Annotated in this window: 228 protein-coding genes, 5 tRNA genes, 8 pseudogenes and 1 riboswitch (2 of these 242 only partly in view); of the genes and pseudogenes, 157 read left to right on the top strand and 84 right to left on the bottom strand. The window is 70.9% G+C overall.

Annotated features, from left to right (window positions below; genetic code table 11):
* Both GHR20_RS15960 and GHR20_RS15955 read left to right on the top strand, forming a co-directional pair.
* A protein-coding gene (locus tag GHR20_RS15960; RefSeq protein WP_146609839.1) for a hypothetical protein crosses the window boundary here: on the top strand, positions 1–50 show its 3' end. It extends 241 nt beyond the left edge of the window; 50 of the gene's 291 nt are visible here — the last part of the coding sequence; the start codon falls outside the window, past its left edge; it ends in the stop codon at positions 48–50.
* Positions 38–352 carry a hypothetical protein gene (locus GHR20_RS15955; protein WP_111587026.1) on the top strand — a complete coding sequence of 105 codons (315 nt, stop codon included), beginning with the start codon at positions 38–40 and terminating at the stop codon, positions 350–352. Before GHR20_RS15960 ends, GHR20_RS15955 begins: the two co-directional genes overlap by 13 nt.
* Before the next feature lie 10 nt (positions 353–362).
* On the opposite strand, the gene GHR20_RS15950 is transcribed toward GHR20_RS15955, so the two are convergent.
* Genes GHR20_RS15950 through GHR20_RS15940 form a run of 3 tightly spaced genes read right to left on the bottom strand, consistent with a single transcriptional unit; the run spans position 363 to position 1,707 of the window.
* Positions 363–542, bottom strand: coding sequence for a hypothetical protein (locus GHR20_RS15950; RefSeq protein WP_111587025.1), 180 nt, complete (start codon positions 540–542; stop codon positions 363–365).
* Positions 542–1,318 (bottom strand): SDR family NAD(P)-dependent oxidoreductase, encoded by a 777-nt coding sequence (locus GHR20_RS15945; protein ID WP_111587024.1) that lies wholly within the window; start codon positions 1,316–1,318, stop codon positions 542–544. The genes GHR20_RS15950 and GHR20_RS15945 overlap by 1 nt, the downstream gene beginning before the upstream one ends.
* A gap of 50 nt (positions 1,319–1,368) precedes the next feature.
* Positions 1,369–1,707 (bottom strand): YnfA family protein, encoded by a 339-nt coding sequence (locus GHR20_RS15940; protein ID WP_148027485.1) that lies wholly within the window; start codon positions 1,705–1,707, stop codon positions 1,369–1,371.
* Positions 1,708–1,991: 284 nt separating this feature from the next.
* Here GHR20_RS15940 and GHR20_RS15930 point away from each other — a divergent pair, with 284 nt between their 5' ends.
* Both GHR20_RS15930 and GHR20_RS15925 read left to right on the top strand, forming a co-directional pair.
* Complete coding sequence (locus GHR20_RS15930) at positions 1,992–2,708, top strand: response regulator transcription factor (protein ID WP_111587020.1); 717 nt, start codon at positions 1,992–1,994, stop codon at positions 2,706–2,708.
* The gene (locus tag GHR20_RS15925) at positions 2,709–4,121 is read left to right on the top strand and encodes a HAMP domain-containing sensor histidine kinase (protein ID WP_153813544.1); all 1,413 of its coding nucleotides are present in this window, start codon (positions 2,709–2,711) and stop codon (positions 4,119–4,121) included.
* Between the two features lie 57 nt (positions 4,122–4,178).
* Here GHR20_RS15925 and GHR20_RS15920 read toward each other — a convergent pair whose 3' ends face one another.
* The 5 genes from GHR20_RS15920 to GHR20_RS15905 form a co-directional block, all read right to left on the bottom strand.
* Positions 4,179–5,993, bottom strand: a complete 1,815-nt coding sequence (locus GHR20_RS15920) for a phosphatidylglycerol lysyltransferase domain-containing protein (RefSeq protein ID WP_111587018.1) — start codon at positions 5,991–5,993, stop codon at positions 4,179–4,181.
* Positions 5,994–6,135: 142 nt separating this feature from the next.
* Positions 6,136–6,411, bottom strand: a complete 276-nt coding sequence (locus GHR20_RS15915; protein ID WP_111587017.1) for a hypothetical protein — start codon at positions 6,409–6,411, stop codon at positions 6,136–6,138.
* 254 nt (positions 6,412–6,665) lie between these two features.
* Entirely contained in the window at positions 6,666–7,613 is a 948-nt protein-coding gene (locus GHR20_RS15910) for a phosphorothioated DNA-binding restriction endonuclease (RefSeq protein WP_153813543.1), read from the bottom strand.
* Positions 7,614–7,657: 44 nt separating this feature from the next.
* On the bottom strand, positions 7,658–7,789 hold the full coding sequence (locus GHR20_RS38140; RefSeq protein WP_275549672.1) for a hypothetical protein: 132 nt from the start codon (positions 7,787–7,789) through the stop codon (positions 7,658–7,660).
* Between the two features lie 19 nt (positions 7,790–7,808).
* Positions 7,809–8,786: a serine/threonine-protein kinase gene (locus GHR20_RS15905; protein ID WP_343336007.1), complete on the bottom strand. Its 978-nt coding sequence runs from the start codon at positions 8,784–8,786 to the stop codon at positions 7,809–7,811.
* Positions 8,787–9,071: 285 nt separating this feature from the next.
* Between GHR20_RS15905 and GHR20_RS15900 the strand changes: the two genes are divergently transcribed.
* Complete coding sequence (locus tag GHR20_RS15900) at positions 9,072–9,455, top strand: STAS domain-containing protein (RefSeq protein ID WP_243878037.1); 384 nt, start codon at positions 9,072–9,074, stop codon at positions 9,453–9,455.
* 65 nt (positions 9,456–9,520) lie between these two features.
* Entirely contained in the window at positions 9,521–9,976 is a 456-nt protein-coding gene (locus GHR20_RS15895) for an ATP-binding protein (RefSeq protein WP_153813542.1), read from the top strand.
* Between the two features lie 100 nt (positions 9,977–10,076).
* Here GHR20_RS15895 and GHR20_RS15890 read toward each other — a convergent pair whose 3' ends face one another.
* From GHR20_RS15890 to GHR20_RS15870, 5 genes are all read right to left on the bottom strand, one after another.
* A complete protein-coding gene (locus GHR20_RS15890; protein WP_153813541.1) occupies positions 10,077–10,922 on the bottom strand; it encodes an RNA polymerase sigma factor SigF in 846 nt (281 codons plus the stop codon).
* An 84-nt stretch (positions 10,923–11,006) separates the two neighbouring features.
* Complete coding sequence (locus tag GHR20_RS15885; RefSeq protein WP_153813540.1) at positions 11,007–11,372, bottom strand: STAS domain-containing protein; 366 nt, start codon at positions 11,370–11,372, stop codon at positions 11,007–11,009.
* Positions 11,369–12,520 (bottom strand): cobalamin-dependent protein, encoded by a 1,152-nt coding sequence (locus GHR20_RS15880; RefSeq protein WP_153813539.1) that lies wholly within the window; start codon positions 12,518–12,520, stop codon positions 11,369–11,371. Before GHR20_RS15880 ends, GHR20_RS15885 begins: the two co-directional genes overlap by 4 nt.
* Positions 12,517–14,175 (bottom strand): PP2C family protein-serine/threonine phosphatase, encoded by a 1,659-nt coding sequence (locus tag GHR20_RS15875; RefSeq protein WP_243878036.1) that lies wholly within the window; start codon positions 14,173–14,175, stop codon positions 12,517–12,519. Before GHR20_RS15875 ends, GHR20_RS15880 begins: the two co-directional genes overlap by 4 nt.
* A gap of 168 nt (positions 14,176–14,343) precedes the next feature.
* The gene (locus GHR20_RS15870; protein ID WP_111587226.1) at positions 14,344–14,514 is read right to left on the bottom strand and encodes a hydrophobic protein; all 171 of its coding nucleotides are present in this window, start codon (positions 14,512–14,514) and stop codon (positions 14,344–14,346) included.
* 137 nt (positions 14,515–14,651) lie between these two features.
* On the opposite strand from GHR20_RS15870, the gene GHR20_RS15865 reads away from it, so the two are divergent.
* Positions 14,652–14,825, top strand: a complete 174-nt coding sequence (locus GHR20_RS15865) for a CsbD family protein (RefSeq protein ID WP_111587217.1) — start codon at positions 14,652–14,654, stop codon at positions 14,823–14,825.
* 108 nt (positions 14,826–14,933) lie between these two features.
* Here GHR20_RS15865 and GHR20_RS15860 read toward each other — a convergent pair whose 3' ends face one another.
* Both GHR20_RS15860 and GHR20_RS15855 read right to left on the bottom strand, forming a co-directional pair.
* A complete protein-coding gene (locus GHR20_RS15860) occupies positions 14,934–15,611 on the bottom strand; it encodes a GAP family protein (protein ID WP_153813537.1) in 678 nt (225 codons plus the stop codon).
* 118 nt (positions 15,612–15,729) lie between these two features.
* Positions 15,730–16,167, bottom strand: a complete 438-nt coding sequence (locus tag GHR20_RS15855; protein WP_145492763.1) for a hypothetical protein — start codon at positions 16,165–16,167, stop codon at positions 15,730–15,732.
* Between the two features lie 1,098 nt (positions 16,168–17,265).
* Between GHR20_RS15855 and hemL the strand changes: the two genes are divergently transcribed.
* The 8 genes and pseudogenes from hemL (at position 17,266) to GHR20_RS15810 (ending at position 25,432) form a co-directional block, all read left to right on the top strand.
* Positions 17,266–18,582 (top strand): glutamate-1-semialdehyde 2,1-aminomutase, encoded by a 1,317-nt coding sequence (gene hemL, locus GHR20_RS15845; RefSeq protein WP_111587225.1) that lies wholly within the window; start codon positions 17,266–17,268, stop codon positions 18,580–18,582.
* A gap of 53 nt (positions 18,583–18,635) precedes the next feature.
* On the top strand, positions 18,636–19,289 hold the full coding sequence (locus GHR20_RS15840) for a histidine phosphatase family protein (protein WP_111587224.1): 654 nt from the start codon (positions 18,636–18,638) through the stop codon (positions 19,287–19,289).
* A gap of 136 nt (positions 19,290–19,425) precedes the next feature.
* Complete coding sequence (locus tag GHR20_RS15835) at positions 19,426–20,676, top strand: hypothetical protein (protein WP_111587215.1); 1,251 nt, start codon at positions 19,426–19,428, stop codon at positions 20,674–20,676.
* A gap of 118 nt (positions 20,677–20,794) precedes the next feature.
* Positions 20,795–21,384 (top strand): annotated as a pseudogene (locus GHR20_RS15830) (TlpA disulfide reductase family protein).
* 25 nt (positions 21,385–21,409) lie between these two features.
* A complete protein-coding gene (locus GHR20_RS15825; protein WP_111587222.1) occupies positions 21,410–22,156 on the top strand; it encodes a cytochrome c biogenesis protein CcdA in 747 nt (248 codons plus the stop codon).
* Positions 22,157–22,159: 3 nt separating this feature from the next.
* Positions 22,160–23,872 (top strand): cytochrome c biogenesis protein ResB, encoded by a 1,713-nt coding sequence (locus GHR20_RS15820; RefSeq protein ID WP_153813536.1) that lies wholly within the window; start codon positions 22,160–22,162, stop codon positions 23,870–23,872.
* Positions 23,869–24,966 carry a c-type cytochrome biogenesis protein CcsB gene (ccsB, locus tag GHR20_RS15815; protein ID WP_111587213.1) on the top strand — a complete coding sequence of 366 codons (1,098 nt, stop codon included), beginning with the start codon at positions 23,869–23,871 and terminating at the stop codon, positions 24,964–24,966. The genes GHR20_RS15820 and ccsB overlap by 4 nt, the downstream gene beginning before the upstream one ends.
* 25 nt (positions 24,967–24,991) lie before the next feature.
* Positions 24,992–25,432: a hypothetical protein gene (locus tag GHR20_RS15810; RefSeq protein WP_153813535.1), complete on the top strand. Its 441-nt coding sequence runs from the start codon at positions 24,992–24,994 to the stop codon at positions 25,430–25,432.
* Positions 25,433–25,455: 23 nt separating this feature from the next.
* Here the strand turns inward: GHR20_RS15810 and GHR20_RS15805 are convergent, their stop codons facing one another.
* The 5 genes from GHR20_RS15805 to GHR20_RS15785 form a co-directional block, all read right to left on the bottom strand.
* Positions 25,456–27,018 carry an ABC transporter substrate-binding protein gene (locus GHR20_RS15805; protein WP_243878035.1) on the bottom strand — a complete coding sequence of 521 codons (1,563 nt, stop codon included), beginning with the start codon at positions 27,016–27,018 and terminating at the stop codon, positions 25,456–25,458.
* An 11-nt stretch (positions 27,019–27,029) separates the two neighbouring features.
* Positions 27,030–29,123 (bottom strand): hypothetical protein, encoded by a 2,094-nt coding sequence (locus tag GHR20_RS15800; protein ID WP_153813533.1) that lies wholly within the window; start codon positions 29,121–29,123, stop codon positions 27,030–27,032.
* 105 nt (positions 29,124–29,228) lie between these two features.
* On the bottom strand, positions 29,229–30,635 hold the full coding sequence (locus GHR20_RS15795) for a condensation domain-containing protein (protein WP_153813532.1): 1,407 nt from the start codon (positions 30,633–30,635) through the stop codon (positions 29,229–29,231).
* Between the two features lie 221 nt (positions 30,636–30,856).
* The gene (locus GHR20_RS15790) at positions 30,857–31,207 is read right to left on the bottom strand and encodes a hypothetical protein (RefSeq protein ID WP_153813531.1); all 351 of its coding nucleotides are present in this window, start codon (positions 31,205–31,207) and stop codon (positions 30,857–30,859) included.
* Positions 31,204–31,887 (bottom strand): DUF6232 family protein, encoded by a 684-nt coding sequence (locus GHR20_RS15785; protein WP_243878034.1) that lies wholly within the window; start codon positions 31,885–31,887, stop codon positions 31,204–31,206. The genes GHR20_RS15790 and GHR20_RS15785 overlap by 4 nt, the downstream gene beginning before the upstream one ends.
* A gap of 180 nt (positions 31,888–32,067) precedes the next feature.
* Between GHR20_RS15785 and GHR20_RS15780 the strand changes: the two genes are divergently transcribed.
* The 8 genes from GHR20_RS15780 to GHR20_RS15745 all read left to right on the top strand — a co-directional run bounded on the left by GHR20_RS15780 (position 32,068) and on the right by GHR20_RS15745 (position 39,101).
* Positions 32,068–33,519, top strand: coding sequence for a menaquinone biosynthesis decarboxylase (locus GHR20_RS15780; protein ID WP_148026451.1), 1,452 nt, complete (start codon positions 32,068–32,070; stop codon positions 33,517–33,519).
* A 14-nt stretch (positions 33,520–33,533) separates the two neighbouring features.
* Entirely contained in the window at positions 33,534–34,415 is an 882-nt protein-coding gene (mqnP, locus tag GHR20_RS15775) for a menaquinone biosynthesis prenyltransferase MqnP (protein WP_153815993.1), read from the top strand.
* Positions 34,416–34,510: 95 nt separating this feature from the next.
* Entirely contained in the window at positions 34,511–35,158 is a 648-nt protein-coding gene (locus tag GHR20_RS15770) for a UbiX family flavin prenyltransferase (protein ID WP_153813530.1), read from the top strand.
* Positions 35,159–35,235: 77 nt separating this feature from the next.
* Positions 35,236–35,691: an Lrp/AsnC family transcriptional regulator gene (locus tag GHR20_RS15765; protein ID WP_037658649.1), complete on the top strand. Its 456-nt coding sequence runs from the start codon at positions 35,236–35,238 to the stop codon at positions 35,689–35,691.
* A 38-nt stretch (positions 35,692–35,729) separates the two neighbouring features.
* Complete coding sequence (gene mqnE / locus GHR20_RS15760; protein ID WP_153813529.1) at positions 35,730–36,893, top strand: aminofutalosine synthase MqnE; 1,164 nt, start codon at positions 35,730–35,732, stop codon at positions 36,891–36,893.
* A gap of 526 nt (positions 36,894–37,419) precedes the next feature.
* Positions 37,420–37,944 carry a GNAT family N-acetyltransferase gene (locus GHR20_RS15755; protein ID WP_153813528.1) on the top strand — a complete coding sequence of 175 codons (525 nt, stop codon included), beginning with the start codon at positions 37,420–37,422 and terminating at the stop codon, positions 37,942–37,944.
* A gap of 92 nt (positions 37,945–38,036) precedes the next feature.
* Complete coding sequence (locus GHR20_RS15750; protein ID WP_111586945.1) at positions 38,037–38,336, top strand: DUF4229 domain-containing protein; 300 nt, start codon at positions 38,037–38,039, stop codon at positions 38,334–38,336.
* Between the two features lie 96 nt (positions 38,337–38,432).
* Positions 38,433–39,101 carry a TetR/AcrR family transcriptional regulator gene (locus GHR20_RS15745; RefSeq protein WP_153813527.1) on the top strand — a complete coding sequence of 223 codons (669 nt, stop codon included), beginning with the start codon at positions 38,433–38,435 and terminating at the stop codon, positions 39,099–39,101.
* An 11-nt stretch (positions 39,102–39,112) separates the two neighbouring features.
* On the opposite strand, the gene lgt is transcribed toward GHR20_RS15745, so the two are convergent.
* A complete protein-coding gene (gene lgt, locus GHR20_RS15740; protein WP_153813526.1) occupies positions 39,113–39,952 on the bottom strand; it encodes a prolipoprotein diacylglyceryl transferase in 840 nt (279 codons plus the stop codon).
* A gap of 26 nt (positions 39,953–39,978) precedes the next feature.
* On the bottom strand, positions 39,979–40,854 hold the full coding sequence (locus GHR20_RS15735; protein WP_153813525.1) for a MaoC/PaaZ C-terminal domain-containing protein: 876 nt from the start codon (positions 40,852–40,854) through the stop codon (positions 39,979–39,981).
* Between the two features lie 309 nt (positions 40,855–41,163).
* On the opposite strand from GHR20_RS15735, the gene GHR20_RS15730 reads away from it, so the two are divergent.
* Positions 41,164–43,101, top strand: coding sequence for an AMP-dependent synthetase/ligase (locus GHR20_RS15730; protein WP_153815992.1), 1,938 nt, complete (start codon positions 41,164–41,166; stop codon positions 43,099–43,101).
* Between the two features lie 205 nt (positions 43,102–43,306).
* Positions 43,307–44,068 carry a G1 family glutamic endopeptidase gene (locus GHR20_RS15725; RefSeq protein ID WP_153813524.1) on the top strand — a complete coding sequence of 254 codons (762 nt, stop codon included), beginning with the start codon at positions 43,307–43,309 and terminating at the stop codon, positions 44,066–44,068.
* Between the two features lie 517 nt (positions 44,069–44,585).
* Here GHR20_RS15725 and GHR20_RS15720 read toward each other — a convergent pair.
* Positions 44,586–44,942, bottom strand: coding sequence for an NUDIX domain-containing protein (locus GHR20_RS15720; RefSeq protein ID WP_243878033.1), 357 nt, complete (start codon positions 44,940–44,942; stop codon positions 44,586–44,588).
* A 134-nt stretch (positions 44,943–45,076) separates the two neighbouring features.
* On the opposite strand from GHR20_RS15720, the gene GHR20_RS15715 reads away from it, so the two are divergent.
* Together GHR20_RS15715 and GHR20_RS15710 are read left to right on the top strand one after the other, a co-directional pair.
* Positions 45,077–45,526 (top strand): hypothetical protein, encoded by a 450-nt coding sequence (locus GHR20_RS15715; RefSeq protein ID WP_153813522.1) that lies wholly within the window; start codon positions 45,077–45,079, stop codon positions 45,524–45,526.
* Positions 45,519–46,130: a hypothetical protein gene (locus GHR20_RS15710; RefSeq protein ID WP_111586935.1), complete on the top strand. Its 612-nt coding sequence runs from the start codon at positions 45,519–45,521 to the stop codon at positions 46,128–46,130. Before GHR20_RS15715 ends, GHR20_RS15710 begins: the two co-directional genes overlap by 8 nt.
* 116 nt (positions 46,131–46,246) lie before the next feature.
* On the opposite strand, the gene GHR20_RS37530 is transcribed toward GHR20_RS15710, so the two are convergent.
* Together GHR20_RS37530 and GHR20_RS15700 are read right to left on the bottom strand one after the other, a co-directional pair.
* Positions 46,247–46,708: a hypothetical protein gene (locus GHR20_RS37530; RefSeq protein ID WP_237520222.1), complete on the bottom strand. Its 462-nt coding sequence runs from the start codon at positions 46,706–46,708 to the stop codon at positions 46,247–46,249.
* 380 nt (positions 46,709–47,088) lie between these two features.
* A complete protein-coding gene (locus GHR20_RS15700; protein WP_153813521.1) occupies positions 47,089–47,526 on the bottom strand; it encodes an ATP-binding protein in 438 nt (145 codons plus the stop codon).
* Positions 47,527–47,703: 177 nt separating this feature from the next.
* Here GHR20_RS15700 and GHR20_RS15695 point away from each other — a divergent pair, with 177 nt between their 5' ends.
* The 6 genes from GHR20_RS15695 to GHR20_RS15670 all read left to right on the top strand — a co-directional run bounded on the left by GHR20_RS15695 (position 47,704) and on the right by GHR20_RS15670 (position 54,053).
* Positions 47,704–48,498 carry a helix-turn-helix transcriptional regulator gene (locus GHR20_RS15695; RefSeq protein WP_194859122.1) on the top strand — a complete coding sequence of 265 codons (795 nt, stop codon included), beginning with the start codon at positions 47,704–47,706 and terminating at the stop codon, positions 48,496–48,498.
* Positions 48,495–48,746 (top strand): DUF397 domain-containing protein, encoded by a 252-nt coding sequence (locus GHR20_RS15690; protein ID WP_153813519.1) that lies wholly within the window; start codon positions 48,495–48,497, stop codon positions 48,744–48,746. Before GHR20_RS15695 ends, GHR20_RS15690 begins: the two co-directional genes overlap by 4 nt.
* Positions 48,743–48,991 (top strand): DUF397 domain-containing protein, encoded by a 249-nt coding sequence (locus tag GHR20_RS15685; protein WP_153813518.1) that lies wholly within the window; start codon positions 48,743–48,745, stop codon positions 48,989–48,991. The genes GHR20_RS15690 and GHR20_RS15685 overlap by 4 nt, the downstream gene beginning before the upstream one ends.
* Positions 48,992–49,143: 152 nt before the next feature.
* Positions 49,144–49,947 (top strand): hypothetical protein, encoded by an 804-nt coding sequence (locus tag GHR20_RS15680; RefSeq protein ID WP_153813517.1) that lies wholly within the window; start codon positions 49,144–49,146, stop codon positions 49,945–49,947.
* Positions 49,948–50,063: 116 nt separating this feature from the next.
* Positions 50,064–50,858: an AfsR/SARP family transcriptional regulator gene (locus tag GHR20_RS15675; RefSeq protein WP_111586930.1), complete on the top strand. Its 795-nt coding sequence runs from the start codon at positions 50,064–50,066 to the stop codon at positions 50,856–50,858.
* Positions 50,859–51,029: 171 nt separating this feature from the next.
* Entirely contained in the window at positions 51,030–54,053 is a 3,024-nt protein-coding gene (locus GHR20_RS15670) for a BTAD domain-containing putative transcriptional regulator (RefSeq protein WP_243878032.1), read from the top strand.
* Positions 54,054–54,248: 195 nt separating this feature from the next.
* Here GHR20_RS15670 and GHR20_RS15665 read toward each other — a convergent pair whose 3' ends face one another.
* The 3 genes and pseudogenes from GHR20_RS15665 to GHR20_RS15655 all read right to left on the bottom strand — a co-directional run bounded on the left by GHR20_RS15665 (position 54,249) and on the right by GHR20_RS15655 (position 55,381).
* The gene (locus tag GHR20_RS15665) at positions 54,249–54,419 is read right to left on the bottom strand and encodes a hypothetical protein (RefSeq protein WP_153813515.1); all 171 of its coding nucleotides are present in this window, start codon (positions 54,417–54,419) and stop codon (positions 54,249–54,251) included.
* Between the two features lie 239 nt (positions 54,420–54,658).
* Positions 54,659–54,991, bottom strand: a pseudogene (locus tag GHR20_RS15660) (methyltransferase domain-containing protein); the annotation flags it as partial.
* 186 nt (positions 54,992–55,177) lie between these two features.
* On the bottom strand, positions 55,178–55,381 hold the full coding sequence (locus GHR20_RS15655) for a cold-shock protein (RefSeq protein ID WP_004984723.1): 204 nt from the start codon (positions 55,379–55,381) through the stop codon (positions 55,178–55,180).
* Between the two features lie 288 nt (positions 55,382–55,669).
* On the opposite strand from GHR20_RS15655, the gene GHR20_RS15650 reads away from it, so the two are divergent.
* From GHR20_RS15650 to GHR20_RS15620, 7 genes and pseudogenes are all read left to right on the top strand, one after another.
* The gene (locus GHR20_RS15650) at positions 55,670–56,518 is read left to right on the top strand and encodes a menaquinone biosynthesis protein (protein ID WP_111586927.1); all 849 of its coding nucleotides are present in this window, start codon (positions 55,670–55,672) and stop codon (positions 56,516–56,518) included.
* A gap of 42 nt (positions 56,519–56,560) precedes the next feature.
* Positions 56,561–58,409, top strand: a pseudogene (locus GHR20_RS15645) (serine/threonine-protein kinase).
* Between the two features lie 82 nt (positions 58,410–58,491).
* Positions 58,492–59,007: a nuclear transport factor 2 family protein gene (locus tag GHR20_RS15640; protein WP_153813513.1), complete on the top strand. Its 516-nt coding sequence runs from the start codon at positions 58,492–58,494 to the stop codon at positions 59,005–59,007.
* Positions 59,004–59,726: an A24 family peptidase gene (locus GHR20_RS15635; protein WP_153813512.1), complete on the top strand. Its 723-nt coding sequence runs from the start codon at positions 59,004–59,006 to the stop codon at positions 59,724–59,726. Before GHR20_RS15640 ends, GHR20_RS15635 begins: the two co-directional genes overlap by 4 nt.
* A 44-nt stretch (positions 59,727–59,770) precedes the next feature.
* Positions 59,771–60,970, top strand: coding sequence for a cyclic dehypoxanthinyl futalosine synthase (gene mqnC, locus GHR20_RS15630; RefSeq protein ID WP_148026475.1), 1,200 nt, complete (start codon positions 59,771–59,773; stop codon positions 60,968–60,970).
* Between the two features lie 7 nt (positions 60,971–60,977).
* Entirely contained in the window at positions 60,978–61,580 is a 603-nt protein-coding gene (locus GHR20_RS15625; protein WP_111586923.1) for a hypothetical protein, read from the top strand.
* A gap of 78 nt (positions 61,581–61,658) precedes the next feature.
* Positions 61,659–62,351, top strand: coding sequence for a demethylmenaquinone methyltransferase (locus GHR20_RS15620; RefSeq protein WP_153813511.1), 693 nt, complete (start codon positions 61,659–61,661; stop codon positions 62,349–62,351).
* A gap of 23 nt (positions 62,352–62,374) precedes the next feature.
* Here GHR20_RS15620 and GHR20_RS15615 read toward each other — a convergent pair whose 3' ends face one another.
* Together GHR20_RS15615 and GHR20_RS15610 are read right to left on the bottom strand one after the other, a co-directional pair.
* A complete protein-coding gene (locus GHR20_RS15615) occupies positions 62,375–62,683 on the bottom strand; it encodes a PASTA domain-containing protein (protein WP_275549670.1) in 309 nt (102 codons plus the stop codon).
* A gap of 109 nt (positions 62,684–62,792) precedes the next feature.
* Complete coding sequence (locus GHR20_RS15610) at positions 62,793–63,323, bottom strand: GNAT family N-acetyltransferase (protein ID WP_111586920.1); 531 nt, start codon at positions 63,321–63,323, stop codon at positions 62,793–62,795.
* 97 nt (positions 63,324–63,420) lie between these two features.
* Between GHR20_RS15610 and GHR20_RS15605 the strand changes: the two genes are divergently transcribed.
* On the top strand, positions 63,421–64,704 hold the full coding sequence (locus GHR20_RS15605; protein ID WP_153813510.1) for a geranylgeranyl reductase family protein: 1,284 nt from the start codon (positions 63,421–63,423) through the stop codon (positions 64,702–64,704).
* Here GHR20_RS15605 and def read toward each other — a convergent pair.
* Together def and GHR20_RS15595 are read right to left on the bottom strand one after the other, a co-directional pair.
* On the bottom strand, positions 64,670–65,329 hold the full coding sequence (def, locus tag GHR20_RS15600) for a peptide deformylase (protein WP_153813509.1): 660 nt from the start codon (positions 65,327–65,329) through the stop codon (positions 64,670–64,672). The two genes, GHR20_RS15605 and def, sit on opposite strands and share 35 nt — an antisense overlap.
* Before the next feature lie 153 nt (positions 65,330–65,482).
* On the bottom strand, positions 65,483–66,319 hold the full coding sequence (locus GHR20_RS15595) for a C40 family peptidase (protein WP_111586917.1): 837 nt from the start codon (positions 66,317–66,319) through the stop codon (positions 65,483–65,485).
* Between the two features lie 669 nt (positions 66,320–66,988).
* Between GHR20_RS15595 and GHR20_RS15590 the strand changes: the two genes are divergently transcribed.
* The 14 genes and pseudogenes from GHR20_RS15590 to nuoN all read left to right on the top strand — a co-directional run bounded on the left by GHR20_RS15590 (position 66,989) and on the right by nuoN (position 83,013).
* Positions 66,989–67,348 (top strand): NADH-quinone oxidoreductase subunit A, encoded by a 360-nt coding sequence (locus GHR20_RS15590; protein WP_030494815.1) that lies wholly within the window; start codon positions 66,989–66,991, stop codon positions 67,346–67,348.
* 15 nt (positions 67,349–67,363) lie between these two features.
* Positions 67,364–67,918, top strand: a complete 555-nt coding sequence (locus GHR20_RS15585; protein WP_009190037.1) for an NADH-quinone oxidoreductase subunit B — start codon at positions 67,364–67,366, stop codon at positions 67,916–67,918.
* On the top strand, positions 67,915–68,673 hold the full coding sequence (locus GHR20_RS15580) for an NADH-quinone oxidoreductase subunit C (RefSeq protein ID WP_153813508.1): 759 nt from the start codon (positions 67,915–67,917) through the stop codon (positions 68,671–68,673). The genes GHR20_RS15585 and GHR20_RS15580 overlap by 4 nt, the downstream gene beginning before the upstream one ends.
* Entirely contained in the window at positions 68,670–69,992 is a 1,323-nt protein-coding gene (locus GHR20_RS15575; RefSeq protein ID WP_148026485.1) for an NADH-quinone oxidoreductase subunit D, read from the top strand. The genes GHR20_RS15580 and GHR20_RS15575 overlap by 4 nt, the downstream gene beginning before the upstream one ends.
* Positions 69,989–70,855, top strand: coding sequence for an NADH-quinone oxidoreductase subunit NuoE (gene nuoE / locus GHR20_RS15570; protein WP_148026486.1), 867 nt, complete (start codon positions 69,989–69,991; stop codon positions 70,853–70,855). The genes GHR20_RS15575 and nuoE overlap by 4 nt, the downstream gene beginning before the upstream one ends.
* Positions 70,852–72,200: pseudogene (gene nuoF / locus GHR20_RS15565) on the top strand (NADH-quinone oxidoreductase subunit NuoF). The gene nuoE and the pseudogene nuoF overlap by 4 nt, the downstream one beginning before the upstream one ends.
* Complete coding sequence (locus GHR20_RS15560; protein ID WP_153813507.1) at positions 72,197–74,725, top strand: NADH-quinone oxidoreductase subunit G; 2,529 nt, start codon at positions 72,197–72,199, stop codon at positions 74,723–74,725. Before nuoF ends, GHR20_RS15560 begins: the two are co-directional and overlap by 4 nt.
* On the top strand, positions 74,722–76,098 hold the full coding sequence (gene nuoH / locus GHR20_RS15555) for an NADH-quinone oxidoreductase subunit NuoH (RefSeq protein WP_153813506.1): 1,377 nt from the start codon (positions 74,722–74,724) through the stop codon (positions 76,096–76,098). Before GHR20_RS15560 ends, nuoH begins: the two co-directional genes overlap by 4 nt.
* The gene (gene nuoI, locus GHR20_RS15550; RefSeq protein WP_153813505.1) at positions 76,091–76,744 is read left to right on the top strand and encodes an NADH-quinone oxidoreductase subunit NuoI; all 654 of its coding nucleotides are present in this window, start codon (positions 76,091–76,093) and stop codon (positions 76,742–76,744) included. Before nuoH ends, nuoI begins: the two co-directional genes overlap by 8 nt.
* Positions 76,741–77,583 (top strand): NADH-quinone oxidoreductase subunit J, encoded by an 843-nt coding sequence (locus GHR20_RS15545; RefSeq protein WP_148026491.1) that lies wholly within the window; start codon positions 76,741–76,743, stop codon positions 77,581–77,583. The genes nuoI and GHR20_RS15545 overlap by 4 nt, the downstream gene beginning before the upstream one ends.
* The gene (gene nuoK, locus GHR20_RS15540) at positions 77,580–77,879 is read left to right on the top strand and encodes an NADH-quinone oxidoreductase subunit NuoK (RefSeq protein ID WP_046417165.1); all 300 of its coding nucleotides are present in this window, start codon (positions 77,580–77,582) and stop codon (positions 77,877–77,879) included. The genes GHR20_RS15545 and nuoK (GHR20_RS15540) overlap by 4 nt, the downstream gene beginning before the upstream one ends.
* Before the next feature lie 15 nt (positions 77,880–77,894).
* On the top strand, positions 77,895–79,790 hold the full coding sequence (gene nuoL / locus GHR20_RS15535) for an NADH-quinone oxidoreductase subunit L (RefSeq protein ID WP_153813504.1): 1,896 nt from the start codon (positions 77,895–77,897) through the stop codon (positions 79,788–79,790).
* A gap of 5 nt (positions 79,791–79,795) precedes the next feature.
* The gene (locus GHR20_RS15530; RefSeq protein WP_148026493.1) at positions 79,796–81,367 is read left to right on the top strand and encodes an NADH-quinone oxidoreductase subunit M; all 1,572 of its coding nucleotides are present in this window, start codon (positions 79,796–79,798) and stop codon (positions 81,365–81,367) included.
* On the top strand, positions 81,364–83,013 hold the full coding sequence (nuoN, locus tag GHR20_RS15525) for an NADH-quinone oxidoreductase subunit NuoN (RefSeq protein ID WP_153813503.1): 1,650 nt from the start codon (positions 81,364–81,366) through the stop codon (positions 83,011–83,013). The genes GHR20_RS15530 and nuoN overlap by 4 nt, the downstream gene beginning before the upstream one ends.
* 106 nt (positions 83,014–83,119) lie before the next feature.
* Here the strand turns inward: nuoN and GHR20_RS15520 are convergent, their stop codons facing one another.
* Positions 83,120–83,677: a hypothetical protein gene (locus GHR20_RS15520; RefSeq protein WP_153813502.1), complete on the bottom strand. Its 558-nt coding sequence runs from the start codon at positions 83,675–83,677 to the stop codon at positions 83,120–83,122.
* Positions 83,678–83,985: 308 nt separating this feature from the next.
* On the opposite strand from GHR20_RS15520, the gene recQ reads away from it, so the two are divergent.
* Positions 83,986–85,977 (top strand): DNA helicase RecQ, encoded by a 1,992-nt coding sequence (gene recQ / locus GHR20_RS15515; protein ID WP_243878356.1) that lies wholly within the window; start codon positions 83,986–83,988, stop codon positions 85,975–85,977.
* Between the two features lie 53 nt (positions 85,978–86,030).
* Here recQ and GHR20_RS15510 read toward each other — a convergent pair whose 3' ends face one another.
* Positions 86,031–86,969 carry a M56 family metallopeptidase gene (locus tag GHR20_RS15510; RefSeq protein WP_111586904.1) on the bottom strand — a complete coding sequence of 313 codons (939 nt, stop codon included), beginning with the start codon at positions 86,967–86,969 and terminating at the stop codon, positions 86,031–86,033.
* A 202-nt stretch (positions 86,970–87,171) separates the two neighbouring features.
* Positions 87,172–88,392 (bottom strand): fumarylacetoacetase, encoded by a 1,221-nt coding sequence (fahA, locus tag GHR20_RS15505; RefSeq protein ID WP_153813500.1) that lies wholly within the window; start codon positions 88,390–88,392, stop codon positions 87,172–87,174.
* 252 nt (positions 88,393–88,644) lie between these two features.
* On the opposite strand from fahA, the gene GHR20_RS15500 reads away from it, so the two are divergent.
* The 3 genes from GHR20_RS15500 (at position 88,645) to GHR20_RS15490 (ending at position 92,215) form a co-directional block, all read left to right on the top strand.
* The gene (locus GHR20_RS15500; protein WP_153813499.1) at positions 88,645–89,907 is read left to right on the top strand and encodes an ATP-grasp domain-containing protein; all 1,263 of its coding nucleotides are present in this window, start codon (positions 88,645–88,647) and stop codon (positions 89,905–89,907) included.
* Positions 89,908–89,940: 33 nt separating this feature from the next.
* Positions 89,941–91,152: an FAD-dependent oxidoreductase gene (locus tag GHR20_RS15495; RefSeq protein WP_153813498.1), complete on the top strand. Its 1,212-nt coding sequence runs from the start codon at positions 89,941–89,943 to the stop codon at positions 91,150–91,152.
* Between the two features lie 250 nt (positions 91,153–91,402).
* On the top strand, positions 91,403–92,215 hold the full coding sequence (locus tag GHR20_RS15490) for an HAD family hydrolase (protein WP_153813497.1): 813 nt from the start codon (positions 91,403–91,405) through the stop codon (positions 92,213–92,215).
* Between the two features lie 48 nt (positions 92,216–92,263).
* Here GHR20_RS15490 and GHR20_RS15485 read toward each other — a convergent pair whose 3' ends face one another.
* Positions 92,264–92,749 carry a transglycosylase SLT domain-containing protein gene (locus GHR20_RS15485; RefSeq protein ID WP_153813496.1) on the bottom strand — a complete coding sequence of 162 codons (486 nt, stop codon included), beginning with the start codon at positions 92,747–92,749 and terminating at the stop codon, positions 92,264–92,266.
* A gap of 3 nt (positions 92,750–92,752) precedes the next feature.
* Positions 92,753–92,970, bottom strand: a riboswitch (cyclic di-AMP (ydaO/yuaA leader).
* A gap of 534 nt (positions 92,971–93,504) precedes the next feature.
* Here GHR20_RS15485 and GHR20_RS15480 point away from each other — a divergent pair.
* The 4 genes from GHR20_RS15480 (at position 93,505) to GHR20_RS15465 (ending at position 98,014) form a co-directional block, all read left to right on the top strand.
* Entirely contained in the window at positions 93,505–94,515 is a 1,011-nt protein-coding gene (locus GHR20_RS15480; RefSeq protein ID WP_111586898.1) for a polyprenyl synthetase family protein, read from the top strand.
* A 328-nt stretch (positions 94,516–94,843) separates the two neighbouring features.
* Positions 94,844–96,073 (top strand): sigma-E factor regulatory protein RseB domain-containing protein, encoded by a 1,230-nt coding sequence (locus GHR20_RS15475; RefSeq protein ID WP_153813495.1) that lies wholly within the window; start codon positions 94,844–94,846, stop codon positions 96,071–96,073.
* Positions 96,074–96,192: 119 nt separating this feature from the next.
* On the top strand, positions 96,193–97,149 hold the full coding sequence (locus GHR20_RS15470; RefSeq protein WP_153813494.1) for an ABC transporter ATP-binding protein: 957 nt from the start codon (positions 96,193–96,195) through the stop codon (positions 97,147–97,149).
* On the top strand, positions 97,136–98,014 hold the full coding sequence (locus tag GHR20_RS15465; protein WP_153813493.1) for an ABC transporter permease: 879 nt from the start codon (positions 97,136–97,138) through the stop codon (positions 98,012–98,014). The genes GHR20_RS15470 and GHR20_RS15465 overlap by 14 nt, the downstream gene beginning before the upstream one ends.
* Here the strand turns inward: GHR20_RS15465 and GHR20_RS15460 are convergent.
* Positions 98,004–99,125 carry an amidase gene (locus tag GHR20_RS15460; protein WP_153813492.1) on the bottom strand — a complete coding sequence of 374 codons (1,122 nt, stop codon included), beginning with the start codon at positions 99,123–99,125 and terminating at the stop codon, positions 98,004–98,006. The two genes, GHR20_RS15465 and GHR20_RS15460, sit on opposite strands and share 11 nt — an antisense overlap.
* Before the next feature lie 197 nt (positions 99,126–99,322).
* Between GHR20_RS15460 and GHR20_RS15455 the strand changes: the two genes are divergently transcribed.
* From GHR20_RS15455 to GHR20_RS15440, 4 genes are all read left to right on the top strand, one after another.
* Positions 99,323–100,762 carry a tetratricopeptide repeat protein gene (locus tag GHR20_RS15455; RefSeq protein ID WP_153813491.1) on the top strand — a complete coding sequence of 480 codons (1,440 nt, stop codon included), beginning with the start codon at positions 99,323–99,325 and terminating at the stop codon, positions 100,760–100,762.
* Positions 100,763–101,021: 259 nt separating this feature from the next.
* A complete protein-coding gene (locus GHR20_RS15450) occupies positions 101,022–102,176 on the top strand; it encodes a helix-turn-helix transcriptional regulator (RefSeq protein WP_153813490.1) in 1,155 nt (384 codons plus the stop codon).
* Positions 102,177–102,330: 154 nt separating this feature from the next.
* The gene (locus tag GHR20_RS15445; protein WP_153813489.1) at positions 102,331–102,738 is read left to right on the top strand and encodes an ATP-binding protein; all 408 of its coding nucleotides are present in this window, start codon (positions 102,331–102,333) and stop codon (positions 102,736–102,738) included.
* A complete protein-coding gene (locus tag GHR20_RS15440) occupies positions 102,735–102,896 on the top strand; it encodes a hypothetical protein (protein WP_153813488.1) in 162 nt (53 codons plus the stop codon). Before GHR20_RS15445 ends, GHR20_RS15440 begins: the two co-directional genes overlap by 4 nt.
* 183 nt (positions 102,897–103,079) lie before the next feature.
* On the opposite strand, the gene rarD is transcribed toward GHR20_RS15440, so the two are convergent.
* From rarD to GHR20_RS15405, 7 genes are all read right to left on the bottom strand, one after another.
* Positions 103,080–104,066 (bottom strand): EamA family transporter RarD, encoded by a 987-nt coding sequence (gene rarD, locus GHR20_RS15435; RefSeq protein ID WP_153813487.1) that lies wholly within the window; start codon positions 104,064–104,066, stop codon positions 103,080–103,082.
* Between the two features lie 151 nt (positions 104,067–104,217).
* On the bottom strand, positions 104,218–105,072 hold the full coding sequence (locus GHR20_RS15430; protein WP_153813486.1) for an SDR family oxidoreductase: 855 nt from the start codon (positions 105,070–105,072) through the stop codon (positions 104,218–104,220).
* 163 nt (positions 105,073–105,235) lie between these two features.
* Positions 105,236–106,297 (bottom strand): 2-oxoacid:ferredoxin oxidoreductase subunit beta, encoded by a 1,062-nt coding sequence (locus GHR20_RS15425; protein ID WP_153813485.1) that lies wholly within the window; start codon positions 106,295–106,297, stop codon positions 105,236–105,238.
* Positions 106,290–108,218 (bottom strand): 2-oxoacid:acceptor oxidoreductase subunit alpha, encoded by a 1,929-nt coding sequence (locus GHR20_RS15420; protein ID WP_148026506.1) that lies wholly within the window; start codon positions 108,216–108,218, stop codon positions 106,290–106,292. The genes GHR20_RS15425 and GHR20_RS15420 overlap by 8 nt, the downstream gene beginning before the upstream one ends.
* A 276-nt stretch (positions 108,219–108,494) precedes the next feature.
* Entirely contained in the window at positions 108,495–109,154 is a 660-nt protein-coding gene (locus GHR20_RS15415; RefSeq protein WP_343234371.1) for a response regulator transcription factor, read from the bottom strand.
* Positions 109,155–109,397: 243 nt separating this feature from the next.
* Positions 109,398–110,771 (bottom strand): sensor histidine kinase, encoded by a 1,374-nt coding sequence (locus GHR20_RS15410; RefSeq protein WP_153813484.1) that lies wholly within the window; start codon positions 110,769–110,771, stop codon positions 109,398–109,400.
* A 158-nt stretch (positions 110,772–110,929) separates the two neighbouring features.
* Positions 110,930–112,165 (bottom strand): sensor histidine kinase, encoded by a 1,236-nt coding sequence (locus GHR20_RS15405; protein ID WP_153813483.1) that lies wholly within the window; start codon positions 112,163–112,165, stop codon positions 110,930–110,932.
* A 255-nt stretch (positions 112,166–112,420) separates the two neighbouring features.
* On the opposite strand from GHR20_RS15405, the gene GHR20_RS15400 reads away from it, so the two are divergent.
* The 11 genes from GHR20_RS15400 (at position 112,421) to htpX (ending at position 123,974) form a co-directional block, all read left to right on the top strand.
* On the top strand, positions 112,421–112,843 hold the full coding sequence (locus GHR20_RS15400; protein ID WP_111586037.1) for an NADH-quinone oxidoreductase subunit A: 423 nt from the start codon (positions 112,421–112,423) through the stop codon (positions 112,841–112,843).
* On the top strand, positions 112,834–113,436 hold the full coding sequence (locus GHR20_RS15395) for an NADH-quinone oxidoreductase subunit B (protein ID WP_111586038.1): 603 nt from the start codon (positions 112,834–112,836) through the stop codon (positions 113,434–113,436). The genes GHR20_RS15400 and GHR20_RS15395 overlap by 10 nt, the downstream gene beginning before the upstream one ends.
* Positions 113,433–115,067 carry an NADH-quinone oxidoreductase subunit C gene (locus GHR20_RS15390; RefSeq protein ID WP_153813482.1) on the top strand — a complete coding sequence of 545 codons (1,635 nt, stop codon included), beginning with the start codon at positions 113,433–113,435 and terminating at the stop codon, positions 115,065–115,067. Before GHR20_RS15395 ends, GHR20_RS15390 begins: the two co-directional genes overlap by 4 nt.
* Entirely contained in the window at positions 115,064–116,032 is a 969-nt protein-coding gene (locus tag GHR20_RS15385; RefSeq protein WP_111586040.1) for a complex I subunit 1 family protein, read from the top strand. Before GHR20_RS15390 ends, GHR20_RS15385 begins: the two co-directional genes overlap by 4 nt.
* Entirely contained in the window at positions 116,032–116,670 is a 639-nt protein-coding gene (locus tag GHR20_RS15380) for an NADH-quinone oxidoreductase subunit I (RefSeq protein ID WP_153813481.1), read from the top strand. The genes GHR20_RS15385 and GHR20_RS15380 overlap by 1 nt, the downstream gene beginning before the upstream one ends.
* Entirely contained in the window at positions 116,667–117,326 is a 660-nt protein-coding gene (locus GHR20_RS15375) for an NADH-quinone oxidoreductase subunit J (RefSeq protein WP_153813480.1), read from the top strand. Before GHR20_RS15380 ends, GHR20_RS15375 begins: the two co-directional genes overlap by 4 nt.
* Positions 117,326–117,700: an NADH-quinone oxidoreductase subunit NuoK gene (gene nuoK / locus GHR20_RS15370; RefSeq protein ID WP_148026513.1), complete on the top strand. Its 375-nt coding sequence runs from the start codon at positions 117,326–117,328 to the stop codon at positions 117,698–117,700. The genes GHR20_RS15375 and nuoK (GHR20_RS15370) overlap by 1 nt, the downstream gene beginning before the upstream one ends.
* Complete coding sequence (locus GHR20_RS15365; protein WP_148026514.1) at positions 117,697–119,691, top strand: NADH-quinone oxidoreductase subunit L; 1,995 nt, start codon at positions 117,697–117,699, stop codon at positions 119,689–119,691. The genes nuoK (GHR20_RS15370) and GHR20_RS15365 overlap by 4 nt, the downstream gene beginning before the upstream one ends.
* A gap of 6 nt (positions 119,692–119,697) precedes the next feature.
* Complete coding sequence (locus GHR20_RS15360; RefSeq protein ID WP_148026515.1) at positions 119,698–121,272, top strand: NADH-quinone oxidoreductase subunit M; 1,575 nt, start codon at positions 119,698–119,700, stop codon at positions 121,270–121,272.
* A complete protein-coding gene (locus tag GHR20_RS15355) occupies positions 121,269–122,885 on the top strand; it encodes an NADH-quinone oxidoreductase subunit N (protein WP_153813479.1) in 1,617 nt (538 codons plus the stop codon). Before GHR20_RS15360 ends, GHR20_RS15355 begins: the two co-directional genes overlap by 4 nt.
* Positions 122,886–123,110: 225 nt before the next feature.
* Positions 123,111–123,974 carry a zinc metalloprotease HtpX gene (htpX, locus tag GHR20_RS15350; RefSeq protein WP_148026517.1) on the top strand — a complete coding sequence of 288 codons (864 nt, stop codon included), beginning with the start codon at positions 123,111–123,113 and terminating at the stop codon, positions 123,972–123,974.
* A gap of 87 nt (positions 123,975–124,061) precedes the next feature.
* Here the strand turns inward: htpX and GHR20_RS15345 are convergent, their stop codons facing one another.
* Positions 124,062–124,619, bottom strand: a complete 558-nt coding sequence (locus GHR20_RS15345; protein ID WP_153813478.1) for a DoxX family protein — start codon at positions 124,617–124,619, stop codon at positions 124,062–124,064.
* A 121-nt stretch (positions 124,620–124,740) separates the two neighbouring features.
* Positions 124,741–125,142 (bottom strand): YccF domain-containing protein, encoded by a 402-nt coding sequence (locus tag GHR20_RS15340; protein WP_153813477.1) that lies wholly within the window; start codon positions 125,140–125,142, stop codon positions 124,741–124,743.
* A 271-nt stretch (positions 125,143–125,413) separates the two neighbouring features.
* Between GHR20_RS15340 and GHR20_RS15335 the strand changes: the two genes are divergently transcribed.
* The gene (locus tag GHR20_RS15335; protein WP_037663330.1) at positions 125,414–125,683 is read left to right on the top strand and encodes a GlsB/YeaQ/YmgE family stress response membrane protein; all 270 of its coding nucleotides are present in this window, start codon (positions 125,414–125,416) and stop codon (positions 125,681–125,683) included.
* Between the two features lie 73 nt (positions 125,684–125,756).
* On the opposite strand, the gene GHR20_RS15330 is transcribed toward GHR20_RS15335, so the two are convergent.
* The gene (locus GHR20_RS15330; RefSeq protein ID WP_111586049.1) at positions 125,757–126,245 is read right to left on the bottom strand and encodes a YajQ family cyclic di-GMP-binding protein; all 489 of its coding nucleotides are present in this window, start codon (positions 126,243–126,245) and stop codon (positions 125,757–125,759) included.
* Positions 126,246–126,469: 224 nt separating this feature from the next.
* On the opposite strand from GHR20_RS15330, the gene GHR20_RS15325 reads away from it, so the two are divergent.
* Positions 126,470–126,551, top strand: a tRNA-Tyr gene (locus GHR20_RS15325).
* 174 nt (positions 126,552–126,725) lie between these two features.
* On the opposite strand, the gene GHR20_RS15320 is transcribed toward GHR20_RS15325, so the two are convergent.
* From GHR20_RS15320 to GHR20_RS15235, 18 genes and pseudogenes are all read right to left on the bottom strand, one after another.
* A complete protein-coding gene (locus tag GHR20_RS15320; RefSeq protein WP_153813476.1) occupies positions 126,726–128,105 on the bottom strand; it encodes a tyrosine-type recombinase/integrase in 1,380 nt (459 codons plus the stop codon).
* 59 nt (positions 128,106–128,164) lie between these two features.
* Positions 128,165–128,350 carry a helix-turn-helix domain-containing protein gene (locus GHR20_RS15315; RefSeq protein ID WP_153813475.1) on the bottom strand — a complete coding sequence of 62 codons (186 nt, stop codon included), beginning with the start codon at positions 128,348–128,350 and terminating at the stop codon, positions 128,165–128,167.
* A gap of 110 nt (positions 128,351–128,460) precedes the next feature.
* Positions 128,461–129,867: a phage/plasmid primase, P4 family gene (locus tag GHR20_RS15310; protein WP_153813474.1), complete on the bottom strand. Its 1,407-nt coding sequence runs from the start codon at positions 129,865–129,867 to the stop codon at positions 128,461–128,463.
* Positions 129,864–130,295, bottom strand: a complete 432-nt coding sequence (locus GHR20_RS15305; protein ID WP_243878031.1) for a hypothetical protein — start codon at positions 130,293–130,295, stop codon at positions 129,864–129,866. Before GHR20_RS15305 ends, GHR20_RS15310 begins: the two co-directional genes overlap by 4 nt.
* Positions 130,292–131,197 (bottom strand): bifunctional DNA primase/polymerase, encoded by a 906-nt coding sequence (locus GHR20_RS15300; protein ID WP_153813473.1) that lies wholly within the window; start codon positions 131,195–131,197, stop codon positions 130,292–130,294. The genes GHR20_RS15305 and GHR20_RS15300 overlap by 4 nt, the downstream gene beginning before the upstream one ends.
* 85 nt (positions 131,198–131,282) lie before the next feature.
* Positions 131,283–132,557, bottom strand: a complete 1,275-nt coding sequence (locus GHR20_RS15295; protein ID WP_153813472.1) for a DNA cytosine methyltransferase — start codon at positions 132,555–132,557, stop codon at positions 131,283–131,285.
* Between the two features lie 87 nt (positions 132,558–132,644).
* Positions 132,645–132,914 carry a hypothetical protein gene (locus GHR20_RS15290; RefSeq protein ID WP_243878030.1) on the bottom strand — a complete coding sequence of 90 codons (270 nt, stop codon included), beginning with the start codon at positions 132,912–132,914 and terminating at the stop codon, positions 132,645–132,647.
* A 22-nt stretch (positions 132,915–132,936) separates the two neighbouring features.
* Complete coding sequence (locus GHR20_RS15285) at positions 132,937–133,404, bottom strand: hypothetical protein (RefSeq protein ID WP_153813470.1); 468 nt, start codon at positions 133,402–133,404, stop codon at positions 132,937–132,939.
* A 207-nt stretch (positions 133,405–133,611) separates the two neighbouring features.
* A pseudogene (locus GHR20_RS15280) lies at positions 133,612–135,740 on the bottom strand (FtsK/SpoIIIE domain-containing protein).
* A 130-nt stretch (positions 135,741–135,870) separates the two neighbouring features.
* Entirely contained in the window at positions 135,871–136,053 is a 183-nt protein-coding gene (locus tag GHR20_RS15275) for a pRL2-8 (protein WP_243878354.1), read from the bottom strand.
* On the bottom strand, positions 136,047–136,364 hold the full coding sequence (locus tag GHR20_RS15270) for a hypothetical protein (protein WP_153813469.1): 318 nt from the start codon (positions 136,362–136,364) through the stop codon (positions 136,047–136,049). The genes GHR20_RS15275 and GHR20_RS15270 overlap by 7 nt, the downstream gene beginning before the upstream one ends.
* A gap of 1 nt (position 136,365) precedes the next feature.
* Complete coding sequence (locus GHR20_RS15265) at positions 136,366–136,710, bottom strand: RRQRL motif-containing zinc-binding protein (protein WP_153813468.1); 345 nt, start codon at positions 136,708–136,710, stop codon at positions 136,366–136,368.
* Positions 136,710–137,819, bottom strand: a complete 1,110-nt coding sequence (locus GHR20_RS36795; RefSeq protein WP_194858890.1) for a hypothetical protein — start codon at positions 137,817–137,819, stop codon at positions 136,710–136,712. The genes GHR20_RS15265 and GHR20_RS36795 overlap by 1 nt, the downstream gene beginning before the upstream one ends.
* Positions 137,816–138,097, bottom strand: coding sequence for a hypothetical protein (locus GHR20_RS15255; RefSeq protein WP_153813467.1), 282 nt, complete (start codon positions 138,095–138,097; stop codon positions 137,816–137,818). Before GHR20_RS15255 ends, GHR20_RS36795 begins: the two co-directional genes overlap by 4 nt.
* Positions 138,094–138,543, bottom strand: a complete 450-nt coding sequence (locus GHR20_RS15250; RefSeq protein ID WP_194858889.1) for a Pycsar system effector family protein — start codon at positions 138,541–138,543, stop codon at positions 138,094–138,096. Before GHR20_RS15250 ends, GHR20_RS15255 begins: the two co-directional genes overlap by 4 nt.
* Positions 138,540–138,809 carry a DUF6284 family protein gene (locus GHR20_RS15245; protein ID WP_153813466.1) on the bottom strand — a complete coding sequence of 90 codons (270 nt, stop codon included), beginning with the start codon at positions 138,807–138,809 and terminating at the stop codon, positions 138,540–138,542. The genes GHR20_RS15250 and GHR20_RS15245 overlap by 4 nt, the downstream gene beginning before the upstream one ends.
* Positions 138,810–139,017: 208 nt before the next feature.
* Positions 139,018–139,443 (bottom strand): protein kilB, encoded by a 426-nt coding sequence (locus GHR20_RS15240; protein ID WP_153813465.1) that lies wholly within the window; start codon positions 139,441–139,443, stop codon positions 139,018–139,020.
* Between the two features lie 564 nt (positions 139,444–140,007).
* On the bottom strand, positions 140,008–140,724 hold the full coding sequence (locus GHR20_RS15235; protein ID WP_153813464.1) for a GntR family transcriptional regulator: 717 nt from the start codon (positions 140,722–140,724) through the stop codon (positions 140,008–140,010).
* Positions 140,725–140,780: 56 nt separating this feature from the next.
* Between GHR20_RS15235 and GHR20_RS15230 the strand changes: the two genes are divergently transcribed.
* The 4 genes from GHR20_RS15230 to GHR20_RS15215 all read left to right on the top strand — a co-directional run bounded on the left by GHR20_RS15230 (position 140,781) and on the right by GHR20_RS15215 (position 144,009).
* Positions 140,781–141,614, top strand: a complete 834-nt coding sequence (locus GHR20_RS15230; RefSeq protein ID WP_153813463.1) for a class I SAM-dependent methyltransferase — start codon at positions 140,781–140,783, stop codon at positions 141,612–141,614.
* 755 nt (positions 141,615–142,369) lie between these two features.
* Complete coding sequence (locus GHR20_RS15225; protein WP_153813462.1) at positions 142,370–142,894, top strand: DUF2335 domain-containing protein; 525 nt, start codon at positions 142,370–142,372, stop codon at positions 142,892–142,894.
* A gap of 564 nt (positions 142,895–143,458) precedes the next feature.
* Positions 143,459–143,683: a hypothetical protein gene (locus GHR20_RS15220; RefSeq protein WP_153813461.1), complete on the top strand. Its 225-nt coding sequence runs from the start codon at positions 143,459–143,461 to the stop codon at positions 143,681–143,683.
* A 113-nt stretch (positions 143,684–143,796) separates the two neighbouring features.
* Positions 143,797–144,009 (top strand): hypothetical protein, encoded by a 213-nt coding sequence (locus GHR20_RS15215; RefSeq protein ID WP_111586051.1) that lies wholly within the window; start codon positions 143,797–143,799, stop codon positions 144,007–144,009.
* Between the two features lie 28 nt (positions 144,010–144,037).
* Here the strand turns inward: GHR20_RS15215 and GHR20_RS15210 are convergent, their stop codons facing one another.
* Positions 144,038–144,694, bottom strand: coding sequence for an SDR family oxidoreductase (locus GHR20_RS15210; RefSeq protein WP_153813460.1), 657 nt, complete (start codon positions 144,692–144,694; stop codon positions 144,038–144,040).
* A gap of 73 nt (positions 144,695–144,767) precedes the next feature.
* Positions 144,768–146,018 (bottom strand): hydrolase, encoded by a 1,251-nt coding sequence (locus tag GHR20_RS15205; protein ID WP_111586053.1) that lies wholly within the window; start codon positions 146,016–146,018, stop codon positions 144,768–144,770.
* Positions 146,019–146,605: 587 nt separating this feature from the next.
* Between GHR20_RS15205 and GHR20_RS15200 the strand changes: the two genes are divergently transcribed.
* From GHR20_RS15200 to GHR20_RS15165, 8 genes are all read left to right on the top strand, one after another.
* Positions 146,606–146,678, top strand: a tRNA-Thr gene (locus GHR20_RS15200).
* Positions 146,679–146,724: 46 nt separating this feature from the next.
* Positions 146,725–146,797 (top strand) — tRNA-Met (locus tag GHR20_RS15195).
* A 90-nt stretch (positions 146,798–146,887) separates the two neighbouring features.
* Entirely contained in the window at positions 146,888–147,052 is a 165-nt protein-coding gene (gene rpmG / locus GHR20_RS15190; RefSeq protein ID WP_003948671.1) for a 50S ribosomal protein L33, read from the top strand.
* A 132-nt stretch (positions 147,053–147,184) separates the two neighbouring features.
* A complete protein-coding gene (locus GHR20_RS15185) occupies positions 147,185–147,637 on the top strand; it encodes a MaoC family dehydratase N-terminal domain-containing protein (protein WP_153813459.1) in 453 nt (150 codons plus the stop codon).
* 7 nt (positions 147,638–147,644) lie between these two features.
* Positions 147,645–148,073, top strand: a complete 429-nt coding sequence (locus tag GHR20_RS15180; RefSeq protein WP_153813458.1) for a MaoC family dehydratase — start codon at positions 147,645–147,647, stop codon at positions 148,071–148,073.
* A 128-nt stretch (positions 148,074–148,201) separates the two neighbouring features.
* Positions 148,202–148,777: a TetR/AcrR family transcriptional regulator gene (locus tag GHR20_RS15175; protein ID WP_194858888.1), complete on the top strand. Its 576-nt coding sequence runs from the start codon at positions 148,202–148,204 to the stop codon at positions 148,775–148,777.
* Positions 148,778–148,890: 113 nt separating this feature from the next.
* A complete protein-coding gene (locus GHR20_RS15170) occupies positions 148,891–150,354 on the top strand; it encodes an MFS transporter (protein WP_153813457.1) in 1,464 nt (487 codons plus the stop codon).
* Between the two features lie 36 nt (positions 150,355–150,390).
* Positions 150,391–151,476, top strand: coding sequence for a UDP-N-acetylmuramate dehydrogenase (locus GHR20_RS15165; protein ID WP_153813456.1), 1,086 nt, complete (start codon positions 150,391–150,393; stop codon positions 151,474–151,476).
* Positions 151,477–151,489: 13 nt separating this feature from the next.
* On the opposite strand, the gene GHR20_RS15160 is transcribed toward GHR20_RS15165, so the two are convergent.
* Positions 151,490–152,521, bottom strand: coding sequence for an adenosine deaminase (locus tag GHR20_RS15160; RefSeq protein WP_111586058.1), 1,032 nt, complete (start codon positions 152,519–152,521; stop codon positions 151,490–151,492).
* Between the two features lie 152 nt (positions 152,522–152,673).
* Positions 152,674–153,900: a pyridoxal phosphate-dependent aminotransferase gene (locus tag GHR20_RS15155; protein WP_111586150.1), complete on the bottom strand. Its 1,227-nt coding sequence runs from the start codon at positions 153,898–153,900 to the stop codon at positions 152,674–152,676.
* Positions 153,901–154,158: 258 nt separating this feature from the next.
* Here GHR20_RS15155 and GHR20_RS15150 point away from each other — a divergent pair.
* The 10 genes from GHR20_RS15150 (at position 154,159) to GHR20_RS15105 (ending at position 167,537) form a co-directional block, all read left to right on the top strand.
* Positions 154,159–154,231: transfer RNA gene (locus GHR20_RS15150), tRNA-Trp, on the top strand.
* Positions 154,232–154,337: 106 nt separating this feature from the next.
* Positions 154,338–154,622, top strand: a complete 285-nt coding sequence (gene secE, locus GHR20_RS15145) for a preprotein translocase subunit SecE (protein WP_037657517.1) — start codon at positions 154,338–154,340, stop codon at positions 154,620–154,622.
* Positions 154,623–154,702: 80 nt separating this feature from the next.
* Positions 154,703–155,614 (top strand): transcription termination/antitermination protein NusG, encoded by a 912-nt coding sequence (gene nusG, locus GHR20_RS15140; RefSeq protein ID WP_153813455.1) that lies wholly within the window; start codon positions 154,703–154,705, stop codon positions 155,612–155,614.
* A gap of 168 nt (positions 155,615–155,782) precedes the next feature.
* The gene (rplK, locus tag GHR20_RS15135; RefSeq protein WP_046419431.1) at positions 155,783–156,217 is read left to right on the top strand and encodes a 50S ribosomal protein L11; all 435 of its coding nucleotides are present in this window, start codon (positions 155,783–155,785) and stop codon (positions 156,215–156,217) included.
* Between the two features lie 98 nt (positions 156,218–156,315).
* Entirely contained in the window at positions 156,316–157,041 is a 726-nt protein-coding gene (gene rplA / locus GHR20_RS15130; protein WP_111586060.1) for a 50S ribosomal protein L1, read from the top strand.
* A 168-nt stretch (positions 157,042–157,209) separates the two neighbouring features.
* On the top strand, positions 157,210–158,151 hold the full coding sequence (locus GHR20_RS15125; protein WP_153813454.1) for a hypothetical protein: 942 nt from the start codon (positions 157,210–157,212) through the stop codon (positions 158,149–158,151).
* Positions 158,152–158,456: 305 nt separating this feature from the next.
* On the top strand, positions 158,457–158,987 hold the full coding sequence (rplJ, locus tag GHR20_RS15120) for a 50S ribosomal protein L10 (RefSeq protein WP_046419436.1): 531 nt from the start codon (positions 158,457–158,459) through the stop codon (positions 158,985–158,987).
* Between the two features lie 111 nt (positions 158,988–159,098).
* Positions 159,099–159,485, top strand: a complete 387-nt coding sequence (gene rplL / locus GHR20_RS15115) for a 50S ribosomal protein L7/L12 (protein ID WP_153813453.1) — start codon at positions 159,099–159,101, stop codon at positions 159,483–159,485.
* Between the two features lie 569 nt (positions 159,486–160,054).
* A complete protein-coding gene (rpoB, locus tag GHR20_RS15110) occupies positions 160,055–163,540 on the top strand; it encodes a DNA-directed RNA polymerase subunit beta (RefSeq protein WP_111586063.1) in 3,486 nt (1,161 codons plus the stop codon).
* Positions 163,541–163,637: 97 nt separating this feature from the next.
* Positions 163,638–167,537: a DNA-directed RNA polymerase subunit beta' gene (locus tag GHR20_RS15105; protein WP_111586064.1), complete on the top strand. Its 3,900-nt coding sequence runs from the start codon at positions 163,638–163,640 to the stop codon at positions 167,535–167,537.
* Between the two features lie 57 nt (positions 167,538–167,594).
* Here GHR20_RS15105 and GHR20_RS15100 read toward each other — a convergent pair whose 3' ends face one another.
* The 6 genes from GHR20_RS15100 to GHR20_RS15075 all read right to left on the bottom strand — a co-directional run bounded on the left by GHR20_RS15100 (position 167,595) and on the right by GHR20_RS15075 (position 173,943).
* On the bottom strand, positions 167,595–168,602 hold the full coding sequence (locus GHR20_RS15100; protein WP_153813452.1) for a M48 family metalloprotease: 1,008 nt from the start codon (positions 168,600–168,602) through the stop codon (positions 167,595–167,597).
* 37 nt (positions 168,603–168,639) lie between these two features.
* A complete protein-coding gene (locus tag GHR20_RS15095) occupies positions 168,640–169,146 on the bottom strand; it encodes a Pycsar system effector family protein (protein ID WP_111586066.1) in 507 nt (168 codons plus the stop codon).
* Complete coding sequence (locus GHR20_RS15090; protein ID WP_243878029.1) at positions 169,143–170,201, bottom strand: hypothetical protein; 1,059 nt, start codon at positions 170,199–170,201, stop codon at positions 169,143–169,145. The genes GHR20_RS15095 and GHR20_RS15090 overlap by 4 nt, the downstream gene beginning before the upstream one ends.
* A gap of 33 nt (positions 170,202–170,234) precedes the next feature.
* Entirely contained in the window at positions 170,235–172,358 is a 2,124-nt protein-coding gene (locus GHR20_RS15085) for a hypothetical protein (RefSeq protein ID WP_111586067.1), read from the bottom strand.
* The gene (locus tag GHR20_RS15080; protein ID WP_111586068.1) at positions 172,355–173,095 is read right to left on the bottom strand and encodes a hypothetical protein; all 741 of its coding nucleotides are present in this window, start codon (positions 173,093–173,095) and stop codon (positions 172,355–172,357) included. The genes GHR20_RS15085 and GHR20_RS15080 overlap by 4 nt, the downstream gene beginning before the upstream one ends.
* Before the next feature lie 131 nt (positions 173,096–173,226).
* On the bottom strand, positions 173,227–173,943 hold the full coding sequence (locus tag GHR20_RS15075) for a Crp/Fnr family transcriptional regulator (RefSeq protein WP_111586069.1): 717 nt from the start codon (positions 173,941–173,943) through the stop codon (positions 173,227–173,229).
* Between the two features lie 421 nt (positions 173,944–174,364).
* Between GHR20_RS15075 and rpsL the strand changes: the two genes are divergently transcribed.
* The 4 genes from rpsL (at position 174,365) to tuf (ending at position 178,723) form a co-directional block, all read left to right on the top strand.
* Positions 174,365–174,736: a 30S ribosomal protein S12 gene (rpsL, locus tag GHR20_RS15070; protein WP_003948652.1), complete on the top strand. Its 372-nt coding sequence runs from the start codon at positions 174,365–174,367 to the stop codon at positions 174,734–174,736.
* A 2-nt stretch (positions 174,737–174,738) separates the two neighbouring features.
* Positions 174,739–175,209, top strand: a complete 471-nt coding sequence (gene rpsG, locus GHR20_RS15065; RefSeq protein WP_003992340.1) for a 30S ribosomal protein S7 — start codon at positions 174,739–174,741, stop codon at positions 175,207–175,209.
* Positions 175,210–175,248: 39 nt separating this feature from the next.
* Positions 175,249–177,375: an elongation factor G gene (gene fusA, locus GHR20_RS15060; RefSeq protein ID WP_153813451.1), complete on the top strand. Its 2,127-nt coding sequence runs from the start codon at positions 175,249–175,251 to the stop codon at positions 177,373–177,375.
* Positions 177,376–177,529: 154 nt separating this feature from the next.
* A complete protein-coding gene (gene tuf / locus GHR20_RS15055) occupies positions 177,530–178,723 on the top strand; it encodes an elongation factor Tu (protein WP_037657541.1) in 1,194 nt (397 codons plus the stop codon).
* A gap of 96 nt (positions 178,724–178,819) precedes the next feature.
* On the opposite strand, the gene GHR20_RS15050 is transcribed toward tuf, so the two are convergent.
* A complete protein-coding gene (locus GHR20_RS15050; RefSeq protein WP_243878028.1) occupies positions 178,820–179,785 on the bottom strand; it encodes a hypothetical protein in 966 nt (321 codons plus the stop codon).
* Between the two features lie 242 nt (positions 179,786–180,027).
* Here GHR20_RS15050 and GHR20_RS15045 point away from each other — a divergent pair, with 242 nt between their 5' ends.
* Positions 180,028–180,672, top strand: coding sequence for a serine/arginine repetitive matrix protein 2 (locus tag GHR20_RS15045; RefSeq protein ID WP_153813450.1), 645 nt, complete (start codon positions 180,028–180,030; stop codon positions 180,670–180,672).
* A 78-nt stretch (positions 180,673–180,750) separates the two neighbouring features.
* Here the strand turns inward: GHR20_RS15045 and GHR20_RS15040 are convergent, their stop codons facing one another.
* Positions 180,751–181,095, bottom strand: a complete 345-nt coding sequence (locus GHR20_RS15040) for an ATP-binding protein (RefSeq protein WP_243878027.1) — start codon at positions 181,093–181,095, stop codon at positions 180,751–180,753.
* Here GHR20_RS15040 and GHR20_RS15035 point away from each other — a divergent pair.
* From GHR20_RS15035 to truA, 36 genes and pseudogenes are all read left to right on the top strand, one after another.
* Positions 181,048–181,533: pseudogene (locus GHR20_RS15035) on the top strand (DUF5753 domain-containing protein); the annotation flags it as partial. The gene GHR20_RS15040 and the pseudogene GHR20_RS15035 overlap by 48 nt on opposite strands.
* On the top strand, positions 181,530–181,721 hold the full coding sequence (locus GHR20_RS15030; RefSeq protein ID WP_153813447.1) for a DUF397 domain-containing protein: 192 nt from the start codon (positions 181,530–181,532) through the stop codon (positions 181,719–181,721). The pseudogene GHR20_RS15035 and the gene GHR20_RS15030, both read left to right, overlap by 4 nt.
* A gap of 126 nt (positions 181,722–181,847) precedes the next feature.
* Positions 181,848–182,291 carry a hypothetical protein gene (locus GHR20_RS15025; protein ID WP_153813446.1) on the top strand — a complete coding sequence of 148 codons (444 nt, stop codon included), beginning with the start codon at positions 181,848–181,850 and terminating at the stop codon, positions 182,289–182,291.
* Between the two features lie 7 nt (positions 182,292–182,298).
* Positions 182,299–184,131 carry an alpha/beta hydrolase gene (locus GHR20_RS15020; RefSeq protein ID WP_153813445.1) on the top strand — a complete coding sequence of 611 codons (1,833 nt, stop codon included), beginning with the start codon at positions 182,299–182,301 and terminating at the stop codon, positions 184,129–184,131.
* Positions 184,132–184,244: 113 nt separating this feature from the next.
* Positions 184,245–184,853, top strand: a complete 609-nt coding sequence (locus GHR20_RS37520) for a hypothetical protein (RefSeq protein WP_243878026.1) — start codon at positions 184,245–184,247, stop codon at positions 184,851–184,853.
* A 653-nt stretch (positions 184,854–185,506) separates the two neighbouring features.
* Positions 185,507–185,815 (top strand): 30S ribosomal protein S10, encoded by a 309-nt coding sequence (gene rpsJ, locus GHR20_RS15010; protein WP_003948644.1) that lies wholly within the window; start codon positions 185,507–185,509, stop codon positions 185,813–185,815.
* Positions 185,816–185,832: 17 nt separating this feature from the next.
* The gene (gene rplC, locus GHR20_RS15005; RefSeq protein ID WP_005481233.1) at positions 185,833–186,477 is read left to right on the top strand and encodes a 50S ribosomal protein L3; all 645 of its coding nucleotides are present in this window, start codon (positions 185,833–185,835) and stop codon (positions 186,475–186,477) included.
* Positions 186,478–186,485: 8 nt separating this feature from the next.
* Entirely contained in the window at positions 186,486–187,136 is a 651-nt protein-coding gene (rplD, locus tag GHR20_RS15000) for a 50S ribosomal protein L4 (protein WP_111586079.1), read from the top strand.
* Positions 187,136–187,555 (top strand): 50S ribosomal protein L23, encoded by a 420-nt coding sequence (rplW, locus tag GHR20_RS14995; RefSeq protein WP_111586080.1) that lies wholly within the window; start codon positions 187,136–187,138, stop codon positions 187,553–187,555. Before rplD ends, rplW begins: the two co-directional genes overlap by 1 nt.
* A 40-nt stretch (positions 187,556–187,595) precedes the next feature.
* A complete protein-coding gene (gene rplB / locus GHR20_RS14990) occupies positions 187,596–188,432 on the top strand; it encodes a 50S ribosomal protein L2 (RefSeq protein WP_030811669.1) in 837 nt (278 codons plus the stop codon).
* A 12-nt stretch (positions 188,433–188,444) separates the two neighbouring features.
* Entirely contained in the window at positions 188,445–188,726 is a 282-nt protein-coding gene (gene rpsS, locus GHR20_RS14985) for a 30S ribosomal protein S19 (RefSeq protein WP_003974263.1), read from the top strand.
* A 45-nt stretch (positions 188,727–188,771) separates the two neighbouring features.
* A complete protein-coding gene (rplV, locus tag GHR20_RS14980) occupies positions 188,772–189,119 on the top strand; it encodes a 50S ribosomal protein L22 (protein WP_026252021.1) in 348 nt (115 codons plus the stop codon).
* On the top strand, positions 189,119–189,940 hold the full coding sequence (gene rpsC / locus GHR20_RS14975; protein ID WP_014674374.1) for a 30S ribosomal protein S3: 822 nt from the start codon (positions 189,119–189,121) through the stop codon (positions 189,938–189,940). Before rplV ends, rpsC begins: the two co-directional genes overlap by 1 nt.
* 5 nt (positions 189,941–189,945) lie before the next feature.
* On the top strand, positions 189,946–190,365 hold the full coding sequence (rplP, locus tag GHR20_RS14970; protein WP_046418010.1) for a 50S ribosomal protein L16: 420 nt from the start codon (positions 189,946–189,948) through the stop codon (positions 190,363–190,365).
* Positions 190,365–190,589, top strand: coding sequence for a 50S ribosomal protein L29 (gene rpmC, locus GHR20_RS14965; protein WP_007494763.1), 225 nt, complete (start codon positions 190,365–190,367; stop codon positions 190,587–190,589). Before rplP ends, rpmC begins: the two co-directional genes overlap by 1 nt.
* Positions 190,589–190,873: a 30S ribosomal protein S17 gene (gene rpsQ, locus GHR20_RS14960; protein ID WP_018543912.1), complete on the top strand. Its 285-nt coding sequence runs from the start codon at positions 190,589–190,591 to the stop codon at positions 190,871–190,873. The genes rpmC and rpsQ overlap by 1 nt, the downstream gene beginning before the upstream one ends.
* A 130-nt stretch (positions 190,874–191,003) precedes the next feature.
* The gene (gene rplN, locus GHR20_RS14955) at positions 191,004–191,372 is read left to right on the top strand and encodes a 50S ribosomal protein L14 (RefSeq protein ID WP_003998823.1); all 369 of its coding nucleotides are present in this window, start codon (positions 191,004–191,006) and stop codon (positions 191,370–191,372) included.
* A gap of 2 nt (positions 191,373–191,374) precedes the next feature.
* Positions 191,375–191,698 carry a 50S ribosomal protein L24 gene (gene rplX, locus GHR20_RS14950; protein ID WP_037657560.1) on the top strand — a complete coding sequence of 108 codons (324 nt, stop codon included), beginning with the start codon at positions 191,375–191,377 and terminating at the stop codon, positions 191,696–191,698.
* Positions 191,698–192,255, top strand: a complete 558-nt coding sequence (gene rplE / locus GHR20_RS14945) for a 50S ribosomal protein L5 (protein WP_037657562.1) — start codon at positions 191,698–191,700, stop codon at positions 192,253–192,255. The genes rplX and rplE overlap by 1 nt, the downstream gene beginning before the upstream one ends.
* A gap of 5 nt (positions 192,256–192,260) precedes the next feature.
* On the top strand, positions 192,261–192,446 hold the full coding sequence (locus GHR20_RS14940) for a type Z 30S ribosomal protein S14 (protein ID WP_003948630.1): 186 nt from the start codon (positions 192,261–192,263) through the stop codon (positions 192,444–192,446).
* A 210-nt stretch (positions 192,447–192,656) separates the two neighbouring features.
* Positions 192,657–193,055, top strand: a complete 399-nt coding sequence (gene rpsH, locus GHR20_RS14930) for a 30S ribosomal protein S8 (protein ID WP_037657563.1) — start codon at positions 192,657–192,659, stop codon at positions 193,053–193,055.
* A gap of 24 nt (positions 193,056–193,079) precedes the next feature.
* Positions 193,080–193,619 (top strand): 50S ribosomal protein L6, encoded by a 540-nt coding sequence (rplF, locus tag GHR20_RS14925; protein WP_111586081.1) that lies wholly within the window; start codon positions 193,080–193,082, stop codon positions 193,617–193,619.
* 3 nt (positions 193,620–193,622) lie between these two features.
* The gene (rplR, locus tag GHR20_RS14920; protein ID WP_030174556.1) at positions 193,623–194,006 is read left to right on the top strand and encodes a 50S ribosomal protein L18; all 384 of its coding nucleotides are present in this window, start codon (positions 193,623–193,625) and stop codon (positions 194,004–194,006) included.
* A 41-nt stretch (positions 194,007–194,047) separates the two neighbouring features.
* On the top strand, positions 194,048–194,653 hold the full coding sequence (gene rpsE / locus GHR20_RS14915; protein ID WP_007494753.1) for a 30S ribosomal protein S5: 606 nt from the start codon (positions 194,048–194,050) through the stop codon (positions 194,651–194,653).
* The gene (gene rpmD, locus GHR20_RS14910) at positions 194,653–194,835 is read left to right on the top strand and encodes a 50S ribosomal protein L30 (RefSeq protein ID WP_003974250.1); all 183 of its coding nucleotides are present in this window, start codon (positions 194,653–194,655) and stop codon (positions 194,833–194,835) included. Before rpsE ends, rpmD begins: the two co-directional genes overlap by 1 nt.
* Positions 194,836–194,837: 2 nt before the next feature.
* Positions 194,838–195,293: a 50S ribosomal protein L15 gene (gene rplO, locus GHR20_RS14905; RefSeq protein ID WP_037657572.1), complete on the top strand. Its 456-nt coding sequence runs from the start codon at positions 194,838–194,840 to the stop codon at positions 195,291–195,293.
* 189 nt (positions 195,294–195,482) lie between these two features.
* Positions 195,483–196,796, top strand: a complete 1,314-nt coding sequence (gene secY / locus GHR20_RS14900; protein WP_111586082.1) for a preprotein translocase subunit SecY — start codon at positions 195,483–195,485, stop codon at positions 196,794–196,796.
* Positions 196,796–197,460, top strand: a pseudogene (locus GHR20_RS14895) (adenylate kinase). The gene secY and the pseudogene GHR20_RS14895 overlap by 1 nt, the downstream one beginning before the upstream one ends.
* 103 nt (positions 197,461–197,563) lie before the next feature.
* Positions 197,564–198,400, top strand: coding sequence for a type I methionyl aminopeptidase (gene map / locus GHR20_RS14890; protein ID WP_153815987.1), 837 nt, complete (start codon positions 197,564–197,566; stop codon positions 198,398–198,400).
* A 170-nt stretch (positions 198,401–198,570) separates the two neighbouring features.
* Positions 198,571–198,792 (top strand): translation initiation factor IF-1, encoded by a 222-nt coding sequence (infA, locus tag GHR20_RS14885; RefSeq protein WP_004927214.1) that lies wholly within the window; start codon positions 198,571–198,573, stop codon positions 198,790–198,792.
* A 60-nt stretch (positions 198,793–198,852) separates the two neighbouring features.
* Positions 198,853–198,966 (top strand): 50S ribosomal protein L36, encoded by a 114-nt coding sequence (gene rpmJ, locus GHR20_RS14880; protein ID WP_003998809.1) that lies wholly within the window; start codon positions 198,853–198,855, stop codon positions 198,964–198,966.
* A gap of 196 nt (positions 198,967–199,162) precedes the next feature.
* Positions 199,163–199,543 (top strand): 30S ribosomal protein S13, encoded by a 381-nt coding sequence (gene rpsM / locus GHR20_RS14875; RefSeq protein ID WP_111586085.1) that lies wholly within the window; start codon positions 199,163–199,165, stop codon positions 199,541–199,543.
* 66 nt (positions 199,544–199,609) lie between these two features.
* Positions 199,610–200,014 (top strand): 30S ribosomal protein S11, encoded by a 405-nt coding sequence (rpsK, locus tag GHR20_RS14870; RefSeq protein ID WP_003956432.1) that lies wholly within the window; start codon positions 199,610–199,612, stop codon positions 200,012–200,014.
* Positions 200,015–200,144: 130 nt separating this feature from the next.
* On the top strand, positions 200,145–201,167 hold the full coding sequence (locus tag GHR20_RS14865) for a DNA-directed RNA polymerase subunit alpha (protein WP_003966937.1): 1,023 nt from the start codon (positions 200,145–200,147) through the stop codon (positions 201,165–201,167).
* 182 nt (positions 201,168–201,349) lie between these two features.
* On the top strand, positions 201,350–201,823 hold the full coding sequence (gene rplQ, locus GHR20_RS14860; RefSeq protein ID WP_111586086.1) for a 50S ribosomal protein L17: 474 nt from the start codon (positions 201,350–201,352) through the stop codon (positions 201,821–201,823).
* A gap of 141 nt (positions 201,824–201,964) precedes the next feature.
* Positions 201,965–202,819 (top strand): tRNA pseudouridine(38-40) synthase TruA, encoded by an 855-nt coding sequence (gene truA, locus GHR20_RS14855; protein WP_148026539.1) that lies wholly within the window; start codon positions 201,965–201,967, stop codon positions 202,817–202,819.
* 10 nt (positions 202,820–202,829) lie between these two features.
* Here truA and GHR20_RS14850 read toward each other — a convergent pair.
* Positions 202,830–203,711: pseudogene (locus GHR20_RS14850) on the bottom strand (hypothetical protein); the annotation flags it as partial.
* Between the two features lie 290 nt (positions 203,712–204,001).
* On the opposite strand from GHR20_RS14850, the gene rplM reads away from it, so the two are divergent.
* From rplM to glmM, 3 genes are all read left to right on the top strand, one after another.
* The gene (gene rplM / locus GHR20_RS14845) at positions 204,002–204,445 is read left to right on the top strand and encodes a 50S ribosomal protein L13 (RefSeq protein WP_111586089.1); all 444 of its coding nucleotides are present in this window, start codon (positions 204,002–204,004) and stop codon (positions 204,443–204,445) included.
* 41 nt (positions 204,446–204,486) lie between these two features.
* The gene (gene rpsI / locus GHR20_RS14840; RefSeq protein ID WP_010036632.1) at positions 204,487–204,999 is read left to right on the top strand and encodes a 30S ribosomal protein S9; all 513 of its coding nucleotides are present in this window, start codon (positions 204,487–204,489) and stop codon (positions 204,997–204,999) included.
* Positions 205,000–205,193: 194 nt separating this feature from the next.
* On the top strand, positions 205,194–206,552 hold the full coding sequence (glmM, locus tag GHR20_RS14835) for a phosphoglucosamine mutase (protein WP_111586090.1): 1,359 nt from the start codon (positions 205,194–205,196) through the stop codon (positions 206,550–206,552).
* 104 nt (positions 206,553–206,656) lie between these two features.
* Here glmM and GHR20_RS14830 read toward each other — a convergent pair whose 3' ends face one another.
* From GHR20_RS14830 to GHR20_RS14820, 3 genes are all read right to left on the bottom strand, one after another.
* Positions 206,657–207,586, bottom strand: a complete 930-nt coding sequence (locus GHR20_RS14830) for a DUF389 domain-containing protein (protein ID WP_153813444.1) — start codon at positions 207,584–207,586, stop codon at positions 206,657–206,659.
* A gap of 28 nt (positions 207,587–207,614) precedes the next feature.
* Entirely contained in the window at positions 207,615–208,583 is a 969-nt protein-coding gene (coaA, locus tag GHR20_RS14825) for a type I pantothenate kinase (RefSeq protein ID WP_187279309.1), read from the bottom strand.
* Between the two features lie 142 nt (positions 208,584–208,725).
* Positions 208,726–210,315 carry an FG-GAP-like repeat-containing protein gene (locus tag GHR20_RS14820; RefSeq protein ID WP_194858885.1) on the bottom strand — a complete coding sequence of 530 codons (1,590 nt, stop codon included), beginning with the start codon at positions 210,313–210,315 and terminating at the stop codon, positions 208,726–208,728.
* Between the two features lie 175 nt (positions 210,316–210,490).
* Here GHR20_RS14820 and glmS point away from each other — a divergent pair, with 175 nt between their 5' ends.
* Positions 210,491–212,338, top strand: coding sequence for a glutamine--fructose-6-phosphate transaminase (isomerizing) (gene glmS / locus GHR20_RS14815; protein ID WP_153813442.1), 1,848 nt, complete (start codon positions 210,491–210,493; stop codon positions 212,336–212,338).
* 10 nt (positions 212,339–212,348) lie between these two features.
* Here glmS and GHR20_RS14810 read toward each other — a convergent pair whose 3' ends face one another.
* On the bottom strand, positions 212,349–213,140 hold the full coding sequence (locus GHR20_RS14810; protein WP_153813441.1) for an SDR family oxidoreductase: 792 nt from the start codon (positions 213,138–213,140) through the stop codon (positions 212,349–212,351).
* Between the two features lie 52 nt (positions 213,141–213,192).
* Between GHR20_RS14810 and GHR20_RS14805 the strand changes: the two genes are divergently transcribed.
* The 5 genes from GHR20_RS14805 (at position 213,193) to tsaE (ending at position 218,374) form a co-directional block, all read left to right on the top strand.
* On the top strand, positions 213,193–213,564 hold the full coding sequence (locus tag GHR20_RS14805; RefSeq protein WP_111586096.1) for a holo-ACP synthase: 372 nt from the start codon (positions 213,193–213,195) through the stop codon (positions 213,562–213,564).
* Between the two features lie 76 nt (positions 213,565–213,640).
* Positions 213,641–215,071: an NAD(P)H-hydrate dehydratase gene (locus tag GHR20_RS14800; protein ID WP_194858884.1), complete on the top strand. Its 1,431-nt coding sequence runs from the start codon at positions 213,641–213,643 to the stop codon at positions 215,069–215,071.
* A gap of 206 nt (positions 215,072–215,277) precedes the next feature.
* Complete coding sequence (gene alr, locus GHR20_RS14795) at positions 215,278–216,492, top strand: alanine racemase (RefSeq protein WP_153813440.1); 1,215 nt, start codon at positions 215,278–215,280, stop codon at positions 216,490–216,492.
* A 150-nt stretch (positions 216,493–216,642) separates the two neighbouring features.
* On the top strand, positions 216,643–217,881 hold the full coding sequence (locus GHR20_RS14790) for an alpha/beta hydrolase (protein WP_111586099.1): 1,239 nt from the start codon (positions 216,643–216,645) through the stop codon (positions 217,879–217,881).
* Entirely contained in the window at positions 217,844–218,374 is a 531-nt protein-coding gene (tsaE, locus tag GHR20_RS14785) for a tRNA (adenosine(37)-N6)-threonylcarbamoyltransferase complex ATPase subunit type 1 TsaE (protein WP_111586100.1), read from the top strand. Before GHR20_RS14790 ends, tsaE begins: the two co-directional genes overlap by 38 nt.
* A gap of 353 nt (positions 218,375–218,727) precedes the next feature.
* Here the strand turns inward: tsaE and GHR20_RS14780 are convergent, their stop codons facing one another.
* Positions 218,728–219,288, bottom strand: coding sequence for a hypothetical protein (locus GHR20_RS14780; RefSeq protein ID WP_111586101.1), 561 nt, complete (start codon positions 219,286–219,288; stop codon positions 218,728–218,730).
* Positions 219,289–219,408: 120 nt separating this feature from the next.
* Here GHR20_RS14780 and tsaB point away from each other — a divergent pair, with 120 nt between their 5' ends.
* The 5 genes from tsaB (at position 219,409) to GHR20_RS14755 (ending at position 222,070) form a co-directional block, all read left to right on the top strand.
* The gene (gene tsaB / locus GHR20_RS14775) at positions 219,409–220,065 is read left to right on the top strand and encodes a tRNA (adenosine(37)-N6)-threonylcarbamoyltransferase complex dimerization subunit type 1 TsaB (protein ID WP_153813439.1); all 657 of its coding nucleotides are present in this window, start codon (positions 219,409–219,411) and stop codon (positions 220,063–220,065) included.
* A 17-nt stretch (positions 220,066–220,082) separates the two neighbouring features.
* Positions 220,083–220,559, top strand: coding sequence for a ribosomal protein S18-alanine N-acetyltransferase (rimI, locus tag GHR20_RS14770; RefSeq protein ID WP_111586151.1), 477 nt, complete (start codon positions 220,083–220,085; stop codon positions 220,557–220,559).
* A complete protein-coding gene (tsaD, locus tag GHR20_RS14765) occupies positions 220,552–221,640 on the top strand; it encodes a tRNA (adenosine(37)-N6)-threonylcarbamoyltransferase complex transferase subunit TsaD (protein WP_153813438.1) in 1,089 nt (362 codons plus the stop codon). The genes rimI and tsaD overlap by 8 nt, the downstream gene beginning before the upstream one ends.
* Positions 221,637–221,894 (top strand): hypothetical protein, encoded by a 258-nt coding sequence (locus tag GHR20_RS14760; RefSeq protein WP_153813437.1) that lies wholly within the window; start codon positions 221,637–221,639, stop codon positions 221,892–221,894. Before tsaD ends, GHR20_RS14760 begins: the two co-directional genes overlap by 4 nt.
* Positions 221,895–221,997: 103 nt before the next feature.
* A tRNA-Arg gene (locus GHR20_RS14755) sits at positions 221,998–222,070 on the top strand.
* Between the two features lies 1 nt (position 222,071).
* Here the strand turns inward: GHR20_RS14755 and GHR20_RS14750 are convergent.
* Positions 222,072–222,212, bottom strand: the 3' end of a protein-coding gene (locus GHR20_RS14750; protein WP_153813436.1) for a glycoside hydrolase family 3 N-terminal domain-containing protein. Its footprint extends 2,253 nt past the window's final position; only the last 141 of its 2,394 coding nucleotides appear in the window; the start codon falls outside the window, past its right edge; it ends in the stop codon at positions 222,072–222,074.

The following is a 222,212-nucleotide window of genomic DNA, read 5'->3' as shown; positions in this document are numbered from 1 at the left end:
GCGCGCCGTCGAACGTGCAGATCGTGGAGGACAAGGCATGCGCCGGCTGAGCGCGCCGCTCGCCGTCGCGGGGGTCTGCGCGGCGCTGCTGCTCAGCGGCTGCTCCCGGCAGCACTACGAGGAGCGCGGCAAGGCGGACGCCCCGGTGGCGGGCCGCGCCGGGGAGGACTCGCCCGCCGAGGTCTACAACTTCCCCGACGGGTTCGGGAACCTCGCCACCAAGTGCGTCGGTGCGGGCAAGCGGGCCTACGCCACCACGAAGTCCGTCCGGCAGAAGGACGACGACGATGTGGAGATCCTCCCGGCGCACGCGGTGATCGTGGACGACCCGGCCTGCCGGGCGGCCCGCTGACCCGGTGCGGCTACTGGCCGTGCCGCACGGCGTAGATCATGACGAACGCCACCAGGTGGATGCCGAAGAGGAAGTAGGCGAGGAAGTACCAGACCTTGCGCTCGTCCCGCTTCTCCTGGGCGAGGCGGCGCCTGTCGAACTCCTCGCCGGGGGTGAGCGGGGCGGGCGTCCCGGCGGCGTCCTCGGCCATCACAGCTCCCGGTGGATCTTCGCGTTGGACGCCTGGGCGCGCGGGCGGACGACCAGGAGGTCGATGTTGACGTGGCTGGGCCGGGTCACCGCCCAGGTGATCGTCTCCGCCACGTCGTCCGCGGTCAGCGGCTCGGCCACGCCCGCGTAGACCTTCGCGGCCTTCTCCGCGTCACCGCCGAAGCGGGTCAGCGCGAACTCCTCGGTCCTGACCATGCCGGGCGCGATCTCCACGACGCGCACCGGGCTGCCGACGATCTCCAGGCGCAGGGTCTCGGCGAGCACATGGGCGCCGTGCTTGGCGGCGACGTAGCCCGCGCCGCCCTCGTACGTGGCGTGTGCGGCGGTGGAGGAGACGACGACCACGACGCCGTCGCCGCTCGCCTCCAGCTTGGGCAGCAGGGCCTGGGTGAGGTTCAGGGTGCCGATGACGTTCGTCTCGTACATCGTGCGCCAGTCGGCCGGGTCGCCGGTGGCCACCGGGTCGGCGCCGAGCGCGCCGCCCGCGTTGTTCACCAGGACGCCGATGGTCTGGAAGGCCGTCGCGAACTCGTCCACGGCGGCGCGGTCCGTCACGTCCAGCGGGTACGCCGTCGCCGCGTGACCGGCCGCGTTGATCTCCTCGGCCAGGGCCTCGATACGGTCCTTGCGGCGGGCGGTGAGCACCACGCGGTAGCCGGCGGCGGCGAGCTGCCGGGCCGTCGAGGCGCCGATGCCGCTGCTCGCACCGGTGACGACGGCGATGCGGGAGGCGGCGGACGGGGCGGACGTGGCCATGGACTGCTCCTCGGGTGTGTCGGACGGCTCCGTCCCAATGTAGGCGAGGCTCAGCCGCCGTTCCTCGGGGCCCACATGATCAGCGCCATGCCGCCGAGGCAGACGAGCGCCCCGGCGATGTCCCAGCGGTCCGGCCGGTAACCGTCCGCGACCACGCCCCACAGGATCGACCCGGCCACGAAGATCCCGCCGTACGCCGCGAGGATGCGCCCGAAGTGCGCGTCCGGCTGGAAGGTCGCGACGAACCCGTACGCCCCGAGCGCGATCACCCCGCCGGCCGCCCACAGCCACCCCCGGTGCTCCCGCACCCCCTGCCAGACCAGCCAGGCCCCGCCGATCTCGAAGAGCGCGGCGACGACGAAGAGGGCGGCGGAACGGAGGATCGTCATGGCCGCAGCTTGGCATGCCGGGGCCCCGGCATATCCCGGCCCGGGAACCGGCCGCGCTGCTGCCGAGGACGGAGCGGCGGGAGGAGGCGGGTGTCGTCCCCTTCGCCGACCGACTGGCGGCGCTGGGCCGACCGGACCCCCACCCCGTTCGGTGAGAAGACGGTAGGCGACCGGCGCCGGTTGCCCGTGTGACGGTGAGAGCGCGGTAAAAAGGGTGATCGTAGCCCCGGCCTCCCCCGCCGAACCCCCGGCGGCCTTGGCAGACTGGTTCCGTGCCCCAGACTGTGCTGCTCGCCGAAGACGACCGTGCCATCCGCCACGCCCTCGAACGTGCCCTGACCCTGGAGGGGTATGAGGTGACGGCGGTGGCCGACGGCGTCGAGGCGCTCGCACAGGCCCACAAGACGCCGCCGGACGTCCTGCTGCTCGACGTGATGATGCCGGGCATCGACGGCCTCCAGGTCTGCCGCGTGCTGCGCGCCGAGGGCGACCGCACCCCGATCCTCATGCTCACCGCCCTCGTGGAGACCGCCGACCGGATCGCGGGCCTGGACGCCGGCGCCGACGACTACGTGGTCAAGCCCTTCGACGTCGAGGAGGTCTTCGCCCGGCTGCGCGCCCTGCTGCGCCGCACCAGCCCGGTCCCCGCGGGCCCGGCCGGCGGCGACGGCGGCGGCCGGGGCGAGCCCCAGCTCTCCGACCGGCAGGTCGAGGCCGCCGGCATCCGCATGGACCTCCAGGCCCGCCGGGCCTGGCGCGGCAAGCGGGAGCTGGAGCTGACCCGCACCGAGTTCGAGCTGCTCGAACTGCTGGTGCGCAACGCCGGGATCGTCCTCGACCACTCCACGATCTACGACCGCATCTGGGGCTACGACTTCGGCCCCGGCTCCAAGAACCTCGCCGTCTACGTCGGCTACCTGCGCCGCAAGCTGGACGAGCCCGGCTCCCCGCAGCTGATCCACACGGTGCGGGGCGTGGGTTACGTGCTGCGGGAGGACTGAGTGGGCCGCCTGCGCCGGATGCTCGCTCGGCGCCGGCCCAAGCTGGTCTCGCTGCGCACCACCTTCGCCATCTCCTTCGCCGCCGTCACCGCGGCCGTGGCGATCCTCGTCGGCATCGTGTCGTACGGCTCCGCGGCCCGGCTGGTCCGCGTCGACCAGCAGTCGGTGTTCAGCCAGGTCGTGCAGGACGTACGGGACGAGGTGCGGCAGCACCGGATGGGGCCGGAGGACTTCTCCTCCTCCCGGCCCGGACACGATCTGGTGCGGCCCGCCCGTACCGATGTGCAGGTGCTCGGCGCGCAGGGCCAGATCGTCGACCACGGCGACCCGTCGCTGCCCGTCACCTCCCACGACAGGTCGATGGCGCTCGCGCGCACGGCCGGGAAGGCGGTCGAGCACAAGGACGTCCAGGTCGGCGACGACCTCTACCGCATCGCCACCGTCTCGCTCGGCGACGGGCGGGGCGCGGTGCAGGTGGCGCAGGAGTTCAGCGACACCGAGGACCTGCTGCGCACGCTCCAGCAGCGGACGCTGATCCTGATGGCGGCCGTGGTGGTCGCGGCCGGGCTGTTCGGCTGGTGGCTGGCCCGCCGGATCACCCGGCGCCTGGTGGTGCTCACCAACGCCGCCGAGGACGTCGCCCGCACCCGGCGCCTCGGCATCGAGGTCCCGGTGGCCGGGCTCGACGAGGTGGGGCGGCTCGGGCGGGCCTTCGACCGGATGCTCGGGCGGCTCGCGCAGTCGGAGGAGGACCAGCGGCGGCTGGTCCAGGACGCGGGCCATGAGCTGCGGACGCCGCTCACCTCGCTGCGCACCAACATCTCCCTGCTGCGCCGCATCGACGAGCTGCCCCCGGCCACCCGGGACGACCTGGTCGCCGACCTCACCCAGGAGGCGCGCGAACTCACCGACCTGGTGAACGAGTTGGTCGACCTCGCCGCCGGCCAGTCCGACACCGAGCCGCCGCAGCGGGTGGATCTCGCCGACATCGCGGAGGACGTGGTGGGGCTGGCGTCGCGGCGTACCGGACGGCAGATCGTGCTGCGCGTGAGCGGCGACACGACGACCGACGGGCGGCCGGGGATGCTCCAGCGGGCCATGTCCAACCTGGTCGAGAACGCGGCCAAGTTCGACCGCGCGGGCCGGGCGCCGATCGAGGTCCACGTCATGGGCCCGGCCCGGCCGGGAACCGTGCGCGTCGAGGTCCTGGACCGGGGGCCCGGGATCGCGGAGGGCGACCTGATCCGCATCTTCGACCGCTTCTACCGGGCCGCCGACGCGCGGTCCCTGCCGGGGTCGGGGCTCGGCCTGTCCATCGTCCGGGAGGTGGCGATGGCGCACGGGGGCGCGCCGTTCGCGTACCGCCGGGAGGGCGGGGGCGCGGTGATCGGGTTCACGGTGGGCGGGGGCTAGAACCGGGTCGGGGCCGGTCGGGGCCGTCGGGCCCCGGCCGGCCGCCGTGCCTCGGTGCTACGACCGCTCCCCGATCACCGGCAGGGTGAGGAACCCCTCCGCCCGCGCGCTCGCCAGGCCGATCCGCGGGATGTCGCTGGACTTGGCGAAGAGCAGGAAGCGGGGCTCCCACACCGGGCGGTACTTGGCGTTCGCGCGGTACAGGGACTCGATCTGCCACCAGCGGGAGAAGAAGGTGAGGACCGAGCGCCACAGCCGCAGCACCGGGCCCGCGCCGAGCCGGGCACCGCGCTCGAAGACCGAGCGGAACATGGCGAAGTTCAGCGAGACCCGCTGGACGCCCAGGTCGCCCGCGCGCAGCAGGAGTTCGACGACCATGTACTCCATCAGGCCGTTCTCGCAGTCGCGGTCGCGGCGCATCAGGTCCAGGGAGAGGCCGTGCTCGCCCCAGGGCACGAAGCTGAGCAGGGCGCGCGGCTGGTCGTCGCCGTCGCGGCACTCCAGCATCACGCAGCGGCCGTCCCCCGGGTCGCCGAGGCGGCCCAGGGCCATGGAGAAGCCGCGCTCGGTGGCGCCGTCGCGCCAGTGGTCGGCGCGGTCGATGAGGTGGGTCATCTCCTCGGCCGGGATGTCCTCGTGGCGCCGGATGCGCACGGTGTAACCGGCCCGCTTGACCCGGTTGTGGGCCTGGCGGACCACCCGCATCGGGCGTCCTTCGAGGGTGAAGTCGGCGATGTCCACGATCGCCTCGTCACCGAGTTCGAGGGCGTCCAGGCCGTGCCGCGCGTAGACGGTGCCGGCCTCCTCGCTCGCGCCCATGACCGCGGGGACCCAGGCGTGCCGGCGGGCCTCGGCGAGCCAGGCGTCGATGGCGCCGGGCCATGCCTCGGGGTCGCCGATCGGGTCGCCGGAGGCGAGGGAGACGGCGCCGACCACGCGATAGGTGATCGCGGCCTTGCCGCTGGGGGAGAACACGGCGGCCTTGTCGCGGCGCAGCGCGAAGTAGCCGAGGGAGTCGCGGGCGCCGTGCTTGTCGAGCAGGGCGCGCAGCCGCTCCTCGTCGGCGGCGGTGAGCAGCTGCTTGCCGCGCGGGGAGCGGAAGCAGGCGTACAGGACGAGGCAGAAGGCCGCCGCGAGCAGGACGTTGACCGTGATGTCGGTCCAACGGGGCGCGTGCACGTGGTCGATGCGGTCGGCGAACATGCCGACGCTGATGCCGCGCAGGTACGTGTAGACGATCTCGTCGGTGAGACCGGCGCCGGGCAGCTTGTTGGTGGCGTGCACCAGCAGGGTGCCGAGGCCGCCGGTGGCCAGCAGTCCGCCCGCGCCGACGGCCAGCGCCAGCTTCGGGTTGGAGGGGTCGCCGACCGCGTTGAACTCGCGCCTGCCGATCAGCAGGGCGGCCACGAACAGGCCGGTCAGACCGGCGGAGACCCAGTTGAAGACGTGGTCGGCGTACCGGTCCTGGGTGATGAGCCCGACGACGTACACCGCGAACAGCGGCCCGGCGAGCGCGATGTTGGTCAGCCAGGCGGCGCGCTTGCGGCGCCGCATCACCAGCATCAGGAAGATCGCGAGGGCGGCCGAGACCAGGCCGCCGGTGGCCAGGTACGGCGTGAAGAACGCGCCGACGTGATGCGGGTGCTCATGGTTGAAGAGCTTGCTGGTGTTGTGCTCGTGGACCTCCTGCCGGAACGGCAGGGAGAGGACCGCGAGGACGTTGAGCACGGCGATCAGCCGCAGGTACCACACCGTGGCGGAGGCGGCGGCGGCGCGCAGCCGGGGGCCGGGCGTGAGCGGCGGGAACTCGCGGCGCGGGGCACGCTCGGCGGGGGCGTGCGCGGAGGGGACGGTCGACTGCGGAGCGGGCATGGTGACTGGTCACCTTGAGGAAGGGGGACGGGGACGGACGGGGCGAGCCGGGGACAGACGGGGCTCACGCATGCGACCCTACAGCTTGTAGGGGAAAGGTGCCGGTCTGTCCATCGGGACAGGAGCGTACCGGGACCGCCTCTTACCCGGTCCTTTCCGAGCCACGCCGGGCGGAGGCCAGCAGCCAGGCCAGATTGCCCACCGCGGCCCCGGCCGCCACCGCCGCGACGATCACCCCGCCGGTGGCGAGGCCGTCGCTGAACAGATGCGGGCGCCGGTCGAGGCTGTGCAGCCCGAAGCCGCACAGCTCGTACACGCCGACGGCGGCGACGAAGAGGCTGACGACGAGTACGGCGAGGGTCGGTGCGAGGCTGCGCGCGCAGACCTCACCGCTGGGCGCCGTCTCCGTGTCCTGCATGAATCCCCCGTTGACGTGGTGGAACAGGTGTATGAACGGCCGTGTGGCCCGGGCCGATGGGGAACCTACAATACGTAGGGTCCACCCGGGCCGACGCCATACGTGGGTACGTGAGTGCGGACCGGGGGCGTCGCGGGCCGGGACCGCGGGCGGGGCCGCTCCATGATGACGGAGGACGCGGACGCGGCGGGGCACGGCACGCGGGCGGCCGGTGTCCGGCGGGGGAGTACGACGCGGTGATCCGGGCCGGGCCCTCAGCTCACCCTCGTACCGTTGTCCGCCGTACCGCTGTCCGCCGTACCGTTGTCCGTCCGCTGTCCGGGCAGGCGTGGTTCGCCGCGGAAGACCTGGCGGGTGTGCCAGTCGCGGTGGACGTCCGCGACGGGGCGTCCGCCGGGCCGGGGGCCGAGGAGGCGGCGGCCCGCGAGCGCGGTGACCTGGTCGCGGGCGGCGGGGCTGTGGCCGGCGAACCGCTGCGAGACCAGGACGCGCCGGCCGTCCCCGATGCCGAGGACGCCCCGGTCGAACAGCTTGTGGTGCAGCGAGCACAGGCACAGCCCGTTCTCGATCACATCGGGCCCGCCGAACGCCCACCAGCGCACATGGGCCGCCTCCAGCCCGACCGGCACCGCCCCGAGCCGGCCGTCGTAACCGCAGAACGCGCACCGGTACTCGTAGGCGGTCAGCACCAGTTCCCGCATCCGGGGGTCGCGCCGCCCGCGCGCCGCCGAGAACCCCTCGGACCGGGCCCACTCCAGCTCCAGGCCCGCCGCCTCGCACAACTCGCCGTGCAGGGAGGGCGGGAAGTGCAGGTCGAGCAGCAAGCGCACGATTCTGACCAGGAGTTGTGGATCGCGCCGTAGCGCCGCGCGCAGGTCCGGCGCGAGCCGTCCGGTGGCGCCGGACTCCCGCAGGTCACGCACCCCGGTGCCCGGGCTGCCGGTTCCCCGGTCGGTGCGCACCTCCCACACACCGTCGGTGGCCAGGTGGTGGAAGGGGTACGCGGGCGTCGTCCGGTTCGGCGGGCCGTACTCGGTCAGCAGCCGCTGGAGGTCGCCCTCCACCGCCGTGTACCGCAGCCCGCCCTCGGCGTCCTGCTGGAACCGGCCGAGCGCGTACAGCAGCAACAGCGGCTTGTGCGGCGCCCGCACCCCGCCCCTGGCCCACTGCCTGAGCCCGCCGATGTGCGCCAACCAGTCCATGCGGCCCGATCGTAGACGGCCCGCGCCGGGCCCCGCCCGGCGGCTCAGCTGGGCGCGAACCAGGCCATGCCCGCCAGCAGCGCCAGCACGAACAGGCCGGTGCCGCCCAGGACGGCCAGCACGCGGGAGCGGCGCAGCAGCGGCAGGCGCGGCCGGCGGTTCGCGGACCGGTGCACGCTGGTCTGCCACTCGGTGTCACCCGCCGGCGCGTGGCCGCCGTCGGAGCGGGCGGGGGAGCGGGGGTGTGGCGGGCGGGGAGAGCGGGGGCGCGGCGGGCGGGGGCGTGCCGGGCGGAGGACCGCGTGGCGGGGGCCTGGGGGCGGGGGATCTCAGGGCGGGGGATCTCGTGGCGGGGGCGAGCGACTGCTTCGAGCGGCCGTGGCCCTGGTGCGCGACCGGCAGCGGCTCCGGCGCGCCGCGCCAGGAGCCGCGCCCGAACCAGTCCGCCACCTCCTCGGCCGTGGGCCGGCTCTCGGCCTCCTTGGCCAGCAGGCCGAGCAGATAGCTCTCGAAGGCGGGCGACAGGTCGGTGCGCAGCTGCCGGGGCGGGACCGGGGCGGCGTCGAGGTGCTGATGCAGCACCGCGAGCGGGCTGTCCGCCTGGAACGGCGGCCGGCCGGTGAGGAGTTGGTAGAGCACACAGCCCAGCGAGTACACGTCGGACGCCGGGGCCGCGGTGCGGCCGAGGGCCCGCTCGGGCGCGAGGTAGAGGCTGGTGCCGACGATCTGCCCGGTCGCGGTGAGCGCGGAGTTGGGGTCGTCGAAGAAGCGGGCGATGCCGAAGTCGCCTATTTTCAGGGTGTCGTCGGCGGTCAGCAGCAGATTGGCCGGTTTGATGTCCCGGTGCACGATGCCCTGCCGGTGCGCGAGGGCCAGTCCGACGGCGGCCTGCGCGGCGATCCGGGCCACCCGCTCGGCGGACAGCGGCCCGGAGGCGCTGAGCACATCGTCGAGGCTGCCGCCGTCGACCAGTTCCATCACCAGGAACAGCCGGCCCTCGAACTCGCCGAAGTCCAGGACCCCGACGACGTTCGGATGGCTGAGGCGCCCCGCGGTCTGCGCCTCCAGCCGGAACCGCGAGGACGCGGTGGGGTCGGAGTCGTGGGGGAGCAGCAGTTTCACGGCGACCGGTCTGCCGAGCGTCTCGTCGAAGGCCCGCCAGACCTCCCCCATCGCGCCCCGCCCGATGGTGTCCCGCAGCCTGTATCGGCCCGCTATAAGCACTTGTTCTTCATCCTCATGCCTAAGACGTCTGGATCGCCGCAGGCCGTGACTCACCGCGGGAGCGGATCAGTTGGGAGGGTGCCGCAGCGGCCCAAGCGTATCGGGCCCCGGGGACGTCCGGATGCGCTCGGGCGATCGCCGTACGGGAGGGGGCCCGGGCGGCCGGCCCGCTCGGCCGGGTGTCCGGCGGCGGGCGACTGGCCTGACGGAGGCCGGTGGTGTGAGGATGACGCAATGCATCCGCGTTCGGAGATGAAGGTGCACGCCACCCGTCACGAAGAGACCTTCGTGATCACCCTGCGCGGCGAGGTGGACTGGGACGACGCCGAGGACTTCGAGGCCGCCCGGGAGACGGCCGACCGCGCCGCGCTGCCCGTCACGGCGATCGACCTGTCCCGGGTCACTTTCGCCGACAGCATGCTCCTCAACGCCCTGCTGGCGCTGCGGCGCCGGCACACGTCCGACGGGCGCGACCTCGTCCTGCTCGGCCCGCTGCACCCCGCGGTGCGGCGGCTGCTGGTCGTCAGCGGGGTCCTCGACCACTTCACGATCTCGGACACCGGCGCCACTCTCGGGACCGATCGGACGGAGCCCCATGAAGACGAGGACAGCGGGTAGCCGAGAGGCGTACACGAGAAGTATTTGTGATCAAAAGGAACTTACGCCCTATCGGAGACACTTCCATGGTCATCCCGCTCGGAATCCAGGCGATGGATGAACCCCGCTCGGCGCCCTCGCGCTACAGCGCCGCCTGGGGCGCGGCGGGGATTCCCCTCGCCGACGCCCGCGGTGCCGTACGCATGCTGCTGGCGCGCGCGGGCCACCACCCCGACCAGCGGCCGAGCCAGGACGCCCAGCTCGTCGTGAGCGAGCTGGTCACCAACGCGCTGAGACATGCCCCCGGCCCCGGCGCGCTGCTGCTGGAGCTCTCCGCCGACGCAGCCTGTCTGACCATCGCCGTCCACGACAGCTCCTGCGCGGAGCCTCTGCCGCGGGAACCCGATCCGCGCCGCGCCGGCGGCCACGGGCTGCGTCTCGTCACCCAGCTGTGCGAGCAGGTGCGGACCGTTCCGTCGGAACAGGGCAAGCGGATCGTGGCCCGGCTGCTCCTGGACGGCGTGGCAGAACCGGGGAGCTGAGGGCTCGGGCCCCGCTCCCCGGTCCGGCGCTGTTCTTCCCGCTCTCCGGTCGGCGCTCTCCGGTCTCCGGTCCGCGCTCTTCGGTCGGCGCGCGCCGTTCTCAGCCGATGGTGAGCATGCCCTCGCGCAGGCGGCCCAGGCAGCGGGAGAGCAGCCGGGAGACGTGCATCTGGGAGACGCCGAGGCGCTCGCCGATCTCCGCCTGGGTCAGCTCCTCGACGAACCGCATGTGGATGATCCGGCGGTCCCGGTCCTCCAGCCCGGCGATCAGCGGCGCCAGCGCGTGGAAGTCCTCGACCAGCTCCAGCGCGGTGTCCTCCGCGCCGATGAAGTCCCGCAGGACGGCCTCGCCGTCCTCGCTGCCGTTGAGGGTGGCGTCCAGCGAGGAGGAGTTGTAGCCGTTCGAGGCGAGGCGGGCCTCGCGCACCTCGTCCTCGGGCAGGCTCATCAGCTCCGACAGCTCCTTGACCGTCGGCTCGCGGTCCAGACGGCCGCGCAGCTCCTCCGTCGCCCGCGCCAGCTGCACCCGGGCCTCCTGGAGCCGCCGGGGCACGTGCACGGCCCAGGTGGTGTCCCGGAAGAACCGCTTGATCTCGCCGACGATGTAGGGGATCGCGAAGGAGGTGAACTCCGCCTCACGGGACAGCTCGAACCGGTCGATCGCCTTGATCAGACCGATCATGCCGACCTGGACGATGTCCTCCATCTCCTCCGGGCCCCGGCTGCGGAACCGGCCGGCCGCGTAGCGGACCAGCGACATGTTCATCTCGATCAGCGTGTTGCGGGCGTAGCTGTGCTCGGGCGTGCCCTCCTCCAGCGTGGCCAGCTGCGCGAAGAAGAGCCGCGACAGGTCACGGGCGTCCTTGGGCGCGACCTTGGAGGGGTCGACGACATCGGGCAGGCCGGAAGCCCGCGTGCCGGTTGCCGTCGTGGTCATGACTGCCATGGTGTTCCCTCCCGAGACCGAAATCCGTGACCGCTCTTCGGGGGCGGGTCACGACGTTGGCGCGTCTACCCCGTCGTACGACGTCTACACCAGGTCCGTCAGGTCCGTGCCGGCGGCCGGCGCGGTGAGGTGGTCCAGGACGTTGGTGACGTGCAGCAGCCGTTCGAGGATCTCCGGCCGGTCGTCCAGGTGCAGGGTGGCGCCGAGGGCGCTGGTACGGCGGTGGATCATCAGCAGCGCGGACAGCCCGGAGGAGTCGATCCAGGTCAGCGCGCCGAAGTCCAGGCGGACCGCCGCGGGCGGGGTCCGGGCGGCCGTCAGATGCCGGACCACCTCGTCCACGAACTCCTCGCTGGTGTCGTAGTCGAGCTCTCCGCCCACCCGCACCACGAGCGTGGCCTGTTCGCGCCGGGCGGCGACGGTGAACTCGGTCGGTGGGGTCGTGGTCATGAGGGGGCGCCGGGCACGGGGACGGGAGCGGAGCCGGCCTCGGGTGCGGACTCGGGGCCGGTGGCGGACTCGGAGGCGGGGCCGAGTACGGAAGCGGCGGGCCGCGCGCCGAGGGCCGAGGCGCCGAGCCGGGTCAGGCGCCGGGCGCGCGGAAAGTCGTGGAGCTCGTCGGCCAGGATGTCCAGCGCGGCGACCAGGGAGTGCGCGGGGACGTGCCGGGCCTGAAGGATGTCGGCGGTCCAGACGAGGAACGTGGTGAACAGGTCGGCGTCGTCGACGTAGAGGGCGGTGGCCAGGAAGCCGACGATGTGGGCGAGGTCCTCCGCGGTGCGCTCGCGCTGCTCGTCACCGTAGCCCCGCAGGGCGGGGAAACGGTCCTCCAGCTCGGTCAGGGTGTGCTTCACGAGCCGGGGACGGGACTGGAGGACCAGCGTGTACTCCTGGTCGGCCAGGTGCGGCAGGTCGTCCACCGCCTGCCGGCCCGTCGCCGGGACGGGCCGCGGCACGCCCGCGTCCAGCACGGCCGCCGCGCCGCGCGCGTCGGCCGCCCAGCGGTCGGCGCCCAGCCTGCGGGCCCAGCGGCCGCCGGGGCCGAAGGCTCGGCCACCGACGAGGACGGGGACCCCTATGGCCCGGCAGGCGGTGATGGCGGCGTGGGCGGCGGGCAGATGGGTGGGGATCGACCCCGACAGGAGGACGGCGTCGGGGTTGGTGAGGTGCAGATGGGCGACCATGTGCGGGGTCGGGGTCTGGGCGCCGAGATAGTCCACCCGCCAGCCGCGCAGGGACAGCACCTCCGCGAGGAGCCGGGCGGGGAAGGCGTGCCAGTCGCCGTCCACGCAGGAGACCGTGACCCGGCCGCGGTGCGTGGGGCGGGGGCCGCCGCCCTGCCGGTGGGCGAGGGAGGCGACGATCCGCTCGTTGACGGCGGTGGCGGCGTGCTCCTGGGCCACGCTGATGCGGTCGGCGGCCCATTCGACGCCGACCATCTCCTGCACCGGCGCGATCACCTCGAGCAGCAGCGTCTCCTCGTCCACTCCCTCGGCCAGCGCCGTGTGCACGATTCCGGCGGCCGTGTACTCGTCCGCGTCGATCGCCGCCCGCCACAGCCGCCGCACCAGAGCGGCCGGCTCGGTGGAGTGCTTCACTGCTCGTCCCTCTCGCTGTCCCCGTGCCCGGTCGCGACCGCGGGCGGGCCGCCCCGGCGGGCGCTGAAGGCCACCAGGGCCATGTCGTCGTGCCGTCCGGCGCCGATCCACTGGGCGGCCAGCATCTGCACCCGTTCCACCACCGCTTCGGCCGGCATGCCCACGCATTCGGCCAGGGCCCGCCGCAGGCGCCGTTCGCCGAAGAGCTCGTCGCCCAGCGGGCCGCCGCGGGCCTCGGTGATGCCGTCGGTGTAGAGCAGGCAGGTCTCTCCCGGCGCGAGCACCGTGCGCACCGTGCGCGCCGTGACCTCCGGCAGCGCACCGACCAGTGTGCCCTGGGTGGCGGCCTCCTCGACCGTGCCGTCCGCGCGGACGATCAGCGGCGGCAGGTGCCCGGCGCTGGTCAGACGCAGCCCCACCCCGTCGTCCAGGCGGCGTACGGACGCGAGCACCAGGGTGGCGAAGCGGGTGTGGTGGGAGCTGAGCAGCGCCCCGTTGAGCAGTTCGAGGACGCGCTCATGGTCCTCGGCGAGCGGCAGCAGGGCGTGCAGGGTGTTGCGGATCTTGCCGGTCAGGACGGCCGCGTCGAGTCCCTTGCCCGCGACGTCGCCCAGCACCACCAGGGTCTCCTCGGCGGGGCCGGTGCCCGGGTGGACGTCGTAGAAGTCGCCGCCGACCCGCTCGTGGTCCCGCGACGCCCGGTAGCCGCCGGCGTACTCGACGCCGTGCACGCTGCGCAGCGTCGGCGGCAGCAGTTCGTGCATCAGCGTCGCCGTGATCGCCGCCTGTTCGGTGTACAGGCGGGCCGCGGACAGGGCGGCACCGGCGCGGGCGGCGAACAGGCGGGCGAAGACCTCCTCGCCCTCGGTGAACGCCTGCTCGGTGCTGGACCGCAGCAGGATGAGGGCTCCGGCGGGCACTCCGTGGCCGGGCAGCGGGGTGACGATCACGGAGCCCACGGGTCCGGCGAAGTCCTCCGGTACCACCCAGCCGGGAATGTCCGCGGGGTTGATCCAGCGGGCCGGCACGGGCGGGAAGCCCTGCAACGCCTCGCCGAGTCCGGGGACTTCGGCGACGTTCACCTTCTGTGTGGTCTGGGTGACGGGGCCGCCCTTGCGCGCGGAGGTCACGGGATAGCGCTTCCCCTGGGCGGGAGCGACGAGTACGGCGGCCTCCGCGAGGTGTTCCGCGGCCATGGCCGCCGCCATCTCCATGCAGCGCGGCACGTTCAGCGTGGACAGCAGTGCGCTGGACGCCTCCGAGAGGACCTCCGAACGGGTCCGGGCGTCGCTCAGCGCCATCTCGGCCAGGCGGCGGTCGGTGTCGTCGACCAGCCACCACACGATGTCGCCCGCGCCGGCGGGCGTCGGATGGGCCTCGAAGAAACGGTCGTTGATACGGCCCGTCGTCGTCCCGGCCGGGGCGCCGGGCGCCTCGTCGCCGATGCGCCGGTGGGCCTGGGCGAGCCAGGACGGCACGCGCTCGTGCAGCTGGTCGCCCGCCGCGGCGCCGGGCAGGAGCAGTCTGGCCGCCTCGTTCACGCGGACCAGGCCGCCGTGCCGGTCGACGACCAGTACGGGATAGGGGGCCTCAGGCCACGCCGTACCGGCCTGGTCGTCGAAGGGGCGGGCGGGAGAGCCGCGGGAAAGAGACACGAGTGAGGGCACGCACCGTGCGCACCTCACCACCTTCCTGTCCTCGGTTGCAGTACGGCAACAGTCCCCCATCGACTCCGCCGTTGCAACCCACCCCGGTGATCCTGCTTTCCGGGGCGGGGGCGAAACGGAGCCGAGGGGGGACTGCTCACCGGCCGAGGGGCCGGATCACCATCGGTACCAGCGGCCGCGGCCGCCGCCCGCCGAGGTGGAACGCATGACGAAGCCCAGAAGCCACACCACCAGGACGACGACGGCGACCCACCAGAGGATCTGTACGGCGAAACCCGCACCGAAGAGAATCAGGGCGAGAAGAAGAACGAGCAGCAAGGGAACCATAGTCACTACCTCCTGCACCTCCGTTTGCCCCCCGCCGGTTTCCGCATTCCTCGATGACGCCTTGTTTGTGAGGAGAATGCGGGGGAACCGGGGTTTTGCCGCGACAGTGGCCGACCGAACTACGAGGAGGCGCGTCCATGAGTGCTGGCGAGAAGGCCAAGGCGAAGACCGAGCAGGCCCAGGGCAAGGCCAAGGAGGCTCTGGGGCGGGTCACCGGCAACGACCGGATGGCCGCCGAGGGCAAGGCGGACCAGGTGACCGGCGATGCCCGTGAGGCCAAGGAGAAGACCAAGGACGCGTTCAAGCACTGAGGGGACGCACCTCGGCGGTGGAAGAGGGAGGCACTTTCCCGGGCTCGACCCGGGAATGGCCTCCCTCTTTCGTGTGATGCCTTTGCAGTATCTTTTCCCCGGCCGCCGTCAGGAGACGAGAATGGAGATACCGTCTCCGAACAGTTTCAGCCCGAGGACGAAGAACAGGACGGCCATCACCGCGACGTTGTGCTGAGCCGCCCACTCCTTCCAGTCGCCGAGTGTCGCCTTGGCCCGCTCTCCGCCGAGGAGGAAGACCGCCAGCGGTGCCAGCAGGCCGCAGGTGGCGATCACCACGAAGACCGCCAGCGACGCGATCTCCTGCCCGACCGGCAGTCCGGCCGAGCCGATGGTGGCGCCCGCGGCGATGGTCAGCGGGGCGTTCTTGGCGTTGAGCGCGGCCAGGGCCAGCCCGAGCGCGAAGACCTTGACCGGGGTGAGGCGGTCGATCGCGCCCATCCATTTCGGCAGCCGGGCCTGCGAGGGGTCCTTCGGCCGCCGGTGCCATCGCCGGGCGCCGAAGAGCAGGAGGAACAGGCCCAGAGCGAGCTTGAGGGCTCCTGCCCAGGCAGCCGGGTGACCGTGCGAGGAGGCACCCGCGGGCGAGGCGATCACCAGCATCACCGCGCCCAGCGCCGAGAGCCCCAGGATCCAGCCGAAAGTGAAGAGGACCCCGTTCAGGCGGCCACGGGGCGTGGCGAGGATGAGGATGACCGCGATGATCGGAAGCGGGCTGACGGCCACGGCGGCCGCGACACCCAGCACATCACCGAGAACGTGGCCCATGGCTGCCTCCGAGCGGCGATCCGGGTACCCCCATTTTCCCGCGCCTGGCCGGATCTGTCCCCCGGACATGACGAGGGCGGGACCCGAAAGCCCCGCCCGAATCCGCCGAAACCCCGGTTCAGGGCCACACCAGGCAGTACGCCTGATGCCCCGCCTCATGCAGCCGGTGGGAGAAGTCCTGCCATTCGTGCAGCAGTTGGTACACGTTGAACGCGTCCCGCGGGCCGCCCCGGTCCGGCACCGTCGACCAGATGAAGGCCGCGGCGCCGACGGCTTCCTCGCCGATGCCGCGCAGGGGGTCGACCACGGTCATCGGGAGCCTGACGACCGCGTAGTCGGGGTGCAGGACGACCAGTTCGAGGGGCGGGACCTTGTGCAGGGGGATGCCCTCGATGCCGGTCAGCACCATCGCGGCCATCGTCTCCGGCTTGATCTTGGTGAACATGCCGTTCATGCCCAGCTCGTCGCCGCCGAGTTCCTCGGGGCGCATCGAGATGGGGACGCGGGCCGCGGTCGCGCCGTCCGGTGCGCCGAAGTACTTGTAGGTCACCCCCACCCGGCCACCACCCCCGCCGCTCGTCCCGAGGGAACCGACCCGGTCGGCCCGGGGGGTACGCCGACGACCGCCCGCGCGGCCGGTCCGCCGCTCCGGCGAAGGGGCCGACGCGTCCGATGAGCCCGGGGAGGCCGAGGAGCCCGGGGAGGCCGAGGGGAGATCGCGGGGGAAGTCCGACGGGACGCCGCCCGCACCCGGGCCCGCTCCCGCACCCCCACCCGTGTTCCGGGGAAGGTCCCGGGAGGCGTCGCGAGGGACGTCACGCGGAAGATCCCGGGAAGCGTCCCGGCGGAGATCACGCGGAAGATTCCGGGGAGTGTCCCGGGGAAGGTCGCGCGGAACGTCACGGGGGAAGTCCGACGACGGGTCCGCATTCCGGGCGGGATCCGCCGGCCGGTCCCCGCGGAGATTTCCCCGGAGATCCCTCGGGGGCTCACGCGGGAAGTCCGCCGGGCGCTCGCCCCGGAGATCTCCCCGGGTGTCCTTCGGGAAATCCATGGGCCGCTCGCCCCGGAGGTCCCGCGGGAAATCCATCGGCCGGTCCATCGGCCGCTCGCCCCGGAGATCTCTCGGAGCCTCGCGCGGGAAGTCCTTCGCCCTGTCGGCGGTCCGCTCCGCCTGCTGGTCGTGCAGGCGTTCGCTTTGCCGGTCGTACCGTTCGGGCTCACCCGGTGCACCCTGTGTTCTACGTGCTTCGGTCGTTTCCTCCGCTTCGCGCCGGTGCCTTCCCCGCCGGGCACGTCGAGGACCGACGTCATCGGTCCCCTCGCCCAGTCCGCCACCGCGATGCATATCTCCACCCGACTGCTTTTCTAGGACGCGTGGCCCCCGCCGCGCAACCCGATCATCGTGTCAGTGACCTCCCCCACGGCCGCCCGCCGAAACGTGCGGTGGAACAACAGTCCACGGGGATCCGCCCGGTCCCTGATCCTTCCGTGCCCAGGAGCTGTGTGTCAGGTCTCAGTCTCGCAGATGGCGGACCGCGGCGGCGCGGAACCGCGGGCGGCCCGTCATCGCACCGGGCGGGCGGCCTACCCTGAGGAGGTCACCTTGCAACCGGAGTCCGAGAGGCCGGAGAAGCCGCACGTCATGAGTGCCCTGAGCGAAACGCCCTATCCCTACGAAGCGCCCGCCTCCCAGGCGCTCTTCGACCGCGCCTCCGTCGTCACGCCCGGGGGTGTGAACTCCCCGGTGCGCGCCTTCCGCGCCGTCGGCGGCACGCCCCGCTTCATGGTGTCCGGCCGCGGTCCCTACCTCACCGACGCCGACGGCCGGGAGTACGTCGACCTCGTCTGCTCCTGGGGTCCGATGATCCTCGGGCACGCGCACCCCGAGGTCGTCGCCGCCGTCCAGGACGCCGTGGCCCGCGGTACGAGCTTCGGCACGCCCGGCGAGGGCGAGGTCGCGCTCGCCGAGGAGATCGTCGCCCGGATCGAGCCCGTCGAGCAGGTCCGGCTGGTCAGCAGCGGTACCGAGGCGACGATGAGCGCCATCCGGCTCGCCCGCGGCTTCACCGGCCGCTCCAAGGTCATCAAGTTCGCCGGCTGTTACCACGGCCATGTGGACGCCCTGCTCGCCGCGGCGGGCTCCGGTGTCGCCACGTTCGCGCTGCCGGACACGCCCGGTGTCACCGGCGCCCAGGCGAGCGACACGATCGTGCTGCCGTACAACGACCTGGAGGCCGTGCAGGAGGCGTTCCACCGCCACCCCGGCGAGATCGCCTGTGTGATCACCGAGGCGTCGCCCGGCAACATGGGCGTCGTGCCGCCGGCCCCCGGCTTCAACCAGGGCCTGCGGGACGCCTGTCACAAGAACGGCGCCCTGTACATCTCCGACGAGGTCATGACCGGCTTCCGCACCAGCCGCGCCGGCTGGTACGGCGTCGACGGGGTCAAGCCCGACCTGATGACCTTCGGCAAGGTGATGGGCGGCGGCTTCCCCGCCGCCGCGTTCGGCGGCCGGGCCGACGTCATGGCGTACCTCGCGCCCGCCGGGCCCGTCTACCAGGCCGGCACCCTCTCCGGCAATCCCGTCGCCACCGCCGCCGGCATCGCCCAGCTGCGGCTGCTCGACGAGGCGGCGTACGACACGGTGGACGCCGTCTCCGCGCAGATCCAGTCGCTGGTCACCGAGGCGCTGAGCAAGGAGGGCGTGGCGCACCGGGTGCAGAACGCGTCCAACATGTTCTCGGTGTTCTTCACCGACCGGCAGGTGCGCACCTACGAGGACGCCAAGCGGCAGGAGTCGTACCGCTTCACCGCGTTCTTCCACTCGCTGCTGTCGAACGGCGTGTACCTGCCGCCGTCGTCCTTCGAGTCCTGGTTCGTGTCCACGGCCCACGACGAGCGGGCCGTGCAGAAGATCGCCGACGCCCTTCCGGCGGCGGCCCGTGCGGCTGCGGAGGCCACCGCGTGACCATCGGAAACAGTGTGAGCGGCAGCGACAAGGACGTCACGGTCGTCCATCTCATGCGGCACGGGGAGGTGGAGAACCCGGAGGGCGTGCTCTACGGCCGGCTGCCCGGCTACCACCTGTCCGAGCTGGGCCGGAAGATGGCCGACCGGGTCGCGGAGCACCTCGCCCCGCGCGACATCACCTATGTCTGCGCCTCCCCGCTGGAGCGGGCGCAGGAGACCGCCACCCCGATCGCCAAGGCGCAGGGCCTCGACCTGGACACCGACGCGCGGCTGATCGAGGCCGAGAACGTCTTCCAGGGCAAGACCTTCGGCGTCGGCGACGGCGCGCTGCAACGGCCGGGGAACTGGAAGCACCTGGTCAACCCGTTCCGCCCGTCCTGGGGCGAGCCGTACGTGGACCAGGTCGTGCGGATGATGGGCGCGCTGAACGCGGCCAAGGACCAGGCGCGCGGCCACGAGGCGGTGCTGGTCAGCCATCAGCTGCCGGTGTGGATCGTCCGGTCGTACGTGGAGCGGCGGCGGCTGTGGCACGACCCGCGCAAGCGGCAGTGCACCCTCGCGTCGCTGACGTCCTTCACCTACCTCGGCGACAAGATCGTGTCGGTCGGCTACAGCGAGCCCGCCATCGATCTCGTCCCCGCGCATCTGCGGGCCGGTGCCCAGCCGCAGAAGGGCGGCGGCCAGGGGAAGGCGTTCGGCGCCTGACGGTCCGTTAAGAGACGCTTGGACTCTTTTGCCTGGACTATTACTAAAAACATATTAATTGAAGGAACCTCCCCGTTCGTCGTGCCCTCTCTCTGGGTGACCACCATCACCACGCGCGACGAATCGGGGATCCTTCATGCGCACCGTCTCCCGGAACCTCTCCCGCAGGGGAATGCTCGGCCTCGGCGCGGGCGCGGCGGCCGCCGCCGGCCTGTCCGGCTGCGGCGCCCTCAAGTCCTCGGACGGCGACGGCCACCCGGGCGGTTCCCGCCAGGTGCAGGGCGGCAAGGACCGGCCGGCCAAGCTGATCGGCGACGGCTCCACCTCCTTCACCGGCAAGCAGCCCGGCCACGCGAAGAAGCCGGAGCCGCTGGAGCCGGGCCAGACCCCGCCGCAGTTCGTCATCTTCTCCTGGGACGGCGCCGGCGAGGTCGGCAACGGCCTCTTCCCGCGCTTCCTGGACCTCGCCAAGCAGCACGAGGCCCACATGACCTTCTTCCTCTCGGGCCTCTACCTGCTGCCCGAGTCGAAGAAGCGGATGTACGAGCCCCCGAACAACCCGCGCGGCGCCTCCGCCATCGGCTACCTCACCGACGAGCACATCAAGGCCACCCTCACCAACGTCAACCGGGCGTGGCTGGAGGGCCATGAGATAGGCACCCACTTCAACGGGCACTTCTGCGGTGAGACGCACGGCTCGGTGAAGTGGTGGACGCCACAGCAGTGGAAGAGCGAGATCGACCAGGCGAAGTCCTTCGTCAAGGAGTGGAAGACCAACACCGGCTGGCACGACCTGCCCGCGCTCCCCTTCGACTACGACAAGGAGCTGGCCGGCGGCCGCACCCCCTGCCTGCTGGGCCAGGACAACCTGCTGCCCACCGCCCGCGAGCTGGGCTGGCGCTACGACGCCTCGTCCCCGGGCGGCCGCCAGGTGTGGCCGGTCAAGCGCCAGGGGATCTGGGACTACCCGCTCCAGGCCGTGCCGTTCCCCGGGCACAGCTTCGAGGTGCTGTCCATGGACTACAACATGCTGGCCAACCAGTCCCAGAACTCCACCAAGGCGCCCGCCTACAACTACCCGGGCTGGCGCAAGCAGTCCGCGGCCGCGTACATCGCCGGCTTCCAGCGGGCGTACGAGACGAACCGCGCGCCGTTCTTCATCGGCAACCACTTCGAGCAGTGGAACGGCGGGATCTACATGGACTCCGTCGAGGAGGCGTTCAAGCACGTCGCGGCCCAGCGGGACAAGGGCGCCGATGTCCGGATGGTCTCCTTCAAGGAGTTCACGGACTGGATCGACGTGCAGAAGCCCGAGATCCTCGCCAAGCTGCGCACGCTGGACGTCGGCCACCAGCCCACGGGTGGCTGGAAGACGTTCCTCGCCTGAGCCGACCCCGGCCGGGCCGCCGCCCGGAATGTCCCGTGTAAATACGCCCTGAAATGCGGTTTTCCGCCCCGCAGGGGGGTGCGCGAGAACCCCGGGACCGACATGCGAAACTTTTCACATGAGTACCCGTAGCCGCGCCGTCCTGCTCGGCGCCGTGGCCGTCACCGCGGCCCTGTCCCTGTCCGCGTGCGGCAAGGGCGGCACCTCGGGCGGCGGCGGCAACACCAACTTCGTCACCGGCAACAACGGCATCGACACCGTGCCGGTGAGCGAGCGCACCGCGGCCCCGGACCTGTCCGGAAAGACGATCGACGGCAAGTCGGTGGACGTGGCCGACTACAAGGGCCAGGTCGTCGTCATCAACGTCTGGGGCTCGTGGTGCAGCCCGTGCCGCGAGGAGGCCCAGTACTTCGCGAAGGTGTCGAAGGCGTACGAGGGCAAGGGCGTGCGGTTCGTCGGGATCAACACCCGCGACACCAGCACCACCCCGCGGTCGAGTTCGAGAAGGCGCACGGGATCACCTACCCGAGCCTGTACGACCCCACGGGCAAGCTCATGCTGCGCTTCAAGAAGGGCACCCTGAACCCCCAGCTGATCCCCTCCACGCTCGTCATCGACCGGCACGGGAAGGTCGCGGCGCGGGCCCTGGAGGCGCTGGACGACACCACGCTGCTGAAGATGCTCAAGCCGGTCGTCGCGGAGAAGTGACGTGAGCGCGACGCTGACCCTGGCCATGGTGGGCCAGAACCAGACGGTGATGCACGGCGCCCTGCTGATCGCGCTGCCCGTCGCCCTGTTCGGCGGACTCATCTCGTTCTTCTCGCCGTGCGTGCTCCCGCTGGTCCCGGGCTACCTCTCCTACGTCACCGGCGTGGCGGGCACCGACCTCGCGGAGGCCAAGCGCGGCCGGATGGTCGCCGGCGCCTCGCTGTTCGTGCTCGGCTTCAGCGCGGTGTTCGTCTCCGGCGGCGCGCTCTTCGGCTTCTTCGGCTCGACCCTCCAGGACTACAAGGGCCCGCTGTCCAAGGTGCTCGGCGTGCTCATGATCCTGCTGGGCGTCTTCTTCATGGGCCTGATGCCCTGGTTCACCCAGCGCGAGTTCCGCTTCCACCGGCGCCCGACCACCGGACTGGTGAGCGCGCCGGTCATAGGTGCCCTCTTCGGCATCGGCTGGACTCCCTGCCTCGGGCCCACGCTCTCCTCGGTGAGCTTCCTGTCCGTGCACGAGTCGAGCGCCGGGCGCGGCGCGCTGCTGATGGTCGTCTACTGCCTGGGCCTCGGCATCCCCTTCGTGCTCACCGCGCTGGCCTTCCGCAAGGCCCTCGGCGCCTTCGGCTGGGTCAAGCGCCACTATGTGTGGGTGATGCGCATCGGCGGCACGATGATGATCGCGACCGGTGTGCTGCTGCTGACCGGCGCCTGGGACAGCCTGGTGCAGCAGATGCAGACCTGGTCCAACGGCTTCACTGTGGGGATCTGATCGATGAGCAACACCGAAACCGACAAGGGCCAGGACCAGGAGGAACTCGGCGCCGCCGGGTCCCAGCTGTCCACCGCTCCGCGCGAGGAGCCGCTCACCGGCGTGCCCGCCCTCGGGGTGATCGGCTGGATCCGCTGGTTCTGGCGGCAGCTGACCTCCATGCGGGTCGCGCTGCTGCTGCTCCTGATGCTGTCGCTGGCCGCGATCCCCGGTTCGCTGATCCCGCAGTCCGGCGCGGACATCAACAAGGTCGCCGACTTCCAGCAGGCGCACAAGACGCTCGCGCCCGTCTACGACAAGCTCGGCCTCTTCCACGTCTACAGCTCGGTGTGGTTCTCCGCGATCTACATCCTGCTGTTCATCTCCCTCATCGGCTGCATCGTGCCGCGCGCCTGGCAGTTCATCGGGCAGCTGCGCGGCCGGCCCCCGGGCGCGCCCAAGCGGCTGACCCGGCTGCCCGCGTACACGACCTGGCGGACGACGGCGGAGCCCGAGGAGGTCCGCGCGGCCGCGCTCAGGCTGCTCAAGCGGCGCCGCTTCCGCGCCCACGCCGAGGGTGACGCGGTCGCCGCCGAGAAGGGCTATCTGCGTGAACTGGGCAACCTGGTCTTCCACATCGCCCTGATCGTGCTCCTGGTCTCCTTCGCCTGGGGCCAGATGTACAAGTCGGACGGCACCAAGCTGATGGTGGAGGGCGACGGCTTCTCCAACGCGCTGCCGATGTACGACGACATGAAGTCCGGCAGCATGTTCCGCAGCGACGACCTGGTGCCGTTCAGCTTCGACCTGAAGAAGTTCACCGGCACCTACGAGTCCAGCGGCCCCAACCGCGGCACGCCGCGCACCTTCCAGGCGACGATCGACTACAGCGTCGGCGCCTACGGCAAGCGCAAGAAGACCACGATCAAGGTCAACGAGCCGCTGCACATCGGCGACTCCAAGGTCTACCTGGTCAGCCACGGCTACGCTCCGGTGGTCACCGTCCGCGACGGCAAGGGCAACGTCGTCTACCAGGACGCCGTGCCGCTGCTGCCGCTCGACGGCAACGTCACCTCCAACGGTGTCGTCAAAGTGATGGACGGCTACAAGGACCCGCGGGGCAAGAGCGAGCAGCTCGGCTTCCAGGCGTTCTTCGTGCCGACCTTCGACCCGAAGTCCGGCACGATGATGTCGCAGTTCCCGGCGCTGCTGAACCCGCTGCTCGCGGTCAACGCCTACCACGGCGACCTGGGCGTGGACGCGGGCATCCCGCAGAGCGTCTACCAGCTCGACACGAGCCACATGAAGGCGTTCAAGGACGGCAAGGGCCAGCTGCTGAAGAAGCTGCTCAAGCCCGGCGACACCATGAAGCTGCCGAACGGCGCCGGTTCCATCACGTTCGAGAAGGACGTGAAGCAGTGGGCCGGCTTCGAGATCGTCCAGGAGCCGGGCAGCGTCTGGGCCCTGACCGGCGCCCTCGCCGCGATCTTCGGTCTGGCCGCGTCCCTGTTCATCCAGCGCCGCCGCGTGTGGGTGCGGGCGGTGCGCGGTGCCGACGGTGTGACCGTCGTCGAGATGGCCGGGCTCGGCCGCAGCGAGTCCGCCAAGCTGCCGGAGGAGCTGGGCGATCTCGCCGGGATCCTCTACGACCAGGCGCCGGGGGCACCCGACCCCGACGACGCCCCCGCAACCTCCCCCGACCCTCACGTCGTACCTGCCGAAGGGGCTGAGAAGTGACTCTCGCCGCCGCAACAGAGCTGGCCACAGCGACCAACGAGCATCTCGCGAGCATGAGCAACACGCTCATCTACTCCGCGATGACCGTGTACACGCTGGCCTTCCTCGCCTATATCGCCGAGTGGATCTTCGGCAGCCGCAGCAAGGTGGCCCGCACGGCCAACGCGCTCACCGCCGAGGACAAGCGGCAGGCGGGCCCCGCCGTCACCGTGCAGAAGGCCGGCGGCACCGCCGTACTGGAGCGTCCGAAGGTCGTCGTGCGCGCGGCGGCCGGCGCCCGGGACGTGCCGGACGGGCCCGGCGCGCACGGCGGCGACGTCCAGGGCGACATGTACGGCCGGATCGCGGTCTCGCTGACCGTGCTCGCCTTCGTGGTGCAGCTCGCCGGTGTGGTCGCCCGCGCGGCCTCGGTGCGGCGGGCGCCCTGGGGCAACATGTACGAGTTCAGCATCACCTTCACCACGGTGGCCGTCGGCCTGTACCTGGTGCTGCTGGCGCTGAAGAAGAACGTGCGCTGGCTCGGCCTGTTCCTGACCACCACGGTGCTGCTGCTGCTCGGCCTCGCCGTGACCGTGCTCTACACGGCCAGCGACCAGCTGGTCCCGGCCCTGCACTCGTACTGGCTGTACATCCACGTCTCCACCGCGATCTTCTGCGGCGCGGTGTTCTACGTCGGCGCGGTCGCCACCATCCTGTACCTGTTCAAGGACTCCTACGAGAACAAGCTGGAGGCCGGGATCAAGCCGGGCTCCTTCGCCACCTCGGTGCTGGAGCGGCTGCCCGCCTCGGCCTCCCTGGACAAGTTCGCCTACCGGGTCAACGCGGCCGTCTTCCCGCTGTGGACGTTCACGATCATCGCGGGCGCGATCTGGGCGGGCGACGCCTGGGGCCGCTACTGGAACTGGGACCCGAAGGAGACCTGGTCCTTCATCACCTGGGTCGCCTACGCCTGCTACCTGCACGCCCGCGCCACGGCCGGCTGGAAGGGCCGCAAGGCCGCCTACCTGGCGATGATCGCGTTCGCCTGCTGGCTGTTCAACTTCTACGGCGTGAACATCTTCGTCACCGGCAAGCACTCCTACGCGGGCGTGTGAGCGAAGGCTCGCCCACACTGGAGTCATGAGCGGTTCCATCGCACAGGGCACCAGTCAGACCCACGGGAACACGCACATACTCCATTTCCTGGTGCGGCTCCCGAGGCCCATGGAAGACGTCTGGACGGCGGTGGCCACCCCCGAGGGGATCGGGGCGTGGTGCACCGCCGTCGGCGTTCTCGAACCCCGGCTCGACGGCGCGGTCGCCCTGCGCGGGCTCGGCGCGGGGCGGGTCACCGCCTGGGACGTGGACCGGGTCGCCGAGTACACCCTCGACGAGGGCGGCGGCGGGCGGCTGCGGTTCCATCTGGAGCGGGACGGGGCGGCGGAGTGCGTGCTGCGCTTCACCCACGAGTTCCAGGGCGAGGGGCCCTCGGACACGGACTGGCGCCATCGATTCGAACAACTGATCGCCATGCTGGGCCCGGTGTCCCGGACCTGGCCCGGTCGGCCGTCCCGGACCTAGCTCCGTCGGCCGGAGCCCGGCCCTCACGCGGGCGGCAGGCAGTCCTTCCCCGGCGGCTTCCCCTCCGGCCAGGCCAGCTGCACGAACTGCGAGTCCCCCTCCGGGGTCAGGCGCACGATCGGTACGGCCTTGTCGTACGGGTTGCCGTGCTCGTCCAGGCAGATCCAGCCGCTCGCCCCGGCCACCTTCAGCGAGCCCTTGACCTGCGGCCACTGGAGGCCGACGTCCCCGAGGGTGGGGATGCTCCGGCCCTCCGGCACGGCCTCGCGGATGCCGTGCACCGCGAGCTGGAGCGCGTCGTAGCCGATGATCAGCTGGCCGTCGTCCAGGGCGACCGGCCCGATCGGACCGGCCGGCTGGTGCGCGGCGGTCTTCAGCAGCCGCTGGAGGGTCTCGTAGTCCGCCGTGGAGCCGCCGGTCCTCGGGGGGTTCTTCAGCCAGGCGTCCGGATGGGCGAGCGAGGTGAAGAGCACGGTGAGGTTCTGCCGCAGCGCGTCGCGGTTCAGCTCCTTCTCGTAGGTGAGGTAGGACGCCTCGTCGCCGGTGAGGACCTGGAAGGAGCGGTCCATGCAGCCGCGGTCGCCCAGCGCGTTGACGAACTGCCGCAGCTGGGTGTGCCGCCCCGCGAACAGGATCGTGTGCGTGTCCCGGGGGGTGTCGCACACGATGTTGGTGATCTGCCGGAAGGTGTTCGCGGTGGTGCCCTCCTGGCTGCGGTCGGCGGGCGGGGTGAAGGGCTGCTCCAGGACCGGCTGGTACGGCGAGCCGTTCATCAGCGTGGCGAACGACTGCTTCAGCGAGTTCGTGTACGGGTCGCCCGGCTTGTCGTAGACCAGCATGGCCTTGTTCTCGTTGGCCCGGTCCGCCTTGGCCTTGGTGTACGAGGCGAGCGCGCGGGCCTCGTCGGTGTTGGTCGGCGCCACCCGCGCGAGCCCCGGGTAGGGGTCCGCCTTCTTGCCGCGCTGCCCGTTGGCCAGCTCGTCGGCGGTGATGGAGGAGCCGATCACCGGGATGCCGAGCTTGGTCAGCGCCGCCACGGCCGCCTGGTTGGGGTCGGTGCTCTGCCCTATGCCGGCCACCGCCCGCAGCCGGTCCGCGCTGTGGGTCATCCGCTCCAGCTGGTCCACCGTGGGCCGCCAGCTGTCCTCGCCGGTGCCGGAGTTGGCGAGCACCAGGCGGATCTGCGGGGACTGCCCGTTGGCGTCGTGGTTGGCCGCGTACTGGGCGAGATAGGCGCCTTGGAGCTGATGCTCTATGTCGTTCAGATTGGTCGGCGAGGTGGAGGTGAACGGCAGCATCAGCGCCACGGTGACGTAACCGCCGCTCCGCAGGCCCTTGTTCTCCCGGCCGATCGCCTCCACCACCTGGTGGAAGCGGGGCTGCCCGAAGTCGTACACGCCGCTCGCCACGCCCACGCACTCGTCGCTGCCCGCGGGCCGGGACACCCCCGGCGCGCACCGCCGGTCGTCGTGCGTCAGGGCGCGCACCCCGAAGACCCCGCCCGCCACCAGGACCGCCGCCAGCAGCAGGGACAGATACCGGCGCAGCGGGATCTCCCACACATGCTCGCGTACCCAGGTCCCCATGCCCCCCGCCATCATGCCTCCCCGCGAGCGTCGTCCTCAGAGTCCTCAGAGTCCTCCGGGCCCTCGATCGGGCGCCCGGCCAGCGCGGCCGCCGGCCAGTCCCGGGAGGCCCGCCACAGCAGCGCGCCCGCAGCGGGGCGCAGATTGGACAGCTGCTCCAGCTCGAAGCGGAGCCGGTCGCACACCTTGGGGTCCGGCAGCACCAGCGGATCGGTCAGCTCCCACAGCGCGTGCAGCAACCGCCGCACCCGCAGGTGCAGTACGGCGTCCACACCCTCCGGCACCGGATGGCCGGCGTCCGTCGCACCGAGCGCGACCGCGGCCCGCCGGTCTCCGCGCCCGCCGGAGTCGCGGCCCGCGGCGTCGTGCGCGTGGAAGTAGGGCGCGGACGCGATGAAGCGCAGGGTGCGCAGCCACACCCGGGTGTCGGCCCCGGCGAAGTCGTCCCGCAGCCGGGCGACCGCCGACTCGGCGTCCCCGAGCGCGAGTTCGTGGTAGAGCCGGTACGGCGCCTGCTCCGGCTCCGCGTAGTGCTCGATCAGCGTCTCGTGCGCCCGCCGCCACGACGCGTGGTCCGCGTCGCGCAGATGCAGCCGCAGCAGCAGCAGCGTCCGCACGAACGGGTCACCGACGAACTGGCCCGGGGCGACGGGCAGTCCCTCCTCGGCGAGCAGCGTCTGAAGGGCCCGTACGTCGGCGGGCCCGAACGTGTCCGGCAGCAGTGCCGAGGCCAGGGCGCACGCCGAGCCGTGGTCGTGGGCCGCGGCCAGCACGGTCAGCTCCTCCATGTATGCGGCCGGCACCAGCCGGTCCAGCAGCGCCTGGTGGACCGGCGAGCCCGGCAGGTTCTCGGCCGGGCGGAACTCCGCGGCCAGCAGCTCGCCCAGCGAGGTCACCTCGGGCAGATGCTGGGCGGCCGACTCGGCGAGCAGCACCACGCCCAGCGGGTTGCCGCCGGTCAACCGGTGGGCGGCGGCCGGGAGATGGGAGGGCACGGCGGTGTCCGCGCACAGCGCGCCCACGATGTGCAGGGTGTCGTCCGCGCTCAGCGGCGGCAGCGCGACCAGCAGCGCCCGTGAGGAGGGGGCCGCGTCCGGTGTCCAGCCGGTGCGCCGGGCGACCTCCGCCAGCTGCCTGCGCACGGCGCCCGGTAACGCGGCGCGGCCCTCGCCGCGCCGGGCGGCCACGAACACCACCCGGTCGCCGGTGCCCTCGGCGCGGTCGCGCAGCACGGCCGCGGTCAGCTCCGGACCCGGGGTCGTCTGCGCGTTGTCGAGCAGCACCAGGGGCCGGCCCAGGCGCTGCATCTTCGCCATGAAGCCGCCGTACGCCTCGCCGAGGTCGGCCAGCAGCGCCCGCACCAGGTACCGCTCGGCGTGCTCGCGCGAGCCGCCGCCGTCCCGGAAGTGCTGGGACAGCAGGATCAGCCCGCGCTCGGCGTTGCCGCCCGCGTTCGGGTACGACCGGTACCACTCCGACGCCTTCTGGTGCTTGTGGCCGGTGAACCCCTCGGCGACGGACTCCAGGGTGGCCTCGATGGCGCCCGAGACCAGCGGGCCCGCGCCGGTGGCGGCCGCGACCACCTTCGCCGCGACCTTGCCCGCCCATCTGCCCGCGAACGCGCCGAACCGCGCGCCCCGCTCGTTCAGCAGCAGGATGCGCTCGACCTCCCGGCGGATCCGTTCCGAGTCGGCGTCGTCCCAGCCGCCCGCGGCCACCGCGACCAGGCCCGACATCAGGCGCGGGAAGGTGATCCGCCCGGCGCCGGTCACCGGCTCCGCCAGCTGCTCGGCGATCACCAGCAGCGCCTGCGCCGACGGCGACCAGGAGTCGGCCGGCCGGCCCGCGGGCGGTCCGGCGAACTGCGTGGCCGAGCAGTCGATCGAGGCGACCGGGGTGTGCCCCCGGTAGGCGTCCTGGAGCGCGTCGAGCACCGCGCTCTTGCCCAGCCCCCGGGCGCCGGTGAGCACCACGAAGGGCGGCTCGTCCGGGTGCTCCAGCGGATGGGCGCGATGGCGTCCGGGGACCAGGCCCACCAGGCGCGGCGCGAGTCCGGCCGGATCGGCGTCGAAGAGCGCCCCCCGCCCGTGCAACCGTGTGCGCACAGCATCGCCCCCCTCAACCACAGTGTAGAAAGGGGTAGTTGCTCCGTGCCAGGGCCAGTGGTGCCCGTTTGGATAACGATGTGTGCGCACGGCGGTGCGGTGCGCTCACGAGACCGCGGACAGGCTGCCGTGGCCCGCCGAGGCGATGTGGTCCCGCAGCCGCTCCACGTACAGCCGCATGTTCTTCGCGGCGACGTCGGTGTCCGGGTAGCGGCTGGCCAGCCACAGCCCCTCGTGCTGCCGGTTCACCCAGACGCACACCTGGTCGCCGTACGACACCCGCAGCAGCGCGTGCGCCCGCATGTCCGTCCACCGGTCGGCGCCGGGCACCGCCCGGGTGTCGACGTACGACACGATCGAGTACAGGTCCGGCGAGGTGGGCCGGAAGTCCGCGCCGAGCAGCGCGAGCACCCGGGCCAGCGGCATCCGGGCCAGCTTGCGGGCGGCGCCCAGCTCCGTCCGCACCGCGCGCAGGACGTCCGGGAAGCCGCGGGTGCCGGTCAGCGGCACCTCGATGGGGGCGCCGCCCACGTACCAGCCCACCGAGTCGGTCCAGCGCGAGCGGACCCGGGTGTGGAAGGGCACGACCGTCCGGTACACCGACTGCCCGCCCAGTTCCCGCACGGCGAGCGCGGTGGCCGCCAGCACGCCGACCAGGCTCCCGCCGTAGGGCCGGCAGTACGCCTCGAACGCGGCCGCCGCCTCCGCGTCCGCGAGCGGTTCGCACAGCATCGCCTGCGGGGGCAGCGGCTCGCCGGGGGTGAGGCCGAGGTCGACCGGGAAGGCCGGCAGGGTGCCGCCGCCGCGCCGGATGAACTCCCGCCAGCGGGCCACGATGTCGTGGTCGCCGTCCAGCCGGTCCGCGTCGGCCCGCTCGATCTCGCAGAAGTCGACGTAACTGGCCGCGGGGGCGGGGCGGTCGGCGGCGCGCCCCTCGGTGAGCGCGTCGTACAGCTCGTGCACCTCGGCGGCGATCCGGGTCAGCGAGTAGGCGTCCACATTGCTGTGGTCGAAGGCCATGTAGACGCTGGTGGAGTCGGGGCGTACGACGGCGGTGTAGATGAGGTTCGGCCAGCGCAGGGCGTCGGCGACGGTGTCGAACCGGTCCTGGAGGTGCGCGGTGAGCCGGTCGGCGTCCTCGAACTCCCCGGCGTCCTCGCGGTGCAGGGAGACATCGGCGGGATCGAGGGTGAACCGGCGCAGCTCCTCGCCCGCCCAGCGGAAGCCGCTGCGCAGCGTCTCGTGCCGCAAGGTCCAGGCGCGCAGCGCCTCCTGGAGCACGTCGAGGTCGACCCGGCCCGGCAGATCGAAGGCGGTGCCGAGCCAGGTCGGCACGAACAGCCCTTCCTCCCGTACGCACTTGGCGGTCCGGATGTGCGACTCCTGGATGTAGGCCGGCGGCCGGGAGTCCTCCGGCAACCGTGTCGCCGCCGCCACGGTGGCCGGGCTCAGCGTCCACTCGACGAGCCGTCCCGGCCGTACCCCGCAGCGCTGGATGTCAGTGATTCGCACGCGTCTCCCATCGAAGAAGGGGCCCTGCTGAATAGGGCCCCCCTCCAAGGCAATGCCGTGGGAGGCGGCGGAGACATGCCTGTCGCCGCCATTTCAACGGAACGGGTGGCAGGCCGAACGGGGGACTGATTAACCGACAGTGACCATGCCGGGGGCCGGCCGGGGGTCGACCCGGGGGCCGGCCGGGGCCGAGCGGGGATCGACCGGAGGTCGGCCGGAGGTCAGCCGTTGATCATCCCGATGACCGCCCGCACCGCCTCCGCCACCGGCTGCCCCACCGCGCCGACCGTCGACGCGATCCCGGCGACGGCCATCAGCGCCCGGTGCCGCTCCCGCGCGGGTACGGCGGCATCGGCGGTCGCGACCGGCGCCGACTCGTCCAGGAGCGCGGCGCTGGACTCCGGCACCCGGGCGCGCAAGTCGGCCACGAGGCCCCGCAGTTCGGTGAGGGCCGCGGTCAGCGCCGGGTCCGGTGCCACAGGCCCGCCGCCCTGGTTCTTGACGATGCCGGTGTTGCCCGTGCCGCCGTGCATGGTCACGTGGTCGCCGTAGAAGTAGCTGTCACCGCTCATGAGCTGATCCCCGTGTTCCCGCTGCCGCCGTACATGTTGACGTTGTCCCCGAAGTAGTAGTTCTTCGGCGAGACCGTGAGGCTCTGCACCGTCACCCGGAACTCGGTCTCCGGATGCTCGATGGCGTACGAGAGCTGCTCCACCAGCTGGTCCAGCCGGCGCGGGTCCGGGCTGGTGACCAGCGCGGTGGACGCGCCCGAGGTCTCCACCGCGAGGACGTGCTGCGGCTGGGCGGTCAGCACGCCGAGCATGTCGACCAGGAAGAAGATCTCGGCACCGATGGCGAGGAGCCACACGAAGACGACGTAACCGGCCGCGCCCGACTGCCCGTCCGACCCGCCCAGCGCCAGCGCGGGCAGGCTGGGCAGCATCACCAGCATCGCGACGACGAGGGTCCCGGCGCTGTACCGCAGGAACCGCAGCACCGCCTCCTTGCGCCGCGGGCGCAGCATGACGGAATACACGCGGGCGATGTTGGCCAGCGGGTACACGGCCCGGCCGATCCACAGGATCCGCTTGCTGACCCGCAGGTCGAGCAGCCTCGGCACCGCGTGCGGCGAGGGCGCGGGCACGTCCGGCATGGGCGGCGCGGCAGCCGGGGCGGGCGGGGCGGCCGGTGGCGCGGGTGGTGCGGGTGGCAGGTCCTGGGCGGGGCGCTCCGGCCCCGTGCCGTACTGCATCTGTCGTCCCCCAGAGGTCGGGCAGGAACTGACTGCTCGGTGACGACCATTAACCCGAGCCGCACGCGGCACTGGCAAGTGGTTAAGCACACCGCGAACGGCACCGGGCACGACGCCCGGTCCGCCCGTCACCGGGCCCGGTGACGGGGGCCGGGAGACCCGTGGCGGATACTGGGACGCATGGCTTACGACGATCTTCGCTCCCTGCTCCGGGCCCTGGAGCGCGAGGGAGACCTCAAGCGCATCAAGGCCGAGGTGGACCCCTACCTGGAAATCGGGGAGATCGTCGACCGGGTGCAGAAGTCCGGCGGCCCCGCCCTGCTCTTCGAGAACGTCAAGGGCTCGGCGATGCCGCTGGCCATGAACGTCTTCGGCACCGACCGCCGCCTGCTGAAGGCGCTCGGCCTGAAGTCGTACGGCGACATCTCCGACAAGATCGGCGGGCTGCTGCGGCCCGAGCTGCCGCACGGCTTCGTCGGGGTGCGCGAGGCGTTCGGCAAGCTGGGCGCGATGGCGCACGTCCCGCCGAGGAAGATCAAGGAGGCGCCGGTCCAGGAGGTCGTCCTGCACGGCGACGACGTCGACCTCGACCAGCTCCCCGCGCTCTTCACCTGGCCCGAGGACGGCGGCTCCTTCTTCAACCTGGGCCTGACCCACACCAAGGACCCCGAGAGCGGCGTCCGCAACCTCGGCCTGTACCGCCTCCAGCGCCACGACAAGCGCACCATCGGCATGCACTGGCAGATCCACAAGGACAGCCGCAACCACTACCAGGTGGCCGCGCGCCGGGGCGAGCGGCTGCCGGTCGCCATCGCCTTCGGCTGCCCCCCGGCCGTCACCTACGCCTCCACCGCGCCGCTGCCCGGCGACATCGACGAGTACCTGTTCGCCGGGTTCCTCGCGGGCAAGCGGATCGAGATGGTCGACTGCAAGACCGTGCCGCTCCAGGTCCCGGCCAACGCCGAGGTCGTCCTGGAGGGCTGGCTGGAGCCGGGCGAGATGCTGCCCGAGGGCCCCTTCGGCGACCACACCGGCTTCTACACGCCGCAGGAGCCGTTCCCCGCGCTGACGATCGACTGCGTGACGATGCGCAAGCGGCCGCTGCTCCAGTCCATCGTGGTCGGCCGCCCGCCGACCGAGGACGGCCCGCTCGGCCGCGCCACGGAACGCTTCTTCCTGCCGCTGCTGAAGATCATCGTCCCGGACATCGTGGACTACCACCTGCCCGAGGCCGGCGGCTTCCACAACTGCGCGATCGTCTCGATCGACAAGAAGTACCCGAAGCACGCGCAGAAGGTCATGCACGCCGTGTGGGGGGCGCACATGATGTCCCTCACCAAGCTGATCGTGGTCGTGGACGCCGACTGCGACGTCCACGATCTGCACGAGGTCGCCTGGCGCGCCCTCGGCAACACCGACTACGCCCGTGACCTCACGGTCGTGGAAGGCCCCGTCGACCATCTCGACCACGCCTCCTACCAGCAGTTCTGGGGCGGCAAGGCCGGGATCGACGCCACCCGGAAATGGCCGGAGGAGGGCTACACGCGCGACGGCGGGTGGCCGGAGATGGTCCTGTCGGACCCGGAGACGGCGGCCCTGGTCGACCGCCGCTGGAAGGAGTACGGCCTGTGAGCACGGCCGCCGCGATGCCGCAGCCGGGACGCACCAAGGCGTTCTTGCGCCTGGTGATGATCGAGCACTCGGTCTTCGCGCTCCCCTTCGCCTACATCGCCTCCCTGACGGCGATGTACACGCTGGACAAGAACATCCACTGGGCCCGGCTGCTGCTGGTCACCGTCTGCATGGTGGGCCTGCGCACCTTCGCGATGGCCGTGAACCGGATCATCGACCGGGAGATCGACGCCCGCAATCCGCGCACCGCGCACCGTGAGCTGGTGACCGGCGCGATGTCGGTACGGCACGCCTGGACCGGCGCGCTCGTCGCCCTCGTGGTCTTCCTGGGCGCCGCCGCGCTCCTGAACCCGCTGTGCCTGGCCCTCGCGCCCATCGCGGTGATCCCGATGGTGGTCTACCCCTACGGGAAGCGGTTCACGAACTTCCCGCAGGCCATCCTGGGTATCGCCCAGGCCATGGGCCCCATCGGCGGCTGGCTCGCGATCTCCGGCAGCTGGTCCTGGGACGCGGTGATCCTCGGCCTCGCCGTCGGCGTCTGGATCGGCGGCTTCGACCTGATCTACGCCTGCCAGGACGTGGAGACCGACCGCGCCATCGGCGTGAAGTCGGTCCCGGCCCGCTTCGGCATCCCGGCCGCGATCCGGGGCGCCCGCGCCTGCCATACGATCACCACCGCGCTGTTCGTCTGGTACGCGCTCGCCACCCACGCCGGCGCCTTCTTCTGGCTCGGCCTGGTCATCGTGGCCGGCGCGTTCGTCTACGAGCACCGGATCGTGCGCCCGCACGACCTGACCCGGCTCAACCGGGCGTTCTTCAGCGTCAACGGTTTCATCGGGATCGCCCTTTTCGTGTGCGCTCTGCTGGACCTCCTGGTCCGGGGCCTGACCGTCTGAAGCGGTGCGCGGGCCCGTCTGTTGCCCCCACCCGTCCTGAGCCCGGGTGGGCACGCCGGTACGCTCAAGGTGTGAACGCAGGAGAAACGCGGCGCGTGCCTTGGATCGTGGGGGTGTCCGGTGCTTCCGGGACGCCGTATGCGGCTGCCGTGCTGCGGGCGTTGCTGGCGGCGGGGGAGGCCGTCGACCTGGTGGTCAGCAGGGCCTCCCGGCTGACGCTGCTGGACGAGACGGGGATCTCGTTCCGGGACGCCCACTGGCAGGACGACCTGCGGGAATGGCTGGCTCGCGGGGCCGACGGCAAGCCCGGGACCTTCGCGGTGGACCTCGACGGGCTGCGGTACTGGAACGCGGGCGATCTCGCGGCGGGCCCGTCCTCGGGGTCGTACCCGGCCAAGGGCATGCTCATCGTGCCGGCCTCCACGGCCTGTGTGGCGGGGGTCGCGCTGGGCCTGTCCAAGGACCTGCTCCAGCGCACGGCGAGCGTCACCCTGAAGGAACGCCGCACCCTCGTCGTCGCCGTACGGGAGACCCCGCTGAACGGCCAGACCCTGCGGCATCTCGTCGCCCTGGACGACGCGGGCGCCTCGGTCGTCCCCGCCTCGCCCGCCTTCTACGCGGGCGCCACGCACATCCAGGACCTGGTGGACTTCGTCGCCGGACGGGTGCTGGACGCGGCGGGCGTCGAGCACGGGCTGTACCGGCGCTGGCGGGGCGAACTGGGCGGCGGCGCGGCCCAGTAGCGACCGGGTCGGCCGTGGCCGGGCAGGTGCTTTACCTTTCATCACTCCGGAACTCTTCAGCGGAAGGCTTCGATCGCATGGACGCGGTGGACAGGCAGCTCATCCAGGCCCTGAGAGAGAACGGCCGGGCCTCCTACGCGGAGCTGGGGCGCCTCGTCGGACTGTCGGGGCCCAGCGTCACCGACCGCATCAACCGGCTGGAGGCGGCCGGTGTCATCACCGGTTACCGCGCGACGGTCGACTCCGCCTCCCTCGGTCTCGGTGTCACCGCCCTGATCGGCATCTCGCTCTCCGACGCGGCCGACCACGAGGACGTGGCGCAGCGGCTGCGGGACCTCAAGGAGATCGAGGACTGCTGGTTCATCGCCGGCGACGACTCCTTCATGCTCAAGGCGCGCGCGGCCGACGTGGACGGCCTGGAGCGGATCATCCGCCGGCTCAGCGGGACCAAGGGCGTCTCGCGGACCCGTACCACCATCGTGCTGTCCACGAAGTGGGAGAACCGGGTCGGGGAGCTGCCCGAAGAGGTCTAGGGATACCGTAGGCCGAGCTGTCGTAGAAAGGTGTTGGCATGGACGTCGGGCTCAAGCGCGCGCTGGAGGAGAAGGTCCGCTCCGGTGAGCGGCTGACCCGTGAGGACGGCATCGCGCTGTACGAGTCGGACGACCTGGCCTGGCTCGGTGGTCTGGCGCACGAGGTGCGGACGCGCAAGAACGGCGACGTCGTGCACTTCAACGTCAACCGGCACCTGAACATGACGAACGTGTGCACGGCCTCCTGCGCGTACTGCTCCTTCCAGCGCAAGCCGGGGGAGAAGGACGCGTACACGATGCGCATCGAGGAGGCCGTCAAGCTCGCGAAGGCGATGGAGACGGAGAACCTCACCGAGCTGCACATCGTCAACGGGCTGCACCCGAACCTGCCGTGGCGCTACTACCCGCGGTCCCTGCGCGAGCTGAAGGCGGCGCTGCCGAACGTCTCCCTCAAGGCGTTCACGGCGACGGAGATCCACCACTTCGAGACGATCTCCGGTCTCACGGCGTCCGAGATCCTGGACGAGCTGATCGAGGCGGGCCTGGAGTCTTTGACCGGTGGCGGCGCGGAGATCTTCGACTGGGAGGTCCGCCGGCACATCGTGGACCACCGCACGCACTGGGAGGACTGGTCCCGGATCCACCGCCTGGCGCACGAGAAGGGTCTGAAGACCCCGGCCACGATGCTGTACGGCCACATCGAGGAGCCGCGCCACCGGGTCGACCACGTGCTGCGGCTGCGCGAACTCCAGGACGAGACCGGCGGCTTCCAGGTCTTCATCCCGCTGCGCTACCAGCACGACTTCGTGGACATGCAGGACGGCAAGGTCCGCAACAAGCTCCAGGCGCGGACCACGATGGCGACCGGCGCGGAGGCCCTGAAGACCTTCGCGGTCTCCCGGCTGCTGTTCGACAACGTCCCGCATGTGAAGGTCTTCTGGGTCATGCACGGCGTCCAGACGGCGCAGCTGGCCCTTCAGCACGGCGCGGACGACATGGACGGCTCGGTCGTCGAGTACAAGATCACGCACGACGCGGACAACTACGGTACGCCGAACAAGCTGACCCGCGAGGACCTGCTGGACCTCATCCGCGACGCCGGCTTCCGCCCCGTGGAGCGCAACACGCGCTACGAGATCATCCGCGAGTACGACCCCGCGGACCCGTCCCGCCGCGACTCCCCCCAGCCGATGCGCCTCTGACAACCCGCCCCACCGACCGGCCCCGCCCGGCCCCACCCCCAGGGACGCGACCTGGCCGCGCGCCCGGCGGTCGGTCGACTCTTGGGCCGAGGCCGCGTGGTCCTACCCAGGGGCGCGGGGAACTGCGCGATCAGCCAGGGGCGGGCGTTACTTGGCCGATCACCTGTCGTCCGGTCCGCGTGCCGGCCGTCGGCGACTCTTCGGCCAGGGCCGCGTGGTCCTGCCTGGGGGCGCGGGGAACTGCGCGATCAGCCGGGGACGGCCGGTACTTGGCGGACCGCCTGTCGTCCGGTCCGCGTGCCGGGCTGTCGGCGTCTCTTGGGCCAGGGCCGCGTGGTCCTACCCAGGGGCGCGGGGAACTGCGCGATCAACCAGGGGCGGGCGGCACTCGGCCGATCCACCTGTCGGCGCGTTCGCGCGGACCGAGCCCCGTAGTCGCAGGACCGCGCGGCTGCTCCCCACCAGGGCTATCTCGCCGATCCGGCCATCGCCGCCCAGCTTCTCGGGTAATGGATACGATGCGCCGGTGGCCCTTACTTTCACGCTGGAACCCCCCATCACCCCCGCCCTGCGCGACGACCTCCTCGGCCTCTGGGCGGACGTGTCGAACGCGGGCGGTGCCGTCGGCTTCGTCCCGCCGGTCCGCCGCGAGGAGATACGGCCCGAGCTGGTGCGCCACTTCGTGCACATGGCGGAGGGCCGTACCCGCCTCCTCGTCGGCCGGGACGAGCGCGGCACGACCGCCGCCGCCGCGTTCCTCACCGGGAACCCGCGGCATCTGAACGCCCACTGGCTGTCGCTGTACTCCGTGATGGTCCACCCCCGCCACCAGGGCAAGGGCTACGGCCGCGACCTGCTCGCCGCCGCCGAGGACGCGGCCCGCGCGACGGCCGGCATCGAGGCGATCCGCCTGTCCTGCCGGGGCGGCCACGGCCTGGAGCGCTTCTACGGCTCCTGCGGCTACAAGGAGGTCGGCCGCGTCCCCGGCGCCATCCGCGTCGCCCCCGGCGACGACCGCGACGAGATCTTCATGCTGCTGCCCCTCGGCTGACCGGCCCGCCCCGGCGACCCCGCCGCATGATCGCCCGCCAGACATGCTTCACTGGACGTTGACCCCTTTTGGAATCGGACGAGTGGATTGAGATGCTCCGCTACACGCTGATGCGCCTCGGTATCTTCGTGGGCTGCCTCTTGGTCGTCTGGGGAGCCGTCTACTCCGGCATCTTCCCGCGCGGCTTCGGCAGCTCCAACGGCCTGTGGATCGCCCTGCTCGCCCTGGTCATCTCGGCGCCGATCAGCTGGGTGGCGCTGCGCAAGGAGCGGGACCGGGCCTCGATGCACGTCGTCGGCCGGGTCGACCGGATGAAGGCGAACCTGGAGGCGAACCGCAGCCAGGAGGACATCGCCGACGACAGCGCGCGGGCCCACAGCCAGCCGTCGTAGGCGACCCCCGTCACCCGCCGCCGGTCACCTGCCACCGGGGTGTCAAGATCGTGAAAGGTCGGATACCGGCCCCGGCATCCCTCTAGTCTTGCCCCCATGGGTGGCGGCAGGACCAGGCGGATGCCGAGGGCGGAGCGCGAGCGGCAGATGCTCGACGCCGCCGTGGAGATCATCGCCCGGCACGGGTACACGGCCGCGTCGATGGACGAGATAGCCGAACTGGCGGGCGTCTCCAAGCCGTTGGTCTATCTCTACCTCAACTCCAAGGACGACCTCTTCACCGCGTGCATCCGCCGTGAGGCCGCCGCGCTGACCGAGGCCGTGCGCGCGGCGGTCCGGCCCGCGCTCCCCGCCGACCGCCAGCTCTGGGACGGCGTGCGGGCGTTCTTCACGTACACCGCAGGGCATCCCGACGGCTGGACCGTCCTCCACCTCCAGGCCCGCACCCACGGCCCCCGGTTCGCCGCCGAGGCCGACGCCGTGCGCGCGGAGATGACCGCCTTCGTCACCCGCCTGATCGCGACCGCCGCCCGGGAGTCCCGGGACTCCCGCGACCTTTCCGCCCAGGAGATCGAGGGCCTGGCCGTCGCCCTGGTCGGCGCCGCCGAATCCCTGGCCGACCGGGCCAACGCCACCCCCGGCGTCACCGCCGCCCAGTCCTCCGCCACCCTGATGAACTTCGCCTGGTCCGGCCTGGGCAACCTGATGTCCGGCAATCACTGGGCCCCGCCGGGGGTGGCGTCGCCGGCTGCCGTCCGTCGGTGACGAGCCTCCCGTCAGCGGGCCCCGTCCGCCGATTCGACGGCCGGGGCGGGAGCGGGGGCGGCCTTCGGGGGCCGGCGTTGCAGCAGGACGAACCACGTCACACCCGCCAGGGCCACCGCCGCCGCGATGTAGAAGTTGAGGCGCAGGCCCAGGAAGTACTGGGAGTAGTCGACGCGGAGGGACTCCTCGAAGATCCGGAAGGCGGAGTAGCCGGCGACGTAGAGGGGGAACAGGCTGCCCGGGCGGAGCCGGCCGGTGCGGCCGAGGCGGATCAGGAGGGCGGCCAGCAGGAGGTCCCAGATCAGTTCGTAGAGGAAGGTGGGGTGGAAGGCCGGGGACTGGAGGTAGCCGTCGGGGCGGTGGGCCGGGTCGATCTCCAGGCCCCAGGGCAGGCTCGTCGGACCGCCGAACAGCTCCTGGTTGAAGTAGTTGCCGACACGGCCGATCGCCTGCGCGATCAGCAGGCAGGGAGCCAGCGCGTCCATCATCCCGGCGACCGAGGCGCCCGCCCGGCGCAGCCGCCACACGCAGACCACCGTGGCCAGCGCGACGCCGCCCCAGATGCCCAGACCGCCGTCCCACACCGCCAGCGGCCCCCACCAGTGCGGCGGGATCTCCTTCGGCGTGGTCAGGTCGAAGTAGATCCGGCCGCCCAGGATGCCGAACGGCACACCCCACATCGCGACCTCGTCCACCAGCTCCGGGTCCCCGCCCGCGGCCTGCCAGCGGCGCCGGCCCACATAGACGGCGAGGCCGATGCCCACGACGTACATCAAGCCGTAGAAGTGGATGTACAGCGGCCCCAGGTGGAAACCGTTCACCGAGGGGGAGGGGATGGCGGCTAGCAGCATGGGGACGAGGGTACGTGGGCCGCCTCTTACCGAGCCGAGCCTCCGGGCGTCCCCCGCCCCGGGCCCGCCGGCCCGGCCCACCCCGACACATGCACCCGGTCCTCCCCGCCCCGCAGCTCGAACCGGCCGCCCTCCGGCGCCGCGCCGTACCGCACCGTCCCCGGCAGCAGCACCGGCGCCCGGAACTCCACCCGTGCCGCGTCGGCGTCCCCGAACTCCGCCAGGCAGCGCGCCGCCGTCCACATGCCGTGGGCGATCGCGCGGGGGAAGCCGAAGGGGCGGGCGGTGAGGCGGGTGAGGTGGATGGGGTTGCGGTCGCCCGAGACGGCGGCGTAGGCGCGGCCCAGACCGCCGGGCAGCGACCACCGCACGCGGAACGGGAGGGGGGCCGTCGGCTCCGGGGGAGGAGCCGCGGCGGCGCCGTCCGTCGTGCGGTGCCGGGACAGGTACGTGCTGCGGGACTCCCACACCGGCTCCCCGCCCAGCCGCGCCTGCGTCACCACCGTCGCCTCCGTACCGCGCCGGTGCGGGGCCAGCCCCGAGACGTACACCGTGAACTCGTACGGCTCCGGCACGGGCAGCGGAGCGTGCCGGACGAGCTCGATCGAGGTATGCACCAGCCCCGGCAGCGGGAGCGGGAAGCCCCGGGCGCCGAGCAGCCGCAGCGTCAGCGGGAACGCGAGGACATGGAGGTAGGGGAGGGGCAACTCCCGCGCCGTGGACGGGAAACCGCACACGCGCGCGTACCGCGCCAGCCGGTCCGGGTCCGCCCGCACCCCCCGCAGCACCAGCCGCGTGCCCGGGTACGAGGCCCCCGCCGATGGGCGCCTGCGCAGCGAGCGCACCGCGCCGGCCGCCAACTCCCGCATCAGCCCAGGCGACTTGTCGAGGACGGTCGACATCAAACCCTCCGAAGACGGGAACACATGCGTTACCGAGCGGTAAAGTTACCGCAGGTAAGCCCAGGTCGGCCAGTGGCAGTGGGCGCGACCGGCCCGCACAGCCCCGTCCCCGGACCACCCCCGGACCGTCCCCGGAACCGCACGAAGCCCCCACAACGGGCCCGTACGATCACTCGCCTGACCGGCGGTAACACCTCTCCCCAGCTCGTTCGCCGCGCGCCCGGCCGCCGGTGAACGCCTCGCCGCACGCCCGAGGAGCCGCTCGTGTCCCCCCTGCGCCCCCATGACCCCCCGCATCCCCATGACCCCCTGCGTCCCCACGACCCCCCGCACCCCGCCGACGCCCCGGTCCCCGCCGTCGACTACGACGGCCGGCCCCTCCTCGTCGCGCCCCACACCCGGCGCCTCGACGGAGCCGTACGGGAAGCGGTCGTACCGCCCCTCGCGGCGCCGGTGACCCACGGGTCCCTGGCCGACCTGCCGTTCGACAACGCGGCCGCGGACCCGGACGCCGTGGTGCTCAGCCGCAAGCTCAGAGACGGCCGCTGGAAGGACATCACCGCGGCGCGGTTCGCCGAGGAGGTGCTCGCGGTGGCGAAGGGGCTGATCGCGGAGGGGCTGGCGCCCGGGGACCGGATCGCGATCATGGCGCGCACGACGTACGAGTGGACGCTGCTCGACTTCGCCGCGTGGGCCGCCGGGCTCGTGACCGTCCCCGTCTACCCCACCTCCTCCCTCTTCCAGACCCGCTGGATACTGCACGACTCGGGTGCGGTCGCCCTCGTGACCGAGACCGGCGCCCAGGCCGCCGCGCTCGGGCCCGAGCTGCAACACCTGCCGGAACTTCGGCACTTGTGGGTCATGGAGAAGGGGCATGTGGAGCGGCTCGTCGACGCGGGGGCGCCGGTGCCGGAGGGCGAGGTCGGGGTGCGGCGCGGCATGCTCGGGCCCGCCACCCTCGCCACCCTCGTCTACACCTCCGGCACCACCGGGCGCCCCAAGGGCTGCGCCCTCTCGCACGGCAACTTCTTCGCCGAGGTGGACAACGCGATCGAACTGCTCCACCCCGTCTTCAGGCAGCACGACAGCGACCCGTCCGTCCTCCTCTTCCTGCCCCTCTCCCATGTGTTCGGGCGCATGGTCGCCATCGCCTGCGTCCGCGCCCGCGTCCGCCTCGGGCACGCGCCCAGCCTCAAGGCCGAGGAGCTGCTGCCGGACCTCGCCGCCTTCCAGCCCACCGCCCTGCTGACCATCCCCTACATGCTGGAGAAGATCTTCAACTCGGCCCGCGCGCAGGCGGAGTCGGGCGGCCGGGGCGCCGTCTTCGACCGTGCCGCCGCCGTCGCCCGGCGCTTCGGCGAGGCGCTCCGGGCGAGCCAGTCCGGCACCGGCGACGGACCCGGCCGCGTCCTGCGCACCCAGCGCGGCTTCTACGACCCCCTCGTCTACCGCCGTATCCGCACGGCGATGGGCGGCCGGGTGCGGCACGTCATCTGCGGCGGGTCCCCGCTCGGACGCCGCCTCGCCGCGTTCTACGCCGGCGCGGGCATCGAGATCTACGAGGGGTACGGCCTCACGGAGACCACCGGCGCCAGCACCGTCACGCCACCGCTCCGGCCCCGCCTCGGCACCGTGGGCTGGCCGCTGCCCGGCACCCGGGTGCGGATCGCCGCGGACGGGGAGATCCTGGTCTGCGGCGACCATGTGCTGCGCGGCTACTGGGACCCGGGGGCCGGCGGTGTCGTCCCGGTCACCCGCGAAGGCTGGCTGCACACCGGTGACTTGGGCGAACTGGACGATGACGGCTACCTCACCATCACGGGCCGCAAGAAGGAACTCCTCATCACCTCCGGCGGCAAGTCCGTCGCCCCCGCCCCGCTGGAGAACTGGCTGCGCCAGCACCCCCTGATCTCCCAGGTGATCCTGGTCGGCGACGGCCGTCCGTACGTCGCGGCCCTGCTCACCCTCGACGCCGAGGGCGTCACGCACTGGCGGCAGATGAACGGGAAGCACCCCGTGCCGCCCGAACTCGTCGCCGACGACGCCGAGTTGCGGGCCATCCTCCAGCGTGCCGTGGACGACGCCAACCGTCTCGTCTCCCGGCCCGAGTCCATCCGCCGCTTCACCGTCCTGCCGTACGACTTCACGGAGGGGGCCGGGCACCTCACGCCGTCCATGAAGCTGCGGCGCGCGCGGATTCTCGCGGACTTCGCCCAAGAGGTGGAGGGGCTGTACGACGGGGTGTGAGCGGCCGGGTCCCTGGAGAGCGGGCGGTTTCTCCTTCAACACTCCTTTTGTAGAAGGTACTTGGCAGGACCTTTGCTGTGAAAACCCGGATGCCGGGTGACAACGGGACGCGTGTTGACTGCACACTGACAACCACGGGGGCACGTTCCCCCCACTGGTGGCCGCCAGTCACGTCTGCACCGCGAGACCCGCGATAAGGAGCAGCATGTCTGCCACGATCCGCCTCACCGCAGCCACAGCCGTCGCCGCCGCCGTCCTGTCGGCCCTGGCGACCTCCCCCGCGGCCGCCGCCGCCGCGCCGGCGCTGCGCATGACCCCGGTCAGCGGTCACATCAGCAGTCACCACCTGGTCGGTGGCATCAGGAACAGCACCAGCTCCAACTGGGCCGGCTACGCCGCGACCGGTACGACGTTCACCAGCGTCTCGGCGAGCTGGGTGCAGCCGGCGGTCAGCTGCTCCAGCTCGACCACGTACTCGTCGTTCTGGATCGGCATCGACGGCGACGGCAGCAACTCCGTGGAGCAGACGGGCACCGAGGCGGACTGCTCCAGCGGCCGGGCGGTGTACTCGTCCTGGTACGAGATGTACCCGGCGTACCCGGTGAACTACAGCAACGCGGTGAGCGCGGGTGACCACTTCACCTCGACGATCAGCCGCAGCGGCACCTCGTACACGCTCACCCTCACGGACACCACCAAGGGCTGGACGAAGACCACCAAGAAGACGCAGAGCGGTCTGTCCAACGCGTCCGCCGAGGTCATAGCCGAGGCGCCGTCCAGCTCCTCCGGCGTGCTGCCGCTGTCGAACTTCGGCACCGCGAACTTCACCAACGCCACCGCCAACGGCCAGGCCATCGGCAACTACTCGCCCGACAAGATCAACATGGCCTCGGGCAGCACCACCAAGGCGACGACGTCCTCGCTCAGCGGCGGCGAGAACTTCTCGGTCGCCTTCAACCACAGCTGATCCCCGGCTCCTACTCCGACGAACCGGCCCCGGACACGCCACGGCGTCCCGGGGCCGGCCCGTGGCTGTTCGTTCAGCTCGCCCTGAGCCGCGCCAGGAACTCCGAAACCCCGTCGACCCGGCGGTACGGCTCGAAGGCGGGTGCGAGTTCACGCACCAGGGTGATGCAGCGGGGAGCGCCGATACGAGTGGCCAGGTCGAGCGATTCCCCGGTGACGGCGAGGGCCTGCTCGATGTCGTTTGCCTCCAGACATCCCCTGGCCTGGTAGGTCAGGAAGATTCCGCGGGTCTTGTCGCGGGCGCGGGGCAGCAGGGCGATGCCCTCGGCGATCCGTGCCGGCAGCCCTGGTCCGGGTGGTGGAACCGCCGAAGGCGCCGGGGCGTGAGGATTCGGAGCCGATCAGTACTCGTTCGGGGGCGGGGTGCTTTGCCATGAGCGGTGTCGCGTCGGAGCGTATGGCCGCCAGTGCCGCCATGGCCTTCGCGCCGTTGACGGACTCGTTCGGCGCGAGTTCCGTCAGGTCGGTGCGCCGTCCGTCTTGATCAGCTGGACGTGAGACTCCTGCATCCCCTCCGGGAGTGCGTCCGGGTCGAACCATTTCGCCTCCAGGATCTCGAAGCCGTCGAGCTTGAGAGTTCCGCCCACGTGAAGCGCCTCGTACGCGATTTCCGCGCGGAGCCTGTAACCGCTGGTCACCTGGACCAGGCGCCCGGGAACGACTTCGAGACCGGTTTCCTCCCGGACCTCCCGGACAACGGTCATCGGGAATTCCTCGCTCTTGACCGCGTAACCGGTCGGCAGCCCCCAGGGCCGGTCGGCGGGCCACATGCGGTGTTTCAGCAACAGGACTTGACATCGCTCGTTCCGCACCACGCGGACCTGGGCCGCTTCATCAGCGTCGACCCCGTCTTCGAGGCCGGAAAACGCAGGAGCTCGGTGGTTACACATACGCGGGCAGTAATCCCATCACGAACAGCGACCCCAGCGGCCTTTTCCTGCCGGGAGATGTGCTCGGGGGTGTTCCCGCACAAGACAACCAAGAAGATACGGCGGGGGGAGGCGGCGGGAAGCGTATTAACCCCTCCGTAACTGGTGGATCGAACTACGATCCCGACGAGGTTTACCCGGGCATCGACGTACCGATGCAATGGAAAGGTCGAGCGAAGTTCGTCCGTATCTTCGAAAGATACCTGGACGTGTCCCGTAATACCGACGGAACGCTGCCGGCATATTTCTACGACGGCTCGAATCCGCAGGCACTTTCCGGGCAGCTCGGATGGTATGCGCAGAGCACCTGCTATGAGATGAGGACATGCTCAAACGCCCTCATGGCGAAGTTTGCAAGCATGTCCATGGGTTATGGGGAATATATTCAGGCTATCGGGGCTGGTGGGCCCGATGGTCAGGGTGCCCAACGGGTCCCGCAGATGGACGAAGTGGTGATGTTGGATGGCTAAGCCGCTGACCGCGCCGGCCGTGTTGCGCGCGGCCATGGACCTCGGCGCTGTCCCTTCCCAGGCTGAAGTGTCACGAAGGGGTGAGGTGCGCTGGGAGTCTCAAAGGCTGGCGTACCTCGGGTGGGTCTCCAAAGACGCTGCGGGCATGCTGGCCTGGCACATGAACGTGGGCGACGCGAAGTTCGGCATGGCTCTGGAGAAGTATGGGCGCATGTCCATCCCGATTCGCAGTTCAAGTAACGAGATGCCCTGGCCGCAGGCTATGGACAGCTCGCTGGAGGAGTTTCTTCGGGAGGGGCTGGGTCGAGCGGCTCGGTTCGTAGACGATCGCACCGATCTTTGCGAGTTGCTTTCGTCGCCCGAAGACGTACAGCGAGGCGACCTTTATGTCTGGCTTCCCGTAGCCAACTATCCAGCTCGCCTTGTGCAGGCTCTGGTGCTGGCACGTGATATCGGTGACACTGGCTTGGAGTCGCGAATCCGGGGGCAGCTGGAACAAGGACCGATTCGCTTGTCGAACGGAAAGTCTATGGACGTTCTGGCATCGGCCAAGGGGTGGGCGAGTCGATATGCAAGTGCGCTGGGATTTACCATCCCAATCTAATCAACCATAAAGAGATACAACCTCATTGCGTTGTGTCTCGCAGGAAATGGGAGTCCCGCCGAAGAGATCCTTCGGCGGGACTTCTGAGGTGTTTGACGGCAACGCTGACGGAAACGTCAGCGGACGACGGCCGTGGCGGGTGGTTCTTCGGGTTCGTCGTCGGTCCGGCCGAGGGAGTTCCTTGATGACGGCGGGATCGAAGCCTTGCCCCAGGAGCACGATCGCGGTCGAGTGTCGGAGATCGTGGAAACGGATCGTCCGGAGTCCCCCGCCGCGGAGGAGGTGCCGAAAGGGGCGAGGCCGTTGTCCGTCCAACTCGTTGCGGGCGCCGGAGTCGGGACCTGGGCGGGGGCTTTCACCGGGTCGGAGGAGGCCAGGTAGCAGATGAGCTTGTTGATCAGCGACGTCTTGCTGAAGCCGGGCAGGCGCTCCCACTCGAACCAGACGTGTTTCCCGTGCCGGATGTTCGCCCGGGTCTGACGATCGATCCGCAGGTAGTGGACGATGCTCACCACGGCCTGCGGAGTCGCCAGGGCGAGGATCGCCCCGAGCAGGACCCGGGGGGCGATCTCGTTCACGGCCTTCGCTTCACGCCTTTCCCGTCGTAGATGAACCCGAGGAGCGTCGTCTGCTGGTCGGAGCAGTCTGCTCGGCCGAGCGCCGGACACACCCCAGAGCCACCACGACGGTGGCGAGCCCTTGGGCCAAGGCGGGGGAGAACCGATGCCCACCGAGGGCTGACAGTTGAAGATCCGAGCCCAGGGGGTCTCCGGTCTGCGGTTCCTTGATCTTCGGGGCTACGTCGGTGCCCGACATGCAGGCAGCAGATGTCGTCGGCCACCATCCGCGGAGCCGGTCGGAAGTGCCCAGCGGGCCACATGAGGTGTTTCGGCAACAGGACTCGTCCTTCTTCGTTCACCACGGCCACGTGGACCGGGTCACGCGCCGGCCGGGACGGCTACGCGTCGGGCGGACCGGTCAGCGGGAGCTCGGCCCACACCGTCTTGCCGACGATGCGTTCGCGCACGCCCCAGGTCCGGGACAGCGCGTCCACGACGACCAGACCCCGGCCGTGCTCGTCCCCGAAGGCGGCGCGCAGGACCTGCGGCCGGCGTTCGCCCCGGGTGTCGCTCACCTCGATGAGCAGGGTGTCCTCCGTGGGCAGCAGCGTCAGCCGCAGCTCGAAGTCCCGGCCCGGTACGCGACCGTGGGTGACGGCGTTGGCCGCCAGTTCCGAGACGAGGAGCTGAGCGGTGTTGTTCAGCGGCCCGTCATAGGGGTAACCCCAGTTGTCGAGCGCGGTTCCGGTGAGGCGTCGGGCCAGTCGGGCGCCGCGGGGAGTGGCGGACAGCCGCTGGATCAACTCTTTCAGGGGGGTGGAGATTTCCAGATTCACAACACCGAGCGTGGCCGGTTCTCCCTACGCTGACCAGGAGAAACCCGGCGACTCAGCGTAGTCGTACGGGTACGCGTCGGTGCGTGTACGGAGAGAGCGGAGGACGGAGTGGTAGACGAACAAGAGCGGCGGCCGGACACTCCTGGGCAGGAGAACGGGGCGGCGGGTGTCTTCGCCATGGTGGGCAGGCAGTTGAAGCTCCTGCGGGAGCGGGCGGGGCTCAGTCAGCCGGAGTTCGGGGCGCTGGTCGGGTACGGCCCCGACCAGATCTCGGCCATGGAGCGGGGCGTGCGGACCCCTAGGCCGGACTTCCTGGTCAAGGCGGACCCCATCCTCAACGCCAACGGGCTGCTGATCGCGGTCATTCCCGAGGTGGAGGACGCGATGCGGCGGGCTCGGACCCGGCACCCCGACTGGTACCGGGGCCAGGCTGAGATGGAGAAGGAGGCGGTGGAGCTGCACTTCTACGCCAACATCGCGGTGCCTGGCCTCTTGCAGACCGAGGCTCACGCGCGGGTCGTGTTCGCCAGGGGGCGGCCGTTCCTCAGCGAGGAGACCATCGAGAAGCGGCTGGCCGACCGACTCTCACGTCAGCAGGTCTTTGAGCGTTGGCCCGCGCCCATCGTCAGCTACGTCCTCGAAGAGGCGGTACTCGACCGGCCGATCGGCGGCTCGCGGGTCCACGCTGATCAGCTGCGCCGCCTGCTGACCATCGGGGACAGGCAGAACGTCGAGATCCAGGTGATGCCGACCGAAATGGAGGAACACCCCAGCCTGGACAGCGCGTTCAACCTTCTAGTTCCGAAGGGACACGAGCAGGTTGCGTACCTGGAAGCACAGGGTCACCCCCAGCTGATCATCAACCGCGAAGACGTCCGGAAGATCGCCGACCGCTATGGGATCATGCGCGCGATGGCACTGACTCCCAAGGGGTCCCGCGCTCTGATCGCGGAGAAACTGGAGAAGCTATGAACACCGAGAGCCGGGCCTGGTTCAAGTCCAGCTACAGCAGCCATGAGGGCGGCGAGTGCGTCGAACTCTCCTTCACCTGGCGCAAGTCGAGCTACAGCGGCGGCGCGGGTGGCGAGTGCGTCGAGGTCGCCGAGCACCCCGCCGCCATCCACATCCGCGACTCCAAGCGTCCCACCGCCCCCCACCTCACCATCCGCCCCACCGCATGGGTCGCCTTCCTCGACGCGGAGAAGACGGAGACGACATGAGCGCTGAGAGCCCGGTGTGGTTCAAGTCCAGCTACAGCAGCAATGATGGCGGCGAGTGCGTCGAACTCTCCTACGCCTGGCGCAAATCCAGCTATAGCAGCGGAGAAGGCGGCCAGTGCGTCGAGGTCGCCGAACACCCCACGGCCATCCACATCCGCGACTCGAAACTTCCCCTTACTCACCTCACTGTTCACCCCTCCACCTGGGCATCCTTCCTCACAGTTGCCCACGTACAGGCGAGGTGAGCGATTGACGGGTCGGCGAGGGGAGAGGACCGGTAGCGTACGGGGCGTTCTGTCCGCAACCAAATGCCGGGGAACCGTCCGGGACCGGATCGGTAACGCCCGCTCGTAGCCTGCCTTTCCACCCTCGCCGACTTCGTCATCCGAGCAGAGGTATGAAAGAAGACAACGACGTCAGCCGGATCTTCCTGCTGAACCCCGACCCGCGCCTCCTCGGAGAGGCACAGCGGGCCGGTGTTCAAGTGCGGGCGGCCTGGGCCGACACGCACGACGAGTCCGCGCTGCGGCCCCTCCTGAAGGAGGCCGCGGCGGCCGGGCTGTTCGTCAACCCCGCACGCGCGCTGCGGCTGCTCGCGGACCCGGACGCCGTACAGCGGCTCGTCCGGGACAACCGGCTGTCGCCGGACGCCGGGGCGGTCTCCGGCGCGCCCCGGCTGACCGTGGAGACGCTGAGCGTGCACGGCATGCACCAGACCGTGGGGATCACGGCCCGGATGCCGTACGGCCTGCTCTCCCCGGCCCCGCTGACGGAGGACACCGCGGCGGAGGTACGGGCCGTGGTGACCGCGCTCCTGGACCTGACCGGGTACCAGTACGGGCCCGCGCACACCGGGGTCACCCTGACCCGGCAGGGCCCGGTGATCACCTGCTGCCGGGCGGGGCTCGGGGACGATCCGATCCCCGAACTCCTCAGCGTGGCCGGGGGCTTCGACCTGGCCGCCGGGGCCGTACGGGTACTGGCCGGAAAGCTCGTCGAGGTCGCGCGGCCGGAACGATTCGCCGCCGCGGCCGAATCGAGCCGCTCACCGGGCCCCGAGCACCGGCTTCCCGGTGTCCGGTTCGTGCCGGCGCGGGGCAGCTGCCCGCCGGGTCACTTCGTGGTGCACGCCGACTCACCGGCCGGCGCCGCCCAGCGGGTGACCTCGCTGGGTGAGCTGGTCGCGGGCCAGGCGAGCTGATCCGGACCCCACCGGGACCGGATCGGTAACGAAACGGGAGGACCTCCCTTCACTGTTGATACGTCGCCGGAAGAAGGACGACGACGCCAGCGACGTCAACAGGAGGCGGAGCCAGGATGCTGAAGTTCTCGATCCTCGGGGCACTACAGGTCCGTACCGTGTCCGGCCCCGCGGAGATCTGTGGCGACCTCCAGCGCACCCTCGTACAGACGCTGCTCGTCAGCGAGGGGCAGCCGGTGTCCGGGGAGAGCCTGGTCGAGGAGATGTGGGGCGAGACCGTACCCGACAACCAGTCCAATGCCCTCCAGGCGCATGTGAGCAGGCTTCGGCGGAAGCTGAAGGTCCTGGAACCGGGGCGTCCGGTATCCCGGGTGACGATGCATCCCTCGGGTTACCGGCTGACCGTGGACGAGGGCGAGATGGACGCCGCCGAGTTCGTACGGACCGTACGGAAGGCGGAATCCGCGTCTTCGTACGACGCGGAGGGCACCGCCCGGATGCTCGGGCAGGCGCTCGCGCTGTGGCGGGGTCCGGTGTTCGGCGGGTTCCCCGGCGGGACCCTGTGCCAGCTCGCCGGAGCCCGGTACGAGGAGTACCGGATGCGGGCCATGGAGCTGCGGTTCGACGCGGAACTGCGGCTCGGACAGCATGCGGCGGTGCTCGCGGAGCTGGCCGAGGCGCACAGCCACTACCCCCTGCGCGAACGGTTCTGCGAGCAGCTGATGATCGCCCTCTACTGCTCGGGCCGGCAGGCGGACGCGCTCGAGGTGTTCCGCCGGATGCGCCGGCAGCTCGACGAGGAACTCGGCATCCAGCCCTCGCCCGCGCTACGCCGGGTTGAGAGCGCTATCCTTCGGCATGATCCCGCTCTCGTCAGGGATGCGCGTTCGACCCTCCTCCAGATCGCCTGAGGTGGTTAGCCTGTTCGCCAGGACCGAGGAAGACCCCAGGTAGCCGGAATCACCTCCTCCGTGTTGCTCGTTCGGGTACAACCTAGGATGGTCCCGAACATCTCGGGCCGGGCGGCGCGGCGGGGCGGAGGGGACGGGTTCGTGGAATCGGCGGCATCCGGTCGTCCTGTCGTGCGCTTCAACATCCTCGGCTCGCTCGAAGGCTGGTGCGGGGAGCGCCGGTTGAGGCTGGGCAGTCCGACCCAGGAACGGGTGCTGGTCACCCTGCTGCTCGAACCCGGCCGTATGGTGCCGATGTCCCGGCTGATCGCGGCGGCCTGGGACGACGAGCCGCCGCAGACCGCGAGCCACCAGGTCCGCAAGTGCGTCGCGGCCCTGCGCACCCATATCCCGGACGGCGCGGCCCTGATCGTCACCGACGGCGCCGGGTACCGCGCCGTGCTCGGTGAACACCAGCTGGATCTTCACGAGTTCACCGAGCGTTCCAGACAGGCCCGGCAGGCGGTGGCGGCCGGACGGCCCGAGGAGGCCGTCGGACACCTGCGCTCCTGCCTGGAGCTGTGGCGGGGCCCGGTGATGGCGGGCGCGGGCGGCGACGTGATCAGCGGGGCGTCCGCGGCACTCGAAGAGCGCCACATGGCGGTGGCCGAGCAGTATTTCGAACTCCAGCTGGAACTGGGCCAGTCCGCCGAGCTGATCGGGCCGCTGCGCGAGCTGGTCACCGCGCACCCGCTGCGGGAGACCCTGCGCGGCCGGCTGATGCTGGCGCTGTACCGGGCCGGACGGCAGGCCGAGGCGCTGGAGGAGTTCGGGCGGGTACGCGATCTGCTGGTGGAGGAGCTGGGCATCGACCCCGGCGCCGAACTCACCCGGCTCTACGAGGCGATCCTGCGCGACAGCCCCGAAGTCGCCGCCCGCGTACCGCAGTCGGTGGCCGACCGCGCCGCCCTGCTGGTCCCCGCGCCCTACACCACCCAGCACTCGGGCACCGAGCCCGCGCCCTGCACCCTGCCCTACGACCTGCCGGACTTCACCGGCCGGGACGAGGAACTGGCCCGGCTGGTCACCGTGGGCTGCGCCCCGGCCACCGGCGGCACCCGGATCGTCGGCGTGGACGGCATGGGCGGCAGCGGCAAGACCGCGCTCGCGGTGCACGCCGCCCATCTGCTGGCCCCCGAGTATCCCGACGGGCAGCTCTTCGTGGACCTGCGCGGCTTCAGCCCTGGCGAGAAGGCCCAGGAACCCGGCGCCGTACTGCACTCCTTACTGCACAATCTGGGCATACCGGACGATCGAATACCGGATGACCTGGAGCGCCGTACCACCTTCTGGCGAACCGTTTCCGCCCAGCGGAAGTTGCTGCTCCTGCTGGACAACGCCGCCGACGCCGCCCAGGTGCGGCCGCTGCTGCCCGCCTCCGAGGACTGCCTCGCCATCGTCACCAGCCGGGTCCGGATGCTCGACCTGGACGGCTCGGAGTGGCTGTCGCTGGGGCTGCTGTCGGCCGGCGACAGCGCCACCCTGCTCACCCGGATGCTGGGCGTCGAGCGCACGGCCGCCGAACCACGGGCCGTGGACCGGCTGGCCCGGCTGTGCGGGGGGCTGCCGCTCGCCCTGCGCATCACCACCGCGCGGCTGCGCAACCGGCCCCGCTGGACCGTGCAGTACCTGGTGGACCGGCTCGCCGACGAGACCCGGCGGCTGCGCGAACTGAGCGCCGGGGAACGCAGCGTGGAGGCCACGCTCCGGCTGTCGTACCAGGCCATGGACGAGGACCAGCGGGCCGCCTTCCGGCTGCTCGGGCTGCACCCGGGCAGCGCCATCGACGTGCCCTCCGCCGCCGCCCTGCTCGGCACCGACGGGCATGACGCGGAGGACCTCTTGGAGTGCCTCCTGGACGCCCATCTGCTGGAGCAGCACGAGGCGGGCCTGTACGGCTTCCACGACCTGGTGCGCACCTACGCGCTCAGCGTGCGCGAGGTGGAGGACGACGAGGAATCGGCCGTCGAGCGCCTGGTGGCGTACTACATCCGGAGCACCGACCGGGCCTGCGAGACCCTCTTCCCCGGCCGCAGCCGCTACGGCGAGATCCCGGCCACGAGCGACACCGCCGCGCTGCCCCGGCTGGACGACGGCGAGCAGGCGCTGCGCTGGTTCGACCGGGAGTACGAGGCGCTGCTCGCGGTGGTCGCCCAGGCCGGCACCCAGGGGCTGCACCGCCCGGCCGCCCTGCTCGCCCGCAATCTGCTCTTCTACCTCGATCTGCGCGGCCGTTACGAGGAGTTCCGGGTCGTCGGCCGGATCGGGGTGGCCGCCTGCCGCCAGCTGGACGACTCCGGGCTGCTCGGCATCAGCCTGTGCAACCTGGCCGTCGCGCACTGGTGGCTCGGCGACTTCCAGGACGGCATCACCACCGCCCAGGAGGGCCTGGAGCTGTCCCGGGGCAGCGCCCCCCGCTCCGAGGCGATGTGCCTGGACGTACTCGGGCTGCTGCACGGCTCCCTCGGCAACTTCGAGGAGGCCCGCACCTATCTGGACCAGGGCATCGGGCTGCACCGGCAGCTGGGCGTGGCCCGGATGGAGGCGGAGGCGCTGGTCAACCTCGCCACCGTGCAGATCTGGACCGGGCACTACGAGGAGGCCGCCCGCAACGCGGCCCGCGCCACCGAGCTGAACCGGCGCCTGGGCGAGCGCAACAACGAGATCCACTCGCTGACCTTCCTTGCCCTCGCCCACCTCGGCACCGGCGAGGACGAACGGGCACGCGCCTGCCTCGCCCAGGCCCTGGAGCTGTGCGACGAGTCCCGCAAGCCGGCCAACGTCGCGGTCGTCCTCGCCCACTGGGCCCGCGTCTGCCAGCGGCTCGGCGATGTGCGCTCGGCCGCGGAGCACGCCGAGCGGGCCCTCGACCTGGTCTCCGCGGAGGGCACGGCGCTGCGGCAGGCCGCGGTGTCCAACGTGGTCGGCCTGGTCCATCTGCGCAGCGGGGCACCCGAGCGCGCCATGGAACTGCACGGCCAGGCCCACGAACTGGCGTCCCGGCACGGCTTCCGGATCGAGATCGCGCACGCCCTGCACGGGATGGCGGAGGCCGCGCGGGCGCTGGACGACGGCAGGACGGCCGAACGGCACCACGCCGAGGCGCGGGCGCTGTACGACGCGATGGGGGTCACGGAGGCGGGACGGCGGCTGTAGGCCCCGGCCGGCCGCGATTCCCAACTCGTGTGCGCGTACCCGGTTTACGGTTCCCCGGAGCGGATACACGAACGGCACCGGTGGGTGTGGGACCCGGCCGGTGCCGTTGCGGCGCTCGTGTGGGGGGAGCGGGCTGTTCGGGAAAGGTGGGGGTATGGCACGCTGCTGCGGCCGTGCGCTGTACCGCGGAGGTGGTCAGGCGTGGACGACGCCCGGGCCGCGACCCTCGTCGGCGCGGACGGAGTGGCTGCTACTGGTGCTGTGCAGCCCGGTGGCGGGCAGCGCGGCGGCCGCACCCAGGGCGAGGACGCCCACGCCCGCCAGAGCCGCCAGAACCGTCTTCGTACGCAGTGCGATGGAACGCATGTGCAACCCCTTGTGAGAGACGGACCGGGTTCCGGTCGCCGGGTTCTCCCCGGCGCCACGACCGATATTTGGGGAATGCGGTCCCTATGCCGTCCCCACTGGTTACCGGGGTCGGGGAGGCCGTCGGGACCCCTGATCGGCTGCGCAGGTCAGAACGGGTGTCGGGGCGGGTGTCAGGGCGCTCTGACGACCCCGAGAAACGCCTGCGCGACCCGCGCGACACCCTCGCCGAGCGTGTCGTCGGGCAACGGGAGGTCCAGCATGGAGCCCTGTTCGAAGCGCAGTCCGGGGTGGTCGCGGCGGGCCACGGCGAGCATCGCGGCGGAGAGGTCGAGACCGAAGGCGTCCAGGCCGAGGGCGGCGAGATGCCCGGTGACCGCGCCGGGACCGCAGCCGAGGTCGGCGACGGCGGCTCCGGGGCCCACCTGCTCCGCGAAGGCGGCGAGCAGGGCGCGTTCCAGCGGCTTGTCGGCGAGGGGATTCGCGAAGTGCTCCGCGTAGTCCTCGGCGACGGTGTCGTAGAACTCGCGAGTGGTGCTCAGGAAGTCCGGGGAGTCCTGGTTTCTGGTCATGCCCCGGAACGTAGTAGTTCATGAACGGATCGCGAACCGCGGAGGAATTAGTTCCGTATGAAGGCTGGGCATGAAGACGGCGGCAGGAGCGGCATGAAGGGCGCGGCCGAAAAGGCAGGAGCCCCGTTGCCTGGACGGCGCGGGGCTCCTTGGGTACTGCTCTCAGGTTCTGCGATCAGGCAGTGATCAGACGGGGGTGACGTTCTCCGCCTGCGGACCCTTCGGGCCCTGCGTCACATCGAAGGACACCTGCTGGTTCTCCTCGAGGGAGCGGAAGCCGGTGGCGTTGATCGCGGAGTAGTGAACGAAGACGTCGGGGCCGCCGCCCTCCTGGGCGATGAAGCCAAAGCCCTTTTCGGCGTTGAACCACTTAACGGTTCCGGTAGCCATAAGCCCTCCTTGGGCTCAAAAGGGTTTGCCCTGCTCCAGAACCTGCAAGTGCGAAAACGTGCTGCACCACTGCATACGTCTGAAAACGACGAGAGCCCGCGGTCACATGCTCCGCAGGCTCTGTACTGCAAGGGAAACCAAACTGCAACTTGCGGCGAGCCTAGCATGCAGGCAGCCGAAAGCAATAGAGGGAAAGATCACTTCACTCAGATGTTTGAAAGCCGGTAACCCGTATGACGGTGGGGCCGGTCCGAGCACCGTACCAGCCGAGGGCTAGAGTCCCGCGATGTGGACATTTCTCGCACCCGGCCGCGCGTCGGCCACATCCAGTTCCTGAACTGCCTGCCCCTGTACTGGGGGCTCGCGAGAACCGGCACGCTCCTCGACTTCCAGCTGACCAAGGACACGCCGGAGAAGCTCAGCGAGCGGTTGATCCAGGGGGAGCTCGACGTCGCCCCGGTCACCCTGGTCGAGTACCTGAAGAACTCGGACGACCTGGTCGCCTTCCCGGACATCGCCGTGGGCTGCGACGGCCCCGTGATGTCCTGCGTGATCGTCTCCCAGGTCCCGCTGGAGGAGCTGGACGGCGCGAAGGTCGCCCTCGGCTCCACCTCCCGCACCTCCGTGCGCCTCGCGCAGCTCCTGCTCGGCGAGCGGTACGGGGTCCGGCCCGAGTACTACACCTGCCCGCCCGACCTCGGCCTGATGATGCGGGAGGCCGACGCCGCCGTACTGATCGGCGACGCCGCCCTGCGCGCCAACCTGCACGACGGCCCGCGCTACGGCCTCGACGTGCACGACCTGGGCACGCTGTGGAAGGAGTGGACGGGACTGCCGTTCGTCTTCGCGGTGTGGGCGGCCCGGCGGGACTACCTGGAGCGCGAGCCGCTCATCACCCACCAGGTGCACCAGGCGTTCCTGGAGTCCAAGAAGATCTCCCTGGAGGAGGTCGACAAGGTCGCCGAACAGGCCGCCCACTGGGAGGCGTTCGACGCGCGGACCCTCGCCAGGTACTTCACCACCCTGGACTTCAGCTTCGGTGACGCCCAGCTGGCCGCGGTCGCCGAGTTCGCCCGCCGCGTCGGCCCCACGACCGGCTTCCCGGCCGACGTGAAGGTGGAACTGCTCCGGCCGTAATCACTAGGCCGCGGTCCGGTCCACGGGGGAGAGGTGGAGGCCGTGCGGCCGCTCGCTGGGGACGAACCGGCGGCCATCGGGCCGTACCGGCTGCTGGGACGGCTCGGGGCCGGCGGATGGGACGGGTCCACCTCGGACGCAGCGCCGGGGGCCGCACCGCCGCCGTCAAGATCGTGCACCCGCACTTCGCCCTGGACGAGGAGTTCCGCGCCCTCCCCCACGCTCGGACCGAGCTCGCGCGGGGGGGACCCCCATCGCCGCGAGGTGGAGGCCGCGCGCCGGGTCGGCGGCGCCCGGACCGCGCCGGTGCTGGACGCGGACCCGGACGCGCCGGTGCCCTGGGTCGCCACCGGCTACGCGGCCGGCCCCTCGCTCGCCGCGGCCGTCACCGACGGGGGCCCGCTGCCCGGGCACACGGTACGAGCCCTCGCCGCGGGCCTCGCGGAGGCGCCGGCCGCGGTCCACGCCCGGGGCCTGGTGCACCGGGACGTGAAGCCGTCCCATGTGCTGCTCACCCTGGACGGCCCCCTGCTGATCGACTTCGGCATCGCCCGGGCCACGGACGGCACGGCGTCCCTCACCGCGACCGGCGCCTCGGTCGGATCGCCCGGCTACATGGCCCCGGAACAGATCCTCGGCGCCGGTGTCCTGGGAGCGGCGGACGTCTTCTCGCTGGGCGCGGTGCTGACGTACGCGGCCACCGGACAGGCGCCGGTCCCGGGCGACTCCTCGGCGGCGCTGCTGTACAAGGTGGTGCACGAGGAGCCCGAACCGGGCGCGCTGAGCGGCGCGTTGCGGGCGGTCGCCCAGGAGTGCCTCGCGAAGGACCCGGCGGCCCGGCCCGCCCCGGCCGAGGTGAGCCGCCGCCTGGCCCCCGAGGGCGCGGCCCGCCTGACGGCCGGGGGCTGGCTGCCGGGACCGCCGGTGGAGCGGGTCAGCAGGAGCGCGGTCCAGCTGCTCAATCTGGACACGGGGGAGCCGGTCCGGTCGGGGCCGGTGGCCTTCGAGGGGCTGTCGGAGGGCGGGACGGGGGTGGGGACCGGGACGGGAACGGCTGCGGGAGCCGGTGAGTTCGGGCCGGCACCGGTGATGGGTGGGCCGGCGCCGGGGATGGGTCCGGTGACTCCCGTGCCGCCCGTGACCGGCTTCCCGGCGCCACCGGCCTACGCGCCCGCGACCCCCGGCACGCCACGTCCCGGCACTCCGTCCCCCCGGCTCCCCAACTTCCGGCGCCCCGAGCGCCGTTCCCGGGCTCCGGGACGGGACGCGGCCCGGGAGGGTGTCGGTGAGCGTGGTGGTCGGCTCCGCCCCGGAGGGGCCCCGGGGCCGGCGGGTCAGCCGCACGGTGGCGCTCGCGGTCGCCGGGGCGCTCGCCCTCGGGACCGTCGGGGCCGGCGCGCTGCTGCGTCCGTGGTCCGGCGGCGGGCACGCGAGCGAGGCGGGCAGCGCCCCCCATCCCTCGGCCGGCTCCCCGACGACGGGCGCGCCCGCCCCCGGCGGCGGTGACCCCGCGCCCACCGGGAGCCCCACCGGCGGCGGCGCGATCCCGGCCCGCTACCCCGGCACCTGGGAGGGTCCGGCCACCGGCCTCGGCGGCACCCTGCCCATGGGCACCTTCCGGGTCACCGTCCACCAGGCCCGCGTGGGCGAGTCCCTGGGGCGGCTGCGCCAGACCGACCGGATCGGCGCCGTCTGCACCGGTCTGCTCACCCTGAAGAAGGTCACCGGGACGCGGCTCCTCGCGACCTCGGTGGGCGCGCAGGACAACCACCCCGGCTGCGACCCCGCCCCGCACCAGATCGAACTGACCCCGTTCGGCGACGACTTGAGGTACACCTCGGACAGTGAGTCGAAGGGCCACCCGGTGGCCGAGCTGACGAAGACCGGCTGACAGAGCCCGGTCCGGCCGGCAGACCTCGGACCGGCCCAAGAGACCTTGACCTCAAGCATGGTTGAGGGAGGAGCCTTCCGTCATGGACACCGAGACCGACACCGGAGAGACGCGGCGCCGGCTACGCGCCCTGACCGACCGCGCCGAGATCACCGACCTGATGGACCGCTATCTGCGCTCCCTGGACGACGGGGAATTCGACGAGGAGTGGGCCCGCGCCTTCCACACCGAGGACGTCACCGCGGAGATGCCCATCGGCACCGTCCACGGCCGCGCCGCCCTGCTGGCCCATGTCCGCCGGGGAATGGCCCTGTTCGACCGGACCGTGCACCTGGGCACCGACACCGTCGTCGAGATCGACGGCGACCGGGCCACCGCCCGCGGCGCCCAGCTGAACACCCACGTCCTCGCGGACGGCTCGGGCGGCGTCTTCGTCTCCGCGGGCCATGCCGACACCGCACTGGTCAGGACGGCCGACGGCTGGCGGATCTCCGCCTCGGCGCTGCGGGTGGTGTGGACCCAGGGCCCGCCGCCACGGCTGCCGGACGACTTCACCCCCGCCGCCCCGGCCGGGCACCGGGCAGGGCGGCCCGGATGAGCGATGCGCCGGTGTGGGCCGCCGCCGCGCTCTGGGGGGCGGCGGCGGGGGCCGTCCTGCCCAGGGCCGCCTTCCGGTTCGCCGTACCGGACGACGAACCCTGGCGCGCGCGGTGCCCGGACGGGCACGCGGTCCGCGGGTGGCTGGGGCGTACGGCGTGCCCCGGCTGCCCGGCCCCCGCCCGACTCCTCCTGCCCGTCCTCACCGCCCTGGTCTGCGCGGCCCTCGCCGCCGCGACCGGCCCCCGGCCCGAACTGGTGGTCTGGCTGCTGCTCGCGCCGGTCGGGGTGCTGCTGTGCGCGGTCGACGTCCGGGTGCGGCGGCTGCCCGATGTGCTGACCCTGCCGTCCGCCGCCCTCGCCCTCGCGCTGCTGGGGCTCGCCGCGCTGCTGCCCGGGCACGCCGGGCACTGGCCCACCGCGCTGTACGGGGCCCTCGCGCTCGGGGCGTCGTACACCGTGCTGCACCTGGTGAACCCGGCCGGAATGGGCTTCGGGGACGCCAAGCTGGCCCTCGGGACGGGGGCCGCGCTCGGCTGGTACGGCTGGCCCACGGTGCTGCTCGGCACGTTCGCCGCGGTCCTGGCCGGCGCGCTGTACGGCGGCGCGCTCGTCGCCGTACGGCGGGCCTCGCGCACGACGGGCGTCGCGTTCGGGCCGTTCCTGCTGGGCGGAACCCTTGTCGGGGTGCTGATCGGCGCGTATAGGGCGCTGTCGTAGGCTGGTCCGGTCCGTCCATAACCCTTGACGAAAGGGACGCCCCGGTGACCGAGAAGGCCGACCTCCAGTCCGTCCTCGACCGTGCCGCCGCCGGCGGGCGGATCACCCCGGAAGAGGCCCTCGCCCTCTACCGCGACGCCCCGCTACACGCGCTGGGCACGGCCGCCGACGCGGTGCGCCGCCGCCAGTACGCCGGTATCGAGCACATCGCGACGTACATCATCGAGCGCAACATCAACTACACGAACGTGTGTGTCACGGCGTGCAGGTTCTGCGCCTTCTACGCGGCCCCCAAGGACACCGCCAAGGGCTGGACCCGCGACCTCGACGACATCCTGCGCCGCTGCGCGGAGACCGTCGAGCTGGGCGGCACCCAGATCATGTTCCAGGGCGGCCACCACCCGGACTACGGCGTCGAGTACTACGAGAAGCACTTCAAGGCCATCAAGGACGCCTTCCCCCAGCTGGTGATCCACTCGCTGGGCGCGTCCGAGGTCGAGCACATGGCCCGGATCAGCAAGGTGTCGGTCGAGGAGGCCATCACCCGGATCCACGAGGCCGGTCTCGACTCGTTCGCCGGTGCCGGCGCCGAGCTGCTGCCGGAGCGGCCGCGCAAGGCCATCGCCCCGCTCAAGGAGAGCGGCGAGCGCTGGCTGGAGATCATGGAGACCGCGCACAACCTGGGTGTGGAGTCCACCTCCACCATGCTGATGGGCACCGGCGAGACCAACGCCGAGCGCATCGAGCACCTGCGGATGATCCGCGACGTACAGGACCGCACGGGCGGCTTCCGCGCGTTCATCCCGTACACGTACCAGCCCGAGAACAACCACCTCAAGGGCCGTACGCAGGCGACGCTCTTCGAGTACCTGCGGATGATCGCCATCGCCCGGCTGTTCCTCGACAACGTCCGGCACATCCAGGGCTCCTGGCTCACCACGGGCAAGGAGGTCGGCCAGCTGTCCCTGCACTACGGCGCGGACGACCTCGGCTCGATCATGCTGGAGGAGAACGTGGTCTCCTCGGCCGGCGCCAAGCACCGCTCCAACCGGCTGGAGATCATCGACCTCATCCGCAAGGCGGGCCGGGTGCCGGCGCAGCGCGCGACGACGTACGAGCACCTGGTCGTGCACGAGGACCCGGCGAACGACCCGGTCGACGACCGCGTGGCCTCGCACATCTCCTCCACGGCGATCGCGGGCGGCACCGCGCATCCCGAGCTGAAGCTGCTCGACGCCAACTGAGCGCGCCGTGCTGACGATTCACGCCGACGCCACGGGGCTCGCGCTCGCCGTCGAGGGCGAGCGGATCGCGGCCACGGGGGAGCTCGGGGAGCTGGCCGACGGGTATCCGCGGGCGCGGGTGCGGCGCTGGCCGGGCATCCTCACGCCCGGGTTCGTCAGCCTCCACGGCCCGGAGCTGCTGGAGGAGGCGTACCACCCGGACCCCCGGGAGGCCGATGAGCTGGGCACCGAGCCGCTGTACGGCGACGCGCTCGCCCGGCTCGCCCTGGACGACGTCCGGTGGGGCGGGAGCGCGCGGCGGGGGGTGCAGCGGATGCTGGCGCACGGGACGGTGGCGGTGGCGGGCCCGCTCCGCCGGCCGGCGGCGCTGGACGCGGTCCGGCGCACCGGGCTCGGCCTGCTGCCCCGTACGGGGCCACCCGGCGGGGTGCCGTCCCTGGACCCCCTCGCGAGCGGGCTCCCGCCGGAGGTGCCGGAGCCCCGGAAACGGGGTTCCGTGGCGTCCTTCGCCGTGTTCGACGTGGCGGACGAGGAGGAGCTCTCCGAGCGGGGGGCCTCGACGTGCGTGGCGACGGTCGTCCGGGGCCGGCTGCTGTACCGGCGGCGGTGAGGCACACCGCCCCGCTCACGGCGCGCTCCACGACCCACCCGGAGCCGTCCGCCGGGACCTTGCTGCGACAATGGCCGGGTGACCCGCGCATCCCTGGACAAGCAGCCGCACGAAGTCGCCTCGATGTTCGACAACGTGGCGGAACGGTACGACCTGACCAACGACGTGCTGTCCCTGGGGCAGGACCGCCGCTGGCGCAAGGAGGTCGCGCAGGCCGTCGACGCCCGCCCCGCGCAGAAGATCCTGGACCTCGCCGCCGGCACCGCCACCTCCTCCCTGCCCTTCGCCCGCAGCGGCGCCTACGTCGTGCCCTGCGACTTCTCGCTCGGCATGCTCCAGGTCGGCAAGAAGCGCCACACCTGGCTGCCGTTCACCGCGGGCGACGCGACCAGGCTGCCGTTCAAGGACGACACCTTCGACGCCGTCACCATCTCCTTCGGCCTGCGCAACGTGCAGGACTTCGACACCGCGCTGCGCGAGATGTACCGCGTCACCAAGCCCGGCGGACGCGTCGTGATCTGCGAGTTCTCGCACCCGACCTGGACGCCCTTCCGGACCGTCTACACCGAGTACCTGATGCGCGCGCTGCCCCCGGTCGCCCGCGCCGTGTCCTCGAACCCGGACGCCTACGTCTACCTCGCCGAGTCCATCCGCGCCTGGCCGAACCAGCCCGGGCTCGCCGGACGGCTCCGCGAGGCCGGCTGGTCCAGGGTCGCCTGGCGCAACCTCACCGGTGGCGTCGTCGCCCTGCACCGCGGCTTCAAGGACTGAGCCGGCAGCGGGCTCTCACACCCTCACCGGCCGGTCATCTCGAACGCGTCCCCCGCCTCCCCCCGCTCCCGCTGGAGTCCGCCCGTCGGCGGCCGGGGGACGCGTGGTTCGCGCACCCCTCCGCCGCCCTCGCCGTCCGCGAAGTCGAACCACACGTACACCACCGACTCGGCCGGCACCTCCGCCCCGGGCGGCGGGTACTGGCGTACCACGTAGTCCACGACCGCCCGGTGGAACTCCGGGCGGTCCGGCGCGGTCAGGAGCAGCCCCCGGACCCGTGCGCTCTCCCGCGCGTCCACGGCCATCAGACCGACCAGCCGTGGCACACGCACATCGGGTGTCTTGGGTGTTATGTGCACAGATGTCACCCCCAGCGGTACTGGAAGGGTAACTCCGGTGCCGTGCGGCCGGAAGAAGTCGCTGCCTTACTGTGACAGACGGCTACCCTGCGTCACCGACAGGGGAGTCGAGGTCGAGGCGGAAGCAGAGCGCGCCGCCCTCCAGGACCGGATGCGGGTACGTCTCCGCGGCCCGCATGCCCAGGCGCCGGGTCACCGCGATGGACCGCTCGTTGCCCGGCCGCACCATCGCCACCACGTCCGGTACGCCCGCCTCCCGCACCCGGCGCAGGGTCTCGCGCGCGGCGGCGGTGACGTACCCCTTGCCCCAGTGCGCCCGCCCGAGCCGCCAGCCGATCTCCGTCGAGCCCACCGGGCCCCACTGCGGCAGCCAGGGCTGGGCGCCGGTGAAGCCGAGGACCTCGCCGGACTCGTCCAGGATCGTCCAGAGGCAGAAGCCCCGTTCCGCGTCGTGCCGCCGCTGGCGCGCGGTGAGTTCCTCGTAGACGGAGAGCGCGGCGGGCTTGCCGCCGTAGAACTCCATCACCTCGGGATCGGCGAACAGCCGGTGCCAGGCCAGGGCGTCCTCATGGGTCGGAACGCGCAGCCGCGGTGCGGGGAGAGGTCGGTTCACAGGGCAGCCCTTCAGCCGGGTGATCTATTCCGCTGAATAGACTGCCCATGTCCAGTGCCGGTCGGCACGCAGATTTCGAACTTGGGGAGATCCCGCCGTGACCGAGCCCCTCTCCGACCACTCCGCCGATGTGATCGTCGTGGGCGCGGGCCCAGCCGGCTCCGCGACCGCGTACCACCTGGCCAAGGCCGGTCTCGACGTACTGCTCCTGGAGAAGACCGAGTTCCCGCGCGAGAAGGTGTGCGGCGACGGCCTCACGCCGCGCGCGGTCAAGCAGCTCGTCGCCATGGGCATCGACATCTCCGAGGAGGCCGGCTGGCTGCGCAACAAGGGCCTGCGCATCATCGGCGGCGGCTCCCGCCTCCAGCTGGACTGGCCGGATCTCGCGGCCTTCCCGAACTACGGACTCGTGCGCAAGCGCGACGACTTCGACGAGACCCTGGCCCGGAACGCGCAGAAGGCGGGCGCGCGGCTGTACGAGCGCTGCAATGTCTCCGGGCCGATCGTGGACGAGCGCACCGGCCGCATCACCGGGGTGACGGCCAGGGTCGGCGAGGAGAAGCGCGAGGTCGGCTATCACGCGCCGCTCGTCGTCGCGGCCGACGGCAACTCCACCCGGCTGTCCCTCGCGATGGGCCTGCACCGCCGCGAGGACCGTCCGATGGGCGTCGCGGTGCGCACGTACTTCACCTCGCCCCGCCATGACGACGACTACCTGGAGTCCTGGCTGGAGCTGTGGGACCGGCGCGGTGCGCAGGAGCGGCTGCTGCCCGGCTACGGCTGGATCTTCGGCATGGGCGACGGCACCTCCAACGTCGGCCTCGGCGTCCTCAACACCTCCGCCGCCTTCAAGGAGCTGGACTGGCGCGAGATCCTCAAGGCATGGTGCGCGTCCATGCCCGAGGACTGGGGCTACACCCCCGAGAACATGACCGGCCCGATCCGCGGCGCCGCGCTGCCGATGGCCTTCAACCGGCAGCCGCACTACACCAAGGGCCTGCTGCTGGTCGGCGACGCCGGCGGCCTGGTGAACCCCTTCAACGGCGAAGGCATCGCCTACGCCATGGAGTCCGGCCAGATCGCCGCCGACGTCATCGTCCAGGCACACGCGCGGGCGACGCCGGCCCAGCGGGAGATCGCCCTCCAGCGCTACCCGCGCGTCCTCAAGGACACCTACGGCGGCTATTACAACCTCGGCCGCGCCTTCGTGAAGCTCATCGGCAACCCCAAGGTCATGCAGATCGCCGCCCAGCGCGGCCTGACCCACCCCGTTCTGATGAAGTTCACCCTGAAACTCCTGGCCAACCTGACCGACCCGACGGGCGGCGACGCGATGGACCGGATCATCAACGGGTTGACGAAGGTGACCCCGAAGGCGTGATCAGGCGCTGAGCGACGCCCTCCTTGGCGGACCGGCGGGCGTAGACCTCCTCCCGCCGGTCCCCCATCTGCCGCAGCGCGTCCTTTTTCTCCCGCTTGGTCAACCGATCGAGGTAGATGTACCCGTTGGTGTGATCCGTCTCGTGCGCGAGGCACCGGGCGAAGTAGCCCGTCCCCTCGACCTCCAGCGCGTTGCCGTCCCGGTCCCGGCCGCGCACGAGCGCCCGGTCGGGCCGCGGCACCGCCATCACCGCGCCCGGCACCGACAGACACCCCTCGCCCTCGTCCAGCAGCCGTCGCCCGTCGAGGGGTGATTCCAGCACGGGGTTGACGATGTGTCCGACATGCCGGTTTCCGCCGTCGTCGGGGCAGTCGTACACGAACAGGCGCAGATCGACCCCGACCTGATTCGCGGCGAGCCCGGCGCCCTCGGCGACGTACATCGTGCGGAACATGTCGTCGATGAGCGCCGCGAGGTCGGGCCCGAACTCCGTGACGTCGCGGCAGGGCTTGTGCAGCACCGCCTCGCCGACCTCGGTGATCCGGCGCACCGCGCCCCGGGCGGCCTCGGGGGCGTACCGGGGGAACTCGGCGGCGGGGGCGCCCTGTACGAACACGCGTGGCATCGCGTCTTCTCCTTCACTCGTGGACGAAACCGCCGTACGGCGGTCCGGCCCGAGCATGCCAGGGAACGCCGCAGGGCCGCTGCCCCCGAGCGGCTGCGGCCCTGCGTGAGGCGCGTAGACGCACCTCAAGTGTGTGAAACGGTACGGGATACCTCAGAGTACGCGCACGGCGCCCGTCGGCTGGTCGTACGACAGCGGGTGCTCCGAGACGCCGGAGGACGGGTTCTGCGCGCCGACGAACATGCCGTCGCCCACGTACACCGCGACGTGGTACGCGCTGCCCGCGCTGCCCCAGTACAGGATGTCGCCGGGCTGGAGGTCGCTCAGCGAGACCTGGGTGCCGGCGGTCGACTGGTCCTGCGAGACCCGCGGCAGGCTCACGCCGACCTGCTTGAAGGCGGTCTGCACCAGGCCCGAGCAGTCGTACGCGGAGGGGCCGGTGGCGCCGGAGACGTACGCCTTGCCCAGCTGCGACTTGACGAAGCTGATGACGGCGGCGGCGGAACCGGTGGCCGTGGAGGAGCCGGTGCTGCTGCCCGTGCCGGTGCTGGTGCCGGTGGAGCCGGAGGTGTCGTCGGCCGTGAGGGCGATCCGGGTCGTGCCGCGCGTGGCGCGCTCGGCGGCGGCCTTGCGGGCGGCCTCCTCGGCCTTCTTCTTGGCGTCGGCGGCCTTCTGCTTGGCGTCGGCGAGGTCCGACTTGGCCTGCTTCGCGGCCTTCGCGGCGGCCGCGTCGCGCTCGGCCTGGAGCTGGTAGTTCGCCGCGGCCTGCTGGGTGGCGTCCGCGGACTGGGCGGCCTGCGTGGCCAGGTCGGCCGTGAGGGTGGGCAGTTCGAGGGTCTGCGTCACCGGCTCGGCCGCGTTGGCCGGACCGGCGGCCCCGGCGACTGCCAGGGTGCTGAGGACGCCACCGGCAACTCCGGCCCGCATCGCGAGGGACGACGCGCTGCGGCGGGGCTTCCGGTGGCTGCGTATGTGAGCGGTGTGGGACATGGGAACAACCGGTATCAGCAGCTCCTCCACATCTTCAAGAAACGTGTGCTGCGCCACAGTTGCAGGATCGAGACCTCAAACCCCGGGCGTGTCGCCCTTTATTGACGCCGTAACGGACATTGCGGGCGCCCGTGATCAAGCCCTTGATCACGGTCTTTGATCATTACGTCCGAATTGCCCCGCGCTTACCACCGGTTGATGTGGTTGGCCAACCCCGGTTCCTGGGAGGCGGCTGTGTCTGTGACTGAGGTCACGGAACGCCCGCCGCGGGGCCGGCGTCCCGCGCGTGGGGGGAGTTCGTGAACACATGCACACGCCGACGTGTGTGCGAGATCCCCTATCAAGATCGGTTGCCCAGCGCCAATTTGCATGCAGGCGAACTCTCTTGATATTGAGACGACCTCTTTGGCCTGCGATGACAGGCGAAATTGTCACTTCTAGTGATCAACTGAACGCTTCGTGTATGAAGATCAGCCATCATCCGACTTCATGATCCTTCGTCAGGTGGTGGAGATCACAAAGCTTGTGGAATACCCCGTGTCGCAGATCACAGATCGGCGGGCATAGGATGCGGAGCAGTTGGGCTTGTGACCTGCTTCACATGTTCTCGATCTTCATCGGCCCAGCGAACCGCCAGCAGTCAGTGCCGACTGAGAGGAGCGAGGAGCGGTGAACGCCTATGCGCCCATCCTCGTACTGGGAGCCCTCGGGGCAGGCTTTGCGATCTTCTCCGTGGTCATGGCCACGCTGATCGGTCCGAAGCGGTACAACCGCGCCAAGCTCGAAGCCTACGAGTGCGGCATCGAGCCGACCCCCACGCCGGCCGGCGGCGGGCGCTTCCCCATCAAGTACTACCTGACGGCGATGCTCTTCATCGTCTTCGACATCGAGATCGTCTTCCTCTACCCCTGGGCCGTCACCTTCGACGCCCTGGGGCTTTTCGGGCTCGTGGAGATGCTGCTCTTCGTGCTCACCGTCTTCGTCGCGTACGCGTACGTATGGCGGCGCGGCGGCCTGGAATGGGACTGAGGGGCCATATAAGACATGGGACTCGAAGAAAAGCTGCCGAGCGGCTTCCTGCTGACCACCGTGGAACAGGCCGCGGGCTGGGTGCGCAAGGCATCCGTCTTCCCGGCCACCTTCGGCCTGGCCTGCTGTGCCATCGAGATGATGACCACCGGCGCCGGCCGCTACGACCTCGCGCGCTTCGGCATGGAGGTCTTCCGCGGTTCACCGCGCCAGGCGGACCTGATGATCGTGGCCGGCCGGGTCAGCCAGAAGATGGCGCCGGTCCTGCGGCAGGTCTACGACCAGATGCCCAACCCCAAGTGGGTGATCTCCATGGGCGTCTGCGCCTCCTCGGGCGGCATGTTCAACAACTACGCGATCGTCCAGGGCGTCGACCACATCGTCCCGGTCGACATCTATCTGCCCGGCTGCCCGCCCCGGCCCGAGATGCTGATGGACGCGATCCTCAAGCTCCACCAGAAGATCCAGTCCACCAAGCTCGGGGTGAACGCCGAGGAAGCGGCCCGCGAGGCGGAGGAGGCGGCGCTCAAGGCACTGCCCACCATCGAGATGAAGGGGCTGCTGCGGTGAGCGACGCGAACGGCACCCACGGCGACGGGGCGAACGGGGTGAACCCCGAGAAGGATCTCTCCGCCTCCAACCTCCCCGGCCAGCGCGGCCAGGGCGGCGAGGAGATCCGCGTCCAGCGCGGCATGTTCGGCGCGAACAACGGCGGCGACACCTCCGGCTACGGGGGCCTGGTCCGCTCGGTCCGGCTGCCCGGTCCGGCGAGCCGGCCCTACGGCGGCTGGTTCGACGAGGTCGCCGACGAGCTGGAGGGAGCCCTGGAGGAACAGGGCCTGCTGCCGGCCAACGCCATCGAGAAGACGGTCGTCGACCGCGGCGAACTCACCTTCCACGTCGAGCGCGAGCACCTGCTCCGGGTCGCCCGCACCCTGCGCGACGACCCCGCCCTGCGCTTCGAACTGTGCACCGGCGTCAGCGGCGTGCACTACCCGGGCGACAAGGGCCGCGAGCTGCACGCCGTCTACCACCTGCGCTCGATCACCCACAACCGGCTGATCCGCCTGGAGGTCGGCGCCCCGGACACCGACCCGCGCATCCCGTCCCTGGTCCCCGTGTATCCCACCAACGACTGGCACGAACGCGAGACGTACGACTTCTTCGGGATCGTCTTCGACGGCCACCCGGCCCTGACGCGGATCATGATGCCGGACGACTGGCAGGGCCACCCGCAGCGCAAGGACTACCCGCTCGGCGGCATCCCCGTCGAGTACAAGGGCGCCCAGATCCCGGCTCCGGACCAGCGGAGGTCGTACTCGTGAGCACTCAGTCCGCATCGGCACGCGAAACCACCGAGGGCACCGTCTACACGGTCACCGGTGGCGACTGGGACGAGGTCGTCCAGTCGGCGGCCCGCTCCGACGACGAGCGCATCGTCGTCAACATGGGTCCCCAGCACCCCTCCACCCACGGGGTGCTCCGGCTGATCCTGGAGATCGACGGCGAGACGGTCACCGAGGCCCGCTGCGGCATCGGCTACCTGCACACCGGCATCGAGAAGAACCTCGAATTCCGCACGTGGACGCAGGGCACCACCTTCGTCACGCGCATGGACTACCTGACGTCCTTCTTCAACGAGACCGGCTACTGCCTCGCCGTGGAGAAGCTCCTCGGCATCGAGGACGACATCACCGACCGCGCCAAGATCATCCGGGTGCTCCTGATGGAGCTGAACCGGATGTCCTCCCACCTGGTGTGCATCGCCACCGGCGGCATGGAGCTGGGCGCGACCACGATCATGATCTACGGCTTCCGTGATCGTGAAATGATTCTCGACCTCTATGAGCTGATCACCGGCCTGCGGATGAACCACGCGTACATCCGCCCCGGCGGACTCGCCCAGGACCTGCCGCCCGGCGCGGTCGACCAGATCCGCGAGTTCGTCAAGAAGATGCGCCGAAACCTCCCGGAGTACGACAAGCTCGCCACCGGGAACCCCATCTTCAAGGCCCGCATGGGCGACATCGGCTATCTCGACCTGGCCGGCTGCATGGCCCTCGGCGCGACCGGCCCGATCCTGCGCGCCACCGGCCTGCCGCACGACCTGCGCAAGAGCCGGCCGTACTGCGACTACGAGACGTACGACTTCGAGGTCCCCACCGCCGACAGCTGCGACGCCTACGGCCGCTTCCTGATCCGCCTCGAGGAGATGCGCCAGTCGCTCGGGATCATCGAGCAGTGCCTGGACCGGCTGGCGCCCGGCCCGGTCATGGTCGCCGACAAGAAGATCGCCTGGCCCGCCCAGCTGGCCCTCGGCCCGGACGGACTCGGCAACTCCCTCGACCACATCAAGAAGATCATGGGCACCTCCATGGAGGCCCTGATCCACCACTTCAAGCTGGTCACCGAGGGCTTCCGGGTCCCGCCGGGCCAGGCGTACGCGGCCGTCGAGTCCCCCAAGGGCGAGCTCGGCGTGCACGCGGTCTCCGACGGCGGCACCCGCCCCTACCGGGTCCACTTCCGCGACCCGTCGTTCACCAATCTTCAGGCCATGGCGGCGATGTGCGAGGGCGGCCAGGTCGCCGACGTGATCGTCGCCGTCGCGTCCATCGACCCCGTGATGGGAGGCGTCGACCGGTGACCACCTCTTCTTCGGAGCGGGGCGTCAGCCTGGGCATGCCCGAACCGCCCGCGCCCGCCTACCCGGACGACGTACGGGAGCGGCTGGCGGCGGACGCGCGCGAGATCGTGGCGCGCTACCCGGACTCCCGCTCCGCCCTGCTGCCGCTGCTCCACCTCGTGCAGTCCGAGGAGGGCCATGTCACGCGCACCGGAATGCGGTTCTGCGCCCAGACGCTCGGCCTGACCACCGCCGAGGTCACCGCGGTGGCCACCTTCTACACCATGTACCGGCGCCGGCCCTCCGGCGACTACCAGGTGGGGGTGTGCACCAACACCCTGTGCGCGGTGATGGGCGGCGACGCGATCTTCGAGTCCCTCCAGGAACACCTGGGCGTGGGCAACGGGGAGACCACCGAGGACGGCAAGGTCACCCTGGAGCACATCGAGTGCAACGCGGCCTGCGACTTCGCGCCGGTCGTGATGGTCAACTGGGAGTTCTTCGACAACCAGACGCCCGCGAGCGCCCGGGACCTGGTCGACGACCTGCGCGCCGGCCGGGACGTACAGCCCACCCGGGGCGCGCGCGTGTGCACCTTCAAGGAGACCGCCCGCATCCTGGCCGGCTTCCCGGACGAGCGGCCCGGGGCCGTCGAGGAGGGCGGCAGCGCCGGACCCGCCTCGCTGGTCGGCCTGCGCCTGGCCAAGGGCGAGTCCGCGCCCGCGCGCGTGGTCCATCCGCGCGGCGGCCCGCAGGACCCGCCGCGGGAGCCGGTGCCCGAGCCGTCCCCGGCCGAGCACCCCAGCTCCCATGACGCGCCGCAGGAGACCTCGGCCTCCGATCCCGCGCACCCGGCAGGGCCTGCCGCCGAGGAGGGGGAGTGATGACCGTGGCACCCGAACTGAAGGACTCCAGTCCCGAGAAGCTGCTCGCACCCGTGCTGTCGGCCTTCTGGGACGAGGACCGCTCCTGGTCCCTGGACGTCTACCGGCGGCACGAAGGGTACGAGGGGCTGCGCGCGGCGCTCGCCATGCCGCCCGACGACCTGATCGCCTACGTCAAGGACTCCGGGCTGCGCGGTCGCGGCGGCGCGGGCTTCCCGACCGGCATGAAGTGGCAGTTCATCCCGCAGGGCGACGGCAAGCCGCACTATCTCGTGGTCAACGCCGACGAGTCGGAGCCGGGCACCTGCAAGGACATCCCGCTCCTGTACGCGAACCCGCACAGCCTCATCGAGGGCATCGTGATCGCGTGCTACGCCATCCGGTCGTCGCATGCCTTCATCTACCTCCGGGGTGAGGTGGTCCCGGTCCTGCGGCGGCTGCACGAGGCCGTGCGCGAGGCGTACGCGGCCGGCTACCTCGGCGAGAACATCCTCGGCAGCGGCCTGAACCTCGAACTCACCGTGCACGCCGGCGCCGGGGCGTACATCTGCGGCGAGGAGACCGCGCTGCTGGACTCGCTCGAAGGCCGCCGCGGTCAGCCCCGGCTGCGTCCCCCTTCCCTGCCGTCGAGGGGCTCTACGCCTGCCCCACCGTGGTGAACAACGTCGAGTCCATCGCCTCGGTTCCCGCGATCCTGAAGAACGGGAAAGAGTGGTTCAGGGCGATGGGCAGCGAGAAGTCGCCGGGCTTCACGCTCTACTCGCTCAGCGGCCATGTCGCGAGCCCCGGCCAGTACGAGGCCCCGCTCGGCATCACCCTGCGCCAGCTCCTGGAGATGAGCGGCGGGATGCGCGCGGGCCACCGGCTGAAGTTCTGGACGCCGGGCGGCTCCTCCACGCCGATGTTCACCGCCGAACACCTCGACGTGCCGCTCGACTACGAGGGCGTCGGCGCCGCCGGCTCCATGCTCGGCACCAAGGCCCTCCAGTGCTTCGACGAGACCACCTGCGTGGTCCGCGCGGTCACCCGCTGGACCGAGTTCTACGCCCATGAGTCCTGCGGCAAGTGCACCCCCTGCCGCGAAGGGACGTACTGGCTGGTGCAGTTGCTGCGGGACATCGAGGCGGGCAAGGGCGCCAGGGGCGACCTGGACAAGCTCGCGGACATCGCCGACAACATCAACGGCAAGTCCTTCTGCGCCCTCGGCGACGGCGCGGCCTCCCCGATCTTCTCCTCGCTGAAGTACTTCCGCGAGGAGTACGAGCAGCACATCACGGGCCGGGGCTGCCCCTTCGACCCGGCCAAGTCGACGGCCTGGGCGGACCGCCCGGAGGTGAACGCATGACCGTGACCACCAGCGCCCCCGCGGGCGGCGGAGAGGCGGCCCGCCCGCCGGCGGACCTCGTCACGCTGACGATCGACGGCATCGAGATCAGCGTGCCCAAGGGCACCCTGGTCATCCGGGCCGCCGAACAGCTCGGCATCGAGATCCCCCGCTTCTGCGACCACCCCCTGCTCGACCCGGCGGGCGCCTGCCGGCAGTGCATCGTGGAGGTGGAGGGCCAGCGCAAGCCGATGGCCTCCTGCACCATCACCTGCACCGACGGCATGGTGGTGCGCACCCAGCTGACCTCCCCGGTCGCCGAGAAGGCCCAGCACGGTGTGATGGAGCTGCTGCTCATCAACCACCCGCTGGACTGCCCGGTCTGCGACAAGGGCGGCGAGTGCCCGCTGCAGAACCAGGCCATGTCGCACGGCAACGCCGAGTCCCGCTTCGAGGGCCGCAAGCGCACCTACGAGAAGCCGGTCCCGATCTCCACCCAGGTGCTGCTGGACCGCGAGCGCTGCGTGCTGTGCGCGCGCTGCACCCGCTTCTCCAACCAGATCGCGGGCGACCCGATGATCGAGCTGATCGAGCGGGGCGCGCTCCAGCAGGTCGGCACCGGCGAGGGCGACCCCTTCGAGTCGTACTTCTCCGGGAACACCATCCAGATCTGCCCCGTGGGAGCGCTCACCTCGGCGGCCTACCGCTTCCGCTCCCGCCCCTTCGACCTGGTCTCCTCGCCCTCGGTGTGCGAGCACTGCGCGGGCGGCTGCGCCACCCGCACCGACCACCGGCGGGGCAAGGTCATGCGGCGGCTCGCGGCCGACGACCCCGAGGTCAACGAGGAGTGGATCTGCGACAAGGGGCGCTTCGGCTTCCGCTACGCCCAGCTCAAGGACCGCCTCGACACGCCGCTGGTGCGGAGCGCCGACGGCGCCCTGGTGCCCGCGTCCTGGCCGGAGGCGCTGGAGGCGGCGGCGCGCGGTCTGACCGCGGCCCGCTCCCGGGCGGCCGTCCTGACCGGCGGCCGGCTGACCGTCGAGGACGCCTACGCGTACAGCAAGTTCGCGCGGGTCGCCCTGGCCACCAACGACATCGATTTCCGCGCCCGGGCGCACAGCGTCGAGGAAGCCGGCTTCCTCGCCGCCCGGGTGGCGGGCCGCGGCCGTGACCTCTGGGCCCCCGGGACGGAGTCCGGGGGAGGTACGGGGGTCACGTACTCCTCGCTGGAGAAGGCGCCCGCCGTGCTGCTCGTCGGCCTGGAGGCGGAGGAGGAGGCCCCCGGCGTCTTCCTGCGGCTGCGCAAGGCGTGGCGTCAGCACAAGCAGCTGGTGTTCTCGCTGGCCACGCACGCCACCCGGGGCCTTCAGAAGGCGGGCGGCACCCTGCTGCCGGCCGCGCCCGGCACCGAGACCGAGTGGCTGGACGCGCTCGCGAGCGGCGTCGGCCTGGAGGCCCCCGGCACCCGGGCCGCCGAGGCGCTGCGCGGCGAGGGCGCCGTCATCGTCGTGGGGGAGCGGCTGGCCTCGGTCGCCGGCGGGTTCACCGCCGCCGTACGGGCCGCGACCGCGACCGGCGCCCGGCTGGTGTGGATTCCGCGCCGGGCCGGGGAGCGCGGCGCCCTGGAGGCCGGCGCGCTGCCCGAGCTGCTGCCGGGCGGCCGCCCCGCGACCGACCCGCGCGCCCGCGACGAGGTGGCCGACGTCTGGGGCCTGTCCGAACTGCCGCCGGGCTACGGCCGCGACACCGAGCGGATCGTCGAGGCCGCGGCGGACGGCGCGCTCGCGGCCCTGGTGGTCGCGGGCGTCGAGGTCGCCGATCTGCCCGACCCGGCCCGTGCCCGCGAGGCACTGGACCAGGTGGGCTTCCTGGTCTCGCTGGAGCTGCGGCCCAGCGAGGTCACCGAACGCGCCGATGTCGTCCTGCCGGTGGCCGCGGTCGCCGAGAAGGCCGGCACCTTCCTCGACTGGGAGGGCAGGGTGCGCTTCTTCGAGGCCGCGCTCAAGCCGGACCAGATGACCCGCCGCCCGGCCCCGGCCGACGCCCGGGTGCTGCACATGCTGGCCGACGCCATGGACGTCCACCTCGGGCTGCCGGACCTGCGCACCATCCGCGCGGAGATCGACCGGCTCGGCTCCTGGGACGGCCCGTACGCCCCCGACCCCCGGGAGCCCGCGGGCGCCGTACCCCGCCCGGCCGCCGGGGAGGCCGTGCTCGCGGGCCACCGGCTGCTGCTCGACCAGGGCCTCCTCCAGGAGGGTGACGAGGCGCTGGCCGGCACCCGGCACGCCGCCCGCGCCCGGCTGTCGGCGGCCACGGCCGCCGAGGCGGGGGTCGCGGACGGCGAGCTGCTCGCCGTCACCGGCCCCGCCGGCACCCTCGAACTCCCGCTCCAGATCGGCGAGCTGCCCGACCGGGTGGTCTGGCTCCCGCTGAACTCCGTCGGCGGCGGTGTCGCCTCCGACACCGGGGCACAGCCCGGCGACCTCGTCCGCATCGGCCCGGCGGCCCCCGCCGGGGCGGCTCCCAAGGAGGTGGAGGCATGAGCTTGTACCTCGCCGCTGAAGACCTCTCGATGTTCGGCCGCGACCCCTGGTGGCTGGTCGTCGTCAAGGCGGTCTTCTGCTTCGCCTTCCTGATGGTGACCGTGCTGTTCTCCATCGTCTGGGAGCGCAAGGTCGTCGCCTGGATGCAGCTGCGCATCGGGCCCAACCGGCACGGCCCCTGGGGCATGCTCCAGTCGCTCGCCGACGGCGTGAAACTGATGCTCAAGGAGGACCTGATCGTCCGCCGCGCGGACAAGGTGGTCTACGTCCTCGCGCCGATCGTGGCGGCCATCCCGGCCTTCATGGCGATCGCGGTGATCCCGTTCGGCCCCGCCGACCACGAGATCTCCATCTTCGGCACCCGTACGACGATGCAGCTCACCGATCTGCCGATCGCGATGCTCTACATCCTCGCGGTCGCCTCGGTCGGCATCTACGGCATCGTCCTCGCGGGCTGGAGCTCCGGCTCCACCTACCCGCTGCTGGGCGGTCTGCGCTCCTGCGCGCAGATGATCTCCTACGAGATCGCCATGGGCGCGGCGTTCGCCTCGGTGTTCCTCTACTCGGGCTCCATGTCGACGTCGACCATCGTGGCCCAGCAGCACGACCGCTGGTACATCCTGCTGCTGCCGGTCTCCTTCCTCCTCTACATCGTCACCATGGTCGGCGAGACCAACCGCGCCCCCTTCGACATGCCGGAGTCCGAGGGCGACCTGGTGGGCGGCTTCAACACCGAGTACTCGTCCATCAAGTTCGCGATGTTCATGCTCGCCGAGTACGTGAACATGGTGACGGTCTCCGCCGTCTCCACCACCCTCTTCCTCGGCGGCTGGCGGGCCCCCTGGCCGATCAGCACCTTCTGGGCGGGCGCCAACCACGGCTGGTGGCCGATGCTCTGGTTCGTCGTCAAGGTGCAGCTGCTGCTGTTCTTCTTCATCTGGCTGCGCGGCACCCTGCCCCGCGTCCGGTACGACCAGCTGATGAAGCTCGGCTGGAAGGTCCTGATCCCGGTCTCGGTGACCTGGCTGATGCTCGTCGCGTCCGTCCGGGCGCTGCGCAACGAGCACTACGGCTTCGCCGACATCGCCCTCTACGTGGGCGGCGGGGTGCTCGCCCTGCTGCTGATCTCCTTCGTGGTCGACATCTTCCGCGAGAAGGCGCAGACGGCCGAGCGGTCCACCGCGGAGCAGGCCGGGTTCGACCCGATGGCCGGCGGATTCCCGGTGCCGCCGCTGCCCGGACAGGAGCTGCCGACGGTGCCCAGGCGGCGCCCGCGGCGCGAGCGGGAGCTGATTGTCAGTGGTGGGCCCGACACTGTGAGTGACGGTCCGTCAGAGGGATCTTCGGATGGAAAGGAGGCGTCCGATGGCTGAGGAACCCAAGGAGATCAAGCCCGGTTTCCAGAACCCCGTGGCCGGCTTCGGCGTGACCTTCAAGGCCATGTTCAAGAAGCGGCTCACCGAGCAGTACCCGGAGCAGAAGAAGACCACCGCTCCCCGCTTCCACGGACGGCACCAGCTCAACCGCCATCCGGACGGCCTGGAGAAGTGCGTCGGCTGCGAGCTGTGCGCCTGGGCCTGCCCCGCCGACGCCATCTACGTGGAGGGGGCCGACAACACCGACGAGGAGCGCTACTCGCCGGGCGAGCGCTACGGCCGCGTCTACCAGATCAACTACGCCCGCTGCATCCTGTGCGGGCTGTGCATCGAGGCGTGCCCCACCCGCGCGCTGACGATGACCAACGAGTTCGAACTGGCCGACTCCAGCCGCGCGAACCTCATCTACACCAAGGAGCAGCTGCTGGCCGGCCTCGACGAGGGCATGGTCGAGGCGCCGCACTCCATCTTCCCGGGCACCACCGAGGAGGACTACTACCGGGGCCTGGTCACCCAGGCCGCGCCCGGCACGGTCCGCCAGACCGCCGCCGCCACGGGCGAGAACGCCCAGGACGCCGAGGACGCCGAGGACGCCCAGGTCTCGGGCGCCCGGAAGGCGGCGGACCGGGAGGTGGACGCATGAGCGCGCAGCTCGCCGCCTATACGACCTCCACCGGTGAGGCGTTCCAGTTCTGGGTCCTCGGCACCGTCGCGGTGATCGGCGCCCTGTGCACCGTCTTCATGCGGAAGGCCGTGCACAGCGCGCTCAGCCTCGCCGGGACCATGATCGTCCTGGCGGTGTTCTACCTCGCCAACGGCGCCTACTTCCTGGGCGTCGTACAGATCGTCGTCTACACCGGCGCGATCATGATGCTGTTCCTGTTCGTGGTGATGCTCGTCGGCGTCACGGCCGCGGACTCGCTGAAGGAGACCATCAAGGGCCAGCGCTGGCTGGCCCTGCTGTGCGGGGCCGGCTTCGGCGTACTGCTGCTCGCCGGGATCGCCAACGCCTCCCTGAAGGACTTCGCGGGCACCGGCCAGGCGAACGCCAACGGCAATGTGGAGGGCCTCGCCGCCCTCATCTTCACCAAGTACGTCTTCGCCTTCGAGATCACCGGCGCCCTGCTGATCACGGCCGCCGTCGGCGCCATGGTGCTCACCCACCGCGAGCGCACCGAGCGCGCCAAGACCCAGCGCGAGCTGGCCGAACAGCGCGTCCGCGAGGGCAAGCACCTGCCGCCGCTGCCCGCCCCGGGTGTCTACGCCCGGCACAACGCGGTGGACATCGCCGGCCTGCTCCCCGACGGCACCCCCTCCGAGCTGACCGTCAGCAAGACGCTGCGCGAACGCGGCCAGATCCGGGACGTGTCCACGGAGGCCATCAACGATCTGCGGGCGCTGGAACAGCGTTCGAAGGACCGCCTGGAGCGGACGCCGATCGAACCGGAGACGTTCAAGCGGCCCGAGGAGGCGTCGAAGTGAACCCGGTCAACTATCTCTATCTCGCGGCCCTGTTGTTCACGATCGGCGCCACCGGCGTACTGATCCGGCGCAACGCCATCGTGGTCTTCATGTGCGTCGAGCTGATGCTGAACGCCTGCAATCTCGCGTTCGTCACCTTCTCCCGGCTGCACGGCAATCTGGACGGCCAGGTCATCGCGTTCTTCACGATGGTCGTCGCCGCCGCGGAGGTCGTGGTGGGCCTCGCGATCATCGTGTCGCTGTTCCGTACCCGCCACTCGGCCTCGGTCGACGACGCCAGCCTGATGAAGCTGTAAGGGGTCGGGAGAATCGTGGAGAAACTGATCGCGCTGCTCATCGCGGCGCCCCTGCTCGGAGCGGCCGTCCTCCTGGTCGGCGGCCGGCGCCTGGACCGCGTCGGCCACTGGCTCGGCACCCTGCTGTCGACCACGTCCTTCGTCATCGGCCTGCTCCTCTTCGCCGACCTGCTCGGCAAGAACGCCGCACACCGCACGCTGATCCAGCACCTGTGGACCTGGATCCCGGTCGAGGGCTTCCAGGCGGACGTCACCTTCCGCCTCGACCAGCTGTCGATGACCTTCGTCCTGCTGATCACCGGCGTCGGCTCGCTGATCCATCTGTACTCGGTCGGGTACATGGCGCACGACGAGCGCCGCCGCCGCTTCTTCGGCTATCTGAACCTGTTCCTCGCGGCGATGCTGCTGCTCGTCCTCGCCGACAACTACCTGCTGCTGTACGTCGGCTGGGAGGGCGTCGGCCTCGCCTCGTACCTGCTGATCGGCTTCTGGCAGCACAAGCCCAGCGCCGCGACGGCCGCCAAGAAGGCGTTCCTGGTCAACCGCGTCGGCGACATGGGCCTGTCGATCGCGATCATGCTGATGTTCACCACCTTCGGCACCTTCGCCTTCGGACCGGTCTTCGGCCATGTCGACGGCGCCTCCCAGGGCAAGCTCACCGCGATCGGCCTGATGCTGCTGTTGGCCGCCTGCGGCAAGTCCGCCCAGGTGCCGCTCCAGTCCTGGCTCGGTGACGCGATGGAGGGCCCGACCCCGGTCTCGGCCCTGATCCACGCGGCGACCATGGTGACCGCGGGCGTCTATCTGATCGTCCGCTCGGCGGCCGTCTTCAACGCGGCGCCGGACGCCCAGCTCGTCGTCACCGTGGTCGGCACGGTCACGCTGCTCTTCGGTGCGATCGTCGGTTGCGCCAAGGACGACATCAAGAAGGCGCTGGCCGGCTCGACCATGTCGCAGATCGGCTACATGGTGCTCGCCGCGGGCCTCGGCCCCATCGGCTACGTCTTCGCGATCATGCACCTGGTGACCCACGGCTTCTTCAAGGCCGGGCTCTTCCTCGGCGCGGGCTCCGTGATGCACGGCATGAACGACGAGGTCGACATGCGCAAGTTCGGCGGCCTGCGGAAGTACATGCCGATCACCTTCATCACCTTCGGCCTCGGCTACCTCGCCATCATCGGCTTCCCGGGCCTGTCGGGCTTCTTCTCCAAGGACAAGATCATCGAGGCGGCCTTCGCCAAGGGCGGCACCGAGGGCTGGATCCTCGGCGGCGCGGCCCTGGTGGGCGCGGCCATCACCGCGTTCTACATGACGCGCGTGATGCTGATGACGTTCTTCGGCGAGAAGCGCTGGCAGCCCGACGCCGAGGGCCACGAGCCGCATCCGCACGAGTCCCCGGCCGTCATGACGATCCCGATGATCGTGCTGGCCGTCGGCTCGGTGCTCGGCGGTGCCTTCTTCAGCATCGGCGACCGCTTCCTCAAGTGGCTGGAGCCGGTCACCGGGCACAGCGAGGGCCACTCCCCGGTCAGCGCCGGGGAGGTCACGATCGCCACGATGGTGTGCCTGGTCATCGGCGTGGGCATCGCCTGGGCGCAGTACGGCCGAAGGCCCGTCCCCGCCCTTGCCCCGCGCGGCTCGCTGCTCACCCGGGCGGCCCGCCGCGACCTCCTCCAGGACGACTTCAACCATGTGGTCCTGGTGCGCGGCGGCGAACACCTCACGCGCTCCCTGGTCTACCTCGACCACAGCGTGGTCGACGGGGTCGTCAACGGCACGGCGGCCGGCTTCGGCGGCCTGTCCGGGCGGCTGCGCCGGCTCCAGAACGGCTTCGCCCGCTCCTACGCGGTCTCGATGTTCGGCGGCGCGGCACTCCTGGTCGCCGCGACCCTGCTGATGAGGGCGGTCTGATACCGATGTCCTTTCCCCTGCTGACAGCGACGGCGGCGCTCCCCGCCCTGGGAGCCGTCGCCACGGCCGCCGTACCGGCCGCGCGGCGCACCGCCGCCAAGTGGCTGGCCCTGCTCGTCTCGCTCGGCACGCTCGCGCTGGCGATCACCGTCCTGGTCCGCTTCGACCCGGGCGGCGCCCGCTACCAGTTCACCGAATCCCACTCCTGGATCCGCGACTTCGGGGTGCGCTACGAGCTGGGCGTGGACGGCATCGGGGTGGCGCTGATCGCGCTGACCGCCGTACTGATCCCGTTCATCGTCCTGGCGGGCTGGCACGACGCCGACCCGCTGGAGACCGGCAGCCGCCGCTGGCGCCCCACCCAGGGCTTCTTCGCGCTGATCCTGGCGGTCGAGGCGATGGTCCTCATCTCCTTCGAGGCCACCGACGTCTTCCTGTTCTACATCTTCTTCGAAGCCATGCTGATCCCGATGTACTTCCTCATCGGCGGCTTCGGGGACCGCGCCCACGCCCAGGGCGAGGAGGCGGCCGCCACCCAGCGCTCGTACGCGGCGGTGAAGTTCCTCCTCTACAACCTGGTCGGCGGTCTGATCATGCTGGCCGCGGTGATCGGCCTCTACGTGGTCGCCGGGAACTTCTCCCTCCAGCAGATCGCCGAGGCGCGGGCCGGCGGCTCGCTGCACATGGCGACGAGCACCGAGCGCTGGCTGTTCCTCGGTTTCTTCTTCGCCTTCGCGGTGAAGGCACCGCTGTGGCCGCTGCACACCTGGCTGCCCAACGCCATGCAGGAGTCCACCGCCCCGGTCGCCGTCCTCATCACGGCGGTGGTCGACAAGGTGGGCACCTTCGCGATGCTCCGCTTCTGCCTCGGGCTGTTCCCGGAGGCCAGCAGGTGGGCGACGCCGGTGATCCTGGTCCTGGCGCTGATCAGCATCGTCTACGGCGCGCTGCTCGCGGTCGGCCAGCGGGACATCAAGCGCCTGGTGGCGTACGCGTCGATCTCCCACTTCGGCTTCATCATCCTGGGCATCTTCGCGATGACCAGCCAGGGTCAGTCCGGCGCCACCCTCTACATGGTCAACCACGGTATTTCCACCGCCGCGTTGATGCTGGTCGCCGGGTTCCTGATCTCCCGGCGCGGCTCGCGGCTCATCGCCGACTACGGCGGGGTGCAGAAGGTCGCCCCGGTGCTCGCCGGCACCTTCCTGATCGGCGGCCTGGCCACCCTGTCGCTGCCCGGCCTCGCGCCGTTCGTGAGCGAATTCCTCGTCCTGGTCGGCACGTTCACGCGCTACCCGGTGATCGGGATCATCGCCACCTTCGGCATCGTGCTCGCCGCGCTCTACACCCTGGTGCTCTACCAGCGCACCATGACGGGCCCGGTGAAGCCGGAGGTCTCCACGATGCCCGACCTGCGGGTGCGTGAGGTCCTGGTCGTCGCCCCGCTGATCGTGCTGCTGATCTTCCTGGGCGTCTATCCGAAGCCCGTGACGAACATCGTCAACCCGGCGGTCAAGCACACCATGTCCGACGTCCAGAAGAAGGACCCCAAGCCCGAGGTGGAGGCGGCCAAGTGAGCACCCCAGCCGTCCACAGCCTGTGGACAACCGCGGCCGACCGCATCCCCCAGATCGGCGCGCCGAAGATCGAATACGGGCAATTGTCGCCCACGCTGATCATCCTCGGCGCCGCGCTGGTCGGGGTGCTGGTCGAGGCGTTCGTGCCGCGCAGGTCCCGTTACTACGCGCAGGTGTTCGTGTCGGTCGTCGCCCTGTGCGCCGCGTTCGCCGCGGTGATCGGGCTCGCCGCCGACGGGTACGGCACCACGAAGGCGCACATCGCCGCCATGGGCGCCATCGCGGTCGACGGCCCCTCGCTGTTCCTCCAGGGCACCATCGTGCTGGCCGGTCTGGTGGGCCTGTTCACCTTCGCCGAACGCCGGCTCGACCCGGAGGCGCACGGCAACCGGGTGGACTCCTTCGCCGCGCAGGCCGCCGCCGTGCCGGGCAGCGACACCGAGAAGGCCGCGCTCAAGGCCGGGTTCACCACCACCGAGGTCTTCCCGCTGCTGCTCTTCGCGGTCTCCGGCATGCTGGTCTTCACCTCGGCGAACGACCTGCTGACGCTCTTCGTCGCGCTGGAGGTCTTCTCCCTGCCGCTGTACCTGCTGTGCGCGCTGGCCCGCCGCAAGCGGCTGATGTCGCAGGAGGCCGCGGTCAAGTACTTCCTGCTGGGCGCGTTCGCCTCCGCGTTCACCCTGTTCGGCATCGCGCTGCTGTACGGCTACGCGGGCTCGGTGTCGTACGCCCGTATCGCCCAGGTCGTGGACGGCTCGGTCACCGATGTGAACCCGGCGCTCGCCGACACCATGGGCAATGACGCGCTGCTGCTCATCGGCGCGGCCCTGCTGGTGATGGGCCTGCTGTTCAAGGTCGGCGCGGTGCCGTTCCACATGTGGACGCCCGACGTCTACCAGGGCGCGCCCACCCCGGTGACCGGCTTCATGGCGGCGGCGACCAAGGTGGCCGCGTTCGGCGCGCTGCTGCGGCTGCTGTACGTCGTGCTGCCGGGGATGCGCTGGGACTGGCGCCCGGTGATGTGGGCCGTGGCGATCGTCACCATGCTGGGCGGCGCGATCGTGGCGATCACCCAGACCGACATCAAACGGCTGCTGGCGTACTCGTCCATCGCGCACGCCGGGTTCATCCTCGCGGGTGTCATCGCGACCTCGAAGAACGGCGTGTCGTCGGTCCTGTTCTACCTGGCCGCCTACTCGTTCGTGACGATCGGCGCCTTCGCGGTGGTCACGCTGGTGCGGGACGCGGGCGGCGAGGCGACCCATCTGTCCAAGTGGGCCGGGCTCGGGCGGCGTTCCCCGCTGGTGGCGGCGGTCTTCGCGGTGTTCCTGCTGGCCTTCGCCGGTATCCCGCTGACCTCCGGCTTCGCGGGGAAGTTCGCCGTGTTCAAGGCGGCGGCGGCCGGGGGCGCGGTCCCGCTGGTCGTCATCGGTGTGCTCTCCTCGGCGATCGCGGCGTTCTTCTACATCCGCGTGATCGTGCTGATGTTCTTCAGCGAGCCGAAGCCGGAGGGGCCGACGGTGGCCGTGCCGTCCCCGCTGACGACGCTGGCGATCGGGCTCGGCGTGGCGGTCACGGTGGTGCTGGGCGTGGCGCCGCAGTACTTCCTGAACCTGGCGAACCAGGCGAGCGTGTTCGTGCGCTGAGGGCGCTTGGCCCCGGCTGGGCGCGCCCGGTCCCATGCGAAGGCCCCGGTTCCGTCCGCGGAACCGGGGCCTTCGGCGTTCCCGTCGCATGCGGCGCCGCCGCGGCTCAGCCCGGGGCGCCCGGGTACGGGCACTTCACGTCGGGGTTCCACTCGTAGAACAGGCCGCTGGGGTTGTTCTTGTAGAGCCAGGCGTGCAGCGAGTAGTGGGTCGGGATGGTCGAGTTGTGGTGCGCGGTGACCGGGCCCTCGAACTTCCGGCCGAACATCGTGGGCCGCGCGGTGTTCTTGCCGGCCTTCACGATCCACTCCACCCCGGTGAGCCTGCGCCCGCCCTTGCCGTCGTCCTCGTAGAGCAGGGCGGCGGGCCTGGCCGGGTCGAGCGAGCCGTAGTACTTGGGGTTGATGTAGTGGTAGCCCATGGCGCCCATGCTGTCGTTCATGTCCATGGTGCAGGGGTTGGGCCGGTATCCGGCGGCCACGGCGAGCGGCACGGACCGGTACTTCGCGGTGGCCGACACCGTCGTCGTGAGCTGTTTCCAGACGGAGGGGTCGACGGGCCCCCGGTCGGCCCGGGCGGGGGAGGCCGCGAGGCCGAGGCCGACGGTGGCGGCGACGAGGGCGAGGGCGGGTCTGGTCAGGCGAGCGGGCAGATGAGCGGGCATGGTGCGGGGCTCCTTGCTCCTGGGGGAGGAGACGGGGTCGCACCGAGAAGGATGGTCCGCGGCGGGGGTGGCGGGCCATCGGGAGCGGCCATTCGGGTGACAGTGGTGTGACGTAGAGTGATGGCCGGGCGCCTTGGGAGAGGTCCGGGGCCTGTCTTGCTCGCACATCCGTTCGCAGCCTGTGGATAACTCCGGGGCTGTCGGTGCGGACCCCTATCGTTGAGGCAGTGGTGGGCAGACGGCGCACGACGGCACACGGGGGACCGACGGGGGACAGGACGATGGAAGCGACGGGCGGGATCAGCGAGATGCCAGTGGTGACCGAGGGACCCGGCGCGGACGCGAGCGAGGCGCTGACCACGCTGCACCGGGTCTTCGGGTACAGCGCCTTCCGGGGCGAGCAGGAAGCGATCATCGAGCATGTGGTGGCGGGCGGCGACGCCCTGGTGCTCATGCCCACCGGCGGCGGCAAGTCGCTGTGCTACCAGATCCCGGCCCTGGTCAGACCGGGCACCGGCGTGGTGGTCTCACCGCTGATCGCGCTCATGCAGGACCAGGTGGACGCGCTGCGCGCCCTCGGCGTGCGGGCCGGGTTCGTCAACTCCACCCAGGACTTCGACGAGCGGCGCACCGTCGAGGCCGAGTTCCTGGCCGGCGAGCTGGACCTGCTCTATCTGGCGCCGGAGCGGCTGCGCCTGGACAGCACCCTGGAGCTGCTCTCCCGCGGCAAGATCTCCGTCTTCGCGATCGACGAGGCGCACTGCGTCTCCCAGTGGGGCCACGACTTCCGCCCCGACTACCTCTCGCTGAGCCTGCTCGGCGAGCGCTGGCCGGACGTGCCCCGGATCGCCCTGACGGCCACCGCGACCCGGGCCACCCATGAGGAGATCACCCAGCGGCTGAACCTGCCGGCGGCCCGCCACTTCGTCGCCAGCTTCGACCGGCCCAACATCCAGTACCGGATCGTGCCCAAGACCGACCCGCGCAAGCAGCTACTCGCCTTCCTGCGGGAGGAGCACCCGGGCGACGCGGGCATCGTGTACTGCCTCTCGCGCAACTCGGTGGAGCGGACCGCGGAGTTCCTGAGCGCCAACGGCGTCGAGGCGGTGCCGTACCACGCGGGCCTGGACGCGGGCACCCGCGCCGCGCACCAGTCCCGGTTCCTGCGCGAGGACGGCCTGGTCGTGGTGGCGACCATCGCGTTCGGCATGGGCATCGACAAGCCCGATGTGCGCTTCGTGGCCCACCTGGACCTGCCCAAGTCCATCGAGGGCTACTACCAGGAGACCGGCCGCGCGGGCCGTGACGGACTGCCGTCCACCGCCTGGATGGCGTACGGACTCAATGACGTGGTGCAGCAGCGCAAGCTGATCCAGTCCGGCGAGGGCGACGAGGCGTTCCGCCGCCGGGCCGCCTCCCACCTGGACGCGATGCTCGCGCTGTGCGAGACCGCCGGGTGCCGGCGCGGTCAGCTGCTCGCCTACTTCGGCCAGGAGCCCGGCGCGGCCGCCTGCGGCAACTGCGACACCTGCCTGACCCCGCCGGAGACCTGGGACGGCACGGTCGCCGCGCAGAAGGTGCTGTCCACGGTGGTGCGGTTGCAGCGCGAACGCGGACAGAAGTTCGGCGCTCTGCAGATCGTGGACATCCTGCTCGGCAAGCGCACCGCCAAGGTGATCCAGTTCGACCACGACCAGCTGTCCGTCTTCGGCATCGGCCAGGACCTCGCCGAGGGCGAGTGGCGCGGCGCCGTCCGCCAACTGCTGGCCCAGGGGCTGCTCGCGGTCGAGGGGGAGTACGGCACGCTGGTGCTCACCGAGGAGAGCGGCACGGTGCTGCGCGGCGAGCGGGAGGTGCCGCTGCGCAAGGAGCCGAAGAAGCCGGCCGTCTCCCGGTCGGCCTCGGGCTCCGGTTCCGGCCGGGGCGGCGGCAAGGCCAAGGCCGCCGTGGCCGAGCTGCCCGAGGAGCTCCAGCCCGCCTTCGAGGCGCTGCGGGTGTGGCGCACCGGGCAGGCCAAGGAACAGGGCGTGCCGCCGTACATCATCTTCAACGACGCCACCCTGCGCGCGATCGTCTCCCGCATGCCGGGCTCCCTGCGGGATCTGGCCGGCATCAGCGGGGTCGGCGAGAAGAAGCTGGCGACGTACGGCGAGGAGGTGCTCGCCGTGCTGGCCTCCCTGGACGGAGCCGCCCCGGCCGCCACCGCCCGGGCCGCCACCGAGCCGCCCGCGCCGGGCGAGGCCCCGGAGGACGACTGGCCGGGCCCGGAGGACGAGCCGGAGCCGGACGACTGGATATAGCCGGGCCCGGGGCCGGCGGCTCGCACGGCGCCGCCGGTTCCGGAACCGGTGCCTCAGGACAGTGCCTTGAGCCCCGGGGCGAAGGTGATCAGCAGCGGGAGGAGCGGGACCAGCGCGGCGACCGTCGTGGTCAGGGCGCGCTGGCGGCGCAGCAGCCGCGGGGGCGGTTCCAGCAGGCGGTCCACCCGCTCGCCCAGCAGCCGGCGGCTGGAGGCGCAGGACAGCACGCCCCGGTGCTGGTTCAGCTCGATCAGCGCCAGCGCGGTGGTCAGATGGCCGCAGCGCCGGGAGGCTGCGTCGTCCGCGGCCAGCTCCACCAGGCGGTGCGTCTGGTCCCGGAAGTGGGCGAAGAGCGGCACCCGGGGAAAGCCCGCGGCGAGCGCGGTGGACAGGTGCAGCAGCCAGTCGTGGTGGGCGCGCGCGTGGCCGCGCTCATGGGTGAGGACGGCGTCCAGCTGGTGGCCGGTCAGCCGGTGCAGCGCGCCGGTGGTGACCACCAGCTGCGGGGGATGCCCCGGCATCCACCAGGCGTCCGGGTACTCGTCCTCCAGCACCAGCATCGGGCCCCGCGCCATCGGCAGTCCGGCGGGCAGATCGGGGGCGCGTTCGCGCAGCTGGGCGCGGGCCTGGCCGCGGCTGCGGCGGGCCTCGACCAGTTCCCGGCCGAGCATCGCCGTGGTCCAGGCGGCGCCGCCGGCCAGCAGGACGGTGAGGACACCGGCCCACACCGGCGCGGCGGAGAGGTCGTAGGCGGCGGTGACGGCGGGCGGGGCGGGGGCGAACACATGCTCGCGCACGGTGTGGAAGACCGCCGCGGTGCCCAGCGTCAGCGCGGCCAGGCAGCACAGCAGCACGGTGGCGACCAGGCACTGCCACACCCACAGCGCGACCACGGGTTCCCGTTCGGGCCAGTCGGCCCGGGTCAGCGCGCGCGGGGCCGGCCCGGCCGCCGTCAGGGCGACGACGGTGAGCAGGAGCAGGCAGACGGTCATGCCGGGGCTCCGGTTCCTGGTCGGAGAGGGGTTCGCGGACGGGTGGCGCGAAGGGGGCGGCGCACGGGCGGCCGCCGTAGGTGGTGCGTGCTGTCGCCAGTATGACGAAGAGGGGCGCCGCGAGTCAGGTACCGGGAGCGAACCGTCCGCCCCCGGCCCGCCCCGCGGCGCCCAAAGGATCAGGCCGAGGGCACGATCCGGATCAGGCGGAGGGCACGATCCGGCCGGTCACCTCGCCGAGGCCCACCCGGGTCCCGTCCGGGCCCGGCGCCCAGGCCGTCAGGGTCACCACGTCGCCGTCCTCCAGGAAGGCGCGCTTGCCGTAGGGCAGTTCGAGGGGGTTGCGGCCGTTCCAGGTCAGCTCCAGCAGCGAGCCGCGCTCGCGCTGCTCGGGTCCGCTCACGGTGCCGGAGCCGTACAGGTCGCCGGTGCGCAGGGAGGCGCCGTTGACCGTCATCTGGGCGAGCTGCTGGGCGGCCGTCCAGTACATGGCGGAGAAGGGCGGCTCGGAGATCACCTCGCCGTTCAGGGCCACGGAGATCCGCAGGTCGTAGCCGCCGGGCTCGATGCCGGGCGCCGCGTCGTCCAGGTAGGGCAGCAGCGGGTGGGTGCGCTCGGGCGGCGCCACCCGGGCGTGCTCCAGGGCGTCCAGCGGGGTGATCCAGGCCGACACCGAGGTCGAGAAGGACTTGCCGAGGAACGGGCCGAGGGGGACGTACTCCCATGCCTGGATGTCGCGCGCGGACCAGTCGTTGAGCAGGAACAGCCCGAAGACGTGCTCGCGGAAGTCTCCGAGCGCGACCGGGGTCCCCAGCTCGCTCGGCACGCCCACGACGAAGCCGACCTCGGCCTCGATGTCCAGCCGGATCGAGGGGCCGAACACCGGCGCCGGGTCGGCGGGACCCTTGCGCTGACCGGAGGGGCGTACGACATCCGTGCCCGAGACCACGACGGTGCCGGAGCGGCCGTGGTAACCGATCGGCAGGTGCTTCCAGTTGGGGGTGAGGGAGTCTGCGGCGTCCGGGCGGAAGACCTTGCCGACGTTACGGGCGTGGTGCTCCGAGGCGTAGAAGTCGACGTAGTCCGCGACCTCGAAGGGCAGGTGCAGGCTCACCTCGGACAGCGGGTGGAACAGGGGCGCGAGGGTCTCGCGGTGTGCGGGATCGGTGACCCAGGAGGTGACCGCGGAGCGCACCTCGGTCCAGGTGGCGCGCCCGGCCGCCAGCAGCGGGTTGAGACTGGGCCGGGCGAGGAGTGCTTGGTGCGGCGAGCCGAGGGCCGCGGCCGCGGCGCCCGCGTCGAGGACCTGGTCCCCGAGCCGGACGCCCACCCTGCGCTCCGGGCTGCCGGAGGGCGAGAACACGCCATAGGGAAGGTTGTGCGGGCCGAAGGGGTCGCCCTCGGGGACGTCGAAGGGGGGCATCGGGGTACTGCCTCGCTCTCATCCAGGCCATGCGTGGCGATGCGTTGCACGTGATCGAGCCACACGTTACGGCCGGGACACCGGTCTTGGGCAGTGGCTGGGGGGTTGCCCCCGTAGTGCCTCAAGAGTTCGCAATGTCCGAAAGACCCTTGTCGGAGGCGGTAGTTCCGGCTTAGCGTCCTTCAGGGGAGACGGACGGGGTGGATCGGACGGGGTGGATCCGTTCCCCCGGGGGGACACGTGGGGGGACCCGTGGCCGAAGACACCGTCGGTGCGCCCGTGGAGGTGGACCGTGAGGTGCCGGGACTGATCGTCAAGTTCGGCGCCTACCCGCTGCACCACGGCGGGGTGGGCGCGATCCGCAGCCTGGGCCGGCTCGGCGTGCCCATGTACGCGATCACCGAGGACCCCTACACCCCGGCGGCCGCCTCGCGCTATCTGCGCCGGGCGTTCGTCTGGCCGACGACCGGCGCGGAGGACCCCGGGCACCTGGTCGAGGGGCTGCTGCGGATCGGCCGCCGGATCGGCCGCCCGGCCGTGCTGATCCCGACGGACGAGGAGGCGGCCGTCCTGATCGCCGAGCAGCGCGCCGCGCTGGCCGGACCCTTCCTCTGCCCGCGGGTGGACCCCGCGCTGCCGCGCCGGGTGGCCAGCAAGCAGGGGCTGCACGAACTGTGCGAGGCGCACGGGCACGGGCTCGCCAGCCCGGCGGCGGCCTTCCCGCGGTCGTACGAGGAGGTCGTGGCCTTCGCCGACACCGCGAGCTTCCCGGTGGTGGCCAAGAACCGGGAGGCGTTCCTGCGCCGCAGCCGGCCCGCCGTGGGCGGCACCACGCGGATCGCCTCCCGCGCGGCCCTGCTCGCCCTGGCCCGCGAGTGGGGGCCGGACCCCGGGGTGATCCTCCAGGAGTACCTGCCGCGCGAGCAGGCCGAGGACTGGATCGTGCACGCCTGCTTCGACCGGGACGCGGACCCGCTCGCGCTGTTCACCGGGGTGAAGGTCCGCTCCTGGCCGCCGCACGCGGGCATGACCGCGCACGCGTACGTCGTCGACAATCCGGAACTCGCGGGCCTGGCGGCGCGGTTCGTGAAGCGGATCGGGTTCAGCGGCGTCGTCGACCTGGACCTGCGCTTCGACCGGCGCGACGGGCGGTACAAGCTGCTGGACTTCAATCCGCGGATGGGCGCGCAGTTCCGGCTGTTCGAGAGCGCGGCGGGCGTGGACGTCGTCCGCGCGCTGCACCTCGATCTCACCGGGCGGCCCGTGCCCGAGGGGGAGCAGCGGGCCGGGCGGCGCTACGTCGTGGAGAACATCGACCTGCCGGCCCTGCTCGCCTACCGACGCGGCGGCTATACGACCCCGCACGCGCCGGCGCGGGCGAGCGGGACGGAGCTGGCCTGGTTCGCGGGGGACGATCCGCTGCCGTTCCTCACCATGCTCGCCCGCTTCGCGCGGCCGGGCGCGCGGCATCTGCGCCAGCTGTGGCGGGCCCACCGCCGCGGCACCACCCACTAGGCCACGAGGAAACGCGTCCTGGGGAGGGACTTCGTGATCCGACCGGTTGCAGTCATCGGGGCGGGGCCGTTCGGCCTGTCCACCGCCGCCCATCTGCGGGCGCGCGGCCTGCCCGTACGGGTCTTCGGCGACCCCATGGTCAGCTGGCGCGCCCATATGCCCGAGGGCATGCTGCTGAAATCGACCCCCGCCGCCTCCAGCCTCGACTGCCCGCAGCCCGGCCACACCCTCGCCGACTACTGCGACGCGGTGGGCATCCGCCGGCCGGCCGGCGACGCGGACGTGATCCCGGTGGAGACGTTCACCGGGTACGGCGAGTGGTTCCAGCGGCGGCTCGTGCCGGAGCTGGAACGGGTGCGGGTGGTCTGCGTCGAGCCGGCCGGGCGGGACGCGGGCCGGGGCTTCGCCCTCACGCTGGACTCGGGGGAGTCGTTCACCGCGCGGGCGGTCGTGGTGGCCACCGGGCTGTCCGGTCTGGCGCATCTGCCGGCCGGGCTGCGGCAGGCGGCCGGGGCCGGGCCCGCGCCCGACGGGCCCGTCTCGCACAGCTCCCAGCACCACGACCTCACGCGTTTCGCCGGCAAGGAGCTGATCGTGGTCGGCGCCGGGCAGTCCGCGCTGGAGACGGCCGCGCTCGCGGCGGAGGCCGGGGCCCGGGTGCGGGTGGTGGCGCGGGGGCGCGGCCGGGTCGCGTTCGGGGCGCCGCCCTGGGAGCAGCCGAGGCTGCGGCCCGAGTCGCCGTTCGGGCGGGCCTGGTCGCTGTGGGCGTTCAGCTACTGCCCGCACCCCTACCGCTTCCTGCCCGAGCCCACCCGGCACTTCCTGGTGCGCCGGGTGCTCGGCCCGCTCGGCGCCTGGTGGCTGCGGGAGCGGTTCGAGGGCGCCGTACAGGTGACGGAGGTCGAGCGGGTGCTGGGCGCGGCGGCGCGGGACGGCGGCCCGGTGCTGACCGTGCGCACCCACGGCGGCCGCACGGAGGCCCTCACCGCCGACCATGTGATCGCCGCGACCGGGTACCGCGTGGACATCGCCGCGATGGACTTCCTCGGCCCCAGCCTGCGCACCCACCTCGCCACCAGCCGCGGCGCCCCGCGCCTCGGCGCCGGCTACGTCTCCTCGGTCCCCGGCCTCTACTTCACGGGCCTGCCGGCCGCCTCCTCCTACGGCCCGGTGATGCGCTTCGTGTGCGGCACGGAATTCGCCTCGCCGCGGCTGGCGGGGCATCTGGCGGGGGCGCACGGGTGAGCGCGGGGGCCGGGGGGCGCGGGGGCGCGGGGGCCGGGGGCGGGGGCGCCGGACCGAGGGTGCGCGGGTGAGCGCCGGGCAGGGAGCCGCCGTACCCCCTCTGCCACCCTTCCTCCCCGTCGTCCCCCGCCCCATCAGGACGCCGCCCAAGCCCACTTGAAGCCGGCCCCCGCGCAAGTCCGGGCGATGACACGGGAGTCGGGGGAGGACGCGAGGGGCTGCGGAGGGGGCGGGTCCGTATTCTCGGATCATGGTTGCCTCCCCCGCGTACGCACTGATCGCCACCGACCTGGACGGGACGCTGCTGCGCGGCGACGACACCGTCTCCGAGCGTTCGCTGGCCGCGCTCGCGCGGGCGGAGCGGGCCGGGGCCCGGCATCTGGTGGTCACCGGCCGCCCGGCCCCCAGAGTCCGCCCCCTCCTGACCGCCCTCGGCAGTACCGGGCTCGCGGTGTGCGGGCAGGGCGCACAGGTCTACGACGCCGGGTCCGGCCGCATGCTGTGGTCGGTCCGGCTGGACCGGGAGCTCGCCGAGACCGCGCTCGGCAAGATCGAGGCCGAGGTGGGCCCGGTGTTCGCGGCCGTCGACCAGGACGGCACGGACGGGCTCACCCTGACCGAACCCGGATACCGGATGCCCCACCCGACCCTGCCCGCGGTCGGCGTGGCCCGGCGCGACGACCTGTGGCGGGCACCGATCAGCAAGGTGCTGCTGCGCCACGCCACCCTGTCCGACGACGAGTTGGCGGCGGTCGCCCGCTCGGTGGTGGACTCGCTGGCCACGGTCACCATGTCGGGACCCGGCACCGTGGAGCTCCAGCCCTGCGGGGTGACCAAGGCGACCGGGCTCGCGCTGGCCGCCGAGCGGCTCGGGGTCCCGGCGGAACGCGCCCTCGCCTTCGGTGACATGCCCAACGACATCCCGATGTTCCGCTGGGCGGCGCACGGCGTCGCGATGGCGAACGCCCACCCCGAGCTGAAGGCGGTCGCCGACGAGGTCACGACCGCGAACGAGGACGACGGCATCGCCGTCGTCCTCGAACGGCTGTTCCCGGCCGGATGACCGGGAACAGCGGTGGTGCCACGGGCCGCCGCGACGGCCCGGCGCCGGTCAGTAGGCGCCGTTGACGTTGTCGATCGAGCCGTACCGCGCGGCCGCGTAGTTGCAGGCGGCGGTGATGTTCGCGACCGGGTCGTAGATGTTGAACGACGTTCCGGCCACGTGGTACGCGTTGAAGGTCGGGTCGATCACCTGGAGCAGACCCTTGGACGGTATGCCCTTGGCCGCGTTGGAGTCCCACAGGTTGATGGCGTTCGGGTTGCCCGAGGACTCACGGATGATGTTGCGGTGGATGCCGTTGTAGGTGCCCGGGATGTGCTTCTCGGCCATGATCGCGAGGGACTCGCGGATCCAGCCGTCGAGGTTGTTCGGGTACCCGGCGGGCGTGGTGGCGGCCGAGGTCGTGCCGGTGGTGGCGGACGCGGTCGCCGCGCCCACGAGCGGCATGGCGAGCACGGCCGCGCCGGTGCCGGCGACGGCGATCAGGCGGACGAGACGGTTGGCGCGGGTGCGGCGCGGCTGAACGGCAGCAGACATGGGGACGTTCCTCTCCTACGCCTGCGAGGTGAGCTGTCGGGTTCGGGCGGGGAGGTGCCCGGTCGCGCCCCGTGAGAGGCGCGGCTTTACCCCAAGCCGTTCCGTGCGAACACGCGGTGCGGCGCGCTGTGTCACGCGCCGCACCCCGTGAGTCGTCCGGTCCGGCGACTTACCTGGGTCCCCCGCTCCTGCCGTACGAATGAGTTCGTCGATGGGTGTACGGGCGGCGGCAGGATGAGGCGTCCGCCCGATGGGTCGGGAACGTATGCGAGAGCACATGCCGGGAACAAGCTCTGAATTGTTATATCGCGGCATTTGGCCTTGATCATCAGCCTATGGGGTACTTGATCCTTTGCGAATGCCAATACTCAACTCGCTTACGCCGCACGGCGGGAAGGGGTGTCGAAGGGTTACCGGCGGGAAGGCGGTCAGGTGACCCACTTCACGAAATGGCAAACTGTGGAAAATCGGGCATGGGGGATTCGTCCCCCCGGCGGAGTCGGGTCGGTACTCCTTTCATCTCCGGGATCGTGATGAAGTTCCCGATTACCTGTTAAGTCGATAAATGTCCGTTGTCATCATCCGAGCGGGGGTATGCCGGTCATGACCCGATACCGCCCGGGCTGGACGGGTGGGCGCAGGGTGGGCGCTATCGGTGATCGAAACCGGACCGGATACGCTGACTTGAGTGATGGCAGCGACCTATCGACAAACCGCGTAATCGCCAGCAGACACCAGCAGACAGGAGACCCCTCGTGACCGTCGTCGGGCCGTTCGGGCTGAGCGTGCGGGACCAGGCTCTCGAAGCCGATGTCCAGGCCGGATTGGCGGCTGTCGAGGAGGGCCTGCTAGAGGCCACCAAGAGCGAGGTCCCGTTCATCACGGGGGCCGCCCAGCACCTCGTACGGGCCGGCGGGAAGCGCTTCCGGCCGCTGCTCGTGATGCTCGCGGCGCAGTTCGGCGACCCCTACGCGCCCGGTGTGGTGCCCTCGGCCGTGGTCGTGGAGCTGACCCATCTGGCCACGCTCTACCACGACGACGTCATGGACGAGGCCGCCGTACGCCGGGGCGTGGACAGCGCCAACACCCGCTGGGGCAACTCCGTCGCGGTCCTCACCGGCGACTTCCTCTTCGCCCGCGCCTCCCAGATCCTCGCCGACCTCGGCCCCGAGGCGGTCCGGGTCCAGGCCCTCGCGTTCGAACGCCTGGTCACCGGCCAGATCCTGGAGACCGCCGGACCGACCGACGGCCGCGACCCGGTCGAGCACTACCTGGACGTCCTCGGCGGCAAGACCGGCTCGCTGGTCGCGGTGTCCTGCCGGTTCGGCGCGATGATGTCCGGCGCCGACGAGACGGTCGTGGACGTGCTCACCCAGTACGGCGAGCGGCTCGGCGTGGCCTTCCAGCTCGCCGACGACTACCTGGACATCGCCTCCGACTCCCAGGAGTCCGGCAAGACCCCCGGCACCGATCTGCGCGAGGGCATCCCGACGCTGCCCGTGCTGCGGCTGCGCGAGCGGGCCGCCCGGCTCGGCCTGCCCGAGGACCTCGCCCTGTGCGAGCTGCTGGACTCCGACCTCAGCGACGACGCCCGGCACGCCGAGGCGCTGGCCGCGCTGCGCGCCCACCCGGCCCTGGAGCAGGCCCGCCGGGACACCGTGCGGTACGCGGAGGAGGCGCGCGCCGCGCTCGCCCCGCTGCGGGAGTGCGACGCCAAGGTGGCGCTGACGGAGCTGTGCGACGCGGTGGTGCACCGGGCCGGATGACCGGCCCGTCCCGGCCTGGGACGACCACCCGTTCGGCGTCCACCAGGTGGCCGTACCCCGGGTTCCGGCCGCATGCTGCCCTGGGGACGAGTTCGAGCCCCAGGACGAGTTCGAGCCCAGGGACGAGTTCGAGCCCCCTAGGGGTGCCCCCTACGTGTCATACCGCAGTCGTACGCCGAGTTGGCTCCGAGGGCTGACGCTTCCGCACCGCGGATTTGGTCGTATGGACACCACGGACATCACCACTCCTCACCGATTCGGGTGAGAATGGCGGCTCGGGTGGACCAGCGTGAGGGCAGCCGCCGCCGACGACGGAGGTAAGGCACACATGGCACCGTACGAATCCGACGACGCAGTGCGCGCCGAGCGGGACGAGGAGACGCGCTCGGGCCGCCGCAAGGCCGCGCGGTACGCCGTCCCGGTCGCGGTGGTCGGGGTGGCCGCGGCCACCATCGGGCTGGTCCCGGCGCTCGCCGACTCCGGCGACCCGGACCTGCCCAAGGTCACCGCGCAGCAGCTCATCAACAAGATCGCCCAGTCGGACGTGCAGCAGCTGTCCGGCACCGTGAAGATCAGCACCGACCTGGGGCTGCCGGACCTCGGCGGCCTGGAGAACAGCCTCGCCTCCGGCATGGGCCAGGGCTCCGGCGCGGGTTCCGGCTCCGCCGCCGACCCGAGCTCCCGGCTGACCGAACTGGCCTCCGGCACCCACACCCTGCGGGTCGCGGCCGACGGCCCGGACCGGCAGAAGCTCTCGCTCCTGGAGCAGGGCGCCGAGTACAGCGTCATCCACAACGGCAAGGACGTCTGGGGCTACGACAGCAAGAGCGACCAGGTCTCCCACGGCACCGCGTCCGCCGCCGGCAAGGACCGGGCCGAGCCCCCGGCCACGCCCAAGGACTTCGCCCAGCAGGCGCTGAAAGCGGTGGACGACACCACCTCGGTGACCGTCGACGGCACCGCCCAGGTCGCCGGGCGCGACGCCTACAAGCTGCTGATCAAGCCCCGCCAGTCCGGCACCACGGTCGGCGCGATCAGCATCGCCGTGGACGCGAAGACCGGCATGCCGCTGAAGTTCACCCTGACCCCGAGGAGCGGCGGCGCCGCCGTGCTCGACGCGGGCTTCACCCAGGTCTCCTTCGCCCGGCCGGCCGCCGCCACGTTCGCCTTCACCCCGCCGAAGGGCGCGAAGGTCACCGAGCGGCAGGACGGCGCGGGCACGGAGGCCGGCAGGCCCGGCCTCGGCAAGGGCCTGGAGGGCACGGACGGCGCCAAGGGCCTCGAAGGCGCCAAGGGCGCCCCCAAGGTGATCGGCAAGGGCTGGACCTCCATCGCCACCGTCGACACCGGCGCCAAGGGCGGCCTGCCCACCGGTGCCAAGGGCGGCGACCTCGGCGGCTTCCTCGGCTCGCTGGGCGACAAGGTCTCCGGGAAATTCGGCAAGGGCACGGTCTTCACCACCCGCCTGGTCAACGTCCTGATGACGGACGACGGCAAGGTCTACGCGGGCGCGGTCACCAAGGACGCGCTGGTGAAGGCGGCCGACGCGGGCAAGTAGGCCGCACCGCGCCGAGGGAGCCGACGGCCGCGGAGACCCGACGGCCGAGGGGCGTCGACGGGGGAGCGGCGTCGACGGGGGAGCGGGCGGGAGCCGACGGAAGTCGAGGGGGGAAGCCGATGGACCCGGTACGGCCCGGGGCGGCGGACGGCGTGATCGCCACCCGCGGCCTCACCAAGCGCTACCGGGGCGGCCAACTCGCCGTGGACGGTCTCGACCTGACCGTCCCGGCGGGCAGCGTCTTCGGCTTCCTCGGCCCGAACGGCTCCGGCAAGACCACCACCATCCGCATGCTGATGGGCCTGATCGAGCCGACCTCCGGCACGGCCCGCGTCCTGGGCCTGCCCATGCCGCGGGCCGCCCGGACGGTCCTGCCGCAGGTCGGCGCGCTCATCGAGGGCCCCGCCCTGTACGGCCATCTCTCCGGCCGGGACAACCTGCTGCGCCTCGACGCCGCCGACCCGACCGCCGACCCGCGCACCCGGGGCGCCCGGACCGCCGCCGCCCTGGAACGGGTGGGCCTCGCGGCGGCCGCGGGCAAGCGGGCGAAGGCGTACTCGCTCGGCATGAAGCAGCGCCTGGGCCTGGCCGCCGCGCTGCTGCGGCCGCGCCGGCTGCTGGTCCTGGACGAGCCGACCAACGGCCTGGACCCGCAGGGCATGCGCGAGATCCGCGCCCTGGTCAGGGAACTCGCCGCCGACGGCACCACCGTCTTCCTCTCCTCCCACCTCCTCGACGAGATCGAGCAGGTGTGCACCCATGTGGCCGTGATGGCCCGCGGCCAACTCCTCGCCCAGGGCGCCACGGCCGACCTCGCGGCGGGGGCGCGGGACCGTCTCGTGGTGACCACCCCGGACCCCGTGGACGCGGCCCGGGTGCTGAAGGAACAGGGCGCCGCCGAGGTCACCGCCGACGGCGAGCAGGTCACCGGCGAGCCGCCCGACCGCGACCTCGCCGAGGTGAACGCGGCCCTGGTCGCGGCGGGCGTGCGGGTCCGGGGGTTCACCCTCCGCCGGGCCTCCCTGGAGGACTCTTTCGTGGCGCTGACGGGGGAGGGTTTCGATGTCGCGCGCTGACACGGCGTCCACAGGGGGTGGGGCCGCCGCCCGGCCCCACCCCCTGTGGACGCTGGGCCTGCTGCGCAGCGAACTGCGCACCACGCTCCGCCGCTGGCGGGCGCTGGTGCTGCTCGGGGTGCTGGCGGCGGTGCCGGTGCTGATCGGGGTCGTGGTGAAGGTCCGGGCGGGCGGCGGTCCCTCCGGCGCGGCCGGGCCCGCCTTCCTCGGCCAGGTCACCGGCAACGGTCTCTTCCTGGTGTGCACGGCGCTGGCCGCGACCCTCCCGTTCTTCCTGCCGATGGCGGTCGGGGTCGTCGCGGGCGACGCGATCGCGGGCGAGGCCGACGCGGGCACCCTGCGCTACCTCCTGGTGGCCCCGGCCGGCCGCACCCGCCTGCTGCTCGTCAAGTACGCGACGGTCGTGGCGTTCTGCCTGCTGGCCACGCTGGTGGTCGCCGCCTCCGCGCTGCTGACCGGCGTACTGCTCTTCCCGGTCGGCGACCTGATGACCATCTCCGGTACGACCATCAGCTTCACCGACGGCCTGGGGCGGGCCCTGCTGATCGCGCTGGTGGTGGCCGCCTCCCTGGTCGGGGTCGCCTCCCTCGGCCTCTTCGTCTCCACCCTGACCGACAGCGGCATCGCGGCGATGGCGGCCACCGTCGGCCTCGTCGTCACCGCCCAGATCCTCGACCAGTTCCCCCAGTTGCACGCCGTACGGCCGTATCTCTTCTCCCATTACTGGCTGTCCTTCGCGGACCTGATGCGCGACCCCGTCTACTGGCCCGACCTCGTGCGCGGCCTCGGCCTCCAGGCCCTGTACGCGGCGGTGTTCGGCTCGGCGGCCTGGGCGCGGTTCACCACCAAGGACATCAGCACGTAGCCGAACCGGCCACCGCCGGCAGCAGGTCCTCCCGCCCCGGCGCCGCCACGAGTTGCAGCCCCACCGGGCAGCCGTCGCGGCCGAGCCCCGCGGGCAGGCTCAGCGCCGGATGCCCGCTGAGGTTGAACGCCCAGGTGAGGGCCGTGGAATAGCGGTCGCCCGGCCCGTCGTGGCCATGGGCGGCGCAGGGGGTGGTGGGGGTCAGCAGGAGGTCGGCGTCGCGGAAGAGGGCGGCGAGCCGGCGGTCGTTGGCGGCGCGGACGCGGGTCGCGGTGCGGAGGTCGCCGCCGCGCAGGGCGAGCCACGCGGGGGCCGGGTCCTCGAGGACGGGGGAGGGGCCGGGCAGGAGGTGTACGGCCTTCGCGTCCGCGAGCCGGCGGGCGGCGGCGTGGGCGAGCGCGACGGGCTCGGGGTCGGGGCCGGCGAAGCCGAGGTCCGGCGACCAGAGGGCGGTGGGCGTACGGCGCTCACGGCCACCGGGAGTTCCGGCTGTTTCGGCCGCGCCGCTCATCACCCGCCAGTACGCCTCCGCGTCCGCGGCGCACCGGGTCAGCACCCCGGGCACCGAAAGCCCCGTGCGGTCGGCGGAGGGCAGCCGCCCGTTGGTCGCCTTCAGCCCGACCACCCCGCACCACGCGGCCGGGATGCGCACCGACCCCGCTCCGTCGCTGCCGGTGGCCAGCGGCACCAGCCCGGCGGCCACGGCGGCGGCGGAACCCGCCGAGGAACCGCCGGGCGTACGGTCGTACCGCCAGGGGTTGACCGTACGGCCGTACCGCCCAAGTCCCCAGGTCTGCCAGGGGGTTCCCGGCCCCGGCACGGCGGTGGGCCCCACCGGCACGCACCCGGCGGCGATCAGCGGCCCCGCCGCGCGCAGCCCGTGCCGTCCCTTCACCCCGATCGGCACCCCGGCCAGCGGCGGCCGTTCCCCCGCCGCGATCCGCGCGTCCACCGCCCGCGCGCCCCGCAGCGCAGCCGCCTCCCACACCTCGGCGAAGGCGCACAGCACCGGGTCGACGCGCTCGATCCGCGCCAGCGCGGCGGTGACCGCCTCGACGGCCGTCGAGCGGCCCGCGCGCACGGCCGCGGCGATCTCCAGAGCGCTGGTCATGGTGCCGTCTCCCTCCCCCGGGTGGCGTCGTTGAACAGCACATCCGCGACCCCCGTCGCGGTTCCCGGCCGGACCCGGCGGGCCGTTGGGACGATGCTGTGACGTCGGCGTGACGCGGAGGCGGGCATGGAACGGACACACTGGTTCGCAGGACGCGTGCGGCCGGTGCGCGGCGCGGGGGAGTGAGGGAAGGACCGATGGCTCGACTGAGCTTCGAGAAGAAGCGGGTGCCGGGACCCGTGGCGCACCCGGCGGCGGTGCCCGTCCGGGTGTACGGCGCGGGCGGCGCGTCCGTCGGCGGAGCGGCGGTCGTGGCGGCACCGGGCGAGGACATCCAGCAGGCCGTCCTGAACCACCTCCAGCGCCTCGCCATCAGCCTCGGCACCCCCATCCGGGCCACCGTCCAGGACGACCGCGCCGGCTGCGTCGTCCCGCTGGAGGTGTCGGCGGACGGCTCCAGCCGGGCCACCGGCAAGGCGGTCCGGGTCGCCCAGCCGGAGGCACCGGAGTTCCTCCGGACCCCGAGGGGCGAGTTCGGCCCGGCACCGGTCATGGAGGCGGCGACGCCGGGTGCGCCGTCGCCGGACGAGGCCGGCTCCGGCCGGGCCACGGGCGCGCTCGTCATGGGCGGGGCCGCGTGCGAGACCGGGGCCGGGGCTGGGTCCGCTTCGGGGTCGGGGGCTGTGTACGGGTCGGTTTCCGGGTGCGCGTCGGGGTCCGGTGGGGTCGGGTCCGGGTCGGTCGCGGGTGTCCCGGAGACCGGTGGGGCCGGGGCCGGGCTCATGGCCGGGGCGGCGGTCGCGCCCGTGCCGGGCCTGCCCGGTTCCGCTGCGCCGGTTGCCGATGGCCCCGCGCCTGCCGCGGTCACCCCCGCTCCCTTCGCGGTCACCCCCGCTCCCGCCGTGGCCGCTCCCGCTCCCGCCGTGGCCGCTCCCGCTCCCGCCGTGGCCGCTCCCGCTCCCGCCGTGGACGTCCCCCGGCCGCTCGGCGCCGCGCCCGTGCCTGCTTCCGCGCCCGCGCCGAGGGTGCCCGAGGCCACCGGCTGGCCCACCGAGTCCGTCCCCGCGACCACCGCCACCCCCACCCCGCCGCGCGGCTTCGACGCCGTGGCCGAAGAGGTGCTCGGGGACGGTCCGGTGACCGAGACCGCGGAGGGGGCCGAACTGCTCACCGAGCCGATGACGCGGATCAACGAGGCCGTGCGCGCGGGCCGGATCGAGGACGCCGCGGAACTCGTCGAGCGCACGGTCGAGGAGGCGGCCGCCGTCCTCGGCGCCGGCCACGCCGAGGTGCTGCACCTGCGCGAACTGGCCGCCTACATCGCCTACCTGGCGGGCGAACCGGTCCGCGCCTGCCGGCTCTCCCTGGACCTCGCCCGGCTGCGCCGCACCGCGCGGGACACGGAGGCGGCCTACGGCAATGTGCAGAGCGCCGCGACCGCCTGGCGTGCCGTACGGGACCCGCAGGAGGGACTGCGCCTGGGCCGCGACCTGATAGACCTCTGGGCCGACCTCGCCGCCGAACCGGGCCCCGCCGCCGACGACCCCCGCCCCCTGGAATCCGCCCGCGCCCGCATGCTCCGCCTCACCGACCGGGCCTCCCGGGCCGAGCGGTCGGCCGAGCACGGAGCGGCGTAACCGCTCGGCGCACGAGGCGAAACGATTAGTCCCCTACGACCCCTCAGGCGCCGGAGTCACGAGACGCCGGGGTCACGCGTCCACCGGCGCCCCACCCTCGGTCTCCGTCCGGGGCGCGTCGAGCCTGGTCTCCTCAAGCACTCGGCTCAGGACAGCGGCAGGTCCACGAGCATCACGGCGTAGACCGGAGAGTCCGGGAACGGCTGGTCCTCCCCGACCTTCCGGGTACTGTCGGAAGTAAGCCATCGAAGGAGAGTCCATGTCCGACGAACACGGCATCGGGGACCGGCTACGCGAGATTCGCAAACGGCGGGGCCTCTCACAGCGCGAACTGGCGCAAGCTTCGAAGGTCAGCCACTCGTTGATCAGCAAGCTTGAACAGGGCGTCGTCACTGACACGCGCATGGAGACTGCCCGAAAACTGGCCAACGCCCTGCGGGTGCCCACTACTGCGCTCGTGACGCGAACGGCTGCCGAGCCTCACCTCGCGCCCGAGCCCTGGCAAGCTCTCCAACGCGCCGTGGAGCGTCCCGCCGAACAGCCCCACGAAGAGCCGACGACCAGAGGAGTTCTGGGCGGCCTGGAGGGCGTCAGAGCGGCCCACTTCGGCAAGCGGATGCGTGAAGCTGTGGACCTGCTGGTGCCGCTGCTGAGGGACGCTGAAGCCCTCGGAGACGCCCCAGCAGTGCGGGCCGCCCGTGCTCAGCTTCTCCAGATCGCCGGATCGACCTTGACGAGCGCCCGCCAGTTCGCTGCTGCTGAAACCGCGTTGCGTCGGGCCCTTGACGAAGCTCCGGATCGCCTCCGGGCCGCAAGCGTCATCACCACCTGGACATGGCTGCTCGTGCGGCAAGGACGATTCGATGCTGCCCGTGAGATGGCGGTGAAGTGGGCGGACGACACAGAGCCTCGGATTTCCCGGGCGACTGCCGAGGAGATCGCGGCTTGGGGATGGCTGCTTATCCAGGGGCATGCGGCGGCGCTCCGGGACAATCGGGGAGGGGAGGCCGCTGACATGCTGCGCCTCGCCCGGTCGGCGGCGGTCGCTACCGGCCCGCTGGACCACGGTGACGTACGGATCGCCACTTGGGGGCCCGCCACGGTCGCTTACAAGGCCGCCGAACAAGGCGTCGTGACGGAGCGGCCGGAGGAGGTCCTGGAGATCGCTTCCCGGCTGAAGGGCGGCAAGGGTTCCGAGTATCACCGGCACCGGCTCGATGTGGCGAAGGCGTACACGATGACGCACCAGCACGGCCACGCACTGGAAGTACTGGGGGAAGTGGCGGCCGAGGCACCGGAGTGGATTGCCGAGCAGCCCTACGCCCGTGACACGCTGGCTGACACGATCGCCCGCCGACGCACCCTCACGGATGAGACCCGTCAACTTGCTGACTTGGTGGGTCTCCCGATCTGAACTCCGCTTTTGATACTTCGACCTGACGGCCCGCCAGACTGTCATTGAGTCGCCGACGCAGCGTCGTCACGGTTGAGAGCATGAGTCCTCTTCCATGCTCCGTTGCCTGCGTGTGCCGGCCCCGGAAAGTCCCAGACGGGGGTGTCCGGTGACCATGACCACCAAGTCCCGTCCGACCGGACACCCCGGCTACAGCGAGACCTTGCCCAGACAGCCCGAGAGCGCCGTCACCGCCCGGCGCCTGGTGCGCACGGCGTGCACCGCGTGGGGACTGCCCGGGACGGCTGAGGACGGCGCTCTAATCGTCTCCGAGTTAGTAGCCAACGCCGTGCGGCACGCCCGGCGGGAATCCATCCGCGTCATGGTGGAGCGCATCGCGCCGGACACGGTCCGCGTGGCCGTGGCGGACTTCTCCCATGCGCTGCCCGAACTGTGCACGCCGAAGGACGACGATGAGGGCGGCCGTGGCCTGGCCCTCGTGGCGGAGCTGGCGGCTGACTGGGGCACGCACGAGCGGCGCTGGGGCAAGGTCGTGTGGGCGGAGCTGGAGGGGCGCGGATGAGCGACGACGAGACCTCCGGCCGCAGCCTGGCCCGGGCCCACCTGTCGCAGTTGATCGAGTTGTTCGGCACGGACGGGTGCCTGCGCATCAGCACCGGCTCCTCTGCGCCCGACCCGGCCGCCGTCACGGCAGAGCCGGAGGGCGACGAGCGGACGTGACCGCCCCGGCGCGCGGTGAAGGCCCGGCGGTGAACTCCGCCGAACCGGGCCCCGCCGCCGACGCCTCCCCCCTGGAATCCGCCCGCGCCCGCATGCTCCGCCTCACCGACCGGGCCTCCCGGGGCCGGCCGACCGGCCGAGCACGGAGCGGCGTAACCGCCCCGCGTACGGCTGCGGAAACGATCAGACGTCGACCGGGGACCCGCCCGGAGCCTCGGTACGGGGTGCGCCGGGCCGGGCCTGTGAGACCTTCGACTCCAAGGCGGCCAGGGCCTTCCTCGACCGGCGTGCCGAGTGCAGGGCGCTGCCCGTGAGCAGCAGCAGGGCCACCCACACCAGAGTGAAACCGACCCAGCGCTCCGGCGGCATCGCCTCGTGGAAGTAGAGGATGCCCAGCAGGAACTGGAAGACCGGGGCCAGATACTGGAGCAGGCCCAGGGTGGACAGCGGCACGCGGATCGCCGCCGCGCCGAAGCAGACCAGCGGCAGCGCGGTGACGACACCGGTGGAGGCGAGCAGCGCCCCGTGCCCCGCGCCCTCGGTCGTGAAGGTGGAGTGCCCCCGCGCGCCGAGCCAGAGCAGATAGCCGAGCGCGGGCAGGAACTGGATCGCGGTCTCGGCGGCCAGCGACTCGACACCGCCGAGTCCCACCTTCTTCTTCACCAGCCCATAGGTCGCGAAGCTGAACGCGAGGCAGAGCGAGATCCACGGCGGGCGGCCGTAGCCGACGGTCAGCACGACGACCGCGGCGAAACCCGTCGCCACCGCCACCCACTGCGCCGGCCGCAGCCGCTCCTTCAGCAGCAGCACCCCCATGGCGATGGTGACCAGCGGGTTGATGAAGTACCCGAGGGACGCCTCCACTACATGGCCGGCGTTCACGGCCCAGATGTACACGCCCCAGTTGACGGTGATCACCGCGGCGGCCACGACCACCAGGGCCAGCCGGCGCGGCTGGCGCAGGAGTTCTCCGGCCCAGGCCCAGCGCCGTACGAACAGCAGCGCCGCGGCGACGAAGACCAGCGACCACACCATCCGGTGGGCGAGGATCTCCATCGCCCCGGCGGGCTTCATCAGCGGCCAGAACAGGGGGACCAGGCCCCACATGCCGTAGGCGGCGAAACCGTTCAGCAGACCTGTGCGGTGCTCACCCTTGGACGTCCCGGGCACGGGCCCTCCCTCCGCTCCTCATGCGCCGACGTGCGCGCGGGCACGAAGGTAACGCCGCGCGCCCCCGGCTGTCATGCCCGTATCGCCATACGGTCATGACAGCCGGGGGCGCGGAGGGGACGGCCCCGGCCGGGTGCCGGCCAGGTGCCGGTCAGTCCTTGAACGCGGCCTCGACGGCCTGCGCCAGCGGGGTCGTCGGGCGGCCGGTCAGCCGGGAGAGGTCACCGGAGTCGACCACCAGCTCACCGCGCGAGATCGAGGTGTCCACCCCGGCGAAGACGGCGGCCAGCGGCTCGGGCAGCCCGGCGCCGGTGAGGATGCCGAGCATCACCTCTTCGGTGACCGCGTTGTACGCGATCTCCCGGCCGGCCGCGCGGCTCAGCTCGGCCGCGTACTCGGCGAAGCTCCACGCCACGTCGCCGCCCAGCTCGTACGTCCGGTTCTCGTGGCCCTCGCCGGTCAGCACCGCGACCGCGGCGGCCGCGTAGTCGGCGCGGGCGGCCGAGGAGACCCGGCCCTCGCCGGCCGCGGCCACGACCGCGCCGTGCTCCAGCACCGGGGCGAGCCGCTCGGTGTAGTTCTCGTGGTACCAGCCGTTGCGCAGCAGCGTGTAGGGCAGACCGGAGGCGAGCAGCACCTCCTCGGTGGCCCGGTGGTCGTCCGCCAGCGTGGCCTTCAGGCTGCCCGGGGCGCTGGTGTACGCGAGCAGCGCCACGCCCGCCGCCTTCGCCGCCTCGATCACCACGGTGTGCTGCCGCACCCGGTCGTTGTCGAACTCGTTGCCCGAGATCAGCAGGACCTTGTCGCCCGCGGCGAACAGGGTGTCGAAGGTCTCGGGGGCGTTGTAGTCGGCGACGGCCAGCTTGACGCCGCGGGCCGCGAGGTCCGCGGCCTTCTTCTCGTCGCGTACGACGGCGGTGATCCGCTCCGCCGGGACCTTCTCCAGCAGCTGCTCCACGACGTGGCGGCCGAGGTGTCCGGTGGCTCCGGTGACGACGATGCTCATGGTCTCTGACACTCCTTGCGAGGGGGTTAGAGCACTAACCATACGGCTAGCGCTAACTAAAAGAAAGTGCACCCTCGTCCGGACATCCCCCGGGCACGCGAAGAGGCCCGGGAACGGTCGTCCCGGGCCTCGTGGAGCGCTGTACGCGGAGCGGCGGGCGGTGTCAGCCGACGACCGTCCAGGTGTCGCCGCCCGCGAGCAGCGCGCCCAGGTCGCCCTTGCCCTTCTGCTCGACCGCGGTGTCGAGCTGCTCGGTCATCTGCTCGTCGTAGACGGGCCGTTCGACCGAGCGGAAGACGCCGATCGGGGTGTGGTGCAGGGTGTCCGGGTCGGCCAGGCGGGAGAGGGCGAAGGCGGTGGTCGGGGACGCGGCGTGGGCGTCGTGGACCAGCAGCTCCGCTTCGTTCTCCGGGGTGACGGTGACCACGTCCAGGTCACCGGTGAGCCGGTTGCGTACGACGCCGCGCGCCCCGTCGGCCCCGAACCGGATCGGCTGCCCGTGCTCCAGCCGGATCAGCGCCTCCTCGGCCTGCTGCCGGTCCTTGAGGGCGTCGAACGCGCCGTCGTTGAAGATGTTGCAGTTCTGGTAGATCTCGACCAGCGCGGTGCCCGGGTGCTCGGCGGCCGCGCGCAGCACCTCGGTGAGGTGCTTGCGGTCGGAGTCGATGGTCCGGGCCACGAAGGACGCCTCCGCGCCGATCGCCAGGGACACCGGGTTGAACGGGGCGTCCAGCGAGCCCATCGGCGTCGACTTGGTGATCTTGCCGACCTCGGACGTGGGCGAGTACTGGCCCTTGGTCAGGCCGTAGATCCGGTTGTTGAACAGCAGGATCTTCAGGTTCACATTGCGCCGCAGCGCGTGGATCAGGTGGTTGCCGCCGATGGAGAGCGCGTCCCCGTCACCGGTGACCACCCATACGCTCAGATCCCGCCTGCTGGTGGCGAGACCGGTGGCGATGGCCGGGGCGCGGCCGTGGATGGAGTGCATCCCGTAGGTGTTCATGTAGTACGGGAAGCGGGAGGAGCAGCCGATGCCGGAGACGAAGACGATGTTCTCCCGGGCCAGCCCCAGCTCCGGCATGAAGCCCTGGACGGCGGCGAGGATCGCGTAGTCGCCGCAGCCGGGGCACCAGCGCACTTCCTGGTCCGACTTGAAGTCCTTCATCGACTGCTTGGCCTCGGCCTTGGGCACCAGCTGGAGCAGTCCGTTGGCGATGTCAGTCATCGATGGCCTCCTTCAGCGCCGTGGCGAGCTGCTCCGCCTTGAACGGCATGCCGTTGACCTGGTTGTACGAGTGGGCGTCGACCAGGTACTTCGCCCGGATCAGGGTGGCCAGCTGCCCCAGGTTCATCTCCGGGACCACCACCTTGTCGTACCGCGCGAGCACCGCGCCGAGATTGCGCGGGAAGGGGTTGAGATGGCGCAGATGCGCCTGTGCGATCGAGTCGCCGGCCGCGCGCAGCCGCCGTACCGCCGCCGTGATCGGGCCGTACGTCGAACCCCAGCCGAGGACCAGGGTCCGCGCGCCGTGCGGGTCGTCCACCTCCAGGTCCGGGACCTCGATGCCGTCGATCTTGGCCTGGCGGGTGCGGACCATGAAGTCGTGGTTGGCCGGGTCGTACGAGATGTTGCCCGTGCCGTCCTGCTTCTCGATGCCGCCGATGCGGTGCTCCAGGCCAGGGGTGCCCGGCAGCGCCCAGGGGCGGGCGAGGGTCTCCGGGTCACGCTTGTACGGCCAGAAGACCTCGGTGCCGTCCTCCAGGGTGTGGTTCGGACCGAACGCGAACCGGACCCGCAGATCCGGCAGTTCCTCCAGGTCCGGGATGCGCCAGGGCTCGGAGCCGTTGGCCAGGTAGCCGTCCGACAGCAGCATCACCGGGGTGCGGTAGGTCAGCGCGATCCGCGCCGCCTCCAGGGCCGCGTCGAAACAGTCCGCCGGGGTCTTCGGCGCGACGATCGGCACCGGCGCCTCGCCGTTGCGCCCGTACATCGCCTGGAGCAGGTCCGCCTGCTCGGTCTTGGTCGGCAGGCCGGTGGACGGCCCGCCCCGCTGGATGTCCACCACCAGCAGCGGCAGCTCCAGGGAGACCGCGAGTCCGACGGTCTCGCTCTTGAGGGCGACACCCGGACCGGACGTGGTCGTCACCGCGAGCGAACCGCCGAACGCCGCGCCCAGCGCCGCGCCGATGCCCGCGATCTCGTCCTCCGCCTGGAAGGTCCGCACCCCGAAGTTCTTGTGCCGGCTCAGCTCGTGCAGGATGTCCGAGGCCGGGGTGATCGGGTACGAGCCCAGGAACAGCGGCAGGTCCGACTGCCGGGAAGCGCAGACCAGCCCGTAGGCCAGGGCGAGGTTGCCGGAGATGTTGCGGTAGGTGCCCACCGGGAAGGCGGTGGCGGCCGGGGCGACCTCGTAGGAGACCGCGAAGTCCTCCGTGGTCTCGCCGAAGTTCCAGCCCGCGCGGAACGCGGCGATGTTCGCCGCCATGATCTCCGGCTTCTTCGCGAACTTCGACGTCAGGAACTTCTCCGTGCCCTCGGTGGGCCGGTGGTACATCCAGCTCAGCAGCCCGAGGGCGAACATGTTCTTGCTGCGCTCGGCCTCCTTGCGGGAGAGGTCGAACTCCTTGAGTGCCTCCACCGTCAGAGTGGTCAGCGGCACCGGGTGCACGCCGTAGGCGTCGAGCGAGCCGTCGTCCAGCGGCGAGGCGTCGTAGCCCACCTTCAGCAGGGCACGCTTGGTGAACTCGTCCGTGTTCACGATGATCTCGGCGCCGCGCGGCAGATCGCCGATGTTGGCCTTCAGCGCCGCCGGGTTCATCGCGACGAGGACGTTCGGCGCGTCGCCCGGGGTGAGGATGTCGTGGTCGGCGAAGTGGAGCTGGAACGAGGAGACACCGGGCAGGGTGCCGGCGGGTGCGCGGATCTCGGCGGGGAAGTTCGGCAGGGTGGAGAGGTCGTTGCCGAAGGAAGCGGTCTCCGAGGTGAATCGGTCTCCGGTGAGCTGCATGCCGTCACCCGAGTCCCCCGCGAACCGGATGATCACCCGGTCCAGGCGGCGCACGTCCTTCGCCCCGCCCGGTGTGCGCTGCTCCCCGACGACTGATCCGTCGGCCTGCTCCGTTGGGCTGCTGACCTGGCTGGTCACTGAACTGGACCTCCTTCGAGGCGGCTGTCCGGGGCGCGTGGTCGTCCCACGGACCAATCCCAGGATCAACCCTACGTCGGTTAGGGTCGCCTTCCCGAGGTCATCCGGAGATTCGGATGGCGTTTCGAGTCGGCGTGTAGCGCTGACATGTCAGGGCTTCCTTCCCCGGTTCCCCCCTCGACTCTCCTGCCGGGCACCCCTCATTCCCACGGAAGCCGGAGCCTCTGACACGACCCTGACGCCGGGGCCCGCCCACCGCCTCCCGAGGGCCTCCGGTCAGGAGTTCAGATAGGTGAGCACGGCGAGCACCCGCCGGTGGTCCCCGTCGCTCGGCGACAGCCCGAGCTTGAGGAAGATGTTGCTGACGTGCTTCTCCACCGCGCCGTCGCTGATGACCAGTTGCCGGGCGATCGCCGAGTTCGTACGCCCCTCCGCCATCAGCGCCAGGACCTCGCGCTCGCGCGGGGTGAGCCGGGCCAGCACGTCCTGCTTGCGGCTGCGGCCCAGCAGCTGCGTGACCACCTCCGGGTCCAGCGCCGTACCGCCCTCGGCGACCCGCACCACCGCGTCCACGAACTCCCGGATGTCCGCCACCCGGTCCTTGAGTAGATAGCCCACGCCCCGGGTGGAACCGGCCAGCAGCTCGGTGGCGTACCGCTCCTCCACGTACTGCGACAGGACCAGCACCCCGAGCCCGGGATGCGCCTTGCGCAGCGACACGGCCGCCCGCACCCCCTCGTCGGTGTGCGTCGGCGGCATCCGCACATCCGCCACCACCACATCGGGCAGCGCGTCCTCGCCGGCCAGATCGGCGATGGTCTTCACCAGCGCCTCCGCGTCACCGACCCCGGCCACCACCTCGTGCCCCCGGTCGGTCAGCAGCCGGGTCAGACCCTCCCGGAGCAGCACCGAATCCTCGGCGATGACCACCCGCACCCTGTCCTCCACGATCCTTCGCCCCCGTCATGCGCGGTCCGAGGCGACGCCCGTCGGGGACGCGCCTTCCTACGAGGACCAAGCATTCCAGGAATCGGCACACAGCGTGCCAGGCCCTGTGGACAACTGCGTCGAGCGCCGGTATATCCGCTGATCAGAGGCTAGTTGGCCGCTGCTCGGCCCTTGATTCGATCGCTGTTCGGCCGTTGCGTGAGCGCCGGTCGGCCACCGGCCGGACACCGCTCAGCCGCGCCAGGGAAGTTCCGCTATCACCCGGGTGGGACCGCCCGCCGGGGAGTCCACCAGCAGGATGCCGTCCACCGCGTCCAGCCGGCCCCGCAGACCCGCGAGGCCCGAACCGGCGGAGGCGTCCGCGCCGCCCACCCCGTCGTCGGTCACCTGGAGCATCAGCCGGTCCTCCGAGCGCCACACATCGACCGAGGCGGAGCGCGCCCGGCTGTGCTTGGCGACGTTCTGGAGCAGCTCGCAGACCGTGAAGTAGGCGATGCCCTCGATGGCCGGCGCCGGACGGGACGGCAGGTCGACCTCCACCCGGACCGGCACCGTGCAGCGGGCCGCGACCGAGGACAGGGCGGCGTCCAGGCCGCGGTCGGTGAGGACGGCCGGGTGGATGCCCCGGGCCAGATCGCGCAGCTCCTGGAGCGCCGTCTTCACCTCGCCGTGCGCGTCCGCCACCATGCGCGCCGCCGCCTGCGGGTCCTCCCGCATCTTCTCCTTCGCCAGCCCCAGGTCCATCGCCAGACCGACCAGCCGGGCCTGCGCCCCGTCGTGCAGATCGCGCTCGATGCGGCGCAGGTCGGCGGCGGCCGTGTCCACCACGACGCCCCGGTCCGACTCCAGCTCCTCCACCCGCTCCGACAGCAGGGAGGGGCCGAGCAGCCCGCGCACCAGCAGCCCGTCCACCGTCGTCAGGGCGCGCACCAGCCAGGGCGTGGCCAGCGTGAACAGCAGCCCGACCAGCGCGGTCACGGTGATCTCGAACGGGTTGTCCAGATAGATGCGGTGGTGCTCGTCGCCGTACTGCTGGAGGCCGCCCACGCCCGCGTGCGCCGGGAAGACCCAGAACCACAGGGGGTAGGTCAGCAGGGTCAGGCTCAGCGTCCACAGGGTCACCGAGACCACGAAGGAGAAGACCGCCCAGGGGAACTGGACCAGGCAGTACAGGAGGCTCCGCCAGGAGGCGCCGTTCTTGAGGACCGCGCCCATCCAGGCCAGCGCGCCCGGCTTGCGCACCCGCAGCGGCTCCGGGCCGGGCACCTCCACGCCCAGCAGCGCCCGCGCCCGCACCCGCTCCAGTGCGCCGAAGCCCCGGGAGCCGGCCAGCGCCGCGGCGAGGACGGGCACGCCGAGGAAGGTCACCAGCAGGCCCGCGCCCAGCGACACCATCGTCACGGTCCAGGTGAACAGCACGATCGAGACCGGCAGGCCCAGCAGGACATAGCCCAGCTCCCGCCAGGTGCGGCCCTCGAACGGCGCCCGCAGCGCGGCGGGGAGCCGCGGGCGGCGGCCGGGGTGCGGGCCGTATCCGTACCGCCCCTCGTCGTCACCGGTGTCGTAGCCCTGGCCGTACCCGCCGTGTCCGTACTGAGTGGCCATCGATCTCGTCCCGTTCTCCTCGTCCAGTCGGCGGTTCAGCCGTATCTCAAGAGTCGTGGGCCGCAGGCTTCGGGACCATGGAGTCCGTCGGCGTCCTGAACCGGGGGTTTTCCCCACCCCCGTTCGGCCCTGCGGGCGTCGCCGGCCCTCCCGCGCGGCTACTTCTCCCGGTCCCGCCACGGCAGCTCGGCCGTGACCTCCGTCGGGCCGCCGGCCGGGGAGTCGACCACGAACAGGCCGTCCACCGCGCCGAGCCGGTCCGCCAGCCCGCGCATTCCGGTGCCGCCGTCCAGCCCGGCGCCGCCCCGGCCGTCGTCCTGGACCTGGATCAGCAGCCGGTCCCCGCTCCGCCACACGTCCACCGACGCGGAGCGGGCCGCGCTGTGCTTGCTGACGTTCTGGAGCAGCTCGGAGACGGTGAAGTAGGCGATGCCCTCGATGGCCGCGGCGGGGCGGTCCGCGAGGTCCACGGTCACCTTGACCGGCACCGTGCAGCGGGCCGCGACCGAGGACAGGGCGGCGTCCAGACCGCGGTCGGTGAGGACGGCCGGGTGGATGCCCCGGGCCAGATCGCGCAGCTCCTGGAGGGCCAGCTTCACCTCGCCGTGCGCCTCCGCCACCATCTCCGCCGCGGTGTCCGGGTCCTCCAGCAGCTTCTCCTTGGCCAGGCCGAGCCCCATGGCCAGATTGACCAGCCGGGCCTGCGCGCCGTCGTGCAGATCGCGCTCGATGCGGCGCAGGTCGGCGGCGGCCGTGTCCACCACGACACCGCGGTCCGACTCCAGCTCCGCTATGCGGCGCTCCAGTTCGTCGGAGGGGGAGAGCAGGCCGCGCACCATCGCCCGGTCCACGTTCGCCAGTCCGCGGGCGAGGTAGGGAAGCAGGGGCCACAGCACGAACAGCGAGACCAGCACCGTGCAGAAGGTGAGGATGCCCCAGGGCAGCCGGATCGCGTCGTACAGCAGAGTGCGCCAGCCCACCGGGTCCTTCAGGGCCGTCCACGCCCGCTGGAGCATGCCCCCGCCGCGGGCGAGCGGCAGCGGGGACGGCTCCTCGACCCGGACCCCGAGCAGCGCCCTGGCCCGCGCCCGCTCCAGCTTCCCCAGCCGCCGGGCGCCCAGCAGGGACAGCGCCAGCAGGGGCAGGCCGACCACGGTGACGCTGAGGCCACCGCCGACGGACAGCACGGTGATCGCGTAGACGAAGCCGAACACCGCCGTCGGCAGGTTCAGCAGGAGGTGCGCGATCTCCTTCCAGGTGTGGACGTCGTAGGCCGGCCTCGGGGGCGGGAAGCGGTCGGTGCCGCCGGACCCACCGGATATGCCGTGCCGGTCGGGGCCGTCGTGCGGATCAGGGCCTTCGTGCCGGCCGGCGGCGGAGCTGGGAGCGGTCATACCGGACAGCCTGCCGAATGCGGCACCTTCCGCGCCATGCGGTACGCCGCCCTCCGCCCACGGGGGAAAACCCCACCCCCGCCCTACCTCCGGCCTCACCCTCGCCCCACCCCCGGCCCCACCCGGCCCCGCCCTCGACCTCCGCCTCCGGCCTCCCGGGACGTCTCGGGGCGTGACTGCCTGCTTACCGCTTCTTTATCAGGGCCTAGACTCCCGTGCGTACAGGTCACGAGGTCAGGGAGCGAGGGACGGACGGTGCGGGAGACCCTGGGGGACTCGACCAACGCCGCGACACACGTCATCACCGCGGCCGGATATTTCCGGTCCTACTCGGCCGTGGGGCTGCTCGCCGTCGTCGGCGTGCTGTTCGTCGCGGTCGCGTTCGGCGCCGGACGGCTGCTGCGCCCCGTGGTGCCCACCCCGGAAAAACTCCTGACCTACGAGTGCGGCGTCGACCCCGTCGGCGAGGGCTGGGCCCACACCCAGGTCCGCTACTACGTCTACGCCTTCCTGTACGTGATCTTCGCCGTCGACTCCGTCTTCCTGTTCCCCTGGGCGACGGTCTTCGCCGCCCCCGGCTACGGCGCGACGACCCTCGTGGAGATGTTCCTCTTCCTCGGCTTCCTCGCCGTCGGCCTGCTGTACGCATACAAGAAGGGCGTCCTGGCATGGACGTGACCCCGGACCCCGTACCCCTCCCCGAGCCCAAGCGGCTGGGCGCGCTGGCCAGACTGGCGCCCGAGCCCATGAAGGTGGTCCTCAACTGGGGCCGCCGCTACTCGCTCTGGGTCTTCAACTTCGGCCTCGCCTGCTGCGCGATCGAGTTCATCGCCGCGTCGATGGCCCGGCACGACTTCATCCGGCTCGGCGTCATCCCCTTCGCGCCGGGGCCCCGCCAGGCCGACCTGATGGTCGTCTCGGGCACGGTCACGGACAAGATGGCCCCCGCCGTCAAGCGCCTGTACGAACAGATGCCCGAACCGAAGTACGTCATCTCCTTCGGCGCCTGCTCCAACTGCGGCGGCCCCTACTGGGACTCGTACTCCGTCACCAAGGGCGTCGACCAGATCATCCCCGTGGACGTCTACGTGCCCGGCTGCCCGCCGCGCCCCGAGGCGCTGCTCCAGGGCATCCTCAAGCTCCAGGAGAAGATCGCCGCCGAGTCGCTGGGGGAGCGGTACGGCCACGGCGGCCCCCGGCCCTCCGCGGCCGCGCTCCAGAGCGGTCTGGTGCGGCCGCCCGCCCCGTCCGGCGAGGAGGGCGCGCGATGAGCACGGCCGGCTGGCTGCCCGCCCCCGTCGAGGAACTGTTCGGCGCGGAGGCGGTGGCCGAGGAGTCGTACGAGGTCCTGACGGTGGACGTCCCGCCGTCCGCCTGGCTCACCGCGCTTGAGACCGCCCGTACGACGCTGACCTGCACCTATTTCGACTGGCTCAGCGCGGTCGACGAACCGGGCGCCGGCTTCCGGGTGTCCGCCCACGTCGTGGCCCTGAACCCGGTCCGCCGCCTGCTCGTCCGTACGACGGTGCCGCACGCGGCGCCGGTGCTGCCGACCGCCGTCGGGGTGTACGCCGGTGCGGCCTGGCACGAGCGCGAGACGTACGAAATGTTCGGAGTCACCTTCGAGGGCCACCCGGGGCTCGAACACCTGCTCCTGCCCGAGACCTTCGAGGGCCACCCGCTGCGCAAGGACTTCGTCCTCGCCGCCCGCGTCGCCAAGGCGTGGCCCGGCGCGAAGGAGCCCGGCGAGTCCGAGCACGGCGGTCCCAAGCGCCGCCAGATGCTCCCGCCCGGCGTCCCCGACCCGAACGAGTGGGGCCCTCTCAAGGGCCGGCTCCCCGCCGCCCCGGCCCGCCCGGCCCGTGCCGCGGGAGACCGTCCGGTACGACGCGCCCGCACCGCGGCCGAGGGCTCGACCGGTCAGCAGGGCCCGACGGAGGCGGCTGCCCCGGCCCGTCCCCGGCGGACGCGCAGCGCGAGCGAGGGCTCCGCGAGCCAGGCGGTGGGGGAGCCGGAGGAGTCGAAGGAGCCGGTGGCGGAGGGCGGCGCGGCGGGTGCCGGGCCGGGTCCCGTCGCCGGTGCCCCGGCCCGTCCCCGGCGGACGCGCAGCGCGAGCGAGGGCTCCGCGAGCCAGGCGGTGGGGGAGCCGGAGGAGTCGAAGGAGCCGGCGGCGGAGGACGGCGCGGCGGGTGCCGGGCCGGGCCCCGTCGCCGGTGCTCCGGCCCGTCCCCGGCGGACGCGAAGTGCGAGCGAGGGTTCGGCGAGCCAGGTGGCGGGGGAGCCGGGGGACTCGGCGGCCGAGGGAGATGCCGCGCAGACCGCGGCGGAGGGTCCGGCGGCGGCCGGGCCCACTCCGGCACCGGGCCGTCCCCGTCGTGCCCGCAGCGCGTCGGGGGGCTCCGCGTCCCAGCGTGCCCCGGAGCCCTCGCCTTCGGCGACCGAGCCGACGGCGGAGCCCGCGAGTTCCGGCGACGCCGACCGGTCCGCCGGCCGCGCGGCCCCGCGCGGCTCGGATGCCCCGTGGCACCACGCCCGCCCGGCGTTCGACAAGCCCGGACGGCCTGCCGAGCCGGAGCCCCGAGAGCCGGAGCCCCGCGAGGGGGCCGAGCGAGGTGCCGTAGAGCCGCACGAGGCGGCCGAGCCGCGGCCCGCCGAACCCGTCGAGCCGCAGCCCGCGTCTGAGCCGTCCCGCCCCGCCGAGCCTCCGGAGCCGAGCGCGCCCGCGAGGCCGACCGAGCTCTCGGAGCAGGCCGAGCCTTCAGAGGCCGCTGAGCCCTCAAACCCGACCGAGCCTTCAGCACCGGCCGATCCCCCGGAGTCGGCCGATTCGCCACCCGCGCCCGGTCAACCCTCCCCCGACCCCGACTCTCCCCCGACCGACCCCCCAGGAGGCCCGCAGTGAACGGCGCACTCGACGTCGCCCTGCGGCTCGTGGCCGTGTTCGTCGTCTTCCTCGTCCTCCCGCTGGTCGTGGGACAGACCGAGCACAAGGTGATGGCCCATATGCAGGGGCGGCTCGGGCCGATGTACGCGGGCGGGTTCCACGGGTGGGCCCAGCTGGTCGCCGACGGCGTGAAGTTCGCGCAGAAGGAGGACGTGGTGCCGGCGCAGGCCGACCGCCGGGTCTTCCAGCTCGCGCCGGCCGTCGCCCTGCTGCCGTACCTGCTCGTCCTGCTCGTCATCCCCATCGGACCGAGCGAGGGCGCCGTCGGCCAGGCCCTGGACGCGGGCGTGTTCTTCGCGCTCGCGGTGATGGGCGTCGGCGTGCTCGGCTCGCTCATGGCGGGCTGGGCGAGCGCCAACAAGTTCTCCCTGCTCGGCGGCCTGCGCACCGCCGCCCAGCTACTGGCCTACGAACTGCCGATGCTGCTCGCCGCGGCCTCCGTCGCCATGGCGGCCGGCACCGTCTCCCTGCCGGGCATCCTGCACGCCTTCCACTGGTGGTGGCTGCCCTGGCAGCTGATCGGCGCGGTCGTCTTCTTCGTCGCGGGGCTCGCCGAGCTGCAACGCCCGCCGTTCGACATGCCGGTGGCCGACTCGGAGATCATCTTCGGCGCGTACACCGAGTACACCGGTCTGCGTTTCGCCCTGTTCCTGCTCGCCGAGTACGCCGGCATCGTCGTGCTGTGCGGCCTGACCACCGTGCTCTTCCTGGGCGGCTGGCACGGCCCCTGGGGCGCCGACGGGCTCGGCTGGGTCTGGACGCTGCTGAAGGCCGCGATCCTCGCCTTCGTCGTCATCTGGCTCCGCGTCACCTACCCGCGGCTGCGCGAGGACCAGCTCCAGAAACTCTCCTGGACCCTCCTCGTCCCCCTGTCTCTCGCCCAGATCGCCCTCACCGGCATCGTCAAGGTGGTGATCTCCTGATGGCCTCGTCGTCCCCCTCCCACCGGTCCCGCATCCCCGGCTCCGGCCTCGCCAAGGGCCTCGCCGTCACCCTGCGCACGATGACGCGCAAGCACGGCACCGAGCAGTACCCGGACACGCTGCCCGAACTGCCGCCCCGCACCCGGGGCGTGATCGGCCTGTTCGAGGAGAACTGCACGGTCTGCATGCTGTGCGCCCGCGAGTGCCCCGACTGGTGCATCTACATCGACTCCCACAAGGAGACGGTCCCGCCCGCCGCCCCCGGCGGCCGCGAGCGCAGCCGCAACGTCCTCGACCGGTTCGCCATCGACTTCTCCCTGTGCATGTACTGCGGTATCTGCATCGAGGTCTGCCCCTTCGACGCGCTGTTCTGGTCCCCGGAGTTCGAGTACGCGGAGACCGACATCCACGAACTCACCCACGAGCGCGACAAGCTCCGCGAGTGGATGTGGACCGTGCCGGCCCCACCCGCGCTCGACCCGGGCGCGGAGGAGCCGAAGGAGATCGCCGCCGCCCGCAAGAGCGCCGAGAAGCAGGCCGCCGCCGCGGAGGCCGAAGCCGCCGAGGCCGCCGCCGCACAGGCCGAAGCCGCGCAGGCCGACACCGCGCGCACCGACCCCGAGGAGGGCGACGCATGAGCCCCGCCCCCGCCCTGAGCCTCGCCGCCGCCCCGCACGGGTCTCTCGCCGCCGCCCCGCACGGCTTCCTCTCCCCGACCGGCGTCGAGATCGCCTTCCTCCTCGTCGGCCTGGTCACCTTCGGCGCCGCGCTGGTCACCGTCACCACCCGCCAACTGGTGCACGCCGCCCTGTGGCTGGTGGTCGCGCTCGGCGGCCTCGCCGTGGAGTACCTGCTGCTCACGGCCGAGTTCATCGCCTGGGTGCAGGTCCTGATCTACGTCGGCTCCGTCGTCGTACTCCTGCTGTTCGGGCTGATGCTCACCAGGGCCCCCATCGGGCGCTCCCCGGACGCCGATTCCGGCAACCGCTGGGCCGCCCTCGCCGTCGCGGTCGCCGCCGCCGTCGCCCTGGTGTGGGTGGTCACCGACGCCTTCCGTACGACATGGATCGACCTGACCGGACCGGCCGCGGGAACGACCCATGTCACCGGCGCGACCCTGTTCCGGTACTGGGTGCTGCCCTTCGAGGCCCTGTCCGTGCTGCTCCTCGCGGCCCTGGTCGGCGCGATCGTCCTGTCCCGCAAAGCCAAGGCCGAAGCCGGGACCGACGCCGGTGACGAGGCGGAAGCCCGTACGCCGGCTCCCGTCCCCGGCCAGAAGGACGGCGCCCGCTGATGCACCTCGTCTACCCCGCCGTACTCTCCGCCCTCCTCTTCTGCACCGGCCTGTACGGCGTCCTCGCCCGCCGCAACGCGATCCTGGTCCTCATGTCGGTCGAGCTGATGCTCAACGCCGTCAATCTGAACCTGGTCGCCTTCGACGTCTGGCTCAGCCGTGCCGCCCGCGACACCCTGCACTCCGGCCAGGCGCTGACCCTGTTCACCATCGCCGTCGCCGCCGCCGAGATCGGCATCGGACTGGCGATCGTGCTCGCCGTGTACCGCAACCGCGGCACCTCCGACATCGACAAGCTCCGCGACACCGCCGAAGGCCGGGGCGACGCGGAACCGGGTGCCGTCGCGGCACAGAAGACCGAGGCCACCGCGTGACCACGACCACCCTCGCCGTACTCGTCCCCCTGCTGCCGTTCCTCGGCGCCGCGGCCGGGCTGCTGCTCGGCCGCACCGCCCCCGGGTTCGTGCGCCCGCTCGCCGTACTGCCGCCGCTGGCCGCCCTGGTGCTGGCCGCGCTGGTCGCCGTCCGCCAGGGCGGCGGACCGGCCCTGGACGCGCACACGGAGCTGACCCCCACCGGCTCGGTGCCCGTCGAACTGGCCCTGCACGTCGACGGCTTCGCCGCGCTCGTCGCGATCCTGGTCGCCTTCGTCGCGGCCTGCGTGCAGATCTACTCCACCGGCTATCTGCGCGACGACCCGCGCTACCCCTCGTACGCCGCTCTCGTCTCCCTGTTCACCTCCGCGATGCTGCTCGTCGTCTACTCCGGCGACCTGATCGTGCTGCTGGTCGGCTGGGAGGTCATGGGCATCTGCTCCTACTTCCTGGTCGGCCACTACTGGGAGACCCCCGAGGCCCGCGCCGCCTCCCTCAAGGCGTTCCTGGTCACCAAGCTCGGCGATGTGCCGTTCCTGATCGGCCTGTTCGCGCTCGCCACCGACGCCGGCTCCTTCCGCATCACCCGCGTCCTCGGGGCGGTCGCGAGCGGCGGCCTGCACCATCCGACCCTCGTCGCCCTGCTGCTGCTCGCGGGCGTGGCCGGCAAGTCGGCGCAGTTCCCGCTGCACACCTGGCTCCCGGACGCCATGGCCGGCCCGACGCCGGTCTCGGCGCTGATCCACGCCGCCACGATGGTCGCCGCCGGTGTCTACTTCGTCGCCCGTCTCCTCCCGGTGTTCGAGGCGTCCGGTGCCGCGATGCTGGTGCTGGCCGTGATGGCCGCCGTCACCATGGCCGGCTCCGGCCTCGCCGCGCTCGCCCAGGACGACATCAAACGCGTCCTCGCCTACTCGACCATCGGCCAGCTCGGCTACATGACCGGCGCCCTCGCCGTCGGCGACCGCGGTGCCGCCGTCTTCCACCTCCTGTCCCACGGCGCCTTCAAGGCGCTGCTGTTCCTCGCCGCCGGTGTGGTCATCCACGCCACCGGCACCAACTCGCTGGCCGCCATGTCCCGCATGCGCGGCCTGCGCGACCGGGTCCCGGACGCCTACTGGACGATGACCGTGGCCCTGCTCGCGCTCGCCGCGATCCCGCCGTTCAGCGGCTTCTTCTCCAAGGAGTCCGTCCTCGGCGCCGCCGAACACGCGGCCCACGGGGACACCGCGCACGTGCCCGGCGCGGCCGGCTGGCTCGTCCTCGTCGCCGGTCTGCTGACCGCCCTCCTGACCGCCGCCTACGCCACCCGGCTGTGGCTGCTGGCCTTCCACGGCCGGGGCGCCGAGGCCCCCGACCACGGCCGCCAGCCGCTGACCATGACCGTGGTCCTCTGGGTCCTCGCGGTGCCCTCCCTGGCCTTCGGCGGGCTCGCCTACCGGGCGCTGCCCGGCTGGTTCGACGGCATCTCCCTCACCCCGACCCCGCTCACCTCCATCCTCGGCACGGGACTCGCCGTGGTCGGCGGCCTCCTCACCTACGGCGTCTGGCAGCGCACCACCCGGGGCCTCGTCAGCCCCCCGCTCGGCGCGGTCGCCGCCCACCCCGAGGGCGACGCGGGACGGGTCGAGGCCGAGGCCATCGCCAGCCACACCCCGGCCTACGGCGACATCGCCTACGCCCCCGACCCCGCGGACCCCGGCCGGGCGCTGCTCGGCCCGCTGCACCGGCCCGCGGCCGCCGGCTTCCACCTCGACGCCGTCTACGCCGCGCTGTTCGTCCGCCCGGTGCTGGCCGCGGCGAGCCTCGTCCGCTTCCTCGACCGCGAGGTCGTGGACACCTACGTCGGCGCCGCCGGCGCGCTGCCCCGGTTGCTCGGGGCCGCCGTACGCCGCGCCCAGACCGGCAATGTGCAGACCTATGTGAGCGCGCTGCTCGCCGGCACCGTCGTCCTGGCGGTCGCCGTCGTCCTCGTCGCCACGGGAGCGTGAGCAGGCGTGATCGATATCAACGAGTCCGTGATGCGGGTCCTTCTCGCATTGATCGTCGTCGGCCCGCTCATCGGTGCCGTCGCCGCCCTCCTGCCGGCACCGCCCGGACTGAAGGGGAAGTCGCCCGAGCGGTCCGTGCTGCGCCACGGCGTCACCGTGACCGGGGTGATCCTCGCCGCCGCGATCCTGCTCGCGCTCGGCTTCGACCACCACCATCCGTCGAGGATGCAGGCCACGACCGACATCAGCTGGATTCCCGCGCTCGACGTGCGGATCCACCTCGGCGTCGACGGCATCTCGCTCCCCCTCCTCGTACTGACCGCGCTGCTGACCTTCCTGTGCGCGCTCTACTCCTACTTCAAGCCGCCCGCGGGCCCGTCCCCGAAGGCGTTCGTCGCCCTGCTGCTCCTGCTGGAGACCGGCACGCTCGCGACCTTCGCCGTGCTCGATCTGCTGCTGTTCTTCCTCGCGTTCGAGACCGTGCTGATCCCGATGTACTTCCTCATCGCCCGCTGGGGCGGTGCGGGGCGGACCCGGGCCGCGTGGAAGTTCATCCTGTTCACGCTGCTCGGCTCCGTCGTGATGCTGCTCGGCCTGCTCCTGATCGGAATCAAGGCGGGCACGTTCGACATGGTGGCACTCGCCACTGACAACGGCCGGTCCCTGACCACGTCCGTGCAGGTCATCGCCGTTCTGGCGATCGGTCTCGGGCTCGCGGTCAAGACCCCGATGTGGCCGCTGCACAGCTGGCTGCCCGACGCCCACACCTCCGCGCCGACCGTCGGCTCGGTGCTGCTGGCCGGTGTCCTGCTGAAGATGGGCACGTACGGGTTGGTACGGATCCTGCTGCCGGTCGCGCCGCACGGCTTCCACACCTTCGCGCCGTACCTCGCCGCCTTCGCCGTGGTCGGGATCATCTACGGGTCTCTGGCCTGTCTGGCGCTGGCCAGGCGGGGCGCGAAGGGCGACCTCAAGCGGCTGATCGCCTACTCCTCCGTCGGCCACATGGGCTTCGTCCTCCTCGGCATCGCCACCATGACCCCGACCGGTGTGAACGGCGCCCTGTTCGCCAACATCGCCCACGGCCTCATCACCGGCCTGCTGTTCTTCCTGGTCGGCGCCCTCAAGGAGCGCACCGGCAGCACCGACCTCGACACCCTGGCGGAGGAGACCGGCCTCGCCCTGTACGGCAAGGCGCCCCGCCTCGGCGGCCTGCTCGCCTTCGGTGCCGTGGCCTCCCTCGGGCTGCCCGGACTCGCCGGGTTCTGGGGCGAGATGCTCTCCCTGTTCGGCGCGTTCCAGCCCGCGGCGGGCCTCAGCCGCCCCGCCTTCCTCACCTTCATGGCGATCGGCGCGTTCGGCACCCTGCTGACGGCCGCGTACATGCTGATCGTGGTCCGCCGGGTCTGCATGGGCGGCGCCGAACGCGAGGTCCCGAAGCTCGCCGACGTCCAGGCTTACGAGTTCGCGGCCTGGACCCCGCTCGTCGCCCTGACCGTCGTCGCCGGACTGTGGCCGCGGGCGCTGCTCGGACTGACCGACCCGGCCGTGCACCAGCTGCTCGCAGGAGGCACCCGATGAGCGCCCAGCCCTTCGCCCAGCCGCTCGCCGAGGCCGCCGGGTCCGCCGCGCCGTTGGCCCACTCCCTCGCCCAGCCCTTCGCCCAGCCCCTCGCCGCGTCCGCCGCCTCACTGGTCCAGTCCGTCGACTGGCTCGCCGTCGCCCCGCCCCTGATCGCCGCCGTCGTGGCGCTCGGCGTGCTCGTCGCCGATCTCTTCCTGCCGGAGGACCGCAAGAACCTCCTCGGCTGGATCTCGGTCGCCTCACTCGCCGCCGCCGCGCTGATGCTGCTGCCTCTCCTGGACGGCGACCGCGCCACCTTCTGCCTGACCGGGACCGGCACCGGCGCCGCGCGCGCGTGCAGTTACACCGCCGACCACTTCACCCTCGTCATCCAGCTCCTGGTCCTCGGCGGCGCCCTGCTCGCGGCCCTGCTGTCGATCACCACCCTGGACGACGACCGGCGACGCGTCCCGCCCGGCGAGTTCTGGTTCCTGCTGCTGTCCGCCACGGCCGGCGCCGCCCTGCTGCCCGCCGCCCGCGACCTGGCCACCCTGATCGTGGCCCTGGAGGTCGCCTCCCTGCCCGCCTTCGCGCTCGTCGGCATCCGGCACGGCGACGGGCGGTCCGCCGAGGCCGCCCTGAAGTTCTTCCTGTCCTCGGTCACCGCCACCGCGGTCAGCCTGATGGGCGTCAGCTTCGTCTACGCCTCCACCGGAACCCTCTACCTCACCCAGGTGGCGCAGCGACTTCCGGACACCCCCGGCCAACTGCACACCCTGGCCCAGACCGGCGTCGTCCTCACCCTGATCGGCTTCGCCTTCAAGACGGCCGCCGTGCCCTTCCACTTCTGGGTGCCCGACACCTACGTGGGCGCGCCGCTGCCCGTCGCCGCCTACCTGTCCGTCGTCGGCAAGGCGGTCGGTTTCTCCGGCCTGATCCTCGTCACCGTGGTGGCGTTCCCGTCGTACGCCGACGTCTGGGGGCCCGCGCTCGCCGTCCTGGCCGCGCTCACCATGACCGTCGGCAACGTCGGCGCGCTGCGCCAGCAGGCCACGCGCGCCCGCAGTGCCGTACGACTGCTCGCCTGGTCCTCCGTCGGCCAGGCCGGCTATCTCCTCGTACCGATCGCGGCGGCCGGGTACGCCAAGGACCCGCAGAAGGCCATCGGTTCCACCGTCGCGTACGCCCTCATGTACGCCGCCGTGAACCTCGGCGCGTTCGCGGTGGCCGCCGTGGTGGGCCGCAGTCGCGCCGGGAACCGGATCTCCGACTACCGGGGCCTGTACGCCACCCATCCGGTGACGGCCCTCCTGATGGCCTTCTTCCTGCTCTGCCTGGCGGGCCTGCCGCCCGGGATCATCGGCCTGTTCGCCAAGGTCACCGTGTTCTCGGCGGCCGTCGACGCGGGCCTCGGCTGGCTCGCGGTCGTCATGGCCGTCAACGTGGTGATCGCCCTCTTCTACTACCTCCAGTGGACGGCCCTGCTGTTCCGCGCCCCCGAGGGCGAGGCCGTCCGGCGCCGGATCCCGGCCCCGCTCACGGCCGCGATCACCCTCGCCGGGGTGGCGGGCATCGCCCTGTCCGGGGCGCCCCAGCTGGTCCTGCGGTTCGCGGCCACCGGGCTCTTCTGAGCAGAGCTTCGGGGGACGCCGGCGGGCTCCTCCGAGGCGGTCCGCCGCCCTCTCCGGCAACGGCCCACCGGGGCCCCGCGAGCACGCGCGGGGCTCCCTTCACCCGTACGGCCGCCGTGTCCGCCCCCGCCCACCTGGGAACTCGTGACCGCCGCCTGGCGTTGACCAGTGCGGGAGGGTCCACTGGACCGAAGGGTCCCTGCTGTACCACTTGGAGGGCGTACCGTGCACCGCCGGCACAACGGGCTCAGGACCGCAGTACTCCTCGGGGGACTGTCGGCGCTCATCATCGTCATCGGCAGCTTCTTCGGCCGCACCGGGCTGATCGTGGCGGTCCTGATCGCCCTCGGCACGAACGCGTACGCGTACTGGAACAGCGACAAGCTGGCCCTGCGCGCGATGCGGGCCCGCCCGGTGAGCGAGTTCGAGGCCCCGGCGCTCTACCGGATGGTCCGGGAGCTGTCCACACAGGCCCGCCAGCCCATGCCCCGGCTCTACATCTCCCCGACGGAGGCCCCGAACGCCTTCGCCACGGGCCGCAACCCGCGCAATGCCGCGGTGTGCTGCACCGAGGGCATCATGCGCCTGCTGGACGAGCGCGAGCTGCGCGGCGTCATCGGGCACGAACTGAGCCATGTCTACAACCGGGACATCCTCATCTCCTCGGTGGCCGGCGCGCTCGCCTCGGTGATCATGTTCCTGGTGAACTTCGCCTGGCTGATCCCGATCGGCCGCTCGGACGACGACGAGGGCCCCGGCCTGCTCGGCATGCTCCTGATCATGATCCTGGGCCCGCTCGCCGCCACGCTGATCCAGCTGGCCATCAGCCGCTCCCGGGAGTACGAGGCGGACGCCTCGGGCGCCCAGCTCACCGGCGACCCGCTGGCCCTCGCGAGCGCCCTGCGCAAGCTGGAGACGGGCACCCAGCAGCTGCCGCTGCCCCCCGAGCCGCGGATCGAGACCGCGAGCCACATGATGATCGCGAACCCGTTCCGGCCGGGGCAGGGCCTGTCGAAGATGTTCTCCACGCACCCGCCGATGGCGGAGCGGATCCAGCGCCTGGAGGGCATGGCCGGCCGCGGTCTGTGAGGCCGGTACGACCTTCACCGGGGGCCGTACCGATCACCCCGGTACGGCCCCCACCAGGCCCGGCCCCGGTCCCGGGCACCGCCGGCCTCACAGGGCCAGCGCGAGCGCCGCCCCCAAGCCGCCGAGCACCAGGGCGAAGGCGGCCTGCGGCCAGCCGCCGTTCCCCCAGCGGAAGAAGCGGTCCAGGGCGAGCCGGCCGGGCCCGATGGCCGCGACCGCGAGGGCGACGACGGCGATGCAGATGTTGTACTCCACCCCGCCCTTGTCCACCCACACCCCGTGGGCGGCGCTCACGGTGACCATGGCGTTGATCATCACGCCCACGATCGCGGCGGCCACGAGCGGTACGAACAGCCCGGCGGCGAGGCCGAGGCCGCCGAGGAACTCGGAGAGGCCGCCGATCGCGGCGAAGAGCTTGCCGGGGCGGTAGCCGAGCGACTCGAACCCCTTGCCGGTGGCCGTCAGCCCCGGACCGCCGAACAGTCCGAAGAGCTTCTGGGCCCCGTGCCCCGCGAGAAACAGCCCGAAGGTCAGCCGGAGCAGCAGCAGCCCGCAGTCCGCCGCGCTCACCCCCGTACGGCCGGCCCCCTGCCGGGTGGCCGACGGTGAGGTGGCGGTCGTCGGGCCGATGTGATTCCTGGGCATCTGAGAACTCCGTACGGATGCCGGGATGTGCGCTTCCCCCAAGCCTGGACAGGCGTCCGTGCCCCCGTCGTCACCGCCCCCGTAGCGATGATTCCGGAGGTACGGCGCCCCCGCACATCGATCAGCGGCCGCCGAACCCCTGGTCCGAGCGGACGACCTCGCGGCCCAGCGGCATCAGCGAGATCGGGATGAGCTTCAGGTTGGCCCAGCCGAAGGGGATGCCGATGATCGACAGGAAGAGCGGGATGCTGGTGATCAGGTGCCCCAGGGCGAGCCACCAGCCCGCGAAGATCACCCAGATGACGTTGCCGACGACCGATCCGGCGCCGGCGCCCGGTCGTTCCACGGTGGTCCGCCCGAACGGCCAGAGCACGAACCCGGCGATACGCAGGGAGGCGACGCCGAACGGGATCGTGAGGATTAGGACGAAGCAGATCAGCGCGGCGATCAGATAGCCGATCGACAGCCAGATGCCGCAGAAGAGCAGCCACAGAATGTTGAGCAGCAGGTTGAACACCTTCATGATCGGCACCTCTCAGGTCACTGCGCCGGGTTTCCCTGCTGGCACAAGTATCAGCTGATCACACCCTACGAGCAGTACCGAAGAGCCTCTGTGGCGAGATCGGGAACGATCCGGGACGAACACCCGACCGACGGCCGGCAACCAGGCAGAGGTTTGCCGGCGTCCTGTTCACCGAGACGGCACGGACGCGCGCACGGCGGACTGCTGATCCTCACCAAGAACTCACGGACGAGGCTGTGCGCACTGGGCGCGAAAGGGCAGGGTTGGCGCTATGGGCATCATCGCTTGGATCATTCTGGGGCTGCTGGCCGGAGCCATAGCCAAGTTCCTGCTGCCGGGGCGCGACCCCGGCGGTCTCCTGGGCACGACCGTCATCGGCATCCTGGGCGCGTTCGTCGGTGGCTGGATCTCGTCCCGCTGGCTCGACCACCCGGTCAGCAAGCACTTCTTCGACGGCGCCACGTGGGTGGCGGCCATCGGCGGTTCGCTGGTGCTCCTGATCGCCTACCGGCTGGTCTTCGGCAACTCCCGCCGCAGCTGAGCACTGCCCCCGCAGCACGGAAGGGTGGGCGCCCGCAGGGGCCCCACCCTTCTCTCCGTTCGCCTCCCGGTTCCTACCGGTAGTTCACGAACTGGAGCGCGAAGTCGAAGTCCTTGCCCTTCAGGAGGGCGATCACGACCTGGAGGTCGTCGCGGCTCTTGGAGCTGACGCGCAGTTCGTCGCCCTGGACCTGGGCCTTGATGCCCTTGGGACCCTCGTCGCGGATGATCTTCGCCACCTTCTTGGCGTTCTCCTGGGAGATGCCCTCCTCGATGGAGGCGAAGATCTTGTACTCCTTGCCGGACAGCTGGGGCTCGCCCGCGTCCAGCGCCTTCAGCGAGATGCCCCGCTTGATCAGCTTGGACTGGAAGACGTCGAGGACGGCCTTGACCCGCTCCTCGGAGTTCGCCTCCATGAGGATCTTCTCCCCGGACCACGCGATCGAGGCGCCGACGCCCTTGAAGTCGTAGCGCTGGGAGATCTCCTTGGCGGCCTGGTTGAGGGCGTTGTCGACCTCCTGCCGCTCGACCTTCGAGACGATGTCGAAACTGGAGTCGGCCATGTCCTGTGGCTCCTTGTATCGGGGTGCGTGTCGGTGCGTACCGGCGTGCGCTGCGGCGGCCGCCGGGCCCGGCATCCTGCCGGGCCGCATCCGCCCCAGCCTAGTCACCCCGGGCCCCGAGGGCTGGAGATCAACCGGGTGGCGAAGCACCCCTGCGGATCGGGTATTGTTTACGTCGTTGCCAGGGAACACCGCCGAAAGCGGGTTCGATTGGCGGCAAACTTGGCGGTGTGCCCGAGCGGCCAAAGGGAGCAGACTGTAAATCTGCCGGCTCAGCCTTCCCAGGTTCGAATCCTGGCGCCGCCACAGTGAGGGAAACCCCCTCCTACCAGCCGATACGGCAGGTAGGAGGGGGTTTCTCATTGTCGGCACCCGTTCGATTCGGTGTGGACGAAGCCCGGTCGTGTCTCACCTCGTACCGCCCGTTTCCCGACGTCAGTCAGTGCGTGTCCCCCAGGTGTCCCCCGGGGGAGAGGATGATCACTCCGGCTCGTTCCACTCCCGGAGGGCCGCGTCGATCCGGCTGTTCGCCCGCTCCCGGGTCTGGTCCAGCACCTTGGCGTACACCTTGTGCAGCACCGCGATGCTGTGCCCGGCGCGACGGGCGCACTCCATCGCGTCCACCCCGGAACTGAGCCAGAACGACACCCCGGCGTGCCGAAGGTCGTAGGGGCGGCGGGCCAGCAGGGAGGCTGTCTCCGCCTCGCTCAGCACGTCCTGGCGCGCCTTCGCCCATACCTCCCCATATCCGGTCTCTTGCAGCAGGCCATTGCGGTTGGTCCGGAAGAGCCGGCCGTCAGGCGCGGTGCCCTGCGTGGCGATGTGCTCGCGCAGCATGCGAACGAAGTGCGGCGGGATGGGCACCGGCCGGGAGTCCTTCTTGGCCCTCGCCTTCAGGTGGCGGGTCTCATGCGCTGACCCGTCGTCCGTCCAACTCCGTCCGGCCCGGACAACGCCCTGTCGCAGGGTGAGCGTTCCCCACCCCGTCTCCGGAAGGTGACACTGAGCCGCACGAAGTGCGGTTGCCTCAGCAGGGCGCATGGCCGCGTAGTACAGGCACCCGAAGAAGGCTTCCAGATGCCGCCCGCGGAGCCCCTGTTCGCGAACCCCGGCCAAGAGGGCGCGCACCTGGCGGGGGTTCGCAACGCTTTCGGGGTCCACTTCCTCCACGGACTTCGGGGCGGTCCATTTCACGGTCGTCAGCGGGTTGACCGGTAGGGAGAAGTACTGCTGTTCCACTGCCAGCCCGAGGACATCGCTCAAGCATGCCCGTTTGCGCTTGGCCGTGCGCGGTGCCGCCGACTTCCCGTCCAGACGCAGAGCCAGGGCATCAAGGGCGAGGCGCACGGTCGCGGGGTCTTCCAGAGCGGACACCGACAGCGAATGCTTGGCGACCCACGCGAGGGCGCGGGCGACGTCGTCCGGCGGGGTCTCGCTCCACCGCTTCCGGTTGAACGCCCACCCGTAGAGGGCGCGTCGCATGAGGGCGGCATCGGGCATGCCCGTCTTCGTCTTCACGAGCGCCGGCGTGATGGTCGCCAGCGCGTCCGCGTAGTTCTTCCGCGACTTCGCCGGGGCCAGCGCCCATTTGCGGTCAACATAGGTGCGGCAGTGCTCGTACCAGGTGACGGAACCCTGCTTCGCCCGCAGTTCGGAGACGGGCAGCCCCGTCTCTTCATCGAACTGGTCGCCGCGTCGAATGGCGGACATCAGTTCCGAACGGCGCCCGTCCGCCTGAACTTTGAGGGTGTAGCTCTTGGAGTGCTTGTTCGCCCCGACCAGCCACCGGACGCGGTATGGCTTCGGGCGGTCCTTGCGGATCTCGATGGAGTAGAGGCGAACGTCATAGGTCAGCGACATGCAAACTCCAGAGGGGCCCGCTCGACGCGGGCCCCTCATGTCTCGTGTGCGAAGGATGGTCAGGCTGCGGTCTCGTGCTCCGCCCACCAGGCGTCCAGGTCGCTGCGGCGGCAACGGATCTGTCCGTTGGGCAGCTTGATGAGCTTGGGGGCCTGGCCGCGGGCGCGCATGCGGTAGAAGGCGGCGCGGCTCATCTTGATCTCGGTCAGCACTTCGGTGAGCTTCAGCTTCTCGGGGCGGGCCATGACGCTCCTCGGGGAGGTTGGGTGGACCGGAACGAGTTGGAGAGACATTGCTTTGAGTCGTGACTCATCGCGACTCAGAGCGGGTTGGCGGGGGCTTGAGTCGCGATGAGTCACGACTCAGGAAGATGTGGTTCGGACTGCTTGAGGGTGATGCCGGTGTAGGTGGCGACCTGTTGGCCGTAGGCGTCCCGGGGCCGTGTGCGGCTGAGCTGGGGGACCACGGAGAGGAGGTTGCGGCCGAAGACCTGTTTGGTGCCGGGCTTGACGCCGTTGTCCTCGGCCCAGTCCCGCCAGACCGACCACAGGGCGTCCACGGGCACGCTGCACGTGACCCCGGTGGTGCAGCGTTCGCGGACGAACGCGCTGGTGGGCGAGGCGGTGTCGCGCATGGTGGTGACCGCTTCGCGGCTGGAGGCGGGTTCCGTGATCCGGCGGGTGCGCTGGAGACGGACGAGTCCTTCCAGAGCCCAGTTGAGGATGCCGGGCATTTCGGCGATCAGCCGGTCGGTGAGGGTGGGGTCTTCCTTGCCCAGCCACGACAAGCGGGTGTTGAGCAGGACGAACCGGTTCGCGATGACGCCGGAGGAGTCGCCGAACTGGGGCAGTTCGTTGGACAGGATCACCAGCCGGGAGGGCAGCTTGCCGGTCCACGGCTCGCGGTACTTGCGGTCGATGTCGATGGTGTCCTCGCCCGAGATGGTCAGCAGCCGCTCCACCACCTGGGTGTTGTCGTTGCCGGACAGCCGGGCGTCGGAGATGACCGCCAGTGACTTCCCGATGAGCGTGGACAGGCCGAAGTTCGAGCCGAGACCGGCGAGGGTCGGCCCGGCCAGGTTCTCCTTGCCGACCAGCGCTTTCAGCACCCGGGCGATCGTGCCCTTCCCGGAGCGGGACGGCCCGACCATGAGCAGGATCTTCTGTAGGTCGGTGCGACCTGACAGGACGTAGCCGAACCACTCCTGAAGCGCGGTGATGGAGTCGGGGTCGTCGGGCCAGACGTCGGACAGGAAGCGCTCCCAGCCCGGGGCCGTGGCGTCGGGATCGTAGTCGAAGGGAACGGACACGATGTTGAAGAACCCGGCGGTGTGCGGCAGCAGGGCGCGGTCGCGGATACGGAGAAGGCCGTTCCCGCACGCGACGATCGGCCCGTCCAGCGGGGTACTCGCGCCGGCGCGGTCGACCCATGACGGGGTGTCGGTGTCGGTCGGCAGCAGGGTGATGGACCCGAGGGCATCGAGCAGGTTGCTGATCTTCTGCTTGGTGGGCGCCCAGTCGCGTTCCTCGGTCTCACCGTCCTTCGTCGGGGCTAGGTAGACGGCGTACTCCAGCCGCTCGTACATGGCCTTGCGGACCTGGGCTTCATCGATCTCACGCCAGCACGTGCCCTGCCACCGCATCCAGGACGCCCGCCAGCGCCGGTGGGTGAGCTGTCCGTCCTCGGTCTGCCAGTCGGGCAGGAGACGCCGGGCCACGGCGAGCGGGTTGGAGGGCGCGGGCAGTTCCTCGGTGTCGCTCATGCGGCGGCCCTCCCTTCCGCGTCCGGCGCGGGTGTGCCGGTGCAGAAGTGCTTGTGGGCGGCGTACTCGGTGACCAGGGCGGCTACGGCGTCCTGCCCTTGGGCGGTGCGGATCTCGCCGCAGGGGCAGGCGTAGGCGGCGGTCGGGGTGGCGGCGTAGCGCTTGGACCAGCGAGCGCCGTCGTAGGGGTGGCGGTAGACCGGCGGGGCGGAGATCCGGATACCGGGCCGCTCCGGCGTCGGGTCCCCGGTGTCGTGGCCGGCGTGGCCGGTCGGGTGCGGGTCAGGGAGAAGAGCAGTTCGGACGCCCTGACGGGCGGCGCCTTTCGGCTCGCCCACGGCCGTACGGGGCGCGGGCTGCTCGGCGGCGCGGGGCTGGTCGGGGGTGGGGGTGATGCTCTTCAGCGGGGGGCGGGAGGGGGCGTTCATGCCGCCCGCCCGCGGGTCTGGTTGTGGCGGATGGACCAGTTCAGAGCGCTGCGGAGGGTCGAGCGGCACTCGGCCGTCGGCAGTCCGGCCGCCTCCCCCGCCTCCTGAAGAGCGTCCTCGACCACATGCCGGGGGATGTCGCCCCACGCGACGAGGCGGCCCAGGGCGCGCGCGGCTCGGAGCAGGACCGCGTTCCGGGCCCCGGACGGGGCCGAAGCCACGTTCCGCGCCTCGTTAGTGAGTGCTACGTCCGCGTATCGGCGGGATTGCCCCGTAGCGGCCACGGAGGGCCCCTGAGGCGCTTTGGGGGCCGGGCGGAGGATGCTCAGCAGCCATCCGGGCACGGCGGCCGTCTCAGGCCCGCACAGCGCCTCGTACGGTCCCGCCGGGGTGGTGCTGCCCGCGGCGACGACGTAGCCGCCCCACGCCCGGGTGTCCACCAACTCACCAACAGTTCCTGCCGTGTTGGTCAGCCTCGCCCCGGCGGGGGCGGTGAAGTACAGGTGCGTTCCGCCGCTCGCGGTCCGGGTGCGGTAGGTGGCGGGGACGGCGTGGCCGGCGCGCTCGCAGAGCGCCAGGAAGGTCTCCGCGCCGCCAGGCGCGTCCGAACTGCTCTTGTCCTTGGGCACGTCCAGGTCGACCACGACCAGCCCGGAGGGGCCGGTGGCGATGCCGACGTTGAACGGCGCCCGGGACCAGGCGGCGCGGATGCGGTCGGGGTTGCTGGTGGCGCGCTGCTCCCACTTCAGGTGGCCGTTCGCGCACGGGCCGGTGCCGGGGCAGGACGCCTCCCCGTGCAGTGCGGGCCGCTTGGTGCCGGGGCGCAGGGGGAAAACGTGCCAGCCGCGTGCGGCGGCGTCCAGCGCGGCGTTCAGCAGCGCGGGACGGGCGTCATGGGTCATGCTGGTGACCTCCACTGTTCAGTTGGACGGGTGGAACGAGGGCGGCCCCGGACTTTGGCGAGAACGGGGGCCGCCCTTGGCGTGGTCAGGCGATGTCGAGGGCGAGCTGTGCCGGGGTGGGGTCGGCGGCTTCGGGCGCGAGGGTGGCGAGCAGCGCGCGGTAGGCGTGGATGGCCTGGTGGATGACGACGCCGTTGCCGAGGATCTTGAGCTGGTCGGAGCGGGACAGACCCAGCCCCGGATCGGTGACCCAGCCGGGATCGGCGCCCATCATCCATTCCACGAAGGCCGGGGACAGCCGGCGGTTGCCCTTGGTGCCCGGTTCGGTCGGCTCCGGTGCGGGGCGGCCGAGGACGGTTTCCCAGCGGTGGATGGCGGGCCCGTAGTCGGTGCCGTTGGTGGCCACCCACCGGCCGTCCAGGCGGACGGCCTGGCCGGGCAGGTAGTAGTTCCCGGCCCGGTCTCGCTGGTTCGGCCCGCCGTGCGGCCCGTCCGGCGCCTTCGGGGTGGGCAGCAGATTGACGACCACCTCGTTCAGCGGACGCGAGTTGGTCCCCAGCAGGTTGGAGGCGCCGGACTTCCAGTCCCGTGCCGCCGGGGTGGGCAGCAGGGTCACGGCCGTGCGCAGGTTCATCCCGCCCCGCCGTTTCGGGGAGATCCCCGGGCCGCCGGTTCCGTCGGCTGCGGCCGGGGTGGGCAGCAGCGTCAGCCGTCCGTCGGGGGCAGCAAGAAGACCACTTCGTCCTCCAGCGTGGGCCCGTGCCCGCCCGCCCGCCGTTTGTCCGGGTGCTGCGGCCCGCCGTTCCGGCCGAGCTGTGAGGTGGGGGTCTTCAGCAGCGGGATACGCGACGGCGAACCAGCGGTCCCGGCGGTGGCAGGCTCCGACCTCGGGATCTCCAGCTCGTAGGCACATCCACCGCGCGTCATACCCGATCGCGGCCAGGTCGGCCGCGACGACGTCGAGTCCCCGGCTTCGGATGGCGGCGACGTTCTCCAGGAACACGAGGCGGGGTCGAAGGTGGCGAATGGCGTGGGCGACGGTTTTCCACAGTCCCGATCGGTCACCGGCGATCCCTCCCCGAGGTCCGGCGTTGGAGATGTCCTGGCAGGGGAATCCGGCGGTCAGCGACGCCGGGCGCGGCAGCGTGGCGGCCAGCGCCGGCCAGTCGACCGACGTGATGTCACCGACGTTGCGGGCGTGCGGCAGCCGTGCGGCCAGCAGGTTCGAGGCGGCCGGGTCCTTCTCGGCGACCACGACCGTGGGCAGTCCGGTGACGGCTTCCACGGCCTGGTCCAGCGCGGCCGATCCGGTGCACAGGCTGACATTGCCGTCTTCCGGCACGGCGCGGTGATGGGTCATGCTGGGTGACCTCCACTGTTCAGTTGGATGGGTGGAACGAGGGCGGCCCCGGACTTTGGCGAGACATGGGGGCCGCCCTTGGTGCATCTAGAAGGGGGGTTCGGTGTTCCACGGGTCGCGGTAGGCGGCGCGGCGGCGCAGCAGACGGGGCATGCGCGGGAGCGGGAGCAGGACCACGCACCACGGGGTGGAGCAGTCGCAGCGGTACCAGTGGGTGCCGGCGTACTCGCCGGTGTCGTCCCCGTAGTCGAGGGCGATGCCGCCCTCGCCGTGGCAGTCGGGACAGTTGGGCCGGGCGGCGTCGAGCAGGGCCAACGCCCGGCGGGGACAGCCGATGACCCGCAAGCGGAGTCGCATCACAGCGGTCGGTCTCCTTCGCTCAGCCGTGGAAGTGGTTGCGCTTGATGACCGCGCGGCGGATGTTCACCGTGGTCCCCGCCTTGTGGTGGCCCTTGGCGGTGAGCGCCTGGACGGCGACGTATCCGCCGAGGAGGACGGCGGCGAGGGTGATGAGCTGGGTGATGAGCGCGGTCAGGGCGGTGATGAAGGTGGTGAGCATCAGCAGTCCGCCGCAGACGGCGAGGAACCCGACGCCGCCGACGGCGACGTTGACCGCCGCGCGGCAGACGGCCGGTTTGACGGCGATGGGTTCGGGTTGGGTGTGGGGGGCGGTGTAGCCGGTGACGATCCGGCCGTCCGGCAGGAGGATGCTCGCCGTGGCCGGGACGATGTCCGGCTGGAGCGGTACGAGCGGGGCCGGGACCACCACGGCCGGGGCGATGGGGGCGGGCTCACGGACCTCGACGGCCCTCACGACGGGCGCGGTGTGGTCGTTGTGCGAGTGCATACGGAATTCCTTCCGGGCATGGCTCAGGGAGGCGGAGGCACCCCCTGCCGGGGGCGTCCTGGAGGGGGTTTCGGGGGTGCTGACCTGCGGGCCTCCCTGCCTCCCTGAACGATCATTCGTGCAGGTCAGGGCCAGGGAGGCGAGTCAGGGAGGGGTTCAGGGAGTTCTCCCTGCCTCCCTGACCCGGCACGGTCCGGGTCCCTGCTGTCAGGCGGCAGAAGCGGAACCGGTGTCGCCGCAGTCGGCGAGGGCGCGGGCGAGGCGGTCGCGGCTGATGACCATCACGCCGTCGGACTTGTAGGGCTCGGCGCCGGTGCCGTCGAGAACGCGCTTGAGGTCGATGAACGACCAGCCGCCGTAAGCTTGCGGGTTGAGTCCGGCGAGCCGGGTGATGACCTCCTGCGTCCGTACCCGGGCGTCGGTCCCGACGGCGGCCGCGATGTCGGCAAGCGGGTCGCGTTCCTCCCCGCGGTCGATGCCGTGCAGGGTGGTGACCCCGTCGCGCAGGGCCTTGGCCCGGTCGGTGATGGCCTTGGCGTCCGTGTCGTTGATGAAGTGGGTGCGCACGGTGATGGAGGTCTGGCCCTTGGGGATCTCGATGCCGTCGGAGGCGACGACGAGGGTGCCCTTGTCGAGTCCCTGGCGCAGAAGGTGCGGGGCGGCGCCGCCGTTGACGGCCTTCTCCCCGAGTGCCATGACGGCCTGCGATTCGGTGCCCAGGGCGAGGGAGGCGCGGGTGTGGGCGCCCTCGCGGACCAGCTTGGGCAGGTTCTGGTCGGTGGGGTCCTGGGTGCCCTCCCACATCAGCACGTCGACCACGCGGCCCTGGTTGTGGACCTTGCGCACGGCCATGAAGTAGCGGGAGGTGGCCTTGGAGCCGCCGTAGGGGCGCTTGTCGTCGTCCACGGCCGGGCACATGAACGCCACCTGCGCTTCGTCCACCAGCCCGATGAGCGGGGTGAACACCGCGTCGGGATTGGCGCGGCGGGTCTCGATGCGGCGGTTCATCTCCTCGACCAGGCCCTCGACCATCTCGGTGGCCTCGATGACCTGCTCGTCGGCCGGGCCCTGGATGAGCACGGTGGCGATCCCGTCGAACATGGCCCAGTCGCCGGCGCCCTTGAGGTCCGCGATCCGGAACTCCACCGTGCGGTCCAGCGCCGCCCATAGGGCGAGGGCGCGCAGGGCGGCGGTCTTGCCCTGATTGGACAGGCCGGTGACGAGGAGGTGGCGCTGGTACAGGCTCAGGGCGGCGGCGTCGCCGCGCAGGTCCTGACCCCACGGAGCCTTGCCGGTCTTGTAGTTGGCGGTCAGGGTGTCGTCGGTCGTGAGCGGGGACGGGCCGATCGGCTCGTCCAGGGCCCCGGAGTCCGCGATCCACAGCCGGACCGTCCGCGCGGCCTGGGGGATGGTGACGAACACCTCGTGCTCGTGCCGGGACAGGTTCTCGGCGAGCTTGCGGCGCCTGCCCTGCACCTCGTTCGTGGACACCCCGGACGGCAGGGTCACGTCGACCTCGACGCCGCACCCGGCGATCGTGATCGGGGACAGCATGGAGGCGCCGGCGTCGCCCATCTCCGTGATGGCCTTACGCAGCGCGGGCACGCCGAGGTCGCGCAGGGCCTTGACCACGATCGACGGTGTGATCGGTTCGCCCTCACCGGAGCGGGCGTTGGGCGGCAGGGCCCACTGGGGGCGGCGTGCTGGTGGGCGCCGACGGACCAGAGGGCGAGCAGGGCGAGGAACGGTCCGATGGTGATCGCGGGACCCCACACCACCCGCACGATGGTGACCATGAGGTCGATGAACCTGACGACCGCCATCAGCGGGGTGACCACCTCGCCGGGGTCCTTGGTGGCAATGGCCATGGCGACGCCGAGCAGGACCAGGCCGCCGACGCCCATACCGGCGCTGATCCCGACGCCCTTGGCCGCGTCGAGGGGGGAGTGGAGCAGGTCCATGCGGCGGCGGTGGCGGGCTTCGCGGTAGCGCTGGCCGCGCTCTTCCCACTCGGCGGCGGCCTCGTGGTTGCCCGCGGCTTCCGCCGCGCGGAGCATGCGTTCGTAGCGGGCGGCCGTGCGGCCGTCCCAAGTGCGGCGAGCCACGATCCGCGCCCCGCCGGCCAGGTAGAGGGAGTGGCGGGCCATGGCGCGGGCGGCCGTGCGCGTGTTCTCGTGCGTGACGGCCGCCCGGACGGTGCGACCGGAGCGCACCCACAGCGGCACCGGGGGCGCGGCGGGCGGGTCGGGGACCACGGTCAGCTCGGTCACCGGACCGGCCTCGGGCTCAGGGTCGGGGGTGGGTTCCTTGTGCAGGGGTACGACGGTGCCGCTCATGACGGCAGACTCCTGACTGCCCCAAAAGGGGGGGCGGGAAGTTGAGGGGGGTGCCGGGGTGGCCGGGTCCGTGGCAGGGGCGGCCACCCCGGGGCGGTGGTGTGGGCGGGTCACGCGCCGGGGCGGGCGGCTACCACCACCGGGACTGCTTCTTGGGCACGATGTAGGGGCAGCCGTTGACCATGTGGTCCACGCACTCCGGGCAGTCCTCACGCGGGCCCAGGTGGCGGTGGGCGTTGCGGGAGTCGTAGGCGTGCCGCCAGCACTGCGGGCACTCGCCGGGAGGCGTGTCGTTGGGGTCCACGCTCACCACCACCCGGAGGACTTCTTCGCCGCGCGGTCGGCGGCGGCCTCGTTCACGACGCGCTGACGCTCGACCTGAAGCGCGGTGATCTCGGCGACGAGGCGGGTCTCGGCGCTCTGCCACGTGCTGTCCAAGGTCCGGTCGGCGCGGGCGGTGCCGTTGCCACGGTGCAGGCTGTAGGCGCCGGAAGCGACCGCGCCGAGCACAGCGCGCCGCTCGCGCCCGTCCAGCGGCCACACCTCCCGGTTACGGACCGCCTCAAGCTTGCGCTCCGCCTCGCGGATCGCCTTGTCCAGACGGCGGGTATCGGGCTTGCCCATGTCAGGCACTCCTCAGAGCTTGGGGGTCGGGGAAGGCACAGGGCACGCACGCGCCGAGCGAGGCGGGGATGACGTAGCCGGCGTCACGGCCGCAGGCCGGGCACATGCGGCGGGCGCGGTTGGCCTTGGCCAGGGCCGCCCACCGGGCCTCGGTCATGGGCCGCACGGGCTGGGCGAGGTCGACGCGGTAGAGGTAGGCGACCAGCGGCCCGCGCCGACGGCGCGGGCGCTCCAACTGGGCGGCCACCGACTGGCCACCGGGCCGCAGCCCGCGGGCGCGGAGCTGTCGGCGGGTGGCGTAGCCGTCCGGGGCGAGCCGCCACCGGAACACCGGAAGCGCGGCCATCACGCGGCCCGCTCGGCGAGCAGCGCGTCACGCAGCATCCGCGCGTTCGCCGGTGACGTGCGCAGCGCACGGCGCAGGCCCTCGGCCGTGATCTGCGCGTCCTCCCAACCCGTGGTCGCCTTCCGGGCCTGGGTCATCAACTGCTCCGGGGTACGGCGAGTGCGTGGCGTCTTCGCCACTTCCGGGACCCGGCCGGTCACCCGGCGGGATCGGGTCGACTCGGCCGCCGACGACCGGGCGGGAGCCGCCTCGATCGGCACCGGCCGCACGACCGGAGACGGCGGCGCGATCGGCTTGAGCAGGGTGGTCTGCTTGCCCAGATCGAACGGCACGGGATCGGGCACGACCAGCCGGGAAACGGTGACCGTGGCCGGGGTCGATTCCCGCAGGTCAGCCATAGACCGTTCTCGACCGTTCTCGGTCGATTCCTCCGCATCCGTCCCGGTGCTCTCGATCGAGGCGGGCGGGGTGGACCAGGCGGGCAGGGCCCATCCGTGGGCGGTGTCGGTCAGCGCGCGGGCGGTGTCCTTGCCCTGGTGGGCGCCTTCCAGTTCCGACCATGCCTTGGACAGCTTCTTCGCGGTCACAGCACGCACCCGGGCGACACGGGCGCCGGCCACGGTGACCGCGGTGAGCCGGGTCTGTTCGGTCCCGGCTTCGGCCCGCAGACGGGCACGCTTCAGCGCGGCCTCGTCCCGGGCCCGCTGCTGGATACCGCGGATCGATTCGAGTGCGGCCGGGGTGAGGGCGGTGCGCTCCCACAGGCCGTGGACCAGCCACAGGCCCTTGGCGGCGACCGGGAACCAGGACACGGCCAGCCACGCACCAGAGTGTGTGTCGGCGGTGAGCGCGTGGACGACGAGGACGCCGGAGGCGACCGCGCCGAAGCCCCATCCGACGGCGGTCACCGGGGTGCTGTGGTCGCCCTGCGCGGCGAGGCGGCGCTCGTAGGCGAGGGTGGCCAGCCAGCCCCCGTCGATCCCGAGACCGACGACCAGCGCGACCGGCCACGGCACCGCCGCGCCCAGCCACAGCATGACCACGGCCAGGGTGAGGACCATGGACACCGCCGTCATCGCGACGGCGGGCAGTGCGGTCTTGGCCTTCACACCGCACCCCCGCGATCGATCCAGGGGGTGTAGGTGACCGGCGCACCGGCCGTCCACTCGCGCAGCATGGCGTCAGCGGGACCCAGGTCGTGGCGGTCGGCCAGGACGCCGGCCAGGACGATCCGTGCGCGGCTCGCCCTGTCGTGCATGAGCACGTGGTAGGCGCGTTCGTCGGCGTCGGTCAGTCCCGGCAGGGGCAGGTCCAGCGCATCGTGCACCGCCCGCAGCAGGGACACGACCGGCTCCGGCAGGGAGTCGATCCGTACCGGCTCGCTCATGCCGCACCCCCGATTGTGAGCAGGGCGGCGAGGACGAGGAGGGCGCCGCCGGTGAGGGTGAGATCGACCGCGCGGCGCAGGCTGGTGAACTTGGCGACCGCGAGCCGGGACAGCCCCGCGACGTCGGCCGCGAGGTTCTGGGCGAGGGTGTCGGTGATCTGCTCGGGGGTGAGGGTGGCCCACAGCGGGAAGCCGTGGCGGCCGCTCAGGTGGGGGCGGACCGACCACAGCAGCAGTCCGGCCGCCACGAGCAGCAGGCCCATACCGGCGCCGCCGGCGACGCGGGCGGGCACGGTGAGGTGGAGGCCGTGGCCGACGCTCCACGCGCCGGCCAGGATCGCGCCGACGAAGGCCAGCAGGAGACTGGTCTTGCCGTCGGTCCGCGAGATCTCCGACTTCACCTCGGCGTGCGCGGCCACCAGGCTCTGTCCGGTCGTGGCGCTCATGCGGCACCCCCGGGCAGGCTCGCCGCGGCGGCGGTGCGGGTCGCCAGCGCCGCCCGCTCCGCCAGCACTCGGCGACGGGCCCGGCGGATACGGCGGGCGTCCAGCTCGCTCGGAGTGCGGTCGAGGGTGATGATCTGCGCGTCGAGCAGGTCGACGTCCGCCAGGATCAGCGGGATCTCCTGCTCGATCGCGTCCAGCTCCGCGCTGGTCGGTTCCATGAAGTCGGCGAACGCGGTCACCGCGTCCCGAACAGTAATCTGGTCCATTGGGTCGTGGTCTCCCTTGCAGGTGGAACGGCCCGAACAGCACCCCTCGGATTGCCCTCCGGGGGGTGCGCGCCGTTGATGGGGGAAGAGGCCGCACGGTGTGGTGCGGCGGGCCGCAGGGAGGCGGCCGGTGCCCCGGGCCGGATTCGATCCGGCGTCATCGCGACCCCGCCGAAGAGCGGGGCCGGGGCAGGTGGTGCGGGGCGGGTCAGAAGAGCTTGGAGGCTTCGCGGGTCAGCCGCTCGCACGCGGCGATGGCCGCCTCCCGGGCCCCGTTCAGAGCCTCAGGAGACTCGGCGCCGCGCAGACCGTAGGTGGCTGTCGCCGCGTCCTCCGCGACCCGGGCGAGCCCCGGAAGGAGGATGGACAGGGTGGTCAGAGGGGCGGTGATCGCGCTCCGTGTCGCGTGGCTCTCCGCCCGCGCCGCCTCGTAGCCGGCGTTCGCACCCATGAGGCGCAGGTCCTCACGGACCCACATCGCGCGGCGATGGTCGGCCAGCGCCACCGTCAACGCGGTCACGGCCGCCAGGCGGTCACGCCGCAGCGCCGACCGGTCCGTCCCCCGCTGCTGAAGCATGTACATGGTCACGGACCCGAGCAGCGTCCCCGCCACCGCGATCAGGCTCTCCCACATGAGCAACCCCCTTCGGAATGGAGCACCGGAATTTCCGACTCCCCGCACTCCCTCCCGTACGACCTGCGGCACGTCGGCCTGATCGGACGGGAGGGAGAGGCAGCCGGCCGCAGCGCCAGACGCCGCGAAGCCAGGAAGCGGACCAGAGCAGGAAGGGCGCCGCCGACTGGTCCGCGTGCCGGGGCGCCTTGGTATGTCGTCGGTCCATGACCGACCTCCCTCAAAACGCAGGGATCAGGGAGCGCGGCCCTATGCCGCGCAGTCCGTCTTTTCCACTCGGGGAGACGGGGCCCACCTATGCAGTTCTCAAGCAACGACCAACTCAGGGCCTGCGGCGCGCGCGGCCTGAGCCGCGCCTTCCGAACGGGCAATCCCGAATCAGAACCGCTCCGCCCTCAGGCGGTGCGGCGTTGCATCTACAGACTGGACCGGTGGACCGGTCCAGTCAAGTAGTGAGTTTGGGATTGATGGGGCCCTGTAGGCCGATTGTGCAGCTCAGCGCGCTCAGCAGGGCATCAAAAAAGCTGGACCGGCGGACCGGTCCAGCCTTGTTTGGCCCCTCGTCTACATCGCATACGTGTCCACCTGCTCGAAGAGTGAGGCAGGTGTGACTCCCTCCTCGCAGACCAGCGGGCGCCCTTCCTGGTCATGTGCCGTGTGAAGGAGGACCGCTACTGCGCTCCCCTCGGCGACCCGCAATCGCTCGGCCTCCACGTCGGTGGCCAGGCGTACGGTAGTGACATCCACCCCTTCCACCGGGAACCGTCCGGTCTGGCGGCGGACGTAGCGTGTCGTGCCCTCGGCGATCGGGGCGGTGTCGGACAGGCGGGGGGCCGCCTCTGTGATCTCGGGCGGGAACCAGGCTTCCACGCAGCTGTTCGGGCTTCCGTCCGGAAGTTGGAGGATGCGGACACGGCGGAGCGCCGGGGTCCCCGGGGCTAGCCCGAGGGCGTTGGCGACACGCACGGGAGGTTCGGCCCAGTCGGGCGTGCCGACCCGCAAGAACGGCATCCCACCCAAGATGCGGGCCGATCCGGCTCGACGGGCGCCGGCAGGGCGTGCCACGGGGGTCTCCGTGACAACGAAGCCGGTCCCCTGTTTGGCCACGACTACGCCGTCGTTGCGGAGAACGTCGACGGCTTTGATGGCGGTGGCCCGTGACACATCCCACTGTTCGGCCAAGTCTCGGCCGGACGGGATGGTCTCGCCAGGGGCGAATTCACCTGCGGCGATGCGAGTCCGAAGCGACTCAGCGATCTCCTCGTATTTCAGAACAGCCATGGCTTCTCCCACTTCGCGCGCTGGACTGGTCCACCGGTACACACGATACTGCGGGCATGTCGAATCTCGAATTGGCTCCCTCCGTGATGCGGTTCTATGGCGAGACAGCGAACGAGGACAGTCGCCTGCGCACCTCGGCAGACGGGCGGATGGAGCTGGTCAGGACTCAAGAGCTCCTACGACGGTTTCTGCCCCCTGCGCCAGCTCGTGTGCTCGATGTGGGTGGAGGGACCGGGATTCACGCCGAATGGTTGGTGGAGGACGGCTATGACGTGACACTGGTAGACCCGGTTCCCCGGCATGTCGAGCACGCGTCAGCCGTGTGTTCAGCGATCGTGGGAGACGCCCGCGATCTGAACGAGCCGGACGGCAGTTTTGACGTCGTGCAGCTTTTTGGGCCGCTGTATCACCTGCCCGACCGCGAGGACCGGCGTACCGCGCTGGCGGAAGCGCATCGCGTGGTCAAGCCGGGTGGGCTGGTCGCAGCGGCGGCCATCAACCGTTACGCCTCGCTCTTTGAGCATGTGACGTACGCCCAGCTCCACAAGGAGCGAATCCGTGACTCCGTCTCCAGGATTCTTGAGACGGCTGTCTATGACGGTGTGCGTGGGTTCACCCTGTCTTACTTCCACAAGGCGGAGGAACTGGTCTCGGAGCTGGTGGAGTCCGGGCTGACTGATGTGCAGGTCTTTGGGATCGAGGGCCCGGCGTGGTCACTCGTGAAGGCAGCCGAGCAGCAGCCGGGTGAGGGGCCCACGGATGAACTGATCGCATCGGCTATGGAGGCAGCCCGTATGGCCGAGCCATACCCGGAGTTGCTCGCCGCCAGTTCGCATCTGCTAGCCGTGGGACGGGCACCCGCCGTTTCAGCGGGGGCAAGCGCTGACTGACGGCAGTGGCCACCCCCTGCGGCCAACCTCCGGCCAAGATGAAGCAAGCGGGGCGTTGGGCAGAGACGTAAGGGCAGGTCAGGAGTGGTCGCACCCAGCGAAGCGGGATGGTCTTGAAAACCGTTGTGGTGCTCCCATCGCAGTGGACAACATCTACTGGTACTGCGCGACTGAGCCCCGCGGGCCTTTGCTCCTGCCTCGAACCGGTGCCGGATTCACAGAGATCAGCCACATGCCGTTCGAGAGGGGCATGTCGCGGCGGGGGCGGTCGGGCCTGCGGCTTTGCGTAGCCACTTTGGTGCGAGCCTCGAAGATCACGCCCCAGTCTCATGGTGCACCGGGTAGGTGTGCAGACTGCCTGTCATGCTCGCTGACGGAAGGGCTTCATCCCGAAGACGCGCAACCGATACCGCAGTCACGCATGGCTGACCTGGACAAACGTCCCTCTCTAACTGTGTCCGCAAGCCCACTAGCCAAGGCGCTGGACGTCAGTAACCTCAATGTAGATACTCAGTGCATCCGAGGTGGGAGATCAGCATGGCTAAGCGAAGCCGACGGTTGACGTCCGCCCTTGTTGGCGCTGGCTCCGTTCTGGACCTGAGGGGGGCAGGGACGTACCACGCCCTGCGGAAGCTGGGGCGCAAGGCCGGACAGGGGACAGAGTGGACCAAAGTGGGGAGCGACCTGAGGCGAGCGATGGAGACAGCTCGCGCTCAGTAGGCAGTCACCTAGAGCGTGCCCCCGACTCTTCGGACGTGGCAGAGGTCCAGCAGATTGCAGACCCCCGCGTTGTGGAGCCATTGGCTGACATCCAGCGGTCTATGCGTGTGGTGCGTCGTGAACTCACGCTTCGAGGGCCTCTGCCACCGCCTGAGATGTTGGCCGGCTATGAGGAGGCTCTGCCAGGTCTCGCTGACCGGATAGTCAGTATGGCTGAGAATGAGCAAAGGCACCGCCATGAGGTGGAGCGCACCGACTTGCGTCAAGCGTACCGAGTGGCGCGCGCGGGGCAGGTTTTCGGCCTGGTCGCCTTGGCGATCATGACGGCGTTGGCGGCGTATCTCGCCTACTTGGGGCATGCCGGATGGGCTGTCGCCGCAGCCGGCATTGACGTGGCCGCAGTCGTTGGTGTCTTCGTCACCGGGCAGTTCGGCTCTGGGGGCAGCCCTGACGAGAACGATGGTGGCAAGGATGCCGAACCGTCTAATGACGCAGACCTTGTCGGGGATGGCCAGAGCCGAAAGCCAATAGACGCGGGCCGCGAGTCCGACGCCGAGTGAGGCGGCGGCGAAGGCTAAAGCGCAGAGGCACTCTCCCTGCCGGTGCCCGCCTATCGGACACCGGCCGGGAGGGCGGCGGCCGACGAAGAACCCGAAACACCCAGCCCTATTCCCCCATACGTCCCCCAGCCACGGCAGGCGAGGGAAGAGGCGCAGGCCACGCATGGTGGACGGAGCCCGCTGTAAATCTGCCGGCTCAGCCTTCCCAGGTTCGAATCCTGGCGCCGCCACAGTAAAAGAAACCCCCTCTGATCGAGTTGATTACTTGATCAGAGGGGGTTTCTCGTTGTCGGGTCCCGTTTGGTCAGCGCCAGTCGATGTCGTGGCCGAGTCTGCGGTGGTGGTTGTCGTACTGGTCGACGGCGGAACACGCACGGCAGGTCGCCCGCCCGCGGCATCACTTCGCGGCACGGCCCGGGATCTACCACTAGAATCGAACGGGTGAGCGAATATCGATCGGCGGAACCAGAGCCAGAACCGGCACCAGGAGCGCAATCGGGACCGGAACCGGGGCCCGAGCCCGGTGCGGGTGCGGCGGATCCCGGGCCGGACGATGCTGGAGCCATGGCCGGGAAACGACCCATCGTCGTCCAGCTGCCCTCACCCAGCGGTGGGCGGCGGGTCCGGGTGGACGGGGAGATCCTGGGGCTGGCGCACAACGTGCGGGACCTGGTGGAGTTCCTGCGGCGGGCCGGCCTGGAGATCGAGCCGGAGCAGGTCGCGGACTCGCCGCTGATCGACTGGCGCGGGATCGGCCCCGAGTGCTGGGAGACACGGTCGCGCACCTGAAGCGGGCGCGACCGCCGACACACCCGACCGCCGCGCACCGGCACACCCGACCACCAGCCCCGACCACCAGCACTCCCGACCACCGGCACACCCGGAGCGGGCACACTGTCGGTATGTCCTCCCGCCGCAGAACCTGCCCCGTATGCCACCGCGAGATCGCCGTCGTGGCGGGCCGCTTCGCGCGGCACGATCCGCCCGCGGCCCGGGAGGGCGCGCGACTCGTCTCCTGCGAGGGGTCCCGGCGGCAGGCGCAACTCGGCGCGGCGCAGCCGACGTTGGACGGATACGTCGTCCCCGACTTTCCCGGTCAGCTGCCGCTGTTCTGAGGCGCGCTCAACTCCCGCCGCCCAGAGGTCAGTTCCCCGCCACCGACTTCACCGCGACCGACACCGGCGTCGAACCGCCCGTCAGTTCCAGCGTCAGACCGGCCGTCGCCGAGGTGTCCACCAGCTCCGCGAGTACGGCGGCCACATCGTCCCGCGGGATCATGCCGCGCCCGGTGTGCGCCTCCAGGCGGACCAGGCCGGTGCCGGCGTCATTGGTCAGCGATCCGGGCCGCAGGATCGTCCAGTCCAGGTCCTTCTGACGGGTGACGTACGCGTCGGCCTCGCCCTTTGCGCGCAGATAGGCGTCAAACACCTCGTCCCCCTGGTGCGCGGGGTTCGCGCCCATCGAGGACACCACCACGAACCGGCGTACGCCCGCGCGCACGGCCGCGTCCGCGAACAGCACGGCCGCGCCCCTGTCCACCGTCTCCTTGCGGTCCGTACCGCTGCCCGGACCCGCGCCCGCCGCGAACACCGCCGCGTCCGCGCCCCGCAGCAGCTCCGTGACGTCCTCCACCGAGGCGGACTCCAGATCCAGCACCACCGGCTCGGCCCCGGCCGACCGCAGATCGTCGCTCTGTTCCGGCCTGCGGATGATCCCCGCGACCTCGTACCCACGCGCGGCGAGCAGCCGTTCCAGCCGCAGCGCGATCTGACCGTGACCACCAGCGATGACAATGCGCATGCTTTAGACCGTACGCCCGGACATCCCCGTCTGCCGCACGGGTTGACCCCGGGCACCCGAACCGCGGGCGGCGCTACGGCACCTCGCCCCGCCCCTGCCGCGGCAGTCCCGGCTCCGCGGCCGCCGCCGAGTTGCAGTACTCCCGCACCGCGCTCGTCCGGGCCACCACCCGGGCGCGGTGGATCACGATCCGGCTGTACGCCAGGGAGAGCGCGCCCGGCAGATGGTCGCCGCGCACGGCCAGGAGCTCGGCCGGGAACCCCGCCTCCACCCGGACCCGGGGGAGGCCCAGCGCGGCGCGTGCCGTCGCGCTCACGGCGTCGTACGCGTCCTCGGAGCCCAGACCGTGGGCGGAGGCCAGCAGGTAGGCGGCCTCCAGGGGGTCGCCGCGGCCCACGGGGTTCGACACGTCCCGCAGCGCGCCGCTGCCGGCCGCCGTCCGCACCCCGGCCGCGCGCAGCAGCCGTACCGGGGCCGTGCCCCGCCGGTCGGTGCCGCCGCAGCCGCCCTGGGGCAGGCAGACGACCGTCACCCCGGCCGCCGCGAGCTGGTCGGCGGCGCGGGAGGCCGCGTCGGCGGGCAGGCGCGCGAGACCGGCACACGGGCCGATCGTCACGCCGGGGCGCAGACCACCCGCCATCGCCGCGAGCCGGGACAGCCGGGCCGGGTCGGCGGCGTCCGTGTGCAGGTCCACCGGCAGGCCGTGCTCCGCGGCCACCTCCAGGACCGCCTCCACGTACCCCGTGGGATCCGGGTCCAGGTCCGGGCAGCCGCCCACCGCCGCGGCGCCCATCTTCGCCGCGTCCCGCAGCATCGCGAGCCCGTCCGCCCCGGCCATCCCGGTCAGCAGCCGGGGCATCGCCACCGCGGTCAGCTCCGCGAGCCCCCGCAGCGCCCGCCGGGCCTGGAGCACGGCGTTCAGCGCGCCGAGGCCCTGTACATCGCCCACGCGGACGTGCGCCCGTACGGCGGTCGCCCCGTGCCCCAGCTGGAGCAGCGTCGCCTCCGTGGCCCGGCGCCGGACGTCCTCGGGGGCACAGGAGGCCGGGCCCGGCCCCTCGGCGGACAGGGCGGTGTCGCCGTGCGCGTGCGGCTCCGCCGGGGCGGGCAGCAGCAGATAGCCGGTGAGGTCCACCCGCTGGGCGCCCGCGCGGGCCGGCCCCTGCGCCAGGCTGCCCGCGGTGCCCACGGCCTCGATCCGGCCGCCGCCCAGCCGTACGTCCACGGTCCGGCCGTCGGTCAGCCGCGCTCCGCACAGCAGCAGACCGGCCGACGGATTCGGCGAGTTCGACGGCAGGTGCGGCTGCGGCTGGCTGTCGGGCATCGCGCTCCAAGGTCGGGGGAGGGCATGGGGCCTGTGACGCGGTGTGACCGGCGACCGGGGGCTCGGGGCGCCCCAAGATCACACAGGGCGTGTCGAGCCTAGGGTGACGAACGGCACAGGTCGCGGAGGAGCGGAATAGTCGTACCGGCGTGGTTCACGGGGGGTGCGCAGGCGTCGACGCTCCCTGTGGCCCCGGGGGCGCGCGGGTCCCGCCCGCGTTCAGAGTCGGCCGCGGTCCCCGCGACGGCAACTCTCCGTGACGAACCCTCGGGCCCGATCCACCTGATCCACCGCCTCCCCGACCCGCCGCCTCGTTCCGCTTCGCCGCACCACCGTCGCCGCGCCACCGCGCGCACCCGCCCCAACGCCCCGCCCCCGCGCCACCGCGCGCACCCGCCCCAACGCCCCGCCCCCGCGCACCCTTCCGCGGCCCCGCCCGCCCGTTCACGACCCCCGCCCGAGCGCCTCACAGCCGCCCCGCGCGGCCCCCGGAGTCCCGCCCGTCAGGCCCGTCGACAGGCGTCCCGGCCCTGCGTGGATATGGATTTGGGTGAACGGCGGCGGACCGTGTAATGTCTTCATCGCTCGCCCCAATAGCTCAGTCGGCAGAGCGTCTCCATGGTAAGGAGAAGGTCAACGGTTCGATTCCGTTTTGGGGCTCTGGTGTGAGAGGTTCCCGTCGCGAGACGGGATCCGATCTCATCAAAGCGGTGTAGCTCAGTCGGTAGAGCAAGCGGCTCATAATCGCTGTGTCACCGGTTCAAGTCCGGTCACCGCTACTGACAGTAGCCGATTGTGGGGTCGGTCCTTCAATCGGCTACTCTTTCTTGCGTTGAATAAGCCCATCCGTTCGTCTTAGGAGCACTCACGTGGCTGCCACCGACGTCCGCCCGAAGATCACGCTGGCCTGCGTGGAGTGCAAGGAGCGGAACTACATCACCAAGAAGAACCGGCGTAACAACCCGGATCGACTGGAGATGAAGAAGCACTGCCCGCGTTGCAATGCGCACACCGCGCATCGCGAAACGCGATAAATAGGCTCGTCCGCGAGGCCGTCCCCTTTCGAGGGGGCGGCCTCGCGGCGTTTTCACGGTCGGGCCTCCGGCCGGCTCCGGGCCCCGGCTAGTTTGGGACCCTCACATCCAGACATCAGGAGGTGCCGGGCCATGGCGCTCGACCAGTCCTTCGTGGGACGGACCTACCCGCCCACCGCGCCCTACGAGGTGGGCCGGGAGAAGATCCGCGAGTTCGCCGAGGCCGTGGGGGAGACCAACCCGGCGTTCACGGACCCCGAGGCCGCCAAGGCGCTCGGGCACCCCGATGTGATCGCCCCCCCGACCTTCGTGTTCTCGATCACGTTCCGCGCCGCAGGCCAGGTGATCGAGGACCCGCAGCTCGGCCTGGACTACGACCGGGTCGTGCACGGCGACCAGAAGTTCGCCTACCGCCGCCCGGTCCGCGCCGGCGACCGGCTCACGGTCACCTCCACCATCGAGGCGATCAAGTCCCTCGCGGGCAACGACATCGTGGACATCCGCGGTGAGGTGCACGACGAGGCGGGCGAGCACGTCGTGACCGCCTGGACCAAGCTCGTGGCCCGCGCGGCCGAGGAGGTTTGAGCAGCTGATGACGGCGAAGATCGGCTACGACGATGTCGAGGTCGGCACCGAACTCCCGGCGCAGACCTTCCCCGTGACGCGCGCCACGCTCGTGCGCTACGCGGGTGCCTCCGGTGACTTCAACCCCATCCACTGGAACGAGAAGTTCGCCAAGGAGGTGGGGCTGCCGGACGTCATCGCGCACGGCATGTTCACCATGGCCGAGGCGATCCGCGTGGTCACCGACTGGCTCGGCGACCCGGCCGCGGTCGTGGAGTACGGCGTCCGCTTCACCAGGCCGGTCGTCGTGCCCAACGACGACCAGGGCGCCCTGATCGAGGTCAGTGCCAAGGTCGCGGCCAAGCTGGACGACAACACGGTCCGGGTGGACCTCACCGCGACCAGCGCCGGCCAGAAGGTGCTGGGGATGTCGCGGGCGGTCGTACGGCTCGCCTGACGGTATGTAAGGGGCGTCCTCCCACAGGGGAGGCGCCCCTTGCGCGTACCCAGGGCTTCTCGTGCCCAGGGCTTCTCGCACCTGGGGCCGCTTGCGTCCGTTAGTAATTGAGTACTAACTTACCGCCCATGGCCAGGATGAGTGCAGAAGAGCGGCGCGAGAGCGTCGTCCGCGCGGCGATGGAGGAGTTCGGCAGGGGTGGCTACTACGGCACCTCCACCGAGGCCATCGCCAAGCGGGTCGGCGTGTCGCAGCCGTACCTCTTCCGGCTCTTCCCGGGCAAGCGGGCGATCTTCCTCGCGGCGGCCGAACGCTGCGTGGAGGACACCATCCGCATGTTCCGCGAGGCGACCGAGGGCCTGGAGGGGGAAGAGGCCCTGCACGCCATGGCGGGGGCCTACACCACGGCGATCGCCGAGCAGCCCGCGCTGCTGATGATGCAGATGCAGATGTACCTGGCCGTCGCCGCCGCCGAGCAAGAGGGCGACCGGGAGTTCGGCGAGGCCGTACGGGCCGGCTGGATGCGGCTGTGGGACGCGGTCGATCTGCCGCTCGGCACGTGTGTGAAGGACACGACCGAGTTCATGGCCTACGGAATGCTCATCAACTGCCTGGTGGCCATGGGCTTCCCGCGCGAGCACCGCGTGTGGGACAACCTGGACACGATCCCGTTCGAACGAGGGACGGGCGGGTCGGACGCGTAGCCCCGGCCCGCGGGAGGGGCACGGTGCGCCCAGGGGCGCACGCGTGTGCGTAAAAGTTAGTCATCGATTACTAACCAAACTCGAAACTGGGAACTCATTTCCCCGGGGGAGCGATGTCACAGCAGACCGATCAGGCCCACGAGGCCCGGCAGACCCGTCGGAGCGCCGTCTGGGCCCTCCTCGTCACCAGCGTCGCCGGTTTCATGGCGGCCCTGGACAACCTCGTCGTCACCACCGCCCTGCCCGCCATCCGCAAGGACCTCGGCGGGGCGCTGGACGACCTGGAGTGGACGGTGAGCGCCTACACGCTCACCTTCGCCTGCCTGCTGATGTTCGGCGCCGCGCTCGGCGACCGGTTCGGGCGCAGGCGGCTGTTCATCGCCGGGCTCACGGTCTTCACCGGCGCCTCCGCCGCCGCGGCGATGGCCCCCGGCATCGACTCCCTGATCGCCGCCCGCGCGGTGCAGGGCGTGGGCGCGGCCGTGATGATGCCGCTGACGCTGACCCTGCTGACGGCGGCCGTGCCCGCCGCCAAGCGCGGGACCATGTACGGCATCTGGGGCGCCGTCAACGGCCTCGCCGTCGCCTCCGGCCCGCTCATCGGCGGCAGCCTCACCGAACACGTGTCCTGGCACTGGATCTTCTGGCTGAACGTTCCGCTCGGCCTGATCGCACTGCCCTTCGCCCGCTTCCGCCTCGCCGAGTCCTACGGCGCCGGCGCCCGCCTGGACGTCCCCGGCACCCTGCTCGCCAGCGGCGGCCTCTTCGGGATCGTCTACGGCCTGGTCCGCGGCCCCTCCGACGGCTGGACGGACCCGGTGGTCCTGACCGCCCTGTCGGCCGGCGGCGCACTCCTGCTCGCCTTCGTGGTCTACGGCTCCCGCGCGGCCAACCCCATGCTGCCGATGCGCCTGTTCCGCTCCCGCGCCTTCTCCGGGATCAACGCGGCGAGCATGCTGATGTTCGTCGGCATGTTCGGCTCGATCTTCCTGCTCAGCCAGTACATGCAGGGCGTCCTCGGCTACTCGCCCACCGAGGCGGGGCTGCGGATGCTGCCCTGGACCGGTATGCCGATGATCGTCGCGCCCATAGCGGGATTCCTCTCCGACCGCGTGGGCGGGCGCCCGGTCGTCGCCGCGGGCCTCCTCCTCCAGGCCGCCGGCCTCGGGTACATGGCCTGCGTCGTCACCGCCCACGCCTCCTACGGGGTCCAGCTGCCCGCCCTGATCCTCAGCGGCATCGGCATGGCCCTCTACTTCGCCCCGGCCGCCAACCTCGTGATGTCCAGCGTCCGCCCGCACGAGCAGGGCATCGCCTCCGGCGCGAACAACGCCCTGCGCGAGGTCGGCGGCGCGCTCGGCATCGCCGTCATGTCCTCGATCTTCTCCGCGTACGGCGGCTACACCTCCGCCCAGTCCTTCGTGGACGGCCTGCGCCCCGCCCTGGTCACCGGCGCCGCCGTGGTCGCCGTCGCGGCCCTGGCGAGCCTCGCCATCCCGGGCCGGGCCCGCACCACCGGCCCGAAGCCCCTGCCCGAGACCTCCTCCGCACCGGCCCTGGAACCCACCTCCGGCTGACCTCCCGTACGACGACGGCTCCGACGGCGGGCAGCGCTGTCGGAGCCGTCTCGTAGTCTTGCCCCCGTGCACGTACTCCACGACGCCCCCCTTGCCCCGCTGACCACGTTCCGCCTGGGCGGTCCCGCGCTGCGCCTGGTGACCGCCGAGACGGACGCCGAGGTGATCGACGCCGTCCGGGAGGCGGACGACGACGGGACCCCGCTGCTGATCGTCGGCGGCGGGTCGAACCTCGTCATCGGGGACAAGGGATTCGAGGGGACCGCCCTGCGCATCGCCACCCGGGGCGTCGAGCTGCGGGGGACCACCCTGGAGCTGGCGGCCGGGGAAGTATGGACCGACGCCGTCGCGCGCAGCGTCGAGGCCGGGCTCTGCGGCATCGAGTGCCTGGCCGGCATCCCCGGATCCGCGGGCGCCACGCCGATCCAGAACGTGGGGGCGTACGGCCAGGAGGTCTCCGCGACCATCTCCGAGGTGATCGCCTACGACCGGCGCGCCGGTGAGACGGTCGCGCTGACCAACGAGGAGTGCGACTTCTCGTACCGCCACAGCCGCTTCAAGGCCGACCCCGAGCGCTATGTCGTGCTGCGCGTGCGGTTCGAGCTGGAGGACGCGGGCGGGATGTCCGCGCCGGTCAAGTACGCCGAGACGGCCCGGGTACTCGGGGTCGAGCCGGGGGACCGGGTGCCGCTGGCCAGGGCCCGCGAGACCGTGCTGACGCTGCGGGCCGGCAAGGGCATGGTGCTCGACGCCGCCGACCACGACACCTGGTCGGCCGGCTCCTTCTTCACCAACCCGATCCTCACCGAGGAGCAGTTCGCCGCGTTCCGGGAGCGGGTGCGCGAGCGGCTGGGCGACGGCGTCGAGCCGCCCGCGTACCCGGCCGGCGAGGGCCGCAGGAAGACGTCCGCGGCCTGGCTGATCGACAAGGCCGGCTACACCAAGGGCTACGGCACCGGCCCCGCCCGCATCTCCACCAAGCACACCCTCGCCCTCACCAACCGCGGCGAGGCCACCACCGAGGACCTCCTCACCCTGGCCCGCGAGGTCGTCGCCGGGGTGCGCGCGGCCTTCGGGGTCACCCTGGTCAACGAGCCGGTCATGGTGGGCGTCGGTCTCTGAGCCCCGACAGGCCCTAGTTCGTCAGCCAGGCGTCCACGCCCGCCAGCAGCCGGGCCTTGGCGTCCTCCGGGGCGGCCGAGCCGCGGATGGACTGGCGGGCCAGTTCGGCGAGTTCGGGGTCGGTGAAGCCATGGACATGGCGGGCGATCTCGTACTGGGCGGCGAGCCGGGAGCCGAACAGCAGCGGGTCGTCGGCGCCCAGGGCCATCGGGACGCCCGCGTCGAAGAAGGTGCGCAGCGGCACGTCCTCGGGCTTCTCGTAGACACCGAGGGCCACATTGGACGCCGGGCACACCTCGCAGGTCACCTGGCGGTCGGCCAGCCGCTTCAGCAGCCGGGGGTCCTCCGCCGCGCGCACCCCGTGCCCGATCCGGCCCGCGTTCAGATCGTCCAGGCAGTCGCGCACCGAGGCCGGACCGGTCAGCTCGCCGCCGTGCGGGGCGGACAGCAGGCCGCCCTCGCGCGCGATGTGGAAGGCCCGGTCGAAGTCCCGCGCCATGCCTCGGCGCTCGTCGTTCGACAGACCGAAGCCCACCACGCCCCGGTCCGCGTAGCGCACCGCGAGCCGGGCCAGCGTACGGGCGTCCAGCGGGTGCTTCATGCGGTTGGCAGCGACCAGGACCCGGATGCCGAGCCCGGTCTCCCGGGAGGTGCTGTCCACCGCGTCCAGGATGATCTCCAGCGTCGGGATCAGACCGCCGAGCCGGGGCGCGTACGACGTCGGGTCCACCTGGATCTCCAGCCAGCCCGAGCCGTCCCGCAGATCCTCCAGCGCGGCCTCCCGCACCAGCCGCCGGATGTCGTCCGGCTCGCGCACGCAGGAGCGCGCCGCGTCGTACAACCGCTGGAAGCGGAACCAGCCCCGCTCGTCGGTCGCCTTGAGTTTCGGCGGCTCGCCGCTGGTAAGGGCCTCTGTCAGCATCTCCGGCAGGTGCACGCCGTACTTGTCGGCCAGCTCCAGGACGGTGCCCGGCCGCATCGAACCGGTGAAGTGCAGGTGCAGATGGGCTTTCGGCAGCTCAGAGAGATCACGTACACGCTCCATTCCCAGATCCTGCCGCACACCTGCGGTTTCCCGGTAGCCGTTTCCCTATTCGTGGTCTTGTCCGAACATGCGAACGGCGCCTCAAGCGACTCACGTGAGCCGCTTGAGGCGCCGTGACGCAGGCGAACGACGTTTCAGCCGCGCGCCTCGTCTCAGTCGCGCGCCTCGGCCAGGAGCTTCTGGATCCGGCTGACGCCCTCCACCAGGTCCTCGTCACCCAGCGCATACGACAGCCGCAGGTACCCGGGCGTGCCGAACGCCTCACCGGGGACGACCGCGACCTCGGCCTCCTCCAGGATCAGCGCGGCCAGCTCGACCGAGTCCTGCGGGCGCTTGCCGCGGATCTCCTTGCCGAGCAGCGCCTTGACCGAGGGGTAGGCGTAGAACGCGCCCTCCGGCTCCGGGCAGAGCACGCCGTCGATCTCGTTCAGCATCCGCACGATCGTCTTGCGGCGGCGGTCGAACGCCTCGCGCATCTTCGCCACGGCCGTCAGGTCACCGGAGACGGCGGCCAGCGCGGCGGCCTGCGCCACGTTGGAGACGTTCGAGGTGGCGTGCGACTGGAGGTTGGTCGCGGCCTTGACGACGTCCTTGGGGCCGATGATCCAGCCCACCCGCCAGCCGGTCATGGCGTACGTCTTCGCCACGCCGTTGACCACGATGCACTTGTCGCGCAGCTCGGGCAGCAGGGCGGGCAGCGAGACGGAGACCGCGTCGCCGTAGACCAGGTGCTCGTAGATCTCGTCCGTGAGCACCCACAGGCCGTGCTCCAGGGCCCAGCGGCCGATCGCCTCGGTCTCGGCCTCGGAGTACACCGCGCCGGTCGGGTTGGACGGCGAGACGAAGAGCACGACCTTCGTCTTCTTGGTGCGCGCCGCCTCCAGCTGCTCGACGGAGACCCGGTAGCCGGTGGTCTCGTCGGCCACGACCTCCACCGGCACACCGCCCGCGAGGCGGATCGACTCCGGGTAGGTGGTCCAGTACGGCGCCGGGACGATGACCTCGTCGCCCGGGTCGAGGATCGCGGCGAACGCCTCGTAGATGGCCTGCTTGCCGCCGTTGGTGACCAGGACCTGGGAGACGTCGGGCTCCCAGCCGGAGTCGCGCAGCGTCTTCGCGGCGATCGCGGCCTTCAGCTCGGGCAGTCCGCCGGCCGGCGTGTAGCGGTGGAACTTCGGGTTCTTGCAGGCCGCGATCGCGGCCTCGACGATGTAGTCCGGGGTGGGGAAGTCGGGCTCACCGGCGCCGAAGCCGATCACCGGTCGCCCGGCGGCCTTCAGGGCCTTGGCCTTGGCGTCCACGGCGAGGGTGGCGGACTCGGAGATCGCGCCGACTCGGGCGGAGACCCGGCGCTCGGTGGGAGGGGTTGCAGCGCTCATGGAGCCCATGCTTCCAGACCGGAAATGTCCCGGGCACACGGGTTTCACAGTCTGAACGGCATCGGGTCGAGTCCTGAACACCTATCCGAATACCCGCCCCGGCCTGGACGATCTTCGCTCAGGGGAGCTCGGGCCGACACTTTCTGTTCGACGCCGGGCCCGGGACCACGTACACTCTCACCTCGTTGGCCTCCAGCGGCCCGTCACGATCGGTGCCACCGAGCACTCGGTCGGATGCGGTACGTTGGGGACACACAAAGGGTCGTAGCTCAATTGGTAGAGCACCGGTCTCCAAAACCGGCGGTTGGGGGTTCAAGTCCCTCCGGCCCTGCTACACACACCGCCAGGATGTGTGCGCTTGTACGTACAGCAATGCACCGCCGTGCGGCTCAGTAACCGGGCGCGGCACGGCCACGACCCGGGATCAGGTGAGGATTATGACGGACGCCGTGGGCTCCATCGATACGCCTGATGCCCAGGACGAAGTGCCTGAGGCCAAGAAGGCCCGCAAGGGCGGCAAGCGCGCCAAGAAGGGTCCGCTGAAGCGTCTGGCGACCTTCTACCGCCAGATCATCGCGGAACTCCGCAAGGTCGTCTGGCCCTCGCGCAACCAGCTGACGTCGTACACCACTGTGGTGATCTTCTTCGTCGCCATCATGATCGCGCTGGTGACCGTGATTGACTATGGGCTCAACCACGCGGCCAAGTACGTCTTCGGCTGAGCCAAGAGCGAAGGGCGCCGTGGCACCGGCGCCCGTTTTCGCATGTTCCACCCCTATGTAACCAGGAAGAAGCAGCCATCGTGTCTGACCCGAACCTGAACGACGACGCCACCGAGCCTCGCGGGAACGCTGCCGAGATGGTGGACGACGAGCTCGACATCGTCGAGGGCGCGGACGAGCAGGACGAGTTCGAGGCTGCCGAGGCCGAGGCGGGCGAGCCGGCCGAGGAGGCCGCGCTGCACACCGAGGACGCGGACGACGCGGACGAGCAGGAGGCCCCCGAGGCCCCCGCCGCCGACGCCGAGGACGAGGACGCCGAGGAGGGCGACGAGGACGCCGCCGCCGAGGCCGTCGAGGAGGAGCCGGCCGCGCCGGTCGACCCCGTCCAGGCCCTGCGCGACGAACTGCGCACCCTGCCCGGCGAGTGGTACGTCATCCACACGTACGCCGGCTACGAGAACCGCGTGAAGACCAACCTGGAGCAGCGCGCCGTCTCGCTGAACGTCGAGGACTACATCTTCCAGGCCGAGGTGCCGCAGGAAGAGGTCGTCCAGATCAAGAACGGCGACCGCAAGACGATCAAGCAGAACAAGCTGCCGGGTTACGTCCTGGTCCGCATGGACCTGACCAACGAGTCCTGGGGCGTCGTCCGCAACACCCCGGGCGTCACCGGCTTCGTGGGCAACGCGTACGACCCGTACCCGCTGACCCTGGACGAGATCGTCAAGATGCTCGCCCCGGAGGCCGAGGAGAAGGCCGCCCGCGAGGCCGCCGAGGCCGAGGGCAAGCCCGCGCCGCAGCGCAAGGTCGAGGTCCAGGTGCTGGACTTCGAGGTCGGCGACTCGGTCACCGTCACCGACGGCCCCTTCGCCACCCTCCAGGCGACGATCAACGAGATCAACGCCGACTCCAAGAAGGTCAAGGGCCTGGTGGAGATCTTCGGCCGCGAGACGCCGGTCGAGCTCTCCTTCGACCAGATCCAGAAGAACTAGTCCCTTCTGGACCACCGCTTCCGAACAGGTCGGACGGGCTGATCGCAGCCCGTCTGACCTGCTCGGTTTTTGGCCGCGCATCTATACCCGTTATCGTTGTGCGGTATGCCTGCGTCCGGGTTGTCCCCGGAAGCGGGCAGGACCCGAATCGAAAGGACCCGGAGAGCTATGCCTCCCAAGAAGAAGAAGGTCACGGGGCTCATCAAGCTCCAGATCCAGGCCGGTGCCGCCAACCCGGCTCCGCCGGTCGGCCCGGCGCTGGGTCAGCACGGCGTCAACATCATGGAGTTCTGCAAGGCCTACAACGCCGCGACCGAGTCGCAGCGTGGCTGGGTCATCCCGGTGGAGATCACGGTCTACGAGGACCGCTCCTTCACCTTCGTCACCAAGACGCCGCCGGCCGCCAAGATGATCCTCAAGGCCGCGGGTGTGGAGAAGGGCTCCGGCGAGCCGCACAAGACCAAGGTCGCCAAGATCACCGAGGCGCAGGTCCGCGAGATCGCCACGACCAAGATGCCCGACCTGAACGCGAACGACCTGGACGCCGCGGCGAAGATCATCGCCGGTACCGCGCGCTCCATGGGCGTCACGGTCGAGGGCTGACCACCACCAGCAGGTAATGCGGCCGTAGCCGGTCGCACGTGGCAGGGCCTGCTCGGCCCGGAGACCACGACTCCTTTCAGAACACACAGGAGCAAGTTGTGAGCAAGCGCAGCAAGGCTCTCCGCGCTGCGGACGCCAAGATCGACCGGGAGAAGCTGTACGCCCCGCTCGAGGCCGTCCGTCTCGCCAAGGAGACCTCCACGACCAAGTTCGACGGCACCGTCGAGGTCGCCTTCCGTCTGGGTGTCGACCCGCGCAAGGCCGACCAGATGGTCCGTGGCACCGTGAACCTTCCGCACGGCACCGGTAAGACCGCCCGGGTCCTGGTCTTCGCGACCGGTGACCGTGCCGAGGCCGCGCGTGCCGCGGGCGCCGACATCGTCGGCGCCGACGAGCTGATCGACGAGGTCTCGAAGGGCCGCCTGGACTTCGACGCCGTCGTCGCCACCCCGGACCTCATGGGCAAGGTCGGCCGCCTCGGCCGCGTCCTCGGCCCCCGTGGTCTGATGCCGAACCCGAAGACCGGCACCGTCACCCCCGACGTGACCAAGGCCGTCACGGACATCAAGGGCGGCAAGATCGAGTTCCGCGTCGACAAGCACTCGAACCTGCACTTCATCATCGGCAAGGTGTCCTTCGACGACGCCAAGCTGGTGGAGAACTACGGCGCCGCGCTGGAGGAGATCCTCCGTCTGAAGCCGTCCGCCGCGAAGGGCCGCTACATCAAGAAGGCCGCCCTCACCACCACGATGGGTCCCGGCATCCAGCTCGACCCGAACCGTACCCGCAACCTCCTCGTCGAGGAGGACCCGGCCGCCGTCTGAGCCCCGCGCTCACCCCGGTAGCCGCGTCCGGTACGCGTGACTGAAGGGCGGGCCCCGCAACCGTTGAGGTGCGGGGCCCGTCCTTTCTGTGTACGACCTGTTCGTCGTACGACTGTCGGTGGCCGGCACTAGGCTGCGCGCAGACGATTCGCAGGGGGTAGGACAAGAATGAAGAGCACGACGACCGTTCGCCGGGTGACCCTTTCCGTGGCCGTGGTGGCGGCACTGACCGGACTGGCCGCCTGCGGCTCCTCGGACTCCGGGAAGGGCGACAGCAAGGCGTCGGGTGCCGGCAAGGTCCACCTGAGCCCTGTCGCGGCCGTACTGCGCGATGTCGAGCAGTCCACGGACAAGGCCGAGTCGGCCAAGGTGCGCTCCACCACGTCCATGGGCGACATCATGGCGATGAACGCCGACGGCACGCTCGCGTGGGGCGACGGCCTCAAGGGCAACATGACCGTCACGTACACCGGCGGCAAGATGGCCGACGCGATGCGCAAGGCCGGCACCGCGCGCATGGAGGCCCGCTATCTGCCGGACGCCTTCTACGCGAAGATGAGCGACGCGTTCGCCCAGCAAGCCGGCGGCAAGCACTGGGTCAAGTACGACTACGACTACCTGGCCAAGGCCGGCGGCGCCTCCGGCGCGTACATGAAGGACCAGCTCCAGACCGCGACGCCGAACCAGTCGGTGAAGATGCTGCTGGCCTCCGGGGACGTCAAGAAGGTCGGCACGGAGACCGTCGACGGGCAGCACACCACGCACTACGCGGGCACCATGGACGTCGCCGCTCTCGCGGGCAAGGGCGGCAACCTCAGCGCCGGCCAGCTCACCGCCCTCAAGCAGCAGCTGAAGCAGTCCGGTGTCACGACGGACGCCATCGACATCTGGGTCAACGACCAGAACCTGCTGGTCAAGAAGACCGAGAAGGCGGCCACCGCCAACGGCACGCTGAACAGCACCGCCCACTACAGCGACTACGGCGTGGCGGTCTCCGCCGAGGCGCCGCCGGCCGCCGACACGATGGACATCGCGGACATGATGAAGTCCGGCGGCGCCAACAGCCCCTCGGGCGGCACCACGGCCGGCGGCACCGGCCTCACCTCCTGATCTCACCGGGACCGGGGCGTCGCGGGCTCGATTTGCCCCGCGGCGCCCCGGTCCCGTACTGTCATCCCCGAAGCCAAAGACCGCTGGTCGTTGCCGCGCGCTCGTAGAGGGCGCGGTGGCCGAAGGATCCACTGAAAAGTGGACGACCCGCGCAGGTGTCAGTGGAAGAACTCCCGGAGTGCGCGCGCCGAGCGCGTGTGCGGCCGGTCGAGTCCGCCCCGAGCGCCTGCGCCGGGGCGTTTGTTTTACCCAGTCCTCCTTCGGGTCCGCGCGGTCCGAATCACCCGGAAGGAGGCCGAGGCTCTATGGCGAGGCCCGACAAGGCTGCCGCGGTTGCGGAGCTGACGGACAAGTTCCGCAGCTCCAACGCCGCCGTGCTGACCGAGTACCGCGGTCTCACCGTGGCGCAGCTCAAGACGCTGCGCCGGTCGCTCGGTGAGAACGCCCAGTACGCCGTGGTGAAGAACACGCTGACCAAGATTGCGGCCAACGAGGCCGGGATCGCGCTGGACGACCAGCTCTTCGCTGGTCCGACGGCCGTCGCCTTCGTCACCGGTGACCCGGTGGAGTCGGCGAAGGGTCTCCGTGACTTCGCCAAGGACAACCCGAATCTCGTCATCAAGGGCGGCGTCCTTGACGGCAAGGCGATGTCTGCCGACGAGATCAAGAAGCTTGCGGACCTCGAGTCCCGCGAGGTTCTGCTCAGCAAGCTGGCCGGTGCCTTCAAGGGGAAGCAGTCCCAGGCTGCCTCCCTCTTCCAGGCGCTGCCGTCGAAGCTCGTCCGCACCGTGGACGCGCTGCGCGCCAAGCAGGCCGAGCAGGGCGGTGCCGAGTAATTCGGCTCGCTTTCTGACCCGCACCAACCGGCGCGGGTCGCAGCGGGCCGACGTACGCCCGCCTTACCCAGTACATCCGGCACCTGCCGATTGAGTGGAAGGACCGCCATCATGGCGAAGCTCACCCAGGACGAGCTGCTTGCCCAGTTCGAGGAGATGACCCTCATCGAGCTCTCCGAGTTCGTGAAGGCCTTCGAGGAGAAGTTCGACGTCACCGCCGCCGCTGCCGCGCCGGTCGTCGTCGCCGGTGGTGCCGCTGGCGGCGCCGCTGAGGCCGTCGAGGAGCAGGACGAGTTCGACGTCATCCTCACCGGTGCCGGCGAGAAGAAGATCCAGGTCATCAAGGTCGTGCGCGAGCTCACCTCCCTCGGCCTCAAGGAGGCCAAGGACCTGGTGGACGGCACCCCGAAGCCCGTCCTCGAGAAGGTCAACAAGGAGGCCGCGGAGAAGGCCGCCGAGTCCCTCAAGGGCGCCGGCGCCTCCGTCGAGGTCAAGTAACACCTCACGGGTCCGCAGGACTCGAACGCGCGCTGAATTCGGCCCTGTAGGGCTGTAACGCGAACGCACCGAAGAGCGATCATCCATCCGGGTGGTCGCTCTTCGGCGTATGCGGAGGGTGACCGCGGTTGCCTTGCGCTCGCGGTCGCGGGAGGTATGGTGATCTTCGTCGTGTCTCCCGGACGGCCCGGTTCCGGTGGGGAGCTCTTGACGAACCGCACGCAGCGCGCAATTCTCAGGACGCGTCGTCACAACGATCCGAATCCGAGGCATGGATCGACGGCGAAGAGGGCAGTATCAACGTGCGTTGAAGGGCAGCATGCCGAGGGCGTTGACAAGAGCGGTGAGCACAGCGAGGGTCTCGACAAACCCGCACTGGACATCAGTGTGCCAAGTGGCTACACTGACCCTTTGCGCTGCCTGTTAGCTGTCCCCTGCCCGTCACCAGGGGTCTGCCCTCACTCGAGCATCGATGACCGAAGCCCCCCTGACCTGGGGTTTCCGCCTCCGTGTTTGAGGGAGGGGCCGGTACGCGCGTAGTGAGTCCGAGCCCTCGGAAGGACCCCCTCTTGGCCGCCTCGCGCAACGCCTCGACCGCGAATACGAACAACGGCGCAAGCACCGCCCCGCTGCGCATTTCCTTTGCAAAGATCAAGGAGCCTCTCGAGGTTCCGAACCTGCTCGCGCTGCAGACCGAGAGCTTTGACTGGCTGCTCGGCAACACCGCTTGGCAGAGTCGGGTCGAGGAGGCTCTGGAGAACGGTCAGGACGTCCCCACCAAGTCCGGTCTGGAGGAGATCTTCGAGGAGATCTCCCCGATCGAGGACTTCTCCGGGTCGATGTCCCTGACGTTCCGGGACCACCGCTTCGAGCCGCCGAAGAACTCCATCGACGAGTGCAAGGACCGCGACTTCACGTACGCCGCTCCGCTCTTCGTCACCGCCGAGTTCACCAACAACGAGACCGGTGAGATCAAGTCCCAGACGGTCTTCATGGGCGACTTCCCGCTCATGACGAACAAGGGCACCTTCGTCATCAACGGCACCGAGCGTGTCGTGGTGTCTCAGCTGGTCCGTTCCCCCGGTGTCTACTTCGACTCCTCCATCGACAAGACGTCCGACAAGGACATCTTCTCCGCCAAGATCATCCCGTCCCGGGGTGCCTGGCTGGAGATGGAGATCGACAAGCGCGACATGGTCGGTGTGCGCATCGACCGCAAGCGCAAGCAGTCGGTCACCGTCCTTCTGAAGGCGCTCGGCTGGACCACCGAGCAGATCCTCGAAGAGTTCGGCGACTACGAGTCGATGCGCGCCACCCTGGAGAAGGACCACACCCAGGGCCAGGACGACGCGCTGCTCGACATCTACCGCAAGCTGCGTCCGGGCGAGCCCCCCACGCGTGAGGCCGCGCAGACGCTGCTCGAGAACCTCTACTTCAACCCGAAGCGCTACGACCTCGCCAAGGTCGGCCGCTACAAGGTCAACAAGAAGCTGGGCGCCGACGCCCCGCTGGACGCGGGCATCCTGACCGTCGAGGACATCATCTCGACGATCAAGTACCTGGTGCAGCTGCACGCCGGCGAGACCGAGACCACGGGCGACAGCGGCGACACGATCGTCGTCGAGACCGACGACATCGACCACTTCGGCAACCGTCGTCTGCGCAGCGTCGGCGAGCTCATCCAGAACCAGGTCCGCACGGGTCTGGCTCGTATGGAGCGCGTCGTGCGCGAGCGCATGACCACCCAGGACGTCGAGGCGATCACGCCGCAGACCCTGATCAACATCCGGCCGGTCGTCGCCTCCATCAAGGAGTTCTTCGGCACCAGCCAGCTGTCGCAGTTCATGGACCAGAACAACCCGCTGTCGGGTCTCACCCACAAGCGCCGTCTGTCGGCTCTTGGCCCGGGTGGTCTCTCCCGTGAGCGGGCCGGCTTCGAGGTCCGTGACGTGCACCCCTCGCACTACGGCCGCATGTGCCCGATCGAGACGCCCGAAGGCCCGAACATCGGTCTGATCGGCTCGCTCGCCTCCTACGGCCGGGTCAACGCGTTCGGTTTCGTCGAGACCCCGTACCGCAAGGTCATCGACGGCCAGGTCACCGACGAGGTCGACTACCTGACCGCCGACGAGGAGGACCGCTTCGTCATCGCGCAGGCCAACGCCCCGCTGACGGACGAGCTGCGCTTCGCCGAGGCCCGCGTGCTGGTCCGCCGCCGCGGCGGCGAGGTCGACTACGTCGGCGGCGCCGACGTGGACTACATGGACGTCTCGCCGCGCCAGATGGTGTCGGTCGCGACGGCCATGATCCCCTTCCTCGAGCACGACGACGCCAACCGTGCCCTCATGGGCGCGAACATGATGCGTCAGGCCGTTCCGCTGATTAAGTCGGAGGCCCCGCTCGTCGGTACCGGCATGGAGTACCGCTCCGCCGTCGACGCCGGCGACGTGGTCAAGGCCGAGAAGGCGGGTGTGGTCCAGGAGGTCTCCGCGGACTACATCACCACGGCGAACGACGACGGCACGTACATCACGTACCGCCTGCACAAGTTCTCCCGCTCCAACCAGGGCACCTCGGTCAACCAGAAGGTCATCGTCAACGAGGGCGACCGGATCATCGAGGGCCAGGTCCTCGCCGACGGTCCGGCCACCGAGAACGGTGAGATGGCCCTGGGCAAGAACCTGCTCGTGGCGTTCATGCCGTGGGAGGGTCACAACTACGAGGACGCGATCATCCTGTCGCAGCGCCTCGTGCAGGACGACGTCCTCTCCTCGATCCACATCGAGGAGCACGAGGTCGACGCCCGTGACACCAAGCTCGGCCCCGAGGAGATCACCCGGGACATCCCGAACGTCTCCGAGGAGGTCCTCGCCGACCTCGACGAGCGCGGCATCATCCGCATCGGCGCCGAGGTCATCGCCGGCGACATCCTCGTCGGCAAGGTCACGCCCAAGGGTGAGACCGAGCTGACCCCGGAGGAGCGCCTGCTGCGCGCCATCTTCGGTGAGAAGGCCCGTGAGGTCCGCGACACCTCGCTGAAGGTGCCGCACGGCGAGACCGGCAAGGTCATCGGCGTGCGCGTCTTCGACCGCGAGGAGGGCGACGAGCTGCCGCCGGGCGTGAACCAGCTGGTCCGCGTCTACGTCGCGCAGAAGCGCAAGATCACCGACGGTGACAAGCTCGCCGGCCGTCACGGCAACAAGGGTGTCATCTCCAAGATCCTGCCGATCGAGGACATGCCGTTCCTGGAGGACGGCACCCCGGTCGACATCATCCTGAACCCGCTGGGTGTGCCGTCCCGAATGAACCCGGGACAGGTCCTGGAGATCCACCTCGGCTGGCTCGCCAGCCGCGGCTGGGACGTCTCCGGTCTCGCCGACGAGTGGGCCCAGCGCCTGCAGGCCATCGGCGCCGACCAGGTCGCCCCGCGCACCAACGTCGCCACCCCGGTGTTCGACGGTGCCCGCGAGGACGAGCTGGCGGGTCTGCTCCAGCACACCATCCCGAACCGCGACGGCGAGCGCATGGTGCTCCCGTCCGGCAAGGCGCGGCTGTTCGACGGCCGTAGCGGTGAGCCGTTCCCGGACCCGATCTCGGTCGGCTACATGTACATCCTGAAGCTGCACCACCTGGTCGACGACAAGCTGCACGCGCGTTCGACCGGCCCGTACTCGATGATCACCCAGCAGCCGCTGGGTGGTAAGGCGCAGTTCGGTGGCCAGCGCTTCGGCGAGATGGAGGTGTGGGCCCTTGAGGCATACGGCGCCGCGTACGCCCTCCAGGAACTGCTGACCATCAAGTCCGACGACGTCACCGGCCGCGTGAAGGTCTACGAGGCCATCGTCAAGGGCGAGAACATTCCCGAGCCCGGCATCCCCGAGTCCTTCAAGGTGCTCATCAAGGAGATGCAGTCGCTCTGCCTGAACGTGGAGGTGCTGTCCAGCGACGGCATGTCCATCGAGATGCGTGACACCGACGAGGATGTCTTCCGCGCTGCGGAGGAGCTCGGCATCGACCTGTCCCGGCGCGAGCCGAGCAGCGTCGAAGAGGTCTGACGGGAGTCCGGCGGGGCCCTCACCCACAGGGCCCCGCCGACCCCCAGGCCCCCGTTTCAGACCACAGACTTACGACCCTGAGAGGGATTGACGCATAGTGCTCGACGTCAACTTCTTCGACGAGCTCCGGATCGGCCTGGCCACCGCTGACGACATCCGTCAGTGGAGCCACGGTGAGGTCAAGAAGCCCGAGACGATCAACTACCGCACCCTGAAGCCGGAAAAGGACGGGCTCTTCTGCGAGAAGATCTTCGGTCCCACCCGGGACTGGGAGTGCTACTGCGGCAAGTACAAGCGTGTCCGCTTCAAGGGCATCATCTGCGAGCGCTGTGGCGTCGAGGTCACGCGCGCCAAGGTGCGCCGTGAGCGGATGGGCCACATCGAGCTCGCCGCCCCCGTCACCCACATCTGGTACTTCAAGGGCGTCCCGTCCCGGCTGGGCTACCTGCTGGACCTCGCCCCGAAGGACCTGGAGAAGGTCATCTACTTCGCGGCGTACATGATCACGTACGTCGACGAGGAGCGCCGTACCCGCGACCTGCCCTCCCTGGAGGCGCATGTCTCGGTCGAGCGCCAGCACATCGAGAACCGCCGTGACTCCGACCTGGAGGCCCGCGCCAAGAAGCTCGAGACCGACCTGGCCGAGCTGGAGGCCGAGGGCGCCAAGGCGGACGTGCGCCGCAAGGTGCGCGAGGGTGCCGAGCGTGAGATGAAGCAGCTGCGCGACCGCGCGCAGCGCGAGATCGACCGCCTCGACGAGGTGTGGAACCGGTTCAAGAACCTCAAGGTCCAGGACCTCGAGGGCGACGAGCTGCTCTACCGCGAGCTGCGCGACCGCTTCGGCACGTACTTCGACGGCTCGATGGGCGCCGCGGCGCTCCAGAAGCGCCTGGAGTCCTTCGACCTCGACGAAGAGGCCGAGAAGCTCCGCGAGATCATCCGCACCGGCAAGGGCCAGAAGAAGACCCGTGCCCTCAAGCGGCTGAAGGTCGTCTCCGCGTTCCTGCAGACCTCCAACAGCCCCAAGGGCATGGTCCTGGACTGCGTCCCGGTCATCCCGCCGGACCTGCGTCCGATGGTGCAGCTGGACGGTGGCCGCTTCGCGACCTCCGACCTGAACGACCTGTACCGCCGTGTCATCAACCGCAACAACCGCCTGAAGCGGCTTCTCGACCTCGGCGCGCCCGAGATCATCGTGAACAACGAGAAGCGCATGCTCCAGGAGGCGGTCGACGCCCTCTTCGACAACGGCCGTCGCGGCCGCCCGGTGACGGGCCCCGGCAACCGTCCGCTGAAGTCCCTCAGCGACATGCTGAAGGGTAAGCAGGGTCGATTCCGTCAGAACCTGCTCGGCAAGCGTGTCGACTACTCGGCGCGTTCCGTCATCGTCGTCGGCCCGCAGCTCAAGCTGCACCAGTGCGGTCTGCCCAAGGCGATGGCCCTGGAGCTGTTCAAGCCGTTCGTGATGAAGCGCCTGGTCGACCTGAACCACGCGCAGAACATCAAGTCGGCCAAGCGCATGGTCGAGCGCGGCCGCACCGTGGTGTACGACGTCCTCGAAGAGGTCATCGCCGAGCACCCGGTGCTGCTGAACCGTGCGCCCACCCTGCACCGCCTCGGCATCCAGGCGTTCGAGCCGCAGCTGGTCGAGGGCAAGGCCATCCAGATCCACCCGCTCGTCTGCACCGCGTTCAACGCGGACTTCGACGGTGACCAGATGGCCGTGCACCTGCCGCTGTCCGCGGAGGCGCAGGCCGAGGCCCGCATCCTGATGCTGTCCTCGAACAACATCCTCAAGCCGGCCGACGGCCGCCCGGTGACGATGCCGACCCAGGACATGGTCCTCGGTCTGTTCTTCCTCACCACCGACGGCGAGCTGCGGGACGTCAAGGGCGAGGGCCGCGCGTTCGGCTCCACGGCCGAGGCGACCATGGCGTTCGACGCGGGCGAGCTGTCGCTGCAGTCCGCGGTCGACATCCGCTTCCCGGTGGGCACCATCCCGCCGCGCGGCTGGACCCCGCCGGCCCGCGAGGAGGGCGAGCCCGAGTGGCAGCAGGGGGACTCGTTCCGTCTGCGCACCACCCTGGGCCGCGCGCTCTTCAACGAGCTGCTGCCCGAGGACTACCCGTTCGTCGACTACTCGGTGGGCAAGAAGCAGCTCGGCGAGATCGTCAACGATCTGGCGGAGCGCTACCCCAAGGTGATCGTGGCGGCGACGCTCGACAACCTGAAGGCGGCCGGCTTCTACTGGGGTACCCGCTCGGGTGTCACCGTGGCCATCTCCGACGTCGTCGTGCCCGAGGCCAAGAAGGCCATCGTCGCGGGCTACGAGGCCCAGGACGAGAAGGTCCAGAAGCAGTACGAGCGCGGTCTGATCACCAAGGAAGAGCGCACTCAGGAGCTCATCGCGATCTGGACCAAGGCGACCAACGAGGTCGCCGAGGCGATGAACGAGAACTTCCCCAAGACCAACCCCATCTTCATGATGGTTGACTCGGGTGCCCGAGGAAACATGATGCAGATGCGGCAGATCGCCGGTATGCGTGGTCTGGTGTCGAACGCGAAGAACGAGACCATCCCGCGTCCGATCAAGGCCTCGTTCCGTGAGGGCCTGTCCGTGCTGGAGTACTTCATCTCCACCCACGGTGCCCGTAAGGGTCTGGCGGACACCGCTCTGCGTACCGCCGACTCGGGTTACCTCACCCGTCGTCTGGTCGACGTCTCCCAGGACGTCATCATCCGCGAGGAGGACTGCGGCACCGAGCGCGGCCTCAAGCTGGCGATCGCCGAGCGTGGCGAGGACGGTGTCCTGCGCAAGACGGGCAACGTCGAGACGTCGGTGTACGCGCGCTGCCTCGCCGAGGACATCGTGGTCGACGGCAAGGTGCTGGCCCCGGCCGGTACCGACCTCGGCGACGTGCTCATCGACGAGCTGGTCAAGCACGGTGTGGAGACGGTCAAGACCCGCTCGGTCCTGACCTGTGAGTCCGCCGTCGGCACCTGCGCGATGTGCTACGGCCGTTCGCTGGCCACCGGCAAGCTGGTCGACATCGGTGAGGCGGTCGGCATTATCGCCGCCCAGTCCATCGGTGAGCCCGGTACCCAGCTGACGATGCGTACCTTCCACACCGGTGGTGTGGCCGGTGACGACATCACCCAGGGTCTGCCGCGTGTCGTCGAGCTCTTCGAGGCCCGTACCCCGAAGGGTGTCGCCCCGATCTCCGAGGCTTCCGGCCGCGTGCGGATCGAGGAGACCGAGAAGACGAAGAAGCTCGTCGTCACCCCGGACGACGGCAGCGACGAGACGCCGTTCCCGATCTCGAAGCGCGCCAAGGTCCTGGTCCGCGAGGGCGAGCACGTCGAGGTGGGCCAGCAGCTCACCGTGGGTGCCACCAACCCGCACGACGTGCTGCGCATCCTGGGTCAGCGTGCCGTCCAGGTCCACCTGGTCGGCGAGGTCCAGAAGGTCTACAACTCGCAGGGTGTGTCGATCCACGACAAGCACATCGAGATCATCATCCGGCAGATGCTGCGCCGGGTGACGATCATCGAGTCGGGCGACGCGGAGCTGCTGCCCGGCGAGCTGGTCGAGCGTTCGAAGTTCGAGACCGAGAACCGTCGTGTGGTCCAGGAGGGCGGTCACCCCGCCTCCGGCCGTCCGCAGCTGATGGGTATCACCAAGGCGTCGCTGGCGACGGAGTCCTGGCTGTCGGCCGCCTCCTTCCAGGAGACGACCCGAGTCCTGACGGATGCGGCGATCAACGCCAAGTCCGACAGCCTCATCGGCCTCAAGGAGAACGTCATCATCGGTAAGCTCATCCCGGCCGGTACGGGTCTGTCCCGCTACCGCAACATCCGGGTGGAGCCGACCGAGGAGGCCAAGGCCGCGATGTACTCGGCCGTCGGCTACGACGACATCGACTACTCGCCGTTCGGCACGGGCTCCGGCCAGGCCGTTCCGCTGGAGGACTACGACTACGGTCCGTACAACCAGTAAGCGGGCAGTCTGAAGGGCGGCCACTCCCCATCGGGGGGGTGGCCGCCCTTCGGCGTGTCAGCGCCGGCGTTCCAGCCGCGCCTGCAGGTGATGCAGGCGGGTGTGGATGTCCGGATGGGAATCCAGCAACCGGGTGAGCACCGGCTCGTCCGCGCTGCCGAGGCTCCGGCGCTCGGGCCGTTGTACGGGCTCCCGTTCGCTCTCGTCGCCGAGCACCGCCATGAGCTCGGCGGCGAAACCGAGATCCGCCGCGTGATCGTCCGCCCGCAATTCCGAGCGCCGGGAGACCGCCGCCGCCAGGTACGGCGTGATCAGGGGAAACAGGATCAGTCCGTACGTCGCGGTGACCAGGGCGATCACGACTGCCCCGATGACAATCGCCGTGATCAGCGTTGCCCCGGCGGACATCCGGTCCGTCCGTTTCGCCAGCCGCCACAGGAGTCGCGCGGCGAGCCGGCCGGGTAGCGCGTACCAGAGGACCAGCAGGGTCGCCCACGCGTGCCCCCGGACTTGGTGGCCCAGCTCGTGGGCGAGCACACCGGCGAGCTGGGGCGGCGGGAGTGAACTCAGGGAGTGGCTGGTCACACCGACGATATGACCGGCCGTCGCCATGGCGTTCAGTTCCGGGCTTTCCTCGACCCACAGTTGGTAGGCGGCGCCATCCACTCCGGCCCGGGCGGTGACCTCGCGCCAGACGGCCCGCAGCGTGGGGGCCTCTTTCGGCGTGGGGTAGCGCAGTCCGAACAGCCGACGCGCGATGACCCGTTCGCAGGGCCGGTGGAAGAGGAGGAGACCACTGAGCGCCCAGCCCGCGAAGCCGAGCCACCAGGGTGGCCCTCCCAGCGCCTCCACGGTGCACGCGGTCGCGAGGACCACGGCCGCGCTGAGGAGCACCTGGGGCAGGTGCAGGGCCAGCCGGACGAGCGCGGTGATGTCGGCGCCCCGCTGTCGGGCGGAGATATGAATCCGGCCGGTCCGGAGCAACGGCGTGGCGGGCGCAGAGGCGGGGCTGGCCCCGTCGGCCGGAGTGGGTGCGGACTTCGCTGTCTCGCCGGGAGTGGGCATGGCGCTTCCCTTCGAAAGCTGACGGACACGGGACGGTTCAGCCGATGAGCAGCGAGCAGGGCAGAAGCACCACCGCGCAGGCGAAAGCGATCAGACCTGTACGGATCCATGCGTGTTTACGTGTCGTGATGCGGCTGGCCTCGGTGAGCGCGAGCAGCAGTGCGCCGAACGGATCGCGTCCGGTGTCCGTAAGAGCTTCGGGCAACTCGCCCGTGCGTGCGGCCCGGTGCACGTCTCCGAAGTAGGTGAGCGGCCGGCCGGGTTCCCAGCGGTCGGTGCCGTAGCGGGGGACCACCGCGAGGAGCAGCGCGAAGAGGGAGACGGCCAGGCAGCCGGCCCCGGCCCACCACAGCGGTGCGGCGGCCGCCGTCGGAGCCCGGTGGCCCCGGCCGGTCGGCACCATGGCGAGGATTCCGCTCGTCAGCCCGAGCACACCGACGAGCACGGCGGCCTTGGTGTCCGCGCGGCTGATCTCGGCCCGCACGTCGGCCAGTAGCCGGAGGCCCGCCTGCATCCGCGGGCTGTCCCAGGACCCGGTGGTCATGTGCCCTCCTGCGTGATGCCCTCGGCACGTGCGGGTTTCGTCAGTTCCACCGGTGTCCCGGCGGCCCGCTCGAACGGGTCCGTGGCCTTGAGCAGGGCCGCCATCCGCTCGGCGGCCAGGCCGCGGGTCGTCTCCAGCTGGTAGTCCTCCAGACGGCGGCTGTCGAGAACCTGCTTGATCAGCTCCAGTTGGTGATCCACCAGCTTCGTCTGTTCGCCGCTGAGGTGACCTAGGACGAGCGAGGTGTCCTCGGGATGGACGGCCAGGTGCAGGGCCAGCGCCCCGACACCGCCCTTGGCCAGCTGGCGCTCGTAGAAGCCGATTCGCTCGGCCCGGCGCTCGGCTTCGGACCGTTCGCGCAGCAGGGCCGCCTTGTGCTCCGGCTCGACGGCCGCTGCCGCGTGCCGCGCGTCGCGCAGCCGGGCCTGGTGGGACCGCTCGGCCGCGTCTCGGCGCAGCCGCAGGGTGCAGCGCACCCGTAGTCCCTCGGCCAGGCCGATCGACGGGCAGTGCTCCGCCGCCTGCCGCTGTACGTTCTGCTCGGCCTCGGCGCTGTCCTCGATGCGGTGGGCACGGGACGCGGTCCGCAGTCCCGGCAGCAGCTCCCGCGTGACGAGGGCGGGTACGTCTCGCTCCTGGCTCCTCACGAAGGCCTCCGGGTTCATGACGCGCCAGGTGACATCGGCGGTGGCCTCGAACTCGAAGCTGTCGACGAGGCTGGGCAGCGGCACCTGGAGCCGGAAGCCGTGCGGGTCGGTGTCCACCTCGTACAGGGCGGTGTAGCGCCGTACAGAGGTGGGCCGGTCGGGCGGGAGGTAGGTGTCGTACCGGCCGGCGCGGGTGACGCAGACCAGCGCGTGGTCGATGCGTCCTGTGAAGCGCCGTGTGACGAGCCGGAACCGGGGCAGTTGCCGGACCGTGCGGACCGGGTCGGGGTCCCGGGGGCCGGAGTCGGCGTTCTGGGGTGACTGGCGGAACCAGTCGAGCGGTTCGGCGGAGGGCCGCGCCGGCTCCGCCGAGCTGGTGGACGTCGGTTCGGGGAGTGTCTCTTCCATGATCGGTCTCCTGTGCTCGGGTCGCCGCCGCGCTCACGAGGAGCGGGGCAGGAGGTCCAGCAGCCGGGCGGCGGACGGCGAGGGGGAGGGCGGGGAATCGCGCAGGCTGCGTAGCCGGTGGCCGACCCGGCGGTCGTTGGGCGGCTCGGCGGTGACGGCCGGAAGGAGCGCGGCCAGGGCCGATTCGGTCTCCGGTTCGCCGTCCGCCCGGCGGACCCAGCCGGAGAGGACGTCCAAGGCGCCGTCATTGGTCGTACGGTCGGCCAGCAGCGCCTGCCAGAAGAGGGTGAGGTGGCGTTCGGTGTCCGGCTCGGCTCCCGCGCGGGCCTGTGCGTACCACTGGAGGACCAGCGGGCGGTCGTCGGGTTCCCCCGTCTGCCTGCAGGCCTTGAGGAAGGCGAGCAGAGCGTGCTCGCGTACCGTGCGTTCGCGGCCGAGGCATTCGGCGAGCTTGCCCAGTACGGGTTCGCGCACCGCGAGCAGCAGCAGTTCCAGGGCGTCGGCGAACTGGTGGGCGCTCTCCGGGATTTCCTCGTCCTCGTCGATGGGCTCGGGCTGTGGCTGCTGCCGGATGCTGTCCAGCAGGACGTCCAGGGTCTCCTCGGGCGCCGTGGGCCCGAGCAGGCTGTAGGCACGGATGGCGGTCCACCGACGGCTCTCGACGTCTCCGGTGCACCAGCCCCGCAGCAGCGGGCGGATGGTTCCGACCCCCAGCAGATCGGCCAGGGTGAGGGTGTTGGCGGCCATCAGCCAGGAGTCGGGGTCCTGGTCGTCCGCCCACGGCTCGATGAGGTGGGCCAGCGCGGAGGAGAAGTCGGCGGTGGCGAGGAGCGCGGTCGCCGAGGCGGCCCGGGTGCGTACCAGAGGGCGGCGGTCCTCCGCGAGCCGGCGGATCCACTCGACCAGCGCGGGCCGGGCGGAGGGATGCAGGTTCCACACCGTCTCCAGCAGTGTCCTGGCGGTGCGCTCCTCCTGGAACTCGGCGATGTACTGGCCGATGACGCCCCATTCGGTCACCTCGGCGTCGAGGTAGCCGCGGGCGTGTGCGGACCGGAGCCGGTCCTCCCGGGAGACGCCGAAGACCGGGATCACGGGCCGTTCGACGGGGTCGGCCGTGTGCTGGAGGCGGGCGTAGAGGACATCACCGAGTTCGGCGGCGACCGCGTAGGGCGCCTTGTCGAACACGGCGAGCGAGATCAGGAACGCCTTCTCCAGGAGCTCGTGCTGCCCGTCGGTGAGCCATCGGGTCACCTGTGCCCCGATGGCGCGTTCACTGTATTCGGCGAGCGCTTGTGCATCGGCCTCCCCGCGGTGTACGGCGACGAGCCGCTGGGCGAACTCCTCCAGCATGGCCGGCTGATGCTGCCCGGCGAGAAACTCCTTCACCTGCCGCAGGGCGCACAGTTCCTGCCAGCCCTCCTCGCCGATCTGGAGCGTGACGTGCGCGTGCAGCATCTCTTCGGGCGGAGGCGGCTCCCACCGTACGAACGGGACGTCGTCCAGGGCCGTCGACGGTTCGACCGTGATGACGAGATGGCCGCCGGAATGCTCCAGCTGCTCCCGCAGGCCCAGCAGTTGTGGCTCGCGCACGGGGTTGCTGCGGTCGGCGGTGAAGTCCTTCAGGAAGTAGCCCTCCGCGCGGTCCAGTCGGTCCGGCAGCGCGGACAGTGAGCGGGGCCGCTCCAGACTGCGCACCGGGCCGCCCTCCGTCGCACGGTGCAACAGCATCAGCGCGGCCGAGTAGCGGCCTGTGTCCCGTCCGCCGGAGAGGATCACGATCCGGTCGGTGCGGAGCCGGGCGAGAGCCTTCTCGAAGCTCGCACAGCCGCGGAAGACCTCGGCCAGCTTCGTGATCTCCTCCGGGCGGACCACTCCGGAGAGATGCTCGGAGCGCGCAGGGGCGCCGCCGAAGTAGTTGTGCACACTGCCGTGGATCGTGCCGCCGCTGACCCCGAACTGGTCGTGGCCGACCTGCGTGGCGGAGGCGGTCCGGTCCAGGGACATGACGAATGAGGGGCCGTGCTGGATCAGCGCCCTGCGGGCGGCCCAGGCCTCCTGGCGCTTGCGTTCTGGCGCCTCCGCCTGCTCCTCCTGTTCGGCGTCCTGCGCGGCCTGATCCGCGGCGGGCGCGGCGGCGGCCGCCGGCTCCTGGCTCATCGGCGGCCGTCCCGGCCCGGGAGACCGAAGTGGAGATCGCCGTGCACGGTGCCGCCGCTGACGCCGTACTGGTCGCCCGCGACACCGGTGTGATTGACCTGGGCGGTGGCCGTTCCGGCCGTGGGGGAGCTCGTGGCAGCAGCCTCGGCGGTCCGGGCCCCTGCCGGGACCTGTGCGCCGTGCAGCCACGCCACCGTGGGCCCCTCCTTGGTTTCCGCGGTCACCCGGTAAAAGTCCTCGGGGCGGACACCCAGCGGGCCGTGCCGGACCACGCCGTTGTAGACACCGTCCGATACACACAGCACGCTGTCGCCGTCCCGCTGCTTGAGCGCGTCCCGCAGCGGGTCCGCGTTCAGCAGCCGTACCGCGTGATTGAGGTCCGAGCCGACCCAGCCGTCCAGTTCGTCCACGGCGACGTAGCCGGCGGAGAGCACCATGCGCAGGCGCATCCGCGCGCTGTCGGCGAGCAGGCGGTTCTTGCTGTGCAACAGGGACGGCGTCTCGGTCAGCAGCGTCTTCACCAGGGCAGACACAGAGACCTGGGTGTCGATGAGGGCCATGACGGAGTCACCGCGGTCCGCGCGCAGCGCGGCCGCCTCGTCCACGCCGGCGTCGACGAGGGTGGCGTCGACGACGTCGTAGAGGATCCGGCGCAGGTAGGCCTGTTCCACATCGTCACGGGAGCCGAACTGCTCGATGTCGAAGAGCAGGATGGTGCGGTACACGGGATCGGACATGGCTGCCTCTCGCGTTCATCGGGTGTACCGGCACGTTGGCAGCACGAGGCCCTGCGGCGGCGGGACGGATGACGCGGAAGAAGTGTGACCGTGTACACAGACGAACTCCGGGCAGGTGTGCCCCGTATCCGTCAGGCCGTGCCCTCGCCGACGATGCGGCGCAACACGTCGGGCCGGAGCACCACGACGTGGCGGCGCCGGGTGGCGACGACCTCCCGGGTCCGCAGCTCCGCCAGGAACCGGGCGACCGCCTCCCGTGAGGAGCCGACCGAGCCCGCGAATTCGTGCTGGCTCAGCCCGATGGTGAGTTCGATGCCTTCATCGGTGCGGTGGCCGTGCGTGCGCACCAGTTCGAGAAGAAGGACGGCGATCCGTTCGCGCACGCTGAGCGCGGCCCACTGCAGGCGCCGGTGGTCGGTGGTGCGCTGCCGGTCGGTGGACAGGCTCAGCAGTTGCAGCGCCACCCGGGCGTTCTCGGCGAGGAAGGCGGTGAACCGGCTCTGGTCGATCACGACCGCCTGGACCGGCTCCAGCGCGGTCACAGTCGCCGAGCGATGACGGCCGCTCAGCGCCGCGCCCTCCCCGAGGATGTCACCGGGACCTCGCAGGGCGAGCAGCGCCTCGTAGCCGTTGGCCGCTGCCGCTGTGACCTTCGTCCAGCCGTGCAGCACAAGCAGCACATGGGCGGAGGGCTCGGCCTGGTGCATGAGGACGGCACGCGCCTGGTAGCGCAGCGGCCGGCCGAGGGCGAGCAGCGCGAGCCGGTCCTCTTTCTCCAGCCGGGCCAGGAAGGGCACCGCGTCGTCGAACCCGTCGTCGTCCCACGCGCGCGTACGTCCTGCGGCCATTCCGCCCCCTGGTGCCACTGAACCGCTTGCTCGAAGCAACGTGTCAACGTACTGGATGCGTCTGCCGGGTGGATGGGCGACAATCGGCCGGGGCGGCTCGAACGCTTCCGTGCCGGCCCGGATCGTCATTCGAAGATCGCGAAGTGTACGGCGGCTTGGCATCACTTGCCACCTGGGGCGGCCGGGTTCCATTTGTTTTGACCACAGCGAATGAGCTAGGTACCCTCAGACCTTGTGCCTGGGGTGTGCCCTGGCTGCTGTGCGTGCCTTGAAACCGTACGGCGAGCCACAACCGGCCACCGTGATTCGCGCCCTTCTCGCCTTGCGGCGGAAGCCTGGCGGATTCGACACACCCGACCGCGTGGGTCGGAGGCGTTCCAGGTTAGCTTTACCTATTCGGCACACAGAAACCGGAGAAGTAGTGCCTACGATCCAGCAGCTGGTCCGTAAGGGCCGGCAGGACAAGGTCGAGAAGAACAAGACGCCCGCACTCGAGGGTTCGCCCCAGCGTCGTGGCGTCTGCACGCGTGTGTTCACGACCACCCCGAAGAAGCCGAACTCGGCCCTGCGTAAGGTCGCACGTGTGCGTCTGACCAGTGGTATCGAGGTCACCGCTTACATTCCGGGTGAGGGACACAACCTGCAGGAGCACTCCATCGTGCTCGTGCGCGGCGGCCGTGTGAAGGACCTGCCGGGTGTTCGCTACAAGATCATCCGCGGCTCCCTCGACACCCAGGGTGTCAAGAACCGCAAGCAGGCCCGCAGCCGCTACGGCGCCAAGAAGGAGAAGTAAGAATGCCTCGTAAGGGCCCCGCCCCGAAGCGCCCGGTCATCATCGACCCGGTGTACGGCTCTCCTCTGGTGACCTCCCTCATCAACAAGGTGCTGCTGAACGGCAAGCGCTCCACCGCCGAGCGCATCGTCTACGGCGCCATGGAGGGTCTGCGTGAGAAGACGGGCAACGACCCGATCATCACGCTGAAGCGCGCGCTTGAGAACATCAAGCCCACCCTTGAGGTCAAGTCCCGCCGTGTCGGTGGTGCGACGTACCAGGTTCCGATCGAGGTCAAGCCCGGTCGTGCCAACACGCTCGCGCTGCGCTGGCTCGTCGGCTACTCCCGCGCCCGTCGCGAGAAGACCATGACCGAGCGCCTGCTCAACGAGCTTCTCGACGCGTCCAACGGCCTCGGCGCCGCTGTGAAGAAGCGCGAGGACACCCACAAGATGGCCGAGTCCAACAAGGCCTTCGCGCACTACCGCTGGTAGTCGCTACCCACATCGAGACCGAGAGAAGACTGAAGCCTTATGGCTACCACTTCACTTGACCTGGCCAAGGTCCGCAACATCGGGATCATGGCCCACATCGACGCGGGCAAGACGACCACCACCGAGCGGATCCTGTTCTACACCGGTGTGTCCTACAAGATCGGTGAGGTCCACGACGGCGCTGCCACCATGGACTGGATGGAGCAGGAGCAGGAGCGTGGCATCACGATCACCTCTGCTGCCACCACCTGTCACTGGCCGCTGGAAGACGTCGACCACACCATCAACATCATCGACACCCCGGGGCACGTCGACTTCACCGTCGAGGTGGAGCGCTCCCTGCGTGTGCTCGACGGTGCCGTGACGGTGTTCGACGGCGTCGCCGGCGTTGAGCCGCAGTCCGAGACGGTGTGGCGTCAGGCGGACCGCTACGGCGTTCCGCGTATCTGCTTCGTCAACAAGCTCGACCGCACCGGTGCCGAGTTCCACCGCTGTGTCGACATGATCGTCGACCGTCTGGGCGCTCAGCCGCTGGTCATGCAGCTGCCGATCGGTGCCGAGGCGGACTTCAAGGGCGTCGTCGACCTGGTGACGATGAAGGCGTTCGTCTGGTCCGCCGAGGCCACCAAGGGCGAGATGTACGACGTCGTCGACATCCCGGACACGCACACCGAGGCTGCCGAGGAGTACCGCGGCAAGCTGCTCGAGGCCGTGGCCGAGAACGACGAAGAGATCATGGAGCTGTACCTGGAGGGCGAGGAGCCTTCCGTGGAGCAGCTGTACGCCGCGATCCGTCGTATCACCATCGCGTCCGGCAAGAGCGAGGGCACCACGGTCACCCCGGTGTTCTGTGGCACCGCGTTCAAGAACAAGGGCGTCCAGCCCCTGCTCGACGCGGTCGTGCGCTACCTGCCCTCGCCGGTCGACATCGAGGCCATCGAGGGCCACGACGTCAAGGACCCCGAGGTCGTCGTCAAGCGCAGGCCGTCCGACGACGAGCCGCTGTCCGCGCTGGCGTTCAAGATCATGAGCGACCCGCACCTCGGCAAGCTCACCTTCGTCCGGGTTTACTCGGGCCGCCTGGAGTCCGGCTCTTCGGTGCTGAACTCCGTCAAGGGCAAGAAGGAGCGCATCGGCAAGATCTACCGCATGCACGCCAACAAGCGTGAGGAGATCGAGTCGGTGGGCGCCGGTGACATCGTCGCCGTCATGGGCCTGAAGCAGACCACCACCGGTGAGACGCTGTCCGACGACAAGAACCCGGTCATCCTGGAGTCCATGGACTTCCCGGCCCCGGTCATCCAGGTCGCCATCGAGCCCAAGTCGAAGGGCGACCAGGAGAAGCTCGGCGTCGCGATCCAGCGTCTGGCCGAGGAGGACCCGTCCTTCCAGGTCCACTCGGACGAGGAGACCGGCCAGACCATCATCGGTGGTATGGGCGAGCTGCACCTCGAGGTGCTGGTCGACCGTATGCGCCGTGAGTTCAGGGTCGAGGCCAACGTCGGCAAGCCGCAGGTGGCGTACCGCGAGACGATCCGCAAGGCCGTCGAGCGCGTCGACTACACCCACAAGAAGCAGACCGGTGGTACCGGTCAGTTCGCGAAGGTGCAGATCGGCATCGAGCCGCTCGAGGGTGGCGACACCTCGTACGAGTTCGTGAACAAGGTCACCGGTGGCCGCATCCCGAAGGAGTACATCCCTTCGGTGGACGCCGGTGCGCAGGAGGCCATGCAGTTCGGCATCCTGGCCGGCTACGAGATGACCGGTGTCCGTGTCATCCTGCACGACGGTGCCTACCACGAGGTCGACTCCTCCGAGCTCGCCTTCAAGATCGCCGGCTCGCAGGCTTTCAAGGAAGCCGCGCGCAAGGCTTCGCCCGTGCTCCTGGAGCCGATGATGGCCGTCGAGGTCACCACGCCCGAGGACTACATGGGTGAGGTCATCGGCGACATCAACTCCCGCCGTGGCCAGATCCAGGCCATGGAGGAGCGGGCTGGTGCCCGCGTCGTGAAGGGCCTCGTGCCCCTGTCGGAGATGTTCGGCTACGTCGGCGACCTCCGTAGCAAGACGTCGGGTCGCGCAAGCTACTCGATGCAGTTCGACTCCTACGCCGAGGTTCCGCGGAACGTCGCCGAGGAGATCATCGCGAAGGCCAAGGGCGAGTAACGCACCGCGTTCGCACGCTTTAGGCTTGACTCCGGAGCCTCAAGGGGCATTCAGCCGAAACCAGGATGAATGCCCCGGGTTCCGGGCTATCCAGCAAAGATCACCTGGCGCCGATGAAGTAAGGCGTACAGAACCACTCCACAGGAGGACCCCAGTGGCGAAGGCGAAGTTCGAGCGGACTAAGCCGCACGTCAACATCGGCACCATCGGTCACATCGACCACGGTAAGACGACCCTCACGGCCGCCATTACCAAGGTGCTGCACGACGCGTACCCGGAGCTGAACGAGGCCACCCCGTTCGACAACATCGACAAGGCGCCCGAGGAGCGCCAGCGCGGTATCACCATCTCCATCGCGCACGTCGAGTACCAGACCGAGGCGCGTCACTACGCCCACGTCGACTGCCCGGGTCACGCGGACTACATCAAGAACATGATCACCGGTGCCGCGCAGATGGACGGCGCGATCCTGGTGGTCGCCGCCACCGACGGCCCGATGCCGCAGACCAAGGAGCACGTGCTCCTGGCCCGCCAGGTCGGCGTTCCGTACATCGTCGTCGCCCTGAACAAGGCCGACATGGTGGACGACGAGGAGATCATGGAGCTCGTCGAGCTCGAGGTCCGTGAGCTTCTCTCGGAGTACGAGTTCCCGGGCGACGACCTGCCGGTCGTCCGTGTCTCCGCGCTGAAGGCCCTCGAGGGCGACGCGCAGTGGACCCAGTCCGTCCTGGACCTCATGAACGCCGTCGACACCGCGATTCCGGAGCCGGAGCGCGACGTCGACAAGCCGTTCCTGATGCCGATCGAGGACGTCTTCACGATCACCGGTCGCGGTACGGTCGTCACCGGCCGTATCGAGCGTGGTGTCCTGAAGGTCAACGAGACCGTCGACATCATCGGCATCAAGACCGAGAAGACCACCACCACGGTCACCGGTATCGAGATGTTCCGCAAGCTGCTCGACGAGGGCCAGGCCGGTGAGAACGTCGGTCTGCTGCTCCGCGGCATCAAGCGCGAGGACGTCGAGCGCGGCCAGGTCATCATCAAGCCGGGTTCGGTCACCCCGCACACCGAGTTCGAGGCGCAGGCGTACATCCTGTCCAAGGACGAGGGCGGCCGCCACACGCCGTTCTTCAACAACTACCGTCCGCAGTTCTACTTCCGTACGACGGACGTGACGGGCGTTGTGACCCTCCCCGAGGGCACCGAGATGGTCATGCCGGGCGACAACACCGAGATGACTGTCTCGCTGATCCAGCCCGTCGCCATGGAGGAGGGCCTGAAGTTCGCCATCCGTGAGGGTGGTCGCACCGTGGGCGCCGGCCAGGTCACCAAGATCGTCAAGTAAGTTCCGCTTGCTTGAAGGTCGCTGATCGACCTTTGGAGAGGCCCGTACGACTTCGGTCGTACGGGCCTCTTCGTCATGCTCGGCTCACCGCTCCGCTCAGCTCACCGTCCTGCTCTTGGCCAGGGTCACCACGGCGGTCCGGGTCGCCGTCACGGTCTCGCCGTAGTTCGGGTCGGTGGCCGTGGCCTGCGCGTCGACCTTCACCTGGCCCTTCTGGAACGGGGTCGTGCCCGTGGGGTCGGCCGCGGCCGTCCAGGCGGCCGGGGCACCCGGCACGCAGTCGACCGCCGTGGCGTACGAGCCCTTGATCAGGACCTTCTTGGCGACCTGGGTCACATTGCCGGAGACGTCCACCTTCACCGGCGCGTTGCAGCTGACGGTGCCGCCGATGGTGGCCTTGCCGTCCAGGGTGCCGGCCTTGCCCTTGACCGCCACGGAGACGCCGAGGTCCAGCTCGGTCGGCGGCGCCGGGTTGTCGATGTGCACCTCACCGCGGAGCGCGGCGCTGCCGCCCTCGCAGTGCTGCTCGTAGCCGGCGTCCAGCTTCCGCACGTACCCGTGCGGCCCGAAGGCCACGTCGGTGACGTGGAACGAGCCGGTCAGGGTGTTGCAGCCGCGGCCGTTGCCGTCCACGGAGAGGCCGGGCTCGGCCGCGGAGTTGAACGGGTAGCGGGTGGCGCCGGTGTAGTCGCCGGACGCGAGCGCCCGGCCGCCCGGGGCCGCCAGGTCCAGGTACCACCAGTCGCCGTTCGCCCCGCTGACATTGACGGATATGTGGCTGTGGTCGTCGGACGCGAAGACGTTCAGACCGTCCCCGGACGCGGGGGAGTAGGCGTACGACTGGCCCTGGCTGATGTAGTCGCCCTGGTCGCCGCTGAAGGCGAGCGAGCCGGCGGAGACGGTCTGCGCCTGCGCCGCGGGGGCGTTCAGCAGACCGGTGGTGGCGCCGGCGCAGGCCAGCGTCAGGGCGAGGACGGTGGTGATCCGGGCGCGGCCGGACCCCCGGGACCGGGACCGGCACCGGGACCCGGACCGGGACTCGGACGGGGACTGAATGACCATGGAACGTGACATGTGGTACCCCCCAGGTACACGTGTGCACAGGCGTGGCCGGCGTGGACAGGCGGAAGCGTGTCGCCTCCGTCGCTGGCTGTGATCGCTGTGGATCCTGTCACAGCCCACTGACAGCGCCCACCGGATTACCACCGGCGACGGGGCTGCCGGGGCCCCGCCCGGCCCCCTCCGCTCGGCTCCCCCCGGAACTCCCCGGACGTCCCGTGATCGTTCCTCTACGATGCGGCGTCATGTCCATACCCAATACCTGGGGCACCCCGTACGGCGGCCACGGTGCCCCGCCGCCCCCCGCGAAGGATCTACGGCCCCGGCGCGTCTGGTACGTCGTGGCGGCACTGCTCGGCGTCGTCCTGGTCGGCGCCGGCATCGCGTTCGGCGTGCTGGCGGTCAAGGACACGGTCCACCTGGTCGACACGGCACACACGTTCACCGGCGGCGAGCAGCGCACCTTCGGCTTCACGCGGGGCAGGACCCGGACGATCTACGTCTCCCAGTCCGCGCCGGGCCACGTCGACTGCCGCGTCCCCCGGGCCCTCGCCGACCCGCTGACCCGGCCGACCGGCACCTTCCGCATCACCCTCGGCGCCCGCTCCTGGGAACGCGTACTCGAACTCACCCCGAAGACCACCGGCGACTACCCCGTCGTCTGCACCTCGGACGCCCCGGCCGCCGAGTTCGCCCTCGGCGACAAGCCCCGGGTGCGGGGCATGGCCGTCGGCATGCTCGCGACCGTCGGCTGCCTCCTCACGGCGGCACTGGCGGTCCCGGCCATCTGCGTCGTGACCGCGGTCCGCCGCGGCCGGCATCGCCGCCGCCTCATGGCTCCGCCGGCACCGCCGATGTGGGGGCCGCCGCCGATGGGCCCGCGGGCGTGAGGGCGCGCGGGGACGCGACGACCCCGCCTGTCGGCAGGTCACGCTCTCGTGCCGGCTCACGGGGGTTCCGGGCACCGGTCAGTCACCCACCGGGACGGTGAGCTCGGCCCACACGGTCTTGCGCGGTACGGCGTCCGACGACACGCCCCAGCGGTCGGCAAGCGCCGCCACGATGAGCAGTCCGCGCCCCGACTCCTCCTCCGCGCCGGGATGTTGCGCCTTGGGCAGGCGTTCACGGCGGGTGTCGGTCACCTCGACGCGGAGCGTGTCGCCGACGACGTTCAGCGTGAGCTGGAAGTTCCTGCCGGGCACCCGGCCATGGGTCGCGGCGTTCGCCGCCAGCTCGGCGATCACATGCGTGGCCGCGTCCGAGATGGGCTCTTGCAGACGGAGGAGTACGCGCGGGCGATGTTCGGTGTGCATCGGCCCGCACATTCGCCGGACGTGCTGGAGGCAGGGGTGGCAGCGAGGACGGCTCGTCAGTCCATCTTCGAGCGAACTCCCATGCCGGAACTGAGCTTTGTCCAAAAGCAGGTGACACTCGAACGCCCCGTCGGAGGGGCAGTGGTGCTGCGTAGACAGCTTGAGCACCTCTTGGAAGTGGCTGAGCGGCCCAACGTGGAGTTCCAGGTGATGCCGACCGGACGATGGGATCACCCTGGACTGAACGGGCCTATCGAGTTGCTGAGATTCGCGGACGGCACCGCAATCGGGCGCTCCGACGGGGCGTACAACGGTCGCCCGATCCAGGACCCGAGGCAACTCCGGGTCCTCGAACTGCGGTATGGCATCATCCGGGCTCAGGCGCTCCCGCCAGAGGAGTCTCTGGCCTTCATCGAGCAAGAGCTGGGAGAACTATGAGCACCCCGGAACTCCACTGGTTCAAGAGCGGCTACAGCAGCGGCCCTGATGTGAACGACTGCGTCGAGTTCGCCCCCACCCCCACCACCATCCACATCCGCGACTCCAAGAACACCGAGGGCCCCTGCCTCACCGTCGCCCCCGGCACCTGGACCGCGTTCGTCAGCTACTCGGCCCGGACGCAATGAGTACAGGTACTCAACTGCTCTAGTCCCGGCGGCGGATGTGACGTCAGTGACGCGTTGTTATCTTGGGAGGCTCATAAGGAGTTCATATCCCACCCACAGGGTGGGGTGCGGGGGAGGACCACGGGCATGCCCTGGGACGAATGGGAGCAGCTGAAGGCGGATGCCGCCACGCGTTCCGGTTCCACTCGGATGCGGCTGAACCACGTGCCGGACGCCGGTGGTGACGGGGACCCGCTGAAGTCGGACCGGAAGATCTGGTCGGCCGCCGGCGGCGACGTCACGGGGCTGCGGACCGATGTGAGCACGGCGCTGGGGAAGCTGGAGCACGGGCAGTCGGGGCTGGGGGACGGCGCCGGGTGCGAGTCGGCCGCGGCGCAGAAGGAGCTCTACGACTCCTGGAAGAAGTACGTCGGCGATGTGAGCGGCCGCTGCGGGAAGCTCGGCGGCCTGCTGGAGCGCGCGGGGCGCGACCTGTCGATGACCGACGGGGATGTCCGCGACGGCTTGCAGAAGATCAAGACGGAGTACCAGGACACCGAGGCCGTCGGTGGCCGGGCGAAGGGCGAGTGAGCGGTTCATGGATCTCGCCGCGTTGAAGGCCCTCAAGCCGTCCGAGTACCAGGATGCCGCCGACGGCTACCGCGCCACGAGCCAGATGGCGGGCAAGGCCGGTGAGGCGCTGGACAGCTGCATTTCGGCGGGAATCCGCAACCAGCTCGGCGGCGAATCCGCGACGGCCGCTCTGCGCGAACTGAAGGAACTGGCCAAGGATTTCCGCTACGTCGAGGCCGAGTGCGCCTTGGCGGGCGCCGCGCTGGACGGCTTCGCCTTCGACATGGCCGCGGCCAAGCGGAAGCTGGAGGCCGCGCTGGAGGATGCCAAGGCGGCGGGCTGCACGGTCGGCGCGGACGGATCGGTGAGCTTCCCGGCCGGGGGCAAGGAGGCCGACGGCAAGGTGCCGGCGGGCGGCACGGTGCAGGTGAGCACCAGCCCGGCGGACCCGACGTCGGCCGCACTGGAGCGCCAGGCCGTCCATATGCATCCGAACCCGAACTTCGGCAAGGCCGTCGGTTTCGCCGACCGCATCGGCGACGCCCTGAAGGAGGCCACGGACGCCGACACCAAGTGGGCCCCGAAGCTGCGCGCCCTGAAGGCCGACGACGACTTGGCGGTCTCCGACAAGGACTGGACCGACGTCACGTCCGACGCGGCCGGGGTGCGCGACGCGGGCAAGAACTACTTCGACTCACTGCCTCGACCGCCCGAGCACGACGACCCCGAGAAGAACGCCGCTTGGTGGCAGAGCCTGACCGACGAGCAGAGATCGGACTACCTGTCGGCGCACCCCGACGCGGTGGGCGCGATGGACGGGCTGCCCGCCACCGCGCGGGACCAGGCCAACCGCACCGTGCTCGATGAGGCGCATGCGAAGGCCCGACTGCATTACGACACCTGGCTGAAGGAGCACCCCGAGCCCGAGCGGTATCAGCCCTATATCGACCCGTACACCGGGTCCATGCCGAAGGGCCTCAGCGTCGAGAGCCAGGAGTGGAAGGACTGGGAGGACGCCCGGAGGAAGGTCTGGGGTCCGGTCGGCGGGATGGAAGCGATCGAGAAGCGCTTCGACTACACCGACGAGAGCAAGCGCCCGTACCTGCTCGGCTTCGACGACAAGAACAACGGTCGCGTCGTCATCTCCATTGGCAACCCCGACACCGCGGACAACGTGGCGACCTATGTGCCCGGTACGGGCACCACACTGAGCGGCATCGACGGCGACATCCACCGCGCGGAGATGCTCCAGGACCGGGCGAGCCTCGTCGACCCGACCCACACGACGGCGTCGATCACCTGGCTCGGGTACGACGCCCCGCAGGGCCTGCTCACCGACGCGACCGACGCCAAGTACGCCGATGCGGCCCGCGAGCCGCTGAGCGACTTCCTCACCGGGATCGACACCGCACACCACGGTTCCGTGAACTCGACGGTCCTGGGGCACAGTTACGGCACCCTCGTGGCCGGTGAAACCTTGCGGGACCACCCCGGTCTGCCGGTGGACCGGGCGATCCTGGTGGGCAGCCCCGGGTCGGGCGTGGACCACGCCAAGGACCTGCACATCGGGGCGGACCATGTCTGGGCCGCGACCGCCAGGAACGACCTGGTGAACCTCGCCCCGCCGCCGGCCGGAACGCTGGCGCCTCTCAACCCCATGGCGTACTGGCGCCTCTTCAACGATCACTCGGTCATGTACGGGAACGATCCGACCTCGGACGAGTTCGGCGGGCAGACGTTCCATGTCGCCCCGGGCAAGCTTCCGGGCTCCGACGGCCTCATGCCCGCACACTCGCAGTACTGGGAGGGCGACTCCTTGAACAACATGGCAGAGATCGTGACTGGAGGAAACCCATGAGGCGGTCCCGGGCGATGGCGGTCGTCGCCTCACTGACCGCGGCCGGCGTGTTGGTGGGGTGCGGGTCGGGGCAGACGGGAAGCGGCACCGAGACAGGATCGAAGCGGGTCACCATGAACGAGCAGCAGGCAACCGAGCGCGCCGAGGACATCGTCCACCAGGCGGTGGACGGCATGTCCCCCAAGCCGACCCTCAAGCGCACCGGGCTGAACCCCGTCGGTGCCTGCCTGGCCGACGATCACAGTGCCGGCGAGCGTCGGCAGGTCACGCTCTCGTACCAGCTCACGGGGGTTCCGGGCACCGAGGCGAAGAAGCTGGTGCGCCAGGCCAGGGACGCCTGGGTGCGGCGCGGCTACACGTTCCAGAGCTCGGACGCCGACTGGTCGGACCCCTTCCCGACGGTGAACATGCGCACGGTCCCCGACGACTTCTGGATGACCGCGCTCACCGGCGTCGTCGACAAGGCCAAGGGCGAGGGGCTCGCCGCCATCACCGTCACGTCCCCGTGCTTCGGCGCGGGCGGCTCCGGCACGGCCGCCCCCTCTTCCTTCCGGCGCACCGCCGGTGACGAGCAGGCCGAACGCGTCGCCCGCGCCCACTCCAGCAGGCTGTACGACGCGCTCCAGGTACGGCACGCGGCCAGGGGGAGGGCGAGGGGCTCGCCACCTATCAGGAGGGCGAGGAGCGGTACGCCCATCACTCCTGGTCGACCGAGCCACTGACCGAGGACGCCATGGCCCGGGTGCTGGCACGGGCGCGAGCGCATTTCCAGGGCCTGGGCTGGACGCTCCCGCGGACACCCGCGGAGGCGGGTCCTCCTGTGCTCCTGGCCGGCAATACCGCGGACGGGAGCGTGGCGCGGCTCGCGCCGACGGCAGACGGGGTGCTCCGTGTGGCGATGACCACACCCGCGGTGCCCGGAGAGACCACCCTGCGCACCACGGGACCGGCATCGGTTTGACCTACGTCACTCCGGGGGTAATCTCTACGGCTCGATTGGCGGAGCCCCCCGCCCGTATGGCAGACTGTCGGAGTTGCTCGGTCGAGTGTTGATGCTGCGCGCCTCCCGCCGGGAGGACCGGAAGCGAGTCCCACAGTACTCGTCGCCCTAACTGCCCTCGGGCAGCACTGGGGCGGACGTACGGGAATCTTCCGGGAAGTGTGAGCGCAACACCGGCCAGGCGCCCGGTGGGCCCGAGGTCCCCGGTCCGCGGTTTCCGGAAGGGCCGTGTGCATTCCCAGGCAGGGATGTTCGAACAAGGGACATTTTTGTCAGCGGGAGCGCGACACGCCCGACCGCGTGGGTCGGAGAGAGCGGGTACCGGAAACCACCGGGTCCCAAGAGCGTTAGAAGAGACAGGACTACTGAGTAGCCATGGCGGGACAGAAGATCCGCATCCGGCTCAAGGCCTACGACCACGAGGTCATCGACTCCTCGGCGAAGAAGATCGTCGAGACGGTGACCCGCACTGGTGCGTCGGTCGCGGGCCCGGTGCCGCTGCCCACTGAGAAGAACGTGTACTGCGTCATCAAGTCGCCGCACAAGTACAAGGACTCGCGCGAGCACTTCGAGATGCGCACGCACAAGCGCCTGATCGACATCCTCGACCCGACTCCCAAGACCGTTGACTCTCTGATGCGACTCGACCTCCCGGCCGGTGTCGACATCGAGATCAAGCTCTGAGGGCTGGTGATCTGAGAATGGCTAAGCAGATCAAGGGCATCCTGGGCGAGAAGCTCGGCATGACGCAGGTGTGGGACGAGAACAACCGTGTTGTTCCGGTCACCGTCGTCAAGGCCGGCCCCAATGTCGTCACCCAGGTCCGCACGAACGACGTCGACGGCTACGAGTCCGTCCAGATCGCGTTCGGCGAGATCGACCCGCGCAAGGTGAACAAGCCCCTCAAGGGCCACTTCGCCAAGGCCGACGTCACCCCCCGCCGCCACCTCGTCGAGATCCGCACCGCGGACGCCTCCGAGTACACGCTGGGCCAGGAGATCTCCGCTGAGGTCTTCGAGGCGGGCGTCAAGGTGGACGTGACCGGCAAGAGCAAGGGCAAGGGCTTCGCCGGTGTCATGAAGCGTCACAACTTCAAGGGCCTCGGCGCCGGACACGGCACCCAGCGCAAGCACCGCTCGCCCGGTTCCATCGGTGGCTGCGCCACCCCGGGCCGCGTGTTCAAGGGCCTCCGCATGGCGGGTCGTATGGGCAACGAGCGGGTCACCACCCAGAACCTGACCGTCCACGCCGTTGACGCGGAGAAGGGTCTGCTGCTCATCAAGGGCGCGGTTCCCGGTCCGAACGGCGGCCTCGTCCTGGTCCGCACCGCGGCCAAGGGGGCCTGAGGTAACCGATGAGCACTGTTGACATCCTGTCGCCGGCAGGCGAGAAGGCCGGTTCCGTCGAGCTCCCCGCGGAGATCTTCGACGCCAAGGTCAGCGTCCCGCTGATCCACCAGGTCGTCGTCGCGCAGCTGGCCGCGGCCCGTCAGGGCACGCACAAGACCAAGACGCGTGGCGAGGTCCGCGGTGGTGGCAAGAAGCCGTACCGCCAGAAGGGCACCGGTCGCGCCCGCCAGGGTTCGACCCGCGCGCCGCAGTTCGCCGGTGGTGGCGTCGTGCACGGTCCCGTGCCGCGTGACTACTCGCAGCGCACCCCGAAGAAGATGAAGGCCGCCGCCCTGCGCGGTGCCCTCACCGACCGGGCGCGTCACAACCGCATCCACGTCGTCGCCGGCGTGGTCGAGGGCCAGGTCTCCACCAAGGCCGCGAAGAGCCTGTTCGGCAAGATCTCGGAGCGCAAGAACCTGCTCCTGGTCGCCGACCGCTCCGACGAGGCCGCGTGGCTGTCCGCCCGCAACCTGCCCCAGGTCCACATCCTGGAGCCGGGCCAGCTGAACACGTACGACGTTCTCGTCTCGGACGACGTGGTCTTCACCCAGGCCGCTTTCGAGTCCTTCGTGTCTGGCCCCAAGGCCGCTGACACCGAAGGGAGCGTGGCCTGATGGCCATCCGTCACCCCGCTATTGCCTCGAAGGCCGCCAAGGCGGCCAAGGCCGCGCGCGTCGCCAAGGCGCGTCGCCACGCCGCCGAAGGCAAGAACACCGTCGAGACGCCGCTGAGCAAGTCGTACACGGACCCCCGTGACGTCCTGCTGAAGCCGGTCGTCTCGGAGAAGAGCTACGCGCTCCTCGACGAGAACAAGTACACGTTTGTCGTCGACCCGAACGCCAACAAGACCCAGATCAAGCAGGCCGTCCAGGCGGTCTTCGACGTCAAGGTCACCGGGGTCAACACGATCAACCGCCAGGGCAAGCGCAAGCGCACGAAGACCGGTTTCGGTCAGCGTGCCGCCACCAAGCGCGCGATCGTGACCCTCGCCGAGGGCGACCGTATCGACATCTTCGGCGGTCCGACCGCCTAAGGGCGGTCCGGATCGTCCGATATCGGACGAGGACTGAGAAATGGGAATCCGCAAGTACAAGCCGACTACGCCGGGCCGTCGTGGCGCCAGCGTCGCCGACTTCGTCGAGGTCACGCGGTCCACGCCGGAGAAGTCGCTGGTCCGTCCCCTGCACAGCAAGGGCGGCCGTAACAACGCCGGTCGTGTGACCGTTCGCCACCAGGGTGGCGGACACAAGCGCGCCTACCGTGTGATCGACTTCCGTCGTCACGACAAGGACGGCGTGCCGGCGAAGGTCGCGCACATCGAGTACGACCCCAACCGCACCGCGCGCATCGCGCTGCTGCACTACGCCGACGGCGAGAAGCGCTACATCCTCGCCCCGCGCAACCTGCAGCAGGGTGACCGCGTCGAGAACGGTCCCGGGGCCGACATCAAGCCGGGCAACAACCTGGCCCTCCGCAACATCCCGGTCGGTACCACGATCCACGCGATCGAGCTCCGTCCCGGTGGCGGTGCCAAGTTCGCCCGTTCCGCCGGTGCCTCCGTGCAGCTGCTCGCGAAGGAGGGCTCCATGGCCCACCTGCGCATGCCGTCCGGCGAGATCCGCCTGGTCGACGTCCGCTGCCGCGCCACCGTCGGTGAGGTCGGCAACGCCGAGCAGAGCAACATCAACTGGGGCAAGGCCGGCCGTAAGCGGTGGCTGGGCGTTCGCCCGACCGTCCGTGGTGTCGTCATGAACCCGGTCGACCACCCGCACGGTGGTGGTGAGGGCCGGACTTCCGGTGGCCGCCACCCCGTGTCCCCGTGGGGCAAGAAGGAAGGCCGTACTCGTTCGCCCAAGAAGGCGTCGAACAAGTACATCGTCCGCCGCCGCAAGACGAACAAGAAGCGCTAAGGACGGGTTGAGATGCCTCGTAGCTTGAAGAAGGGGCCCTTCGTCGACGACCACCTCATCAAGAAGGTGGACACGCAGAACGAAGCCGGCACCAAGAACGTCATCAAGACCTGGTCCCGTCGCTCGATGATCGTCCCGGCCATGCTCGGCCACACGATCGCGGTGCACAACGGCAAGACCCACATCCCGGTGTTCGTCACCGAGTCGATGGTCGGCCACAAGCTCGGCGAGTTCTCGCCGACGCGCACCTTCCGCGGCCACGTCAAGGACGACCGGAAGTCGAAGCGCCGCTAATCGCGGATCGCATTCAGACAAGTAAGTAACTCTGAAGGGACAACCATGGAAGCCAGGGCCCAGGCGCGGTACATCCGCGTCACGCCCATGAAGGCCCGCCGTGTGGTGGACCTCATCCGTGGCATGGACGCCACGGAGGCCCAGGCTGTTCTGCGATTCGCCCCGCAGGCAGCCTCGGTTCCGGTCGGCAAGGTGCTGGACAGCGCCATTGCCAATGCCGCGCACAACTACGACCACACCGATGTCGACAGCCTGGTCATCTCCGAGGCTTACGTCGACGAGGGCCCGACCCTGAAGCGGTTCCGTCCGCGCGCCCAGGGCCGTGCCTACCGGATCCGCAAGCGGACCAGCCACATCACCGTGGTCGTCAGCAGCAAGGAAGGAACCCGGTAATGGGCCAGAAGGTTAACCCGCATGGGTTCCGGCTCGGTGTCACGACCGACTTCAAGTCGCGTTGGTACGCCGACAAGCTGTACAAGGACTACGTCAAGGAAGACGTCGCCATCCGTCGGATGATGACGTCCGGCATGGAGCGCGCCGGCATCTCGAAGGTTGAGATCGAGCGCACCCGTGACCGTGTCCGCGTGGACATCCACACCGCTCGCCCGGGCATCGTCATCGGCCGCCGCGGCGCCGAGGCCGACCGCATCCGCGGTGACCTGGAGAAGCTGACCGGCAAGCAGGTCCAGCTCAACATCCTCGAGGTCAAGAACCCGGAGACGGACGCTCAGCTGGTGGCCCAGGCCGTCGCCGAGCAGCTCTCCTCCCGTGTCTCCTTCCGCCGTGCCATGCGTAAGAGCATGCAGTCGGCGATGAAGGCGGGCGCCAAGGGCATCAAGATCCAGTGCGGTGGCCGCCTCGGCGGCGCCGAGATGTCCCGCTCGGAGTTCTACCGCGAGGGCCGTGTGCCCCTGCACACGCTCCGCGCGAACGTGGACTACGGCTTCTTCGAGGCCAAGACGACCTTCGGCCGCATCGGTGTGAAGGTCTGGATCTACAAGGGCGACGTCAAGAACATCGCCGAGGTCCGCGCCGAGAACGCTGCGGCCCGTGCGGGTAACCGCCCGGCCCGCGGTGGTGCCGACCGCCCGGCCCGTGGTGGCCGCGGTGGCGAGCGGCGCGGTCGCAAGCCGCAGCAGGCTGCCGGCGCCGAGGCCCCCAAGGCCGAGGCTCCCGCCGCCGCTCCGGCTGAGAGCACCGGAACGGAGGCCTGACCGACATGCTGATCCCCCGTAGGGTCAAGCACCGCAAGCAGCACCACCCGAAGCGTGACGGTATGTCCAAGGGTGGCACGCAGGTTGCGTTCGGCGAGTACGGCATCCAGGCGCTGACCCCGGCCTACGTCACGAACCGCCAGATCGAGGCGGCTCGTATCGCGATGACCCGCCACATCAAGCGTGGCGGCAAGGTCTGGATCAACATCTACCCGGACCGTCCGCTCACCAAGAAGCCCGCCGAGACCCGCATGGGTTCCGGTAAGGGTTCTCCTGAGTGGTGGATCGCCAACGTCAAGCCCGGACGCGTCATGTTCGAGCTGTCGTACCCCAACGAGAAGATCGCCCGTGAGGCGCTGACTCGTGCGGCCCACAAGCTGCCGATGAAGTGCCGGATCGTCAAGCGCGAGGCAGGTGAAGCGTGATGTCGGCCGGTACCAAGGCGTCCGAGCTGCGCGAGCTGGGCAACGAGGAGCTTCTGGCGAAGCTCCGCGAGGCCAAGGAAGAGCTGTTCAACCTCCGCTTCCAGGCGGCGACGGGACAGCTCGAGAACCATGGCCGTCTGAAGGCGGTCCGCAAGGACATCGCGCGGATCTACACCCTGATGCGCGAGCGTGAGCTGGGCATCGAAACGGTGGAGAACGCCTGATGAGCGAGAAGAACGTGACTGAGAACGCAGAGGCCCGCGGCTTCCGCAAGACCCGTGAGGGTCTCGTCGTCAGCGACAAGATGGACAAGACCGTCGTCGTCGCCGTCGAGGACCGTGTGAAGCACGCGCTGTACGGCAAGGTCATCCGCCGTACGAACAAGCTCAAGGCGCACGACGAGCAGAACGCCGCGGGTGTCGGCGACCGTGTCCTCCTCATGGAGACCCGGCCGCTGTCCGCGACGAAGCGCTGGCGCGTCGTCGAGATCCTCGAGAAGGCCAAGTAGGCAATTCCCGCAAGGGAATTCCAAAAAGTAGGTTCCTGCGGGGCGCCCCTCGCAGGACAGTTCCGCCAGGCTCCGGGGGCCGTTCAGCTGAGCGGCCCCCGGGGAACCGGCAGACATTCAGGAGATAGACGTGATCCAGCAGGAGTCGCGACTGCGTGTCGCCGACAACACTGGTGCGAAGGAGATCCTTTGCATCCGTGTGCTCGGTGGCTCCGGTCGCCGCTACGCGGGCATCGGTGACGTCATCGTCGCCACCGTCAAGGACGCGATCCCCGGTGGCAACGTGAAGAAGGGTGACGTCGTCAAGGCGGTCATCGTTCGCACCGTCAAGGAGCGCCGCCGTCCGGACGGCTCGTACATCCGCTTCGACGAGAACGCCGCCGTCATTCTGAAGAACGACGGCGACCCTCGCGGCACCCGTATCTTCGGCCCGGTCGGCCGTGAGCTGCGCGAGAAGAAGTTCATGAAGATCATCTCGCTCGCGCCGGAGGTGCTGTAAGCATGAAGATCAAGAAGGGCGACCTGGTCCAGGTCATCACCGGTAAGGACAAGGGCAAGCAGGGCAAGGTCATTGCCGCTTACCCGCGCGACGAGCGTGTCCTGGTCGAGGGTGTCAACCGGGTCAAGAAGCACACGAAGGCCGGTCCGACCGCCAGCGGCTCGCAGGCCGGCGGCATCGTGACCACCGAGGCGCCGATCCACGTCTCCAACGTCCAGCTGGTCGTGGAGAAGGACGGCGAGAAGGTCGTCACTCGTGTCGGCTACCGCTTCGACGAAGAGGGCAACAAGATCCGCGTTGCCAAGCGGACGGGTGAGGACATCTGATGGCTACCACCACCACTCCGCGTCTGAAGCAGAAGTACCGCGACGAGATCGCCGGCAAGCTGCGTGACGAGTTCAAGTACGAGAACGTCATGCAGATCCCCGGCCTCGTCAAGATCGTGGTCAACATGGGTGTGGGCGACGCCGCCCGCGACTCCAAGCTGATCGAGGGTGCCATCCGCGACCTCACCACGATCACCGGTCAGAAGCCGGCCGTCACCAAGGCCCGGAAGTCCATCGCGCAGTTCAAGCTGCGTGAGGGTCAGCCGATCGGTGCCCACGTCACGCTCCGTGGCGACCGCATGTGGGAGTTCCTGGACCGCACCCTGTCGCTGGCGCTCCCGCGCATCCGCGACTTCCGCGGCCTGTCCCCCAAGCAGTTCGACGGCCGTGGCAACTACACCTTCGGTCTCACGGAGCAGGTCATGTTCCACGAGATCGACCAGGACAAGATCGACCGCGTCCGGGGTATGGACATCACCGTGGTCACCACGGCGACCAACGACGCTGAGGGCCGCGCGCTCCTTCGTCACCTCGGCTTCCCGTTCAAGGAGGCGTGAGCGAGATGGCGAAGAAGGCTCTGATCGCTAAGGCTGCTCGCAAGCCCAAGTTCGGTGTGCGTGGCTACACCCGCTGCCAGCGCTGCGGCCGCCCGCACTCCGTGTACCGCAAGTTCGGCCTGTGCCGCGTGTGCCTTCGTGAGATGGCTCACCGTGGCGAGCTGCCGGGCGTGACCAAGAGCTCCTGGTAATCCCCACTTTTAGGGATTCCTGGACCTCTCGGTAAGCAACCGGGACGGCAGGGGCGCCGGCTCTCATGGCTTAGGCTAGGAGGGTTGGGCCTCTGCCGCCCTGACGACTTACTACGCCGTAGGTCCCCGCGCCGCACCCGTCCCGTCCCTGTACGGGGAGAGGGATGGCGCATATAGGAAACCCCGGCGAGAAAGGCCACAGGCCAATTCATGACCATGACTGATCCGATCGCAGACATGCTTACGCGTCTGCGGAACGCGAACTCGGCTTACCACGACTCGGTGTCGATGCCGCACTCCAAGATCAAGTCGCACATCGCGGAGATCCTCCAGCAGGAGGGCTTCATCACGGGCTGGAAGACCGAGGACGCCGAGGTCGGCAAGAACCTCGTCCTCGAGCTGAAGTTCGGCCCGAACCGTGAGCGCTCCATCGCGGGCATCAAGCGGATCTCCAAGCCCGGTCTCCGGGTGTACGCGAAGTCCACCAACCTGCCCAAGGTGCTGGGTGGCCTCGGCGTGGCGATCATCTCCACGTCGCACGGGCTCCTCACCGACAAGCAGGCCGGCAAGAAGGGCGTGGGTGGGGAAGTCCTCGCCTACGTCTGGTAGCAGAAGGGAACGGAGGAAACAGCTATGTCGCGTATCGGCAAGCTCCCCATCGCGGTTCCCGCCGGCGTGGACGTCACCATCGACGGCCGTACGGTCAAGGTCAAGGGCCCCAAGGGCGAGCTGACCCACACCGTCGTGGCACCGATCGACATCGCCAAGGGCGACGACGGCACCCTGCAGGTGACCCGCCCCAACGACGAGCGTCAGAACAAGGCCCTGCACGGCCTGTCCCGCACGCTGGTGGCGAACATGATCACCGGCGTGACCCAGGGTTACGTGAAGAAGCTCGAGATCAGCGGTGTCGGTTACCGAGTGACCGCCAAGGGTTCCAACCTGGAGTTCGCTCTCGGTTACAGCCACCCGATCCTGGTCGAGGCGCCTGAAGGCATCGCCTTCAAGGTGGAGACCCCGACCCGTTTCTCGGTCGAGGGCATCGACAAGCAGAAGGTCGGCGAGGTTGCGGCCAACATCCGCAAGCTGCGCAAGCCTGACCCGTACAAGGCCAAGGGCGTCAAGTACGAGGGCGAAGTCATCCGCCGCAAGGTCGGAAAGGCGGGTAAGTAAGCCATGGCATACGGGCAGAAGATCCTCAAGGGCGACGCTTACAAGCGCGCCGCGATCAAGCGCCGTCACATCCGGATCCGCAAGCGGATCGCCGGTACGGCGGAGCGCCCCCGTCTGGTCGTGACCCGCTCCAACCGCCACATCGTGGCGCAGGTGATCGACGACCTGAAGGGTCACACCCTCGCGTCGGCGTCCACGCTGGACACCTCGATCCGTGGTGGCGAGGGCGACAAGTCCGCGCAGGCCAAGCAGGTCGGGGCCCTGGTCGCCGAGCGCGCCAAGGCCGCCGGTGTCGAGGCCGTCGTGTTCGACCGTGGTGGTAACCAGTACGCCGGCCGCATCGCGGCTCTGGCGGACGCCGCCCGCGAGGCCGGGCTCAAGTTCTGAGCCGGTTCCGTAGCTAGCGGAAACAGAGAGAGGTAATTCCAATGGCTGGACCCCAGCGCCGCGGTGGCGGTGCCGGTGGCGGCGAGCGGCGGGACCGGAAGGGCCGTGACGGCGGCGCTGCTGCCGCCGAGAAGACCGCGTACGTCGAGCGCGTCGTCGCGATCAATCGTGTCGCCAAGGTTGTGAAGGGTGGTCGTCGCTTCAGCTTCACCGCGCTGGTCGTGGTGGGCGATGGTGACGGCACCGTCGGTGTCGGTTACGGCAAGGCCAAGGAGGTGCCGGCCGCCATCGCCAAGGGTGTTGAGGAGGCCAAGAAGCACTTCTTCAAGGTCCCCCGTATCCAGGGCACCATCCCGCACCCCATCCAGGGTGAGAAGGCTGCCGGCGTCGTGCTGCTCAAGCCCGCGTCCCCGGGTACCGGTGTTATCGCCGGTGGTCCGGTGCGCGCCGTGCTCGAGTGCGCCGGTATCCACGACATCCTGTCGAAGTCGCTCGGCTCCGACAACGCGATCAACATCGTGCACGCCACGGTGGCGGCCCTCAAGGGTCTGCAGCGTCCGGAGGAGGTCGCGGCCCGCCGCGGTCTGCCTCTCGAGGACGTCGCTCCCGCTGCCCTGCTGCGTGCGCGTGCCGGGGCGGGTGCGTGATGGCTCAGCTCAAGATCACGCAGGTCAAGTCCTACATCGGCAGCAAGCAGAACCACCGTGACACCCTGCGCTCCCTTGGTCTCAAGGGCATCAACACGCAGGTCGTCAAGGAGGACCGCCCCGAGTTCCGCGGCATGGTGCACACCGTCCGCCACCTCGTGACGGTCGAGGAGGTCGACTGATCATGGCGGAGCAGAACCCGCTCAAGATCCACAACCTCCGTCCCGCCCCGGGCGCCAAGACCGCGAAGACCCGTGTGGGTCGTGGTGAGGCGTCGAAGGGTAAGACGGCCGGTCGTGGTACCAAGGGCACCAAGGCCCGTTACCAGGTTCCGGAGCGCTTCGAGGGTGGCCAGATGCCCCTCCACATGCGTCTCCCGAAGCTCAAGGGCTTCAAGAACCCGTTCAAGACCGAGTACCAGGTCGTGAACCTGGACAAGCTGGCCGCGCTCTACCCGCAGGGTGGAGAGGTCACCGTCCAGGACCTCGTCGACAAGGGTGCCGTTCGCAAGAACAGCCTCGTCAAGGTCCTCGGCCAGGGCGAGATCTCCGTGGCGCTGCAGGTGACGGTCGACGCCGTCTCCGGCTCCGCCAAGGAGAAGATCACCGCTGCCGGCGGTACGGTCACCGAGCTCGTCTGAGTCCTTCGGACGACGCCTCGATGACGTAAACGAACCCGACCGGGGATACCTCACAATGAGGTATCCCCGGTTGGTCGTTCCAAGGGGGGCATGGTCGCCGGTAAGGTGGCCAGCACTGTTCTCATTCGTATTCGTCGAACCTCAGACCGTCACCCTTGACGCAGTTGCGCGGGGGTCGCAGGAGGCACCGTGCTCACCGCGTTCGCCCGGGCGTTCAAGACGCCCGACCTGCGCAAGAAGCTGCTCTTCACGCTGGGCATCATCGTGGCCTACCGCGTCGGTACCCACATTCCGATCCCCGGCGTCAACTACAAGGCCGTCCAGCAGTGCGTGAGCGAGGCCGGGGCCAACCAGGGCCTGTTCGGTCTCGTGAACATGTTCAGCGGCGGTGCGCTGCTGCAGATCACGGTCTTCGCGCTCGGCATCATGCCGTACATCACGGCCAGCATCATTCTCCAGCTGCTGACCGTGGTCATCCCGCGCCTCGAAGCCCTCAAGAAGGAGGGCCAGGCCGGCACCACGAAGATCACGCAGTACACCCGATACCTCACTCTCGCCCTGGCGATCCTCCAGGGCACCGGCCTCGTCGCCACGGCGCGCAGCGGCGCGCTGTTCAACGGCTGCTCGGTGGCCACCAGCATCGTCCCGGACCAGGCGATCTTCACGACCATCACCATGGTCATCTGCATGACCGCCGGCACCACGGTGGTGATGTGGCTCGGCGAGCTGATCACCGACCGCGGCATCGGCAACGGCATGTCGATCCTGATGTTCATCTCGATCGCCGCGACGTTCCCGTCCGCGCTGTGGGCCATCAAGAAGCAGGGCACCCTGGCCGGCGGCTGGATCGAGTTCGGCACCGTGATCCTGGTCGGCCTGGTCATGGTCGCGCTGGTGGTCTTCGTCGAGCAGGCCCAGCGCCGCATCCCGGTCCAGTACGCGAAGCGGATGATCGGCCGCCGGTCCTACGGCGGTACGTCCACCTACATCCCGCTCAAGGTGAACCAGGCGGGTGTGATCCCGGTCATCTTCGCCTCCTCGCTCCTGTACATCCCGGCCCTGGTCGCCCAGTTCGCGGGCGGCAACTCGGGCTGGAAGCAGTGGGTGCAGACGAACCTCACCAAGGGTGATCACCCGATTTACATCACCCTGTACTTCTTGCTCATCGTTTTCTTCGCGTTCTTCTACGTGGCGATCTCCTTCAACCCCGAAGAAGTCGCCGACAACATGAAGAAGTATGGTGGCTTCATCCCGGGCATCCGGGCTGGCCGACCGACCGCTGAGTACCTGTCGTACGTGCTCAACCGGATCACCTGGCCGGGTTCGCTGTATCTGGGTCTGATCGCTCTCGTACCGACAATGGCGTTGGTCGGCTTCGGCGCAAGCCAGAACTTCCCCTTCGGCGGCACCAGCATCCTCATCATCGTGGGTGTCGGTCTCGAGACGGTGAAGCAGATCGAGAGCCAGCTCCAGCAGCGCAATTACGAAGGGTTCCTCCGCTGATGCGTATCGTCCTCGTCGGGCCGCCCGGTGCCGGTAAGGGAACGCAGGCCGTCCGGCTCGCAGAGAAGCTGGCCGTCCCGCACATCTCCACGGGCGACCTGTTCCGGGCCAACATCAGCCGGCAGACCGAGCTGGGCAAGCTCGCGAAGTCCTACATGGACGCCGGCAACCTCGTGCCCGACGAGGTCACCATCGCCATGGCCAAGGACCGCATGGAGCAGCCGGACGCCGAGAACGGCTTCCTGCTCGACGGCTTCCCGCGGAACGTCGCACAGGCCGAGGCGCTGGACGAGCTGCTGCGTACCGAGCGGATGACGCTGGACGCGGTGCTCGACCTGGAGGCCCCGAGGACGAGGTGGTCAAGCGCATCGCCGGCCGCCGGATCTGCCGCAAGGACTCCGCGCACGTCTTCCACGTGGCGTACAACGCCCCGCGGCAGGAAGGCGTCTGCGACGTCTGCGGCGGCGAGCTGTACCAGCGCCCGGACGACTCCGAGGAGACGGTGCGTACCCGCCTGGAGGTCTACCACACGCAGACCGAGCCCATCATCGACTACTACAAGTCGCAGGGCCTGGTCCGCACGATCTCCGCGATGGGCCCGGTGGACGAGGTCACCGAGCGCGCGCTGGAGGCGCTGAAGAGCGAGCAGGCCGAGAACCACTGAGTCCGGCCGCCTTCCGGCCGCGGTGCCCTTCCGGGGGCCCCGCGGCCGTAGTGTTGTACAGGTACACCCAGCCGACGTGAGTGACGGAGAGCGCAGGCCCCCCATGGTGCAGATCAAGACGCCCGAGCAGATCGCCAAGATGCGTGCGGCGGGCCTGGTCGTCGCCGCGATCCACGCGGCCACCCGCGAGGCCGCGGTCCCCGGCGCCTCCACGAAGGACCTGGACGAGGTCGCCCGCAAGGTGCTCGCCGAGCACGGCGCCACGTCGAACTTCCTCGGGTACGGCGGCTTCCCCGCGACCATCTGCACCTCCGTGAACGACGTGGTCGTGCACGGCATCCCCGCCGACGACGTCGTCCTCAAGGACGGCGACATCATCTCCATCGACTGCGGCGCGATCGTGGACGGCTGGCACGGCGACGCGGCGTACACCGCCTTCGTCGGCTCCGGCCACGCCCCCGAGCTGGTCGAGCTGTCCCGGGTGACCGAGGGCTCGATGTGGGCCGGCATCGCCGCGATGAAGCTGGGCAACCGGCTGGTCGACATCTCCCGCGCCATCGAGACGTACATCCGCCGCCAGCCCAAGCCCGGCGGCGGCAAGTACGGGATCATCGAGGACTACGGCGGCCACGGCATCGGCACCGAGATGCACATGGACCCGCACCTGCTGAACTACGTCGAGCGGCGCCGGGGCAAGGGCCCCAAGCTGGTCCCCGGCTTCTGCCTGGCGATCGAGCCGATGGTCTCCCTCGGCACCCCGCGCACCGAGGTCCTCGAGGACGACTGGACGGTCATCACGACCGACGGCACCTGGTCCTCGCACTGGGAGCACTCGGTCGCGCTGACCGAGGAGGGCCCGCTGGTGCTCACCGCGGTCGACGGCGGCAAGGCGAAGCTCGCCGAATTCGGCATCACCGTCGCGCCCGACCCCCTCGGCTAGCCGGACCCGGCTCGCATAGCGATCACGCTTGCGGGGAAGACTGACTCGATTCGCGTTTCGCTGTCCTGCGACGTAGACTGACTCGTCGGCTCTCGTGCACCCGCATGTCCGCATGCACCCGTAAGGGACGCAAGGGAGTCGATCAAGGTAGTCGATTCGAAGGGCGAAGCGTGGCCAAGAAGCAAGGTGCCATCGAGATCGAGGGCACTGTCGTCGAGTCTCTGCCGAACGCCATGTTCAGGGTCGAGCTCCAGAACGGCCACCAGGTCCTGGCACACATCAGCGGCAAGATGCGTATGCACTACATCCGTATCCTCCCTGACGACCGGGTCGTGGTGGAGCTGTCTCCGTACGACCTGACGCGTGGCCGGATCGTCTACCGGTACAAGTAGATCTTGCCCGCGCATCGGGTCCGCCCGGTGCGATGGCACTGACCCGGAGAACCTCACCCCATGAAGGTCAAGCCGAGCGTCAAGAAGATCTGCGACAAGTGCAGGGTGATCCGCCGTCACGGTCGGGTCATGGTCATTTGCGAGAACCCGCGCCACAAGCAGCGCCAGGGCTGACGCACGACCACCCTCTCTGCACCTCTATCGCAGAGTCTTCGCGCGACGCGAGCTGAATTTGTTCATACGCAGATCCCGAGCCCTCTCATGGGCTCGACACCCCCGGCTCGGAGGCCGGGGACCCGGTTCGTACCTCGTACGGCGGCCGGGAGCCGGATCTGCGGAAGACCTCCGAAGATTCACCAGGAGCCATTGAATGGCACGCGTTTCCGGTGTTGACATCCCGCGCGAAAAGCGCGTGGAGGTCGCCCTCACCTACGTGTTCGGCATCGGCCGGACCCTCTCGAAGGAGACGCTGGCTGCGACCGGCGTCGACCCGAACACCCGTGTTCGTGACCTGAGCGAAGAGCAGCTGGTCGCGATCCGCGAGTACGTCGACGGCAACATCAAGACCGAGGGTGACCTCCGTCGCGAGATCCAGGCCGACATCCGCCGCAAGGTCGAGATCGGCTGCTACCAGGGTCTCCGCCACCGTCGCGGTCTGCCCGTCCGCGGTCAGCGCACCAGCACCAACGCCCGCACCCGCAAGGGCCCGCGTCGCGCCATCGCCGGCAAGAAGAAGCCGGGCAAGAAGTAGTCCGCAGCGGACCACATTCCACGGTCTTCGCTGTAGGACCGACCACCTCCCTCTAGGAGTTTGTAGATGCCCCCCAAGGGTCGTCAGGGCGCTGCCAAGAAGGTGCGCCGCAAGGAAAAGAAGAACGTCGCTCACGGCCACGCGCACATCAAGAGCACGTTCAACAACACGATCGTCTCGATCACCGACCCCTCGGGCAACGTGATCTCCTGGGCCTCCGCCGGCCACGTCGGCTTCAAGGGCTCCCGGAAGTCCACGCCGTTCGCCGCGCAGATGGCCGCCGAGTCGGCTGCCCGCCGCGCCCAGGAGCACGGCATGCGCAAGGTCGACGTGTTCGTCAAGGGCCCGGGTTCCGGCCGTGAGACCGCGATCCGCTCCCTGCAGGCCACGGGCCTCGAGGTCGGCTCCATCCAGGACGTCACCCCGACCCCGCACAACGGCTGCCGCCCGCCGAAGCGCCGCCGCGTCTGACGCGCAGCGCTCCGCTGGTTTTTCGCGGTTTCGGGCGGTACGGCCTCTGTGAGGAAGCCGTACCGCCCGTACCCTTGCAGTACTGAGTCGGGCGTCAAATAGCGGGCGCCCCTGACTGAAGGATTCATCCATGCTGATCGCTCAGCGTCCCTCGTTGACCGAAGAGGTCGTCGACGAGTTCCGCTCCCGGTTCGTGATCGAGCCGCTGGAGCCGGGCTTCGGCTACACCCTCGGCAACTCGCTCCGCCGTACCCTCCTGTCCTCGATCCCCGGTGCCGCTGTCACCAGCATCCGGATCGACGGCGTCCTGCACGAGTTCACCACCGTGCCGGGCGTCAAGGAGGACGTCACCGACCTGATCCTCAACATCAAGCAGCTGGTCGTCTCCTCGGAGCACGACGAGCCGGTCGTGATGTACCTGCGCAAGCAGGGCCCGGGTCTGGTCACCGCCGCCGACATCGCGCCCCCGGCCGGTGTCGAGGTACACAACCCCGACCTCGTCCTCGCCACGCTCAACGGCAAGGGCAAGCTGGAGATGGAGCTGACCGTCGAGCGCGGTCGCGGCTACGTCTCCGCCGTGCAGAACAAGCAGGTGGGCCAGGAGATCGGCCGTATCCCGGTCGACTCCATCTACTCGCCGGTTCTCAAGGTCACGTACAAGGTCGAGGCCACGCGTGTCGAGCAGCGCACCGACTTCGACAAGCTGATCGTGGACGTCGAGACCAAGCAGGCGATGCGTCCCCGTGACGCCATGGCCTCCGCCGGTAAGACCCTGGTCGAGCTGTTCGGTCTCGCGCGCGAGCTGAACATCGACGCCGAGGGCATCGACATGGGTCCGTCCCCGACGGACGCCGCGCTCGCCGCGGACCTCGCTCTGCCGATCGAGGAGCTGGAGCTCACGGTCCGCTCCTACAACTGCCTCAAGCGCGAGGGCATCCACTCCGTGGGTGAGCTCGTGGCTCGTTCCGAGGCCGACCTGCTGGACATCCGCAACTTCGGTGCGAAGTCCATCGACGAGGTCAAGGCGAAGCTGGCCGGCATGGGCCTGGCCCTCAAGGACAGCCCGCCCGGATTCGACCCGACCGCCGCCGCGGACGCCTTCGGCGCCGACGACGACGCGGACGCCGGGTTCGTCGAGACCGAGCAGTACTAGGAACTCGGGCCGCACGGTCCGTCTTCCGGGTGCGGGTGCGCTGTGCTCGATCGCGCAGTTCCCCGTGCCCCCTCCGGGAGCGCCCCTTCGGGGTTGCTCCCGGATCTCCGACGAGCAACCGCTCGCTCGGATACTGACTCCGGTACCTGACACGGCCGGGGCAGACACACAGGAGAAGAACTATGCCGAAGCCCACCAAGGGTGCCCGTCTGGGCGGCAGCGCCGCGCACGAGAAGCTGCTCCTCGCGAACCTCGCGAAGGCGCTCTTCGAGCACGGCCGCATCACCACCACCGAGGCGAAGGCCCGCCGCCTGCGCCCGTACGCCGAGCGTCTGGTCACCAAGGCGAAGAAGGGCGACCTTCACAACCGCCGTCAGGTGCTCCAGGTCATCACGGACAAGAGCATCGTGCACACGCTCTTCACCGAGATCGGCCCGCGGTACGAGAACCGTCCCGGTGGCTACACCCGCATCACCAAGATCGGTAACCGCCGTGGCGACAACGCGCCCATGGCTGTCATCGAGCTGGTCGAGGCGCTGACGGTGCAGCAGAAGGCCGTGGGCGAGGCCGAGGCCGCGACCAAGCGCTCCGCCAAGGACGCCGAAGAGGCCCAGGCTCCCGCCGAGGGTGCCGCTGAGGAGTCGAAGGACGCGTAAGCGTTCTGCCGGGGCCTGTGCGTCGGCGGCTGCGGCTGTGCCGTGGCCGGTCGCGCAGTCCCCGCGCCCCTTCAGGGCGTTGCGGGCCCGCCCCCTTCACCGGGGCGGGCCCGCTTTTTTTGTGGCTGAGAGGATCTGTGTGTGAGTGACGAAGCGCTGCCCGGACATGTCCGCATCCGCCTCGACCTCTCCTACGACGGCACCGATTTCCACGGCTGGGCCAAGCAGGCCGGCGGGAAGCGGACCGTGCAGGGGGAGATCGAGGACGCGCTGCGCACGGTGACGCGGTCGAAGGAGACGTACGAGCTGACCGTGGCCGGGCGCACCGACGCCGGGGTGCACGCGCGCGGGCAGGTGGCGCACGTCGACCTGCCGGCCGAGCTGTGGGCGGAACACCGCGAGAAGCTGCTCAAGCGGCTCGCCGGACGGCTCTCGAAGGACGTGCGGATCTGGCGGCTGGCCGAGGCGCCGCAGGGGTTCAACGCCCGGTTCTCGGCGATCTGGCGGCGGTACGCCTACCGGGTCACCGACCACCCCGGCGGGGTGGACCCGCTGCTGCGCGGCCATGTGCTCTGGCACGACTGGCCGCTCGACGTGGACGCCATGAACGAGGCGGCCCGGGCGCTGCTCGGCGAGCACGACTTCGCGGCGTACTGCAAGAAGCGGGAGGGCGCGACCACCATCCGCACGCTCCAGGAGCTGAGCCTGGTGCGGGGCGCGGACGGGGTCGTCACGGCGACGGTCCGGGCGGACGCGTTCTGCCACAACATGGTCCGCTCGCTGATCGGCGCGCTGCTGTTCGTCGGCGACGGGCACCGGGGCCCCCAGTGGCCCGGGGAGGTGCTGGCCGCCGGGGTGCGCGACTCCGCCGTCCATGTCGTACGGCCGCACGGGCTGACCCTCGAAGAGGTCGGCTACCCCGCCGACGAGCTGCTGGCCGCCCGTAACAAGGAGGCCCGCAACAAGCGCTCGCTGCCGTCGGCGGGGTGCTGCTGAGCCGCCCGCTCTACCGGTTCGCCGCCGCCGACGCCTGGGCCTGGCCGCGGCGGTGGATCTGCTGGAAGGTGAACTCCGCCACGTCGTCGCCGGCCTTGAAGACCGCGGTGTCCTTGGTGGTGACGTTCTTGCCGGTGGTGAAGCCGGCGAGGGTGAAGTAGGCGTAGCGGCCGTAGGCGTTGCGGGTCGAGCGGCAGGTCGCGCCGTCGCAGAAGGCGGCGACGCCCTTGCCGGACAGCGCGCGCACGATGCTGTGGTCGTCCGTCTGCCGCCGGGCCTTCGCGGCCTGGGCCTCGGTGTCGAACAGGGCGACGCCGACGGTGACCGCGATGTCGCCGTTCGTGTACGTGGCGCGCAGCACCCGGGTGCAGCCGTCGGCGGTGAGGATCTGGGGCAGCGAGCCGCCGGCCGCCGCCGCGCAGCTGGTGGTGTCGCCGGTGGCGCCCTTCTTGTACACCGTGCTGCCCAGGGTGAGCCGCGTGCCCGGGAAGAGGGTGGCGGGGCTCAGCGGGGCGGTGTCCTTCTTGGCGCTGGATATGAAGACCTTCGGGTCCAGCGGCGGCGGGGCGCTGGTGGGCGCGAAGGACGGCGCGGTGGGGGAGCCGCCGGGCAGCGAGGCGCTGGGCGCGTGGCTGGGGTGTCCGGAGGCGTCGCTGTGCCCGCCGGCGGAGACGACGGCCAGGGCGACCGCGGCGCCGATGGCGACCGTGGCGAGCGCGCCGCCGCCGATGAACAGCAGCCTGCGCCGCTTGCCGCGGGACTCCGAGGCGTCCGCGAGCGCGGCCCAGTCAGGTGTCCCCTCGTCGCCGCCGCCGCTCCAGGGCTGCTGAGGCTGCTGCTGGGGCTGCTGTGATTGCGGTTTCCAGGGATCCCACTGAGACTGGGGTCCCCCTGCCCATTACTCATGGGGCGCATCTTAGACGCGGGGGATCACGGCGCGTACCGAGCGGCGGCCCGCCGGGCGGCCTGCCTCGTTTTGACCCGTCCGGGGGCCGCCAGGTAACCTGCTTCTTCGTTGTGTATTGGCTTGCTCATTCTCACGGGACGGGCCCTTACACCGGTCCACCGGGCCGATGACCAGCGATCAGCACGCGGTTTGCGTCACCGCGGTGCGGTCGAGGCTGTCGTGATCGTTTCGGTGACCTGTTCAGGACCATTCACTCGAAGCGAAGGCTACGAACCGTGCGTACGTACAGCCCCAAGCCCGGCGATGTGACGCGCCAGTGGCACGTTATCGACGCTCAGGACGTCGTCCTGGGTCGTCTCGCCACCACTGCCGCGTCCCTGCTCCGGGGCAAGCACAAGGCGATCTACGCGCCTCACGTCGACACCGGTGACTTCGTCGTCATCATCAACGCCGACAAGGTGCACCTGTCCGGCAACAAGCGGATCCAGAAGATGGCGTACCGCCACTCCGGCTACCCGGGCGGTCTGCGCTCGGTCCGCTACGACGACCTGCTGGCGAACAACCCCGAGAAGGCCGTCGAGAAGGCCGTCAAGGGCATGCTCCCCAAGAACACTCTGGGCCGTCAGATGCTCTCGAAGCTGAAGGTCTACAAGGGTGACCAGCACCCCCACGCTGCCCAGCAGCCGGTGCCGTTCGAGATCACCCAGGTCGCGCAGTAATTCCGGCCACCCCCAAAGCTGAAGAGAATCTGAGGAGAATCGTGGCCGAGACCACTGCCGAGCAGCCGCTCGAAGAGCTTGACATCGACAGCTACACCACCGAGTCCGAGGTCCCCGTCGAGGGTGAGTACACCTCGGAGTCCATGGCCTCCCGCTTCGGCGAGCCCCAGCCGGCCGCCGGCCTGGGCCGTCGCAAGAACGCCATTGCCCGCGTCCGGATCGTCCCGGGCACCGGCAAGTGGAAGATCAACGGCCGCACCCTCGAGGACTACTTCCCGAACAAGGTGCACCAGCAGGAGGTCAACGAGCCCTTCAAGGTGCTCGAGCTCGAGGGCCGTTACGACGTCATCGCCCGCATCGCGGGTGGCGGCGTCTCCGGTCAGGCCGGTGCGCTCCGTCTCGGTGTCGCCCGTGCGCTGAACGAGGCGGACGTCGACAACAACCGTGGTGCCCTGAAGAAGGCCGGCTTCCTGCGCCGCGACGACCGCGCGGTCGAGCGGAAGAAGGCCGGTCTGAAGAAGGCCCGCAAGGCTCCGCAGTACAGCAAGCGCTAAACAGCGGGAGCTGCTGCTCGTACTCCGAACGCCCCGGCGGCACGCCACTCGTGCCGTCGGGGCGTTCGTTTATCCCAGCCAAGGGCGTATAACGACACAAGACGCTCAAAGGCTTGTGTGATCGGATGGCGAGGCGCCTCCCCTCGATGCGGCGCCCGTCCGTTTACGCCATCGACGCTTCCTCAGGAGGACAAGTGGGACGACTCTTCGGCACGGACGGCGTGCGCGGTGTCGCCAACGCGGATCTGACCGCGGAGATGGCCCTCGGCCTCTCCGTGGCCGCGGCGCATGTGCTGGCCGAGGCGGGTACCTTCGCGGGCCACCGGCCGAAGGCCGTGGTCGGTCGGGACCCGCGCGCGTCCGGGGAGTTCCTGGAGGCCGCGGTGGCCGCGGGCCTGGCGAGCGCGGGCGTGGACGTCCTGATGGTCGGCGTGCTGCCGACGCCGGCGGTGGCCCACCTCACCGGCGCGCTCGGCGCCGACCTCGGCGTGATGCTCTCCGCGAGCCACAACGCCATGCCGGACAACGGGATCAAGTTCTTCGCCCGCGGCGGCCACAAGCTCGCCGACGAGCTGGAGGACCGGATCGAGGCGGTCTACGAGTCCCACCGGCACGGTGAGCCCTGGGAGCGGCCGACGGGCGCCGGGGTCGGGCGGCTGCGCCCGTACGACGAGGGTTTCGAGCAGTACGTCGGCCATCTGATGGCGGCGCTGCCCAACCGGCTCGACGGGCTGAAGATCGTCCTGGACGAAGCGCACGGCGCGGCCTCGGGGGTCTCGCCGGAGGTGTTCACCCGGGCCGGCGCGCAGGTCGTCACGATCGGCGCGGAGCCGGACGGCCTCAACATCAACGACGGCTGCGGCTCGACCCATCTCGGTCAGCTGAAGGCGGCCGTGGTCGAGCACGGCGCGGATCTCGGTATCGCGCACGACGGTGACGCCGACCGGTGCCTCGCGGTGGACCACACCGGCGAGGAGGTCGACGGCGACCAGATCCTCGCGGTGCTGGCGCTGGCGATGCGGGAGCGCTCCGCGCTGCGGGCCGACACCGTGGTGGCGACCGTGATGTCCAACCTCGGCTTCAAGCTGGCGATGGAGAAGGCCGGTATCCAGCTGGTGCAGACCGCGGTCGGCGACCGGTACGTGCTGGAGGAGATGAAGCAGCACGGGTACGCGCTCGGCGGCGAGCAGTCCGGGCATGTGATCATCCTCGATCACGCGACGACGGGTGACGGGACGCTGACCGGGCTGCTGCTGGCGGCGCGGGTCGCGCAGAGCGGTCGTAGCCTGCGCGAACTGGCGTCCGTGATGGAGCGGTTGCCGCAGGTGCTGATCAATGTGCCGGACGTGGACAAGTCGCGGGTGCGGACGTCCGCCGACCTGGCCGCGGCGGTCTCCGAGGCCGAGCGTGAACTGGGCTCCACGGGGCGGGTGTTGCTGCGGCCCTCGGGCACGGAGCCGCTGGTGCGGGTCATGGTCGAGGCGGCGGACATCGAGCAGGCGCGGTCGGTCGCGTCGCGTCTGGCCGATGCGGTGAAGTCCGCGCTCGGATAGTCCCGGGTTCGGGGAGGGCGGGACTGCGCGTCGCGGGCCGCGGGATGGTTCGCGGCGGGTCGCGCCCACGCGGCGGAGCCGCATCTCCGCACAGCCCCGCGCCGCTAAGGGCGCTGCTGCCGCCGTTTCCAGAGGAACTGCTGGGCCAGCAGCGTCAGGGTGCCCGCCAGGGTGATGCCCAGCAGGTTCAGCAGCAGTTGCTCGGTCGAGCCCAGGGTCTGGGACATGTCGCCGTAGGCGAGGGCGACGGCCGCGTTGGCGGCGGCCGGGACCGTGGTGACCGAGATGGCCACGCCCACGAGGGCGGCCGACTTGGCGGAGGTCAGCGAGAGGGTGCCGGCCACGCCCGCCAGCAGCGCCACGATGAACGAGAAGGCGTCGGGGGCGTAGACGAACGCGGTGTTGGGGCGCCGGCCCTCCAGGGCGGAGCGGTGGAACAGGCCGACGGCGTCCATGAAGAGGCTGAAGCCGCCCGTCACCGCCATCGCCACCGCGAAGCCCACGAGCAGCGCGGTCCCCGAGCGCAGCGCCAGGCGCGGGTGGCGGCGGACCATGGCCGTGCAGATACCGGCCAGCGGGCCGAACTCCGGTCCCACGGCCATCGCGCCGACGATCAGGACGGCGTTGTCCAGCACCACACCGCAGGCCGCGATCATCGTGGCCAGCGTGATGAAGGCGAGGTAGGTGACCGAGAGGGTCGACTCCTCGTGGGTGGCCTCGGTCAGGCCCTCCCACAGCACCGCGTCCGCGCCCTCGCCCGGGGCGTCCCGCTCCGCCCGGTCGGCGCGCCGGGACAGCGACAGGTCGATGTTCTCCACGGCGATGGAGCCGGTGTCGTCCAGGCCCAGGCGCCGCAGCCCGGCGATGAGCGTGTCGCCCGCCTCCCGCGCGACATCGCACATCACCAGGTCACCGGCCGGATCGCGGGCGGCCCCCGCTATCACCGCGAGGTGTGCGGTGCCGACCGTTCCCTCGATCAGTCGCACCACCTCGTCGGTCCGTCCGGCCGGGCAGATCAGGCGCAGATGCAGCATGGCGCCTTTGTAGCAGGTGCGCCGTGCCCTACAGCTTGCGCAGGCGCAGGCGCTGGACCTTGTGGTCCGGGCCCTTGCGGACGATCAGGGTGGCCCGGCCCCGGGTCGGGGCGATGTTCTCGGTCAGGTTGGGCTTGTTGATCGTGCGCCACAGGGTGCGGGCGTAGTCCAGGGCCTCGTCCTCGGAGACCTGGGTGTACTTGCGGAAGTACGAGTCGGGGTCCTGGAAGGCCGTCTGGCGCAGCTTGCGGAAGCGGTTGAGGTACCAGCGCTCGATGTCCTCGCCGCTCGCGTCGACGTACACGCTGAAGTCGAAGTAGTCGGCGAGACCCACGCGGGTACGGCCGTCCTTGCCGGGCAGGGCGGGCTGGAGGACGTTCAGGCCCTCCACGATCAGGATGTCGGGGCGGCGGACCGTGAGCTTCTGGTCCGGGACGATGTCGTAGATGAGGTGCGAGTAGACGGGGGCCGTCACCTCGCTCTTGCCGGCCTTGATGTCGGCGACGAAGCGGGTCAGCGCGCGGCGGTCGTAGGACTCCGGGAAGCCCTTGCGGGACATCAGGCCGCGGGCCTCCAGCTCCCGGGTCGGCAGCAGGAAGCCGTCGGTGGTGACCAGCTCCACCCGCGGATGCTCGGGCCAGCGGGACAGCAGGGCCTGGAGGAGCCGGGCGACGGTGGACTTGCCGACGGCGACCGAGCCGGCGACGCCTATCACGAACGGCGTGCCGGACTGGGAGCCCTGCTCACCGAGGAAGGTGTTCAGCGCGCCTCGCAGCCCGTCGGTCGCGCCGACGTAGAGGTTCAGCAGGCGCGACAGCGGAAGGTAGATGTCGCGCACCTCGTCCAGGTCGATCACATCGCCCAGACCGCGCAGCTTCTCCACCTCCTCGGCGGTGAGCGGCAGCGGCGTCTTGTCGCGCAGCGCGCTCCACTCGGCGCGCGTGAGGTCGACGTAGGGAGTCGCCTCCGGCCTGTGCCGGTGGGCGCTCCGGGGCATCGAGGGGACCGGTGAGATCACATTCCATTGTTAACGGAGTTCGAACAGGGTGGCGGGGTGGGGTACGTCACGCCGACGGTGGCGTGCGTCACGCGGACGCGCGTCGCGCCCAGGACGCCCCCGCCCCGCACCGGCCGGCTCCTCAGCCGTTGGAGTTGATCAGGGACACCTGGCGGGAGTTCTGGAGAACGGTGCCGAACTGCGGGATGGCGTTGAGGATCTCCATCCCGACCTGCCCCGGCTTGAACAATTGGGCGCCCGCGGTGCCGATCCGCCGCCGACCGTCCGCCGCGATGCCGGAGGGCAGCACGGTGACGGTGCCGTCGCCGTTGTCCGCCCACGGGGTGCCGGCGATCAGGTCGGCGCCGCCGTCGTGGTCGAGGTCGGTGAGCAGCACGGCCGTACCGAAGTTGCCGTTCGGATCGCCGGGGACGTCGTGGTTGCCCGGGTAGAAGTACTGCGGCGCGGCGCTGGTGTCGACGCCCGACGCCGAGCCGTACAGGACGGTGACGGTGCCCAGGTTGTCGTACATGTGCCCCCACAGCCGCATGTTCTCCCGCGGGGCGCCGACGGCCAGGTCGAGCAGGCCGTCGCCGTTGATGTCGCCGAGGGCGACCGACTGGCCGAACTTGTCCCAGTCCTCGGAGTCGCCGGGGACGGTGCCCGACTCCTGGGTGATGGTCTGGACCCGGCTGGAGGGGCCCGAGGCGGCGCCGTAGGTGACGACGACCTTGCCGCCGATGGGGCCGTTCGCGGTGGTGCGGCCCCAGTAGACGCCCGTGACGATGTCGCCGCGGCCGTCGCCGTCGAGGTCGCCGATGGCACCGGCGACACCGCCGGGCATCCTCTGGGCGCCGGTGGCCGAGGGGCCGGTGGCGGTGCCCGGCACGAAGTAGTTGACGTCGTAGTAGGTGCCGTCGGCGCCCTTGGTCGGGTTCAGGCCGTTGACCACCAGGTCCGCGCGGCCGTCGCCGGTGACGTCCCCGGCGGTGAGGTTGATGATCCCGGCCTCCGGCGCGGAGCGCAGCGGCAGGGTACGGGTGGCGAGGGCGCCGGCCCTGCCGCCGCGGGAGATGCCCTTGCGGAAGGTGTAGAGGGCGGACCCGTTGGTGCCGACGGCCAGGTCGGTGCGGCCGTCGCCGTCGAAGTCGCCGGCCGCGAGCGAGGCGCCGAAGCGGTCGTGGGCGGCGGGGGCCGGGTCGGGGATCGTGGTGGCCGAGGCCAGGCCCTTCGCGGAGCCCCACATGATCTGCACCAGGCCGCCGTCGACGTCCGTGCCCACGTCCTCCATCGGGGTGCCGACGGCGAGGTCGGTGTAGCCGTCGTGGTCGAAGTCGCCCGCGGTGGTCGCGGCGCCGAACAGGTCGCCGTTCTCGGCCGCGCCCGGCACCCAGGAGGTGTCCTGGGTGAGGGTGGTGCGCCGGTCGGCCGAGACGCCCCGGGCGGAGCCGTAGAGGACGGCGACCGCGCCCACCCGCCACTTGCCGTTCAGCCGGGCGGCCGGGGCGGTGACGGCGAAGTCGCCGTACCCGTCGCCGTTGAAGTCGGTCGGGGGCCGCTTCCCGGCCGCCGTGCCTGAGCCGGCCGTCACGCCCGAGCCGGCTGCCCCGCCCGAGCCGGCCGTCACGCCCGAGCCGGCCGCGGTGGCGGGGCCGGTCAGCCCGACGGTCAGGCCCCCGGCCAGCGTCGCGGCGACGGCCGTGGCCAGGACGGTGCGATGTCTGCGCTTCACGCGTGTGTCTCCCGGGGTTCGCTTGCGGCGTTCGGCCGGTAGACCTCCGACCCGCTCGCACGGTTGTGCGCAAGGCCCATATGCGCCACGGATGTGCTCTGAACGGGCCCGGGATTTCCGAAATCGGGCACGCGGCGCCACTTTTGACGGCCGATCGGCCCGTAGGCTGCGGCTCATGTGCGGAATCGTGGGATACGTAGGGTCGCAGTCGGCGCTCGATGTCGTGATGGCCGGGCTGAAGCGACTGGAATACCGGGGCTACGACTCGGCGGGCGTCGCCCTGCTGGCGGACGGCGGTCTGGCCGCCGCGAAGAAGGCCGGAAAACTGGTCAACCTGGAGAAGGAACTGGTCGAACGGCCGCTGCCGGCCGGCTCGACGGGCATCGGACACACCCGCTGGGCCACCCATGGCGGCCCCACGGACGACAACGCGCACCCGCACCTGGACAACGCGGGCCGGGTCGCCGTCGTCCACAACGGCATCATCGAGAACTTCGCGCTGCTGCGCGCCGAACTCGCCGAGCGCGGCCACGAGCTGAACTCCGAGACGGACACCGAGGTCGTCGCGCACCTGCTGGCCGAGGAGTACTCGGCGACCGGCGATCTCGCCGAGGCGATGCGGCTGGTGTGCCGGCGTCTGGAGGGCGCGTTCACACTGGTCGCGGTGCACGCGGACGCCCCGGACGTGGTGGTCGGCGCGCGCCGCAACTCCCCGCTGGTGGTCGGCGTCGGCGAGGGCGAGGCGTTTCTCGCCTCCGACGTCGCCGCGTTCATCGCGCACACCCGCTCGGCGATCGAGCTGGGCCAGGACCAGGTGGTGGAGCTGCGCCGCGACGGGGTGACCGTGACCGGCTTCGACGGCCTGCCCGCCGAGGTGCACTCGTACCACGTGGACTGGGACGCCTCGGCCGCCGAGAAGGACGGCTACGCCTCCTTCATGCTCAAGGAGATCGCCGAGCAGCCCAAGGCGGTCGCCGACACCCTGCTCGGCCGGATCGACCCGTCCGGCTCGCTCACCCTGGACGAACTGCGGATCACCCCGGCCGACCTGCGCCAGATCGACAAGGTCGTGATCGTGGCGTGCGGTACGGCCTTCCACGCCGGGCTGATCGCGAAGTACGCCATCGAGCACTGGACGCGCATCCCCTGCGAGGTGGAGCTGGCCAGCGAGTTCCGCTACCGGGACCCGATCCTCGGCGGCCGCTCCCTGGTGATCGCGATCTCCCAGTCGGGCGAGACCATGGACACCCTGATGGCGCTGCGGCACGCCCGCGAGCAGGGCTCCAAGGTGCTCGCCATCTGCAACACCAACGGCTCCACGATCCCGCGCGAGTCGGACGCGGTGCTGTACACGCACGCCGGACCCGAGGTCGCGGTCGCCTCCACCAAGGCGTTCCTGACCCAGCTGGTCGCCTGCTACCTGGTCGCCCTGTACCTGTGCCAGGTGCGCGGCACCAAGTGGGGCGACGAGATCCAGGCGGTGATCAAGGACCTGTCGAAGATCTCGGACGAGGTCGAGCGGGTCCTGGAGACCATGGAGCCGGTACGGGCGCTGGCGCGCACCCTGGCCGGCAAGGACACCGTGCTCTTCCTGGGCCGGCACGTCGGCTACCCGGTCGCCCTCGAAGGCGCGCTCAAGCTCAAGGAACTCGCCTACATGCACGCCGAGGGCTTCGCGGCGGGCGAGCTGAAGCACGGGCCGATCGCGCTGGTCGAGGACGACATGCCGGTGGTGGTCGTCGTGCCGTCGCCGCGCGGCCGCTCCCTGCTGCACGACAAGATCGTCTCCAACATCCAGGAGATCCGGGCGCGCGGGGCGCGCACCATCGTGATCGCGGAGGAGGGCGACGAGGCGGTCGTCCCGTACGCCGACCACCTGATCCGCATCCCGGCCACGCCGACCCTGCTCCAGCCGGTGGTGGCCACGGTGCCGCTCCAGGTCTTCGCCTGCGAACTGGCCGCGGCCCGGGGCAACGAGGTGGACCAGCCGCGGAACCTGGCGAAGTCGGTGACCGTGGAGTGAGCCGCCGTCCCTAGTGGACCGAGAAGCCTCCGTCGACGTGGATCGACTGGCCCGTGACGTAGGCGGAGGCACGGCTCGCGAGGAAGATGGCGGCGCCCGCGAAGTCCTCCGCGAGACCGTTGCGCCCGGTCAGGGTGCGCGCGGCCAGTGCCGCGACCTTCTCGGGGTCGGCGGAGAGCCGCGCGTTGAGCGGGGTCATCACGAAGCCCGGCACCAGGGTGTTGCAGGTGACCCCGTACGGCGACCACGCCTCCGCCTGCGAGCGGGCGAGCGACTCCAGCGCGCCCTTGGAGACGCCGTACGCGCCGCTGCTCACGAAGGCCCGGTGCGCCTGCTGGGAGCTGATGTGGATGATCCGGCCGAAGCCGCGCTCCGCCATGCCGGGCCCGAACCGCTGCCCCAGCAGGAAGGGCGCCTCCAGGTTGACGGCCATGGTGGCGTCCCAGACGTCCTCGGTCAGTTCGCCCATCGGGGGCCGCAGATTGATCCCGGCCGAGTTCACCAGGATGTCCGGCTCCCCGAACACCTCCGCCGCCGCCTCGGCCGCGGCCCGCACGCCCGCCCGGCTGGAGAGGTCCCCGGCGACCCCGGCCGCCCGGCAGCCCTCCGCCGTCAACTCCTCCACGGTGGCCGTCCGTTGCGCCTCGCCCCGGGCCACGACCACCACGCGCGCCCCGGCCCGCGCCAGCGCCCCGGCGACGGCCCGTCCGATGCCGGAACTGCCCCCGGTCACCACGGCGACACGGCCGTCCAGCGAGAACAGGCCGGTGAGATAGCCCTGTTGGGGCGTGGTGCTCGTCATGCCGGAAGCGTAGAGGGGATGCGCGGGACGCCATCGGCCTAGGGTGCTGCCCATGAGCATCATCGGAGTCGGGATCGACGTGGCGGAGATCGACCGCTTCCGGGCGTCCCTGGAGCGGACCCCGCAGCTGGCCGACCGGCTGTTCGTGGCGGAGGAGTTGCTGCTGCCCAGCGGGGAGCGGCGCGGTGTCGCCTCGCTGGCGGCCCGGTTCGCGGCGAAGGAGGCGCTGGCCAAGGCGCTCGGGGCACCGCCGGGGCTGCTGTGGACGGACGCCGAGGTGTACGTCGAGGACAGCGGGCGGCCGCGGCTGCGGGTGCGCGGCACGGTCGCCGCGCGCGCCGCCGAGCTGGGGGTGCGGTCCTGGCATCTCTCCCTCAGCCATGACGCGGGCGTCGCCTCGGCCGTGGTGGTCGCCGAGGGCTGACCGGCCCCGGCGCGGGCGGGGGGCGTCGGCCGGGTCCGGGTGTGGGCGGTGGGGGTTACGGGGCAGACTCGGTGCCATGCGGAGTGCGTACGGCGTGGAGACGGTGCGGGCGGCCGAGCGGGCCCTGATGGCGCGGCTGCCCGAAGGGGCGCTGATGCAGCGGGCGGCTGCCGGGCTGAGCGCCGCCTGCGCCGACCTGCTGGGCCGGGTGTACGGCAGCCGGGTGGTCCTGCTGATCGGCAGCGGCGACAACGGCGGCGACGCCCTGTACGCGGGTGCCCGGCTGGCGCGACGGGGGGCCGGAGTGACGGCCGTACTCCTGTCGCCCGAGCGGGCGCACGCCCAGGGACTGGCCGCGCTGCGGCGGGCCGGGGGCACGAGTGCCGTGCCCGAGGCGGCCGGCGACGCGATCGGGCGGGCCGACCTCGTGGTGGACGGCATCGTCGGGATCGGCGGCACGGGCGGGCTGCGGCCCGACGCCGAGCGGCTGGTGGCGGCCGTGGCGCGGACCCGGGCCGCGGTGGTCGCGGTGGATCTGCCCAGCGGGGTCGAGGCGGACAGCGGCCAGGTGCGGGGCGCGGCCGTACGGGCGGACCTCACCGTCACCTTCGGCGCGTACAAGCCCGCACTGCTGGTGGACCCGGCGCGGGAGTACGCCGGGGTGGTGCGGCTGGTCGACATCGGGCTCGAACTGCCCGCCGAGCCCGAGCTGGAGGCGCTGCAACACGCGGACGTGGCGCGCCTGCTGCCGCACCCGGCCGCCGAGAGCGACAAGTACCGGCGGGGCGTGGTCGGCATCGCGGCCGGCTCCGCGCGCTACCCGGGCGCCGCGGTCCTCGCCGTCTTTGGCGCGCTGCGCGGCGGCGCGGGGGCGGTGCGCTACGTCGGCCCGGCCGCCCGGGCGGTCGTCTCCCGCTTCCCCGAGACCCTGGTCTCCGACCGGGGCCCGGCCGAGGCGGGCCGGGTGCAGGCATGGGTCACCGGTCCCGGCGCGGGCGACGACGCGGCGACCGTCGCCGAGGTGCTGGCCGCCGAGGTGCCGGTGCTGCTGGACGCGGACGGGCTGCGGCTCGCGGACCGGGACGCCGTACGGGGACGTACCGCGCCCACCCTGATGACACCCCACGCGGGCGAGGCCGCGGCCCTGCTCGGCGTGGCGCGTGAGGAGGTCGAGGGCGCCCGGCTGGCCGCGGCGCGCGAACTGGCGGCGGCGTACCGGGCGACCGTGCTGCTCAAGGGTTCGACCACGCTGGTCGCGGACGCGGCGGGCGGCGCGGTACGGGTGAACGCCACCGGCACCCCCTGGCTGGCCACCGCGGGCAGCGGCGACGTGCTCTCCGGCCTCGGCGGCTCGCTGCTGGCCGCGGGCCTGTCCGCCCTGGACGCGGGCAGCGTCGCCGCGTATCTGCACGGCCTCGCGGGCCGGTTCGCGGCGCGGGGCGCGCCCGCGGGGGCGCACGACGTGGCGGAGTGCGTGCCGCAGGCGTGGCGGGACGTGCGGGACTGAGACGGCGGGGGCGGGGCGGGGACGTGCGGGACTGAGGAGGCGGGGACGTGCGGGACTGAGGAGGCGGGGCGGGGCGCGGTGCCCGGGACGTCGTGGCGCCGGCGCCGGCCAACTGCCGTACCCGTACCGCCCCGTGCGCCCGCGCGGTGACCGTACCCGCACCACGGCCGGGAGCCGGGCGCGCCCTCTGAGAGACTGGGGGCGCCATGACTGAGACTCCAGCTGCGCCGACCGCCCCTCTGCGTGCCCGTGCCGAGATCGATCTGGGCGCGCTGCGCGCCAATGTGCGGACCCTGCGTGCCCGCGTGGGCGACGCGGCCGTGATGGCCGTCGTCAAGGCCGACGGATACGGCCACGGCGCGCTGCGCTGCGCCCGCGCGGCCGTCGAGGCCGGGGCCACCTGGATCGGCACCGCCCTGCCCGAGGAGGCCCTCGCGCTGCGCGCGGCCGGGCTGACCCAGCGCGTCCTGTGCTGGCTGTGGGTGCCCGGCGGGCCCTGGCGGCAGGCGGTCGAGGCCGACATCGACGTGTCCCTCAGCGGGATGTGGGCGCTGCGCGAGGTCACCGAGGCCGCCCGCGCCGCCGGCCGCACCGCGCGCGTCCAGCTCAAGGCCGACACCGGGCTCGGCCGCAACGGCTGCCAGCCCGGGGCGGACTGGGAGGAGCTGGTCGCCGCCGCCGTGCGCGCCGAGGCCGAGGGCCTGGTCCGGGTCACCGGACTGTGGTCGCACTTCGCCTGCGCCGACGAGCCGGGCCACCCCTCCATCGCCGCCCAGCTCACCCGCTTCCGGGAGATGGTGGCGTACGCCGAGGCGCGGGGGGTGCGCCCCGAGGTGCGGCACATCGCCAACTCGCCCGCCACGCTCACCCTTCCCGAGACCTACTTCGACCTGGTCCGTCCCGGTATCGCCATGTACGGCCTCTCGCCCAGCCCCGAGGTCGGCACCCCGGCGGACTTCGGACTGCGCCCGGTGATGAGGCTCAGCGCCTCGCTGGCCCTGGTCAAGCGGGTGCCGGGCGGGCACGGGGTCAGTTACGGCCACCACTACGTCACACCCGGCGACACCACCCTCGGCCTCGTCCCGCTCGGCTACGGCGACGGCATCCCGCGGCACGCCTCCGGCGCCGGGCCGGTGCTGATCGACGGCAAGTGGCGGACGGTCGCCGGGCGGGTCGCCATGGACCAGTTCGTGGTGGACCTCGGCGGCGACGAACCGCCGGTCGGCACCGAGGCCGTGCTCTTCGGCCCCGGCGACCGGGGCGAGCCCACCGCCGAGGACTGGGCGACGGCCTGCGGCACGATCGGGTACGAGATCGTCACGCGCGTCGGAACCCGCGTGCCGCGCGTCTACGTCCATGAGGTCGAGGGCAGCGACGCCGTCGACGGCATCGACGCCGTCAACGGGGACGCGCGCGGATAACCCGTCCGCGAACGGCCGCGAGCGCGACCGGCTGTCCCACATCAACGTGTAACACCGGTCACATCCGCACACCCGGACGGGTCAGTCTCGGCGAACATCGGTACGGCGCATCGGCAGGCGAGTCGGTACGACGGCGAGGAGGAGCGGCACGTGAGCGACAACAGGGCGGAAGCGGTGACGGACGCCGTCGCCTCGGCGGCCGGCAACTGGCGCAGGGCGACCGGCATCGCCGGTGCCGCGATAGGCGTCCTCGCCGCGGGCGCGGCGGCCGGTGTCGCCGTCGAGCGGATGACGGTGGGCCGCACGGTGCGCCGCAAGGCACGCCTCGCCCTGGACTCCGCGGGGCCCTACGGCACCCTGCGCGGCACCCCGGGCAAGGCGTACGCCGACGACGGCACCGAGCTGTACTACGAGGTCGACGAGGCGGAGCCGGACGCGGGCGCCCCGCCCTCCGCGCGCCGGCTCAGGCTCTTCGGCCGCAAGGCGCCGGCCCCGGTCACCGTCGTCTTCTGCCACGGCTACTGCCTCAACCAGGACTCCTGGCACTTCCAGCGGGCGGCCCTGCGCGGGGTCGTCCGCACGGTGCACTGGGACCAGCGCAGCCACGGCCGCTCCGGGCGGGGTGTGGCGCAGAGCCGGGACCGGGAGCCGCTGACCATCGACCAGCTCGGCCGCGATCTGAAGGCGGTCGTCGACGCGGCCGTGCCCGAGGGGCCGATCGTGCTGGTCGGCCACTCGATGGGCGGGATGACCGTGATGGCGCTCGCCGCGCAGTACCCGGAGCTGATCGCGGAGCGGGTGGTCGGCACCGCGTTCGTGGGCACGTCCTCGGGGCGGCTCGGCGAGGTGAACTTCGGGCTGCCGGTGGCCGGCGTCAACGCGATACGCCGGATCCTGCCCGGGGTGCTCAAGGCGCTCGGGCAGCAGGCGGAGCTGGTGGAGAAGGGGCGCCGGGCGACGGCGGAGCTGTTCGCCGGGGTCATCAAGCGGTACTCGTTCGCCGGGCGGGACATCGACCCGGCGGTGGAGCGGTTCGCCGAGCGGATGATCGAGTCCACGCCGATCGACGTCGTCGCCGAGTTCTACCCGGCCTTCACCGACCACGACAAGACGAGCGCGCTGGCCTGCTTCCGGCAGCTGCCGGTGCTGGTGCTGGCGGGTGTGCAGGACCTGGTCACGCCGAGCGGGCACAGCGAGGCCATAGCCGACGAGCTGCCCGACGCCGAGCTGGTGCTGGTGCCGGACGCCGGGCACCTGGTGATGCTGGAGCACCCGGAGGTGGTCATAGACCGCCTCGCCGATCTGCTCACCCGGGCGGGAGCGGTGCCCGCAGCGGCTACCGTAAGTTCCTATGGAACGTCCAGCAGCAGCACCGCACGACCCCGCTGAGCACGACCGGGCGGAGACCCGGCTGACGATCACCTCGCCCGAGCAGATGCGTGAGCTGGGCCGGCGCCTCGCCAAGCTGCTGCGCGCCGGGGACCTGGTGATGCTCTCCGGCGAACTGGGCGCGGGCAAGACCACGCTGACCCGGGGCCTGGGGGAGGGGCTCGGTGTGCGCGGCGCGGTCACCTCGCCGACCTTCGTGATCGCCCGGGTGCATCCGTCCCTCGGCGACGGCCCGCCGCTCGTGCATGTGGACGCCTACCGGCTCGGCGGCGGTCTGGACGAGATGGAGGACCTGGACCTCGACGTCTCGCTGTCCGACTCGGTGATCGTCGTGGAGTGGGGCGAGGGCAAGGTCGAGGAGCTGACCGAGGACCGGCTCCAGCTGGTCATCCACCGCGCGGTCGGCGACACCACGGACGAGGTGCGGCATGTGACCCTCACGGGGCTCGGCGCGCGCTGGGCCGAGGCGGGCCTGGAGACCCTCACGGCCTGAACCCGGCCCGTTTTCCGACAGGCCGTCGGCAAGATGTTGCGCGGCCATCCCGGGCGTGATGACATGGTGTCCAGCCCGTAGTCAGGCATGCCTCACTACGCCGCCGCACCTCAGGAGGCGCCCATGCCCGCCCCCCGCCCCCCGAAGGCCCCCGCGCCGGTCCCCATGCACGTCCTGCTGGCGTCCTGCGCCGCCGCGGCACAGGTCTCCAGCCCGCCGCGCCCCCCGGAGCCCCGCGCCCCCCGGCAGGCCGACAGCCCGAGACGAGCGGCGTAACCCTCCGGGGTCTCCAGGGCCGTCCGCCGCGAGACGCCGCCGGCCCCCGAGAGCGTCGGCGGCCCCCGGCGGAGCGCTCAGTGGATCACCAGGATGCGTTCGCCGATCGTCGCGAACTTCCACATCGCGTCCCCGTCCGGGCGGGTCTCGCGGATGCCGCCCGTCCGGGTGCCCGCGTCCGGCGCCGGGACCGCGTCGGGTGTGACGGGGGCGGAGAAGCCGATGGTGACGCCGTCGACCGTGGTGAAGCGGACCACGTGTTCGATGGGGATGCCGTCCGTGCCGGTGACGGCGTGCGAGCGGGAGGTCACCCAGTACGTGCCGACGGGCGGGTCGACCGTGCCGGGGCGGACGCGGAAGGTGCGCAGCACCCCGTTGCCCGCGCCGACCAGCCAGACCCGGTCGTCGTCCACCGAGTACACCACCCGTTCACCCTTGCCGGAACCGCTCGGCAGGGCGGTCGGGTGCCGCCGGTCCCGGGGCGCCTTCGTGGCCTGCGCGCCGGGCGAGCCGTTGGCCGCGGGGCGGATGCCCAGCCCCGCCGGGACCGTCGCGTACGCCTCGTACGCCAGGAAGCCGACCACGCCGAGGGCCGCCGCGGTCAGGCCGGCCACGATTCCCGAGCTGGTCCCTGCCACCTGCTTCCACCTCCGCCGTCCGCCGTGCGCGATATGTCGTACTTCGTACAGACCGTAGCAGCCGGTGACCGTCCGCCCCGGACGGCCGTGCGCGAGGCGCGGGCGCCGTAGGCTGTTCGCGTGCTCTTGCTCGCTCTGGATACCGCAACGCCCGCCGTCACCGTCGCCCTGCACGACGGCACGGACGTCATCGCCTCCTCGAAGCAGGTGGACGCGCGCCGGCACGGGGAGCTGCTGCTGCCGGCCGTCGACCGGGTCCTCACCGAGGCCGGCCTCACGCTGGAGGCGGTCACCGGGATCGTCGTCGGCACCGGACCCGGCCCCTACACCGGACTGCGCGTCGGCCTGATGACCGCCGACACCTTCGGCCTGGCGCTCGGCGTCCCCGTGTACGGCGTGTGCACCCTGGACGGCCTCGCCTACGCCGCCGACATCGAAAAGGGCCCCTTCGTCGTGGCCACCGACGCCCGGCGCAAGGAGGTCTACTGGGCGACGTACGCCGACTCCCGCACCCGGCTGACCGGCCCGGCCGTCGACCGCCCGGCCGACATCGCCGAGCGGGTCGCCGGGCTCCCGGCGGCCGGCGCGGGCGCCCTGCTCTACCCGGACACGTTCCCGAGCGCCCATGAGCCCGAGCACGTGTCCGCCGCCGCGCTGGCCGCGCTCGCCGCCGAGCGGCTGGCCGCCGGGGAGGAACTGCCCGCGCCGAGGCCGCTGTACCTGCGCCGCCCGGACGCGCAGGTCCCCAAGAACTACAAGGTGGTCACCCCGAAGTGACCGTCGAACTGCGTGAGATGCGCTGGTGGGACATCGATCAGGTCCTGGAGCTGGAGAAGGACCTGTTCCCGGAGGACGCCTGGTCCCGGGGCATGTTCTGGTCCGAACTGGCCCACTCCCGGGGCGCCGAGGCCACCCGCCGCTATGTCACCGCCGAGGACGGCACCGGCCGGGTCGTCGGCTACGCGGGCCTCGCCGCCTCCGGCGACCTCGCCGACATCCAGACCATCGCCGTCGCCCGCGACCTCCAGGGCTCGGGGCTCGGCGGCCGGCTGCTGACCGATCTGCTGGGGGCGGCGACCGCGTTCGAGTGCCACGAGGTGATGCTCGAAGTCCGGGTGGACAACATCCGCGCGCAGAAGCTGTACGAGCGCTTCGGCTTCGCCCCCATCGGGTTCCGGCGCGGCTACTACCAGCCGGGCAACGTGGACGCCCTGGTGATGCGCCTGACCGACCCTTCCGCATCTGTTCAAGGAACCGAGATCAATGGCTGACGAACCCCTCGTCCTCGGCATCGAGACCTCCTGCGACGAGACCGGCGTCGGCATCGTGCGCGGCACCACCCTGCTGGCCGACGCCGTCGCCTCCAGCGTGGACGAGCACGCCCGCTTCGGCGGCGTCGTCCCGGAGGTCGCCTCCCGGGCCCACCTGGAGGCGATGGTCCCGACCATCGACCGCGCCCTGAAGGAGGCCGGGGTCAGCGCCCGGGACCTCGACGGCATCTCGGTCACCGCGGGGCCCGGCCTCGCGGGCGCCCTCCTGGTCGGCGTCTCCGCCGCCAAGGCGTACGCCTACGCGCTCGGCAAGCCCCTCTACGGCGTCAACCACCTCGCCTCGCACATCTGCGTGGACCAGCTGGAGCACGGCCCGCTGCCCGAGCCGACGATGGCGCTGCTGGTCTCCGGCGGCCACTCCTCGCTGCTGCTGTCCTCGGACATCACCTCCGACGTCCGGCCGATGGGCGCGACCATCGACGACGCGGCCGGCGAGGCGTTCGACAAGATCGCCCGCGTGCTGAACCTGGGCTTCCCCGGCGGCCCGGTCATCGACCGGTACGCCAAGGAGGGCGACCCGGCCGCGATCAGCTTCCCGCGCGGCCTGACCGGCCCGCGCGACGCGGCGTACGACTTCTCCTTCTCCGGCCTCAAGACCGCCGTGGCCCGCTGGATCGAGGCGAAGCGCGCGGCCGGCGAGGAGGTCCCGGTGCGCGATGTGGCCGCCTCCTTCCAGGAGGCCGTGGTGGACGTGCTCACCCGCAAGGCCGTGCGCGCCTGCAAGGACGAGGGCGTCGACCACCTGATGATCGGCGGCGGGGTGGCGGCCAACTCCCGGCTGCGCGTCCTCGCCCAGGAACGCTGCGAGGCGGCCGGCATCCGGCTGCGCGTGCCGCGCCCCAAGCTGTGCACGGACAACGGCGCGATGGTGGCCGCGCTCGGCGCCGAGATGGTCGCCCGGGGCCGGGCCGCCTCCAGCTGGGACCTGTCCGCCGACTCCTCCCTGCCGGTCACCGACCCGCATGTGCCGGGCCACCACGACCATGTGCACGAGGTCAGCAAGGAGAACCTGTACTCATGACGGTCGCGCTGATGTGGGAGGCGCGCGCGGCCGAGGGCCGGGGCGGGGAACTCCTCGCCTGGGCCCGCGCCCAGCGGCTCGACGAAGAGCCGCTGCGCCGCGAGACCTTCCGCGCGCCGGGGGACCGGGTGCTGGTCATCACCTGGTGGGCGGAGCCGTACGACGCGGCGGTGCCCGAACTCCCGGAGCCGGAAACCCACTTGGTCACCAGGGCCGTGCACCGCTGGCGTTTCGAGCCGGTCGCGTCCGAGTAGGGGTGACTAAGTCCCCTTTGTTCCGGGCGAGTTTGCGGCCGCCGTCCGTATCGGTCTATGATCATCACACAGCGAACGGCCGGAAAGCCGGTACGAACGCAGTGCGTTGGTGGTCCAAGGAAAGACGTCCCGCTTCCTGCGGGGAGATGCAGGTGCAAGACCTGCCCGGCGCTCCACTCACACCCCGTCTCCGGTACTCCGGAGGCGGGGTGTTCGCGTTGCCCCGCCCGGTCGGACCTCGCTCACCGTCACCTCGCAGCGCAGCCGCCGCCTCGCGCCCACCGCGCGCACCGGCCCGGTCAGCCGCAGCCGCGCCCG

This window comes from Streptomyces sp. SUK 48 (genome assembly GCF_009650765.1).
Lineage (GTDB): Bacteria > Actinomycetota > Actinomycetes > Streptomycetales > Streptomycetaceae > Streptomyces.
This window is presented reverse-complemented; position numbering and strand designations above follow the sequence as displayed.

What these genes read in the sequence shown, in the direction of transcription:
- GHR20_RS15955 (WP_111587026.1), top strand. Translation starts at nt 38, where the DNA reads ATGCGCCGGCTGAGCGCGCCGCTCGCCGTCGCGGGGGTCTGCGCGGCG.
- GHR20_RS15950 (WP_111587025.1), bottom strand. Translation starts at nt 542, where the DNA reads ATGGCCGAGGACGCCGCCGGGACGCCCGCCCCGCTCACCCCCGGCGAG.
- GHR20_RS15945 (WP_111587024.1), bottom strand. Translation starts at nt 1,318, where the DNA reads ATGGCCACGTCCGCCCCGTCCGCCGCCTCCCGCATCGCCGTCGTCACC.
- GHR20_RS15940 (WP_148027485.1), bottom strand. Translation starts at nt 1,707, where the DNA reads ATGACGATCCTCCGTTCCGCCGCCCTCTTCGTCGTCGCCGCGCTCTTC.
- GHR20_RS15920 (WP_111587018.1), bottom strand. Translation starts at nt 5,993, where the DNA reads ATGCCCGCTCCGCAGTCGACCGTCCCCTCCGCGCACGCCCCCGCCGAG.
- GHR20_RS15915 (WP_111587017.1), bottom strand. Translation starts at nt 6,411, where the DNA reads ATGCAGGACACGGAGACGGCGCCCAGCGGTGAGGTCTGCGCGCGCAGC.
- GHR20_RS15910 (WP_153813543.1), bottom strand. Translation starts at nt 7,613, where the DNA reads ATGGACTGGTTGGCGCACATCGGCGGGCTCAGGCAGTGGGCCAGGGGC.
- GHR20_RS15905 (WP_343336007.1), bottom strand. Translation starts at nt 8,786, where the DNA reads ATGGGGGAGGTCTGGCGGGCCTTCGACGAGACGCTCGGCAGACCGGTC.
- GHR20_RS15900 (WP_243878037.1), top strand. Translation starts at nt 9,072, where the DNA reads ATGCATCCGCGTTCGGAGATGAAGGTGCACGCCACCCGTCACGAAGAG.
- GHR20_RS15895 (WP_153813542.1), top strand. Translation starts at nt 9,521, where the DNA reads ATGGTCATCCCGCTCGGAATCCAGGCGATGGATGAACCCCGCTCGGCG.
- GHR20_RS15890 (WP_153813541.1), bottom strand. Translation starts at nt 10,922, where the DNA reads ATGGCAGTCATGACCACGACGGCAACCGGCACGCGGGCTTCCGGCCTG.
- GHR20_RS15885 (WP_153813540.1), bottom strand. Translation starts at nt 11,372, where the DNA reads ATGACCACGACCCCACCGACCGAGTTCACCGTCGCCGCCCGGCGCGAA.
- GHR20_RS15870 (WP_111587226.1), bottom strand. Translation starts at nt 14,514, where the DNA reads ATGGTTCCCTTGCTGCTCGTTCTTCTTCTCGCCCTGATTCTCTTCGGT.
- GHR20_RS15865 (WP_111587217.1), top strand. Translation starts at nt 14,652, where the DNA reads ATGAGTGCTGGCGAGAAGGCCAAGGCGAAGACCGAGCAGGCCCAGGGC.
- GHR20_RS15860 (WP_153813537.1), bottom strand. Translation starts at nt 15,611, where the DNA reads ATGGGCCACGTTCTCGGTGATGTGCTGGGTGTCGCGGCCGCCGTGGCC.
- GHR20_RS15840 (WP_111587224.1), top strand. Translation starts at nt 18,636, where the DNA reads ATGCGGCACGGGGAGGTGGAGAACCCGGAGGGCGTGCTCTACGGCCGG.
- GHR20_RS15835 (WP_111587215.1), top strand. Translation starts at nt 19,426, where the DNA reads ATGCGCACCGTCTCCCGGAACCTCTCCCGCAGGGGAATGCTCGGCCTC.
- GHR20_RS15825 (WP_111587222.1), top strand. Translation starts at nt 21,410, where the DNA reads ATGGTGGGCCAGAACCAGACGGTGATGCACGGCGCCCTGCTGATCGCG.
- GHR20_RS15820 (WP_153813536.1), top strand. Translation starts at nt 22,160, where the DNA reads ATGAGCAACACCGAAACCGACAAGGGCCAGGACCAGGAGGAACTCGGC.
- GHR20_RS15810 (WP_153813535.1), top strand. Translation starts at nt 24,992, where the DNA reads ATGAGCGGTTCCATCGCACAGGGCACCAGTCAGACCCACGGGAACACG.
- GHR20_RS15805 (WP_243878035.1), bottom strand. Translation starts at nt 27,018, where the DNA reads ATGGGGACCTGGGTACGCGAGCATGTGTGGGAGATCCCGCTGCGCCGG.
- GHR20_RS15790 (WP_153813531.1), bottom strand. Translation starts at nt 31,207, where the DNA reads ATGAGCGGTGACAGCTACTTCTACGGCGACCACGTGACCATGCACGGC.
- GHR20_RS15785 (WP_243878034.1), bottom strand. Translation starts at nt 31,887, where the DNA reads ATGCAGTACGGCACGGGGCCGGAGCGCCCCGCCCAGGACCTGCCACCC.
- GHR20_RS15780 (WP_148026451.1), top strand. Translation starts at nt 32,068, where the DNA reads ATGGCTTACGACGATCTTCGCTCCCTGCTCCGGGCCCTGGAGCGCGAG.
- mqnP (WP_153815993.1), top strand. Translation starts at nt 33,534, where the DNA reads ATGCCGCAGCCGGGACGCACCAAGGCGTTCTTGCGCCTGGTGATGATC.
- GHR20_RS15765 (WP_037658649.1), top strand. Translation starts at nt 35,236, where the DNA reads ATGGACGCGGTGGACAGGCAGCTCATCCAGGCCCTGAGAGAGAACGGC.
- mqnE (WP_153813529.1), top strand. Translation starts at nt 35,730, where the DNA reads ATGGACGTCGGGCTCAAGCGCGCGCTGGAGGAGAAGGTCCGCTCCGGT.
- GHR20_RS15750 (WP_111586945.1), top strand. Translation starts at nt 38,037, where the DNA reads ATGCTCCGCTACACGCTGATGCGCCTCGGTATCTTCGTGGGCTGCCTC.
- GHR20_RS15745 (WP_153813527.1), top strand. Translation starts at nt 38,433, where the DNA reads ATGGGTGGCGGCAGGACCAGGCGGATGCCGAGGGCGGAGCGCGAGCGG.
- lgt (WP_153813526.1), bottom strand. Translation starts at nt 39,952, where the DNA reads ATGCTGCTAGCCGCCATCCCCTCCCCCTCGGTGAACGGTTTCCACCTG.
- GHR20_RS15735 (WP_153813525.1), bottom strand. Translation starts at nt 40,854, where the DNA reads ATGTCGACCGTCCTCGACAAGTCGCCTGGGCTGATGCGGGAGTTGGCG.
- GHR20_RS15725 (WP_153813524.1), top strand. Translation starts at nt 43,307, where the DNA reads ATGTCTGCCACGATCCGCCTCACCGCAGCCACAGCCGTCGCCGCCGCC.
- GHR20_RS15710 (WP_111586935.1), top strand. Translation starts at nt 45,519, where the DNA reads ATGGCTAAGCCGCTGACCGCGCCGGCCGTGTTGCGCGCGGCCATGGAC.
- GHR20_RS15695 (WP_194859122.1), top strand. Translation starts at nt 47,704, where the DNA reads ATGGTGGGCAGGCAGTTGAAGCTCCTGCGGGAGCGGGCGGGGCTCAGT.
- GHR20_RS15690 (WP_153813519.1), top strand. Translation starts at nt 48,495, where the DNA reads ATGAACACCGAGAGCCGGGCCTGGTTCAAGTCCAGCTACAGCAGCCAT.
- GHR20_RS15685 (WP_153813518.1), top strand. Translation starts at nt 48,743, where the DNA reads ATGAGCGCTGAGAGCCCGGTGTGGTTCAAGTCCAGCTACAGCAGCAAT.
- GHR20_RS15680 (WP_153813517.1), top strand. Translation starts at nt 49,144, where the DNA reads ATGAAAGAAGACAACGACGTCAGCCGGATCTTCCTGCTGAACCCCGAC.
- GHR20_RS15675 (WP_111586930.1), top strand. Translation starts at nt 50,064, where the DNA reads ATGCTGAAGTTCTCGATCCTCGGGGCACTACAGGTCCGTACCGTGTCC.
- GHR20_RS15665 (WP_153813515.1), bottom strand. Translation starts at nt 54,419, where the DNA reads ATGCGTTCCATCGCACTGCGTACGAAGACGGTTCTGGCGGCTCTGGCG.
- GHR20_RS15655 (WP_004984723.1), bottom strand. Translation starts at nt 55,381, where the DNA reads ATGGCTACCGGAACCGTTAAGTGGTTCAACGCCGAAAAGGGCTTTGGC.
- GHR20_RS15640 (WP_153813513.1), top strand. Translation starts at nt 58,492, where the DNA reads ATGGACACCGAGACCGACACCGGAGAGACGCGGCGCCGGCTACGCGCC.
- GHR20_RS15635 (WP_153813512.1), top strand. Translation starts at nt 59,004, where the DNA reads ATGAGCGATGCGCCGGTGTGGGCCGCCGCCGCGCTCTGGGGGGCGGCG.
- def (WP_153813509.1), bottom strand. Translation starts at nt 65,329, where the DNA reads ATGCCACGCGTGTTCGTACAGGGCGCCCCCGCCGCCGAGTTCCCCCGG.
- GHR20_RS15595 (WP_111586917.1), bottom strand. Translation starts at nt 66,319, where the DNA reads ATGTCCCACACCGCTCACATACGCAGCCACCGGAAGCCCCGCCGCAGC.
- GHR20_RS15585 (WP_009190037.1), top strand. Translation starts at nt 67,364, where the DNA reads ATGGGACTCGAAGAAAAGCTGCCGAGCGGCTTCCTGCTGACCACCGTG.
- GHR20_RS15560 (WP_153813507.1), top strand. Translation starts at nt 72,197, where the DNA reads ATGACCGTGACCACCAGCGCCCCCGCGGGCGGCGGAGAGGCGGCCCGC.
- nuoH (WP_153813506.1), top strand. Translation starts at nt 74,722, where the DNA reads ATGAGCTTGTACCTCGCCGCTGAAGACCTCTCGATGTTCGGCCGCGAC.
- nuoI (WP_153813505.1), top strand. Translation starts at nt 76,091, where the DNA reads ATGGCTGAGGAACCCAAGGAGATCAAGCCCGGTTTCCAGAACCCCGTG.
- GHR20_RS15545 (WP_148026491.1), top strand. Translation starts at nt 76,741, where the DNA reads ATGAGCGCGCAGCTCGCCGCCTATACGACCTCCACCGGTGAGGCGTTC.
- GHR20_RS15530 (WP_148026493.1), top strand. Translation starts at nt 79,796, where the DNA reads ATGTCCTTTCCCCTGCTGACAGCGACGGCGGCGCTCCCCGCCCTGGGA.
- GHR20_RS15520 (WP_153813502.1), bottom strand. Translation starts at nt 83,677, where the DNA reads ATGCCCGCTCATCTGCCCGCTCGCCTGACCAGACCCGCCCTCGCCCTC.
- recQ (WP_243878356.1), top strand. Translation starts at nt 83,986, where the DNA reads ATGCCAGTGGTGACCGAGGGACCCGGCGCGGACGCGAGCGAGGCGCTG.
- GHR20_RS15510 (WP_111586904.1), bottom strand. Translation starts at nt 86,969, where the DNA reads ATGACCGTCTGCCTGCTCCTGCTCACCGTCGTCGCCCTGACGGCGGCC.
- fahA (WP_153813500.1), bottom strand. Translation starts at nt 88,392, where the DNA reads ATGCCCCCCTTCGACGTCCCCGAGGGCGACCCCTTCGGCCCGCACAAC.
- GHR20_RS15490 (WP_153813497.1), top strand. Translation starts at nt 91,403, where the DNA reads ATGGTTGCCTCCCCCGCGTACGCACTGATCGCCACCGACCTGGACGGG.
- GHR20_RS15485 (WP_153813496.1), bottom strand. Translation starts at nt 92,749, where the DNA reads ATGTCTGCTGCCGTTCAGCCGCGCCGCACCCGCGCCAACCGTCTCGTC.
- GHR20_RS15475 (WP_153813495.1), top strand. Translation starts at nt 94,844, where the DNA reads ATGGCACCGTACGAATCCGACGACGCAGTGCGCGCCGAGCGGGACGAG.
- GHR20_RS15470 (WP_153813494.1), top strand. Translation starts at nt 96,193, where the DNA reads ATGGACCCGGTACGGCCCGGGGCGGCGGACGGCGTGATCGCCACCCGC.
- GHR20_RS15465 (WP_153813493.1), top strand. Translation starts at nt 97,136, where the DNA reads ATGTCGCGCGCTGACACGGCGTCCACAGGGGGTGGGGCCGCCGCCCGG.
- GHR20_RS15460 (WP_153813492.1), bottom strand. Translation starts at nt 99,125, where the DNA reads ATGACCAGCGCTCTGGAGATCGCCGCGGCCGTGCGCGCGGGCCGCTCG.
- GHR20_RS15455 (WP_153813491.1), top strand. Translation starts at nt 99,323, where the DNA reads ATGGCTCGACTGAGCTTCGAGAAGAAGCGGGTGCCGGGACCCGTGGCG.
- GHR20_RS15450 (WP_153813490.1), top strand. Translation starts at nt 101,022, where the DNA reads ATGTCCGACGAACACGGCATCGGGGACCGGCTACGCGAGATTCGCAAA.
- GHR20_RS15445 (WP_153813489.1), top strand. Translation starts at nt 102,331, where the DNA reads ATGACCACCAAGTCCCGTCCGACCGGACACCCCGGCTACAGCGAGACC.
- GHR20_RS15440 (WP_153813488.1), top strand. Translation starts at nt 102,735, where the DNA reads ATGAGCGACGACGAGACCTCCGGCCGCAGCCTGGCCCGGGCCCACCTG.
- GHR20_RS15430 (WP_153813486.1), bottom strand. Translation starts at nt 105,072, where the DNA reads ATGAGCATCGTCGTCACCGGAGCCACCGGACACCTCGGCCGCCACGTC.
- GHR20_RS15425 (WP_153813485.1), bottom strand. Translation starts at nt 106,297, where the DNA reads ATGACTGACATCGCCAACGGACTGCTCCAGCTGGTGCCCAAGGCCGAG.
- GHR20_RS15410 (WP_153813484.1), bottom strand. Translation starts at nt 110,771, where the DNA reads ATGGCCACTCAGTACGGACACGGCGGGTACGGCCAGGGCTACGACACC.
- GHR20_RS15405 (WP_153813483.1), bottom strand. Translation starts at nt 112,165, where the DNA reads ATGACCGCTCCCAGCTCCGCCGCCGGCCGGCACGAAGGCCCTGATCCG.
- GHR20_RS15395 (WP_111586038.1), top strand. Translation starts at nt 112,834, where the DNA reads ATGGACGTGACCCCGGACCCCGTACCCCTCCCCGAGCCCAAGCGGCTG.
- GHR20_RS15390 (WP_153813482.1), top strand. Translation starts at nt 113,433, where the DNA reads ATGAGCACGGCCGGCTGGCTGCCCGCCCCCGTCGAGGAACTGTTCGGC.
- GHR20_RS15380 (WP_153813481.1), top strand. Translation starts at nt 116,032, where the DNA reads ATGGCCTCGTCGTCCCCCTCCCACCGGTCCCGCATCCCCGGCTCCGGC.
- GHR20_RS15375 (WP_153813480.1), top strand. Translation starts at nt 116,667, where the DNA reads ATGAGCCCCGCCCCCGCCCTGAGCCTCGCCGCCGCCCCGCACGGGTCT.
- nuoK (WP_148026513.1), top strand. Translation starts at nt 117,326, where the DNA reads ATGCACCTCGTCTACCCCGCCGTACTCTCCGCCCTCCTCTTCTGCACC.
- GHR20_RS15355 (WP_153813479.1), top strand. Translation starts at nt 121,269, where the DNA reads ATGAGCGCCCAGCCCTTCGCCCAGCCGCTCGCCGAGGCCGCCGGGTCC.
- GHR20_RS15345 (WP_153813478.1), bottom strand. Translation starts at nt 124,619, where the DNA reads ATGCCCAGGAATCACATCGGCCCGACGACCGCCACCTCACCGTCGGCC.
- GHR20_RS15340 (WP_153813477.1), bottom strand. Translation starts at nt 125,142, where the DNA reads ATGAAGGTGTTCAACCTGCTGCTCAACATTCTGTGGCTGCTCTTCTGC.
- GHR20_RS15335 (WP_037663330.1), top strand. Translation starts at nt 125,414, where the DNA reads ATGGGCATCATCGCTTGGATCATTCTGGGGCTGCTGGCCGGAGCCATA.
- GHR20_RS15330 (WP_111586049.1), bottom strand. Translation starts at nt 126,245, where the DNA reads ATGGCCGACTCCAGTTTCGACATCGTCTCGAAGGTCGAGCGGCAGGAG.
- GHR20_RS15320 (WP_153813476.1), bottom strand. Translation starts at nt 128,105, where the DNA reads ATGTCGCTGACCTATGACGTTCGCCTCTACTCCATCGAGATCCGCAAG.
- GHR20_RS15315 (WP_153813475.1), bottom strand. Translation starts at nt 128,350, where the DNA reads ATGGCCCGCCCCGAGAAGCTGAAGCTCACCGAAGTGCTGACCGAGATC.
- GHR20_RS15310 (WP_153813474.1), bottom strand. Translation starts at nt 129,867, where the DNA reads ATGAGCGACACCGAGGAACTGCCCGCGCCCTCCAACCCGCTCGCCGTG.
- GHR20_RS15305 (WP_243878031.1), bottom strand. Translation starts at nt 130,295, where the DNA reads ATGAACGCCCCCTCCCGCCCCCCGCTGAAGAGCATCACCCCCACCCCC.
- GHR20_RS15300 (WP_153813473.1), bottom strand. Translation starts at nt 131,197, where the DNA reads ATGACCCATGACGCCCGTCCCGCGCTGCTGAACGCCGCGCTGGACGCC.
- GHR20_RS15295 (WP_153813472.1), bottom strand. Translation starts at nt 132,557, where the DNA reads ATGACCCATCACCGCGCCGTGCCGGAAGACGGCAATGTCAGCCTGTGC.
- GHR20_RS15290 (WP_243878030.1), bottom strand. Translation starts at nt 132,914, where the DNA reads ATGCGACTCCGCTTGCGGGTCATCGGCTGTCCCCGCCGGGCGTTGGCC.
- GHR20_RS15285 (WP_153813470.1), bottom strand. Translation starts at nt 133,404, where the DNA reads ATGCACTCGCACAACGACCACACCGCGCCCGTCGTGAGGGCCGTCGAG.
- GHR20_RS15270 (WP_153813469.1), bottom strand. Translation starts at nt 136,364, where the DNA reads ATGGGCAAGCCCGATACCCGCCGTCTGGACAAGGCGATCCGCGAGGCG.
- GHR20_RS15265 (WP_153813468.1), bottom strand. Translation starts at nt 136,710, where the DNA reads ATGGCCGCGCTTCCGGTGTTCCGGTGGCGGCTCGCCCCGGACGGCTAC.
- GHR20_RS15255 (WP_153813467.1), bottom strand. Translation starts at nt 138,097, where the DNA reads ATGAGCGAGCCGGTACGGATCGACTCCCTGCCGGAGCCGGTCGTGTCC.
- GHR20_RS15250 (WP_194858889.1), bottom strand. Translation starts at nt 138,543, where the DNA reads ATGAGCGCCACGACCGGACAGAGCCTGGTGGCCGCGCACGCCGAGGTG.
- GHR20_RS15245 (WP_153813466.1), bottom strand. Translation starts at nt 138,809, where the DNA reads ATGGACCAGATTACTGTTCGGGACGCGGTGACCGCGTTCGCCGACTTC.
- GHR20_RS15240 (WP_153813465.1), bottom strand. Translation starts at nt 139,443, where the DNA reads ATGTGGGAGAGCCTGATCGCGGTGGCGGGGACGCTGCTCGGGTCCGTG.
- GHR20_RS15235 (WP_153813464.1), bottom strand. Translation starts at nt 140,724, where the DNA reads ATGGCTGTTCTGAAATACGAGGAGATCGCTGAGTCGCTTCGGACTCGC.
- GHR20_RS15230 (WP_153813463.1), top strand. Translation starts at nt 140,781, where the DNA reads ATGTCGAATCTCGAATTGGCTCCCTCCGTGATGCGGTTCTATGGCGAG.
- GHR20_RS15220 (WP_153813461.1), top strand. Translation starts at nt 143,459, where the DNA reads ATGGCCGGGAAACGACCCATCGTCGTCCAGCTGCCCTCACCCAGCGGT.
- GHR20_RS15215 (WP_111586051.1), top strand. Translation starts at nt 143,797, where the DNA reads ATGTCCTCCCGCCGCAGAACCTGCCCCGTATGCCACCGCGAGATCGCC.
- GHR20_RS15210 (WP_153813460.1), bottom strand. Translation starts at nt 144,694, where the DNA reads ATGCGCATTGTCATCGCTGGTGGTCACGGTCAGATCGCGCTGCGGCTG.
- GHR20_RS15205 (WP_111586053.1), bottom strand. Translation starts at nt 146,018, where the DNA reads ATGCCCGACAGCCAGCCGCAGCCGCACCTGCCGTCGAACTCGCCGAAT.
- GHR20_RS15185 (WP_153813459.1), top strand. Translation starts at nt 147,185, where the DNA reads ATGGCGCTCGACCAGTCCTTCGTGGGACGGACCTACCCGCCCACCGCG.
- GHR20_RS15180 (WP_153813458.1), top strand. Translation starts at nt 147,645, where the DNA reads ATGACGGCGAAGATCGGCTACGACGATGTCGAGGTCGGCACCGAACTC.
- GHR20_RS15175 (WP_194858888.1), top strand. Translation starts at nt 148,202, where the DNA reads ATGGCCAGGATGAGTGCAGAAGAGCGGCGCGAGAGCGTCGTCCGCGCG.
- GHR20_RS15170 (WP_153813457.1), top strand. Translation starts at nt 148,891, where the DNA reads ATGTCACAGCAGACCGATCAGGCCCACGAGGCCCGGCAGACCCGTCGG.
- GHR20_RS15160 (WP_111586058.1), bottom strand. Translation starts at nt 152,521, where the DNA reads ATGGAGCGTGTACGTGATCTCTCTGAGCTGCCGAAAGCCCATCTGCAC.
- GHR20_RS15155 (WP_111586150.1), bottom strand. Translation starts at nt 153,900, where the DNA reads ATGAGCGCTGCAACCCCTCCCACCGAGCGCCGGGTCTCCGCCCGAGTC.
- secE (WP_037657517.1), top strand. Translation starts at nt 154,338, where the DNA reads ATGACGGACGCCGTGGGCTCCATCGATACGCCTGATGCCCAGGACGAA.
- rplK (WP_046419431.1), top strand. Translation starts at nt 155,783, where the DNA reads ATGCCTCCCAAGAAGAAGAAGGTCACGGGGCTCATCAAGCTCCAGATC.
- GHR20_RS15125 (WP_153813454.1), top strand. Translation starts at nt 157,210, where the DNA reads ATGAAGAGCACGACGACCGTTCGCCGGGTGACCCTTTCCGTGGCCGTG.
- rplJ (WP_046419436.1), top strand. Translation starts at nt 158,457, where the DNA reads ATGGCGAGGCCCGACAAGGCTGCCGCGGTTGCGGAGCTGACGGACAAG.
- rplL (WP_153813453.1), top strand. Translation starts at nt 159,099, where the DNA reads ATGGCGAAGCTCACCCAGGACGAGCTGCTTGCCCAGTTCGAGGAGATG.
- GHR20_RS15100 (WP_153813452.1), bottom strand. Translation starts at nt 168,602, where the DNA reads ATGCCCACTCCCGGCGAGACAGCGAAGTCCGCACCCACTCCGGCCGAC.
- GHR20_RS15095 (WP_111586066.1), bottom strand. Translation starts at nt 169,146, where the DNA reads ATGACCACCGGGTCCTGGGACAGCCCGCGGATGCAGGCGGGCCTCCGG.
- GHR20_RS15090 (WP_243878029.1), bottom strand. Translation starts at nt 170,201, where the DNA reads ATGGAAGAGACACTCCCCGAACCGACGTCCACCAGCTCGGCGGAGCCG.
- GHR20_RS15085 (WP_111586067.1), bottom strand. Translation starts at nt 172,358, where the DNA reads ATGAGCCAGGAGCCGGCGGCCGCCGCCGCGCCCGCCGCGGATCAGGCC.
- GHR20_RS15080 (WP_111586068.1), bottom strand. Translation starts at nt 173,095, where the DNA reads ATGTCCGATCCCGTGTACCGCACCATCCTGCTCTTCGACATCGAGCAG.
- GHR20_RS15075 (WP_111586069.1), bottom strand. Translation starts at nt 173,943, where the DNA reads ATGGCCGCAGGACGTACGCGCGCGTGGGACGACGACGGGTTCGACGAC.
- rpsG (WP_003992340.1), top strand. Translation starts at nt 174,739, where the DNA reads ATGCCTCGTAAGGGCCCCGCCCCGAAGCGCCCGGTCATCATCGACCCG.
- fusA (WP_153813451.1), top strand. Translation starts at nt 175,249, where the DNA reads ATGGCTACCACTTCACTTGACCTGGCCAAGGTCCGCAACATCGGGATC.
- GHR20_RS15050 (WP_243878028.1), bottom strand. Translation starts at nt 179,785, where the DNA reads ATGGTCATTCAGTCCCCGTCCGAGTCCCGGTCCGGGTCCCGGTGCCGG.
- GHR20_RS15045 (WP_153813450.1), top strand. Translation starts at nt 180,028, where the DNA reads ATGTCCATACCCAATACCTGGGGCACCCCGTACGGCGGCCACGGTGCC.
- GHR20_RS15040 (WP_243878027.1), bottom strand. Translation starts at nt 181,095, where the DNA reads ATGCACACCGAACATCGCCCGCGCGTACTCCTCCGTCTGCAAGAGCCC.
- GHR20_RS15030 (WP_153813447.1), top strand. Translation starts at nt 181,530, where the DNA reads ATGAGCACCCCGGAACTCCACTGGTTCAAGAGCGGCTACAGCAGCGGC.
- GHR20_RS15025 (WP_153813446.1), top strand. Translation starts at nt 181,848, where the DNA reads ATGCCCTGGGACGAATGGGAGCAGCTGAAGGCGGATGCCGCCACGCGT.
- GHR20_RS15020 (WP_153813445.1), top strand. Translation starts at nt 182,299, where the DNA reads ATGGATCTCGCCGCGTTGAAGGCCCTCAAGCCGTCCGAGTACCAGGAT.
- GHR20_RS37520 (WP_243878026.1), top strand. Translation starts at nt 184,245, where the DNA reads ATGAACGAGCAGCAGGCAACCGAGCGCGCCGAGGACATCGTCCACCAG.
- rpsJ (WP_003948644.1), top strand. Translation starts at nt 185,507, where the DNA reads ATGGCGGGACAGAAGATCCGCATCCGGCTCAAGGCCTACGACCACGAG.
- rplC (WP_005481233.1), top strand. Translation starts at nt 185,833, where the DNA reads ATGGCTAAGCAGATCAAGGGCATCCTGGGCGAGAAGCTCGGCATGACG.
- rplD (WP_111586079.1), top strand. Translation starts at nt 186,486, where the DNA reads ATGAGCACTGTTGACATCCTGTCGCCGGCAGGCGAGAAGGCCGGTTCC.
- rplW (WP_111586080.1), top strand. Translation starts at nt 187,136, where the DNA reads ATGGCCATCCGTCACCCCGCTATTGCCTCGAAGGCCGCCAAGGCGGCC.
- rplB (WP_030811669.1), top strand. Translation starts at nt 187,596, where the DNA reads ATGGGAATCCGCAAGTACAAGCCGACTACGCCGGGCCGTCGTGGCGCC.
- rpsS (WP_003974263.1), top strand. Translation starts at nt 188,445, where the DNA reads ATGCCTCGTAGCTTGAAGAAGGGGCCCTTCGTCGACGACCACCTCATC.
- rplV (WP_026252021.1), top strand. Translation starts at nt 188,772, where the DNA reads ATGGAAGCCAGGGCCCAGGCGCGGTACATCCGCGTCACGCCCATGAAG.
- rpsC (WP_014674374.1), top strand. Translation starts at nt 189,119, where the DNA reads ATGGGCCAGAAGGTTAACCCGCATGGGTTCCGGCTCGGTGTCACGACC.
- rplP (WP_046418010.1), top strand. Translation starts at nt 189,946, where the DNA reads ATGCTGATCCCCCGTAGGGTCAAGCACCGCAAGCAGCACCACCCGAAG.
- rpmC (WP_007494763.1), top strand. Translation starts at nt 190,365, where the DNA reads ATGTCGGCCGGTACCAAGGCGTCCGAGCTGCGCGAGCTGGGCAACGAG.
- rpsQ (WP_018543912.1), top strand. Translation starts at nt 190,589, where the DNA reads ATGAGCGAGAAGAACGTGACTGAGAACGCAGAGGCCCGCGGCTTCCGC.
- rplX (WP_037657560.1), top strand. Translation starts at nt 191,375, where the DNA reads ATGAAGATCAAGAAGGGCGACCTGGTCCAGGTCATCACCGGTAAGGAC.
- rplE (WP_037657562.1), top strand. Translation starts at nt 191,698, where the DNA reads ATGGCTACCACCACCACTCCGCGTCTGAAGCAGAAGTACCGCGACGAG.
- GHR20_RS14940 (WP_003948630.1), top strand. Translation starts at nt 192,261, where the DNA reads ATGGCGAAGAAGGCTCTGATCGCTAAGGCTGCTCGCAAGCCCAAGTTC.
- rpsH (WP_037657563.1), top strand. Translation starts at nt 192,657, where the DNA reads ATGACCATGACTGATCCGATCGCAGACATGCTTACGCGTCTGCGGAAC.
- rplF (WP_111586081.1), top strand. Translation starts at nt 193,080, where the DNA reads ATGTCGCGTATCGGCAAGCTCCCCATCGCGGTTCCCGCCGGCGTGGAC.
- rplR (WP_030174556.1), top strand. Translation starts at nt 193,623, where the DNA reads ATGGCATACGGGCAGAAGATCCTCAAGGGCGACGCTTACAAGCGCGCC.
- rpsE (WP_007494753.1), top strand. Translation starts at nt 194,048, where the DNA reads ATGGCTGGACCCCAGCGCCGCGGTGGCGGTGCCGGTGGCGGCGAGCGG.
- rpmD (WP_003974250.1), top strand. Translation starts at nt 194,653, where the DNA reads ATGGCTCAGCTCAAGATCACGCAGGTCAAGTCCTACATCGGCAGCAAG.
- rplO (WP_037657572.1), top strand. Translation starts at nt 194,838, where the DNA reads ATGGCGGAGCAGAACCCGCTCAAGATCCACAACCTCCGTCCCGCCCCG.
- map (WP_153815987.1), top strand. Translation starts at nt 197,564, where the DNA reads ATGGTGCAGATCAAGACGCCCGAGCAGATCGCCAAGATGCGTGCGGCG.
- rpmJ (WP_003998809.1), top strand. Translation starts at nt 198,853, where the DNA reads ATGAAGGTCAAGCCGAGCGTCAAGAAGATCTGCGACAAGTGCAGGGTG.
- rpsM (WP_111586085.1), top strand. Translation starts at nt 199,163, where the DNA reads ATGGCACGCGTTTCCGGTGTTGACATCCCGCGCGAAAAGCGCGTGGAG.
- rpsK (WP_003956432.1), top strand. Translation starts at nt 199,610, where the DNA reads ATGCCCCCCAAGGGTCGTCAGGGCGCTGCCAAGAAGGTGCGCCGCAAG.
- GHR20_RS14865 (WP_003966937.1), top strand. Translation starts at nt 200,145, where the DNA reads ATGCTGATCGCTCAGCGTCCCTCGTTGACCGAAGAGGTCGTCGACGAG.
- rplQ (WP_111586086.1), top strand. Translation starts at nt 201,350, where the DNA reads ATGCCGAAGCCCACCAAGGGTGCCCGTCTGGGCGGCAGCGCCGCGCAC.
- GHR20_RS14830 (WP_153813444.1), bottom strand. Translation starts at nt 207,586, where the DNA reads ATGCTGCATCTGCGCCTGATCTGCCCGGCCGGACGGACCGACGAGGTG.
- coaA (WP_187279309.1), bottom strand. Translation starts at nt 208,583, where the DNA reads ATGCCCCGGAGCGCCCACCGGCACAGGCCGGAGGCGACTCCCTACGTC.
- glmS (WP_153813442.1), top strand. Translation starts at nt 210,491, where the DNA reads ATGTGCGGAATCGTGGGATACGTAGGGTCGCAGTCGGCGCTCGATGTC.
- GHR20_RS14810 (WP_153813441.1), bottom strand. Translation starts at nt 213,140, where the DNA reads ATGACGAGCACCACGCCCCAACAGGGCTATCTCACCGGCCTGTTCTCG.
- GHR20_RS14805 (WP_111586096.1), top strand. Translation starts at nt 213,193, where the DNA reads ATGAGCATCATCGGAGTCGGGATCGACGTGGCGGAGATCGACCGCTTC.
- GHR20_RS14800 (WP_194858884.1), top strand. Translation starts at nt 213,641, where the DNA reads ATGCGGAGTGCGTACGGCGTGGAGACGGTGCGGGCGGCCGAGCGGGCC.
- alr (WP_153813440.1), top strand. Translation starts at nt 215,278, where the DNA reads ATGACTGAGACTCCAGCTGCGCCGACCGCCCCTCTGCGTGCCCGTGCC.
- tsaE (WP_111586100.1), top strand. Translation starts at nt 217,844, where the DNA reads ATGGAACGTCCAGCAGCAGCACCGCACGACCCCGCTGAGCACGACCGG.
- rimI (WP_111586151.1), top strand. Translation starts at nt 220,083, where the DNA reads ATGCGCTGGTGGGACATCGATCAGGTCCTGGAGCTGGAGAAGGACCTG.
- tsaD (WP_153813438.1), top strand. Translation starts at nt 220,552, where the DNA reads ATGGCTGACGAACCCCTCGTCCTCGGCATCGAGACCTCCTGCGACGAG.
- GHR20_RS14760 (WP_153813437.1), top strand. Translation starts at nt 221,637, where the DNA reads ATGACGGTCGCGCTGATGTGGGAGGCGCGCGCGGCCGAGGGCCGGGGC.